The sequence below is a fragment of the Agrobacterium sp. NPDC090283 genome, from assembly GCF_044769685.1.
Lineage (GTDB): Bacteria > Pseudomonadota > Alphaproteobacteria > Rhizobiales > Rhizobiaceae > Agrobacterium.
The window spans coordinates 115344-345058 of sequence record NZ_JBIVYG010000002.1 but is presented as its reverse complement, the minus strand read 5'-3'; the positions used below and the strand labels follow the sequence as shown (position 1 = coordinate 345058).

The following is a 229715-nucleotide window of genomic DNA, read 5'->3' as shown; positions in this document are numbered from 1 at the left end:
CTGCCGAAGCGCTTCGCCGTCAAGGCGATCTGCGATCTCGATCTGGAGCGCGCCCGCTCTGTTGCCGGCGACGATACCTCCATCCGCCTCACCACCGATCTCGACGAGGTTCTGGCAGATGAGAGCATCCAGCTCATCGACGTCTGCCTGCCGCCGCATCTGCATTTCCCCGTGACGCTGAAGGCGCATGCGGCGGGCAAGGACGTGGTCTGCGAAAAGCCGCTCGTCCGCTCGCTGGAAGAGGCCAACGCGCTGATCGAATCCGTGAAGAAGACCGGCCGCGGCGTGTTCCCGGTCTTCCAGTACCGTTTCGGGCAGGCGATGCGGCAGCTGCGCGCGCTGATCGACGCCGGGCTTGCGGGCAAGGCCTTTGTCGCGAGCTCGGAAGTTCACTGGAACCGGGGCGCCAGCTATTACGACATTCCGTGGCGCGGTACATGGAAGGGCGAGTGCGGCGGCGCGATCCTCGGCCACGCCATCCACGCCCATGATCTTCTCTGCCACGTTCTCGGCCCGATCGACGAAGTTTTCGCCATGGCCGACACGCGCGTCAACACGATCGAAACCGAAGACTGCGCAGCCCTCAGCTTCCGCATGAAAAGCGGTGCCCTGGCGACGAGCTCGGTGACGCTCGGTGCGGCCGAAGATACGTCGCGCCTGCGCTTCTGCTTTGAAGGTTTCACTGCCGAAAGCGGCACCTTGCCCTATCGCCCGGCCGAAGACACCTGGCGTTTCATTGCCCGTGCACCGACGACGCAGTACCAGATCGACGCCGTTCTGGCAAAGGTGGCCGATGGCGAAAACGGCTTTGCCGGTTTTGTCGAAGCCATTGCCGACGCGATGGAAGGACGCGGCGGCAAGGAAGTGACTGTGAACGATGGCTTGCAGTCCATTGAACTCGTCACCGCCATCTATCGCTCGGTCCGGGAAGGAAAGCCGGTTCGCCTGTCCGACGCCGCCGAAGGCGAGTGGATCAAGGGCTGGGCACCGCGCGCATCCGCCAACGCATAATCATCTAAAGGGAGGAAACCAGATGACCAGAAAATACAGCATGGCACTGGCGCTCGCCATTGGCGCGGCGTCCTTTGCCGGTGCCGCGCAGGCGGCCCAGGAAGTGCGCTTCACCTGCGCTTATGACGGAAACGGCTGCGAAATCCTCAAGGACATTCTTGCGCGTTACGAAAAGCAGCATCCGGACGTCAAGATCGTTACCGACATCGTGCCCTACAAGGCGCTGCTGGAAGGCCTGCCCGTTCAGCTCGCCGGCGGCAGCGGCCCTGATTTCGCGACGGTGACCGACCTTGGCGGTCTCAATCGCTATTATCTCGATCTCACGCCCTATGTGGACGCGAAATATTGGGAAGACAATTTCTCCAACGTGCTGAAATGGTATCGCAGCGGCCCCGACGACAAGGGCATCTACGGCATGCATACCCAGCTCACCATCACCGGCGCCTTCATCAACCGCACCCTGTTCGATCAGGCCAATGTGGCCGTCCCCGGCAAGGATGCGACGCTGGACGATTGGGCGAAGGCCGCCAATGCCGTCGCCAAGGCGACCGGCACGCCTTATCCGATGGCAATCGACCGCTCCGGCCACCGCATTGCAGGTCCGGCCATTTCCTATGGCGCGAAGATTTTCGATGCTGACGGTAAGCCGATCCTGGTCGATGAAGGCTTCACGACGTTCGTGAAGAAATTCGTCGAATGGAACAAGGACGGCACCATGGCGCGTGACGTCTGGGCCGGACAGGGCGGCAATACCTATCGCGACGCCGCACAGGAATTCATCAACGGCCAGCTCGTCTACTATTACTCGGGCAGCTGGCAGACCGCGCGTTTCGACAGCCAGGTGGGTGATGCCTTTGACTGGGAAGTCGTGCCGCAGCCTTGCGGTGGTGCTGCCTGCACCGGCATGCCCGGTGGAACCGGCGTCGTCGGCTTCAAGCAGACCAAGAACCCGAAGATCGTTGCCGATATCCTGAATTTCCTTGCTCAGGACGAGAACTATCTGGATTTCACGGTTCGCACCCGCAACGTTCCGGCCCACAAGGCCGTGGCTGACAAGGGCGTGACCTATACCGGTGCAACGCCTGCGACGCAGAAGGCCATGAATGCCTGGCTGGACCAGATCCCCGGCCTCAGCCCGATCGCCTATGCCTATCAGGGCTACAAGAACAACCGCGCCATGTTCAACATTTCCGTCCAGCGCATCACGCAGGCCATCGTCGGTGAAAGCACCGTTGATGAAGCCATGGCCCGTGCGAAGACGGACCTTGAGGAAGCGTTGAAACAGGCGAAGTGATCCATCGCCTTCCGGCGCGGCGCATGTCGCGCCGCGCCGGATCGAAGGAGGACCCACATGTATAAATTTCTTGCGCCCGTCATGGGCATCGTCGAATTGCCCTTTGCCTTCCTGCAGAAGGTTCTTGCCCACCGGCGGATCGCCTGGGTGTTTCTGACGCCCAACCTGATCCTGTTCGCGGTCTTCGCCTTTCTGCCGATCGCGCTGAACATGGCCTATTCCGTGACCGGCAGCGAACATATCTTGCTTTCGGAACGTCCTTCCGTGGGCGGTGAAAACTTTTCGGTCCTTCTCTCCTGTCAGAATTACCTCGATCCCAACTCCTGTCAGCGCGACCTGTTCTGGCGCTCCGTCTGGAACACGCTGTTCTTCGTCGTGCTGCAGGTGGGTTTCATGGTCGGCTTTTCGCTGATCACGGCTGTCGTGCTCAACCGCGATATCCGGGCGCGGGGGTTCTTCCGCGCGGTGTTCTTCTTCCCGGTTCTGCTCTCGCCCGTCGTTGTCGCGCTGATCTGGAAATGGATTCTCCAGCGTTTCGGCGTTCTCAATGCGGCGATGGAGGGGCTTGGCCTTGGTTCGGTGGACTGGCTGCTCGAAGCCAATCTCGCCTTCGGCTGGTCGGTTTTCCTGTCGGTCTGGGCGCATATGGGCTTCTATACGCTCATTCTTCTGGCCGGCCTGCAGGCGATCCCGCGTGATGTCTACGAGGCGGCGCAGCTTGACAAGGCAAGCCCGTGGCGCATTTTCCGGCGCATTACCCTGCCGCTGCTTGCGCCCACCATGCTCGTCGTTCTCGTCCTGTCGCTCATCAAGGGCGTGCAGACCTTCGATGAAGTCTTTGCCTTCACGGGTGGCGGCCCGGGTTCGGCGACCACCTTCATCATTCAGTTCATCTATCAGACCGGCTTTGCCGGGACGCCCCGCAATTTCGGCCTTGCGGCTGCCGCTTCGCTGCTGCTCGCCGTGGTGCTCGTGGTGCTGACCGCCCTGCAATTCCGGGCAAACAGGAGCAAGGTCGATGGCTAGGATTGGCGCATTTCTGACCCGTACCCGCGGCCGCAACGGCAAGCTGCACTGGACCGACTGGCTGTCCTACGCCTATCTTGGCGTGGCCGTGCTGATGATGTTCGGTCCCGTCGTCTGGCTCGTGCTCTCCTCGTTCAAGACGGAGGCCGATCTTCAGCGCTTCCCGCCGCGCCTTTTGCCCTACAGCCAGGAAACCGTTGTTGTGGATGGGCAGGCAGCGCCGCTGCCGGCCTATGTCGACAAGGATGGCCGCAAGCTCGGCATGATCAGGCGCATCGGCCTCGTCGCCCAGGTGGTCGATCCCGCCAAGCCGGCTGAAGTGCTGAAGATGCCGTTCAACGAGCTGAAGCCGGCCGAAAAGGTGGCGCTTGCGACGGAAAACTACACCGAGCTTTTCCAGCGGTTCAATTTCCCGCTTTATTTCTGGAACTCGACCTTCATCACGGTGACCTCCACCCTCATCATGCTGATCGTCAATTCCATGGCGGCCTTCGCGCTCTCGAAATACGAGTTCAAGGGCAGGGGTGTGGTGCTGGCGCTGGTCGTCGGCACATTGATGATCCCGCAGACCGTCGTGCTCGTGCCGCTGTTTCTCATCACCAGCCAGCTCGGCATGATCAACAGTCTCTGGGGCGTCATCATTCCGGGTGCCGCGACGCCCACCGGCGTCTTCCTGCTCCGGCAATATATGCTGACGATCCCGGATGAAATCCTCGATGCGGCGCGCATGGACAAGGCCAGCGAATGGAAGATCTACTGGCGCATCATCCTGCCGCTGTCGGCCCCGGCGCTTGCGGTTCTGGCGATCCTTGCGATCATGTGGCGCTGGAACGACTTCCTCTGGCCGCTGATCGTGCTGACCCGCAACGACAACTTCACCCTGCAGCTGGCGCTCAACTCCTTCCAGGGGGAGATGACGACGGAATGGAGCAACCTTCTGGCCATGACGGTGCTGACACTCGCCCCGATCGCGCTGGTCTTCATGTTCCTGCAAAAATACATCGCCACCGGCATTGCGTCCACGGGCGGCAAATAATCCTCAGGGAGGAAATACGACAATGGCAAGTATTCAGCTTCGTCAGGTCAAAAAGACATATGGTGCCCTCGATGTGATCAAGGGTGTCGATCTCGATATCAAGCACGGCGAGTTCTGCGTTTTTGTCGGCCCTTCCGGCTGTGGCAAGTCCACCCTGCTGCGGATGATCTCGGGTCTCGAGGAACTGAGCGGCGGCGATATCGTCATCGGCGGCGACGTGGTCAACACCGTGCCCGCTGCCGATCGGGGCCTCGCCATGGTGTTCCAGTCCTATGCGCTTTATCCGCATATGACGGTGCGCGAAAACCTTTCTTTCGGTCTTGAAAACATCGGCACGCCGAAGAAGGACATCGCCGAGAAGATCAGCCAGGTCGCCAAGATGCTGCAGATCGACCAGCTGCTGGAGCGTCGCCCCAAGGACCTGTCGGGCGGCCAGCGCCAGCGCGTCGCCATTGGCCGTGCAGTGGTGCGCGAGCCGCGTGTGTTCCTCTTCGACGAGCCGCTTTCCAACCTCGATGCGGAGCTGCGCGTCGATATGCGCGGCGAGATTTCCAGCCTGCACCGGCGGCTGGGCAATACCATGATCTATGTGACGCACGATCAGGTGGAGGCCATGACCATGGCCGACAAGATCGCCGTTTTGCGCGCCGGCAAGCTCGAACAGTTCGGCGTGCCGCTCGATCTCTATAATCGCCCGGCCAATCTCTTCGTGGCGGGCTTCATCGGCTCGCCGAAGATGAACTTCTTTGCTGGCGAAGTAACTTCGGATGCAACGCCGTCGCTCAAGATCGCAACGGGCGAACTGATCCCGCTGCCGCAGACCGGTTTTTCCTACAAGCCCGGTCAGAAAGTGACACTCGGTGTTCGCCCGAACCATGTGCAGGCGGGTGGCGAAGGCGCATTGACCATGTCTGTGCGCACCGCCGAACAGCTCGGTGGAGAATCCTATCTTTACGGTACTCTCGGGGATGGCACCCGGGTAACGCTGCATCTTTCCGGCCAGACCTCGACATCGGCGGACGAAGTCATCCGCCTGTCGGCGCCGCTGGAACACATCCATCTTTTCGACACGACGAGCGGGCTGACGCTCCGGCAGGACTGACAGCCTTAAGCGCAACCCGTAACGCAGGACCATTGACATGACCGATAAAAAACTCCGTTCCGACCGCTGGTTCGCCCCCGACGACCTGCGCAGCTTCGGCCACCGCTCGCGCATGATGCAGCTTGGTTATGCGGAGGAGGATTTTGTCGGCAAACCCGTCATCGGTATCCTCAATACCTGGTCGGAGCTGAACACCTGTCACTCGCATTTCCCTGAAAGGGTGAAGGATGTGAAACGCGGCGTGCTGCAGGCCGGCGGTTTCCCGGTCGAAATGCCGTCGCTCTCGGTGGACGAGAGTTTCACCAAGCCGACATCGATGCTTTACCGCAACATGCTGGCGATGGAGACGGAGGAGATGATCCGCTCGCATCCGCTCGACGGCGTGGTGCTGATGGGCGGTTGCGACAAGACGACGCCTGGCCTCGTCATGGGTGCGATCTCCGCCGGCGTGCCGATGATCTATCTGCCGGCCGGCCCGATGTTGCGCGGGAATTATGCCGGCAAGGTGCTGGGTTCCGGTTCGGATGCCTGGAAATATTGGGATGAGCGCCGCGCCGGTAACGTCACCGACGAGGAGTGGCGCGGCGTGCAGGGCGGTATCGCCCGCTCGGCCGGGGTCTGCATGACCATGGGCACCGCCTCGACCATGACTGCCATCACGGATGCGCTTGGCCTCACCCTGCCGGGAGCTTCCTCCATTCCGGCGGTGGATGCCGAACATCAGCGCATGTCGGCAGGTTGCGGCCGGCGTATCGTGGAGATGGTGGCCGAGGAGCTGACGCCGGACCGTATTCTCACCACAAACGCCTTTCGCAATGCCGCCATCGTTGCCATGGCGACGGGTTGCTCCACCAATGCCGTCGTGCACCTGATCGCCATGGCGCGTCGCGCCGGCGTGCCGATGACGCTGGATGAGCTGGACGAACTTGGCCGGGTCACGCCGCTGATCGCCAATGTCCGCCCCTCCGGCAAGGACTATCTGATGGAGGACTTTTATTACGCCGGCGGTCTGCGGGCGCTGATGAAGCAGCTGGAAAGCCGTCTCGACTGTTCGGCGCTGACCGTGACCGGCCGCAGCATGGGCGAGAACCTCGAAGGCGCGAAGGTCTATAATGACGACGTCATCCGCTCGCTCGACAATCCCGTTTATGCGGAAGGCTCGCTTGCGGTGCTGCGCGGCAATCTCTGCCCTGACGGCGCCGTCATAAAGCCCGCCGCCTGTGATCCGAAATACCATATCCACGAAGGCCCCGCGCTGGTTTTCGACAGCTATCCGGACATGAAGAAGGCCATCGATGACGAGAATCTGGATGTCACGCCGGATCATGTTCTGGTCCTGCGCAATGCCGGTCCGCTCGGTGGTCCCGGATTTCCGGAATGGGGCATGCTGCCGATCCCCAAGGCGCTGATCAAGAAGGGGCACCGCGACATGGTGCGCATTTCCGATGCCCGCATGTCCGGCACGTCCTACGGTGCCTGCGTGCTGCACGTTGCACCGGAAAGCTTTGTTGGCGGCCCGCTGGCGCTCCTGAAAACCGGCGATATCGTGCGCCTCGACCTGCCGCAGCGTCGCCTCGACATGCTGGTCAGCGAAGAGGAAATTGCCAGCCGCCGGGCGGCCTGGCAGGCGCCCGCGCCGCGTTATGAGCGCGGTTATGGCTATCTCTTTTCCAAGCACGTCACCCAGGCCGATCAAGGCTGCGACTTTGACTTCCTGCAGACGGATTTCGGCCGCACCGCCGGCGAGCCCGATATTTTCTAAGGACGCGACATGTTGAAGCGATTGCTCATCACCGGTGCCGGCGGCAAGCTGGGCAGCATGCTGCGCGGACGGCTTGGCCATGTCGCCGAGACCATCCGCCTTTCCGACGTCGTCGATTTGGGTACGCCAGCCCCTCACGAGGAGCTCGTTTCCTGCGCGCTCGAAGACGAGCAGGCGGTGCACGATCTCGTCAAGGGTTGCGACGGCATCGTTCATCTCGGCGGTGTCTCCGTCGAGAGGGCTTTCGATCCGATAGAGGCCGCCAATCTGCGTGGGGTCTACAATCTCTATGAGGCGGCAAGGCTGAACGGCATGCCGCGTATTCTGTTCGCTTCCAGCAATCACACGATCGGTTATTATCCACAGGGTCAGCAGCTTGCCCCCGAGACACCCTTTCTGCCGGACGGCCTTTATGGCGTCTCGAAGATTTTCGGTGAGGCGATGGCAAGCCTCTATCATTCCAAATTCGGGCAGGAGACGGCGATTGTCCGCATCGGCTCCTGCGAAGAAAAACCCGCCAACTGGCGAATGTTGTCCACCTGGCTCAGCTACGGCGATTTCGTCTCGCTGATTGAGGCAACCTTCCGCGTGCCGAAACTCGGCTGCCCGGTCATCTGGGGCGTTTCGGCAAATGACGACAGCTGGTGGGACAATTCCCATGTTGATTTTCTCGGCTGGCAGCGGCGCGACAATGCTGCACATTACCGGGCGGAAATCGAACGCGACGTACCGCGCCCCGACCCGGAGGCCGCGATAGCGAAATATCAGGGCGGCATCTTCACAGACGAGCCCATTCACAGAACTTGAAACACATCCATCCGCCCACTGCGAGGAGACAGACATGAACAATGAAACCCGCGAAAAACTGTTGACGATTTCCGTCGCCACGCTGGCGACGGCGCTTTACAAGCGCGGCCTGCGCAATCAGGTCATCCAGGGCGTGCGCCCGCTCGGCTACAAGGGCACGAACATGGTGGGCCCGGCCTTTACCCTGCGCTACATGCCGGCCCGTGAGGATCGCAATCAGCTCGTGGAGTTCCGCAATCCCGCCCATCCGCAGCGCGTCGCCATCGAGACCTGCCCGCCGGGCCATGTGCTTGTGATGGACAGCCGCAAGGACGCCACTGCCGCCTCGGCCGGCGATATCCTCGTCACGCGACTGATGGTTCGCGGCGGAGCGGGCATCGTTTCCGATGGCGGTTTCCGTGATGCGGCCACCATTGCCGAGCTGGATATTCCTGCTTACCACACCCGCCCTTCAAGCCCCACCAACCTCACCAAACATGAGGCTATCGAGATCAACGGCCCGATCGGCTGCGGCGATGCGCCGGTCTTTCCGGGTGATATCATCGTCGGTGATGCCGATTGCGTCATCGTCATCCCGGCGGGTATAGCCGATGAGGTGGCGACCGAGGCGGTGGAAATGACGGCTTATGAGGACTTCGTGGTGGAGCAGGTCAAGGCCGGCCAGACGATCATCGGGCTTTACCCCTGCACCAAGGACGAACACCAGACGGCCTTCGCCGAATGGCGCAAGAAGAACAACCGCTGAACCTCACAGCCAGCCCAGTGCTTTCGCCGCGCGGATCGCCTCCGCGCGGCGTTTGCAATCCAGTTTGCGGAAGAGGTTGCCGAGGTGAAATTTCACCGTCACTTCCGAGATGTTGAGCGTCTGGGCGATCTTCTTGTTGGACATGCCGCTGGCCAGCAGTTGCAGCATCTGCGCTTCGCGCTGGGAAAGCCCGCCATGCAGGGCGCGTGCCTGCGGCGAGTTGACCGAGGCGGCGAAAATCGACAGCGCGGTGCGCACATCGGAAGAGGTTTCGATGAAACTGCGGATGCGGCGATTGTTCAGGAGTGGTGACAGAAAGACGCGCTCTTCCGAAAGCACGCCGTTGCAGCCAAGGCGGGTTGCCGATTCAAGGGCGGTGAGGATATGGGCGCGGGCGGCGGCATTGTCGCGGCGCTGCTGCGCGGCGTAGCTCTGCCAGATCCTCAGCGCGACCTTTTCACGATTGGTGACCTTGGGATTGGCGATCATCGCGTCGATCTGCCGGGAGAGATAGGCGCGCGGCGTGAAAAGATGCACCGCATCGCGAAGCCAGGCCATGACATAGGCGATTTCGTCGCGGCGTGTCAGCCGGGAAAGATCCTCATGTGCGCTCTCAACCCAGTTGCGGCCCATCGGCATGCGGATTGCCGAAAGCGTTGCGGCGGCATCCGCCCAGCGGTTGGCGTTCTGATAGGCGAGGGCCGTCCTGATCTCCATCATCGCATGGAATTGCAGTCCTTCCGAAAGGTGAATCCACAGGCCATCGAGAAAGCCTGGACGAACGGTCATCGGAAAATGGTCGATCAACACCTGCGAGGCGTAAAACAGGGCGAATTGCATCAGGCTCGGCCAGATTTCGGCAGCGGCGAAGTGATCGAATTCGTGCTCGACGAAATGCAGAAGGTCGCGTGGCTTTCCCGCTTCATAGGCAAGGCAGGCTTCCGCCAGCCGCAGCATCCGGAACTCCTGCACCGCATCATGCGGCACCTGTTCCAGCCGTGCGCGCGCCTCCTGCGCCGCCCGGCGGGCCAGAAGCACATCGCCGCTCATCAGCCGCAGCACGATCTGGTGCAGGTGGATGAAGAATTCCAGCAGGGGCTGCCCGCCCATCTTGCGCAGATAGATAAGCGCGCGGGCGGCAGCCGCCTCCGCCTCGCGGAAATTGCGGCGACGAATTTCGAATTCGAGCAGCGCATTATAATAGGCTGCCCATTTGCCGTGATCGTCCATCGGATAATCTGCCATGAACTCGCCGAGCCGCGTTATGACAGCGTCATTGGGCGTCAGATCCTCGGCGATCATCAGGTTCAGCCGGAAGGTGCGGGCGGCGAAGGAAAACCGCGAGCCACGGGCAAGCACCTTCAGCGGATCGAGATAATCCGAACCGAGGCTTTTACCGAGCAGATGGCGCACGCGCTGCAATTCACCCTGTTTCAGCAGCGCACGGGTGACGGCGAAGAGCACGGTTTCATTGGCCGCGATCATATCCTGCGAAAACCGCATGATGATTTCGCGAAACCGGTCGACGCTGCTTCTGTAGATCAGCTCACGGCCATCGGCGCGCTCGAGGATTTGTGCAGCATGGGTCTCGTAACCGCGGTCCAGCAGCATGGCCATGGCGGCGAGCGAACGTCCGGCCTTTTCGAACGCCGAGGCGACCTCCACGACGGCGCTGCCGGCCTGCAATGTGGCGAGGCGTTCTTTTGCCGCTACCGTCAGAAGCCGTATCAGCGTGCGGTGATTGTCGGGCTTTCCCGTCAGAAAGGGCGGCAGAAGCCTGGTCCAGTCCGCATCTGGGTCTGCGGAGGGATTTTCGAGCCAGAAGGACAGTTCGACCGTTTGGGCAGGGGAAAGATGCGGCAGATAGTTTTCGCGCAGATAGTCGGCGCATAAGGTTTCATCCGGCAGGCGCGCCAGCGACAGGAAGGCCGGCCATCCCGCATAATCCTCGAGTGCCAGATGCTTCTGTTCGGGTGGAAGGCTTTCCGCCTCATCCTGCCTGAAGGCCAGTTCGTCCGATCCTATGGTGAGCGAGCCGCGATGCAGGATGTGCCGCGCCATCCCGCTGATCCGTTGGTCCGGCCGGCAGGCGATGACGACGAAACGCACCGACTCCAGAATGGGGGCGGGCATGCGTACTGCCCGTGCAAAGACCGGAACGTCCCACAGCAGGCAGCCATTTACCGCGTCGTCGCTTTGCGGCTGGTGCGTGCGGCATATCTGCGTTCCCAGTGCTTCTGCGAGCATCTCCAGCAGCACGCTTTTTCCGGCACCCGCCGGCGCGCGCAGAAACACCGCGCCCGCGGTTTCGCTGGCGATGCGGTGGCATAGGCGGGGACGGGGCAGGAGTGTCATCGGGAAAGGGATAGGGCATCCAGATTTAAAAACCTATACTCATTCTTTAAAAAACTATACCTTTCGGCAATTGTTCGAACCGCCATCTGGTGAAAACTTGTGCTCAGGCAACCGATGCACAAGGAACGTTCCACCGATGCAGCAACATCCGCTGGTCGCGATTTTGAACAGGCTCGGCACCTTCGTGCTGGTCATGATCGCCCTGTCCATCATGATTTTCGGGCTCGCCCGTGTGGTGCCGGGAGATCCCGCCCGCATGGCGTTGGGTCCTGCGGCAACGCAGGAGCAGGTGGATGCGCTGCGCGGACAGATGGGCCTCGATAAGCCGCTTGCCATCCAATATCTCGATTACATCGGCAATGCGCTGCATGGCGATCTTGGTTTCTCGCTGGTGTCGCAGCGCCCCGTCACCACCGATCTGGCGCAGACCGTTCCGGCAACCGTCGAACTGGTGCTGGTCTCGGTCATCTTCATGTTCGCCGTCGCCATTCCGCTAGGCGTCATCACCGCGCATTACCGCGACCGGCCACTGGACCATATCGGCCGTATCCTGTCGCTTACCGGGGTGACGATCCCGAGCTTTCTTTTCGCCATCACGCTGCAATTATTGGCCGCCCGTTTTCTCTCCGGCTGGCCGATCATCGGCAGGCTCGATCACTCGCTTGGTTGGCAGGGCGGCCCGACGGGCTTCATCCTGATCGACGGCATGCTGGCAGGACGGTTCGATGTGGTGCTGGATGCGCTGAAACACCTTGCGCTGCCGGCTTTTGCGCTTTCCATGGCCGGCATCGGCCAGATCACCCGCATTACCCGCTCCTCGATGATTGAAAACCAGCGCAAGGACCATGTGCTGACCCTGCAGAGCTTCGGCGTGCCAGAGCGGGTGATCATCTTCCGTTATCTGCTGAAGCTCTCTTCCATCGCGCCGCTGACGATCATGGGTCTCGAATTCGCGTCGCTGATCGGCAATGCCTTCGTGATCGAGATGGTCTTCGCCTGGGGCGGTTTCGCTTCCTACGGGTTGAACGCCATCCTGCAGAAAGACCTCAATGCTGTGACCGCCGTGGTGCTGGTGGCCGGCCTGTTCTTCATCGTTGCGAACCTGATCGTGGATGTCCTGATCTCGATCATCGACCCGCGCCTGCGCCGCAAGGAGGCTCGCTGATGGCTGATATGAAAATGCTCGAACCCACCGATCGCGGTTTAAGCGCCGGTTACATGATGTGGTATCGCTTCAGCCGGAATCCGGCGGCGGTTATCGGTTCGCTGATCCTTCTGTCGGTGCTGGTGCTGGCGGTCTTCGCGCCATGGCTCACGCCCTATCCGAAACATATCGGCGCGGTCGTCGATTTCCGCGCCCGCCATATGCCGCCGGATCTGGAGCACTGGTTCGGCACCGACAAGGCCGGCCGCGATATCTTTTCCCGCACCATTTTCGGGCTGCGTGTTTCCCTCCTTCTTGTCATCGGCGTGCTCGGCATTTCGGTACCTGTTGGCACGGTGCTTGGCCTCATTGCCGGTTATTTCGGTGGCTGGACCGAGAAACTCATCAGCGGCCTGACGAATGTGATGCTGGCCATGCCGCCGCTCGTCATGGCGCTGGCGGTCTCCAACCTCCTGGAACCGACGCTGATGAACGCCATGATCGCGATCACCCTGCTGTGGTGGACCTGGCATGCGCGGCTGATCTATTCGGTGTCGAAGTCCATTGCGTCCGAAGACTACATCGAGGCGGCGCGTCTAGCCGGTGCCGGCCCCCTGCATATCCTCTTTCGCGAAATCCTGCCCAATTGCGTCTCGGTCATATCCGTCAAGACGACGCTCGATGCCGCCTTTGTCATCCTGTTCGGCGCGACGCTGAGCTTCCTCGGTTTCGGCGTCAAGCCGCCGACCCCCGACCTCGGATCGATGGTTGCCGACGGGCGCCAGTTCATGCCGGATTTCTGGTGGGAAGTACTCTGCCCCGGTGCGGCCGTGCTTTACGTGACGCTGGGTTTCAACCTGCTGGGCGACGGCCTGCGCGACATGTTCGACGTGGAAAGCTAAGGCCATGACTGAACCGCTTCTCAAGGTCGAAAACCTCAACGTCACCTTCACCAATTATGGTCGCACCCGGCAGGTGTTGCGCGATGTCGCCTTCACGGTTGCCGCGGGCGAGCGCGTAGCGCTGATCGGAGAAACCGGATCGGGCAAATCCGTCACCGCCAAGGCGATTATCGGCACCCTGCCGAAGAATGCTGCGATCACATCAGGCGCCATCGTCATTGATGGCCGCGACGTGCTTGCCCTGCCGCGTAGAGAACGTGAGGCGCTGAAGGGAACGGCGTTTTCACTGATCATGCAGGACCCGCTCTCCTCCTTCAATCCGGTCTTCAAGATCGGCACGCATCTCGATGATGTCATGCGCTTTGCCGACAAACGCGATGGTATCAACTCGTCAAAGGCGGAGCGCCGCAACCGCATCGCAGCCGTTTTGCGGCGGGTGCAGCTTGCCGATACCGAGCGGGTGATGAATGCCTATCCGTCCGAGCTTTCGGGCGGTATGCGCCAGCGCGTGCTGATCGGGCTTGCCCTGCTGCATCAGCCGAAGCTCCTGATCGCAGATGAGCCCGGCACCGCACTCGACGTGACCACGCAGGATGAAATCCTCAATCTCATCAACCAGCTGGTTGCCGAAGAAAACATGGCGCTACTGATGATCACCCACAATCTCGGCGTCGTGCGCAAGGTGGCGGACCGGGTGGTGGTCATGCATCACGGCGATATCGTCGAAACCGGCCCTTGCACGCAAATCCTGCATGCTCCCGCCGCGGATTATACGCGTTCGCTGCTGGATGCGGTGCCGCCGCTTTATGGCCCGCGTGTCACGGATCTCGCGCAAAGCGCTCGGCAGCCGATCATCACAATCGAAGGCCTGAACAAGATTTACGGCAGGCGCAATGGCTACCATGCCGTGCGCGACGTGAACCTGACGCTGAAGCAGGGCGAGGTTTTTGGCCTTGCGGGCGAATCCGGTTCCGGCAAGACCTCGGTTGCCCGCATGATCATGGGCCTTTCGCGTCCCACCTCCGGTAATCTCGTCATCGACGCCCCGGTGCCTGAGCGCGGCAAGCGGCTGACGCAGATCGTTTACCAAAATCCGGGCACTTCGCTCAATCCGAAGCGTACCGTCAGGCAGACGCTTTCCCTGCCGTTGAAATCTATCGGTATGGATGGGCAGGCACGGGAAAGCCGGATGCAGGAACTGATGGGGCTGGTGCGGCTGCCGCAATCCTATCTCGGCAAATATCCGCACGAGCTTTCCGGCGGTCAGAAGCAGCGCGTGGCGATTGCCCGCGCGCTCGCGGCAGAACCGAAAATCCTCATCCTCGATGAGCCGACTGCGGCACTCGATGTCTCCGTGCAGAAGACGGTGATCGACCTTCTGCTGCAGCTGCGCGAAGAGCTTGGCCTGACCTATCTGATGATCTCGCACGACCTGTCGCTGATGCGCAATTTCTGCTCACGCATCGCCATCATGCTGCGCGGCGAGATTGTCGAGGAGGGTGTGACGTCGGCGGTCTTTGCCGAGCCGGCCCATCCCTATACCCGCGCCCTGATCGCGGCAATCCCCGTCGTCACCGACGAGGAAGAACGTCTCAAACCCACCGTGACCGAGGAAGAGCGCATGCGTTTCCTCGTAAAAACGACCGATTGATGAAAGAGGAGCCTGACGTGTATCGCGTTGGAATTGACGTCGGCGGCACGAATACCGATGCCGTTGTGTTGCAGGATAAAACCGTTCTGGCGGGGGTGAAGGCCTCAACGACAGAGGATGTGACATCCGGTGTCATCGAAGCCCTTGAAAAGGTCATCGAGGCATCGGGCATAAACAGGGCACGCATTGGCGCCGTGATGATCGGCACCACGCATTTTACCAATGCGGTGATCGAGCGCCGGCATATGGACGAGGTGGCCGCCATCCGTCTCGGCCTGCCATCCGGCGCCGGTCTGCCGCCCATGGTCGACTGGCCGGATGACCTGAAGGAAATCGTCGGCAACCACGGTTATCAGGTGCGCGGCGGTTACGAATTCGACGGCCGCGAAATTTCGCCGCTCGATGAGGATGAAATTGTCCGCATCGCCGCCGATATCCGCGCCAAGGGCCTGAAGGCCGCTGCCGTCACCTGTGTCTTCAGCGGCATCAACGATGCGATGGAGCTGCGGGCGAAGGAGATCCTGCAGGAGCGCTGCCCGGGCCTGCCGGTGGTGATGTCCAAGGATATTGGCCGTCACGGTCTGCTTGCGCGTGAAAGTGCTGCAATCATGAATGCCAGCCTGCTGTCGCTGGCCGACCGCACCGTTGCGGCTTTCGGCGAGGCGCTGAAGGCTGCGGGCATCACCTGCCCGTTCTACATCACGCAGAACGACGGCACGCTGATGGCGGCGGATGTGGTGCGCGGTTTCCCCGTGCTTACCTTCGCGTCCGGTCCGACGAACTCCATGCGTGGTGCGGCCTTCCTCACCGGCCTCAAGGATGCCGTCGTGGTCGATGTCGGCGGCACTACCTCCGATGTCGGTTCGCTGTCCCACGGCTTCCCGCGCCAGGCCTCGACCACGGTGGATATTGGCGGCGTGCGCACCAATTTCCGCATGCCCGATGTCTTCTCCATCGGTCTCGGTGGTGGTTCGCTGGTGGTCCATGGCGATCACGGCCTGACCGTCGGCCCGAAATCCGTCGGTTACCGCGTTCGCCGCGATGCACTCTGCTTCGGTGGCTCGACCCTGACGGCAACCGATATCGCCGTTGCCTCTGGCAAGGCCCATGTGGGCGAGAAAGCGCTGGTTTCCAGCCTCGACAAGAAGCTCGTGGATGCGGCGGTCGGTAAGATCAACGACATGCTCGAGGCCTGCGTGGAGCGCAGCCGCATCTCGTCGTCACCGGTGCCGGTGATCGCCGTTGGCGGTGGTTCCATCCTGATGCCGGATCGTATCGGTGACCTCGAAGTCATCCGGCCTGAGAATTTCGCGGTGGCCAATGCCGTCGGCGCGGCCATTGCGCAGATCAGTGGTGAGACCGACCGGGTCTTCTCGCTGGTGGACGGACGCACGCGCGAGAGCGCACTGGCCGAGGCGGAAGCGGAGGCGCGCGAAAAAGCGATTGCCGCCGGCGCGATTGCCGAAACGCTTGATGTCATCGAGCGCGAGGACATGCCGCTTGCATACCTGCCCGGCAACGCCACCCGCATTCATGTGAAAGTTGTTGGAGAAATGGGAGCCAATCATGGCTGAGACACGCAAGCTGAAATATGACGAAGCGGCATTGCGGACGCTGACCCGTGAAGATCTCGATGCGCTGGAAATCGGCGCCGGCATTCTCGGCACCGGCGGCGGCGGCAATCCCTATCTCGGCAAGCTGCTGGCGCTGGAAGCCATGAAGGCCGGTTACGAGATGAAAATCCTCGCAACCGACGCCATTGAGCCGGACGCGCTCTGCATGTCGATCGGCGGCATCGGCGCGCCTGTCGTTGGTGTCGAACGCATTCGCGAAGGCCGCGAAGGCTTGCGTTGCCTGCGGGCGATGGAAGAGCTGATCCGCGCGCCTGTCGACGCCATTGTCTGCGAGGAAATCGGCGGTTCCAATTCCATGAACCCGCTGGTGACAGCGGCGCTGGGCGGCCTGCCGATCCTCGATTGCGACGGCATGGGTCGCGCCTTCCCGGAAATGCAGATGACCACCTTCTCCATCTACGGCCACAGTTCCACGCCGTCGGTGATGTGCGATCTGCACGGCAATGCCGTCATCTTCAGCCATGCCGTTTCCGAAGTCTGGCACGAGCGCATGGCGCGCGCCTGCGTCGTTTCGCAGGGCGGCGGCGCGATGCTGGCAACGGCGCCGATGCAGGCGCATTACGTGCACCAATACGGCATTCCGAAAACCTACACCAAGGCGATCGCCATCGGTGAGGCGGTGATCCGCGCCCGCAAACAGCAGGAGGACCCGATTGCCGCAGTCTGCGCACTGGAAGGCGGGCGGCGCATCTTCAACGGCAAGATCACCGATCTGAAGCGCCATCTGCGCGGCGGTTTCGCGGTCGGCGATCTCACGCTGTCGGGCTTCGACGACTGCGCCGGCCAGACGGCGGGCGTCGCCATCCAGAACGAATTTCTGCTGTTTTCCCGTGACGGCAAGGTGGAAGTGACGGTTCCCGACCTGATCGTCCTGCTTGATGTCGACACGGGATATCCGATCACCACCGAAGTCCTGCGTTATGGCCAGCGCGTCGCCGTCATCGCCATCCCCTGCCACGACCTGCTGCGCAGCGCCCGCGCGCTTGAGGTCGTCGGGCCGGCGGCCTTCGGTTACCCGGACATTCCTTTCTCACCGCTGCCCGTTCCGGTCAGCAAGGCTGCCTAACCATAAGCGGGGCCAATGACCCGCAATAAAGAGGAGAACGATAATGAAAATGCCTGTAGTTTCTTCCCGTCTCGCCGCGCTGGCGCTCGGCACGGCGCTCGCACTGCCGTTTGTTGCTTCCGCAGCCCTTGCGGAAGACAAGGTGTCGGTCGCGGTCAACACCATGCAGATATTCAGCTCGCTCGACCCGGCGAAGGTGACTGATTACACCGGCTACATGGCCATCGTGAATATGTATGACGGCCTGACCACGGTGAATGCCAAGGGCGAGATCGTGCCGCATCTGGCGAAATCCTGGGAGATTTCGCCAGATGGCCTGACCTACACCTTCCACCTGCGCGACGATGCGAAATTCCAGGACGGCACGGCGGTGAAGGCTGCCGATCTTGCCTGGTCGATCCAGCGCCTGCTCGGCATCAACAAGGGCCCGTCGAACCTCATCGTTGGCGTGCTGAAGCCCGAAAACGTCACCGCGCCTGACGATGCGACGCTGGTCATGAAGATCGAGCGCCAGTTCTCGCCCTTCATGGCGGCAACGCCCTTGATGATGGCCATGAACAAGACGCTGATCGAAGCCAATGCCAAGCCCGAAGACAAGTGGGGCGAGGCCTATGTCGGCGAACATTCCGCCGGTTCCGGCCCCTACAAGCTCGTCAGCTACAATCGTTCCGCCGACATGGTCATTGCCCGCAATGCGGACTATTTCCTCGGCTGGACCAAGGGTAAGCCGATTGACGAAGTGCGCTTCGTGCAGACCAGCGACGACGCCACCGTCAAGGCGCTGGCGGAAAAGGGCGAACTCGGCCTTTCCTCGCACGGGCTTGGCAACGACACCTATGAATCCATCGGCCGGATGAAGGGTTACAAGCTGATCCAGACCCGCACCGCCGGCGGTTTCGTCATCAAGCTGAACACCAAGGTCTATCCGACCGACGACGTGCACGTTCGCCGCGCCATCGCCTATGCGACCGACTACAAGACGATCCAGGAAGTGATCTATCCGGGCTTCGACATGCGCGGACCGCTTTCCGACGCGTTCAAGGATGCGCATAACGGCGATATCCAGCCGGGCGTCTACGATCTGGAAAAAGCCAAGGAAGAACTGGCGAAGTCTAAATATGCCGGCCAGAAGATCACGCTGGTCAACAGCTATGTCGCGTCGCTCGCCTTCGAGGCCGAAGTGGCGTTGCTGTTGCAGTCCAGCCTCGAGCAGATCGGCATCACGCTCGATATCAAGCCGGAACCGTGGAACCGCATCGTCGAGCTGTCCTCCAAGCCGGAAACGACGCCGGCATCGACGCAGGTAAACATCTCGCCAACCTATCCGTCGCCGGATTCGATGTTCTACAACCAGTATCATTCCAAGGCGTCCGGCACCTGGATGTCGATGGAATGGTTGCAGAATGCGGACATCGACGGGTTGATCGACAAGGTTCGCGCCACCACCGATGTCAATGAGCAGAACGCCACCTACAAGGAACTGCAGACGAAGATCGCCGATCTTCAGCCGGACGTCTGGGCCGTTGCGCCGAACCGCCGTTATGCGGCGAACAAGTGCCTTCAGGGTTACGAGTTCATTCCCATGCAGAGCTGGGACCTGAACTTCTCCAACTTCCATTGGGACTGCAAGGCGGAGTGATCTCCGCCTCATGAAAACCGGCCCCGCCACAAATGGCGGGGTTGGCCAGACTTGGAACTTCAAAGGGAAGGAGCATCGCTTGCGGCCGGAAAGGCTGCGGCATGCCCGAGGATGACGCATGATCCAGGAATTTTCCGAAGACGATATCGAACCTCTGGCCACCGGTGCCTGGATTCTGGGAACGGGTGGCGGCGGCAATCCCTATATCTCGACGCTTAATCTGCGCCGCCTCTATGCCGAGGGACGACGGGTGAAGGTGATGGACCCGATGGCGCTTGCCGATGACGACATGGTTGCCGTCGTCTCCAAGATGGGTGCGCCGCTTGTCGGTCAGGAGCGGCTGGGGGATCCCGTGCATCTCGCCCGTGCCGTCGAGGTGATGGAGGATTATCTCGGCAAGCCGTTTCGGGCGATCATGAGCGTGGAGATCGGCGGCTCCAATGCGCTGTCGTCTTTCCTCGCCGCCGCCGTGCTCGACCGGCCGGTTGTTAATGCCGATGCCATGGGACGCGCCTATCCCGAGGCGCAGATGACATCCTTCGCCATCGGCAACCTGCCGATGTTTCCGCTGTCGCTCGTCGATGTGCGCGACAATGAGGTGATCGTGACGCGGGCTGCTTCGTGGAAATGGATGGAGCGCATCTCGCGCAAGGTCTGCACCGAAGTCGGCTCCACCGCCGCCACCTGCAAGGCGCCGCGCACCGGCAAGGAAGTGAAGGAATGGGGCATTCACTACACCGTCACCAAAGCGACTGACCTTGGGCGCGCTGTGATGGAGGCGCGTGCGCGCCATGACGATCCGGTTCAGGCGGTTCTTAACCACGAGGGCGGCAAGCAGCTGTTCCGTGGCAAGGTGGTGGATGTGGCGCGTGAGACCACCGGTGGTTTCCTGCGCGGCAGCACGACCATTGAAGGCATTGATGCCGACCGCGGTTCGCGCATGGAACTGGCCTTCCAGAACGAATGGGCGGTTGCCTTCCGCGACGGCCAGCCCGTCGCCATGACGCCTGACCTGCTTTGCCTTCTCGATACTATTTCGGGCGGTGCCATCGGTACGGAATCGGTACGATACGGCCAGCGCGTCACGGTTGTAGCCCTGCCGGCGCCGGAGCTTCTGACGACGCCTGCCGGTATCGCTGCCGTCGGCCCGCGCGCCTTCGGTTATGACATTGATTTCAGATCGGTATTCCCATGAAACGCATCGGTATTGACGTTGGCGGCACCAATACGGATGCCGTTCTGATCGATGGAGACACCATCGTTGCTTCCATCAAGGTCCCGACCACGCAGGATGTCCTGTCCGGCGTGAAGGCGGCGCTTGCCCATGTGGCGGGCCATGTCGGCGCGGCCGACCGGCCAATCGATGCTGTGATGATCGGCACCACGCACTTCACCAATGCGGTGGTGGAACGCGCCCGGCTGGAACGGGTCGCGGCGATCCGCATCGCATTGCCAACAGGTTCTTCACTGCCGCCCATGTGCGACTGGCCGAAGGATCTTCGCGAGGCCGTTGATCCGCTGATCTTCATGGTTCACGGCGGCCATGAATATGACGGCAGTCCGCTGGTGCCGATGGTTCCCGGTGAAATCCGTGAGGCGGCGATGAAAATCCGCGATGCGGGTATCACTTCCATCGCCATTTCCGCGACCTTCTCACCGCTGACGACGGAGTGCGAGGTGAGGGCGGCGGAAATCGTCCGTTCTGTGATCCCTGATGCACGCATCACGCTTTCCCATACGCTTGGCCGCATCGGGCTGCTCGAGCGAGAAAATGTCGCTCTCCTGAATGCAGCGCTGCAAACGCTCGGCAAGACAACGGTTCAGGCATTTTCGGATGCGCTGCGCGAAGCGGGCGTGAAGGCGCCGTTCTATCTGACCCAGAATGACGGCACCGTGGCGCTCGCGGATGTGGCCGCCACCAACCCCGTGCACAGCTTCGCTTCCGGCCCGACCAATTCGATGCGCGGTGCGGCCTTCCTCACCGGGCTTTCCGATGCGATGGTCGTGGATGTTGGCGGCACCACCTCCGATATCGGCTGCCTTGTCGGCGGCTTTCCGCGCGAGGCGAACAATATCGTTCATATTGGCGGGGTACGCACGCTCTTCCGTATGCCCGATCTTCTGCCGATTGCGCTCGGCGGCGGCACCATCGTTGACCCTGAGACAGGTAAGATCGGCCCGCGTTCGGTCGGTTACCGCATCCTGACGGAAGCCCGTGTTTTCGGCGGCGAGACACTGACGACGTCGGATATCGCCGTTGCCGCTGGCCTGATCGAGATGGGTGACCGCGACCGTGTAAAAGACCTCGATCCGGCTTTCGTGCAGGCCTCGCTTCAACGCATCCGTGACATGGTGGCCGACAGTTTCGACCAGATGAAGACCTCGGCCGAAAACGTGCCGCTGGTCGCGGTCGGCGGTGGGGCTTTCCTGATCCCCGAGACGGTTCCGGGTGCGTCGGAAGTGTTGCGTGTGGAAAATGCCGGGGTTGCCAATGCGCTGGGCGCGGCGATGGCGCAGGTTTCTGGTGAGGTCGACCAGGTCTTTTCCGGACTGAGCCGGGACGAAGCCCTTGCGAAGGCCGAGACAGAGGCGCAGAACGCAGCCGTTGCGTCTGGCGCTGAGCGGGCGAGCCTCAAGACGCTTGAGGTGGAGGATATCCCGATCGCCTATCTGCCGGGCGGCGCTCGCAGAGTGCGCGTACGGGTCATCGGCGATATCGCCTTTCATTGATGGTAAGAGGCCCTGCCGGAGTGGGGCGACGAGGGAGTGAGCACATGACGAAGATCGCACTGGCCATTCACGGCGGTTGTGGCGTGATGCCGGAAGACAGCATGACGTCTGAGGAGTGGGCCGCTGCGCGCGACGATCTGGCGGCGGCGCTGCGTGCCGGTTATGGCGTGCTGAAGGCTGGCGGAAGCGCGCTTGAGGCGGTCGAGGCGGCGGTCGTTGTCATGGAGGATAGTCCGCATTTTAATGCCGGGCATGGTGCCGCACTCAACGAAAACGGCATTCACGAACTCGATGCATCCATCATGGATGGCGCCACACTGGCGGCGGGCGCGATCAGCGCCTCCCGCGCCATCCGCAACCCGGTGAAGGCGGCCCGCGCGCTGATGGTGGATGAACGTGCCGTCTATCTGACGGGTGAGGCGGCCGACGGCTTTGCCAGGGAAAAGGGGCTAGCCACCGAGCCTCAATCCTACTTCACCACACAAAAGCGCGTGGAGGCACTGGCGGCGATGAAGCGTCATGCCGCCACAGGCACGGAAGCGACTGAAAACGAAAAGCACGGGACCGTAGGCGCAGTGGCGCGCGATGCGGCGGGGCATCTTGCTGCGGCCACCTCGACCGGCGGTTACACCAACAAGCCGGACGGCCGCGTGGGAGACAGCCCGGTGATCGGCGCCGGCACCTATGCGCGGGATGGCGCCTGTGCGGTCTCGGGCACCGGCAAGGGCGAGTTTTTCATCCGTTATGTCGTCGGCCACGAGATCGCGTCCCGCGTTGCCTATCTTGGGCAGGATCTGGAGACCGCCGCCGGCAATCTCGTGCACAAGGATCTGGCACCCTACGATATCGGTGCCGGGCTAGTGGCGATCGATGCCGAAGGCGGTATTGCTGCACCCTATAATACACCCGGCATGTTCCGTGGTTGGGTGACGCCATCGGGCGAGGCACGTGTGGCCACCCATGACACGGTCTATGAGGTGAAATTGTAGGTTGCTGTCGCGCGCAGGATAAAAAACCGGTGACAGGAAGCGCTATCGGCGGCAAAAGGTTTGAACCGTTACCGGCTCGTTTCTCATCCATGGTGCTGGCCTCATGAACATCAAGCAGCTCGAAGTCCTGCGCACGCTTCTTTCCACCGGCTCGACCATTGCCACGGCCAAGGCCATGGGTCTCAGCCAGTCCGGTGTCAGCCGGCTTCTGGCGCAGCTCGAATCGGATTTGTCGCTGACACTGTTTGCCCGCGACAAAGGGCGGCTCATTCCGACGCCGGAGGCCGCACTTCTTGCCCGTGATGCCGAAAACGTGCTGCTCGCCGTCGATCGCATGTCCGGCCATGCCGAAGATCTGCGCAATGGTGCTGCCGGCCCGGAAATCGTTCGCATCGGCCTGCCGAGCAGCATGTGGGAGAATTTCGCGCCCGCCATGCTGATTGATTACGTCCGGGATTTTCCCGGCGTGCGTATCGAAACCTTCTTCGAGACGACCACCGCCATCAACAAGCTGGTGGGCGAACGGGTAATCGATCTGGGTTTCCTGCGGATGGAAGGCGAGATCGGGCCGGGCATCGATGTCGAACGTGTTGCGACCGGCAAGAGCGTCTGTGTGGTCCGGGAGGATCATCCGCTGGCTGAACTCACCGAAATCACCGTCAAGGATCTGCGCAATGTTCCGCTCATCCTGATCGGCCGGCAGCGGCCGAACCGCATGGCGCTCGATCAGGTGTTCAAGAAGGCCGGCGTCAAGCCTATGGTGAAGATCGAGACCCATACCAACAGTTCCGCCTGCGCCTATGTGGCGCACGGGTTGGGGGTAACGATCATCAGCAGTTTTTATGCCAACCTCTACCGGCACCTTCCCGTTGTCGCCCGGCCATTCGTCCCGCAGGCGACACAGGAATTCGGTCTTGCCCGCGCTTCGGGTGCACCCTTGTCCATCGCGGCGCAGGCACTGAGCGATGCCCTGAAGCGGGAAATCCAGCTTTCGCAAAAAATCGACTGAAAACGGGACTTTGGGCGGAAAATCTCATTGTCCTCATCAGGATGAAACGCGCCGCCATTCTGCATAGACATATGACATTTACGCATAATATTGCGCGATATTTCTCAATCCGTCATAGTCGCCAGCAACGAAACCGATAGAGGCGGGAACACGTTCCCGGCCATCAATCGTGGGGAACCGATGATAAGATTCATACTGAGCCGTCTTTTGATGGCGCTGCCGACGATCGCATTCGTGTCGATCACGGTCTTTGCGCTCATCCGCTTCATTCCGGGCGATCCGGCTGCCCTGATGCTGGGCGACATGGCGCAACCGGAACAGATCGAAGCGATGAGGACCGAACTCGGCCTCGACAAGTCCATGCCGCAACAATTCGTCATCTGGGCCGGCAATGTGGTGCAGGGCGATTTCGGCCGCTCCATCGTCAACGACGAAGCGGTGTTGCCGCTGGTCGTCTCGCGCTTTCTCGTCAGCGCCGAGATCGTCGTGGTCGCCGTGCTGCTCGCCAGCCTGATTGCAGTTCCGGCAGGCGTGATTGCCGCCTGGAAACAGAACAGCCTGACCGATCTTGCGCTGGTGGGAACGGCAACCCTGCTCCTCTCCATCCCGACATTCTGGCTGGGCCTGCTGCTTCTTCTGTTCTTCGGCCTCAAGCTCGGCTGGCTGCCGGTGCTGGGATATGTGTCGATCAGCGATAATCTTGTCGGTGGCATGCTTTATCTCGTCCTGCCCGTCATGACGCTGGTGATCCACGAAATGGGCGTTCTGATCCGCATGGCGCGCGCCTCGACACTGGAAGTGCTGCGGCTGGATTACATTACCCATGCCCGTGCCAAGGGCCTTTCGGAAAGCGCCGTGCTCTGGCGGCATGCCTTCAAGAATGCATTCGGTCCGACCTGGACGATGATCGGCCTCATCCTCGGCAATCTCCTCGGCGGCATCGCTGTCATCGAGACGGTGTTCACCATTCCCGGCCTCGGACGGCTGATGGTCGACAGTATTTTTGCCCGCGACTATCCGGTCATACAGGGCTGCCTGCTGTTCGTTTCGTTGTCCTATGTGCTGGTCAACCTGTTCGTCGACCTTCTTTATCCCCTCTTCGATCCGCGTGTGGTTGCCGAATGAAAAAGTTCACACTTAACGGGCTTATCGGCGGCTTTCTCATCGCCCTCCTGCTCATCACCGCCGCAACCGGTCTGTTCTGGACCCCCTATGACCCGATGAAGCTCGGCTTTGCCTCGCGTCTGGCCGGCCCAAGCGCCAGCCATCTTCTCGGCACCGACGAATTCGGGCGCGATGTTTTGAGCCGCCTGATGGTTGGCGCACGGGCCAGCGTCTGGATCGGCTTCCTGACGGTCAGCTTCGCGACGATCTTCGGCACGCTGATCGGCCTTGTCAGCGGTTATGCGCGAGGCTGGGTGGATGGCGTCATCATGGCCATCAACAATGCGCTCTTGGCATTTCCCGGCATTCTGCTGGCGCTCGGCCTGCTCGCGGTTTTCGGCGCAAACCAGTATGGCATCATCTTCGCGCTCGGCATCGCCTATACGCCATCCATGGCCCGCGTGGTGCGCGGTGCCGTGCTTTCTCTGCGCGAGCGGGAATTCATCGAGGCGGCGCTGGTGATGGGCAATGGCGAGATCTACACCATGTTCCGCCACATCCTGCCCAATTGCATCGCGCCGATCACGGTTCTTGCCACCTCCATGTTCGGCTGGGCCATCCTGTCGGAAAGCGCGCTCTCCTTCCTCGGCCTTGGCGTGCCGCCGCCGGCGCCCACCTGGGGCAACATGCTGGCCGCCGGCCGTCCCTTCATCCAGCAGGCCGTTTGGCTCGGGCTTTTCCCCGGTCTCTGCATCGCGCTGACGCTGCTTGGCATCAATCTTCTGGGCGATGCCCTTCGCGACAGGCTTGACCCGCGCATGAGAGGTCTCAAATGACTGTTAATACACTTCTCACCGTTCGCGGCCTTTCGCTCGAAGTCGCCAGAACCGGCCACCGGGTGGTCAAGGATATCTCCTTCGATATTGCTGCGGGCGAAATCTTCGGCATCGTCGGCGAAAGCGGCTCGGGCAAGACGCTCGCCACCCGCGCGCTCATCTCGCTTCTGCCGCCGGCCATCGCCGTCACCGGCGGGTCGATCATCTATAAGGGGCAGGATGTCATGTCCCTGCCGGTGAAGGATCTGCGGCGTCTGCGCGGCGCGGAGATCGGCGTGGTGTTTCAGGAGCCGATGACCTCCCTCAACCCATCGATGACGATTGGCCGGCAGCTGGAAGAGGGGCTGATCCTTCACACGAAGTTGTCGCCCGAAGAGCGCCGCGAGAAAATTCTCGACATGCTGCGCCGGGTCGGCATCCGCGATCCCGAAGGTGCGCTGACGGCCTATCCGCACGAGTTTTCCGGCGGCATGCGCCAGCGCATCATGCTGGCCTCGGTCATGCTGCTGAAACCGGCTTTGCTGATCGCCGACGAACCGACGACGGCGCTTGACGCGGTCATCCAGCGCGATGTCATGGAACTGATGGTGGAACTGACGCGGGCGGAAGGCACTGCCGTTCTCCTCATCAGTCACGATCTGCCGATGGTGGCACGTTATACCAGCCGTATCGTGGTGATGGAAAAAGGCACGATCGTCGAACAAGGCCGCACCGAGGACCTGCTGGACGCGCCGCAGCACCCCTATACGAAAAAGCTGCTTTCCTCCCTGCCGTTTCGCGGTGAGCCGCGCAGCATCGACACCTCCAAGGCGCCAATGGTTTCGGCCCGCGATATCGTTGTGGATTATGCCGGTCGCAAATCCCTGCTGAAAAAAGCCAAACCGAAGCGGGCGCTGCATGGTGTCAGCATCGATATTCATGAGGGCGAGGTCGTGGCGCTCGTCGGTGGTTCCGGTTCTGGCAAAACGACGCTTGGCCGCACCATTGCCGGGCTTGTGCAGGAAAGCGAAGGGCATATCCGCTTTCAGGGCCGCGAGCGCAACGAGGACTGGAAGGATTATCGCCTGAATTGCCAGATGGTGTTTCAGGATCCCTATTCCTCGCTCGATCCGCGCATGACCATTCAGGCGCTGGTGGAGGAGGCATTGCGCCTCGTGCCTGACCTCGACCAGGCCGCCAAGCGCAAGCGGGCGCTGGAAACGCTGGAGGAAGTGGGGCTCGGCGCCGATTTTGCCGCCCGCTATCCGCATGAGCTTTCCGGCGGCCAGCGCCAGCGCGTGGCGATTGCCCGCGCCATTGCCCGCCGTCCGCGGTTCCTGATCGCCGACGAACCGGTCTCGGCGCTCGACGTGACGGTGCGGGCGCAGGTGCTCGATCTCTTTTCCGATCTGCAGAAACGTTACGGTTTTTCATGCCTGTTCATCAGCCACGATCTCGGTGTGGTGGAGCAGGTGGCCGACCGTGTCGTCGTCATGCAGGACGGTCGCATCATCGAAGAGGGTGACCGCGACACGATTTTCGACAGTCCGAGGGAGGCCTATACGCGCCGGCTGCTCTCGGCCATTCCCGCCCTCGACCAGAATGAAAAAGGCGGCGTGACACTGAAATGGCGTCTGGAAGATGAAGTTTAACAGGAAGATGACAATGACTGTGGCTGCCCAACTGAATGCGATCTGTGATGCACAGCCTTTCGTGACGCGCTTTATGGTGCGCAATCTCCTGACCGGCGAAGAGATCGGCCGGGGAGAAAACGAGGAGACGCCATCGGGCAGCACCCGCAAAACGTCGATCATGATGGCCGTTCTCAAGGCCGCCAGCGAAGGGCGGATCGATCTCGACCAGCCCGTCACCTATGAAAAGCGGCTGGTGGAAGAGGTCGCGAGCGGCATGTTCCGTTATATGACGCCGGGTATCGTCATTTCGCTGCGCGATGCCGTTGCCGGCATGATGGTGCTGAGCGACAATGTCTGCACCAAGATGGTGCTGGAGAGGCTGACGCTGGAAGAGGTGGACGGCTATTGCAAATCGCTCGGCATGGCCAATACCCATCACCGTTTCCTCATCCCGCCGCTGGCGCTGGCGGCCGACCATCCGTTGAAAACCGTCACCACCACCTCGGCGGCGGATCAGGTGCTTCTGCTGCAGACAATTCTGGATGCCCAATCGTCGCCCGAGGCGCAGGCAAAGCTCGGTTGTAGCCCGCAATTGTGCGAGTGGGCGATGCAGACGCTGAAGAACCAGATTTTGCGGTATGGAATTCGCTCCCGCCTGCCTTTCGAGGCGGTGGTGGCCAGCAAGAGCGGCCGCGGCAAGCGCGGGCGCATGGATGCCGGCATCGTCTACAGAAACGGCGCGCCGTCCTTCATCATCACCACCTATACCGACGAGGTGCCGCAAACCATGCCTGACGGCACGCCGGGCTATACCGTCGCACTCGAAACGATTGGCCGGCTGGCACAGGCCTGCTGGGACGGTTTTTAATCAATCATAATCAACGACAACAAAGAGGGTAGAACAGTGAAAAAACTTCTTCTCGCAGGCGTTGCCCTGCTCGTGACCGCCAATATGGCCGCAGCACGCGACATCACCATCGCGCAGAGCTCGGATCTGCGCAGCAACAATCCTGGTGTGAACCGCGATGGCAATACGGATGGGGTTATCCTGCACATCGTCGAAGGCCTCGTCGGTTATAACAATGCTGGCGAGGTGAAGCCGCTTCTGGCCGAAAGCGTCGAGGTTGCGGCTGACGGCCTGACCTATACGTTCAAGCTGCGCAAGGACGTGAAATTCCACAATGGCAAGCCGCTCACCGCAGAGGATGTTGCCTGGAACTGGACACGTTATCTGAAGCCGGAAACAAAATGGACCTGCCTTAACGATTTCGCGGAAGGCGGGGCAGCGCACGTCACCGGCGTCAAGGCCACGGATGCTTCCACGGTTGAGATCACCCTTGAAAAACCCTCCGGCGTTTTCCTTGGCCTCATGTCGCGGCCGGAATGCGGTTATACCGGCATGATCTCACCGGAATCGGTTGCTGCCGATGGCAGCTTCGTCAAGCCGATCGGCACCGGCCCATTCCAGTGGGACGAGTGGAAGAAAGGCGAATATATCCGCCTCGCCAAATTTGCTGATTATGTTTCGCCGGCAAATGACGGCAAGCCTGATGGCATGGTCGGCTCCAAGCGGCCGCTGGCCGATGGCATCAAATTCATGGTCATTCCAGATGCTTCGACGGTGAAAGCGGGCCTTGAATCCGGCGTGCTCGATACGGCTGAGATTTCCCCCGATCTCATTCCGGAATTCAAGACCAATGACAAGATGCAGCTCATCGTTGCCCGCAACAACGGCAAGAACCTGTTCTACATCCAGACCCGCGACAAGGTGCTGAGTAATCCAGGCGTGCGCCGCGCCATGGCGATGGCGCTCGATCTCGATGAACTGGTTGCTGCCGCATCGAACGGCACGGGTGAAGCCAACGGCTCGATGGTCTCGCAGGACTCGGTCTATTTCGACGAGACCCAGAAAAAGCGTCCGGCCTATGACATCGAGGCCGCGAAGAAGGAACTGGAGGCCGCCGGTTACAAGGGCGAGCCGATCTCCATCATCGCCAACAAGCGTGGCAACGTGCCGAGCTTCCCGGCCGCCGTCATGGCGCAGGCCATGATGCAGCAGGCGGGTCTCAACGTGCAGATCGAGGTGCTGGATTATGCCACGCAGGTCGATCGCCGTCGCTCCGGCAATTATCAGGTGATCTCGCAGTCGGTCGCCCCGCGTCTCGATCCGGCGCTGATGTATGCCTTCTATGTCGGCAACAAGGACAAGAACGCCTCGCTGATGTGGGATGATCCGAAGGCGATCGAGCTGATGAAGGCGGCCTATGTCGAGGCCGACCAGACGAAGCGCCAGAAGATTTTCGACGAGTTCCATGAGCTGATGCTGAAGGAAATGCCGGGCATCTTCCTCTATGACATGGTCGATGTCTGGGGTGCCACGAAGAAGCTCAAGGGCCAGCCGGTCTGGCAGTCGAACGCCCGCCTCTGGGAAGTCTCGGTCGACAACTGATCCACTCTTGCCCGCGCCGGAGGCGGACCCCGGCGCGGGCTTTCCATCATAGGGTGCAAGGATTTGGCGGTGCATCCGCCGAAGCGCTTGCGCGTGCCCGTAAAGGGCGGAAATGCGAGGACAAGCCATGAACCGTGATGCCGTGATGTCGATTGCCGCCGAGGTCGAGGCCATGAAGCCCGACTTCACCACCCTAAGCGACAGCATCTGGGATTTTGCCGAGCTTAAATTTGAAGAACGGCAATCCGCTGGCGTTCTCGCCGCCGCGCTTGAGGAAAACGGCTTTGCGGTTCGCCGCGGCGTGGCAGGCATGGAAACGGCGTTCATCGGCGAATTCGGCAGCGGCAAGCCGGTCATTGCCTTCCTCGGCGAATTCGATGCGCTGGCCGGCATGAGCCAGGTGGCCGATGTGGCGCAGGTGCAGCCGCGCGAGGCGGACGCCACCGGCCATGGCTGCGGCCATAACCTCCTGGGCGTCGGCTCGCTGATGGGGGCCATCGCGCTTGCCCGGCATCTTAAAGCCAATAATCTGCCCGGCACCGTGCGTTATTACGGTTGCCCCGGTGAGGAGGGCGGTTCGGGCAAGACCTTCATGGTGCGGGCTGGCCTGTTTGATGATGTCGATGCGGCGCTGACCTGGCATCCGGCCCCGTTCAACGGCGTGCGTTCCACCAATAATCTTGCCGTGCTGGAATATTTCTACCGTTTCAAGGGTGTTGCGGCCCACGCCTCCAACGCCGCCCATCTCGGACGCTCGGCGCTCGATGCCGTCGAACTCATGAATGTCGGCGTCAATTTCCTGCGCGAACACATGCCGCAGGATTGCCGGGTGCATTATGCAATCACCGATACCGGCGGCAAGGCGGCGAATGTGGTGCAGGCCAAGGCCGAAGTGCTTTACCTGATCCGCGCCCCGGAAATGCGTCAGGCGCTCGATCTTGCGGCGCGCGTGGACAAGGTGGCGCGCGGCGCGGCGATGATGACCGAGACCGAGGTCGAGATCGTCTTCGATACCGCCTCAACCAACCTTTTGCCCAACATCACGCTGGAAACGGCGATGCATGAAAACATGGTAGCGCTTGGCCCTATCGCCTTCGATGAGGCGGATATCGCTTTCGCAAAGAGCATTCAGGACACCTTTACTGACGAGGCGATCAAAAGCAGCATCCGGCTCTACCAGATAAAGGGTGATGTTTTTTCCAACCGGAAGATCGATGGTTCGACGCCCCTGCATCTCGGCCTGCGTGATTTCGAGGGCCAGTCGCATTTCCGGGCGGGTTCCACCGATGTCGGCGACGTCAGCTGGATCACGCCGACGGCGCAGTGCTGGACGCCGGCCTGGGCGATCGGCACCAATCCGCATACCTGGCAGGTGGTGGCGCAGGGCAAAAGCCCCGCCGCTCACAAGGCCATGGCGCATGCCGCCAAGACGCTTGCATCGACCGGTCTTGCGCTGATGACCGCGCCGGAACTGCTCGCCAGTGCCAAAAAAGAGTGGCAGGAAAAGACCGAGGGCAGCGAATATGTCTGCCCGATTCCCGCCGATGTCATGCCCGCTTCCCACCGGTAAGACACTACGCACTTGTCACGCTCTTCTTTTGTCGCCGGCCTTGTGAAAAAAAGGGCCGGCGGATTTTTGCTTGGAATAAATCTTCCATCATAGTCGAACTCATTCCGAGCTTCGAACCGGGCGTCCGTAATTTCAACGCCTTACGGCTCCCCGCTTCACGGGTGGACATGAGGCGGATGGAGCTTGGACGCTTTCATCGGCAGCCCCGTCCGGAATGGACATCCTCTGGAATCCCTCATCATCACCGCCTTGTGTGTCGCTTTGCCGCCGGGTCGTGAAGAAAGCATTGACGTTCAGCCCAAAAATGGAATAAATATATCGAACAGACAGAAAATCGGTTTCATTATTCCGTTTTCTGAATGTGAGGAGGTAGCGGCGGGCTTTCGGGTTCGCCTCCGGCTGGGAGAGGTGGCGCCGGACACCGAGGAGGAGAAAACAATGAAGAAATTTATCATCGGCGCAGCCATGTCTGTGCTTCTGGGCACGGCGGCACATGCGGAGACTGTAGGCGTCTCGATGGCGCTGTTCGACGACAACTTCCTGACCGTGCTGCGCAACGGCATGCAGGATTATTCCAAGGAACTGAAGGGCGTGACCCTGCAGGTTGAAGACGCGCAGAACGACGTCGCCAAGCAACAGAGCCAGATCCAGAATTTCATCGCTTCCAAGGTCGATGCGATCATCGTCAATCCGGTTGACACGGATGCGACGGCGGCCATGTCCAAGCTGGCCGCGGACGCGAAAATTCCGCTGGTTTACGTCAACCGCCAGCCGGTGAACGTGGATACCCTGCCGGACGGCCAGGCATTCGTCGCCTCCGATGAAACGGTGGCCGGCACGCTTGAAGCCAAAGAAGTTTGCCGCCTTCTCGGTGGCAAGGGCAAGGCCGTCATCATGATGGGCGAGCTTTCGAACCAGGCGGCGCGCATGCGCACGCAGTCTGCAAAGGACGTTTTGCAGACCGACGAATGCAAGGGCATTTCGGTTGTTGAAGAGCAGACCGCGAACTGGCAGCGCACGCAGGGTTCCGACCTTGTCACCAACTGGCTCTCCAGCGGTATCGAGTTCAACGCCGTCATCGCCAACAACGATGAAATGGCGATCGGTGCCGTTCAGGCACTGAAGGCCGCTGGCAAGGACATGAAGGACTACGTCGTCGCCGGCGTGGATGCCACACAGGATGCACTTGCGGCCATGCAGTCGGGCGATCTCGATGTGACGGTGTTCCAGGATGCGGCAGGGCAGGGCAAGGGCGCCCTCGATGCGGCGCTGAAGCTCGTCAAGGGCGACAAGGTCGAGAAGAAGGTCTACATTCCTTTCCAGCTCGTCACGCCTGAAAACGTCAAGGACTACGTGGCCAAGAACTAACGGCCGCCTTCCGGCATCTGCACCCGTTCAGATCGATATTGGAGGCAGATGCCGGTTTCCGACGGCACCGAAGACAAGCTTCGGTGCGCGAGCGGATTACGATTGAATTTCAGTGAATTCAAAGTGTTGCAGCGCCTCTCATGTCGTGATCGACATGGCGCTGCAAGCCTCCCCGGAGGCAAGGTGCGCCGTTTGGTAAAGCCTGTTTCCGGTCATTTTTGTCTATTGTGGAGGATGAGATGGTCGTCAGTCCATCGACAATGGCCGCCGTGCGCGCCAGCGGAGCCGTGCCGAATGCGGAGTATCTTCTCTCGGCGGAAGGCATACGCAAGGAATTTCCCGGCGTCGTGGCGCTCGATGATGTGCAGTTCAAGCTCAAGCGCGGCACCGTGCATGCGCTGATGGGCGAGAATGGCGCCGGAAAATCGACGCTGATGAAGATCCTGGCCGGCATCTACCAGCCGGACAGTGGCGAAATTCGCCTGAAAGGCGCCGGCATACGTCTCGATTCCCCGCTCGATGCGCTGGAAAACGGCATTGCCATGATCCATCAGGAACTGAACCTGATGGCCTATATGACGGTGGCGGAAAACATCTGGATACGACGCGAGCCGAAGAACCGGCTGGGCCTTATCGATCACGGCGAAATGTATCGCCGCACCGAAACGCTGCTGGAAAGGCTGGGTATCGATCTCGACCCGGAAACCCGCGTCGGCGAGCTTTCGGTGGCAAGTCGCCAAATGGTCGAGATCGCCAAGGCTGTCTCCTATGATTCCGACGTTCTCATCATGGATGAGCCGACATCTGCGCTGACGGAGCGCGAGGTCGAGCATCTCTTCCGCATCATCCGCGATCTCCGGGAACGCGGTATCGGTATCGTCTACATCACCCACAAGATGAACGAGCTGTTCGAGATCGCCGATGAGTTTTCGGTTTTCCGCGACGGCAAATATATCGGCACCCACGCCTCGAGCGATGTAACGCGTGACGACATCATTCGGATGATGGTGGGTCGTGAAATCACCCAGATGTTCCCGAAGGAAGAGGTTCCGATCGGCGACGTGGTGCTTTCGGTCAAGAATCTCACGCTCGATGGCGTTTTCCATGACATTTCCTTCGAGGTGCGCGCCGGTGAAATTCTCGGCGTTGCCGGCCTTGTCGGATCGGGCCGCTCCAATGTGGCGGAAACGGTGTTCGGTGTAACGCCCGCTTCCTCGGGCACGATTGCAATCGACGGCAAGCCGGTTTCGATCGACAGCCCGACGAAGGCCATCAGTCACCGCATGGCGTTTCTGACCGAGGATCGCAAGGATACGGGATGCCTGCTGATCCTGAATATTCTGGAGAACATGCAGATCGCCGTCCTGCAGGACAAATATGTCGCCAATGGCTTCGTGCAGGAAAACGCGCTGTCGGATGCCTGCGAGGAAATGTGCCGCAAGCTCCGGGTCAAGACGCCGCATCTTTACGAGCGCATCGAAAACCTGTCCGGCGGCAACCAGCAGAAGGTTCTGATCGGCCGTTGGATGCTGACCAAGCCGCGCATTCTCATTCTGGATGAGCCGACGCGCGGTATCGATGTCGGGGCCAAGGCGGAAATTCACAAGCTGGTTTGCGAGATGGCGCGCCAGGGCGTCGCCGTCATCATGATTTCCTCCGAAATGCCGGAGGTTCTGGGTATGAGCGACCGTGTCATGGTCATGCATGAAGGTCGGGTGACGGGTTTCCTTGATAGAAGTGAAGCCACGCAGGTTAAAGTGATGGATCTCGCATCGCGGTGAGGCGCGCCGGGATTTCTCGAGGAGGAATGATTATGAATACGAACGCCGCCGCCAACACAGAGTTGGATGGAAAATCCGGACGCAAGCCGCATCGGCGCATCCCGCCGGAGGCCAATATCTTTTTCGTGCTGATCGGCATTGCGCTGGTTTATGAAATTCTTGGCTGGATTTTCATCGGCCAGAGCTTCCTGATGAACCAGCAGCGCCTGACGATCATGATCCTGCAGGTCTCGGTGATCGGCATCATCGCGGTTGGTGTCACGCAGGTCATCATCACCGGCGGCATCGATCTCTCTTCCGGTTCCGTTGTTGGCCTGACGGCGATGCTGTCCGCCAGCGTGGCGCAATCATCCACGTGGCCGCGGGCGCTTTATCCTGGATTGACCGATCTGCCTTTCTTCATACCGCTCGCCGTTGGCATATTGGCTGGTGCTCTTGCGGGCTTCATCAACGGGCAACTCATCGCCCGCACCAAAATTCCGCCCTTCATCGCAACGCTTGGCATGATGGTGACGGCGCGTGGTCTTTCCAAGTGGTATACGAAGGGCCAGCCGATCTCCGGTCTGACGGAAGGTTTCAACTTTATCGGCACGGGCATCTGGCCGGTCGTGGTGTTCCTCGTCGTCGCCGTCATCTTCCACGTGGCGCTGCGTTACACCCGCTACGGCAAGTTCACCTATGCCATCGGCGCCAACCAGCAGGCGGCACGCGTGTCGGGTATCAATATCGAGGCGCATCTGATCAAGGTCTATGCCATTGCTGGCCTGCTCGCCGGTCTCGCTGGCGTCGTCACCGCCGCCCGCGCACAGACGGCGCAGGCCGGTATGGGCGTGATGTATGAACTCGACGCCATCGCCGCAGCCGTTATCGGTGGAACATCGCTCGCCGGCGGTGCCGGCCGCATCACTGGAACGGTGATCGGCACCATCATCCTCGGTGTCATGACGTCGGGCTTCACCTTCCTCCGGGTGGACGCCTATTATCAGGAAATCGTCAAGGGCCTGATCATCGTGGCCGCGGTCGTTGCCGACGTCTACCGACAGAAAAAACGCGCAAAGCGCTAAATCCTCCTCCCAGACTTGGGGCAGGCCTTCAGGCTTGCCCCTTTTTTGTGTTCTTGTGAGTCGATGGGATTAGCGGCGGTTCATGCCTTGCTGTTTCGATAGTCGTGGACGGCCTTGCCGAAGGCCTCGAACAAAGCGCGCGACGGCGCATCTGTCTCAGCCCAATATTCCGGATGCCATTGCACGCCGACGGCAAATCCTGTGGCGTCGATGACAGAAACGGCCTCGATGGTGCCGTCCGCCGCCGTCGCCTCCACCTGCAGGCGGGGTGCGGTTTCGGCGATTGCCTGCCGGTGCAGCGAATTGATCTGGATTTCACCGGACATGCCGAGATGCTGCGCGATGCAGGAGCCTTCGCGCACATGCACCGGCTGGCGAATGGCGAAGGCCAAGTCGCGGTCGTCATGTTCCGGCTTGCGGTGGTCCCATATGCCGGGCTGCTCCTGAATTTCGGAAGCCAGCGTGCCGCCCAGCGCGACGTTCAGCTCCTGAATGCCGCGGCAGATGGCCAGCATCGGCATGCCGCGTTCAATGGCGCGGCGGATGAGCGGCAGGCTGGTGGCGTCACGGGCCGGGTCGAACGGGCCGTCGCTTTCCTGCGCCTCTTTTCCGTAAAGGGAAGGATGCACATTGGTGGCGGAGCCGGACACCAGCAGGCCATCCACCCGGTCGAGAATGGCGTCGACCTCGTTTCCGTCCTCGAAGGCCGGGACGATGAAGGACATGACGCCGGCGACTTTCAGCGCGGCGGAAACATACTGGTTCTGCGCGGCGTGCCAGTCGGCTCCGGTGAAATGCCGGATGTCGGCGGGAACGGCGATAATGGGTTTTGGCATGGTGGCTCCGGAGCGAATCTTCGAAATTTGTGCGACTGCCGGCTGGCCAAGTCAAGCACGCGTTTTGCGTTCTGACGATCCTTTCTGCGCCTAAAGTATAAGGCGATGCCGGGATATTTCAGTTGAAAATAAAATACGAAGCAGAGTTTTCGAAAATTCCGGGAAAGGCCGGTTTTTCCGCGATTAATTCTTGGCGCGGGTGCTTGTCAGCCGGGCCGTAACCGTGCTTACTTTGCGGCGATGCCTGAACAGCAACGAGGGGAATTCAAAGCTGCGGGCAGCGTTCATATCTGGGAGGATATAGATGGATCGCCGTTCCTTTATGAAAAAAGGTGCGCTTGCGGGAGCTGCCACGGCAGCGCTGGCCGCGCCCGCCATTGCACAGCAGAATACCAAGATCAACTGGCGCCTGACGTCGTCGTTTCCGAAATCGCTCGACACGATCTATGGCGGCGCGGAAGATATTGCCAAGCATGTCGCCGCCGCAACCGACGGCAATTTCACCATCCAGCCCTTTGCCGCCGGCGAAATCGTGCCCGGCCTGCAGGCGGCCGATGCCGTATCATCCGGCACGGTGGAAATGTGCCACACCTGCTCCTATTATTACGTCGGCAAGGATCCGACCTTCGCCATCGGCACGGCCATACCTTTCGGCCTCAATGCCCGCCTCACGAATTCATGGTTCTATGAAGGCAATGGCAACAAGCTGCTCAACGAATTTTACGCCAAGCATAATCTTTACGGCATGATTTCAGGCAATACCGGCGCGCAGATGGGCGGCTGGTTCCGCAAGGAAATCAACACCGTCGACGATTTCAAGGGCGTGAAGATGCGCATCGCCGGTCTGGCCGGCAAGGTGGTGGAAAAGCTCGGTGTGGTACCGCAGCAGATCGCCGGCGGCGATATCTATCCGGCGCTGGAAAAAGGCACCATCGACGCGGCGGAATGGGTCGGTCCCTATGACGACCACAAGCTCGGCTTCCAGAAAGTGGCGAAATATTATTATTATCCCGCCTTCTGGGAAGGTGGCCCTGTCATCCATTCCTTCGTCAATCTGGACAAGTGGAACAGTCTGCCAAAAAGCTACCAGACGGCGCTGCAGGACGCCTGCGCCTTCGCCAACACCAGCATGATGGCGAAATACGACGCGAAAAATCCGATCGCCATCAAGCAGCTGGTTTCGGAAGGCGCGGTGCTCAGGCCGTTCAGCCAGGAAATCCTCGAGGCCTGCTACAAGGCCGCGCTGGAAGTCTATGCCAATATTTCGGCCTCCAATCCGGACTTCAAGAAGATCTACGAAGATCAGGTCGCCTTCAAGCGTGAAGGTTATCTGTGGATGCAGCTTGCGGAATACACGTTCGATACTTTCATGATGATCCAGCAGCGTAACGGCAAGCTCTGATTATTCGGTGACGGCGGACCGAGCAAAGGCCCTGGGGATTTCGGTCTCCGGGGTTTTTGTTGCGCGCGCATGCCTTCACGCATCCGACAACAAAGGATGATTTACGATCAATTCCGTTGTGGGCAAAAGCAGCAGGCTCCGCGACCAGCCGGAGTGTCGGCGGGGATTGGCCACGCCGACCTCGGCAAAGGCCTTGCTCTCAACTGTGGAGGTGATGCGATGTGGAAAACGCTGAGCATTGCATTCGTCATTAGGAAAAACCGGACAGGCTGGTCAGTGACTGTCCGGTTCAATTTCTAAAGAGAATAAACGGAAGGCAGGGGTGCAACCCTGTCTTCCACTCCGCAATCATAAGCGTTTCGCCAGGTCCTTACAAGATGCCCGTCAGGGTCCGATCTTCGGGGGCTCGCCAAGATTCGGCATGCCCGGCAATCCACCCGGCTGGCCGAAATTGGGCATGGTGTTGCCGCCCTGATTGCCGAAGGCGGGCACTTCGATCTTGATGGAATTCAGATCGACCTCAGGCGCCTTGTCCAGCCAGTAGGTGACGGATTCCGGCCAGAAGATGACGATGGCGACGAGGATGAGCTGCATGCCGAGCCATGGGATGGCGCCCATGTAGATATCCGATGTCTTGACCGAGCGCGGCGCGATGGAGCGCAGGTAGAACAAAGCAAATCCGAAGGGCGGATGCATGAAGCTCGTCTGCATGTTGATGCAGATCAGCACGCCGAACCAGATGAGGTCGATGCCGAGCGCCTGGGCGATCGGCGCCAGCATCGGAATGACGATGAAGGCGATCTCGAAGAAATCGAGGAAGAAGGCGAGGAAAAAGATGAAGATGTTGACGAAGATCAGGAAGCCGATGGGGCCGCCCGGAATGCCCGACAGCATGTGCTCGATCCACAGCGAACCGTCCATGCCCTGAAAGACGAGGGAGAAGCAGGTGGCGCCGACCAGAATGAACACCACCATCGAGGTGATGTGCATGGTGGAATGCATGCCCTGCTTGATGAGATCCCAGCTGAGGCGGCGGTGCGCGGCGGCCAGCGCCATGGCGCCCACGACGCCGAGCGCGCCGGCTTCGGTGGGCGTTGCAAGGCCGAGGAAGATGGTGCCGAGCACGAGGAAGATCAGCACGATTGACGGGATCATGCCCGCCAGCACGCGGAAGACCAGCGCCCGGTTCAATTCTCCCCGTGCTTCCGGCGGCAGCGCCGGCAGGTCCTTCGGCCGCACGACCGACATGAACAGGATGAACAGCATGAAGATGGCGACTTGCAGGATCGAGGGGCCGATGGCGCCCAGATACATGTCGCCAACGGATTTGCCGAGCTGGTCGGCAAGCACGATCAGCACCAGCGAAGGCGGAATGACCTGCGTGATCGTGCCGGATGCGGCGATGACGCCGGTTGCAAGCCGCGGGTTATAACCGTATTTCAGCATGATCGGCAGCGAGATGACGCCCATGGTGATGACGGAGGCAGCCACCGTGCCGGTAATCGCGCCGAGAATTGCACCAACGATGATGACGGCATAAGCGAGGCCGCCGGGAATGGCACCGAACAGTTTACCCGTCCCTTCAAGAAGATCTTCGGCCAGCCCGCATCGCTCCAGGATCGCGCCCATGAAGGTGAAGAAGGGGATGGCGAGCAAAAGATCGTTCGAGACGATGCCGAAGATACGCAGCGGCAAAGCCTGAAGAAAGGCCGGCGAAAAATGCTCGGTGAAGATGCCGATGACGCCGAAAACGAGACCGACGGTGGCGAGCGAGAAAGCAACCGGAAATCCGTAGAGCATGAAGATGATCATGCCGAGGAACATCAGTGGCGGAAGAATACCATATTCGAACATGGGAAATATCCTGAAGGTTCAGATCGGTGCGATCATTGCAGGGGTTTTTCGTACTTCGTATCGAGCGCATAAAGCCCGTTGAGGGCGCCTATGCGCTTGATGAGTTCGGAAAAACCCTGAAGAACCAGAAGGGCGAAACCGGCGAAGATGATGAGTTTCACCGGCCAGCGGATGAGGCCGCCGGCATTGGAGGACATTTCGCTCTGATGCCAGGACAGTGTGAACATGGGCCAGGAAAGCCAGGCGAGGTAAAAGCAGCCGGGAAGCAGGAACAGCACGATGCCGATAATGTCCACCCAGATGCGGCTGCGCGGTGAAATCGCGCCATAGATGATGTCGACACGCACATGTTCGTTCATGCGCAGCGTATAGGATGCGCCGATCAGTACGATGAAAGCGAACATGTACCACTGGATTTCCAGCCAGCCGTTTGAACTGTAGTTCAGAGCGTAACGGACCATGGCGTTGCCGGCGCTGACGAGGCAGCAGATGAGCACGAGATAACCGGCAACCTTGCCCAGAGCTTCGCTTGCAAGGTCTATCAGCGCACTTAGTTTTAAAAGCGACTTCATAGCTTTCCCCTCTTCCCTTTTCGGGCCCTTTGCGGGTTTATGGCGGAGAGCAAAGCCCGGCACCCGTGCTGCGCCCACGCCTCCACGTGCTACCGCTGCCACAGGTTCCAGAGTTCCTCCCCACAGAATCCCGTGTATGGTCAGGCGGTTCGAAAAGCAACCAAAACCACCATCAAACAGCTTGACTGATCGCCCTTTTCAACCGTTTGCGAAAGAATGTTGCCCTATGACATGTTTCGCCCGGTTGAGCGGCCACGGTGCACGCCGTTGCCGCTCTTTCGCCGAGAACGCATTGCGCTTTTCGGCGACTTCATGTTACCTCTGGCTACGGAGAATCCGGCATGGGCCTGTGATCGTCTACGGGCAGATTTTCCCGCACGACGGGCATGACGGATGGAGCACAAGGGGAAGCGGAATGAGCGAACACCACACGGGTCCTGTCGAAGTCGGCGCCGAGATGAACTACGCCGAGCACGAAAAGACCTATAACGGTTTTCTGGCCTTGACGAAGTACGGCACGATGATGCTGTGCGTGCTGATGCTGGCCATGGTCGCGGGTTTCTTCACCTCCGCCGGTTTCCTTGGTGGCCTGGTCGTCTTCGTCGTGCTGTCGGCTGCGGGTTTCTTTCTGCTGCGCTGAACAATCCCGTTCATGAGCGGTTCCCGTTCCGGGGACCGGGCGATGCCGGATAACCGGAAAGGCCAAGCCATGAAGCGCCTGTTATCTTGTCTGCTTCTGCTGTTGACGATTGCGCATCCCGCTTTGTCGCGCGATCTCTCGCCCGCCGAGCAGGATAGTCTTCGCACACAGATAGAGCGATTTCAGACGGCTTTGGGCGCACAGGATTTCGATGTCGTCGGCAAGACAGTGCCGCCTAAAATCTTTGAATTCATCGCACGCGACGCCGGTATTACCGTGGAGCAATTGCGCGGCGCCTTGACCGCGCAGATGCAGATGGCGCTTGCGGCGGTCAAGATAACCGAATTCACCATGGATACGCAGGCGATCAGCCTTGCGCAAACGCCTGATGGAACGCCCTATGCGCTCATCCCGACAAAAACGGTGATGGAAACCGGCGGCCAGACGATCGAGGCGAAATCCCACACGCTGGCACTGATGGACGGCGCGGACTGGTATTTGCTGCGGGTAAGCGACCAGCAGCAGGTCACCATTCTGCGCAAGGTCTATCCGTCCTTCGCCGAGGTGGAGTTTCCGGACGATTCCATGCAACCGGTGAAATAGTCCACTTTTCTTGGACTCAGGAAAAACGTCCCGGCCGGAAAGGGTCGACCGAGATTGCCGTCTCCTCACCGCTGGCCAGTTGCGTCACCAGACGGGCGGTGGCTGCCGATTGTGTCAGCCCCAGATGGCCATGGCCGAAGGCATAGATGACGGAGGGCGTGGCGCGTGCGGTGCCGATAACGGGAAGACAGTCCGGCATCGACGGGCGGAACCCCATCCATTGCCGGCCACCTTCCAGTTTGAGGCCGGGCAGAAAACGTCCTGCTTTCTTCAGCATGGCTTCGGCACGGCGGAAATTCGGTTTCAGTTCCAGTCCGCCGAGTTCGACCGCGCCGCCAATACGGATACCCGTCGATAGTGGGGTGACGACGAAGCCATGGTCGTTGAAATAAAGCTGGCGCGTAAGGTTGAAAGCGTCGAGGGGAAGGGTGGTGTTGTAACCACGTTCGGTTTCCAGCGGCACGATGTTCCCAAGCGTCGCGGCAAGCTTTCCCGACCACGCGCCACAGGCGATCACCACCCTGTCGGCATCGATCTTGTCACCGTTTTCGAGCGTCACGATCGTGCTTTCGCCGACCGCATCGATACGTTCTGCCTCACCCTTGCGCAGGCTGGCGCCGCGGGCGAGTACCAGATCGAAAATGGCGCGGGTGAAATCATAGGGGTCGGAGACCTGCAGGCCATCCGGCGAAAACATGGCATGCCGGAACTGCGGCGCGAGACCCGGCTGCAATGCCTCGATTTCATCGCGGCCAACGCGCTCGAAGATGAAACCGGCGCTTTCCTTTTCGTCCCAGTCCCCACGGGCAGCATTGAGACTCGACTCGCTGTCATAAAGATCGAGCGTGCCGGTTTTTGAAACGAGGTGCGAAAGTTCCGGCATCGCCGCGACATGGGCCATTTCCAGGGCGGCCAGCCGGTTGATGTCGGTGAGTGATTTCAGCCCGTGGCGAAAGTTGCGTTCGGCGCTGGCGCGCCAGAAACGCCACAGCCAGGGTGCGATCTTCGCCGCATAGGCCGGCGGCACGCTGAGCGGGCCGAGCGGATCGAACAGCCAGCGCGGCGCTTTTTTCATGATGCCGGGAGCGGGAATGGGGATGATTTCGGGGAAGGCCAGAATGCCGGCATTGCCGGAACTTGCGCCTCGGGCAACCTCGCTGCGTTCCAGAAGTACAACTTCACGTCCGGCATTCTGCAGATAAAGTGCCGCCATGGAACCGATAATGCCGGTGCCGATCACCAGCACATCGCATTTCAGGGTTTTGGTCATCGGCGCTCCTGCAACACAAATCTCTCAACCCCGCCATAACAATGAATGCCGCCCCGATGAAAGGCCGCATCGTGTCGCTGGCGCAGAAATATCAGCACTGTGGCAAATAAGCGGTCCGAAATAGACAAGACGAATATATTCGCGGTGAAGCATATTTGCAGTCGTTTCAGATTCTGGATCAATAGTTATAGATCATTATTAATCGCTATTTAACGGTGTCCGGCTAGTTTCGCGTGCAGGCGGGTCGACCTTTTTTCATCTTTATATTTCGGAGATGGAGGGGGTCTGCATATGGATTACTGTTCGAGGGTTCAAATAGATGTCTCACTTTTCCAAATTCGGTCTGGATGCTTCTGCGGTGCTTGATGCAATTAGCCGCTCACAGGCCATCATCGAGTTCGATCTGACTGGCAAGATTTTGAAAGCAAACGATAATTTCTGCAAGGCGCTCGGCTATCAGCAGTCTGAAATCGTTGGCCGCTCCCACAGCATGTTCCTTTCTTCCGAAGATGCCGCCTCATCTGAATACAGGGCCTTCTGGGCAAAGCTGTCGCGCGGCGAATACGATCAGGGCCAGTACCGGCGTCAGGCCAAGAATGGCGACGAAATCTGGATTGAGGCCTCTTACAATCCGGTATTCCGTTTCGGTAAACCCTACAAGGTGGTCAAGATCGCAACCGACATCACCTCGATCAAGCGCAAGAGCGCCGAGGATAACGGCAAGCTGGCGGCACTCTCCCGCGCGCAGGCCATGATCGAATTTACGCCTGACGGAAAAATCCTCAGCGCCAACGAAAATTTCCTCGCGACGCTCGGTTACACGGCGGAAGACATCATCGGCAAGCATCATTCGATGTTCTGCGAGCCGGCCTATGCCCAGTCCCAGGACTATCGGGATTTCTGGAAGGAACTCGCAAGGGGCCACTTCTCGACCGGGCAGTTCATGCGCCTTGGCAAGGATGGCAAACGCGTTTTCATTCAGGCCTCCTATAATCCGATCATCGATGACCGGGGCCGGGTCTTCAAGGTGGTGAAATTCGCTTTCGATGTGACGGACCGGATGCATGCGGTCGAGGAGCTTGGTGCTGCGCTGGAGCGGCTTTCTCAATGCAATATCCGCATTACGCTGGACAAACCCTTCGTCGGCGAGTTCGAACGGCTGCGTTGCGATTTCAATAAATCGATCGCGGAATTCCAGAAGACGCTGGAAAATGTTCTCGGCCAGACCGGAGACCTGACCCGCAGCAGCCAGGAAGTCAGCGAAGCTTCCGTCAATCTCGCCGAACGTTCGCGCGAGCAGGCGGTGGCGCTTGAGGAGACTTCGGCAGCGCTCGAAGAAATCACCGCGACGGTCCGGTCGTCGACCGAAAACATGAAGGAGACGCGCAAGCTCGTTCAGAGCGCGCGGACATCCACCGTGGCCTCCACCGAGGTCGTGGAGCGGACAGTCGATGCCATGCAGCGTATCGAGACGGCTTCAAGGGAAATCAGCCAGATCATCGGCGTGATTGACGAAATCGCGTTCCAGACGAACCTGCTGGCACTGAATGCCGGCGTGGAAGCCGCGCGTGCGGGTGAAGCGGGCAAGGGCTTTGCGGTGGTGGCGCAGGAAGTGCGCGAACTGGCGCAGCGTTCCGCCAATGCCGCGAAAGAAATCAAGGCATTGATCAACAATTCCGGCACCGAGGTTCTGGAGGGCGTCAGGCTGGTGGGCGAAACCGGCGAAGCGCTGAAGCAGATCGATGCGCTGGTCAGGCATATTGACGGCAATGTCGATATGATCGCCAAGGCGGCGGACGAACAGGCCGTCGGTATCAGCGAGATCAACAAGGCGGTCAACCGGCTGGACCGGATGACGCAGGAGAATGCGGCGATGAGCGCCCGCACCACGGTGATCAGCACGACGCTGGCGCAGGGCGCGGATGCGCTGGCACAGCTTGTCAGCCTGTTCAAGCTGAACCGCCGCACGATTCAACGGGAAGACGGATCGTCCACCCGCCCGGATACCACGCATACCACCCGGCGCGACCAGACGTCGACACGGGCGGCCGCGTAAAGGAGCAGGCTCAGGCCCGCTTCAGCTTGATCATGAGATTTCGATGGATGCGGATGCCTTTGAACGGGTATCCGCATGCCTTTATGATCGCAGCGCCGGTCGCTCGATGCCGAGGTGGTCGCGCAGCGTCGAACCTTCGTAATCCCTGCGGAACAGGCCCCGTTCCTGCAAAAGCGGTACAACTTCGCGGTTGAATTCCTCCAGCCCGCCGGGGAAGAAGGGCGGCATGACGTTGAAGCCGTCGGCTGCGCCGTTTTCGAACCATTCCTGCATCCGGTCTGCCACATCCTTGGCCGTGCCCATGACGATATGGTGGCCGCGGCCGGCGGCGACGCGCAGCGCCAGTTCGCGGATCGTCAGCTTTTCGCGGCGCGCCAGTTCGGTCAGAAGTTCGGCGCGGCTGCGCAGCTGGTCGGAGATCGGCAGGTCCGGCAGCGGGCCGTCAAGGTCGTAATCGGCAAGGCTGTGGCCGATGCGTTCTTCGAGCAGCGGCATGGCGCTCTTGATATCGGTCCAGCGGTTCAGTTCCTTCAGCTTTTCGCCGGCCTCTTCGAAGCTCCTGCCGATGATCGGCATGAAACCGGGCATCACGGCGACGCTTACCGGATCGCGGCCGAACTTCTCCACGCGCGCCTTGAGGCTCGTATAAAAGGCCTGCGCTTCGGAAATCGCCTGCTGGGCGGTGAAGACGATATCGGCGGTGCGGGCGGCGAGATCCTGCCCCGGCCCGGAAGAGCCGGCCTGGATGAGAACCGGGTGGCCCTGCGGCGAACGCGGAATATTGAGCGGTCCCTTGACCGTGAAATATTTGCCTTCGTGATTGAGGATATGGACCTTTTCCGGATCGACGTAACGGCCCGCCTGCTTGTCCTTGACGAAGGCGTCGTCATCCCAGCTGTCCCACAGGCCGCGAACGACATTCACATATTCTTCCGCCACCGCATAACGCTCGTCATGCTCGGGATGGTCCTTGGAAAAATTCGCCGCCGTGCGGGCGTATGAGGTCGTGACGATGTTCCATGCCGCGCGCCCGTGGCTGAGATGGTCGATGGAGGCGAAGGCACGGGCGGTGTGGTAAGGCTCGCCATAGGTGGTGGAGGCGGTGGCGGCTAGCCCGATCTTGTCGGTCACCATGGCAAGGGCCGCAAGCAGGGTCAGCGGCTCGAAGCGCGCGATCATCGACGGATGGGCGTCGACGCCGCTGGTCAGGCCATCGGCAAGGAAAACCATGTCGAATTTCGCCGCCTCGGCCATTTTCGTAACGCGGGTAAGCAGATCGAAATTCTCGCTGCCGGCTTCGGCATCGGGGTGACGCCAGCCGGAAACGTGGTGCCCGGCACCCTGCAGGAAAAGGCCGAGATGTATCTGTCTTTTGCGTGTCGTGGTGGTCATGGGGTTCATGCCTTCATGTCGGTCGAGTTATATTTGCGATACCAGAAGCGTTTCGAGCTTCCTGAGGTCGGCTGCGGTTTTCATGGACCGCACCAGTGCCGGAATGCCGGCGAATTTTTCATTGCCGCCGGTCGCGTCGGCAAATTTTTCGGTCGGATCATCGATGCCGGGGAGGCCGTCGACACGGCGCGACAGCACCGTGCCATCCTTCTTCGTCACATCGATGACCACGAAACGGGTGGTCGGATCGGGCGAGAGACGGCGGGCGGTCTCGTCATGTCGGCGCGAGACCCTGGCGGAAAGCGCAAGCAGGTCGGCGCGCGTCGGGCGCTCATCGAAATGGCCAATGCCGAGTGATCCATCGGTTAGAGCGGCGGCAAAGACATATTCGGGGCTGAAACGCGCATCGATGCCGGTCGTGGGGGTGGACGGTCCGACAAGGGCGGCATCGCCGCCCGGCGGGAAGGTGATGGTGACCGTCTCGATCTCCCCCGGTGCCAGATCATCCGCGTTGCGCAACGCCAAAGCGCCGACGGCGACGGGATGGGCGGCGGTGCAGCAGGGGAAGGCCTTGAGGGTGAGGCCCGGCGAGACGATCTGCCAGGGTGAGCCCCAGCCGGAGAGAACGCGTTTCGGCTGCTCGGCGCCAAATGCGAAGGCCGAATAAAAGCCGATGGGGTTTTCGAGAAAATCCGGCGCTCCCTGAAAACCGGACCGCGCCAGCCGTGCGGCGGTGAGGCCGGCGCGCGTGGCGAGCCCGGCGTGCAGGGGCTTGGCGTCATAACCGAATTGCAGGCGAAGCCCGGCCGACTGGGTGGCGGCGAGGCCGAGCGCCACGGCCGTGGTCTGCGGATCGAACTTCAAGAGATGGGCAATCGCCGCCGCAGCGCCGATGGGGCCGAGCGTTGCGGTGGCGTGGAAGCCGTTTTCGTAGTGTTTGGTCCCGAGCGACAAGCCGAGACGCGCCATGGTTTCCAGCCCGACGATATAGGCGGCGACGAAGGCATCCGCCGTCGAGCCCTCTTCGACCGCGATAGCCAGCAAAGCGGGAATGATCGCGACGGTCGGATGGCCGCGCACGCTGCCATGGACATCGTCATAATCAAGCACATGCCCCGCATGGCCGTTGATGAGGGCGGCGGTAAAGGCATCCGTGCGCAGATCGTGGCCGAGAATGCCCGCCGCGCCTGATGTGCCCGGTGTAAAGCTGTCGATCAGGATCCTGGTGCTTCTGTCGGCGGCACCGCCCAGAACGCAGGCAAAAAAATCGATCAGCGCCGTGCGGGCGATGGCCACAGCCTCCTCGTCACGCAAAGGATCGGAGGCGGCAATCGCTTCGGCGAGATGAAGGGTGAGCTTTTCGTCGGCGGTCATGGCATCATATCCCTTCGCCGTCATTGACCCGCGCCACCTGTCCGCCGAGACCCTTGACGAAGGCGTTGATGCGCGGATTGGTCGACCTGTAGAAGATGTGCTCCGGCGTGCCCTGATCGACGATCAGGCCGTTTTCGGTGAAGACGATATTATCGCTGATTTCTTCGGCAAAACGCATTTCGTGCGTGACGAGAATGCTGGTCATGCCGTCATTGACGAGATCGCGGATGACGGCGAGCACTTCGCCCACGGTTTCCGGGTCGAGCGCCGAGGTGACCTCATCGAAGAGCACCAGTTCCGGCCGCATGGCAAGCGCGCGGGCAATCGCCACGCGCTGTTGCTGGCCGCCGGAAAGCTGGCCGGGATAGGCATCGACCTTCTGGGAAAGACGCACTTTTTCCAGCAATTCGCGGGCATGACGCTCGGCTTCCGCCTTTGGCGTGCCGAGAATCTTGATCGGTGCGATGGTAATGTTTTCCATCACTGTCAGATGCGGGAAGAGGTTGAATTGCTGGAACACGATACCGATGCGCTTTCGCAGCGCGATGCGCTCCGCCTCGGTTTTCAGCTGATCCACACGGGTGCCGCCGACGGTGATCTTGCCCGATTGCGGAATGAGCAGGCCGTTGATGCAGCGCAGGATGGTGGACTTGCCGGAGCCGGAAGGGCCGATGATGGAGACGGCGTCGCCCTTGTTCACCGTGAGGTCGATGCCCTTCAGGACCTGATTGTCACCGAAGGACAGGTGTATGCCTTCCAGTTCGACCAGAGCTTTTGCGGCGGTTTGTGGTGCGGGTGCGGACATGGCTTGTTCCAATCAGCGGGAAGCGAAGCGCCGCTCGAGGCGCTGCGTGAAACGGGAGACGGGATAGCAGAACAGGAAGAACGCCATCAGAACGGTGAGGTAAACCACGACGGTGAAATCGTTACGCTGCACGGCGGTGCTGGCGTCTGTCGCGGCGTGCAGAAGCTCATGCACGCCGACCAGCGAGGCAAGCGCCGTGCCCATGGTGATCGACGCATAGAGGTTCATCCATGGCGGCAGCGAGCGTTTCACGCATTGCGGCAGGATGATCCAGCGCAGTGTCTGGTTGCGCGAAAAGCCCAGGCCCTGCGCCGCTTCCCATTGCGCGGTCGGAATGGACTGGATGGCGCCGCGCGTAATTTCGGCGATATGGGCGCTGGCCGGAATGGCAAGCCCGACGACGGCCTTGATCCAGTCCGGGAAGGGGATGTAGTTGCCGAAAGCGACGATCTCGAAGGGGAAGATGTAGGTCGCGGCAAAGATCAGCACCAGATGCGGCGCGTTGCGGAAGACCTGCACATAGGTCAGTGCCGGCGCGCGCACGAGGCGATAGGGCGCGAGCTCCATGATGCCGAGCAGGACGCCAATGAAGGTGCCGATGGCGATCGCCAGGATGCTGATCAGCACGTTCATGGCAAAACCCTTGGCCAGATAGGGCAGCCATTGCAGCAGCACCTGACCGAGCGATGGATCGAGGATCAGCCAGAGGATGACGGCGATCAAAACGCCGAGCAGCAGAATGGTGCCGAAGGGCGGCTTCTTTACCGCCTGTGTTGGAGAAACCACCGCACTCATTGACCGAACCCCGGAACCGCAAGACGCCGTTCAAGCCACAGACCGGCCCTTGCGACGATGAAATTGATGACGCTGAAGAAGATCAGGATGACGATCATCAGCTCGACCACATTGTCGCGCTGCGTCCAGATCAGGATCGATGCATAGGTGATTTCACCGACAGCAATTGCCGAGCCGACCGTGGTGAGCTTCACCAGATTGACGAGGTTGTTGATGATGGAGGGCAGCGCCGTGCGGATCGCCAGCGGAAACTCCACATAGCGTAAAATCTCGAAGGAACTGAAACCGATTGCGCGCGCTGCCTCGATGGTGGTGGCCGGCACCGCCTCGATGCCGCCGCGCAACGCTTCCGCATGGAAAGCGGCGATGTGCAGGCCGGTAATGGCGACGACCCAGAAAAAGGGTGTCAGCGGATTGTTCTGCGCGCCGCCGAGAGCGTTGGAAATCAGCATGTTGAGCACGAGGAAACCGCACATCAGCTGCACCAGCGTCGGCGTGTTGCGCGTCAGTTCCACATAGGCGCGCACGGGGCCGGCGAGCCAGACCTTGCCCGATGTCAGCATGGCCGCGAAAATGAAGCCGAAGACGAGGCTGAGCGGCAAAGTGACGGCGACGAGGATCAACGTCATCTTCATGCCGTCGAGCCAGATCTGAACTTCGTAGCCACTGTTCAGAAAATCATAGTTGAGGCCGAGATGCGCGGCCAGTTCTATGAAGCGCGCTGTAAATCCATCCTGCATCGGAAATCCATGCTGTTGTCGCGGGTGCCGCCCGGCAGGCGCTGCCAGAATGACCTGTCTTGCTTTAAAGCAGAAAAGAACGGCGGGCGAAACCGACCGTTCCTGATAGTCAGGGGAAATCGCTATGATGGCAGCCGCCCTTGCGTCATGCCGGTCCCCGGAACGAGCCCGGGTACGATCCCGCATTCAGCCACGGCGCGGCTGCGCCGTGAAAGAGCCTCTCGCGATCAAGGACTCGATCGCGCTGGACCCCGGACGAAATCCGGGGGTGGCGGAGCAAGCGTGGTCGCTCGTTCTCTTACTGAGCGGCCGAAAGCTTCTTCTGCTGTTCTTCCATATAGCCGATGCTTGGCAGGCGGTTGGCCTTGGCGAATTCGAGCATCTTGCCCGACGCGTGCAGTTCCTTGACGATCTTGTCGAGCGCGGCCTGCGTGTCGCTTTCGCCCTTGCGCAGCCAGATCACGGAATCCGACGGGATCAAGTCGGTGGGGATGAGGATGCCGTAATCCTTCCACTCGTCGGCGCGGTCCTGAAGCATCAGGCTCAGTGTGCCGTTGACGTGAACGGAAACATCGCAATTGCCGCCCTTCAGCGCCAGCAGCGATTCCGGCTGGCTCGGCAGAGCCTTCACCTGCGCGCCATATTGTTCGATCAGTGGCTGGGTGTAGTTCGACCCTTGCGAAACGCAGGCGATCTTGCCCTTCAGGTCAGGCCAGTCCTTGATGCCACTGTCCTTGCGGCCGATGGCGGCGCCACCCTGGCGGTCATAGGGAGTGGGCACATAATCGAGGGTTTTGGCGCGCTCTTCCGTGTACTGCATGTTGGCGATCAGAATATCGACCTTGCCCTGCTGCAGGAACTGTACCCGGTTGGGCGGCGTGACGGTCTCGGTAACCAGTTCTACACCGAGGCCTGCAGCCAGCGCCTTGGCGACGTCGATGTTGAGACCCTTCTGCTCCTGCGTCTTCGGATCGATAAAGCCGAAAGGCGCGCCGGAGAGGATGACGCCGACGGTGAGCTTGCCGCGACCCTTGATACGGTCAAGCGTTGCATCCGCGTGAGCGGCGGTGGCCATCGAAGCGACGACGACGGTTCCGGCGATGAGTTTTGCGGCAAATCTGGAGAAAGAGAGGGCCATGGGTATTTCCTTTTGATTGTGAGTGGAAACTACATGAGGCACCCGCCGAGAGCGAGAATTGGCATTGCGTGAAAAATAGTATGAATAAAATCCGGTTCCAATAAATCTTTCAGGAAGAAAAATTATCCTAATAATTTGAAATCGTAGAATCCTGTTCTGTGTCGCTCCCGTTTTGCGTTTTGCCGTGAGGGGCGCGGGAGAAATTCAGATGCCGTCTGCGGACCGAATGGCTACGGACAAAGTGAGCGGATCCCGCTTGTTTCTTCTCCCCGCCGCGGAGAAGGTCGCGGCAGCGGGATGAGGGGGCAAGGCCCGAGATATGCGGAGAGGGCGCCCCTCATCTGACCCTTCGGGCCATCTTCTCCCCGGCGGGGAGAAGAAATACGCCGCGACGTCACCGTCCGGCGTTATAGGCCGCGATTGCCGCCATATTGACGATATCGCTATCCTTCGCACCCATCGAGGTGATCTGCACCGATTTGTCGAGGCCGACGAGAAGCGGGCCGATGACGGTCGCGCCGCCCAGTTCCTGCAGCATCTTGGTGGAGATGGAGGCGGAATGGATGGCGGGCATGACCAGCACATTGGCCGGGCCGGAAAGCCGGGCGAAGGGATACTGGCTCTGCATGCGGTGGTGGTTCAGCGCCACATCGGCCGACATTTCGCCGTCGACCTCGAAATTGACGTTGCGTCGGTCGAGGATTTTCACCGCCTCGCGCACCTTGTCGGAGCGTTCGCCGGTCGGCTGGCCGAAGGTGGAATAGGCGAGCATGGCAACACGCGGTTCGTAGCCGAAACGGCGGGCGAGGCCGGCTGCTTCCTCGGCGATATCGGCAAGGTCTTCTGCATTCGGCATGTCATGCACGGCGGTATCGGCGACGAAGACGGTGCGGTTGCGCGAGACTACCAGCGAGACGCCGATGACGCGATGGCCGGGCTTGGTATTGATGCAGCGTCGGATATCTTCGAGCGCGGTGGAATAGTTGCGGGTAACGCCGGTGACCACGGCGTCCGCATCGCCCATCGCCACCATGCAGGCGGCGAAATGGTTGCGGTCGTTGTGGACCAGACGCTGCACGTCGCGCAGCAGGAAGCCGCCGCGCTGCAGACGCGCATAGAGATAATCGACATAGGCATCGACGCGGCTGGAAAGGCGCGCGTTGGTGATCTCGATATTGGCGCGGTCGAGATCGATGCCGGCGCGTTCCGCATTGGCCTTGATGATATCGTCACGGCCGAGCAGGATGGCGGTGCCAAGCCCTTGAGCGGTGAATGAAATCGCCGCGCGCATGACCTGTTCTTCTTCCGCTTCGGCAAAGACCACGCGCTTCGGTGAGCGGCGCACTCGCTCGTAAAGGCGTTGCGTGGTGGAAGCCATCGGGTCGCGGCGGGCGGAAAGCTCGCGGGCATAGGCGTCGAGATCGGGCAGCTCCCGGCGGGCGACGCCGGTTTCAATGGCGGCTTTCGCCACGGCCACCGGGATAGCCGAGATCAGGCGCGGATCGAAGGGAACCGGAATGATATATTGCGATCCGAAGCGCGGGCGGTTGCCCTGATAGGCTGCGGCCACATCGTCAGGCACATCCTCGCGGGCAAGATCGGCCAGCGCCTGTGCAGCGGCGATCTTCATCGCGTCGTTGATCTGGCGGGCGCGCACATCGAGAGCGCCGCGGAAGATATAGGGAAAGCCGAGGACGTTGTTGACCTGGTTCGGATAGTCGGAGCGCCCGGTTGCCATGATGGCGTCGTCGCGGATGCGCGACACTTCTTCCGGCGTGATTTCCGGGTCCGGATTGGCCATGGCGAAGATGATCGGCTTCGGCGCCATGGAGCGGATCATTTCTTCGGTGAAGGCGCCCTTCTGGGAGAGGCCGAACACCACATCCGCGCCCTTCATGGCTTCGGCCAGCGTGCGGTTGCTGGTCTTCACCGCATGCGCGGATTTCCACTGGTTCATGCCTTCGGCGCGGCCCTGATAGATCACGCCCTTGGTATCGCAGAGCGTGATGTTTTCCGGGTTGAAACCCATGGCCTTGATGAGGTCCATGCAGGCAATTGCCGCAGCACCCGCGCCGTTGCAGACGAGCTTCGTGGTCTTGAAATCGCGGCCCGTCAGTTCGATGGCGTTGATGAGGCCGGCGGCGGCGATGATGGCGGTGCCGTGCTGGTCGTCATGGAAAACCGGAATATCCATCAGCTCGCGCAGGCGGCTTTCGATGATGAAACATTCCGGCGCCTTGATGTCTTCGAGATTGATGCCGCCGAAGGAGGGGCCGAGATAGCGCACGCAATTGATGAACTCATCGGCGTCTTCGGTATCGACCTCGAGATCGATGGAATCGACGTCGGCGAAGCGCTTGAAGAGAACGGACTTGCCCTCCATGACCGGCTTGGAAGCAAGGGCGCCGAGATTTCCGAGGCCGAGGATTGCGGTGCCGTTGGAGATGACCGCCACCATGTTGCCGCGCGTGGTATAATCGTAAGCGGTCGCCGGATTTTCGGCGATGGCTTTCACCGGCACGGCCACGCCAGGCGAATAGGCAAGCGACAGATCCCGCTGCGTCGCCATCGGTTTGGTTGGGGTGATTTCCAGTTTCCCCGGCCTGCCTTGCGCGTGGAAATCCAGGGCTTCCTGATCCGTAACCGATGTTCTTGTGCTGGCGGGTTTCGTCGTGTCGGACATGGGCTGTGCGTGCTTTCGTGTCGATAACAATGTAAAAATATCCGCCGTTGTTATTGTATTTTTCGCGCCCCTGCCAAGCCTTGAATGTTGTTCAGTGCAGCAAATTTAAGCGTGATGAAATTTACGCCCGATTCAATCGATTAAGTCCTGATGCGTCGCTATTGAAGGCTCGGCTAGCGAGGGAGGGCCGGCACGCAATCGGACCATGCGTCGGCGCGCTTGTGCGGAACCTCGTGCTCTCCCTTGCGTTAGGAAAACGGGTCCGTCGGCAAATACCCCCGCCGTTCACCAAGCTTTCACAAGGCGAATTTATGAGCTTGCGCTTATCCGCTCGTGAACCGATGATGGCGGTATTTCGAAATATGTATATTGTCCGGCGCGCCGGGAAATTTTTAGAGTTGGAAAGGTTTTGTTGTGAAGGAACACTCTCGAAAGATCACGCCGGTTCTTCTGGCCGGGGGCGCTGGCTCCAGGCTTTGGCCTGTATCGCGCGATCAGTTGCCCAAGCAGTTCCAGCCGCTGGTCGGCAGTCTTTCGACCTACCAGCAGACGCTGCAGCGGGTGGGCGACAAGAGCCTTTATGCTGAGCCGCTTGTCATCACCAACGAGGATTTCCGTTTCTTCGCCCGCCGCCAGGCCGAAGAGATCGATCTGCCGGCAACCGTGGTGCTGGAGCCCGCCCGCCGCGACAGCGCCGCCGCCATGGCCGCCGCCGCCGTGCTGGCCGAGCGCCGCGAGCCCGGCTGCCTGGTGCTGGCGCTTGCCGCCGACCATGTGGTGCTTGATGCCGACAAGTTCTCCGACGCCGTGAAGCTCGGCGGAAAAGCCGCCGATCAGGGCAATATCGTCGTCTTCGGCCTGGTGCCGACCGAACCGCGCACCTCCTATGGTTATATCAAGCCGGGCGAGGCGATCGATGGCGAAAAAGACTTGAGCACCGTCGATGCCTTCGTGGAAAAGCCCGATGTGAAGACGGCGATCTCCTATCTGGAAAAGGGTTATCTCTGGAACTCCGGCAACTTCCTGTTCCGCTCCGATGTGATGATCGCCGAACTGAAGGCTTTCGCCCCGGAGATTCTTTCGGCGGTGACGCAGGCGGTCGAGCAATATGAAAGCGACCTCGGTTTCGTGCGCCTGCATCAGGCAAGCTTCGAGGCCTCGCCGAAAAACTCCATCGACTATGCGGTGATCGAGAAAACCAGGCGCATGGCGGTGGTGCATGGCCATTTCCGCTGGTCGGACATCGGCAGCTGGGACGCGATCTGGGAAATTGCCGACAAGCACGACAACGACAATGCGCTGGAAGGCGACGGCGTCTTCATCGATTCCGAGGGTTGCCTGATCCATTCCACGCAATTGCTGACGACGGTGGTGGGCGCCAAGGCTCTGGTTGTCGTGGCCACCAAGGATGCGGTTCTGGTGGTGCCGAAAAACCGGGTGCAGGATGTGAAGGGGCTGGTTGAAAAACTGAAAGCTGGCGACCACGCGCCGCAGACGCAAAGCCACAAGCGGGTCTATCGGCCCTGGGGTTATATCGAACACATGTATGTGGACGAGCGTTACCGGGTGGGCCACATCACGGTCGATCCCGGCCACCGCATCTCATTTCAGAAACATTATCACCGCTCGGAACACTGGATCGTCGTCAAGGGCACGGCGACGGTGACGATTGGCGAGGAGACCCGGCTTCTGACGGAGAACCAGTCGGTCTATATCCCGATCGGCCAGCCGCACCGGCTTGCCAATGAGGGGCAGATCCCGCTCGAACTGGTCGAAATTCAGACCGGAGCCTATATCGGCGAGGATGATGTGATCCGCATCGAGGACGATTATAAACGGCAATGACCTCGCTGGCCGCATTGAAGCCGCATGATTGAAGGCGAGCCGGACATTGTTCGTCTCGCCTTTTCCCGTTCACGATGCCAGTGCGTTCACGCAATGGGCAAAGGCGTGGGAAAACATTGCGGCCTCCAGTCCCCGGCGCCAGAACAGCCATCCGAACACCAGGCCGGGTATGAAATTGGTGAGCAGGATTGCGGCGATCAGCGCCGGCTGCGGCTGGGCGACGATGGCGAACAGAAGCGGCAGATGACCGGCGGCGAAGAGGGCGGCTGCCATGATGATCGAGGCCCACAAAATCGAAGGGCGGACGTCTCCCTTGCCCGTCAGGCGCCAGAGCGTCCATGCGAAAAACGACATCAGGCCCCATCGCGTCAGCAGTTCTTCGATAATCCCGCCATAGAGGATGCGGGTTGCCAGTGGCACGGGAAAAGCGCTCATGCCTGCCATCGTCGCGGCATCTGTCACCGATGGCAGGATAATCCGTGCGTAGGCGATCATCAGTATGCCCACAGCAAGCCCAATGGACAGCGCGGCCGGCACCTGTCTTCGCAGCACGGCGCGGTGGTTATTTCCTCGCAGTAGCGCATCGATCAGCGGTGCGCCAAGCCCAACCTTTGCCGCAAGAGTCTGGCCGACCGCAACGGCAGCCACGGTCAGTATCGTCGGTTGCACAAGTATCAGCGCTCGCATCGTATGCGAAAGTTGCTCTCCCGGCACAAGCTGCGCGAAACTTGCCAGCCAGAGTGAGGCGACGCCCGTCAGACCGATGATCAAAAGAATGTGCCAGTTTTTCATTTTCGGTTTTGTCCATTTATCCGCATGCCCGATCTCGATGCGAGAGGCGGCCTCGGCCTGAGACTTTAAAGAGCCAGCATTGCCAGTATGTTACGCGGTGGCACGAGGATTTTTCCGCTGCCGGTTCGTACGGTTTCTCGCTCTGTAAAAGCCCCGCAATGACCTGGAATAGATTCGTATTTTAGGCGGTTGCCTAATCAAAAATCTTCGCATACGTTCCAACTGCAACGTTTCAGTGAGGGAGGAGACTCATGCGAATGCGTGTTATTTCTGCGGCTTTTCTGGCCGGCGTCATGATTCCGGCGGGTATTGCCGGGGCCACCGATCTTGAGGTGACCCATTGGTGGACATCGGGCGGCGAAGCCGCTGCCGTCGCCGAACTGGCCAAGGCTTTCGACGCGACAGGCAATAAATGGGTGGATGGCGCGATTGCCGGTTCCGGCGGCACGGCCCGCCCGATCATGATCAGCCGCATCACCGGCGGCGACCCGATGGGCGCCACCCAGTTCAACCATGGCCGGCAGGCGGAAGAGCTGGTGCAGGCGGGCCTGATGCGCGACCTGTCCGACGTTGCCGCAAAGGGCAACTGGAAAGAGGTCATCAAGCCGGCGAGCCTGCTCGACAGCTGCACCATCGACGGCAAGATCTATTGCGCGCCGGTCAATATCCATTCCTGGCAATGGCTCTGGCTTTCCAACGCCGCCTTCAAGACGGCGGGCGTCGAGGTTCCGAAGAACTGGACGGAATTTGTTGCGGCCGCACCGGCGCTGAAAAAGGCCGGTATCCAGCCGCTCGCGCTGGGCGGTCAGGCATGGCAGGCGAACGGCCTGTTCGATACGCTGACGCTTTCGATCGGCGGCAAGGACCTCTATCAGAAGGTCTATGGCGAAAAGGATGCCGAAGCGGCGGCCGGTCCCGACATGGCCAAGATTTTCGCGGCGGCCGTCGAGGCGCGCGACATGGCCAAGGGCACCAATGTTCAGGACTGGAACCAGGCCACCAACATGGTGATAACAGGCAAGGCCGGCGGCCAGATCATGGGCGACTGGGCGCAGGGTGAATTCCAGCTGGCCAACCAGAAAGCCGGCACGGATTATTCCTGCCTTCCCGGTCTCGGTCTCAATGAATATCTGACCACTGGCGGCGATGCTTTCTATTTCCCCGTTCTGAAAGACGAGGCGAAAACCAAGGCGCAGGACGTGCTTGCCGCAACCATCGTCGATCCGAAAACCCAGGTCGCCTTCAACCTGAAGAAGGGCTCGCTGCCGATCCGCGGCGACGTGGACCTCAATGCCGCCAATGACTGCATGAAGAAGGGGCTGGCAATTCTGGCCAAGGGCAATGCACTGACCAGCACCGACCAGCTGATTTCTGCCGATACGCAGAAACAGAAGGAAGATCTGATGGCGGAATTCTTCGCTGGCTCGATGTCGGCGGAAGATGGGCAGAAGCGCTTCGCGGATATTATCGGTTCGGCTGACTGATTGTGATCTCTCCGGATCGGGGAGTGGTTCGCCGCTCCCCGATCCAACGTCCGGTCCGTGCGATAATGACCGGCACGGACCAGGTTTCATGCGGCAAAATTTTTCGCTTGGCTGCGAACTATAACGTTACAGGAGGAGGTAACATGGCAGGACAAGCGCGCTCCGAGCGCCCCAACCAGCTCTTTCGCAATCTCAATTCCAAGATTGCCTCCATTCCGATGATCTTGACCGCCATGGTGATCTTCCTCGGCGGGACGATCTGGACGGTGGTTTATTCTTTCACCAATTCCAAGCTTCTGCCGCGGGCGAGCTTCATCGGTTTCGATCAATATGAGCGGCTGTGGGCAGCACCACGCTGGATCGTTTCCATCCAGAATCTGGCGATCTATGGCATACTGTCGCTGATCTTCAGCCTCGTCATAGGCTTTGTGCTGGCGGCGCTGATGGACCAGAAAATCCGGTTCGAAAACACCTTCCGCACCATTTTCCTTTATCCCTTCGCTTTGTCCTTCATCGTCACCGGCCTTGTCTGGCAATGGCTGCTCAATCCGGAATTCGGCATCCAGTCCGTGGTCCGCTCGATGGGTTGGGAAAGTTTCACCTTCGATCCGCTCTATAATTCCCAGATCGTCATCTACGGCATCCTGATTGCAGCGCTCTGGCAGGGCACCGGGCTCGTCATGTGCCTGATGCTGGCCGGTCTTCGCGGCATCGATGAGGATATCTGGAAGGCGGCGCGCGTCGACGGCATTCCGATGTGGAAGACCTATATTCTCATCATCATTCCCATGATGCGGCCGGTCTTCATCACCACGCTGGTCATCATCGCCAGCGGCATCGTCAAGGTTTACGATCTGGTGGTGGCGCAGACCAGCGGCGGGCCGGGCATCGCATCTGAAGTGCCAGCGAAATATGTCTATGACTACATGTTTCAGGCGCAGAACCTGGGGCAGGGCTTTGCCGCCTCGACCATGATGCTTCTCACCGTCGCTATCATCGTCATTCCGTGGGCCTACCTCGAATTCGGAGGCAAGAAGCGTGGCTAATATCAGCACATTGAACACGGTTGTTGCCGCCACCGATGCGGTTTCCAGGGAGCTTTCCGGCCCGCGCGGCAGGAAGCCGAGGAAAACCTTTTCCCGCCGCAACATCATTCTCTATGGCACGCTGTTCGTGGCTGCCGCCTATTACCTGCTGCCGCTCTACGTGATGGTCGTCACCTCGCTGAAGGGCATGCCGGAAATCCGGCTTGGCAATATTTTCGCACCGCCGGTGGAAATCACCTTCGAGCCCTGGGTGAAAGCCTGGGCGAATGCCTGCACGGGCCTGAACTGCGACGGACTTTCGCGCGGCTTCTGGAACTCGGTGCGCATTCTCGTTCCTTCCGTCGCCATTTCCATCATCGTCGCTTCCGTCAGCGGCTATGCCATGGCCAACTGGAAATTCAAGGGATCGGAGCTGTTCTTCTCGATCCTCATCATCGGTGCCTTCATTCCCTATCAGGTGATGATCTATCCGATTGTCATCGTGCTGCGCGAACTTGGCATTTATGGCACGCTGACCGGTCTCGTCATCGTTCACACCATCTTCGGCATGCCGATCCTGACGCTGCTGTTCCGCAATTATTTCGCCTCGCTGCCGGAGGAACTCTTCAAGGCGGCGCGCATCGACGGCGCGAATTTCTGGCAGATCTATTTCCGCATCATGCTGCCCATGTCGCTGCCGATCTTCGTCGTGGCGATGATCCTGCAGGTGACCGGCATCTGGAACGACTTCCTGTTCGGCGTGGTGTTCACCCGGCCGGAATATTACCCGATGACGGTGCAGCTCAATAATATCGTCAACTCCGTGCAGGGCGTGAAGGAATATAACGTCAACATGGCCGCCACCCTTCTGACCGGGGCCGTGCCGCTGATCGTCTATTTCGTTTCCGGCAGGCTATTCGTGCGCGGTATTGCTGCCGGCGCAGTAAAAGGTTGAGCTATATGAACAAAAGCGTTTCCATCCGCGATCTTTCCCTGTCTTTCGGTGCCGTCACCGTGCTGAAAGACCTCAATCTCGATATTTACGACGGCGAATTCCTCGTACTGCTCGGCTCTTCCGGTTGCGGCAAATCGACCCTTCTCAATTGCATTGCCGGGCTTCTGGAACCGACCGACGGGCAAATCTTCATCAAGGACCGCAACGTCACCTGGGAGGAGCCGAAAGACCGCGGCATCGGCATGGTGTTCCAGTCCTATGCGCTTTATCCGCAGATGACGGTGGAGAAGAACCTGTCCTTCGGCCTTCAGGTTGCCAAGGTGCCAAAAGAGGAGATCGACCGCCGCGTCAAAAGGGCGGCCGGCATCCTCCAAATCGAGCCGCTGCTGAAACGTAAACCCGCCGAGCTTTCCGGCGGCCAGCGCCAGCGCGTCGCAATCGGCCGGGCGCTGGTGCGGGATGTGGACGTGTTCCTGTTCGACGAACCGCTCTCCAATCTCGATGCCAAGCTGCGCTCGGAACTGCGCGTGGAAATCAAGCGGCTGCACCAGTCGCTGAAGAACACCATGATCTATGTGACGCACGACCAGATCGAGGCGCTGACCCTGGCGGATCGCATCGCCATCATGAAAAGCGGCGTCATCCAGCAGCTGGCGGACCCCGTCACCATCTACAACAAGCCGCGGAACCTCTTTGTCGCCGGCTTCATCGGTTCGCCATCGATGAATTTCCTGCGTGGCGAGCTGATCGAGAAGGACGGCAAGGTCGTCTTCACCACCAATGGCGTGACTTTTGCGCTCGATGGTTATCACGCGGAAACGCCGCTTGCCGCCGGCCGTGCCGTGGTACTCGGCGTGCGCCCCGAACATGTCCGTGTCGATGCCGATATTGTCGGCGGCGAAGTGCATGAGGCCGTTGTCGATATCGAGGAGCCGATGGGCGCCGATAATCTGATCTGGCTGAAACATGCCGGGCATACCATGTCCGTGCGTGTCGGTGGCCACAGGCGGTTTTCGCCGGGCACGAAGGTCCGCCTCGGTCTCGACATGGCCATGGCGTCGCTGTTCGACGCGCAAAGCGAGGAACGGCTTTAAGCGTCCCACTTATTCCCCCACACAATCCCAAGACCCACATCTCTATGGAGGAGACAATGACAGAACTCGGTTTTCAGCTTTACAGCGCCCGCAATTTCCAGCCTTTTTCCAATATTCTGAAGAAGCTCTCGGCGGCGGGTTACAAACAGGTCGAAGGTTACGGCGCCATATATGCGTCGCTGGATGATGCCGGATTGAAGGGTCTGCGCGCCGAACTCGATGCCAATGGCCTTTCCATGCCGACCGGTCATTTCGGCCTCGACCTTCTTGAAGGTGACCCGAAAAAGGCGTTGAATATTGCGAGTGTTCTGGGCGTGGAGGCGATCTATTGCCCCTACCTGATGCCCGACCAGCGCCCGACGGATGCGGCGGGCTGGTTTGCCTTCGGCAAGCGCCTGCAGGAAGCCGGCAAGCCTTTCGTGGATGCCGGGCTGGTCTTCGGCTGGCACAATCACGATTTCGAATTCAAGGCGCTCGCCGATGGTTCCACCCCGCAGGAGCAGATTCTTGCCGGCGGACCGGACCTGAAATGGGAAGCGGATATCGCCTGGATTATCAGGGGCAATGCCGATCCGCTCGCCTGGATCGAAAGCTACGGCCAGCGCATCACCGCCGTGCATGTGAAGGACATCGCACCATCAGGCGAGAATGCGGATGAAGACGGCTGGGCCGATGTCGGCCACGGCACGGTGGACTGGAAGGGCCTCGTCGCGGCGCTGAAAGCGAAATCCGCCACGAAACATTTCGTGGTCGAGCACGACAACCCGAAGGATATCGACCGGCTGATCACCCGCTCGATCGCATCGTTCAAAACCTACTAAGTCTCACATTTCGGAGTTTCATCATGGCCAGAGATCTTGGCGTCGGCATCATCGGATGCGGCAATATCTCGTCTGCTTATTTCTCGCTGGCACCGCTCTTCAAGGGCATCAAGGTGCTGGCCTGCGCCGACCTCAACCGCAATGCGGCGGAACTGAGGGCGGAAGAATTCGGTGTTGTCGCGCAGTCCATCGAGGAACTGCTTGCCAACAAGGACATTGACGTGGTGGTGAACCTCACCATCCCCGCCGCGCATTTCCCGGTGTCGAAAGCAGCGCTCGAGGCGGGAAAACACGTCTATTCGGAAAAACCACTCGTCCTGTCGCTGGAAGAGGGTGAGGAACTGCGGCGCATCGCCCGCGAGAAGAAGCTGTCCGTCGGCTGCGCGCCGGATACGTTCCTCGGCGGGGCGCATCAGCTCGCCCGGCAATATATCGATGACGGCAAGGTCGGGCGCATCACCTCAGGCACCTGCCATGTCATGAGCCCCGGCATGGAGATGTGGCATCCCAATCCGGGCTTCTTCTTCCTGAAGGGCGGCGGGCCGATCCTCGATCTCGGCCCCTATTATATCGCCAACCTCATCAATCTCCTCGGCCCGGTCAAACGCGTCGGTGCGCTGACCTCGATGGCGAACCCCACCCGCACGGTGACCAGCCAGCCGCTGAACGGTGAGGTCATCCCCGTTGAAACGCCGACCAATATCCACGCCCTGCTGGAATTCGTGAACGGCGCGACGATCACGCTTTCGGCCAGCTGGGATGTGTGGTCGCATCGCCACGCCAATATGGAACTCTACGGCACGGAAGGCTCGATCTACGTGCCGGATCCGAACTTCTTCGGCGGTGTGGTGGAAGCGAGCGGCCGCGACAAGAATATCCAGCCGCTGGAGGACTGGGCGCATCCCTTCGGCATAGCCAATCAGGAAAGCCCGAACGGTCCGCGCGCCAATTACCGCACGGCGGGTCTTGCCGATATGGCGATTGCGCTTCTGGAAGGCCGTGATGCCCGCTGCTCGCTGGACCGCTCGCTGCACGGCATCGACGTGATGACCTCGATCCTGAAGTCCGGCGAGGAAGGCCGTTTCATCGAGATGAGAACGACCTGCACCCAGCCGGCCGCACTCGGCATTGAGGAGGCGCAGGCGCTGCTGCGCTGAGCCTGTTTACAATAAAAGGCCCGGCGCACTGCCAGTCCGCCGGGCCTTTCCGCTCAGCCGGCTACGGCGAGCGTCGCGGGTTCATGGAACCTTCAAATTCCAATAAAAAGGCCGAGCCAGCGCGCCACGGTCCTGATCATCCAGATCAGGAAAACGAACGGGGCTATGCCGACCGCTGCGACAAGCGCCGCCGCGGCGACGAAGAGCGCGGTGGTGAGATTGCGCCTGAACCGGTGGCGTTTTGTGTCGAGGGCCTTATCCATGGCGAAGGGCGGCAACCAGCCCACGAATGGTGAGCGTGACGTAAAGCATGCCCGCCATCGCCATCAGCAGGCCGGCGCCAAGAGAGCTGAGGTTGCTCAGCGAAAACAGGAATGTATCAGCCGCCACCATTGGCAAGACCCTTCAAGAACAGCAAATTCCGCATCGTTCTAGATCGTCCCGGTTTCCCGCTTATGTCCCGTTTGTTTCGTCTTGTTGCTGTCGCGGGGCATTTTCGTGATGGCGCGGCTTGGCTGCATATGCGCAAGGCCCTTCACAAGCCCGCCGCTTTGGTTTAAAGCCGCCCCCTGTAAATCCGGTCGCAGCCCACCCGGTCAAAACAAGGGATCCCAAATTATGAAAACCATCGTCATCTGCTCCGGCGGATTGGACTCCGTTTCGCTTGCGCATAAAATCGCGGCGGAACATGAACTTCTCGCTCTCGCCTCTTTCGATTATGGCCAGCGCCACAAGAAGGAGCTGGATTTCGCTGCCGATTGCGCCAAACGGCTCGGCGTGCCGCATCATGTCATCGACATCAGAACCATCGGCGCACATCTGACCGGTTCGGCGCTTACCGACGACGTTGAGGTGCCGGACGGACATTATGCGGAAGAGACCATGCGCTCCACCGTGGTGCCGAACCGCAACGCCATCATGCTCACCATCGCCTTCGGGCTGGCTGCCGCGCAGCAGGCGGATGCCGTGGCGATTGCCGTGCATGGCGGCGATCATTTCATCTACCCCGATTGCCGGCCGGGTTTCATCGACAGCTTCAACGCCATGCAGGCGCATGCTCTTGAGGGCTACGCCGACGTCAAGCTCTTTGCGCCCTATGTCACCGTTTCCAAGGCGGCGATCGTGACCGATGGCGTGAAATACGGCACGCCGTTTGGCGAAACATGGTCCTGTTACAAGGGCGGTCTTACCCATTGCGGCCGCTGCGGCACCTGCGTGGAGCGGCGCGAGGCCTTTCATCTGGCCGGTGTCACCGATCCGACCGATTATGAGGACCCGGATTTCTGGGTGGCGGCCACCCATGCCTATGCGGCGCAGGAGGTGCGCTGATGTTCCGCATTACCAAGGAATTTCACTTCTCCGCCTCGCATCAGCTGAAAAGCCTGCCGTCGGATCACCAGTGCAACCGCCTGCACGGGCATAATTACATTGTCGAGATCGAGCTCGCGGGCGAAGCACTGAACGAGCACGGTTTCGTGCGCGACTATCACGAGCTTGCGCCGCTGAAGCGTTATATCGACGATCATTTCGATCATCGCCACCTGAACGACGTTCTCGGCCATGACCGGGTGACGGCGGAGTGCCTCGCCAAACATTTCTATGACTGGTGCAAGGACCGCCTGCCGGAAACCAGCGCCGTGCGGGTCAGCGAAACCGCCAAGACCTGGGCGGAATACCGGCCATGACGGCGGCTGCACACAAGATTGCAGCGAAGGAAACCACGATCCGCATCAGCGAAATCTTCGGACCGACCATTCAGGGCGAAGGTTTACTGATCGGTCTGCCGACCGTTTTCGTGCGTACCGGCGGCTGCGATTACCGCTGTTCCTGGTGCGATACGCTGCATGCGGTCGACAGCGATTACCGCGACACGTGGAAACCGATGCCGGTCGAGGCGATCTGGCAGGAGGTGCGGCGGCTTTCCGACGGCGTGCCGCTGACCGTCTCACTGTCAGGCGGCAATCCGGCCATCCAGCCGCTCGGAGCCTTGATCGCCAAGGGGCAAAGCGAGGGGTATCGCTTCGCGCTGGAAACGCAGGGCAGTATCGCCAAAGACTGGTTTGCCGATCTTGACCATCTGGTTCTGAGCCCCAAGCCGCCATCAAGCGGCATGGAAACGGACTGGCGGGCTTTCGAGGACTGTCTTGCCGCCGCCGGCGAGGGGCCGCAGGTGGCGCTGAAGATCGTGGTGTTCGACGATGCGGATTATGCCTATGCCAAGGCGGCATCCGCGCGCTTCCCGCATCTGTCCGTCTATCTCCAGCCTGGCAACCATACCCCGCCGCCGCCCGATGATGACGATGCGCGCGTGGATATCGACGGGGTGATGGACCGGATGTTGTGGCTGGTTGACAAGGTCAGCGAAGACCGCTGGTTTTCGGCGCGGGTGTTGCCGCAGCTGCATGTGCTGTTGTGGGGGAACAAGCGCGGGGTTTGAGCTGCAGGTATTTGGCAAAAACATTTCGACGTCATCCTCGCTCTTGAGGCGAGGATCCACACGCCGTTGAAGGATATGGATCCTCGGGTCAAGCCCGAGGATGACGTCGATTGGGCAGGGGGACGTGGAGGAACATCACCCCTCCCTAGCGGCGGCTTCCGCCGCCGCTCTCCTGAACTCAAGCCGAAACGGCCAGCTCGCGCCTCTCCCGATCCGCGATGATCGACAGGTCGAGCACCTTCTGCAGATTGGCCGCGTGGCGGAAGTCCGGATCGGCAACGCCGCCTTCCATCACCACCTTGGCGAATTTTTCGTAATTCGTCGGCACGGGGTCGACATCGATCGTCTTCCAGATCGCCTTCTCTACATCTTCGCCGATGCAGGCACGCAGGCTGGAATAGTCGGGCGTGTGGATGACTTCCAGCGCACCCTTGTCGCCATGGATGCGCAGGCGGAGCTCGTTCAAGTGCCCGGTCGCCCAGCGGCTGGCATGGATGACGCCCATGGCGCCGTTTTCCAGTTCGGCGGTCATGGTGAAGCTGTCATTGGCGTCGAGGTCGTAGACGCCGATTTTGTTACCCTCATATTTGTCGAAAGTCTTCAGCCGCGTGAAGATGCGTTCCACATCGCTACCCGCGCCATAGGAGGCGAAGTCGAGAATGTGGATGCCGACATCGCCCAGCACGCCGTTCGAGCCATGCTTGGTGGAAAGCCGCCACAGCCACTTGCTCTCCGTCATCCAGTCGCCCCAGGCCTTGGAAACCAGCCAGCTCTGGAGATAGGAGGCTTCCAGATGCCGCACCTTGCCGATCTTGCCTGCCATCACCATCTCACGCGCCGCCTGCAAGGGGGCGACGTTGCGATAGGTTAGGTTGACCATGGCGACGAGGCCGGCTTTTTCGGCGGCATCGGCCATTTCGGCGGCCTTGGCGTAGTTTTCCGCCAGCGGCTTTTCGCAGAAGACATGCTTGCCGGCCGCCAGCAGTTTCAGGCTGGTGGGGTGGTGGATGGCATCCGGCGTGACATTCGCCGCCGCATCGAATTCACCCCAGGCAATGGCGTCATCCAGCGAGGTGAAGGAGAGCGGGATGTTGTGGCGGAGCGCAAAGCCGCGCACCACCACATCGTCCACATCCACCGCCGCGACCAGTTCGACGCCGGGGATTTGCGAGAAATAGGTGGCATGGTTGTTGGCCATGCCGCCGGTTCCGAGAATGAGAAGTCTCATGGCTTTTTACCTGTAACCTGCTTCGCCTGCCTTGTGCAGCTTGGGGCCGCGTTCTTCGATCGGCTCCAGCGCCTTGTCGACGGGAACATTGGGGGCATCGTGAATGCTCTTCAGTGCGCCAACCGGATTATAGGCCCATGTCACCGAGTTGCTGATGACCTTCTGGACATTGGCATCGTGATAGGTGGGATAGGTCTCGTGGCCGGGGCGGAAATAGAAGATATTGCCGGCGCCGCGACGCCAGGTGAGGCCGGAACGGAAGACTTCGCCGCCCTGGAACCAGGAGATGAACACGGTTTCCAGCGGCTCCGGCACGGAGAACTGCTCGCCGTACATTTCCTCGTTTTCCAGCTCGAAATGCTCAGGCAGACCGGCGGCAATCGGGTGGCGCGGATTGATGGTCCACAGACGCTCGCGTTCACCCGCCTCACGCCATTTCAGCGCGCAGGGCGTGCCCATCAGCCGCTTGAACGGCTTGGAGAAGTGGCCGGAATGCAGGACGATGAGGCCCATGCCTTCCCAGACGCGTTTGGCGACGCGCTCGACGATCTCGTCCTGCACCGCGCCATGGTCCTTGTGGCCCCACCAGACCAGCACATCGGTCTTGTCGAGGCGATCCTGCGACAGGCCGTGTTCCGGTTCCTGAAGGGTGGCGGTGGTGGCGTTGATCTCGGGGTTCTGGTTCAGCGCATCGGCGATGGTGTTGTGCATGCCGTTTGGATAGATCGAACGCACCGTCTCATTGATGTGTTCGTGGATATTTTCGCCCCATACAACGGTGTTGATGGTCATTTTCATGCTCCTCGGTGAAAGCCGGGACCTTGGGTGATCCCGGCGAAAGTTGAATTTTCAGGCAGCGCCCCGGGCGGGGTTGCGGGCAAGCGCCCGGCCTTCGGCGTCAAAACGATGGATCTGCGCGGCATCCGCCACGAGGGCGATACGCTCGCCCGCCTTGCGGTCGGTCACGCCTTCCTCGCGAACGACGACGGGTTCACCGGCGCCGATCTCGACATAGATGTAGCTGTCCGACCCGAGCATTTCCGAATGCACGATCTCACCGCTCCAGCCGCTGCCGTCGGTGGTGATAGTGATGTGCTCCGGGCGGATGCCGATGGTTTTTGCGCCTTCCGTCTCGGCATATTTGCCTGACAGGAAGTTCATCTTCGGCGAGCCGATGAAGCCGGCGACGAAGGTGTTGACCGGACTTTCGTAAAGCTCCAGCGGTGTGCCGATCTGCTCGACACGACCGTCACGCAGCACGCAGATGCGGTCGGCGAGCGTCATCGCTTCCACCTGGTCGTGCGTGACGTAGATCATCGTCGTGTCATGCATCGAGCGGTGCAGCTTGGCGATTTCCAGACGCGTGGCAACGCGCAATGCCGCGTCGAGGTTGGAAAGCGGCTCGTCGAACAGGAACACCTTCGGATCGCGCACGATGGCGCGGCCGATGGCGACACGCTGGCGCTGGCCGCCGGAAAGCTGCTTTGGCAGGCGCTCCAGATAGGGCGTGAGTTGCAGCATTTCGGCTGCCGCTTCGACGCGCTTCCTGCGCTGTTCCTTGTCCGCGCCTGAGAGTTTCATGCCGAAAGCCATGTTTTCGAACACGGTCATGTGCGGATAAAGCGCATAGGACTGGAAGACCATGGCGACGCCGCGCTTGGCGGGCGGCAGGCGGTTCACCGTCTCGCCATCGAAGGAAAGCGTGCCGCCGGAAATTTCCTCCAGCCCGCAGATGAGGCGCAGAAGCGTGGACTTGCCGCAGCCGGAAGGGCCGACGAAGACCATGAATTCGCCGGAGCGGATGTCCATGTCGATGCCCTTGATGACGTCGAAGGCGCCGAAGGATTTGCGAAGATCGCGCAGTTGAATGGTGGTCATGATGTTTCTCCTAGCCTTTGACGCCGCCGGCGGTAAGGCCGGAGATGATGCGTCGCTGGAAGATCAGAACGAGGACGACGAGCGGGGCGGTGACGATGACGGAGGCCGCCATGATCGTTCCCCAGGGGATTTCGAACTGCGAGCCGCCAGACAGCAGCGCGATGGCGACAGGCACCGTGCGCTGCTCGTTCGATGAGGTGAAGGTGAGCGCGAAGAGGAATTCGTTCCACGCCGCGATGAAGGCGAGAAGCCCTGTGGTGACGAGCGCCGGCCACATCAGCGGCATGAACACCTGGGTGATGATGACCCAGGGCGTCGCGCCATCGACGATGGCCGCTTCCTCGATCTCGATCGGCAGGTCGCGCATGAAGGTTGTCAGCACCCAGACCGTGAAGGGCAGGGTGAAGATCATGTAGGAAAAGATCAGCGCCAGCGGCGTGTTGAAGATGCCCGCCCAGCGGATCAGTTCGAACAGGCCGGCGAGCACGGCGATCTGTGGGAACATCGAAACCGACAGGATGGTGAGCAGCAGCAGCGCGCGGCCACGGAAGCGGACGCGGGCGAGAGCATAGGACGCCGTTACCGCAAGGAACAGCGAGAGTATGACAACGGAAGATGCGACAAACAGCGAATTGCCGAGATTGCGCAGGAACGTGCCGTTGCCGATGACGAAGCTGTAATTGGTCAGCGAGAAGTCACGCGGCCAATAATTGACCTGGAACAGCGCCGAGCCGGATTTCAGGCTTGTCAGGATCGCGTAGTAAAACGGGAATACCGAAATCACCATGATGATGGCGACCAGCGCATAGAAGACGGTGGCTTTCAGGATGCTTGGCAGGGTCATCGCGCGGCTCCATCGGTGTTGACGCGCCCGAGCCACATGTAGATGACCGTGATCGAGGCGATGATGAGGAACAGCATGGTGGAGGCGGCGGCGCCATAGGAGAACTTGTCGAAATCGAACAGGTTCTCGCGCGCCAGAACCGACATGGTGCGGGTCTGGGCATTATTCGGCGTCAGGATGTAGATGAGGTCGAAGACGCGCATCGCATCCAGCATGCGGAAGATGACGGCGACCATCAGCGCCGGCCGGATCATCGGCAGGGTGACGCGGAAGAACACCTTGACCGGATGAATGCCATCCACCTTGGCTGCCTCATACATGTCCTTCGGCACCATCTGCAGGCCGGCAAGGATGAGCAGCGCCATGAATGGCGTCGTCTTCCAGATGTCGACGATCAGCACGGCCACCATCGCGGTTTCAGGATTGGCGGTCCAGGCGATCTTGTTGGAGATCAGCCCGAGATTGAGGAACAGGTCGTTCAGGATGCCGAACTGGTCGTTCAGCATCCACGCCCACATCTGCGCCGAGACGATGGTCGGAATGGCCCACGGCACGAGAATGGCGGCGCGCACGAGGCCGCGTCCCCTAAATTCGGCATTCAGCACCAGCGCGACGATGAGGCCGAGTACCGTTTCGAGGCTGACGGAGACGACGGTGAATTTCAGCGTATTGAGAACCGCCCCCCACCATGCGGGATCGGCAAGCAGGCCGCGATAGATGGTGCGGCCGCTGCTGAGCGTAATCCAGGTGAGGTAGTTCTTGAGGCCGACGAACTGCGCACCCTCGAGATTGGTGAGCGAAGCGTCGGTGAGGCTGAACCAGACGGTGCGCACCAGCGGCCAGCCCGCCACCAGCGCCAGCACCAGAAATGTGGGGGCAAGAAACAGCCAGGCGGATTTCAGTCGTTCGGACTGCAGATCGGAGCCGGTGCCGGCTGCCGCGACCGGTCTTTGAAGGGCGATGTCGTTCATGGGGATATCTCGCGGTTGGGGCGCGGGAAACGATCAGGCGAGACCGCCTCCCGCGCGGGCCGGATTACCAGCCGTTGCCTTTGAGATCGGTCAGTTCAACCTCGAGAAGTTCGAGATTTTCCGCCGCCGTGCCGTTGCCGGAGAGCGTGTTGTGCACGGCGCCCCAGAACTTGGCCGAAACCTCGTTATATTTCACCTTGGCCGAGGCGGAGGGACGCGGAACAGCGGTCTCGAAGATCGGCTTCCATGTCGGCATGAAGGGCTGGGCCGTTGCGACATCCTTGTCATCGTAGAGCGAAGCGATCGTCGGCATGTTGGAAAGCTGGATTGCGCGCAGCTTCTGGGTGTCCTTCGATGCCAGGAACTTCACGAGCTGAATGGCGGCTTCCTGGTCGTCGGAATATTTCGAAACGGCAAGGTTCCAGCCGCCAAGTGTGGAGGCAGGGGCTGCACCTTCTTCGCCTGCCGGCAGCGGCGTGACGCCAAATTTGTCCTTGATGGCGCTGTCTGCGCCGTTTCCAAGCGCATAGGCATAGGGCCAGTTGCGCATGAAGACGGAATTGCCGGTCTGCCAGACGCCGCGCGCTTCCTCTTCCTTGTAGGCGAGCACGCCCTGCGGCGCGATGGTGCCGACCCAGCCCTTGGCGGTTTCGATAGCGGCTGCCGCCTTTTCATTGTTGACGGAGATGTCGCCATTGGTCTCGACGATATGGCCGCCGCCGGCGGATGCGATCCATTCCAGAGCGTTGCAGGTCAGGCCCTCATAGGCGCTGCCCTGGAAAACGAAGCCCCAGAGGTCCTTCTGTCCGCCTTCGCGTTCCTTGTCCTGAATTTCCTTGGCGGTCTCGCTCAGTTCCTTCCAGGTTTTCGGCGGCTGCTTGCCGTATTTTTCCAGAAGGTCCTTGCGGTAGAACAGCGCCGGCGCGTCGGTGAACATCGGCATGGCGACGAGCTTGCCATCAACCGTCTGCGAGGCGACGATGGAGGGGAAATGATCGCCGATGACATCTTTGGTCGCTGCGGTCAGATCCACGAACTGGTCTGCCAGCTGCGGCGCCCAGATCACGTCCGTCTGGTAGACGTCGACATCCTTGTTGCCGGCCGCAAGCCACAGCCGGTACTGGCTGAACTGTTCGCTTGATGATGACGGCATGGTGACGAGATTGACCTTATGACCGGTCTCTTTCTCGAAAGCGGCGATGCGTTCGCGGAAGAACGCGACGTTCTTTCCGGTCGAATTGGCGGCGATGGAAAGTTCGGCCGCCTGAGCCGAAATGGCGGCGGAAAACACGGTTCCGCACAGGAACAAAGTCTTCATGGAAATATTCATTGTCAAACTCCTCCGTTGACGCTTCCGATTATCCTCAAAATTGAAAGCGCTTTTGACTGGCGTGAGGCTCTCAAAAGCCGAACGATCTGTCAATACTCTTTCTAATCCCCCGGAAATCGGCTGTTTTCGCCTGCAATTTTTCGGCGTTTGCTATTCCTATTGATCAACTATAAGGTTTCAGGTGGAGGAAAATTGAAATCGTTTTCAATTTTGTCGGCTTGAAAAATCCGCGGCGGCGACGCATGCAGGGGCAAATTGGCAAAAAACATGAAGCTCAAGGAATTTGCAGAAAAGGTCGGGCTCTCGCCCACCACCGTCAGCCGGGCGCTGGGCGGCTACCCCGAGGTGCGCGAGGAAACGCGCCGGCGGGTGATGGAGGCTGCGCTGAAATACGGCTACCGGCCGAATGCCAACGCCGTCAGGCTGGCAACCGGCAGGGCCGGCGCCATTGGCGTTGTCATGGGCCGTTCTGGCGGCGGGCATTTCTTTTCGGAATTCATGGGTGGCATGGCGACCCGGCTGGAGCGCGAAGAGACCGACATTCTCGTCAGCGTCACCGTCGACAATAATCTCGATGAGGAACTGGCGATTTTCAGCCGGCTGGCGGCGAGCGGCCGGGTGGATGGCATCATCGTGCATTCGCCGCGCCCCGAAGATGAGCGCATCGCGCTGCTCAACCGGCTGGGCGTGCCTTTCATCGTGCATGGCCGCTCAAAGACGGCCTTCGAACATGCGTGGCTCGATATCGACAATCACGATGTGACCTATCGCCCGACGATCCATTTTCTGGAGCGGGGGCACAGGCGCATCGCCCTCATCAACGGTCCCGTTGGCCGCACCTTCGTGCAGGATCGTGAACAGGGTTTTCGCGATGCGCTGGCGACCCACGGCATTACGCCCGATCCGCGTTTCATGATGAGTGAGCACTTCAGCGAGGAGGCGGCCTTCCGCTTTGCCCGCTCGCTTCTGGAGCAGACGCCGCGCCCGACTGCCTTCGTGGCGGGTGCGATGATGACGGCGCAGGGCGTCTATCGTGCCGCCACGCAGATGGGGCTGACGATCGGCAAGGATGTCTCCGTCATCGCCCATGACGACGTGTTTCCTTACCTCACGCCGGAAAGCATGATGCCGCCGCTTTCCACCACCCGCTCGTCCATGCGCATGGCGGGTATGCGGGTCACGGACCTGCTTTTGCAGATCGTCGCTGGCCGTCCTGTCCGTGAGGTTCAGGAATTGTGGCCGGTGGAACTGATCTTGCGGGAATCGGTCGGCCCAGCCTGAACCTTGGACCATAGCTCACTGATTCCACTCCATTTTGTGAACGTCAGTTGATGACGTTCGCCTTTCATCATCTATTCGTTAAGCCAGTCTCATGTATAATCGGAACAGTCACGGGCATATGGAACAGGCCCCGTGCCGGCGCGTTGAGGGGATGCGTCGAAGGAGGATGACGGATGTTTGAATTTTTAAAGCCGCAGCAGCAGACTGTGATCGACGATGTCGAGGCGACCGGCACCTATGCCGATGCGCTTCTCAACGTTCCAAGCCCGGAACTCACCCGTTCGACGGCCCGCGAGCATGGTCATGAGGCCCATTCCCGCGATTATTGCGAAAATCGCGATATTTCCCGCAACGCGCTCGGTTTCGCCTGAGCCGTCACAAAAACCTTCCTTAAAAACGGAACGGACAGGCCGTCCCCGCGTTTTCCCTGTACGACCCGCAGGGCGGCGCAATCGGACCGAAGGGACCTGACCGGCATTTGACCGATGGGCGAATTGGGTGTTGCGCCGCCTGATTGGCGACGGCGCGAAGGCGTTGTCCCACGAGATAAAAACGCAAGCTTGTGTCAATTGTGGCAAAGCGTGTTTATCAGGAGGCCGCGATGCCCGCCGTTCCCGTCGAACCCTATCCCGATCAGCCGATGCCCGTGCCGCCGCAGCCGGATATTCCGCCGGTGGAAGAACCGGAACCCGACCGCTTGCCGGACGAGGTGCCGACACCCAACCCGGATGAAAATGACGGGCCACCGAAGGTGCTCTCGTCTTTCACGCCTCTCCATTCTCGAATTTCTTGCTGACGAAAGCCGAGCCCTTCAGCCCGAAGCGCCACGGATATTCCGTCGCGCGGCTGATGCCTATTCGTCGGCCGATGGTGATGGCGGCGGCCTCTTTCGGCAGCCGCAGAAAAAACGGCGGTGCGTTCAACGGCGCGCCGTCCATCTCCCCCGTAATGGCCAGCGCCTGACAGAGCCTGCCCGGGCCTGAACAGAGAAGTTTCGGCTTGTCAGTTCCCCGGCGCAGTTTCATCATGTCTATACCGGTCAGGGGTTCGATGGCGCGTAAAAGCACAGCGGACCCTGGGGCGCAGACAAAGTTGGCGCACCAGTGAATGCCATAGGACCGGTAGACATAAAGACGGCCGGCCGGGCCGAACATTGCCCTGTTGCGCGGGGTTTGCCCGTTGAAACTGTGGGATGCGGGGTCGTCCGGATGATAGGCTTCGGTTTCCACGATGATACCGCCGGTGTTGCCGATGCAGAACTCCGCGCCAATGATGGCGCGGGCCACGTCCACCGCATCCCGCAGGAAGAAACTCTCCTGCATTTCCGGACCAAAGGCCTGATCCATCTGGAACCCTTCCGCTCTGCCGCCGTTGTGAATTCAGGTTCTAACCGTTTTCCAGCATCGGATTCATACCGGTGCTTTCCAAGCCGGAGGGCATGTCATGCAACTTTCGACGACCTATGTAAAACGCAATAACGGGGTTATCTCCGTCGAGTTCGTCGGCAGCGACGGTGATCAGGTTTCGGTTCGTCTCGCCGACGGTCTCGAAGGGATCGACGATGCCGAGGCCATCAAGCGCGCGAGTGCCGTGATGGTGCAACTGACCGCCTTCGGAACGCGCCATGGTGCGGATGCGCCTGCGCAATTTTCCGCTCTCGGAACGGCCCAGGATGAAGTCCCGCACGGGCAGGCGAGCGCCCGCACCGCGCGGGACCGCGAGATTCTGGAGGAAGAGCTGGAAGAGGGGCTGGAAGACAGCTTTCCGGCAAGTGACCCCGTCTCGGCGACGGTCACGTCCATAGCGTCCCGAAAAGGAGGGCACTGATGGTGGCCAATCGCAAGGTCGCTCTGGTAACCGGCGCAGGCTCCGGTATCGGACGCGCCGCCGCCCTTCATCTGTCGGCGGAGGGTTTTTCGCTCGGCCTGTTGGGCCGCACCGAATCGGAATTGAACGATGTTGCCCGTGACATAGGCGCCGCATCCGGTTCTGCGAAGGTGCTCGTGGCCGACGTGGCGGATGAAGCGGCCATGCGTCACGCGGTCGCAGCGCTGGTTGAGGATTTCGGCCGGCTTGATGTCGTGGTGGCCAATGCCGGCATCAACGGCGTCTGGGCGCCTGTCGATGAACTGAAGCCGTCTGAATGGGACGATACGATCCGCATCAACCTGCGCGGCACCTATCTCACCGTTCACGTGAGCGTGCCGCATCTGAAAGCGGCGGGCGGCGGATCCATCGTCATCATTTCGTCGATCAACGGCACGCGCACCTTCACGTCGCCCGGTGCTACGGCCTATTCCGTGACGAAGGCCGGCCAACTCGCCATGGCGCAGCAACTGGCACTGGAACTGGGGCGTCACCGTATCCGCGTCAATGCGGTGTGTCCCGGCGAAATCGAAACGGCAATCGATGAAAATACCGACATACGCGGGCGGGAGAAAACGGAGGTTCCCGTCCGTTTTCCGGCTGGCGACATTCCGGTGACCGGCGGCGTGGCCGGGACGAGCGGCGACGTCGCCGCGCTGATCGGTTTCCTGGCGTCGGATGCATCCCGCCACATTACCGGCACACCGGTTTGGATCGATGGCGGCCAGGGGCTGCTTCGATAAGTGTGGCCGCTGCTTTCATTGCCTACCCATCACAGGCTTGTGTCCTTATGATTAACGAATGGGTAACGTCTGTTCACGAGACTTTGTCCATGGGCGAGGTTGCCGTGTTGTGGCCACCTTCGATAGTTAAGCGTCTGCCGGAACGGCGGGCAAATCAGGCGGGCAGAACGATCCATGGGCATGCAGGCGTTGCTGGATTTCGCGGTTGCGGGGTTGCGGCAAAAGGTAAGGGCAGGGGCAAGAATGGCCGCGATCGTTGCGATCGGCGGCGGCCTCGCCGCGTGCACGTCCATGGGGCTCGATAGCGTCAAGAAGGACCCGCCGAAACTGTCGTCGAAGATGATGGCGCAGATGTCGGCCAAAAGCATGCGCCCGGAAAGCCCGGTTCTCGTTCGCATTTTCAAGCAGGAAAGCGAGCTCGAGGTCTGGAAGATCGACAAGACCGGAAATTACGCGCTGCTCAAGGCCTATCCCATGTGCCGCTGGTCCGGACAGCTCGGCCCCAAGATGAAGACGGGCGACCGGCAGGCGCCGGAAGGTTTTTATCATGTCTCGGCCGGCATGCTGAACCCGAACTCACAATATTACGTCTCCTTCAATCTCGGTTATCCCAACCGGCTGGAATCGGCGCTCGGTTACACCGGCGAGGCGCTGATGGTGCATGGCGCCTGCTCCTCTTCCGGCTGCTACGCCATGACGGACGCCCAGGTGGGCGAGATTTACGCCATCGTCGCGCGTGCGCTTCAGGGCGGACAGGACCGCTTTCAGGTACAGGCCTATCCGTTCCGCATGACCGCAAGGAACATGGTGGCGCATCGGGACGATCCCAACATGCCGTTCTGGAAGACGCTGAAGGAAGGCTACGACTATTTCGAGGTGACGCGCCGGCAGCCCAAAGTTTCCGTGTGCGGCCGCCGTTATGTCTTCAACAGTGAATTTGCCGGAGGCGAACCTGCCGATCCGCTGGCGGCCTGCCCGCCGGCCATCAATCAGCAGGACCCGCTGGTGGCGTCGAAACTGGCTGAAGAGCAACAAAAACTTGCCGCTGCGTTGAGCGATGGAACTTCGGTCCCCGTCAGCGCTTATGTCGATGGCGGCATGCATCCGAGCTTCCGGGCTATTTTGAAATCCAGCGGTGCCAAGGTCATGGCATCGCAGGTTTCTGGCACGAAGTACCCTATCAGCCGCCCAGAGGCGGCGCTGGCAGACCCCTTTGCCGGCGTGAGATGACGTAAATGAGGTTTTTCAATTGAACGAGACGACGACGACCCGGCGGGGTTTCCTGCTTGGAGCAGGCGGACTGGCGCTTGCCGGCCTTGCGGGCTGCAACACAACCGCGCGTGAGGCCACCCGGCCCGCGGCGCCTGCCGAAGACCCGATGTATGCGCTGATGTACGGTCCCAAGCCGGACGAGCAGTTTCCATTGCCGGAAATTCCCTACAAGCGGATTCCGCGCCAGTTCCTGCGGCAGATGGTGGCGAACCCGACCGGCGAGCGCCCCGGCGTCATCGTGGTCGATACCGCCAATCATTTCCTCTATCTGACCTATGAGGACAATCAGGCCATGCGTTATGGCGTCGGTCTCGGTCGTGCAGGTTTCGAATGGGCTGGCCGCGGCGTGATCCAGTATAAACGGCAATGGCCGCGCTGGACGCCGCCCGACGAAATGATCGCGCGCCAGCCGGAACTGGAGCCCTATAGCAGCCGCAATGGCGGCATGGAGCCGGGCCTCAAGAACCCGCTCGGGGCGCGTGCGCTCTATATCTTCAAGGATGGCAAGGATACGATCTACCGTCTGCACGGCTCGCCGGAATGGTGGACCATCGGCAAGTCGGTGTCGTCAGGCTGCGTGCGCCTGCTGAACCAGGATATCGTTGACCTCTATAACCGCGTGCCTGACGGTACGCCGATTGTGGTGACGGCGCTCGGCCCTGCCCAGCAGGGTGTGCCGATCGGCCAGGACGGTGTGCCCGTGGCGCAATATGGCAATGGCGTGATCGGCGACGGCCTGTCGCAGCCCGTGCAGGCTTATTGATCGCTGGAGCTTCACCCACGGCGCAGGCGTGCCGTGGGTATGTGCCGGCTGAAGTCCTGCATGAGGACGAGATATCCTCGTCTCTTCACAGCCGTCAGGCCACCCTGCGTGGCTGCTCCTGACTTCCGGCCGTTTCCTTATCCAGGCGGAAACGCGAGATCAGCGCGCGCAGTTTTGCCGTTTCCGCGGCAAGCGTAGCCGAAGCGGTGGTGGATTGTTCCACCATGGCCGCATTCTGCTGGGTCGCGTGATCCATGGAGTTCACCGCCGCGTTGATTTCCGCCAGACCGGTTGATTGTTCAGTGGCCGATGTGGCGATGGCGTTCATATGGCGGTCGATTCCGGCGATGCGTTCGCCGATATCCTTCAGCGCGCTGCCGGTATCGAGAACCAGTTTCACACCGCTTTCCACTTCCACGGATGACTGGCGGATATGGTCGCGGATTTCGCTTGCGGCTTTTGCCGAGCGCTGGGCGAGATCGCGCACCTCCTGCGCAACCACGGCAAAGCCCTTGCCGCTTTCGCCGGCACGTGCAGCCTCCACCCCAGCATTCAGCGCCAGAAGATTGGTCTGGAAGGCGATTTCGTCAATGACGCCGATGATGCCGGTGATCTGCCGCGACGAGGCCTCGATGCGGCGCATCGCTTCTTCGGCATGGCTTACCACCTCGACCGATTTCAGGGCGCTGTGATTGGCATCAGTGGCGGCGAGTCGCGCCTCGGCGGCGCGCTTGTTGGCATTCGAGACGTTGACCGTAATCTCATCGAGTGCCGCCGCCGTCTGTTCGAGGGAGGCGGCCTGATTCTCCGTGCGGCGAGAAAGATCGCCGGCACCGGCTGCAATTTCCCGGCTGCTGCCGTCGATCGTGCCGATACCATCGGAAATGGCGAAGAGCGTTTCGGCCAGTTGCCGGACCGAACTGTTGAAATCGTGACGCAGGGCCTCGAATTGTGGGGCGAAGGCGTCGTTCAGCTGGAAGGCCAGATCGCCGGAGGCGAGCCGCTTGAGACCGGTTGCGAGGCCGGAAGTTGCGATGCGCAGTCTTTCAGACGCCTCCTCCTCGGCCTGCCCGCGGGCCGCTTCCTGATCGGCTTCCGCCTGCCGGCGGGCCGCTGCCGCCTGTTCCTCGAGCGCCCGGTTGGCGATGGCCGCCTGCCGGAAAATCTCGACAGCACCTGACATGGAGCCGATTTCGTCCTTGCGGTTGATGCTGGGGGGCGATTGTGACGTATCGCCACCCGCCAGAGCCTCCATATTCCGTGCCAATTGCAGGATGGGACGGATGATCGATTTGCGGGTGAGAAGGAAAAGCCCGGCGGAGAAAAGTGCTGCGAGAACCAGAAGTCCGTTCAATATGAGATTGATCGCCGCCTTGGTCTTTTCGCTTTCGGCCGATGCGGCGTCCGAGAGCGCCTGAATCTGGTCACCTGCAGCTTCCATCGCTTTTTCGAGCGCGGAGAATTGTTGCATGAATTCCGGTATCAGCTTGATGGCCTCTTCGGGGCTGGAGCCGGCAAGTCCGACCACGGCGTTGGCGGCGTCCATATAGGCAAGAAGCGGCTTTTCGACGCCGTCTATGACGGATTTGACATTGGTGCCGGCCGACAGTGACTTGTTTGTTTCGATCATCTCGCGGAAGCTGGCTTCGTGTTCGGCAAGATCGGCCTTAACCGCCTTGAGGTCGAGGTCCATTCTGGTATCGGCGGAAAGAATGGCGGCAAGGACGTCGGACCGCAATGCGTCATGCATCATGTCCGCCTGCATGTGGTTGCGAAGCACGTCGGCCGAGAGCGCCACATATTCGCTGTTGCGGTTAAGCGTCTCCGCTGCCCATATGCCGACACCGGCGGCGCTGCCGGTGATGGAAAAGATTGCAATGCTCGCCAATATTATCTTTTTCTGAATCGATGCCATTGGAACGTTCCCGCGCAATTGTTATACTTCAGGAAGTTAATAGAACATGCTTAATAAATGATATATTTTCGCCCAGAATTGATAAAAGCAAAAAAGGCTGCAATTAGTATTGCAGCCTTTTCTTTATTAGAAATGTATACTTCTACTGCGCGCGTTTCAGCGCATCGCCGAGGATCGAGACGATATCGTCGAAATGGGATTTTTCGGCGATCAATGGCGGCGAAAGGGCGATGATGTCGCCGGTGACGCGAATGAGCAGGCCGCGCTCGAAGCAATCCACGAAGATGTCATAGGCGCGTGCGCCGGCAGCCCCGTCGCGCGATTGCAGCTCGATGCCGGCGATGAAACCGATGGTGCGGATATCGATGACATTCGGCAGGCCCTTCAGGGAGTGGATGGCGTCGTGCCACACATCCTGCAATTCCGCCGCGCGGGTGAAGAGGCCCTCATCGCGATAGATATCGAGCGTTGCGATACCGGCGGCGCAGGCGACCGGGTGACCGGAATAGGTATAGCCGTGGAACAGCTCGATCTGGTTTTCCGGCCCATGCATCAGCGCATCATGCACCTTGCGGCTGGTGAAGACCGCGCCCATGGGGATCGCGCCGTTGGTCAGTCCCTTGGCGGTAGTGACGATATCTGGCGTAACACCGAAATAGTTGCTGGCGAAGGTGGAGCCCATGCGGCCGAAACCGGTGATGACTTCATCGAAGATCAGGAGGATGCCATGCTTGTCGCAGATGGCACGCAGACGCTCCAGATAACCCTTCGGCGGCACCAGCACGCCGGTGGAGCCGGCGACGGGTTCGACGATGCAGGCGGCGATGGTTTCGGCGCCATGCAGGGCGACCAGACGTTCCAGATCGTCCGCAAGCTCGGCACCGTGCTCGGGCTGGCCCTTGACGAAGCTGTTCTTCGCCGGATCATGGGTGTGGCGCAGATGATCTGCGGGGATCTGCGGGAAAACGCGGCGATTGTTGACAAGGCCGCCCACGGAGATACCACCGAAACCAACGCCATGATAACCGCGCTCGCGGCCGATCAGGCGGCTGCGGGTGCCCTGGCCGATGGCGCGCTGATAGGCGATGGCGATCTTCAGCGCCGTATCGACCGATTCCGACCCGGAGCCGGTGTAGAAGACACGATCAAGTTTCGCGCCTTCCGGGCCGGGGGCGATTTCCGCCAGCCGCTCGGCGAATTCGAAGGCAACGGGATGGCCCATCTGGAAGGAGGGAGCATAGTCCATGGTCGAAAGCTGGTGCTTGACGGCAGAGGCAATCTGCTGGCGGCCGTGGCCGGCATTGACGCACCACAGGCCAGCCGTGCCGTCGAGAACCTGACGGCCGTCATTGCTGGTGTAATACATGCCTTCGGCGCTCGTCAGCAGGCGGGGATTGGCCTTGAACTGCCGGTTGGCGGTAAACGGCATCCAGTAGCTGTCGAGTGAGGTGGAATTGGATCGGCTCGGGTTGTCCATCTTGGTCTCCTGTTCGGTGCCGATGATTGAAAGCTATTTTCGCGGCCGAACAAGCCCTTTTCTTTCTGTAGCCAAGCTATTGAAAATACTATAGCCGTGGACAGCAGTTTTCGATATTTCGAACAAGGGCAACGGGGGCTCACGCATGTCGGTGGATATAGGCGGGCGTTTGCGCCATTTACGGCTGCGCCACAACATTTCCCAGCGGGAGCTGGCAAGACGCGCCGGGGTCACCAATTCGACGATTTCCCTGATCGAATCCAACACCTCCAACCCATCCGTCGGCGCACTGAAGCGCATTCTCGATGGCATACCGATCGGCCTTGCCGAGTTTTTCGCTTTCGAGCCGGAGACGAGCCGCAAGGCCTTTTACCGGGCGGATGAGTTGGTCGAAATCGGCAAGGGGCCGATCTCCTTCCGGCAGGTAGGCGAGAATGTTTTCGGCCGCAGCCTGCAGATCCTGAAGGAATGTTATCAGCCGGGCGCCGATACCGGCAAGGTTCCGCTGGTTCACGATGGGGAAGAGGGCGGCATCATTCTCTCCGGGCGCCTGGAAGTGACGGTCGACGAGGAGAGGCGGGTGCTCGGGCCGGGAGATGCCTATTATTTCGAAAGCCGCAGGCCGCATCGCTTCCGTTGCGTCGGTCCCGTGCCATGCGAGGTCATCAGCGCCTGCACACCTCCAACCTTCTGATTCCGGCGGATTTCGCGTCTCGCAGCACTGTTAGAACGGCGAAACGGGAGCGAGTCGATAAAAAAAGGCCGTCAGACACGGCGTTTTTGCGTGGCTGCCATGAACAAAATGCAGTTCCTTGCCACTCTTTTGCCGTCTTTGAGCCCTTTTAGCGATTTTTCCATCGCTTTTTCTTGGTGGGGTGGCAATGTTGGGAAAAAAAGTCCCAGCCAATATGTCAAATTTTATATGCATTGCCACAATCTTGCTGCGCTGCAAAAAAATTTAATAGTCTGTTACATACATGGCTGTTCTTGGCGTTCCTGTCTCATCTCACCAAGTCATAAGAAACATATAAGAAAAGACTGTCGACGGCACAAAACCCAATACATGCCGGAGCGACACCCATGCTCTCAACACATGGCCATCGGCACATTTGTTGCTTTTTTATGCAACCGTTAATATTGCCCGGGCGTTGATCGGCCGCTCGCGCAAGAAATCGCATAGACGGTTATGGGCAATGTGCCTTACAAAAAATCCATTAGCATCAAATTCCGAACACAGACTTGTTATCTCTTTTAGACGGAAAGACGCGCCTCCGGGCACCGACCAATCGCAAAACATAAATGGAGTTCTCTCTATGAAGTCCGCGACCCAATCGGCTGAACAGACACTCAGCAGCTCCGAAGATTTCGATGTCAGTTTCCCTATCGGGGGCATCGCAAAACGCAGCTTCGATATGACATCGGCTGCGCTTGCGCTGCTCATCTTCAGCCCGATATTCCTGTTGATCGCCGCGCTGGTGAAATTGTCTGATCCCGGCCCGATCTTTTATGGCCACCGGCGTGTGGGACATAATGGCCGTTATTTCCATTGCCTGAAATTCAGGACGATGGCGATGAACGGCGACGAGATTCTGCGGCAATATCTTGCCGCCAATCCGGAGGCCGCCGAAGAATGGCGCGCCACCCGCAAGCTGAAGAACGATCCGCGTGTTACGGCCGTCGGCGCCGTGCTGCGCAAGCTCTCGCTCGACGAACTGCCGCAGCTCCTCAACATCATCCGCGGCGAAATGAGCGTGGTCGGCCCGCGCCCGGTCGTCGATGAGGAACTGAGCTATTATGAAAGCGCTGCCGCTTATTATCTCAGCACCCGCCCGGGCCTGACCGGCCTGTGGCAGATCAGCGGCCGTAACGACGTATCCTACAAGACCCGCGTCGCTTTCGACACGCATTATGTGCAGAACTGGTCGATGCGGCAGGATGTCTTCATCATCGTCAAGACCATTCCCGCCGTGTGCCTTTCACGCGGAAGCTACTGAAAACCGATATTGAGTTCGGCTTTATCGATCTTCGTTTCGACACGCACCCTGACCGGGATCCCAAGTCCGGTCTTCGGGTGCGTCATTGGTGCTAATCATACCGGCCGCTTTTTGCGGCGCTGCGCAGCCGGCTTTGCCGGTCGCGCTACGGCCTGATCGCCTGCCGGGCGATCCGCTAACAGGGAGTTTCCCGATGAACGGCTTGTTTGCCGCCCACCGCCCGTTTGTGGCCCTCGTTCTTGCCGCTTCCGTCGCCCTTGCCGCGCCGCTCTCCGCAATGGCTGCGGATGGTGGTCAATATAAGCTCGGCACCGCCGACAAATTACGTATCCGCGTTGCCGAATGGCAGCCGGCCGATGGCAGCATCCGCAACTGGGATGTGATCAACGGCGATTATTCCGTCGGCCCGTCGGGTGCGCTGTCCTTGCCCTTCATCGGTCAGCTGGATGTTGCGGGCAAGACCCCATCGGAAGTCAGCGAGCAGATCGGCGCCCAGCTTCAGAGCAAGTTCGCCCTTCGCAACCTGCCTTCGGCCTCCGTCGAGATCGCCCAGTTCCGGCCGATCTTTCTGAGTGGCGATGTGCAGACGCCGGGAGAATATCCCTATGCCGCCAATCTCACGGTGCTGAAGGCCGTCAGCCTTGCCGGCGGCCTGCGGCGCTCGGATGCCGGGCAGCGTTTTGCCCGCGACTTCATCAATGCCCGCGGTGACGCCGCCGTCTATGACAACCAGCGGGCAAGGTTGCTCGCCCGTCAGGCGCGGCTGGTGGCCGAGGTCAAGGGCGACACGACCATCGCCAAGACGCCTGAAATGGAAAAGATTGCCGAGATCGATGTGTTGCTGGCCAGCGAAAGCGCGCTGATGAAATCGCGCACCGAGCGTTACACCCTGCAGCTCAAGGCGCTGACAGATCTGCACGCCCTTCTGCAGAGCGAAGTGGAATCCCTCAAGAAGAAGTCGGAGACGCAAAATCGTCAGCTCCAGCTTGCCAATGAGGATCGCGACCGCGTCAACCGGCTGAACGAACAGGGGCTTGCGCTGTCGCAGCGGCGTATTTCCGCGGAAGAACGCGCGGCGGAAGTGGAATCCAATCTGCTCGATATCGATACGCAGTCGCTGCGCGCCAAGCAGGATATCAACAAGGCGACCCAGGACGAGATCAACCTGCGCAACGACTGGGTGGCGCAGCGCTCCAAGGAATTGCAGGACACGGAAGCGGAACTCGACAAGCTCAATCTGCAGCTGACCACCAGCCGGGAATTGATGTCGGAAGCACTGGCGCAATCGGCAGAAGCGATCCGTTTCGACCCGTCGGGCAAGTCCGCGACGATCGGCTATGTCGTGGTGCGTGAGGAAAACGGCAAGCCGAAAGAGCTGAAGGTGGATGAAAACGCCATGCTTCAGCCCGGCGATGTCATCAAGGTCTCGTCTGAAATCCTGATGCAGTGAGGTTTCAATGCGGATCGCCAAATCGGCGCTGATCGATCCCGAACGCAATGAGATTTACGGAATGGCGGCGGTTGCGCTGTCATTCTTCGTCTTCGCCTATTCGTCGCGTTTCGGGCAAATTTCTGTTCTGGCCTATTATGGCATGTGGCTGCCGCTGGTGGTGGTCGATTACCGGCGCGTGCTCGGCAATTATCCGCGCTATCTCTGGATATTCGCCTTCGGCATCTTGACGGTTCTGTCCAGCTTCTGGTCGGAGGCGGTGTCGGTGACCATGCGCGCCTCCATCCAGTATATGACGCATATCGTCTGCGCGCTGATTGCGATGCGGGTGATCTCCATCCGGACGCTGACGCGCGGCGCGCTGATTGGCATCGCGGTCGTTCTTTTCTATTCGCTGCTGTTCGGCATTTATCTCTTCGATGCGCTTGACGGCACCTATAGTTTCGTCGGCGCCTTCTCTTCCAAGAACCAGCTCGGTTTTTATGCCTCGCTCGGCGTCATTTTTGCTGCCGCATCGGTGCTGGTGCTGAAGTTAAGGGGCATCTGGCTGCCCATCGCCGGCGTCACCGGGCTTTTATCGGCCTATAGTCTCATCGCCTCGCAATCGGCCACATCCGCCATCACCACGGCGGCGGTGGTCGCCCTGATCATCGGCTTCATTCCCATCGGCATGTTGTCGCCGGCTAACCGCAAGATGATGTTTTTCGCGCTGGGCGGTCTCGGCGCGTTGCTCGCGGTCGCTTCCCTGCAATTCGGTCTGCTGGACGCCATTCTCGGCATTTTCGGCAAGGATTCGACGCTGACCGGCCGAACCTATCTCTGGCAGCAGGGCATCGAGGCGGCGAAACAGACACCGATCCTCGGCGTCGGTTATCAGGGTTTCTGGGTCGCGGGTTTTCCCGATGCCGAACGGCTGTGGAACGATTTCTTCATTACCGGCCGCAGCGGCTTCCATTTCCATAATACCTATATCGAAACCGTCGTGGAAAACGGCTTCGTCGGCATGCTGCTGCTTGGCATGGTGCTTTACGGAACCTTGCTCGGGCATCTGCGCTCGGTGCTGATGCGCAAGAGCGATCCGCAGGGCGTTATCCTGTTTGCGATCTGCGCGCTGTTTGTCGTGCGTTCCTTCGTGGAGATCGACATCATCTTCCCCTACCAGATCGGCTCATTCCTGCTTTATTTCGCAGCCGGTAAATTGTGCCTTCCGGCAAGGGCTGCGGAGGGTCGCGAGCCTCACCCGGCGATCGGCATGCGGTTACAGACGAGAGCCTAGAGATAATCCGCCGAGACATGCGGGCTGGCGTGGATGAAACTCCACATGTCCTTGCTGACCTCGACGATGTCGGCGATCGATTTTTCGAGCTGTCCGATTTCCTTCTCGTCCATGCGCTCGACCTTGCCGTAGCGCACCTGGCTGTCATCCTCCACCAGCCGCATCAGCTGCGTGCTGGCGATCTCACCTTTTTCGTCGAAGGAATAGATGCAGTGATTATATTTGTTGCGCGTCTTCGCTTCCTTCTTCAGTCGCGCCATGATGGAGAGGATGGTCTTGCGGTCCTTCGCATCGGTGGACGGAAGCTTCGCCAGACGCTCGATCAGATCCATGCGCGCCCGCGTGGTGTTGAGCGTCAGGAACACGACGATGGCCGCTTCCTTCTCCACTTTCAGGAGATGGACGATCAGATAGATCATCAGGCTTTCCGTGTTCGTCCACACGTAATTCAGCCTGCCGACCAGCAGCAATACATCCGACATCGCCGCCATGCCGCTTCTCCCGCCCCAACGAAACATATTTGGATATTATATGCCGACCGCTGCGGAAAAGACAGTGTAGGTTACTGATATTTCTTCATCTTTCCTTGAAAGCGCGGGACATGCTGTCGGAGATCGGCTTGGTCAGATATTCGAAGAAGGTACGTTCCGAAGTCTGGATCAGCACGTCGGCCGGCATGCCGGGCACGGGGTGGAAATTGTGAACCTTGGCGATTTCCTCGTCGGGTATCTGCACGCGCACGATATAGACGTCCTTGACCTGAAGGCCGGCGTTTTCCTCGATGCTGTCGGCTGAGACGTAAAAGACCTTGCCATTCAGAACCGGTGTGGTGCGGCGGTTGAGCGCCGACAGGCGGATCGCGGCGGTCTGGCCCTCATGCAATTGGTCGATGGAGGTTCTGAGCACCTGTGCCTCAAGGATCAGGGGCACATGGGCGGGCAGGATTTCCATGATCGGCTTGCCTGTCGTGATGACACCGCCGGGCGTATGATAATAGGCGCGCACCACGGTTCCGTTGACGGGGGAGCGGATGACGGTGCGTTCCAGCACTTCGGCGGCGCCACGTACCTGTTCGCGCACGCTGTCGAGATCGGATTCGGCGGTTTCCAGCGCATCGAGCGCTGCCTGCTTGTTGGCGTTGACGGCAATGACCGCTTCCTGCCGGAACTTGGCGATTTCCGCCTCGCTCTGGTTCATTTCCCCGCTCAGCCGGGCGATATCGCCCATGGCGTCGGCAATGGCGCGTTCCAGCGCCAGCATGTCGGTCTTGCGTATGACGCCATCCTTGGCGAGCCGCTCCTTGGAATCGCGCTCCTGTGTCAAAAGCGCCAATTGCCGGTCGAAGGACTGTTTTTGGCCGTCATAGCCCGCATAGCGGAACTCCAGCGACCGGATATTCTTGTCGATCAGGTTCATCTGCTCCTCAAGCTTGATGAGCTTGCTGTGGAACACGATGTTCTGGCTCTGGATGATGGAATTGATATCCGGATCGCCGGCTTCCTTCATGACGATATCGGGCACCTTGAAGCTTTTTTCGCCCTGGGCCTCGGCGCGCAGGCGCACCACGATGGTTTCGAGGCGAAGCCGCCGCAGCTGCAGCATGCGCTCGTTGGCAAGTGCCGTCGTCTTGTCCAGCGTCAGAAGGACATCGCCTTCCTTCACCGTGTCGCCTTCGCTGACCATCATTTCCTTGATGATGCCGCCTTCCAGATGCTGGACCACCTTGTTGTTGCCGGTGGCGACGAAACTGCCCTGGGCGATGATGGCCGAAGAGAGCGGCGCGGTGCCGGCCCAGAATCCGAAGCCGCCAAAGGAGGCGAGCAGCACGGCAAGACCGATCGAGCTGTGCAGGCGGATCGAACGCGGCACCTCGCTGTACCATTCGAGCTGGCCCTGGGGTTTGATTTCGGCAATGGCGTTTTTCTTCTTGAACATGGCGGTTCTCAACCCTCGATCTGCGGGGACTGGTTGGCCGGGCGGCCATTGCCGGAAAGCGCCTTCAGCACGTCCATCCTTTCGCCGAACATGGCGACCGATCCATCCTTCAGCACCATGATCTTGTCGACGCATTGAAGCAGTGCCGGCCGCTGGGTGATGGTGACGGTGGTGATGCCCTGTCTTTTGGCGTGCAGCAGCGCCTTTGCCAGCGCCTGTTCGCCCTGCGTATCCAGGTTGGAGTTGGGCTCGTCCAGCACCACGAATTTCGGATCGCCGAAAAAGGCGCGGGCAAGCGCGATGCGCTGTTTCTGGCCGCCGGAAAGCGGCGCGCCATCGGCGGCGACCACGGTTTCGTAACCCTGCGGGAAACCGGCGATCAACTCGTGCACATCGGCCAGCACGGCGGCTTCGTAAATCTGCCGGTCCTCGATATCGTCGCGCATGCGGCAGATATTGGCCTTGATGGTGCCGGGAAAAAGCTGCACGTCCTGCGGCAGATAACCGATGCTTTCACCGAATTGCCGCTGGTCCCAGTTGCGCAGATCCATGAGATCGAGGCGCACATTGCCTGATGTGGGCAGGATGGAGCCGACCAGCATCTTGCCAAGCGTCGTCTTGCCGGAACCGGAATTGCCGATGATGGCGAGCGACTCTCCCTTTTTCAGCGAAAAGGAAATACCGTTCAGGATAACCTTTTTCTGCGGCGGCGGCACGAAGAGGATGCGCTCCACATCGAGACGGCCTTCCGGATTGGGCAGGCGCAGGCGCGGGAAATTGAGCGGCGAATTGATGAGCAGCTGCTTGATGCGGCCATAGGCCGCGGCGGATTTGTTGAACTGGTGCCAGCCTTCGATCGCGCCTTCGATGGGTGCCAGCGCGCGGCCGGAAATGATGGAGGCTGCAATCACCATGCCGCCGGTCAGTTCGCCTGATAGCGACAGATGCGCGCCCCAGCCGAGCAGCGCCACCTGGGTGATCATGCGGGCCGCCTTGGAAACGCCGGAGAACATGATGTTGCGATCCTGCGCCGCCACATGCGATTTCAGCGAACCGGCGGTTTCGCGGCCCCACATCTTCACCGCTTCGGGGATCATGGCGAGCGCATTGATGATCTGCGAATTGCGCGACATGGAATCGAGGTGGAAATTGGCGCGGCTGAGATAACCGGATGCTTCCGAGAACTGCCTCGCGGTGAAGCGTTGATTGAGCCAGGCGATGCCGAACAGAACGGCGCAGCAGACCATGATGATGATGCCGAGATGCGGATGGACGAGATAGACCACCACGATGAAGAGCGGCATCAGCGGTGCGTCGAGAAAGGCGATCAGCGTGCCGGAGGTGAGGAAGGAGCGCAATTGCTGCAGATCCTGCAGTGTCTGGTAGTCCTTGCCGCTGCCATGCAGGGAGGCGCGGGCGGCAGCGGACAGGATCGGCGCGCCAAGCTGCACCTCGAGTTCGACGGCGGTGCGCATCAGGATGAAGCGGCGGATGGCGTCCATGAAGGCCTGCAGCAGAACCGCACCGAGGACGGCGACCGTCAGCATGACAAGCGTGTCCATCGAGCGGCTGGTCAGAACCCGGTCGGAAATCTGGAACAGATAAAGCGGGATGGCGAGCAGCAGGATGTTGATGGCGACCGTGAACAGCATCACCACCACCATGTTGCGCCGCACGGCGGCGATGCCCTTGGCAAGGCTTGCGGCGAAATTGATCGGCTCGCTGCGTTTGTGAAAACCGCTCTGGCTTCCACCGCCGCCGCCACCGCCGCCACCACCGCCATTGTCCGTCGGCTCCTTGCCGCCACCGCCCGTCACCGGCCGGCGTTCGTTCTCGCGGATCGGTCCGTCGTTATTGTCGATGGTCTTGACGAAAGGCAGGTCGGTATTGTCGATCTTGGCCTGCGGCTCCGGCGGGGAGGCGGGTTGCCGGTCCCGTTGAGGTGCCGGCTTTTCCGGGGGAACATCCCGCAATTGTTCCACCTGCTCCGTTTTTGCATGCGGTTGGGAAAGGACCTGTGGGGAGGCGGTCTGTGCAGAAGAGGAAACGTCTTTTGCCGTCTGTTCCGCGCCGGATAACTGGCGCAGGTTTTCGACTGCTTCATTGATTGCTGAAATACAGGCGTCCGTCAGTTTGCTGTCTTCCGCGTCCTGATCAAGCGGCAAGTCCAGCGAGCGTCCGTCGGCAATGGTTTTTCTAGAAATATGATCCATTTTATATCGGTCCCCTCGGTGATCTAGCGGTGTTTGCGGTTCCGGCTGCGGCGGGCTGCGTTTGCAGCCCCGCTTGCCGGAGGTTACGCAACGACCGTCTGCATGACGTCGGCCGGATGGGCATTCGACCATGACAGGTCGTGACCGGCATTGATGACGCCATTGGATTCGTTTTCGATGGTGGCGGGATCGTCGTGAAGAAAGGCGATGACCTCGTTCGCCAGCTGGCCCTGCTGGGGTTGCGACGTGTCGTTTTCGATGATGCCGCCCTGTATCAGGATGGCATCGGAATAAACGCCGCCGGCGACATAGGTGGTGGAACCGAAGCTGTCGTAGTCGACGATCTGCGCCAGATTGACCACGGCGTTGCTGCCGGTATCGATGTGGACGGTGGCACCCTCGGTATTTTCGAGAACCTTGGCGGCGGCCTGCGTCACATCGTCGGAATCGCCCAGTACGCTCACCTGTTTTATGATGCTGACATCATAGAGATTGCCGGTGATATAGAGGACGTTCAGACCCTCATAGCCGGCGAAATTGACGTCATGAGCCAGCGCATCCGGCATGTTGGGGTCGCGCTCGTTGATGGCGTTCACCGTCTGGTTCATATAGTCCGGCATGGTTTCGAAACGATCATTGCTGCCGACATTGTGAATGGTGGCGTCGTTCCACAGCAGGTTGTTGCCGGACTGGATGGTGGCGCCATCGGGCGCATTGGGATTGGCGCGCGCCCAGTCATTGTCGTAAAGCACGGCGATCTGGCTGATGATGTTCATGTCCAGCACATTGCCGCCGACGATGATCAGGTCGTATTGCATGCCGATGCCGAGGAAATTCGCAATGTTGAGCGCGGCGTTGCCGCCTGTCAGCAGGCTGACGGTTGCGCCCGAGGTCGTTATCGTCATCGTGTCGTTGTCGCTGACGAACTGGTATTGCTCGATCCAGTGCACGAAGGAAACATCGCCTTCCAGCACGCTGACGCGCCAGGCGGTCGGAAATATCGGCGGCTCGCCGTTGTCCTGGCCGCTGTTCTCCGTGTTTTCCGCGCCCGGATAGACGCTGCGCTCGAAGCTGGCGATATTGAAGGCTGCCGTCGCGGCCTGATCTTCCGACCGTGTGAAAACGGAATCGATCTCGTCCCGGTCGCTATAGATATAGGCCTGGGTGATTGCGTCGATCTGATGATAGTCGCCCATAACGGCGGTTACCGACGTCATGACGCCGGTATTGACGAGCGTGGCGATGTTGGCGACGACATTGGCGCCCGCTGCCACATCGAGGCTGTTGCCGGCAGGGCTGTCCTCATGCAGTGAAACATCGCTCTTTTCCGGCTCTTCCGCCGGCTTGGCGATGCCACGATCGGGCATGTAGTCGTCGAGTATCGGTTTTTCGCTGGCTATCGAGCCGTTGATGTAAAGCCCGTCAATGTCGTTGCCGGCCAGAACGAAATCCTGATCCGCACCGGTGCCAAGCGACGTCACGTCGTTTTCGCGGGCATGGTCGATATAGTCATGCGCGGATTTGGCGAGCGCCTGCAGGGCGTCGTAACTGTCGGTGCGCTGAAAAACGGCAAAGGGCGTGAAGACCGACGCTTCATTGTAGAACTCGACGGTGCGTTCGGTGACGAAGCTCGTATCGCGGCCCGCATAGGGGCCGTCAGTCATGTTCAGATAGTCGTCGTCCTGAAGAATATTGACCTGCGCCACATGCGCGATGACCGAGCCCGGACCGGGGTGAACCACCAGTTCATACTGCTCTTCAAAGGAGAGGCGGCCGGGAAAACGGAAGTTTGCGGCGGAAATATCGAACGGGACGGCATTTGCAAGCTGCTGCATGTCGTATTCGACAGCGCGGGCGAAATGCGGCCGGATATAGTCGAAATCATAATAGCCGGCGTGATATTTGACACCGGGGTCGTAGTCCTCGAGCGGAACGTCGTAGTTCTTGTCGAGCAGCTTTGCCGCTTCATCGTCCGGCAGACGGTCCGGATCGGATTGCGCCGGGCCTTCGGTATAATTTGTTCTCAGACGCGCTTCCTCGATCACCGTGTCGAACAGGCCGATGAAATGCGCAATCATGTCCGAAATCTTGTCGATATGCATCGGAGGTCCCTCCCTGATCATCGCGGCAGAGCCTGGAGGCTGCGGACGGCGCACGTCTCAGAGGCGGCGCTTCGTTTTTACGCAGACCCGGTCCTTCAACCGCGAACTGCACCGGCGGGTGCCGGTGCAGCTCTTTTCGTCAAGAGGTGGGTATCAGGAGTGATCCTCACCGACATCAGACACATGCGAGTTACCGCCTGTGATCGTGACATCAACTGCGTTGGAGAGCATGTTGGCGCCCTGCACCAGTTCCAGATGGAAGCCGGAATTTGCAAGGATTGCCGATGCATCCGCAGTGCTTGTGCCTGCTGCATCGTCGCCGGCCTTGAGATCCCATCCCTTGCCGTCGATGCCTTCGGCGCCATAGGCGTCACCGGCATTGGCGCTCAGGTGGTTTTCCGCACCGCCATTCTGCATCTTGATGTCATAGGCCTCATCCTGATCCGCCAGGTGGTTGGCCTGCACCATGCTGAAGCCGGTGTCGTTGCCTTCGCCGTTGAGCGAGCCGTTGAGGATATTGTCGACATCGAGAGTGAAGGAGAAGTCGTCACCCAGATTGAAGGTGAGGTCTCCGCCGGCGATGCCGAGATTGCCGACATCCTTGACGCCCGTGATGTTGCCGAAGTCGTCATCCGACTTGTAGAAACTGTCTGCGGAGTTGAAGCTGTCGGAGGTCGTCGTGGTCTTGGTGGAGGTGTCGTTGTCGGAATAGTTGGACGTCTTTGTGTCCGTATCCGTGATCGTTTTCACATTGGTGTCGTTGTCGCTGTACGACTTGCTTTCATAGCTCCAGTCGTAATCGACCTTGATATCGGTGTTGGTTTCGGTGCTGGTCTTGGTGGTCGTGTCGTTGTCGCTGTACGACTTGCTGTCATAGCTCCAGTCATAGTCGTTGTCGCGATTGTCGCCGTTATTGGCCTCAACATCGATCTTGGCGTCAACATCCACATTGGTGCTGTTGTCGCTGTTGTCGTTGTTGCGGTTTTCACCATTCGCGGTGCCGACGTTGCTGTCTTCCACCTTGGCGTCATTGGTCGACGTGTTGGCGAAACCATCGGAAAGCGCGCCGATCTTGGTGATCTCGTCGCCGGATGCCTTGTGATCATAACCCATTTCGATTTCCTCCGAAAAAGCTCGGAGCAGCTTTCGAAATCCCTCTCATCTCAAACGGGATTTTTTCGCGCTTGCCCCGGGTAGCATGAAGATTGATGTTTGCAGATGCACTCGGTACGCATCATCTGCGGTTCAGTATTGGCCCGTGATCGGGCTCTTTTCGTTCAGCCCTTGTGCGCTACTCGGTAAAAAAGGCGCACAAATCCGTTCCTCGCTCCAATGGGGAGCGCGGTGGCTTCGTCTTTTCGCTTGCATGTTTTCTTGAAAAGGGACCGGCGTTTTTCAAACACACGTCAAGGCCGGAGATATCTTTCCATCGGCCGCCGTTCAGCGACGGTCAGACTGTGCCGCAGAAAAATTGCGCTTCCTAGATATCAATTCGGGCTAAACATATCGGCGCTTCACCCGAATATATATGTCGCAACCGGTGATCCAGGGAGTGTTTGACCGGTTTGGCCTCGGAAAAAGATCGCTTCGTCAGGGCAAGGCGGCTTTTTCGAGAAACATGGTTTATTTCGGTGGGAAAAAGCCTTTATCCCGAAAAGGGACAGGCTCCAGCGTGCTTCGTCGGCGAGCTATGCAAAGGGATATCAACTAAAAGTTATATTTTCCCGGAACACAAAACCACAGCGAAAGCTTTTACGATGTGTTTGTTTTTGCAGCGGTTACCCGATGAATGATTCTATCTCTGCGTAACCTATTTTGTATGTCAATTGTAAAAAATAACCCGTTTGGGCCATTTATTTACACAGCTTTTCGTATTAGCGTGTGTTAATTAACGGGTAATTAATGATAGTTGACATGGCCTAAAGCGGAGAATCGCCCCCAAGTATTCAGGGGAAGATAGCCGGCGGACAACAGACTGCACAACCAAAAGAAAGTAATGCGTAAGCGCTTGAGGGAGGCGTCAATGTTCATGGGAACGTCAGATTATGCGGCAAAACAAAAAAACGCCGTTGCTCCTATAAATGGAACTTTATTGATCATCGCGGATCCGGACCTGTTTTCCGAGTGCCTCATGGAGGCGCTGGGCAAAAAGTTCCCAACATTCGCGGTGGTGAGCGTAAAGTCGTCGGCGGGCATAGAGGATGACTACGGTAATAATGTGCGGCTGGTTCTGCCTTACCGCATGTCGGGGGATCGTCTTCATGCCGTTCTTTCGGAGGTTCGGGAAAAACATCCCGATGCGCCGATCGCGCTTGTCGTCGAAACCATCGATAAATTCGAGGAGCCGTTGAAAAGGCTGGTGGGAATGCGCGTCATCGATGGCGTGCTGCCGCTCAACCTCAGGCTCGATGTCTTCATGGCGGCTGTCGATCTGCTCATGAAGGGCGGGGAACATTTTCCCGCAGCTCTTCTTGGCAAGCTCACGCCCTATTCACCTTCCGTCAACGGCAAGAGCGTTCAAAGCAATGCCGTGATCGCCAACCGCGCCGATGCCCTTGCCGCAAGCAGGAGCGACGTGGCGGCGCTGACGACACGCGAGGTGCAAATCCTCGACCTGCTTTGCAAGGGAACGCAAAACAAGATCATCGCTGATCGGCTGCATCTGTCCGAGAACACCGTCAAGGTTCACGTTCGCAATATCTATAAGAAAATGAACGTGCGCAACCGCACGGAGGCGGCGTCGCGCTTCTTCAACAAAGATGAAGACACGACCTTCTCCGGCGGCTGGAAGAACTGAGCGTCAGGGCGGCCACGACCGTCCGGACGCCAGTTCCCCTCCGGTGTTTCTCCAGGAGGCTCAGGGCCTCAGGAAGCAGCGGGATTTCTGCCCGAATCCGCTCGGTGAGCAGATATAGGGAGAAGAACCCGAATAGGACTGACGCGATGCCGCGGGTGTGTCCGAGGCATCGGCAACAAACGTAACGGCCGCGTTGCCGGTTTTTTGATAACCGTAGGACGCCTTCGCCGGAGTGACCCGGTTCTTGAACGTGGCGGTATCGGCCGACGCGGTCTTGATGAGAACAGCGTCTTCGACCACGGAGCATGAAGCCGTCGCGAAGGTGAAAGTTACAAGTGCTGCGGCAACAAGCGCGAAGCGACAATGGCGGGCTGCTTTGCCGCCATGGGAATAAGGCATTTCATTCGTCATGTGTGTCCCCTGAAATCGACTGTCTGTCGCATCTCGCCGGGCGGTTTTGTTCCCGGTGGACCGAGCCTTACAAAACCAGGATAGCCCCGACTGGTTGAGCGAAGCTTGCGCTAATGCTCAATAAGAAAGGCATAATAGAGGCATAGTTAAAAAGTATTAAATCAAGAGGCTATTTTGAGTAATTTTGGGTAATCAATTGTAATATTTTGATAAAATCAAGTTGACCTGTTTTCTGCTGCGCCTATCATGAAAGTTGAAATTTATCTGATCGAAATATTAAACCTCCAGAAGAAGTAAAAACCGGAGGATGATATTCAAGATATCGCACAATCGGGAGTTTGGTAAAGTTTAGTTGAATCAGCTGCGCTGATTCCTCATGGGGAGGAGTGTGTAATGCGTAATTTCGTTCCCAACGAACACGACAACGGCGTCACCATCTACTCCGAATGGAGACCTGGCCAACGCGTTCTCGTCAATGGCGGCGCCGGTTTTCTCGGTTCTCATCTTTGCGAGCGCCTGCTGAGCTGCGGTCACGAGGTGATCTGTCTCGACAATCTTTCGACCGGACGCACCGCGAATGTGGCGCATTTGCGGGACAATAAGCGGTTTTTGCTGGTCGAGCACGATGTGCGCAAACCCTATGACATCGATGTCTCGCTGATCTTCAACTTCGCTTCACCGGCTTCACCGCCCGACTATCAGCGCGATCCCGTCGGCACGCTGCTCACCAATGTTCTGGGTGCGGTCAATGTGCTGGAGGTGGCGCGCAGATGCGGTGCAACCGTCGTGCAGTCTTCGACGTCCGAGGTCTACGGCGATCCCAACGTCAATCCGCAGCCGGAAACCTATTTCGGCAATGTAAATACAATCGGGCCGCGAGCTTGTTACGATGAGGGGAAACGCAGCGCTGAAACGCTGTTTTTCGATTATCACCGTAGCTTCGGCGTCGATATCAAGGTGGGGCGCATCTTCAACACCTATGGGCCGCGCATGCGACCCGATGACGGACGTGTGGTTTCGAACTTCATCGTCCAGGCGCTGAAGGGCGCTGACATCACCATCTATGGCGATGGCAGCCAGACCCGTTCCTTCTGCTATGTCGATGACCTGATCGACGGTTTCCTGCGCTTCTCGGCCAAGCCGAAGGATTGCACGGGGCCGATCAATATCGGCAACCCGACAGAAATTCCGGTGCGGCAGCTCGCCGATATCGTCATCCGCATGACGGGTTCCCGTTCGCGCATCGTGCATCTGCCCGCCGCGATCGACGATCCGCAGCAGCGTCGCCCGGATATTTCACGGGCGAAGGAACTGTTGAGGTGGCAGCCGCGCGTGCCGCTCGAAATCGGCCTGGAAAAAACCATCGTCTATTTCGATGCGCTGCTGGCCGGCAAGACTGTGGCGGAGGCCGTATGAGATGCCCCGCACAATCCTCGTCACGGGCGGGGCCGGATTCATAGGCAGCCACATCTGCAAGGCGCTGGCCCAATCCGGCTTCAAGCCCATCGCTTACGATAATCTCTCGACCGGTCATGCGGATTCGGTTCGTTGGGGTCCCTTCATCGAGGGGGATATTCTGGATCGTGGCCTTTTGAAAGCCACGCTCAGGGAGTTCTCACCGGCCTTCGCGATCCATTGCGCCGCCAATGCCTATGTTGGCGAGTCCGTCGAGGATCCGCGCAAATATTACCGCAACAATGTCGGCGGCAGTCTTTCGCTGCTGGATGCCTGTCTCGATCAGAATATCGGGCTGGTGTTTTCTTCCAGCTGCGCCACCTATGGCGTGCCGCCGCAATTGCCCATCCGCGAGGAAACGGCGCAAATGCCGGTCAACCCTTACGGGCGTACCAAACTGATCTTCGAAATGGCGCTCGATGATTATGCCGCTGCCTATGGCCTGCGTTTCGTTGCGCTGCGCTATTTCAATGCCGCCGGCGCAGACCCGGACGGTGAGCTTTACGAACGGCATGAGCCTGAGACCCATCTGATCCCGCGGGCGCTGATGGCGGCTGCCGCACGGCTGCCGCAACTGGATGTCTTCGGGGCGGATTACGACACCAGCGATGGCACCTGCATTCGTGACTACATCCATGTCAGCGATCTGGCCGATGCCCATGTCGCCGCCGTCAACTATCTTGCCGAGGGCGGAGAGACGCTGCGCGTCAATCTCGGCTCCGGTCACGGTACATCGGTCGGCGATATCATCCGGGCGATCCACCGCGTGACGGGGCAGGAAGTTCCGGTGCATTTCGGTGCAAGGCGCGCCGGTGATCCGCCAGCCCTGTTTGCGGATATAAGGCGTGCGGAAGAAACTCTCGGCTTTATTCCGAAGCGTTCGGATATCGACACCATCATCCGGACGGCCGGTCCCGGTTTCGGACTGGAGGTGCGGTCATGAAAGCCCGTTCCACCTCTTCCGTTCCGTCGGCCCGTGCGGTCGCAGTCGCCAGCGATCTGCGGATGCTGCCGGTCTTTGCCGGCTGGAACCGCACGGCCTATCTTCTCGGCATTGGCGGTTGGCTGGTAACGCTCGCTTATTTCTGGATCTGGTGGCTCGACCGCGATCGCGTCATCGACTGGCCCTATTATACCGTCGTCACGATAACGCTCGCGTGGATCACGCTTCTGCCATCCTATTTCATCTTCATCTTTCTGAACGCGAAGGTTGTCGACCGGCGCTCCCCTCTGCCACGGGGCAGGGTGGCGATGGTCGTCACCAAGGCGCCATCGGAACCCTTTGCCGTGGTGGAAAAGACGCTGCTGGCCATGCTGGAGCAGAAGGGTCTGGAATTCGACGTCTGGCTGGCCGACGAGGCTCCGGATGCGCGAACGCTGAAATGGTGTGGCGCGCACGGCGTTTTCGTTTCGACCCGGCAGGGTGTCGCCGAGTATCACCGCAAGACCTGGCCGCGGCGCACACGCTGCAAGGAGGGCAATCTCGCCTATTTCTACGATCATTACGGTTATGGGCGTTATGATTTCGTCGCTCAGTTCGATGCGGATCATGTGCCGGAACCGGATTACCTGCGCGAGATCATCCGTCCCTTTGCCGATCCGACGGTTGGATATGTTTCGGCCCCGAGCATTTGCGACGCCAATGCCGGTGAAAGCTGGGCGGCGCGCGGCAGGCTCTATGCCGAGGCGAGCCTGCATGGCGCGCTGCAGCTGGGTTACAATAATGGCTGGGCGCCGCTCTGCATCGGCTCGCATTATGCCGTGCGCACGAAGGCCCTGCGGGAGGTCGGCGGGCTTGGGCCGGAGCTTGCCGAGGATCATTCCACCACGCTGCTGATGAACGCCGGCGGCTGGCGCGGCGTCCATGCCGTCAACGCCATCGCCCATGGTGACGGACCGGTGACCTTTGCCGATCTCATCGTGCAGGAATTCCAGTGGTCGCGCAGCCTGATGACCATTCTGCTGCAATATTCAAGGCACTATGTGCCGAAGCTACCGCCGCGGCTGAAGTTCCAGTTCCTGTTTTCGCAGCTCTGGTATCCCTTGTTTTCCGGCTTCATGGCGTTGATGTTCGTGCTTCCCGCCATAGCACTGATACGCGGCCATGTGCTGGTCAACGCATCCTATCCGGCGTTTCTTGCACATTTCCTGCCGGTTTCGCTGATCATGATCGTGTTTGCGTTCTTCTGGCGGGCCACGGGTGCATTCCGTCCGCATGATGCGAAGCTCTTCAGCTGGGAAGCCATGATTTTTCTTTTCCTGCGCTGGCCCTGGTCGCTTATGGGTGTTCTGGCGGCGATACGCGACACGATCCGTGGCGATTTCGTCGATTTCCGCATCACCCCCAAGGGCACGCAGGCAAAACCGCCGCTGCCGCTGCGGGTCGTCGCGCCTTACATTCTTCTGGCGGCGCTCAGCCTTGTGGCCATGGTTCTGGCGCCGCGTGAAAACGGGGCGGAAGGCTTCTTCGTCTTCGCCGCCATCAATGTGGCGATCTACGCGGGTCTTTCGGTATTTCTGCTCATCCGCCATGCGGTGGAAAACGGTTTGCCAAGGCTGCCGGCATTGCGCGGCGGAGCAACCGCCGCCGCCTGTTCATTGCTGCTGGTGGCGGGCAGTGCTGTTGAGCTCAGCTCCCATGCCATCGGCGGGCTGGAGGCCCTGTCGCACGGGCAGCCCTATGTCAGTTTTACCGAGACGCGGTTCACGGTCGCCGGTGCGGGCGTGGAAGGGGCGAGATCGGTACGTCTGAAACTGCGCATTGCCGTACCGGGATTGCGCGGACCGCAGGAAATGCAGGCGGAACCCATTGTGGCACCGCCGCCGGCGGTGGCAACCGGAGAGATCATGCTGGCCGACAATAGGGTCGGACAATGAAGGAGGAGGCTGTGATGAAAACAACAATAAGCAAATGCGGATTCTCCGCTTTCGTACTCTGTCTTGCAATGGTCGTGCCAAGCGCCGTCCACGCTGCAGGCGGCACGAAGACGCCGAAACCGCTCAGAACCAGCGAAGTCGTGGACATGTACTTCGACAAGACCTGGAAATGGGAAACGGGCGGTGGACGCTTCATCGCCCAAGACCGCAAATTCATTGCCGCAACGGAAGAAAAGGGCAAGAAGTCCATCGGTGAAGGCCGCTGGACCGTCGATGCCAACGGCACCCTGTGCATGCGCGCCACCTGGAAAAGCGCTGCAGGAAACGGCAAGGCCGATACCTGCTTCGATCATGGCCGCATCGGCAAGGTGCTCTACCAGCGCAAGCAGGGCGGGCCATGGTACGTGTTCCGGCACAATCCACCACGCCCTGGCGATGAATTCCTCAAGCTCGTCCGCAAGGACGATGTCACGCCGCAGATCGCCGCTTACGACAAGGCGATGACGGCAACAAGGTAGGGAGTAAGGTGTCATGCAGATAACAAGAAGAAAACTTCTGTTCGCAGGTGGTGCCGCCGCAGCCTTTACCGCCGGCATGTATCCGGTGCTCAAGCTCGACGCACAGGGTGTCGCCCCCATGACCTCGACGGGCATGAAGACACTTGCCGACAAAAGACCGACATTGCATGCGGACGGTATCCGTTTCGGCGCATACGATCCGCACGGCGATTTCACCGGCCAGGCGGGGGTAGCGACGGAACATCTGTTCCTGCCCTGGGAGGACGTGGATCTCGACAGTCTGGCGCTTGCGGATGCCTATGCGCTGGAACGCAAGCGCAACGTGCTGATCACGGTCGAACCCTGGTCGTGGGACGTCAACTGGCGGCTCACATCCGACGAGTTGCGCCGCAAGGTGCTGAGGGGCGATTACGACGAGAACATGCGGGCGATTGCAGCACGCATGTCGGGGATGAAGAGCCCGCTCATCCTGCGCTGGGGGCAGGAAATGGAAGACACGTCCGGCCGCTTCTCGTGGTCGGGCTGGAATCCGCAGGACTACATCACAGCCTATAAGCGCATGGTGGACATGACCCGCAAGGCGGTGCCCGGCGTCAAGGTGATGTGGTCTCCGAAAGGTCTCGATGGCCTGCGCGTCTACTATCCGGGTGACAATTACGCCGATCTGGTCGGTCTCTCGGTCTTCGGTCTCGAGGATTACGACAAGATTGAATATGGTGGACCGAAGACCTTCACCGATCTGCTGCGCAAGGGCTATGGACTTGTCGAAACCTTCAACAGGCCGGTCTGGGTTGCCGAACTGGGCTATGAAGGCGGCGATTCCTATGTTCGCCCGTGGATGAACGACGTGACGTTGAAACAGGCGGATTTTCCGAAGCTGGAAGAGGTCGTCTATTTTAACGACAAGGATGTTCATGCCTGGCCGCACAATCTCGGCAAACCGGACTGGCGCGTGGTGCGCCCGGCCAAGGCTTGACTGATCTCTGAAGCCGGCGAGCGGCCGACGCCGCTCGCCGGTGGGGCAGGTTTATTGCTCCACCGCCAGCACAGCTTCTGCCTCATAGATGGCGCAGACGATGTGATAAAACGTGCTTGCCGGCGCCGGCTCATCGAGCATTGGCCTGTCGGCCGGCCATTTGTCGAACCACAGGCCCTTGACCGGCGTGTCGAGAAAAGGCTGCAGCGCGCCGATGGCGCTGAGACCGGAGGCGAGGTAACGCTGCCGTTCCTCACCGCCCGTGACGCTCGCCAGCCGCACCGCAGCCTTCAGCCATTCCGTCTGCGGCCACAGCCGCGCCAGCCCGTCATGCACCGAAAAATCGTCATAGAGGCTCATCACCGCCACCTTGCGGCGCGGGCAGATGCCGTATTCCTCGCCGATCTCGAACAGCCGTTTGGCCTTGTCGATCGCCTCGCCATTGCCGCGCAGGCTGCCCCAGCGCACCAGAAGCCAGGCCCATTCGAACTGGTGGCCAGGCTCCATGATCCGGCCCTTGTCGCTCTCATGGGGCGTCCAGTCATGGCCGAAGAATTCGCGCAAGCCGCCATTGCCGCTATCGATGAAGCGCTCAAGCGCAAGACCCGCGATCTCATCGGCCAGCGCCGACCACGGACCATCCGGGTCCTGCTGCTCCCAGGCCAGCATCGCCTCGAAGAGATGCATGTGCGGATTGGAGCAGAGCGGCGTGCGCGGCGGGTTTGCTTCCTCGAAGCCGGCGACCGGGTGTTTGTAATCGCGTTCGAGGATGGCAAGGATATCGAGCGCCCGGCCGCGCATCTCATCCCTGCGTTCTGGAAGGCTTGCCGCCGCCTGCGCGGCGGCGAAAAGCGCAAAGGCCTGATTGTAGAGATCGAAGGAGGGATCGATCAGCCGGCCGGTCTGGTCGGCAAGGTTGCCGTAGAGACCGTTTTCGAGGCGATAGACCGTCTCGAACCAGGAGAGCCCATGCAGGAGCGCGTCTTTCCACGGCCCCTTCCAGCCATGCTGACCGGCGGCGGCGAAACAATAGGCCTGGCGCGGCTGCACGCGGGCACGGCGGTCATCGGAAAACACCGGTTTGGCATCCTGGCCGAGACGTTCGTAAAAACCGCCATCCGGACGGGCCGAACCCGCCTCCCACCACAGGGGCAGGGCGTCCTCATCCAGCCATTTGCGTAATCTTCCGATCTCTTCGGCAAGCGTCTGCGAAATGCTCGGAAATGGCAAGGTCATGCGTCAACTCTCTGTTTTTACAGTTGAATAAAAAATGGACCAATAAAAATACGTCATTATGGAGCCAAGTAGACCACGGGACATATTGCGCTGCAACCGTAAAATTATAGGCCTGACAGGAGGCCAACCTTTGGCGGGGCTATTGGTTCCACGCTCTTCCACAGTAAACACGGGGTGGTAACGCTGATTCGCAAGCCATAAAGTGTCAGAAATTACAACGCAAATTTGAGATTGCTTATTCGTAGTCCTCACGTATTTCGTAACAATGGTCTGGTCATTAGTGATTCGGTCTCCTTTTAACCTGGGCGGCGTTGGGGAAATAAAGGGGCGCAAGGCAGTGAGATTTTCTGCCTTTACTTCATTGCTGTTCTCCGTTGCGGTTCTTTCGGGCTGCAATACTCCCGCGGGCGTTCGGTCGTTCGGGGGCGCACAGATGTTGTCTCCTTCCGAGGCGCTGATTTTCCCGCCGCCCGGCGGTCCCGAAATCGTTACCGTGGTCAACCGCACCTATTCCAACGCGGTGGCGCAGCAGGTCATTTTGCGCTCTGAAGCCACGACGCCGGGGCAGAACTATATCAAGGCGGAGTTTTTCGGTCCGCAACAGGCTGGCGATACTGATGGCGACGCTCTGGCTTTCACCGGTTTCAAGGCATCTTCCCTCGCGAGGGAAATCCGCGCCGAGTTTCCGGGCGAAAACATCGCCATGTCGGCGAACTACCTGCAGAACGGTTATGGCGCGTTCTCCTATGCCGCCGGCAGCGGCCGTGGCGACGATACCTGCCTTTATGGCTGGCAGGACATACGCTCGCCGGAAAGCATGCGGCAGGATTTCCGCAATCTCGGGCGCATCAAGGTGCGGCTGCGCCTCTGCCAGTCGGGCGCGACTGTCGAGCGACTGCTGGCAGTCATGTATAATTACACGATCACCGGCACCTATGCCTCGCCAAGCTGGAACCCTTACGGCACGCCGCAGGCGGTGGATAAGAATCTCGGCCGGCCGGGTCATCCGGTCTATCCCACAAAGGCGGATGAGGTGCCGATGCGGCCGGGTGGCGAGGTGACCGCGAGCGTGCCGCCCCGGCCCGTCCATCGCGCGGCCGCCGTTGCACCGCCCGCCCAGCCGGAACCGCAGCCGCTTCCACCCGTTGCTGCGGTCAGTATCCCGTCGCCCGCATCGGCGGGGGCGCCAGTCCAGACCGTGAGACCTTCAGTGGCGGGCAGGCGGGTAGACGGCGGGCCGGTGGAAAGTGGCCGGCCATCGTCTCAGGTTCCGCAAGTGTCCATTCCGTCGCCCGCCTGCCTGTCCGGTTCGGGAGCGGCACCAGGATGCAGGTGATCGCCGGAACCAGGGGGAGAGAAGGCGTAAAGACGCAGATCGCAAAAATTCCGGGCCGAGATTCCGGGTGGGGAAGACAACGGAAAGTTTCTGGATGAGCAAGGCCATTACAATCATTGTCTGGTTACTTGTGTCGCTCTGCGTTCTGGCCATCATCACGATGCCGGTCAGCCTGCAAACGCATCTGGTCGCCACGGCGATTTCGCTCATTCTCCTTGCAACGATCAAGAGCTTTAACGGGCAGGGGGCCTGGCGTTTGGTGGCGCTCGGTTTCGGCACGGCCATCGTTCTGCGCTATGTGTACTGGCGCACCACCAGCACGTTGCCGCCCGTCAACCAGCTCGAGAATTTCATTCCCGGCTTTCTGCTTTATCTGGCGGAAATGTACAGTGTCGTGATGCTGGGCCTCAGCCTTGTCATCGTGTCGATGCCGCTGCCGTCGCGCAAGACGCGGCCCGGCTCGCCCGATTACCGGCCGACCGTCGATGTCTTCGTGCCGAGCTATAATGAGGACGCGGAACTTCTCGCCAATACGCTCGCAGCGGCCAAGAACATGGATTATCCGACCGACCGTTTCACCGTCTGGTTGCTGGATGATGGCGGCTCGGTACAGAAACGCAATGCCAGCAATATCGTCGAGGCGCAGGCGGCGCAGCGCCGCCACGAGGAGCTGAAGAAGCTCTGCGAAGACCTCGATGTGCGTTATCTGACGCGTGAGCGCAACGTCCACGCCAAGGCTGGAAATCTCAATAACGGTCTTGCCCATTCAACCGGCGAGCTCGTGACCGTGTTTGACGCCGACCACGCGCCAGCCCGCGACTTCCTTCTGGAAACGGTGGGCTATTTCGAAGAGGATCCGCGGCTCTTTCTGGTGCAGACGCCGCATTTCTTCGTCAATCCCGATCCCATCGAGCGCAACCTGCGCACCTTCGAGACGATGCCGAGCGAAAACGAGATGTTTTACGGCATCATCCAGCGCGGCCTCGACAAATGGAACGGCGCCTTCTTCTGCGGTTCGGCCGCCGTGCTGCGGCGCGAGGCGCTGCAGGATACGGAAGGCTTCAGCGGCGTCAGCATCACGGAAGATTGCGAAACGGCGCTGGCGCTGCATTCGCGCGGCTGGAACAGTATCTATGTCGACAAGCCGCTGATCGCCGGACTGCAGCCGGCCACTTTCGCAAGCTTTATCGGCCAGCGCAGCCGCTGGGCGCAGGGCATGATGCAGATCCTGATCTTTCGCCAGCCGCTGTTCCGGCGCGGTCTCTCGTTTACGCAGCGCCTTTGCTACATGTCGTCGACGCTGTTCTGGCTGTTCCCGTTCCCGCGCACCATTTTCCTGTTCGCACCGCTGTTCTACCTGTTCTTCGACCTGCAGATTTTCGTGGCCTCGGGTGGCGAGTTCTTGGCCTATACGGCGGCCTATATGCTCGTGAACCTGATGATGCAGAACTATCTTTATGGCAGCTTCCGTTGGCCGTGGATTTCGGAACTTTACGAATATGTGCAGACGGTTCACCTTTTGCCCGCCGTCGTTTCGGTGATTTTCAATCCCGGCAAGCCCACCTTCAAGGTGACGGCGAAGGATGAATCCATCGCCGAGGCGCGGCTTTCGGAAATCAGCCGGCCGTTCTTCGTCATTTTCGCGCTGCTCTTGGTGGCGATGGCCTTTGCCGTATGGCGCATCTATAGCGAGCCCTACAAGGCGGACGTCACGCTCGTGGTCGGCGGCTGGAACCTGCTCAATCTCATCTTCGCGGGCTGCGCGCTCGGTGTCGTTTCCGAGCGCGGCGACAAGTCGGCGTCGCGGCGCATCACCGTCAAACGGCGCTGCGAGGTCAAGCTCGAGGGCAGCGATGCCTGGGTGCCGGCTTCCATCGATAATGTGTCGGTGCATGGCTTGCTGATCAATCTCTTCGACAGCGCGACAACCATCGAAAAAGGCGCGACGGCCATCGTGAAGGTCAAGCCCCATAGCGAGGGCGTGCCGGAAACCATGCCTGTCAACGTGGTGCGAACGGTGAAGGGAGAGGGTTTCGTCTCGATCGGCTGCACCTTCTCGCCGCAACGCGCCGTCGATCACCGCCTGATCGCGGACCTGATCTTCGCCAATTCGGAACAGTGGAGCGAATTTCAGCGGGTGCGCCGCAAAAACCCCGGCCTTATCCGCGGCACGGCCATCTTCCTGGCCATATCGCTCTTCCAGACGCAGCGCGGCCTTTATTATCTGGTCCGGACGCTTCGGCCTGCTCCCAGAGACGCCAAACCTGTCGGAGCGGTAAAATGACCGGCCGTAAACCCATCCGGGATTCTCTGGCAATGTTGGTATGGGGAGCCGTCGCCACGGGCGCTATGGCGCAGTCCTCTCCCTTCGACATGTCGCCGGAACGGCCTGCCCAGACTGCTCCAGCACCCGTGCCGCCGTCCGCCATCCCGCCTGCCGCGCCGCGCCAGCAGCCTTCTGCCCAGTTGCCAGCCCAGATACCGGGCCAGACGCCGTCGCAGCCATCGGCCCCGCCGCCGTTCGCGGTTCAGCCCGCGCCGCAGCCGCAACAGCGCCCAGCCGTTCCGTTGCCGCCGCCGGTTGCGGCGCCACCGCCTCAGCAAAGCGCAAGACCCGTTCCCGCGCGGACCTCGCCGCTTAGCGCCGACAGCCGCCGCCGATACATTCTACCCTATGAGAAGCTCAGCCTTTCCGGTGAGATGGACCGGCGGCAATGGAGCATCTATCTGACGCCGGAGCAGGTGAATGCCGCCGTTTCGCTCAATATCGGTTATCAGAACGCCATCGTGGTCGCGCCGGAAAGTTCGAATTTTCAGGTCAGCCTGAACAATGTCGCGCTGGATGCCGCGCGTATCGAAGCGCCCGACAGCGAAGGCAACATCTCCTTGAAGATCCCGCCCGGCGTCTTGCAGGTCGGCTCAAATATCGTGAGACTGGGCGTGCAGCAGCGCCACAGAACCGATTGCACCATCCAGTCCACCTATGATCTGTGGACCGATATAGACCCCGCCAATACCTATATCGGCTTTAATGCGGATGTCGCCGGAAGCTTTGCCAATATCGACGATATTCAGGCAACCGGGCCGGATGGCAAGGCGATGACGTCGATCGAGATTGTCGCGCCGGCGCTTGGCAATCCGGCATTTGCGGATTCTCTCCTGCGTCTTTCACAGGCACTGGCACTCAGAACCCAGATGCCGAACCAGACGATCCGTTTCGTGGCCGCTCCTTCCACTGAGCGCAAGGCGGGCACGCTGACGGTCTTTGTTGGCACCGCCCGCGAGATCGCCGGAATTGCCGGAACGCCGCCACCCGAGGCTTCGGCGGGCGCTTTCGCCGGCTTTGGCGCCTCAGCGCCGGGCGGTCTTTCACCGCTTTTTGTCAGCGGCCCCACCCCGCAGGCGGTGCAGGCGGCAATCGAGACGCTGTTTTCGTCGATATCGCGCACACCCGGTGCGCAGAGAACGACTTTTTCGACCCGAAGCTGGCATGCGCCGGATGTGCCGCTCGTCATGTCGGATCGCCGTATCGCGCTTTCCGAACTTGGTTTCGAAAGCACCGAATTTGGCGGCCGGCGTTTCCGCAACGAATTTTACGTCGGCATGCCCGCCGATTTCTACGCCTCGGCCTATGGCGAGGCGTCGCTTCTCCTCGATGCCGCCTATTCGTCGCAGGTATTGCCGGGCAGCCATGTCGATATCTACGTCAATGACCAGATCGCCTCGACCGTGCCGATTTCCAATAATGGTGGCGGCATTTTCCGGCATCTGCCGATCAATGTGACGATGCGTCATTTCAAGCCCGGGCCGAACAAGGTGACCATCGAGGCGGTGTTGATGACGGCGCAGGATCAGGCCTGTGCGCCCGGTGCGCCCGCCAGCGCGACGCCGCGTTTTGCGTTGTTCGACACTTCGGAACTGCATATTCCGGACTATGCGCAGATCGGCCGCAAGCCGGATCTCGCCGCGATGGCCGGGGCCGGACAGCCCTATCGGACCGGTGGAGCTCCCGTTGCACTATCGCTCGACCGTTTCGACACCGACACCATGTCTGCGGCAGCCACGCTGATCAGCCGGCTGGCAAGTGTGGCGGGGCATCCCATCGACATCGAGACTGTCGCTTCGCCGCTGGTGATCGGCGATCGCGACGCGCTGTTCGTAGGAACGATTTCGCAATTCCCGCAGGCATTGATCGGTCAGTTCAATCTCGTTCCCTCCAGCCAGATATCCTGGAAAATGGGAACCGGCGTTCAGCCGCCCGCCCAGAGCAGCGAGACCCTATTCAACGACTGGCGCGAGCGGGTGGATGGCGGTGTCTGGGAGGGGCAGGTGTCTTCTCTCGAGGAATGGATGAAGCGTAATTTCGACCTGAGTTCGGATACGCTGCGCTTCCTGCCGGCAGCCGAGCAGCTTTATGCGCCACCCGGCAATGTCTCCTTCATGCTGGCACAGGGACTGAGCCCCTCCGGCGACGGGGTGTGGACGCTTGCCACGGCGCCGACATCGGCGGAACTTCTTGACGGCATGGCGGCGATGACGCGGGAAAACCGCTGGCGTGGCGTCACGGGACGTGTTGCCGCTTATGATGCAACCGCCGAAAAGCTCGAAACGGTGGAGGTGGAGCGGCCGTATTTTTACGTCACGCGGGCTTTTTCCCTTTCCAACTGGAGGCTGGTCGCCGCCAACTGGCTGTCTTCCAACGTTCTTTCCTATTCGCTGGCGTTCATCGGCTTCGTATCTCTCCTCGGCCTCGCCACGTTCACGATGCTGCGCATGATGGGACGGCATCGATGACGAACGGGATCTTGAAACTGGCCGGTATTTTCTTCCTGTCCATCATGACGGTGATTGCAGGTATTTCCGTCAGCCGCGCCGCTTCGGTTTCGCCGGAGGCGTGGTCTGCCTATAAAGGCGCGTTTCTCGATCCCGGCGGCCGTATCATCGATACCGGTAACGACAATATCAGCCATAGCGAAGGCCAGGGCTACGGCATGTGGCTTGCCGTGCTTACCGACAACCTGTCCGACTTCGAACTGATCTGGAGTTTCACGCGCACCGAGCTTTTGGTGCGTGACGACGGGCTTTCCGCCTGGAAATGGGATCCGCGCACCAAACCGCATGTAACCGATATCAACAACGCCACGGATGGCGATATTCTGATCGCCTATGCGCTGGCGCTGGCGGCCGGGCAATGGAACCGGCAGGATTATGCCGAAGCATCCGCGGCCATCGCATCCGCCATTCTGAAGAAGACGGTGGTGCAACGCGGCGGGCGAACGCTGCTTCTGCCGGCGGCCAGCGGTTTCGACGAGAACGACCGGGAGGACGGGCCAGTAGTCAATCCTTCCTATCTGATTTTCGAGGCCTTTCCGGTGCTCAATCTTGTTGCGCCATCGCCGCTTTGGAAAGCCATTGCCGATGACGGTGTGGCGCAGGTCGGCACATTCGCTTTCAGCGATAGAAAACTGCCGGCCGACTGGGTATCGGTGAAGACGAAGCCGCAGCCGGCAGCGGGTTTCCCGCCGGAATTCGGCTATAATGCGGTGCGCATACCGCTTTATCTCGCAAGGGCGAATATGGGGTCGCCGGAACTGCTCGCCCGGCTGAAAGGCAGCATGACGCTGGAAAGCGGCGCTGCCGGAACCTTCGATCTGAAGAACGGAGCGGTCAAGGACGTCCTGTCCGATCCCGGCTATCGCATCATTCCGGCGCTCGCGGGTTGCGTCGGCGGCGGGCCGGCCGTTTCCGCCGAACTTAAAAACTTCCAGCCAACACTTTATTATCCTTCCACATTGCATCTTCTGGCATTGTCGTTTCTGGCAAGGAATAACGGGGAATGCCGATGAACAAGCCACTGTCGACCTCGGCTCTCATTCTGCTTCTGATTGCGCTCGCCGCCTTCCACTGGCGCGACAGCATTCTCGGGCGGGTGTCGGACGTGCATACCTCGGCGGTCGGCGACAACCGGGCGGCACAGCGTGTTTTGCCGACGACGGCCAATCCGGCGCAGATCAACGCTTTCGTCAAGAACCGTGAAATGGCGCAGGTAACGCAGCCCGCGACACCGCCCGTCACGGTGCCGGCGACTGATCCGCTGCCGGTGACACAGGCCGGCGGGCAGGTACCGCAGACACAGACGGCGCAGGCACCGGCTCCTCGCGCCGCCCAGCCTGCCTCGGCCGATATGCCCGAGGTCGATCTGAGCGCGTTGCGCTATTTCGCGGCGAGGGGTGATACGCAGCGTCTTCAGGCCGAGATCGCGCGCCTGCGCACGCTTTATCCCAACTGGACGCCGCCTGCCGATCCTCTCGCCATCCCCGAAAACGGCGATCCGCGGCTCGATGCCATGTGGCAGCTTTATACCGACGGTCGTTATGCCGAGGTGAGGAAGGCGATTGCCGACCGCCAGCAGGCGGAGCCCGGCTGGCAGCCGCCCGACAATCTGGCGGGCATGCTTTCCCTTGCCGAGGCGCGCCAGCGTCTCGTCAATGCTTCCGATCTCAAGCAATATGCGACAGTGGTGGACACGGCCGCCAACAATCCCGGCCTGCTGACCTGCGGCGAAGTCGATGTCCTGTGGCGGGTTGCCGATGCCTTCGCCAATACCGACCGGATGGGACGGGCGCGCGACGCCTATCTCTACATTCTCAACAATTGCACGGTTGCAAGTGACAGGCTCGCCACCGTGCAGAAGGCATCCGCGCTTTTGCCGGCGGAAATGATGGACGATCTGCTGGCCAAGGAAAAACCCGGCGCCGACGGTCAACTGGAATTCGAACCCGTCAAGAACGATCTCGCCCGTCAGTTCGTGGCCAAGGCAGGGGAGAAGGAGGGCGTCACCGCTCCCTCGGCCTATGTGATGCGGCTTCAGCGGCTTGCCGAGACCGACAAGCTTGCAAGCGACGCCCTGCTGCTCGGCTGGTACAATATCCGCCAGAAGAACATGGCGGAGGCGGAGAAGTGGTTCCGCAAGGTGCGGGAAGAGGAAGACAGCGCATCGGCCTCGCAGGGGCTGGCGCTGGCGCTGATCGACCGTAACGAACCGCGCGAGGCCGAGGACGTCATGTATAAATGGCGCAAGGCTTCCGACGACGCGCTTGCGACCTATCTTGCCGCAACGGCCAATCTTCTGGCGCTGGAGCCGCCGGTCGTTCTGCCGCCGGATGTGCTGCAACGTATCGCCGCCGAAACGGTGGCGCGCAAGGATGCGGCGACGGCGCAGCAATTCGGCTGGTACTCGCTTGCCTTCCGGCAGACGCCGCTTGCTTTGCAATGGTTCAGCACGGCCCTTGGCTGGAAACCCGATGATGAGCCATCGGCCTACGGCATGGCCGTCAGCTATCACGATCTTCGCAACCTCGCCGGCCTGCGTGGCATCCAGCAGCAATGGGGAGGCCGTTCGCAACGTATCGCCGATGTGGGAACGGCGCGCATGGTGGACCAGGCCGGGCAGGCGCTTGCTCCCGTAATCGCGCCGCCGGTTGTCGCACAGGTGACGGCGCCGCCCGTGCAGACCGGTGTACCGCAGGGCGAGACGGCGGTGGTGTATAACCCACCTGTCGTCCAGCAGTCTGAACCTTCGCGCAAGCAGGCGCGCCGCCCCCTGCAGGTGCAAAGGGAAACCAGCGCCGCATCGCGCCCACGGTCCTGCGCGGCCTATCCCGATCCGCAACGTCTGCCGCCACAGCAGGCGCTCGATCTCGGCTGGTGCCTGATGGAAACGAACCGGCCGGCGGAGGCTCTCAAAGCTTTCGAATCCGCGATTGAAAGCGGTCAATCCAATGTCAAAAGCGACGCTGCCTACGGCCAGAGCCTTGCCTATCTGCGCATGGGGCTGACCGACCATGCCGCCGTCTCGGCAACGAAATCGCGTATGGATCGCCCGCGCGCGACGGAACTGCAGGTCTCGATCCTGGCTGACCGCGCGGTTTCCGCGTTCGGGTCGAAGCGATATGCCGAAACGCTTCTCCTGCTCGACCAGCGGGCGCGGCTGGCGGATGAGCGCACGGACCTGATGGTGTTGCGCGGTTATTCCTACCTCGCCATGCGCCGTTATGGTGAGGCCGCCCAGATTTTCGAAAGCCTGACCGCTATCGGAAACAAGGATGGCATCCGGGGACTGGCTGCGGTGCGCGCCGCCCGGCCGAGCAACGGTCCGCAAGGCGGCTGACGGGCGGCTGATCGCGGCTGGATGAAGCCGGCCGCTGCTATTCCGCGTCGGTGAGGTTGCGGATGATGCGCATGAAGATGCGCGCGCCAGTGCCGATCAGCGCATCCGGAAAGTCATAGTCCGGATTGTGCAGATTGGGATAGTCCCGGCCTGCGCCGAGAAAGAACATCGCCGATGACGAAACGGCGCGGAAGCGGCCGAAATCCTCGGAAGCCCGCATGGGCAGACCCTCCGAGCCGTGGGAGATTTTTTCCTCATCCAGCGCGCGCCGGATATGCCCGACCGCGTCAGGCGCATTTTCGCAATGCAGGAAAATATCGTCATAGGTGATGTCGAGCGTCAGCTTCTGTTCGTCCGCCACCTTTTTAGCCAGTGTCTCCGCAGCCTCGCAGAGTTTTTCCATCCGGTCGTCGGTCAGCGTCCGGAGCGTTGCCCAGATTTCCGCGTCGGCGGGGGAAATGCCGAAGGCGGCTTCGCCCATCACGGCATGGGTGATCGTCACCATCGAAAAATCGGGTTCGGGCGGGAAACCGGAGCCCAGTTCGGCCAAGGCCGGCATCAGCCTTGATATTGCCCGCATCGGGGAAATGCCGTGTTCTGGCGAAGACGCATGCGCCGTCTTACCGGAAAGGTGGATTTTGACCCCGCGCGACGCGCAGTTGACCGGTCCCTCCACGACGCTGACATGGCCGAAAGGCAGGCCGGGCAGGTTGTGCAGCGAAAAGGAATAATCCGGCTTTATCTGCCCGAAGCGCGGGTCGGCGAGGACGGCGGCGGCGCCCGCGCCGGTTTCTTCCGCCGGCTGATACAGAAGGATGACGCGGCCGGTCTCCGGGCGATGCCGGGAAAGGCCGAGCGCCAGCGCCGTCAGAATGGTGGAATGACCGTCGTGGCCGCAAAGATGGCCCTTGCCGTCGATGCCGGAGCGGTGTTCGGCCTCACTCTTTTCGTGAATGGGCAGGGCATCGAGTTCCGAGCGGATCAGGATCGCCGGGCCGCTTTTGCCGCTGTCGTAGACCGCAGCCACGCCATGGCCGCCGAGATCGGCGAAAAGCTGGTCGGGTTGCGCCTGCTCGAGGAAAGTACGGATGCGCCGCGCCGTTTCCTTCTCCTCGCCGGAGATTTCCGGATGACGGTGCAGATCATGGCGAAGCTCGATGAGATCGAGCATGTCCTTGTTGGTCAGAAACATCAAAAATCCTTGCAAGTCGTCCGGCCGGTTTTTCCTGCCGCAACTTACAGGGCGTTGGCTTTAATGCAAAACCTTTGGCGGGTGCCAGCGTTTGCCCGCCGCTTTCGGCTTGATGGCGAGCGTGACGACATCTGTCGGCAGCGGAACTTTGGCTTTTGCCAGTTCCAGCCGGGCAAGGGCTGCACGAGCCTTTTTCGCATATTCCAGATGCGCCGCGTCGTCCGAATGGTAGTGCTGCAGCCTGTCGAGGATTTCCGCACCTTCCATCGTTCTTTCGGCGGCAATCAGCGCCACGGCGCATTTGTAGAGCGCTTCCCGGTGGAAGGGCGCGCGATTGGTCACCTGACGGAAGGCCTCGGACGCCTCGTGATAATGCTGCTGCGCCAGCCGGGCCTCGCCGATGCGCAGCCACAGGACGACGGGTTCCTGGCCGGCGGCCAGAAGGCTGAGAAAGGCAATTTCGGCCTCCCGGAATTCGCCCCGGTCGAACAACAGATTGGCGAGCCCGAATTGCGCGCCGAGATGGTCCGGTGCCGCGGTCAGCACCTGCGCGAAGGCGATATTGGCTGCTGCCTTCTGGCCGGTCTTATAGAGTTTGAGGGCCTGTTCGTAGACAAAACGGATGCTGCGCGGGTGAAGCGTGCCGCCGAGATTGTCGCCCGAGCGGGTGCGGAACAGCGTGCAGCTCAGCTTCTGCTCTTCCGGTCCGAAGAAATATTTGTAAGGCTCGTTGCCGCGCAGGAAATCATAGGTTTTGAAGCCTTGCTCGATTGCCCTGCGGATGCAATGGCCATGCAGCACAAGGCCGGGAGAAGGAGTCTTCCAGTTCTCGTCACGGCCGGTGATGTAGAACAGGACCGATTTTTTCTGGCGGTCGATGATATTGGCGAGCGCGCCGAGCGGCTGGTCGCCGAACCACAGTACCGGGACTTCCAGATCGCCACGGATATAGACATCCATCAGCATCTGCCGTGTCGCGCCGATCAGAAGCTCCGTGCGCTCCTTGCCCTTGTGCGGCGCCCAGCGGATGCGCCAGAAATCGAACAGGATGTCCATGTCCCGCTTGATCGTCTCCCTCGTCGCGAAGGTGATGCTATATTCCTCACCGCCCTCGACTTTTCTCAGGAAACGCCTGAGCTTCTGCCGGGTCTGGCTGCTCATATGGCTGTCGAGATAGCCGTCGAATGTCTCCGGCAGGGCCACCACCGGGCAGATGCAATTGTTGATGTTGTAGGGGTTGGTCGGCATGTTGTCGCGAAACATGACGAGCGGGCCCTGAAGGGCGCGGATCATTGCGTCGCGGCGTTCCGGCGGGCCTGAAAGATAATCGAGCTTCAGCTCGGTCCAGTTCTGTTGCCGTATGTATGAACAGAAACCGGCAACCGCATGATTTTCATAGTCCGGCAGGGTGATGAAACCGGTGTAATCCGCCGCCGCATTGCCGGCCATGACGATGCTGTCGTGGAAGCGTCCGGTTTTCTTGTCCGGTTCGGTAACGAGGCGCAGCGGGAAAAACGCCACATAGGGCGAGCCTTCCGGTCGTTCGCGTAGTGCAAGAATGAACCAGCGTCTGCGGCGCGGCATATAGTCCCTCAGCCACCCCCAGGAGAGGAAATGCCGGGCATGGGGATCGGCCATGAACACCGCATCCCAGTTTTCCCGGATCGCCTCGAAGCCGGCGTCCGTGTCGATGATATCGATGCGCATTCTTGCCCCCTCCCAATACTGATCACACATTCGGGAGGCTTCATTTTATGGGTAAACGGTCGGCTTCAAATATTCCCTTCGGGTGAAAGCCGTGCATCAAATGGGATTAGCCCGTCCCCGGTTTACCATCGCTGCGCCGCGACAAAAAAGACCTTGTCAGCCCGTGGCAGCGCTCTAACATGCGGGGCTGAATGCACGGCCGGCTCAACGGTCCGCATGGCACAGGAGTTCTCATATGGCTGTTCCTTTTATGCTTCTGACCGGCGCAAGCCGCGGAATAGGGCATGCCACCGTCAAGCTGTTTCAGGAAAAGGGCTGGAGAATTCTCACCGTATCGCGGCAACCTTTCTCCGAGGAATGCCGCTGGCCGTCGGCGCGGGAGAGCCATATTCAGGCCGATCTGGAGGACCTGTCCCGCATTGACGACCTGGCGGACGAGGTGCGTTCACGCCTGCCGGAGGGAAAGCTTGCGGCGCTTGTCAACAATGCCGGAATTTCGCCGAAGGGTGAAGGCGGAAGCCGCCTCGGCGTGATGGATACGACGGCGGAAATCTGGACGCGGGTGCTGAACGTCAATCTCGTTTCGACGGCGCTGCTTGCCCGCACGCTTTTGCCGGAACTGGAAGCGGCAAAAGGCTCCATCGTCAACCTTACATCGATTGTCGGCTCACGGGTGCATCCTTTTGCCGGCGTGGCCTATGCCACGTCGAAGGCGGCGCTCGCGGCGCTGACGCGGGAGCTGGCGCATGAGTTCGGCCCGCGCGGCGTGCGCGCCAATGCCATTGCGCCGGGCGAGATCAACACCGCCATCCTCTCCCCCGGAACGGCGGAACTGGTGGAAGCCCAGGTGCCGCTCGGGCGGCTCGGCACCACGGCTGAGGTGGCGCAGACCATCTATTTCCTGTGCTCGGAACAGTCGAGCTACATCAACGGCGCGGAAATTCACATCAATGGCGGCCAGCACGTCTGACACGCCGAGCATCAACCGAAAATGGAGCCTTCATCGATGACCATCCTGCCGAATTCCGTCGAGGCACGCGATATCGCCTATCAGATGCATCCGAACGTCAATCTGCGCAAATTCGAAAAGACCGGTGGCCTTGTCATCGAGAGCGGCGAGGGCATCTATGTCACCGACAGCAGCGGCAAGCGCTATATCGAGGCGATGGCCGGGCTGTGGTCTGTGGCGCTCGGTTTCGGGGAACAGCGGTTGGTGGAAGCGGCGACGAAGCAGATGCAGAAGCTGCCCTATTACCACACTTTTTCCTACAAGACGCACGGCCCGTCGGTCGATCTCGCCGAGCTGCTGATCGAGCTTTCACCGGTGTCGATGTCCAAGGTGCATTTCACCTCCTCCGGTTCCGAGGCCAACGATCTCGTCGCCAAGATGGTCTGGTATCGCTCCAATGCGCTGGGCAGACGAGACAAGAAGAAGATCATCGGCCGCATCAAGGGTTATCATGGCGTGACGATCGCATCGGCCTCTATCACCGGCCTGCCGCGCAACCATGAAAGCTTCGACCTGCCGCTGGACCGGATGCTGCATACGGCCTGCCCCTCCTATGCGCATTTCGGCAAGGAAGGAGAAAGCGAGGCGGAGTTCACCGCGCGTATCCTCAAGGAGTTGGAGGATTTGATCCTCCGCGAAGGGCCGGAGACCATCGCCGCTTTCTGGGGCGAGCCGGTAATGGGCGCGGGCGGCGTTCTCCTGCCGCCGGAAGGTTATTGGGAAGGCGTACAGGCGATCCTGAAGAAATACGATATTCTGCTTGTGGTGGATGAGGTGATCTGCGGTTTCGGTCGAACCGGCAAGATGTTCGCCTGCGAGACCTATGGCATCAAGCCGGACGTGCTTGTCGTCTCCAAGCAGATTTCGTCGTCCTATATGCCGCTTTCTGCGATCATCATGAATGACAATTTCTACCAGCCTATCGCCGATGAATCCGACCGTATCGGCTCCTTCGGCCATGGTTACACCGCCTCCGGCCATCCGGTCGCAACGGCGGTGGGGCTGGAAAATCTGAAGATCATTCAAGAGCGCGATCTGGTCGGCAATGTCGCCCGGCTGGAGGGAAGGTTTCTCGATCATCTGAAGGCGCTGGCCGAGCACCCGCTCATTCATTCCTCGCGCGGTATCGGCCTTATCGGCGCGCTGGAGGTGAAGCCATGGGAGGGCACGAAGCCGGGCGATACGACGCTCGCCCTTGCCGCCGCCATCGAGGAAGAGGGTGTCATCACCCGGCCTATCGGCGAATCCATCTGCTTCTGCCCGCCGCTCATCATTACGGCCGAACAGCTGGATGAGCTGTTTGCCGGCGTGAGGCGTGGTCTCGACAAGGTCGCGGCGGCCCGAGCCTGATAACTCCAGCGATTGTGCCGGCCGGTTTATCCGGCTGGCCTATCCGCGGTAGGCCACGAGCACCGCGCCGCAGGCGATCAGCACCACGCCGAGCCAGTTGGGCAAAGACAGCCTTTCGCCCAGAAACAGCACCGCAAAGACGGCGACAAAGACGACGCTCAGCTTGTCGATGGGCGCGACGCGGGCGGCATCGCCGAGTTTCAACGCCCGGAAATAACATATCCACGATGCGCCGGTCGCCAGTCCCGAAAGTACGAGAAACACCCAGGTTTTGCCCGAGATGGTGGAAGGCTGCTGCCAGTTGCCGGTGAGATAAACCATCAGGCCCGCAGCGGCAAGAATGACGACGGTGCGGATGAGGGTGGCGAAATCGGAATTGATATTTTCGACGCCGATCTTCGCAAAGATGGCAGTCAAAGCCGCAAAGGCCGCCGATAGCAGTGCCCAGAATTGCCAGGCCAGAAACAGGTTCTTCATGCCGCCGCTCCACTCATCACATTGGTTAAGTGTCGGCTCTACCGCATATTCCGGCCGATAAAAACCCCGTTTGACGGGTGTAAGCCTGAACAATGAAAGCCCGGCGCATCCAGTCGATGCGCCGGGCTTTCTGTATGTGCCTGCCCGGAGAAAACCGGGACAGGCCGGACCTTGGGAGGTCGTATTATTCGGCGGGCTGAACCGATGCGGGAAGCTGATCCACATCGGCGATGCCGGTGAATTCTTCCTCGCCGCTCAGCACCCGCGCAAGCTGGTCCTGATCCAGTTCGCCTTCCCAGCGGGCGACGACGATGGTGGCGACCGCATTGCCGACGAAGTTGGTGAGCGCGCGGCATTCCGACATGAAGCGGTCGATGCCGAGGATCAGCGCCATGCCGGCGACCGGAACCGAAGGCACAACGGAGAGCGTTGCGGCGAGCGTGATGAAGCCCGCGCCGGTGATGCCGGCTGCACCCTTGGAGGAGAGCATGGCCACCAGCAGCAGAAGGATCTGCTCGCCGAAGGAAAGGTGGATACCGGTCGCCTGGGCGATGAAGAGAGCGGCCAGCGTCATGTAGATGTTGGTGCCGTCAAGGTTGAAGGAATAACCGGTGGGGATGACGAGACCGACGACGGAGCGCTTGCAGCCGGCCTTTTCCATCTTGCTCATCAGGCCCGGCAGGGCGGCTTCGGAAGACGAGGTGCCGAGAACCAGAAGCAGTTCTTCCTTGATGTAGCGGATCAGCGCGACGATGGAGAAGCCGTTATAACGGCATACCGCACCGAGAACCACGAACACGAACAGGAAGGACGTGACGTAGAAGGTGCCGATCAGCATGGCGAGGTTGGTGACCGACGAGATGCCGTATTTGCCGATGGTGAAGGCCATGGCGCCGAAAGCGCCGATTGGAGCGGCCTTCATCAGGATCGCGACCAGCTTGAAGATCGGATACATCAGGGCGTGCATGAAATCGGTGACGGGCTTGCCCTTTTCGCCGACGACGCCGAGCGCGATGCCGAAGAGCACCGAGAAGAACAGCACCTGCAGGATATCGCCGCTGGCGAAAGCACCGACGATGGTGGTCGGGATGATGTTCATCAGGAAGCCGGTGATGGTCTGCTCATGGGCCTTGTCGGCGTAGGTCGCGACGGCCTTGGCATCCAGCGTGGCGGGATCGATGTTCATGCCGGCGCCCGGCTGCACGGTGTTGGCGACGATGAGGCCAACGATAAGCGCGAGCGTGGAGAACACGAGGAAGTAGATCATGGCCTTGCCGGCCACGCGACCAACCTTCTTCATGTCGTTCATGCCGGCGATGCCGGTTGCGACAGTGAGGAAGATGACGGGAGCGATGATCATCTTGACGAGGCGGATGAAGCCGTCGCCGAGCGGCTTCAGCTGTTCGCCGAAGGCCGGATAAAAATGGCCGAGCGCGATACCGGCGATGATGGCGACCAGAACCTGGAAATACAGGTGCTTGTAAAATGGCTGCTTGGCGTGGCCTGCGGCCACGGCTGTCGTATCGATCATGTTTTTTCCTCCTCGGCCTCACCCTGCCTTGATTGGCCTCCCGGGATCGCCGTGTCGTTGACGGCTTCACGCCGATTGCGGAGTCATGTGCAATGCGCATGCCAGACTTGATTATTTGCTGTAACTGGCTGATTTAAAAAGTAGTTTTTATTGACGTTTCGCCGGCTCACGGGCATTTGTGCGGAATTCCGGACAAAATCTCTTGCGATCTGTGTGTAAATCCGCACAATTATCGCATGACCGATCAGGATCAGGCATCTCATTCCCATGCGAAGCGGCGGGCGCAATGGCTGGCGCTGGTGGGTCTGTGGCTGCTTGCCAGTCTTGGTGTTTTGCTGGTGGCCGATGAGTTCGCCCGCAATCAGGCGCTGCGCACTGCGGGGTCCGAGGCCGCAACGGATGCGGAGCTGAAGATCGCGCTGCTGAACGTCGCGCTGGAGCGTCCGCGCGCCATTCCTCTGGTCCTCTCCGGCGATCCCGATCTTGCCTCCGCGCTGGATGGCGGTGGCGCTCCTGCCCTGGACCGGTTGAACCGCAAGCTGGAGGGGCTGATCGAAGGCACGCAATCCTCGGTGATCTATGTGACCGGGCCGACGGGATTGACCATCGCGTCGAGCAACTGGCGGCAGGCGGACAGCTTTGTCGGTTCCAATTATGCTTTCCGCGAATATTTCCAGGCGGCGATGAAGACGGGCATGTCCGAGCATTATGCTCTTGGCAATGTCAGCCGCCGGCCGGGTCTCTACATCTCCCGCCGCATCGATGCCGCCGATGGGCGGCCTCTTGGCGTCGTCATCGCCAAGGTCGAGTTCAACCGGCTGGAGACGGACTGGAATATTGGCGGCAAGCCGGTCTATGTGGTCGACAGAAACGGTGTGGTCCTGATGACCAGCGTGCCGGAATGGCGCTTCCGGACTGTTGCGCCGATCGATGAGGCGCAGCGAAAAATCATTTCCGAAAGCCTGCAATTCGGCAGTGAGGCGCTTTCAACGCTGCCGTTTCGGACGGCGCGGCGCTCGAGTGAGAGCGTCCCGCTCATTCACGTCGATGAACCGGGAAGGGAGCGCGGCGACTATCTGCAACTGGAAGTGCCGGTGCCGACCACCTCATGGACACTGCATTATCTCCAACCGGTTGCGCCGGCGCTGAATGCCGCCATCCGCGAGGGCAGGGTGGTGGCGCTGGCGACGCTGATGCCGCTGATCGGGCTTTCGGCCCTGTGGCTGTGGCGCAGGCACAAGGCGCTTAAGGAAAAGGAAGAGGAACAGCGCGCCCGCGCCGAACTGGAAATGAAGGTGCAGGAGCGGACCCGCGATCTGACGAAGACCCGCGATCATCTGCAGGCCGAAATCGCCCTGCATGAGAAGACCTCGGGCGAGTTGCGCAATGTGCAGCACGAACTGGTGCAGGCCAACCGCCTTTCCATTTTGGGGCAGGTGGCGGCGGGTGTCGCGCATGAGATCAATCAGCCGGTCGCGACCATCCGCGCCTTTGCCGACAATGCCCGCACGCTACTGAAACGTGACCGCATGTCCGAGGCCACCGAAAATCTCGAAAACATCGCGGCGCTGACCGAGCGTATCGGCACGATTACCGGCGACCTGAAGATATTGGCGCGCAAGGGCCGCACCGCGGCCGAACCCGTCAGCGTCCGGTTGGTCATCGAAGGTGCGGTCATGCTGTTGCGCAGCCGCTTTTCCGGGCAGATGGATGCGCTGGATATCGTGTTGCCGGATCAGGACCTGAAAGTGCTCGGCAGCCGGATCCGGCTGGAGCAAATCCTCATCAATCTTCTGCAAAACGCACTGGAAGCCACTGAAGAGACTGGGGCCGCCCGTGTCGAAGTGCGTGTGCGCGAGGAAGGCGACATGGTCGTGCTTTCCGTCAGCGACAATGGCACGGGCATCCCTGAAGCCATCCGCGCCCAGCTTTTTTCGCCCTTCAATACATCAAAGGAAAGCGGCCTCGGCCTTGGTCTCGTCATCTCCAACGATATTGCCTCGGATTATGGCGGGCGTATCGAGGTGGCGAGCAGCGCGGCGGGCACATGTTTTTCCGTATTTCTGAAGCGAGCATGACATGACAGCGGATGGAACCATATTCCTGGTGGACGACGATTCGCAGCTTCGCAAGGCGATGGTGCAGACGCTGGAACTCGACGGATTGCCGGTCACCTCCTTTTCCCGCGCAGAGCAGGCGCTTGCGGCCTTGAGCGAGGATTTCGACGGGGTCATCATTACCGATGTGCGCATGCCCGGCATGACCGGGCTGGAATTTTTCGACCATGTCCGCAAGATCGATGCCGATCTGCCGGTCATTCTCATTACCGGCCATGGCGATGTGCCGATGGCCGTCGATGCGCTTCATAACGGTGCTTATGATTTCATCGCCAAGCCATTTCCTGCCGAACGCATGGTGGAAAGCGCCCGCCGGGCGCTGGAAAAGCGCCGCCTCGTGCTGGAAAACCGTGCGCTTCGCCGGGCGGCGGGGCAGGCGGAGGATGATCTGCCGCTGATCGGCCAGACGCCCGCCATGGAGCGCCTGCGCACCACGCTGCGGCACATTGCCGATACGGATGTGGATGTGCTGGTGGCGGGCGAGACGGGCAGCGGCAAGGAAGTGGTGGCGACGGCCCTTCACCGCTGGAGCAAGAAACGCTCAAAGGGCAATTTCGTGGCGCTGAACTGCGGCGCGCTGCCGGAAACGGTGATCGAAAGCGAGCTTTTCGGCCATGAGCCGGGCGCTTTTACCGGCGCGCAGAAAAAGCGCGTCGGCCGCATCGAACATTCCAGCGGCGGCACCCTGTTTCTCGACGAGATCGAAAGCATGCCGCTTGCGGTGCAGGTGAAGATGCTGCGCGTGCTGGAAATGCGCGAGGTCTCGCCGCTTGGGTCGAATGAGGAGCGGCCGGTCGATATTCGCGTGGTCGCGGCGGCCAAGGTCGATCTTGGCGATCCTGCCGAACGCGGCACGTTTCGCGAGGACCTCTATTATCGGCTGAATGTGGTGACCTTATCCATTCCGCCGCTGCGCGAACGCAAGGCGGATATTCCGCTCTTGTTCTCCCACTTCGTCACCAAGGCCGCCAATCGTTTCAACATGCCGGTGCCGCAGATCAGCGCCGGCATTTCCCGCCGCCTCAACGACCATGACTGGCCGGGCAATGTGCGCGAACTCGGGCATTTCGCCGAAAGGGTGGTGCTGGGGCTGGAGACGGAACCGACGGCGGCACCTGCATTACAATCCGGGATCCCCGCCTCCGGCACCTTGCCGGAGCGCATGGACGGGATCGAGGCGCGCATCATCCGCGAAACGCTGGAACAAGCGAATGGTGATGTGGCGGAAACCATCGCCACGCTCGGCATCGCCCGCAAGACCTTTTATGACAAGCTGCAGCGCCACGGCATCAACCGGGCGGATTACGCAAAGAATGGCGCTGCGTGAAATGGTGCAAAGCGAGACCTATGGCGACGGCCTAGCCTCTTGATCGTCATGCTCCCGAGCATCTGCAACCTTCTGATTTTACGAGAGGTGAGTGGATCCTCGGCACAGGGCCGAGGATGACGCAGAGTCAGGGGCTGCTCTCACGTAAAAGCCGCAGACTTTTCCGTCTGCGGCCTGATAATAACAGCGACAAGTGTGCTCAATGGCCGGCGGGTCAACCCGCGACGCAGAAATGACGCTGGCCGTCATAATCCGTATAGGTGCCGGTGCGGGAATTGAAGCTCCGGTAACGCTGCGAGCAATAGTCGTACCAGGCGTTGGTCCACGGTTCGATGGTGCGATAGGTGGCGCGCTGGCCGTAAACCGGGCGGCTGTCATAGACAGGCTGCGGACGATAGACCGGGGCGGGGCGATAAACCGGCTGCGGCTGGGCACGATAATAACGATAGTCCGGCTCTTCGTAGACGTAGCTCGGCTCGTAACGGCGGGGCGGGTCGATATAAACGCGCTCATCATCCACCGGTGCCGGACGCGACATTGCGGAGCCGACGGCGACGCCGGCGGCAAGGCCGAGCACGCCACCCAGAATGGCAGCATCGCGACGGTCGCGGCGGTCCCAGTCGCCAGCGGATGCGCTGTTGAAGGGAACAATGGCGGCGGCGGCGACAGCGAGTGTCAGAACTGTTTTGGCTGCAAAGGACGACATGGTGTGTTCTTCCATACAGGTGGCAGGGCGCTGCCAGTTGCAAATTCGATGGTTAAGGAAATACAGCCCGGCTGCTGAACGGGCGCTGAATGAATTGTGGCAGACCGGCGACCGCCCGCAATTCCTGTTTGCGTGGGCCGCACTTCGCGCTAGAACTCAAGATCAAACAGGACGCACCGATGAGCCTTTCCCAGATAACCGTCAATTCCGACACCGCGCATGAAGACCGTGCCCAGGCCATTCGCGATACGCTGCGTGACGCCATTGTCGACCGGCGGCTGGCGCCGGGAACCAAACTGTCGGAAGCGGAAGTGGGAACGCTGTTCGATGTCAGCCGTACGGTGGTGCGCGCCGCGCTTCAGATGCTGGCCTATGAGGGGCTGGTAAAGGCCGAACGCAACCGGGGCGCCTTCGTCTCCAATCCCACACCGGATGAGGCCCGGCAGGTGTTCGCTTCGCGCCGGCTGATCGAGCCCGGCGTCGTGGATGCCGCAATCGAAAAAATCACGCCGGCGGCAGCAAAGCGGCTGCGGGAGCATCTGGTACAGGAAAGCCGGCACCAGCACGAACGTGGCCCAAGCGCCAGACGCGCGGAAATCAAGGCATCGGGCGATTTTCACCTGATGCTGGCCTCGCTCGCCGGCAATGCAATTCTTGAAAAATTCATGGACGAGCTGGTTGCCCGCTCGTCGCTGGTCATCGCGCTTTACGGGCGTTCGGGTGTCTCAAGCTGCGGCCATAATGATCACGCCGATCTGCTCGATGCGCTGGAAGCAAAGGATGCGGCAAAGGCCCGCGCGCTGATGTTGCAGCATCTCGACCACATAGAGGCCGATCTCGACCTGCGCATGATGGAAGGTCTGGCGCTGAAGGATGCGCTGGCGCTCTGATTGACCGCCCGTCCCCGTCCAATGGGACGGGGACGGGTGGCTTGATTGCGTGTCAGGCGGCGTAACGGCTGATCGCCAGATCGTGGGTGTCTATCTCCGGCTTGTTGCCGCTGATGAGATCGGCAAGCACCCGGGCGGAGCCGCAGGACATGGTCCAGCCAAGTGTACCGTGGCCGGTATTGAGATAAAGATTGCTGTAGCGGGTGGCGCCGATGACGGGCGTCCCATCCGGCGTCATCGGGCGCAGGCCGCACCAGAATTTCGCCTGGGTCTGATCACCCGCGCCGCCGAACAGGTCTTCCACCGAATGGGCCAGCGTTTCCTGCCGGGCCGCCGGCAAATCCTTGCTGAAACCGGCGATTTCCGCCATGCCGCCGGCGCGGATGCGTGAGCCAAGCCGGGTGATCGCCACCTTGAAGGTCTCGTCCATGACCGTGGAAACGGGCGCGCGCGCCTCGTTCACGACCGGAACTGTGATGGAGTAACCCTTGACCGGATAAACCGGCAGGGTAAGGCCAAGCTGCCGCACGAACTGCGGAGAATAGCTGCCGAGTGCCGCCACGAAAATGTCGGCCTCCACCAGCCCACGGGTGGTTTCCACCGCCTTGACGCGTCCCGCCTCGACGATTGGGCGCATGATGCCGGTATCGTAGAGGAAGGTAACGCCCGCTTCTTCGGCCATGCGCGCAAGTTCTGTCGTGAACATGAAGCAGTCGCCGGTCTCGTCGCCGGGCAGGCGCAGGCCGCCGACGATCTTTTCCTTTGCGGGCGCGAGGCCGGGTTCGATGGCGGCGCAGCCATCGCGGTCGAGAATTTCAAAGGGCACGCCGCCTGCCGTCAGCACGTCGACATCCTTGCCGATGGCGTCGAACTGCTTCTGGGTGCGGAATACTTCCAGCGTGCCCTGCATGCGCTGGTCATATTCGATGCCGGTCTCTTCACGAAGGGCCATCAGGCAATCGCGGCTATATTCGGCAACACGCACCATGCGGCTCTTGTTGATGGCATAGCGCGCCGAGGTGCAGTTGCGCAGCATCTGGCTCATCCAGCGCCATGCGGCCGGATCGGCAGTGGGGCGGATGATCAGCGGCGCGTGTTTCATGAACAGCCATTTCATCGCCTTGACCGGAATGCCGGGTGCCGCCCATGGCGAGGAATAACCGGGGGAAACCTCGCCCGCATTGGCAAAGCTGGTTTCGAGTGCCGCGGCCGGCTGGCGGTCGATCACCGTCACCTTGTGCCCGGCTTTGGCCAGATACCAGGCGGAGGTCACGCCGACGACGCCGGCTCCGAGGATAGTGACGTTCATGATCGTCTCACTTGTGATTGACTGATATTGAAACAATGGCCGGGGTTTCACCCGGCTGAATGTAACTGCGGCGATAGCGGCGTCCGAGGCCGGTCAGGATTTCATAGGCGATCGTGCCCGCATCCTCGGCGATGTCTTCCAGCGTCTGCTCAGGCCCGATCATCTGCACGAGACTGCCCTGGGTCAATGTTCCCTCGGGCAGGGCGGATATGTCGAGAATGATGCTGTCCATCGAAACGCGGCCCGCAATCGGCAGGCGCACGCCGTTATACCACGCCGCGCCACGATTGCTGAGCGAACGCGGCAGGCCATCGGCATAACCGGCGGCGATGGTCGCCAGACGCGTGGAACCGGCAGCTTCGAAGGAGCCGCCGTAACCGACCAGCGAACCGGCGGGAACGGTGCGTGTCTGGATGACGGCCAGATCGAGGCGAACGACCGGCTTCATCGGGTTGGGGCGTGCGACGGAGGGCTTGCCGCCATAAAGCGCGATGCCGGGGCGAAGCAGGTGATTGTGGTAATCATGACCCAGAAAGATGCCGCCGGAATTGGAAAAGCAGACGGGCACGTCCGGAAAAGCAAGGGCAGCTTTACGCATTACAGAAAGCTGCGCCGCATTGGAGGCATGCTCCGGCTCGTCAGCGCAGGCGAGGTGGCTCATGACGAAGGCGATATCGATACCATCGAGTAATTGCGGCCGGGAGGCGAGGATTTCAAGCTCTTCGGGTGAGAGGCCGAGACGGCACATGCCGGTATCGATCTGTACGGCGGCGGCGAGCGTCTTGCCGAGACGGCTGGCATGGGCCGCCCATTGTGCGATCTGTTCCAGCGAATTCATAACCGGGGTGACGGCCATGGCGGCACAGGAGGTCTCATTGCCGGGCTGAAGACCATTGAGGACGAAAATCCGCGCCTCTGCCGAAAGCCGCAGTCGCAACGCCAGCGCTTCATCGATATGGGCGACGAAGAAATTGCGGCAGCCGGCATCGAACAGGACCTGCGAGACGATATCCGCGCCGAGACCGTACGCATCGGCCTTGACGACCGCTGCCGTCTGCGATGCGGGCGCCATGGCCGCAAGCGTCAGATAATTGTCGCGCAATGCGCCGAGATCGATGGTCAGATGGCCGCTTGCACCACCGGCGGCCTGCTGGCGGCTGATCTGCATGTCCATGGTCGTTCACCCTCATTTTTATCTCATGAGGGTATTGCAACGATTATCGAATTTCTTGGCGATTGTTCGAAGGAAATGCGATAGAATTCATAATCACGCAATTTTCCTTTGCCGATTGGAATTTTCTATGTCGTCACTCGATGCGACCGACCGCCATATCATCCGCCTGCTTCGGCTCAACGCCCGCATCAGCAATGCGAAGCTGGCAGCAGAAGTCGGGCTTTCGGCATCCGCCTGCCTTCGCCGGGTCGATATTCTCGAGCGGGAGGGGATTATCCGGGGGTATACGGCGCTGACCAGCGGCCTTGCCGGCGGTGAGGTGATTTCGGTTATCGTGCAGATCACGCTCGACCGCCAGACGGAGGATTTTCTCAACCGTTTCGAAAATGCGGTGCGGCGCTATCCGGAAATCCGCGAATGTTATCTGATGACTGGGGGATCGGATTATTTTCTGCGCTGCGAGGCTGAAAGCGCGGGGGATTTCGAGCGGATTCACAAGGAAATTCTGTCGAAGCTGCCGGGGGTTTCGCGCATTCATTCGAGTTTTGCGATCCGGAATGTGCTGGCGACGCCGAAGGGGCGGTGATGGTGGGTGTGGAATTCGCGGCTTACCCCCCTCTGTCCTGCCGGACATCTCCCCCTCAAGGGGGGAGATCGGTTGGGGCTTGTGCCTCAGTCCCACGCAATCCTCTCAATATGAGATAGTTTGCTGATTGGATGGTCAGCAAGCAGCTTGTCGATCTCCCCCCTTGAGGGGGAGATGTCCGGCAGGACAGAGGGGGGTAAGCCCCAAACTCTGCCCTCTCATCGCTACCCCCACCACCGATAAAAATGATGCACCGGCCCCCGCCCATGTCCAACGGCAAGTTCCCGCCCGGCATCGAGCGCTCCGTTCAGATAGTCCTTCGCAAGATCAACCGCCTCCCGCAACTCACTACCCCTTGCAAGATGGGCCGTAATTGCCGCAGCCAGCGTGCAGCCGGTGCCGTGGTCGTTCTTCGTCTCCACCCTCGGCGCGGAAAGCGCCTGCATGGCGCCGTTCGCAAACAGATAATCCGTGCTCTCAGGTCCATCGCCATGGCCGCCCTTGATGAGCACCGCTTTCGCGCCCGCCTTCAGGATCGCCTCGGCTTGACGGGCGATCTCCGTCTCCGTCTCCGCCATCCGCATACCGGTCAGCAGTGCCGCTTCCGGCAGGTTCGGCGTGACGATGGTGGCGAGCGGCAGCAAGTCGCGCCGCAATGTCTCGATGGCATCCTCATGCAGCAGTCGGTCACCTGACGTCGCCACCATGACCGGATCGAGCACCACCGGCTGCGGTTGCTGCCGAAGCCGTTCCGCGATGGCGGCTATGGTTTCGATCCGCGATACCATGCCGATCTTCACCGCATTGATGGCAAGATCGGAAAAAACGGCGTCCATCTGCGCGACGATGGTGGCGACCGAAATATCCTCCACCGCCGTCACGCCCCTCGTGTTCTGGGCGGTGATGGCGGTGATGACGCTGGCGGCATAGGCGCCGAGCGCGGAGAAGGTCTTGATGTCGGCCTGGATACCCGCGCCGCCGCCGCTGTCGGAGCCGGCAATGGTCAATGCAATCGATGTCATGGTTGTCTCGCTTTCAGCGTGGCGTCAATTGCGGCGCGGAAGTCCTTGGTTGCGCTGGCAATATCGGCCGCGCGGAAAATGGCCGAAATGACCGCGACACCATCCGCACCCGCCTCGATGACGGACGGTACACGCGCAAGATCGATGCCGGCGATGGCGCCCACCGGCATATCCGGTCGCCATTCCCTCAACAGGGCGCGCAGCGTCGAAAAACCGTCGATACCGACCGGCTTGTCCGGGTTGATCTTGGAAACGGTTTCGAACACGCCGCCGATGCAGGCGTAGTCCGCTGGCATCGAGGCCGCCCGTTCCGCATCGGCGCGGTTCTTGACGGTGAGGCCGATGATCGCCTTTTCGCCGAGAATGCGCCTTGCGGTCTTGGCGTCCATGTCGTCAGCGCCAAGATGCACCCCGTCCGCGCCCGAGGCGAGCGCCACATCCACCCGGTCGTTGATCACCAAAGGCACGCCGGTGCCGGTGATGGCTTCGTGAATGGCGCGGGCGTTTTCGATCATCTCGCGCGTGGAGCCGTGCTTGTCGCGATATTGCAGAATGGTCGCGCCGTTGAGTGCGGCGGCCAGAGCCAGCTCCGGCAGCGACGCGACGTCGCCAAGGCTCGCATCGACCAGCGCGTTGAGGCGGTAATCAACCTTGTTCATGCTCTATCCTCGCGTGATTTGTGATGTCCTCACCGGAAATTTCGGAAAGCGCATCCAGAAACGCCGGTTCGAAGGTGCCGGGGCCGCTGGCGTGTCGCGCGGCGAGTTCGGCGGAAACACCAGTGACGGCAAGGGCGGAGGCCGCCGCCGTCAGCGCGTCTTTTTCCACCGCCATGAAGGCGGCGATGACGCCGCCAGAAAGGCAACCTGTTCCTGTCACCTTCGCCATCCACGGATGGCCGTTGAATATCCTGACGCTACGGGTCTTGTCGCCGAGATGATCCACAGGCCCGGTCTCGATCCTCACCACGTCAGGCACATCACCGATCAGGCTCATTTCGGCGTGATTGCCACGCACGATCGTCGGGGAAAGTGCGATGAGTTCGCGTGCGAATGCCAGCCGCGATGGTGAATAATCGCAATGCACGGGATCGACGATCCATGGCTTGCCGGATGCATTGGCGATCTCGATCGCCAGCCGGATGACCTTGCGCCGCTCGGCATCCAGTGTGCCGAGATTGACGGTCAGCGCATCGGCCTTGGCAACGAAGCTCTCGATTTCCTCGAGCGAGGTGGTCATGGAAGGAATTCCGCCGACGACGGTGATGCCGTCGGCCGTGAATTTCTGCACCACGGTGTTCATCAGGCAATGCACGCGCGGGCGTGCCTGCCTGACTTTTTCAAGAAGTTCGGCGGCCTTTGCCGCGGTCGGAATAGTGCCGGTCATGGCTGTTGCAGCTCCACGGCGATGTCGTCTGCTGCCGGCGCCTGCTTGATCAATTGCATCTCCTGCATGAAAGCGCCAAAACGGGTATAGCGGGTGCGGTCGAGCGCCGCCGGGCGCTTGGCGAAACGCGGCAGCGTGTCGAAGAAGGCCTGCTTGTTCAGCGCATCGTCGAGGTTCGGATAGGCCTTGATGAAAAGCTGCCAGGCTTCCTGCGGGTGGTTGGTGATGAAGATCGCAGCCTGCTCCACGGCGGAGAGAAAACGTGGCAGGCGGCTGTCCTTTACGAGATCGCGATGGGTGACGAAGATCAGCTCGTCATAGGCCGGCACGCCGTGCTCCTCCGGGAAGAAGGAGCGCCCCTCATGTCCCTCGAGCTTCATCTGCGTCAGTTCGAAATTGCGGAAACCGCCCAGCGTGGCATCCACCTTGCCGGCGATCAGCGATGGCGAGAGCGAAAAATTGACGTTGATCAGCTCGACATCATCCTTCGTCAGACCGTCCTTTTCCAGCATGCGCTTCAGCATCGCATCCTCGAAACCGGAGACGGAAAAACCGACCTTCTTGCCCTTCAGGTCTTTCAGGCTCTTGATCGGTCCGTCGGCCAGAACGGTGACGGTGTTGAGCGGGGTCTCGACCAGTGTGCCGAAACGCACCAGCGGCAGACCGGCATCGTGATCGAGATAGAGGTTGGGCTGGTAATGCACGCCGATATCGGCCTGTTTTGCCGAAACGAGGCGCGGCACGGCGGAGGGGTCTGCGGGCGGAACCAGTTCCACCTCCAGCCCGGCATCGGCGAAGAGGCCACGTTCCCTGGCGATCACCATCGGCGCGTGATCGGGGTTCACGAACCATTCGAGCAAGACGGTGAGCTTGTCGGCCGCCTGTGACTGCATGGGTGCGAGGACGCTAACAGCCGCGACGACGAGGGAAAGAAGAGTTCGTTTCATGGTACCGAAAGTCTCCGTAAATATCTGAAAGGAATGGTATGTTCTGTTTCTTTGGCCCAGGGGGCGAGATTGGCTGTCGCCCGGTCGACGACAAGCCGCAGCAGCACTGCCATCACGGCGAGAATGGCCATGGCGGCGAACATGGTGTCGGTCTGCATGCGGGCATTGGACTGGACCATGACGAACCCGAGCCCTGCGGATGCGCCCACCCATTCGCCGATGACGGCGCCGAGCGGGGCGAGCGGTGCTGCCACCCGCAAGCCCGAAATCAGCGAGGGCAGCGCCAGCGGTACGCGCAGCCGGGTGAGGATCTGCCAGTGGCTCGCCGCAGTCAGCGAGGCGGCGTCGAGTATGGCGCGATCCGTGCGGTTGAGGCCGTCGGTGAAAGAGGAGGCGACGGGGAAGAAGATGATGATCGCCGTCATGACCACTTTTGAAGCCATGCCGAAACCGAACCAGAGGACGAGGATGGGGGCCAGCACGAAGACCGGAAAAGCCTGCAACACCAGAACCATGGGCCAGACAAGGCGGCCGAGGCGCGGGATGGCGGCAATCGTGAAAGCGACGACAATGCCGGCGGTGATGCCTGTGGCGAGCCCGAGCGCCATTTCTCCGAGTGTTACCAGCGCTTGCCCGAAAAGGAAGCCGGGCTGGCGCAGGAAAGCGCCAGCGACATCGACGGGCGATGGCAGGATATAGCGGGGCGGTGCGAACAGCCACGTGCCGGCCTGCCAGACAAGGAGCAGAAGACCGACACCGTTCAGCGCATGGGTGGCACGCATGAGCCGGACCTCAGACGCAAACGCACCGCGTGCGAAGGGTGGAAGGTTTCAGCATCATCATTGGTCTCCAGATGTGACAATCACGGAGATCAGGCGAAGCGGAGAAGAGAAAGGGCAGCGCCTCCAAGGCGCGACAGTTCCGTTCCTACGCCGGCATGACCCGGATCAGGTTCAAGGGTCCGGCTCGTCGCCATCTCAGCACCGTCAGGTGCTCCCCTCGGAAGAGCTTGTTTTGTAGGTCAAGTTTTAAAAATGTCAACGGCCTCTGCCAGCCGGCGATCGGTGCCCGCTGTTATGGAGCTGCCGCAATATAGTTATTAGATATATCGAATTTATCGACAATTAGTTATGTCATTAAACTATATCGCAACCTCGTTCGACTAGGTAGGACCCGCATTCAGAGAAGCTCGGAGACGAACTTGAAAAACATCTGGCGGGACAAGTCTGGAAATTTTGCCATCCTCAGCGCTTTGCTGATGATACCGCTCATCGGATCGGCCGGTGTGGCGCTCGACATAACGCGCGGCCTTGGCGTCAAATATGATCTGCAGATGGCTGCCGATTCCGCGGCTCTGGCGGTGGTTGCCGATAGTTCGGCAAGTGCCCAGGCTGCGAAGCGAATGGCCGGCGATGGTGTTGTTACTGTCGGCGAGAAGGAAGCGGAAGCCTTCTTCCACGGCAATCAGCCGGGGCGCGCAGACTACAGGCTTCTGTCTCTTGAGGTATCGGTGATCAAGCGCGGGACCATCATCGAGTCGTCGGTCAGCTACAGGGCTGCTGTGAATACGACACTTTCCAAGGTGCTCGGGAAAGATTTGGTCACGGTGGCGGGCAGCGCCACGGCCAAATACGAGACGGAGACCTTTACCGATTTTTATCTCCTCCTCGACAATTCACCTTCCATGGGTGTAGGCGCCACGCCGGCGGATGTCGCGATAATGGAGAAGACGATCGGCTGCGCTTTCGCCTGTCACCTGACGAAAGACGGTATGTCAGATCCGAACAGCACCTATTTCAGGATCAAGAACAAAGACACCAACGCCAAAAACAGCATTAGCGCCACCACGCGTATCGACGTGGTTGCCAAGGCAACCGCGAGCTTGATGGATACGGCAGCGGACACGCGCAAGAGTAAAGACCAATATCGTATTGCCGTTTACACTTTCGGGAAGACCGCGGATGATGCCTTTCCCGACAGGGATCTGCTCGAAGTTGTGTCGCGCACGTCGGATTTGAAGACGGCCAAGAAAAAGGTTGCCGAAATCGAGCTCATGTCGGTTCCGAGTCACGGATATAACCGCGACCAGCACACCAATTTCGACCGGGCCCTTACCAAGATAGAAGGCAAGATGGGAGCCTCGGGTAGCGGTGCCAGTTCCGCCACGCCGGAGAAAATCGTATTCTTCGTTTCAGATGGTGTAGGTGACAGCTACAAGCCGGCCAATTGCACCAAAAAAACGACAGGCGGAGGTCGTTGTCAGGAGCCGATCGACACAAGGCTTTGCACCGAACTCAAGAAAAAGGGCTTCCGGATCGCCGTGCTTTACACCACCTACCTGCCGTTGCCAGGTAATGGCTGGTACAGGCTTTGGATACAGCCATTCGAGACGGAAATCGGCTCTCGCATGCAAGCCTGCGCCTCCCCGGGCCTGTTCTTCGAAGTCAGCCCCTCGCAGGGTATCAGCGAAGCGATGTCGGCGCTGTTCAAAAAGGCGATCAGCACGCCGCGCCTGACGAGTTGAAGCTTGTGCCCGAAAGCGGTTCAAAGCGCTGTCCATGCTTGCCGCTGGCGTGACGGAAAACATTTTTCGATTTTAATATTAGTTATTCAGGAAATTAGATTTATCGAAAATTAGTTATCCTTTGAAACTGCCTTTCAACAGTATTTGCTTAAGTCTCGTCTCCGGCAGGGTTCCGGGGGGCGAATTTGAAGAATATCTGGCAGGACAAATCAGGGAATTTCGGCATTCTCAGTGCGTTGTTGATGGTGCCGCTGATTGGCGTCGCCGGCGTGGCGCTTGATGTGACGCATGGCATGGCGATCAAATCGGACCTGCAGATGGCAGCGGATGCTGCAGCGCTTGCGGTGGTTGCCGATACGTCGGCGAGCGTTCACAAGGCGAAGGAAATGTCGGGGGATGGCGAAGTTACGCTTGGCGGTGATGAAGCCTCTGCCTTCTTCGACGCTAACAAGCGGGCCAATTCCGACTACAAGCTCCTGTCTCTCAACGTGTCGGTGATCAAGCGCGGAAACGCCATCGAATCCTCCGTCGACTTCAAGGCGTCGGTCGCAACGACGCTATCGCAGATCCTTGGAAAGGACCTCATCACCGTTTCGGGCAGGGCGACAGCCAAATACGAGACGGAGACCTTCAGCGACTTCTATGTCCTGCTCGATAATACCCCTTCGATGGGCGTTGGCGCCACGCCGACCGATGTTGCCACCATGGTTGCGAATACGAGCGACAAATGCGCTTTCGCCTGTCACATCGTCAAAGACGGGGTGGTGGATACGAACAGTTATTATTACAAGGCAAAAAAACTCGGAGTGACGACGCGCATCAATGTGGTTGCGCAGGCCACGGCGAGCCTGATGGATACCGCGAAGTCCACGCGGAAAAGCAGCAATCAATATCGTATGGCGGTCTATACCTTCGGGGAGAAGGCGGAAGATACGAAGCTGCTCGAAGTCGTTCCCCTGACATCGGATCTCGCCACCGCGAAGAAAAAAGCGGGTGAAGTTGACCTGATGTCGATCCCTAAACAGGGCTATAACAACGACCAGCAGACCGACTTCGACCGGGCGCTGACCCAGATCGGCGACAGGATCGGCTCTTCGGGCACGGGTGCGAGTTCTGCAAGCCCGGAGAAGATCATCTTCTTCGTTTCAGATGGGGTCGGCGATAGCTACAAGCCTTCCAGCTGCACCAAAAAAACGACCAGTGGTCGGTGTCAGGAGCCTATCGATATCAAATATTGCACGAAGCTCAAGGAAAAGGGTTTCCGGATCGCCGTGCTCTACACCACCTATCTGCCGCTGCCGACTAACGACTGGTACAATAGCTGGATCAAGCCGTTTCAGCCGGAAATCGGCGCACGCATGCAGCAATGCGCTTCGCCGGGATTGTTCTTCGAAGTCAGCCCGTCCCAGGGCATCAGCGATGCGATGACCGCACTGTTCAAGAAGGCCATCACATCACCCCGCCTGACGGGGTGATGGCAAGGCGAGGCCTTCAGCCTCTAGCTGATGGTGCGAAGCTTTTCGAACAGCTGATGATGATTGCTATCGGCACGATAGAACACCGCCGGCTCACCGAGCGGTGTTTCGACGGTGATGTCGCGCCTGCCGGCATGATGCGTGCCGCTCCACAGATGCACCCATTCGCCATCACCCGGAAGGTAGAGCGAGCGTTGCGTTTCACCTGCTTTCCAGACCGGTGCTATCAGCATGTCCGCGCCGTAGAGATAGCAGTCCTGAATGGTGTAGGTCTGCGGCTCATTCTCATAATGCAGGAAAAGCGGACGCTGCACCGGCAGGCCTGTCTTTGCGGCCTCGGCGGAAAGCGATTTCAGATAGGGGGCGAGCGCGACATAGATCGCCGTCATGCGGGCGAAATGGGTAAGAACCGTTTCATCCTGATCGATCTGGAGGTTGTCGCGCGGCCGGTTGCCTTCATGGGTGCGCATGACCGGCGTGAAGGCGGCCATCTCCGTCCAGCGCATGATGAGTTCTGCCGTTCGGACATTGCCGAACAGGCTGGTGTAACCGCCGATATCGGAGTGGTGATAGGCATTGCCCATGAGGCCGGAGGAGAGTGCGCCGCAGATGACGGTGACAAGGCCGTCATGACGGGAGAAATCGACCGACTGGTCGCCGCCCCAGATCAGCGGGCAATGGGCCTGCACGCCGGTGAAGCCTGCGCGCATGAAGAACAGCGCCTCGCCGGTCTTGCCACGGCTTTCGACGCCCTTCGCATTGACCTCGGCCCACAGCGTGGGCCAGGTATTGTGCATCAGCTTGGCGTCGACGCCGTTCGCAAGCTTGATATCGATCGGCAGATATTCGCCGAAATCGGCCATCCAGCCGGAGAGGCCGAAATCCAGCATGTTCTTGCTGATGATCTCTTCGGCGAACCAGTCGGCCGCGGCCGGATTGGTGAAATCGACTACGCCGCAATCGAATTCGCCGAAGTCCACCAGCGCCGTCTTTCCATCCGCATCGGTGGCGAAATAACCGGCCGCTTCAGCGACAGGGAATAGCGGGCCGTCGACGCAGAGATAGGGGTTCACATAGCCCAGGAAACGAACGCCCTGGTCGGCAAGCTCGGCGATCTTCTGGCGCAGATGCGGATAGCGCGTGTCATTCGCCTGCCAGTCCCAGAAAAGGCGGGCGCCAAAAGAAGTCTGACGAAGCCCCACCCAGTCCTCGCACCACAGGCCGGACACCTTCGTTCCGGCCGCGCGGATTTTCTCCAGTCGCGCAAAGGAGTTGACGCCATCCTTTAACCCGATGATCGCGCCGTTATAGACCCAATCGGGCAATTCCGGCTGGCGTCCGAACCGCAGCGACAGGGCGGAGACGATATCGGTGAAGTGGTCGCCGGCGAAAAATTCGATCTTTTCGGGGATGGCCCAGATTTCGATCTCGTGGAAATCGCCATTGCGGAAGTCGAAGACAGAATAGGCGGTCGTTTCCACATGCAGCGCGTATTTGCGTGACGAGAGCCAGGTCGGCTGCGGATAGTTGGTGTTGTAATAATCACCGCCCGCCTTGCCACTGACATCAGACTTGAAGGTTATCTCGGTGGTCTTGTCGCGGCCGACACCGGGCTCAGAGGTCCAGAGAGGGAAGCGCCGGCCGCGCATGTCGAAATAGGACATCTGCTCGCCGCCGCCCCAGACATGCTCGTCCGTTTCCGCGACGATACGCAGCCAGAGGCGATTGATGGTCTCATCCAGCGCCGTCAGCATGACGGCGTTGCCATCGAGCGTCAGGCGAAGGCGCGGTGCTTGTCCCGGTGCGGATGAGAGCGTGACGCTGTTATCGCTGACCGCGGCATGGCGCAGGGCTGTTCTCTCGATGACATAGTCTTCGATATCGAAATTGCCACGATACATATCCATCCGTTCCTTGCCGAAACCGGCAAAGAAGGCCGGGTTTTCGGGCGAATGGGAAAGGATGGTGCGGTTGCCGATCGCGAGCGTGAAGCCGTGTTTGGTCGTTTCGAAATGCATGACTTACCCTTTTAGCCCTTGAGACCACCGGCGGTGAGGCCCGAGACAATCCGTTCCTGGAAGATGACGATCAGGATCGCAACCAGCACGATGCCGACCACCAGCGCTGCCGAAATGACCGGCCAGGGGAAGGCGAACTCGCCCTGATAAAGCTGGATGCCGACGGGCAGGGTGCGAAGGGCCGGGTTGGAATTGAAGGAGAGCGCCAGCAGGAACTCATCCCATGCATTCACGAAGGCAAGAATGCCGGCAGTGAAGACGCCCGGCGCGCATAGCGGCACAACCACCTTGAACAGGGCGCCGATGCGGGTGCAGCCATCGATCATGGCGGCGTTTTCGAGATCGCGCGGAATGCTCTCGAAGAAGGAGACCAGCATCAGCGTGCAGACCGGCAATGACAGCACCGTGTAGGGCAGGATCAGTGCCGTCCAGCTATTCAGCAGATTGAGCGCCCGCATGATTTCGAACAGCGGCACCAGCAGCGTGACAAGCGGGAAGGTGGAAACGGCGATGATGAGCGACAGGATCAGCGCCCGGTATTTGAGGTTGAGCCGCGCCAGCGCGTAGGCCGCAAGCACTGAAATCAGGATGGTGAGCGCGGTGGAGAGCAGCGCCACCATGAAGCTGTTGAACAGGAAGAGGTGCAGCGGCTGGTCGGAAAAGGCCTGCATGTAGTTGGCGAGCGTCGGTGCATGCGGAAACCAGGTGATGGGTTTCACGGTCAGTTCCGCTTCGGTCTTCAGCGAGGTGAAGAGGATCCAGATCGCAGGGAAGAGGCCGTTCACCAGAAGAATGGAGGCGGCGATGAAGCGCAGCGGCTTGCCGGAGAAAAAGGAGGACAGACCGGAGGAGGTTGCAACGGTGCTCATGGGTTTAGTCCTTCGTCCTGATAATGCGGAGGTAAACGGCGGTGACGCACATGGAGAGCGCAAACATCATGACCGCTAAGGCCGAACCGTAACCGAGATCGAGGAAGGAAACGGTGTTCTGGTGGATATACATGGCAAGCGTGGTGGTGGATGTGCCGGGGCCGCCGCCGGTCATCATGTAAGGAATATCAAAGGTCTGCAGCGCGGTGATCGTGCGGAAGATGAGCGCGACCACGATCGAGGGCTTCAGAAGCGGCAGGGTGATCTCGAAAAACTGCCGGATCTTGCCGGCGCCATCCACATCCGCTGCCTCGTAGAGCGAGCGCGGAATGGTCTGAAGACTGGCGAGGATCATCAGCGCCATGAAGGAGGAGGTCTTCCAGATGATCGTCAGGCAGATGGCCGCAAAGGCCCAGTTCGGCGAGTTGAACCAGATGATGCCCTCAAAGCCGAGGCGGTTCAGGACATCATTGACCACGCCATATTCGTAATGGAAGAACCACGCGAAGATAAGGCCCGCAAAGGAGAGCGGCAGCGCCCAGGGAATGAGAAGCGAAAGCCGCATCGGCCATTGCATCGAGAAAGGCAGGTTGGCGAGCAGTGCGAGGCCAAGGCCCATGAAGAGCGCGCCGGGCACCGTGATCAGCGTGATCAGAACCGTATTCCAGGTCGTTTCCCAGAAGATTGGATCATCGAACATCGCCGTATAGTTTTCAAAGCCGATGAATTCGGCCGGTAGGCCGGAGGTCAACGAGAGGCTGAAGAAGCTGGTATAGACGAGCCGCGCCACCGGATAAACGATGATGAGCGAAAGCAGGATCGCGGCCGGCGCCAGCAGTAGCACGGCCAGCGACCGGTCGCCGAGATCGAGCCACCGCGTCCAGCGCGGCAGCTGCTTTTCGTCCACCCGGACCATGGTTCTTTCCGGCATTGTCACACCTGCCACTCCCGCAACTGGATTCACGTCGTCGTCTCCCGGTCGGACCGGTTTGTATCCGGCCCGTTTCGCGCCCTTGAGGCGCCTTTTATCCTGTCAGTCGAAAAGGCCGGAAGGGGCGTGTCGCGCACACCGCCTTCCGGCCTCAAAGCTTAGCGCAGAACGCGCCGCAGACGGCTTTCCATCTGTTTTGCGCCATCCTCCGGCGTCATCACGCCGGCAAGCACACCGTTGACGGTGGTGCGGATAGTTTCGCTGACCTCGTTGTAACGCGGCGTCACGGGGCGGGCCTTTGCCGTTTCCACGACGGGCAGGGCATCCGCGAACCACGGGATTGCCTTGGTCACATCGGCATCCTTGTAGAGGGCGGCATAGGTGGGCAGAAGTGCCGCATTGATGGCCATGAACTTCGACACATCCTGACCGGAGAGATATTCCACCAGCTTCTTGGCTTCATCCTGCTGCTTGGAATAGGCGGAAACGCCGAATTCCCAGCCACCGAGGCAGGTCGTCTGCTCGCCACCCTTGACGGCCGGTAGGCGGGCGACGCCGACCTTGTCGTTCACCTGCGATTCCTTGCCCTGGAAATGGGTCCAGGCGTAGGACCAGTTGACGGCGAAGAGAACCTTGCCCGCCTGGAATTCCTTGCGGGTGTCGTCGGTCGCGACTTCCGAAATATTCTTCTTGGAAATGCCTTCATCGACGAAGCTCTTCCAGAGCTTCAGCGAATCCACGGCCGCCTGATTATCGAAGTTCAGCTTGCCGTTTTCGACCAGCGACTTGCCCTCGCTCCAATAGGGCAGGAGGAAGGTGCAGACCGCGCCTTCGATCGCCTTGCCCTGGAAGGACAGGCCCTGAAGCTCGGGGTTCTTTTCACCCTCCATCACCTTCTTGGATGCTTCCTTCAGCTCGTCCCAGGTGGTTGGCGGCTGAATGCCGTATTTGTCCAGCAGGTCCTTGCGGTAATAAAGGAACATGGAGTCGGCGAAGGCGGGCAGCGCCACGATCTTGCCGTCCACGGTATTGGCTTCGGCATAGGTCGGCAGATAGGCGGACATGTCCTTGCCGGAGAAATCGCTGGTCCAGCCGGCGGTGGCGAATTGCGCGGGACGGATGACGTCGAGCATCAGCACGTCGAGGCTCGAATCCTTGGCCGACATGACGGTGTTGAGATATTGCGCCTGCATTTCCGAGGTGTTGCCGCCGGTCTCGATGACCACCTTCACGCCCGGCGTCTTTGCCTCATATTGGTCGAGCGCCTTGCGCCAGACATCCGGCTGGTGCTGGCTGGAAACGAAGACCTTGAGTTCGGCATCGGCAAAGGCCTGTCCCGAAAAAGCAAGCATGGTTGCGCAGAGCGCTGCGCCAACGAGGGCTTTGCCCCTGATGGTTTTAAATGTCATGTGTTCCTCCCGTTATTAAACCCTTGGCCGCAGCATTCTTGCCCGGCAATCAGTGGATCGAGCGTTCCGTTGTCGCGTCGAAAAGATGGACCTTGGATGGATCGACGCCGATCCGCAGTTCCTCGTTCGGCGTTGGCCGAAGCTGCGGCGGCATCCGCGCGGTCAGCGCCGCATCGCCTAGGCTGAAGTGGACGAGCGTGTCCGAGCCAAGCGGCTCCACCACCTGCACCTTCACGGCAAGCTGGCTGTCGAAGCCCTCGGCGGGGCCGAAATGTTCCGGGCGAATGCCGACGATGACGTCGCGGCCTTCAAGCCCCGTTTCGCGCGATGGCCGGATGGCCGCCATCGGCAGGGAATTGCCGTCGGAGAATGCCAGTCTGTCACCGCTCACCTTTGCGCGGGCGAAGTTCATAGCCGGGGCGCCAACGAAACCGCCGACGAACACGCTTTCAGGGCGGTTATAAACCTCATCCGGCGTGCCAACCTGTTCGATATCGCCGTCGCGCAGGATGACGATGCGGTCGGCGAGTGTCATCGCCTCCACCTGATCATGGGTCACGTAGATGATCGTCGTGCCGAGTTGCTGATGCAGGCGCTTGATTTCCGTGCGCACCTGTCCGCGCAGCTTGGCATCGAGGTTGGACAGCGGCTCGTCAAACAAAAACACCTGGGGACGGCGTACGATGGCGCGTCCCATGGCCACACGCTGACGCTGGCCGCCGGAAAGCTGGCCGGGCCGCCGGTCGAGAAGATGCTCGATGCCGAGCATCTTCGCCGCTTCATCGATGCTGGCATTGGCCTGAGAGGCGCTGACACCGCGCACCTTCAGGCTGAACCCCATGTTTTCACGCACCGTCTTGTGCGGATAAAGCGCATAGTCCTGAAACACCATGGCGATGTCGCGTTCGCGCGGCGGCAGCTTGTTGACGACGCGGTCGCCGATCTTCACCTCGCCGCCGGTGATGCTCTCCAGCCCCGCGACCATGCGCAGCGTCGTGGATTTGCCGCAGCCGGAAGGGCCGACGAATACGACGAATTCGCCATCGTTGATTTCAAGGTCGATGCCCTTGACGATGCGCAGCGCACCGTAACTCTTGTCCAGCTTGCGCAGGCTGACCGAAGCCATATTTTCCTCCTCACGACCGGCGCGCCCGAATTTTGAATGGACGCAATAGCCGGTATCAACCTTCAAGTTCCCCGTATCGCATCTTCGAAAATCGATCCCGATTGTCTGGCGATATCGTGGGATGGCGAAACGCCTGTCTCCCTGAGGTCGTGATATTACCTTTCATAAAAAGGAAATCAATAGTGTATCAATTTTATTTCTGACAGAAATCAAAAACTATTAAACCATTGATTTAAAGAAATATAACTGCAAAATTACCCGCAACGCTGGCCGTGGCTTGCTTGCCTCCCGTCAAATTCTTTCATCCATGTGGATCACGCGAAATTTGCGTAGTCTCAACGTATGCGAGAAACGTATCGGGCGACGGTATGGTCAAACCAGGTCCAGGAAACTTCGGCTACCGCGCCATCCTGCGCCTGGCTGAGGCGCAGGACCCGGGGTACGGATGCACCGGCTTTCTGGCCGAAAACCTCTGGTGTCCATTCAGGTACGTCACCGAGATCGATGCGATCCTCCGCCTTCGATATCCAGAGATTGAGGCGGGTGCGATAATAGAGATAGAGGGATTCCGACATGTTCTCGATGGCGATCGTGTCGACGTAGGAGCCATCAAGCCAGATCTCCTCGATGGCTGCCGGTTTGCCGGCGATGCGTCGCAGACGGCGTATCCTGTGCCCTTCCGCCGAGGTGCCGAAGGCGGGCAGGTCGGCGGGCTTGGCAAGGCGGGCCACATCCAGAACCTCCGCCGTCGGCAGGCCGCCGCCCTCAATCAGTTCGAGGCGGAAGAAGGCATAAACGCTTTGCGGGTCGCTGACGGCGCGGATGTAATTGCCGGAACCCTGCACGCGCTCCAAAAGGCCGCGCTCCTGCAATTCGGCGAGCGCCTTGCGCAGCGTGCCTACGGCAATGCCCAACTCAGCCGCCATGTCGCGCTCCGGCGCCAGCTTTTCGCCGTCGATCAGCCGGCCCGCCGCCACCTCGCGCACCAGCATTTCAGCGATCTGCATATACATCGGCAGGCTGCCGCCAGTATGTTTCATGATGCCGTTTCCTCCCCCGAAACAAAAATTGATACATCATTGATTTACATATTTCTTGATGTTATGCAAGAAAAACGAGAGCGGCCCTGAGGAGGAATTGCATGACCGTCGTACCCGTTACATCCGCTGATCTCGATGCTGCCGAGGTCTCCTGGTTTTCCGCTTTGTGTTCCGATGATTACGCCTATCTCGGCGTGCCGGATGGCAGCCTGCGTTCCAGCTTCGAACATTGCTCCGACATCGTCAAGAAAGCCGAGGAACTCGGTTTCCGCAACATTCTCTGCCCTTCGTCCTACCAGGTCGGACAGGATACGCTGAGCTTCGTGGCCGGTTGCGCGCCGATCAGCGATCGCATCAATTTCCTCGCGGCAATTCGTTGCGGCGAGATGCAGCCGATCATGCTGGCGCGGACCGTGGCAACGCTCGACCACATGCTGAAAGGTCGCCTGACGCTCAACGTCATCAGCTCGGATTTCCCCGGTGAGGTGGCCGACAGCGCCTTCCGTTACAAGCGCAGCCACGAGGTCGTCGAGATTTTGCGTCAGGCCTGGACCCGCGACACCATCGACCACGATGGCGAGATCTACCAGTTCAAGGGTGTGTCGACCGAGCCGGCAAGGCCCTACCAGCAGAATGGCGGCCCGCTTCTCTATTTTGGCGGCTATTCTCCCGATGCGCTGGAACTCTGTGGCGCCCAATGCGACGTCTATCTGATGTGGCCGGAGACCAAGGACCAACTGGCCGACCGCATGCGCGCCGCCAATGAGCGCGCCGCCGCCCATGGCCGCACGCTGGATTATGGCCTGCGTGTGCACATGGTGGTGCGCGATACCGAAAAGGAAGCCCGCGAATATGCCGACCATCTGGTCTCCAAGCTCGATGATGAATATGGCCAGCTGATCCGCAACCGCGCCCATGACAGCGGCTCGCTTGGTGTGTCGCATCAGGCGCGGGCCCGCGAACTCGCCGACAAGTTCGGTTATGTCGAACCCAATCTGTGGACCGGCATCGGCCGGGCGCGCTCCGGCTGCGGTGCGGCGCTGGTCGGTTCGACGGATCAGGTTCTTTCGGCGCTGGAGGAGTACCAGAAGATGGGTATCCGCGCCTTCATCCTGTCCGGTTATCCGCATCTTGACGAAGCGGAACATTTCGGCACCAAGGTTCTGCCGCAGATGAAAACCTGCTCCCTGCCGCATGCTTACGGCCGGGTACCTTCTGAAACGCCTGCCACGCCGCTCGGCAACGGGGAACGCCACTGATGGAACGTATCGCTCTTTCTGACAAACTCGAACTCAGCCGCATCGTTTATGGCATGTGGCGCATCGGTGACGATGCCGACACTTCGCCGGCTCATGTGCAGGCGAAGATCGAGGCCTGCCTCGCGCAGGGCATCACCACCATGGATCAGGCCGACATCTACGGCGGATATACGGCGGAAGCGATTCTCGGCGGTGGCCTCAAAGCGGCGCCCGGACTGCGCGACAAAATCGAAATCGTCACCAAATGCGGTATCGTCGCGCCGGTCGGCCGTCACTCCGCCGCCCGCGTCAAACATTACGATACGACGGCAGGCCACATCAACGCCTCGGTCGAAGCCTCGCTGCGTGACATGGCAACCGATCATGTCGATCTGCTGCTCATCCACCGGCCTGATCCGCTGATCGATGCGGAAGAAACCGGCAAGGCGCTCGATGCGCTGGTGGCTGCCGGCAAGGTTAAGGCAGTAGGCGTCTCCAACTTCCGTCCGTGGGATTTTTCGCTGCTGCAATCGGCCATGAGCAACCGGCTGGTGACGAACCAGATCGAGATGAGCCTTCTTGCCACGGATTCCTTCACAAATGGCGATCTGGCCTACCTGCAGGAAAAGCGCGTCTCGCCCATGGCATGGTCGCCGCTGGGTGGTGGCTCGCTGTTCTCCGGCGCGCATGGCGGCACCATGGCTGCCCTGCAGCGCATCGGCAAGGAACAGGGCGTCGATGCGACGGCCGTCGCCATCGCCTGGCTGCTGCGCCATCCGGCAAAGATCGTGCCGGTGCTCGGCACCAATAATATCGAGCGTATCAGAACCGCTGCCGATGCGCTTCGGGTGACGATGGACCGCCAGACCTGGTTTGAGCTCTACACCCTTGCGATTGGAAAAGAGGTGCCGTGATGACAGTGGCAGAGGCAATCAAGATGCCCAATGAGCATGTATTCGTTCCCGGCGGCGAAAACAGCCGCAGCTTTCGCAACGCGCTCGGCGCTTTCACCACCGGTGTCACGGTGGTGACGGCAACGACGCCGGAAGGTCCGATCGGCATGACGGTCAACAGCTTCGCGTCCGTGTCGCTCGATCCGCCGCTGGTGCTGTGGTCTCCGGCAAAAAGCTCGTCGCGCTATCATGCCTTCAGCGGCGCGACCCATTTCGCCATTCATGTGCTGAGCTCCGATCAGGATGTGCTGAGCGCCCGCTTCACGCGCAATGGCCGCGCGTTTGACGATCTCGACTGGGAGATGAACGACGATGGCGTTCCGGTCATTCCCGGCACGCTCGCCCGTTTTGAATGCCGACAGGCGGCGGCCCATGATGCGGGCGATCACACCATCATCGTCGGCGAGGTGCTGCGCGCCGCCCATCGCGATGGTGATCCGCTTTGTTTTTCGGGTGGAGCCTTTGGCCGATTTTCCCGGCAATAAGAGCGTCCGCTGGATTTTCATATTCTTTGACAGATTTTCGAGGCGCTGATGCGCCTCGAAAAGCGGCGTCAAGCGGCAACGGAGTCCGGTTCGCCCGTCTTTTCCGGCTTTTGCGGCTCGGCGTGTTTTTCCGCCGTTTTCCGACGGGAAAACAGTCCCGTGAGAAAATGGCCGAACCGGTCCATTTCCACGAAAATGACAGGCGTGATGAACAGCGTCAGCAATTGCGAGACGATGAGGCCGCCGACCACGGCGATGCCGAGCGGCTGGCGCAGTTCCGAACTCGCGCCCGAGCCAAGCGCGATGGGAAGCGCCCCGAGCAGCGCGCAGAAGGTTGTCATCATGATCGGCCGGAAACGGCGCACGCAGGCTTCGTGAATGGCGGTAGCGGGCGGCTCGGCCTTTTCGCGCATCAGTTCCACTGCCACGTCGATCATCATGATTGCGTTTTTCTTGACGATGCCGATCAGCATCAACAGGCCGATCAGCGCGATGATCGAGAAATCCATGCCCATCACCTTCAGGGCCACCAAAGCGCCGAAGGCCGCTGCCGGTAGGCCGGAAAGAATGGTCAGCGGATGGATGAAGCTCTCGTAGAGCACGCCGAGAACGACATAGATGGTCAGCACGGCCGCCAGAATGAGGATGCCGGTATTGCCCTGGCTCTGCTGGAAGATCGCCGCCGTGCCCCCATAGCTGGTAAAGACATCCTGCGGCAGGCCTATCGTGCTTTTGATCTGGTCGATCCGGCTTGTGGCATCGGAGAGCGCCACACCGTCCGGCAGGTTGAAGGAAATCGTCGTGGAAACCAGCTGGCCCGTCTGGTTGATGGTAACAGGCGCTTGCGTGCGGGCGAGGGTAGCGAAGTTGGAAAGCGGAACCAGAACGCCAGATTTCGCCGAAAGAATGTTGATATCGCTGAGGAAATCATCATTCCACGGTTTCGAACTGTCGAATTCCACTATCACGTCGTAGCTGTCGCCGGTCGACTGGATCTGCGCGGCCGTATAACCGCCAAATGACATTTCCAGCGTCTTGCGCAGCTGGTCATTGGTGATGCCGAAGGCGGCGGCCTTTTCCGGGTCGACGGAAATGGTTGCGGCGATGGCGCCGTTCTGGGCATCTGACGTGACTGACGTGAAGGTGTGGTCGCGACGCATCGCCTCCATCAGCTTGTTCGACCATTCATTGGTCGTGTCGGCATTCAGGCCCTGAACGACGAGCTGATATTGGCTGGCGGAGCTGCGTCCGCCGAAACGCAGGCTCTGCTGCGGGTTGATATAGGTGCGGATGCCGGCCACTTTCGATGTGGCCTGCCCCAGTTCCGCCAGCACCTGGCTAAGCGGTGCACGCTCCTCCTTGGGCTTCAGCTCCACGAACATCGAACCATTGTTCAGCGGATTGCGGGAGTTGCCGCCGACGATGGAGGTGACGTGCACCACGGCCGGGTTCTTGCGGATCTGATCGGCGACCTGCGCCTGGAGATCGCGCATCGCCGTATAGGAAATATCCTCGCGCGCCTGTGTCGAAACCGAAAGACGGCCAATATCTTCCTGGGGAAAGAAGCTGGAAGGCAGGGTTTCGAAGAGATAGAGCGATGCCGCGACCGAGGCGAGAAATGATGCCAAAACGATGCGGCGATGGGAAAGGCACCAGCCGACGGCACGGCCATAGGCGCGCAGCGTACGTTCGAAACCCGCATCGAACCAGCGGATGATCGCCGGTGGTCTGGAGGAATGGCCGGAGAGGCGCGAGGCGAGCATCGGCGTCACCGTCAACGACACCAGTGCCGAGGCCATGATGGCGAGCGTGACGACCATGCCGAACTCGTTGAAGAGCCTGCCGATGACGCCGCCCATCAGCAGGATGGGAATAAAGACGGCAACCAGTGAGACGGACATGGAGAGAATGGTGCTGCTGACCTCTGCCGCGCCCTGAAGCGCCGCTTCGCGCATGGGCAGGCCTTTTTCATGCAGGCGCAGAATGTTTTCCAGCATGACGATGGCGTCGTCCACCACCAGCCCCACCGAAAGTGTCAGCCCGAGCAGCGAGATATTGTCGATGCTGTAGCCCAGAACATACATCATACCGAAGGCGGTGATGAGAGACAGTGGCACGGCAAGGCCCGGAATGATGGTCGCCGTCAGGTGCCCGGTGAAGAGATAGATGACCGCAACCACCAACCCGATGGTGAGGAACAACGTGAACTGCACGTCCGAAATCGCGTCCTTGATGGCGGTCGAGGCGTCATTCATGACGTTGATATTGACCGACGGCGGCAATTGCTGGTGAAGCGCCGGCAGCTTCGCCTTGATGGCGTCCACGACATCGACTGTATTGGCGTCCGGCTGGCGCTGCACGGCGAGAACGATGGCCTGTTCACCGTCGAACCAGCTGCCGGCATTGGTGTTGTCGATGCTGTCGGTGACATTGGCGATATCGCCGAGATGGATGGGCGCGCCATTATTCGTCGAGACCACCAGTGAGCGGAAGGCCGCCGCATCGGTACGCTGGGTATCGGCCTCGATGGTCAGGCGTTGATTGTCGTTCTGTAGCGCCCCGACGGGCACCTGATTATTCGCCTGGGCGATGGCCGTGGTGACGGTGTCGACGCCGAGCCCTCTTGCCTGAAGCTGGGTGGGATCGAGGCCGATGCGCACGGCATAGGTCTGCGCGCCGTAGATGCTCACCTGCGCGACGCCCGAAATGGTGGACAGAAGCGGCGAGATGATGTTCTCGGCGATTTCATCCACCTTGCTCGTCGGCATTTCCTTGCTGTTGACAGCGAGCAGCAGCACCGGCGCATCGGCCGGATTGGTCTTGCGATAGCTCGGCGTTGTCGTCATGTTGCTCGGCAATTGCCGTTGTGCGCGCGAAATCGCCGCCTGCACATCGGCCGCCGCCGCATCGATATCGCGGTTGAGATCGAACTGCAGGACGATCGAGCTGTTGCCGAGCGTATTGGTGGCGCTGATTTCGCTGACGCCGGGAATGGTCTCGAACTGCTTGACCAGCGGCGTGGTGACCGATGTCGCCATGGTTTGCGGCGAAGCGCCTGAAAGCGACGACGAGACGTTGATCGTCGGAAAATCCACCTTCGGCAGGGCGGCGACGGGCAGCAGGCGGAAGCCGGCAAGTCCGGCCAGCACGAGGCCTATGGCGAGAAGCGTGGTGGCGACGGGCCGGTTGATGCAGAAATTCGGGATCATTGGCCGCCAACCTTTTCCTGCGGAATATTGGCGGCCAGATTGCCCGCCGCGCCGCCCTTGTCGGAAAATTGTTCGACCACGAACTGGCCGTCGGCAAGTTCGGATTGACCCTCGACGATGATGTGCTCGCCGCCATTGAGGCCGCTTGCAATGGCGGTAAGATCGCCATTCGAGCGGGCGACTTCCACCGGCGTCATATGGACATGATGCTCGCTATCGACGGTATAGACGAAATTGCCTTTCGGCCCCGGCCGCACGGCGACCGTCGGCACGACGATCATTTCATCGTCCGAAACGAAGTGCGCCGTGACATTGACGGACTGGCCCGGCCATAAAAGACCACGATCATTCTTGAATTCCGCCTTGGCCAGTACCGTGCCGGAGGTCTGGTCCACCGTATTGTCGTAGAACCGCAGCACGCCGCTCATCGGCTCACCTCCCGTCGCTGCGGGGTCGACATCGACTGCGGTATCCTTCGCCACGCCTTCGCGCAATTGCGGCAGATAGCGCTGGGAAAGCCGGAAACTGACCGAGATCGGATCGTATTTGGTGATCGTCACGATATTGACGCCGGCGCTCAGATAGGCGCCGGGGCTGACGCTGATATCGCCGAGCCGCCCATCGAAGGGCGCGCGGATTTCCATATGTTCGAGCGTCACCTCGTCGGAGGCGAGCGTTGCGCGGTCGGCATCGATCTTGGCGCTGGCGCTATCCCGCGCCGCCCTTGCCTGATCCAGCACCTGCTGGGATTCGGCACTCTGCTTGACGAGATTGGCGGCGCGCTGGAAAGCGGCCTCCGTCTGCTCCAGCGTTGCCTGATCCGCGGCTATATTGGCCTTGTCCTTGTCGACAGAGGCACGGGCGATGCGGTCATCCATCTTGAGGATCAGGTCGCCCGCCTTGATATGCTGACCGTCCTTCGCCGCGATTTCCATGACGAGGCCGGCCTGAAGCGGCGCGATATTGGTGATGTCGGCCGCAACCGCCCAACCCGTCGCCGTTGCATCCATGGGCAGCGTCGCCTTTCCGACGGCGATGGTGCTGACGGTGGGTGGCCCGCCATTGCGCCGCCCTCCGCCCTGTCTTTGTCCCTGCTGCCGGGCCGGCTGGCCGCTTTGGGAGGACTGCGTTGCCGTTTCGGCGTCGGCCTTGGGAGACACGCTGGCAAATTGCTTGAGATAGGGAACTTGATCGAGCGGCAGGCGATCCCTAAAATACCAGGCACCGGCGGCTGCTATGGCAAGAACGCTGAGGGCGGTCCAGAAACGTTTCATCTGACGATTCCGCGTAATGAGAGCGATACATGTTTCCCGAACATGTGCGGTAAGCCTTGGGAGCAGCTTTCCCCCACAAGACACCCAATGCGCTGCGAAATCACCTTAAACTTTTGTAATGGCGGCGACAATGACCGTCGCTATATGCCTTGTCTCTGGGGCAGGGGCAGGGCAGACGGTGTCCGTTCATGCCGCAAGCCATGCTAGACCGTGTTTGCGTTCGCTGCCCATTGCGGCCAAAGAAAAAGCCGCCCCGGAGACGAGGCGGCCTTGGTATCAGCGGCGAGGCGCCGACGATCAGAAAGCCCGGATGGCGTTGCGCGTCGAAAGCACGTCCTCGGCGACATTGCCCGTCGTTGCCGGTACGGAGCCGACAAGATCGAGGAACTTGTAAAGCTCGGTTGCCTGCGAATTGGTGACATAGATGATGTCGCGATCCTGCATCGGGAACTTCGTGGCGGCAAAGAAGGTCGACGGATCGCGCAGATTGGCGCGGAAGATGACCGGAACGTCCTGTCCGGGGAACTTGGACGTATTGATGCCGAGCTTCACGAGAAGATCGCGCTTGACGATGCGATAGACATAGACCTGAGCGGGGTCGGCACGGGAATCGAGCAGTCCGCCTGCTTTGCCGAGTGCATCCGAAAGCTTGAGATCGGCATCCTCGAACTCGAAACGCCCATTGAGACCCGACGCGCCGAAGGCGAGATAGGTGCGGCGCTCACGCTCCACCATGATCGTATCGCCCGGAACCACATAGATATTTTCGGATGGCGTGCTGACGAGGTGGTTATAGTTGACACGGGCCGTCTTGCCGCGGCGGATCAGCGTGACATAGGATTCGATATTCGGGGCGCTGAGGCCCTTTGCATAGGAGATGACGTCGAGAACGCGATCGCCTGCTTCCGACAGCTGAACCTTTGTCGGCTCCTTGACGTCGCCAAGCACGGAGGCCTGTGCGGAGCGGCTGGAAATCTTGGTGATGAGAACCTGCGGCTCGATGGCGCGGTTGGCGAGCCGTTCCTCGATCTCGCTCTGCACATCCTCGACGTTGCGGCCGGTGGCGCGGATCTTGCCGGCATAGGGAACGCTGATATTGCCTTCCCGGTCCACCGTCTGGTTCGGCAGGCTGATGAAGTTGCCGGGACGGCTGCCCGCATCGGCCGGGATAAACAGGCCGCCGGCCTGGCTTTCAAAGATCGCGACCGTCACCACGTCGCCGACACCCATCGGCAGCGCCGGAACACCGCCCTTGCCGCCGCCGAAACTGCCGAGCAGGGTGGTGTTTGTGGTATCGCCGACGTAGTTGAGAACGGAGCTGTTGATATCGAGCAGTGCGTAGTCGACACCTGCGGTTTTCTGCTTGTCCTTGGAGGCGAACTTCACGGAAGCGTTAGATTCGATCGATGCCGCATCGGGGCCAGAGGCCGCAGTCACCGTGCAACCCGCCAGTGCTGCAGAGGCAAGCAGAATCGAAACATTCAATAAACGCATTTTGTCCTCGAAATGAATGTCGTCCGAAAAGCAGAAATAATCCGGACATCGTATAAGTTTTTAAAAATAAGCACTTCATAAATGACACCGGTAAAGAAACTCCAAACCGGCATTACATCCGTTCAGCGGAATCGCATCCCGAGATGTTTACGTCTCCATCAGGCATATGCCCAATTTCAGACGATGCTTCAAGTTCATCATCGCTCAACTGCGCCGAAAAATTCCCGGCGAGGCACGATGTTCGAATCCCCTGATGGTGTCAGTATTGTTATGCTTCAATATTCGGTCGCTTGCCATAATCACTTCGATTTCCGCATCGCGCTAGTGCAGTTTTGTCACGCTTGCGCGGTTTCTGTTGCGGTTGATTGAAGTCAATTCCAAGCAATTGTTTTGTAAATGCTTTTACAATTTCGTCATGCCCGCTCAGCCAGCGCGAAATTAACGGTATCCGCGAATTCCTGCAAAAAACGCTCGCGCGAGAAGCGGGCGGCATTGGCGACACAGGCGTTCTTGTCGACGTGAAACTGGCCCCGCCCGGTGATGACGCCCTTGGCGACCGCGCTGCTCGAGGAAATCACGAGGTCGTAACCGCTCAGATCGAACTGTTCGATGGCGAGCGGCATCAGCGGCAGATAGGAGCGGTATTTTTTCCGGGCGAAAGGCAGCTTCTGGATGAAGGAGGTGTTGACGGGACGACCGCCAAGAAACCCCCGGTCGCGCTCGCTCATGAAATCGACAAGGCAGTACAGATCCGCGTGAGGATAAATTTCAAGAAGGTTGTGAAGCACTTTTTCGGCCCCGCCTCTGTCGGTGAGCCAGTCATGCACGATTGCCGTCTTCATGATTTCCTCAATAATTTCAACGTAATAAAAATTAATGTTCCGCCATGGAATAAAGTTTGGCGGTGTAGAATATCAGCTCTGTCTGCAGCCCTTAAAAAACACGGCTGGTGGCGTTAAATAGCGTAACGATAAATAAGAATGTGCGGTTATGTCGGTGGCGATCAGGTGTTGGTCCGCTCCTTAATAGCACTTTGTTCGCAAATGCGAAATATCCAACCTTCCGGATTTCTTTTCTTCCTTTACGGTCAAACGCCGGCCATCGTTCCCGCTGCATCGGCGGGGAAATATGGATTTCACGGCTCACCGTATTTTTTGGCGAAATTTCCATTATTTCATCGCCTTACATCCAGTTTCCATCTCTCGCATAGACCTGTCTTGCGTTTCTCCGGTCACGGAAACCCATCATCGTGCCGCATGGTCATTGACAAGGCGTCTTATCGAGATATTCTGTTATAAAGATGCATATAACATAATAATGGAGCACATAAGAGCTGGGAGCTTGACCATGAGACGTAAACTTGCATTTCTCGCCACCGCCGCTTTGCTGCTTGCGCCGGGTGTGATGATGGCCCAGGAAAAGGGCGGCGTGATCAATGTCGCCACGATCGGCGAGCCGCCGACGCTCGATCCCATGGCATCTACCGCCGATCTCGTCGGCATCGTCACGCAGCATATTTTCGAAACGCTCTATACCTTCGACAAGGGCTGGAAAGTGACGCCGCTTCTGGCGGAAAGCCTTCCCGAGATCAGCGCGGACGGCAAAACCTATACGATCAAGCTCAGGCAGGGCATCAAGTTCCATGATGGTAGCGACATGACGTCTGAAGATGTCGTCGCCTCGCTCGGTCGCTGGATGAAGATCGCCTCGCGCGGCAAACAGGCGGCCGGATTCATCGAGAATATCTCCGCGCCGGATGCAGGAACGGTGACGATCGCCCTCAAGCAGCCCTATGCGCCGCTCGCCTCGCTGCTTGCCTTCAATAATTCGGCGGCCATCATCCTGCCCGCTGAAAAGCAGGCGGAACCGATGGCCGAATTCATCGGCACCGGTCCCTATATGCTGAAGGAACGCAAGGCCGACCAGTATATCCAGCTCGTCCGTTTCGACGGTTACAAGCCGCGCGATGGCGAAAGCGACGGATATGGCGGCGCACGCCATCAGTATCTCGATGAAATTCGCTTCGTTCCGGTGCCCGATCCGAACACCCGCGTCGAGGCCGCCGTTTCCGGTCAGTATGACTACGTCGATTCCATTCCGGTGGAATCCTTCGACAAGGTGAAATCGTCGTCGGCCTCGCAACCATTGATGCTGAAGCCTTTCGGTTATCCGGTCTTCGTGTTCAACACCAAGGAGGGGCTTTCTTCCAAGCTGGAGGTCCGCAAGGCGGTAACCGAAGCGCTGAACATGGAAGACATGCTGGCGGCCGCTTTTGGCAGCACGGATTTTTATGCGCTCGATGGCGCCTATTATCCTGACAATTTCTCCTGGCATTCGGAAGAGGGCGTCGAAGGTCATTATAATGTCGGCAATCCGGAGGCCGCTGCCGAAAAGCTGAAGGCGGCCGGTTATAATGGCGAGCCGCTGCGCATTCTCACCAGCCGTCAATATGAGTTCCACTACAAGATGGCGCAGGTCGCTGCGGAATATCTGAAACTCGCGGGCTTCAAGGTGGATATGCAGGTGGTGGACTGGGCGACGCTGACGCAGCGCCGCGCCGATCCGAAACTCTGGGACATCTACATCACCCACAGCCCCTTCCTGCCGGAACCGGCGCTGATCGGTGCGCTCTCCACCGGCTCGCCGGGCTGGTGGGATACGCCGGCGCGCAAGGCCGCGGTTGATGCCTTCACCTCCGAGGCGGATCCGGACAAGCGTGTCGCGCTCTGGGCCAATGTGCAGAAGACGATCTATGACGAGCTGCCGCTGATCAAGATCGGCGACTTCAATGCCGTGGCGGCCAAGTCCAACAAGCTGGAAGGCGTCGATCCGGCTCCATGGCCTTATTTTTGGAACGCCTCGGTCACGAAGTAGGATCAGCTTGGTCTCGGGGTGCAGGGTATTACATCCGCACCCCCGTCATCCCGGCCTTGAGCCGGGATCCAGCGCGATCAAGTCCTTGATCGCAAGAGACTCTTTCACCATGCGGACGCGTGGTGGCTGGATGCCGGATCAAGTCCGGCATGACGGAAGCAAGCGTTTTTCCCGACCCTGAGTGCGAGGTGCCGGCACTCATCGTCAACCCAGTTCAACCGTCGCCTGGTCGCGGCAATCACGCACTTTGGAGCCTTCATACGTGATACGGTATATTTTCCAGAGACTTGCGGGAATGATCGTGGTGATGTTCCTGGTTGTCACCATCGTTTTCGTCATCCTGCGCGTCACGCCCGGCGACCCTGCCGCCGTGATGCTGGGGCCGGATGCCTCGGCGCAGGATATTGCGGAGCTACGCGGCAGGCTCGGCCTCGATCAGTCGCTCGGTGTGCAATATGTCTATTATATCGGTCAATTGCTGAATGGCGATCTCGGCCAGTCGATCTTTCTCAACATGCCCGTTGGATCGGCCCTGCTGGACCGGGCGGAACCGACCTTCTTTCTGACGATATTTTCGCTGCTGATCGCCAGCGTCATCGCGCTTCCCATCGGCATTTATGCCGCCTATCGCCGGGGTTCCTTCGTGGATCAGGCCGCGACCACGGTGGCGATGCTTGCGGCAAGCATTCCGAGCTTCTGGCTCGGTCTCATCCTCATGCAGATCTTTGCCGTCCGGCTCGATCTGTTCCCGGTGTCGGGTTACGGCGGGCCGGGGGCGAGCTTCCTTGAGCGGATGTATCATCTGACCCTGCCGGCAATCGCGCTCGGCCTCGTTTCCTCAGCCCTCATCCTGCGCTTCACCCGCGCCTCGATGCTGGATGTTCTGGGTGACGACTATGTCCGCACCGCCCGCGCCAAGGGCGTCAAAGAGCGCCGGGTGGTGATGAAACACGCGCTCAAAAATGCGCTGATCCCTATCCTCACCGTGCTTGGCCTCACCGCCGCCGTGCTGATTTCCGGCGCCGTCGTCACCGAGACCGTCTTCGGCCTGCCGGGCGTCGGCAATCTTGTCGTCTCCGCCGTGCTTCGCCGTGATTACCCGGTCATTCAAGGCGCGCTTCTCGTCATCGCCGGGCTTTACGTGCTCATCAATTTTGCAATCGACATGCTCTATTTGCTGGTCGATCCGAGGGTTCGTTACTGATGGCCGATATTGTTTCCACCACTCCGCCGGCGCGCAACCCGACGATCCTGTTCATTCGACGTCTCCTGAAGCGCAAGACAGTCGCCGCCGGTCTCATCGTGCTGCTCGTCTTCGTGCTGCTCGCCGTCTTCGCGCCGATGATCGCGCCTTATTCGCCATCGAAACTGTCGATCGTCAACCGGCTGAAGCCGCCGAGTGAACTCTACTGGTTCGGCACCGACGAATTCGGCCGCGACGTGTTTTCCCGCACCATCTACGCCGGAAGACTGTCGCTCCTCGTCGGGGCCGCCGTGGTGGCGCTTTCGGCGCTGATCGGCATCACGCTTGGCCTGCTCGCCGGTTTCTTCCAGAAGCTGGATACGCCGATTGCGCGCTTGATCGATGCGATGATGGCCTTTCCGGATATCCTACTGGCGATTGCGCTGGTGGCGGCACTCGGCCCGTCTTTGACGACTGTCATCATCGCGCTTGCCGTGGTTTATTCGCCGCGCCTTGCCCGCATCGTGCGCGCCTCGACGCTGGTGATCCGTGAGTTGCCCTATGTGGAAGCGGCAAAAGCGCTCGGCATTTCCACCTTCCACATCATGACGCGGCATGTGCTGCGCAATCTGGTCTCGCCGATCCTCGTGCAATGCACCTTCCTTTTCGCCAGCGCCATGCTGGCCGAGGCCGGCCTTTCGTTTCTGGGGCTCGGTGTCAGCCCTGAAATACCCACCTGGGGAACCATGATTTCCGCCGGCCGCCAATATATCGGCCAGGCTGACTGGATGACCTATTTCCCCGGCTTTGCCATCATTCTTTCCGTGCTGTCGCTGCAAATGGTCGGCGACGGGCTGCGGGACATGCTCGACCCAAGACTGCGAAGGGATTTGTAATATGTCGTCCGGCGAACAGGCGAAAAGGCCTCTTCAAGCTCCCATTCTTCTCACCAATGTCAAACCCGTCGGTTTCGGAAAGGGGGCGTCCCAGGCCTCGACCGATATTCTGATCGGCGGCGATGGCAAGATCGCCGCGGTGGGCTCAGCCCTGCAGGCGCCTGCGGATGCGCAGCGCATTGACGCCAAAGGCGCCTTCATCTCGCCCGGCTGGGTGGATCTGCATGTGCATATCTGGCACGGCGGTACCGATATCTCCATCCGCCCCTCCGAATGCGGGGCCGAGCGTGGCGTGACCACGCTGGTGGATGCCGGCTCGGCCGGCGAGGCGAATTTTCATGGGTTCCGGGAATATATCATCGAACCTTCGAAAGAACGCATCAAGGCCTTCCTCAATCTCGGCTCCATCGGTCTCGTCGCCTGCAATCGGGTGCCAGAACTGCGCGACATCAAGGATATCGACCTTGATCGCATTCTCGAAGTTTATGCCGAAAACAGCGAACATATCGTCGGCATCAAGGTGCGGGCGAGCCATGTCATCACCGGCTCCTGGGGTGTGACGCCGGTGAAGCTCGGCAAAAAGATAGCCAAGATCCTGAAAGTGCCGATGATGGTGCATGTGGGCGAACCGCCCGCACTTTATGACGAGGTGCTGGAAATCCTCGGCCCCGGTGATGTCGTGACCCATTGCTTCAACGGCAAGTCGGGCTCCAGCATCATGGAAGACGAGGACCTGTTCAACCTTGCCGAACGCTGCGCCGGTGAAGGCATCCGGCTGGATATCGGCCATGGTGGCGCCTCCTTCTCCTTCAAGGTGGCGGAAGCGGCAATTGCGCGTGGCTTGTTGCCTTTCTCGATTTCGACGGATCTGCATGGCCATTCGATGAATTTCCCGGTCTGGGATCTGGCGACGACCATGTCGAAGCTGCTGTCGGTCGATATGCCCTTTGAAAACGTCGTCGAGGCCGTCACCCGCAACCCGGCCTCCGTCATTCGGCTCGATATGGAAAACCGCCTTGATGTCGGCAGCCAAGCCGATTTCACCATTTTCGATCTAGTGGATTCCGATCTGGAAGCGACCGATTCCAATGGCGACGTGTCGCGCCTGAAGCGCCTGTTCGAGCCGCGTTATGCGGTCATCGGGGCCGAGGCGATTGCCGCCAGCCGTTATATCCCAAGGGCGCGCAAGCTGGTGCGCCACAGCCATGGTTATTCCTGGCGCTGAACCCGAATGGAATGGCGGGGCATACCCTCCGCCTTCCGCAGACATTACGGGATACCCGTCCCGGCATTATGAGGAATTCGCGTGAAACAGTCTTCGCTTGATGCAGAAGGGCACCTTTCGCCCTATGACCGACTCGCTGCGCTCGGCATCTCCCTGCCGCCGCCGCCGCCGCCGATTGCCAATTTCGTCACCCATGTGGTGGAAGGCAACATGCTTTATCTCTCGGGCCAGGGGCCACGGGAAGAAAACGGCCATCTCTATGCCGGCAAGGTGGGCGCGGAAATCGGGCTGGAAGAGGCCTATAATCATGCGCGTCTCACCGGCATCAATCTGCTTGCCGTCATGCATGAAGCGCTGGGTGATCTGTCGCGAGTGAAAAAGGTGGTCAAGCTGCTCGGCATGGTCAATGCCGTCAGCGATTTCCGCGATCACCCGAGCGTTATCAATGGCTGCTCCGATCTCTTCATCGATGTGTTCGGCGATGCGGGACAACATGCCCGCTCCGCCGTGGGTTTCGGCTCATTGCCGGGCAACATCACCGTTGAGATCGAAGCCATCGTCGCGCTCAAGGGGTGAGGCCGTTTAATGGTTGCGCCAGCCCATCAGCTTTTCGATCCGTTCCGCCGAGACCCTGACCTGTTCGGTGTAATGGTTTTCGTCCGCCAGCACCTTCTGTTCCGGCAGCACGATGGAAATCGTCGCCACACATTCGCCGTGGCTGTCGCAGATCGGCGAGGCGATGCAGGCGACGGCGTAGTCGGATTCGGCCACCTGTATCGACAGGCGGTCATGGAAAGCGGCCGCGGCCGATTGCGAAAGCGTTTCCGGATTGATTTCCGCACGGCCCGTGGGCGAGGAGCGGGCGCAGCGTCGGAAAAGTTCGAGGCGCTCTGCCTCCGGCAGGTGGCCGACGAGCAGGCGGCCGGATGCCGTCCAGTTCAGGGGAACGCGGGTGCCGACGCGGGACGCGACCTGAAAATGGCTGGGCCCATCGGCCATGGCCAGAACAAGCATATGGTCGCCGTCGCGGCCGCAAAGCTGCACAGTCTCGCCCGCATGGCGGCAGAGATCATGCATTTCGTGGGTGGCGACACCCATGAAATCCAGCGAGCGGGCATAGGCGAGGCCATAATGGTAAAGCCGCGCGCCGAGCCAGATATTGCCATCGGTATTACGGGCCAGCATGTTCTTTTCGACGAGATCGTCGATGATCACATAGACCGTGGAAAGCGGCGCCTTGATGGCTTTGGCGATGGCGTAAGCGCCGGCTGGCGATCCGGTTTCGTAAAGGTAATCAATCACCTGAAGCGCACGGTCGATGCCGCTGACGCGGGAGCGCTTGGCCGCCTTCGCATCCGGGTTTTCCGTCGCGTCGGAGAGCGCGGTTGAAGATGTTTCGTCCAGTCTATGGGCGTCCAATTTTGGCTCCTCATGCATTTTGAGAAGCTATTACATTATTATGGTATATATGTCGATGCCCATCGCATCGCAAGGACAGGAGAAAGACATGACCGAGGATATCAGAAGCAGGATCGGCCTTCGCCCGGTCATCAACGTCTCGGGCACCATGACGTCGCTCGGCGCTTCCATCGTCGTTCCGGAAGCGGTCGAGGCCATGGCGGCCATCCTGCCGCAATTCGTCGAGATCAACGATCTGCAGCGCAAGGCGAGCGCGGTGATTGCGAGACTGACGGGCGGCGAGGCTGGTTTTGTCACGGCCTCATGCTCCTCCGGCATCAGCTTGGCCGTGGCGGGAGCGATCACCGGCAACAATCTGCTGGCCATCGAAAAACTGCCTGATGTGACACCGGAAAAGAACGAGGTTCTGGTGCAGATGGGGCATGTGGTGAGCTACGGCGCACCGGTGGATCAGGCAATCCGCCTCGGCGGCGGCAAGGTGGTGCTGATCGGGCAGGCGACATCGACGCATCGTTTTCACATGGAAAACGCCATCACCGAAAAAACGGCGGCGGCGGTCTATGTCGTCTCGCACCATGTGGTGGATTACGGCCTGCTGCATCTTTCCGAATTCGTTGAAATTGCCCATGCCAAGGGCGTGCCTGTTATCGTCGATGCGGCGTCCGAATATGACCTGGAGCTGTTTCTGGCGACGGGCGCGGATGTTGTCCTCTATTCCGGCCACAAGTTCCTTGGCGGTCCCACTTCCGGCATCGTCGCCGGAAGTAAGGAACTGGTGCGCAATGCCTTCCTCCAGAATATGGGCATTGGCCGCGGCATGAAGGTCGGCAAGGAAAGCATTTACGGCGTCATGGCGGCGCTGGAAGCCTGGGAAAAGCGTGACCATGACGGCATCCGCGAACGCGAAACCGGCTATCTCAACCTCTGGAAAAAGACGCTGGATGGACGCCCGGGTGTGAAGGCGCTGATCGAGCCCGACCCGACCAATAACCCACTCGACCGGCTGCGTGTCATCATCGATGCCGAAGAGGCGCATATCACCGCATGGGACCTGACGACGGCGCTGGCTAAGGGCAATCCTCCGATCATCACCCGCGATCACGAGGTGGAGCATCGTTATTTCTATCTCGACCCCTGCAACCTGCATCCCGGTCAGGAAACCATCGTGGCCTCCCGGCTGGCGGAGGAGTTGGACAAGGCACGCGCCTCCAACGAGGTGATCGCCACACCGTTCGAAGACCGCAGCCGCCACCGTTTCGACGGCATGCTGCGCTGGCCGGACTGAGTGGAACGAGCGGGTGCGGCAGTTTTCTTCTCCCCGAGGGGGAGAAGTCCGCGGCAGCGGGATGAGGGGGCACCCTCACCGGATCCGGAAACGGCGCCCCCTCATCCGACCCTTCGGGCCACCTTCTCCCCGGCGGGGAGAAGAAACAGGTGGCAACGCCGAGCCTGAACAGTTCAAACGAGAAGAAAAGAAGGGAACGATCATGACCATGCCGCAGGCAGCACCGCTCGGTGCCGAAGATGCCGTGCTTTCCGTCCGCAACCTCACCACGTCCTTTCACGTGGATGGCGGCTGGAAACCCGTGGTGCGTGATATTTCCTTCGATGTCGGGCCGGGCGAGACGGTTGCGATCGTCGGTGAAAGTGGTTCCGGCAAAAGCGTGACATCGCTTTCCATCATGCGGCTTCTGGATCGGGAAAGCAGCAGGGTGCAGGGTGAAATCCTGCTGGGCGGTCGCAATCTGCTCTCGCTTTCCGAAGACGCCATGCGGCGGGTGCGGGGCAATGAAGTGGCGATGATCTTTCAGGAGCCGATGACCAGCCTCAATCCGCTCTTCACCATCGGCGACCAGATTTCCGAGGCTCTGCTGTGCCATCAGCCGATGTCGAAAGCGGATGCGCGGGCAGAGACGATCCGCCTGCTGGAAAAGGTCCGCATACCCTCCGCCGCCTCACGTTTCGATGAATATCCGCACCGCTTTTCCGGCGGCATGCGCCAGCGCGTAATGATCGCCATGGCGCTTGCTTCCCGGCCAAAGCTCCTGATCGCCGACGAGCCGACGACGGCGCTCGATGTGACCATTCAGGGCCAGATTCTCGATCTCATCAAAACGCTTCAGGAAGAGGAGGGCACCTCCGTCCTGTTCATCACCCACGATATGGGCGTGGTGGCGGAGATCGCCGATCGCACCGTCGTCATGTATCGTGGTGAGCAGGTGGAAGTCGGCGCGACCGCCGATATCTTCCATCGCGGCAAACATCCCTATACCCGGGCGCTTCTGTCCGCCGTTCCGGTTCTGGGGTCGATGAAGGGTGAGGAAAGGCCGCTCCGCTTTCCCATCGTCAACACCACCACGGGGGAAACGCAGGAGCCGGCACGCCCGGCCGATACCGTCGATGCCAGCGCCCAGCCGGTGCTCAAGGTGGAGGGGCTGACCAAGCGCTTCGATATCCACTCCGGCCTATTGGGTCGGCTCAGCGGACGCGTGCATGCGGTGGAGAACGTGTCCTTCGATCTGAGGGCCGGGGAGACTCTATCGCTGGTCGGCGAAAGCGGCTGCGGCAAGTCGACCACCGGTCGCGCCATCATGCGACTGATCGAGCCGGATGCGGGTTCGGTGGTCGTCAACGGCGAGAATATTCTCGCCCTCGACAAATCTGGCATGCGCGAGATGCGCAAGACGGTGCAGATGATCTTTCAGGATCCTTTCGCCTCGCTCAACCCGCGCACGACGGTGGGGGCTGCGATTGCCGAACCGTTTCTGGAGCATCGCATGGGCAGCGCCCGCGAGGCGAAGGAGGTGGTGGCCGACATGCTCAGGAAGGTCGGCCTTTCGCCGGATATGGCGGCGCGTTACCCGCACGAGTTTTCCGGCGGCCAGCGGCAGCGCATCTGCATTGCCCGCGCGCTGGCGCTGCAGCCGAAGGTCATCGTCGCCGATGAAAGCGTTTCGGCGCTGGATGTTTCGATCAAGGCGCAGGTCATCAACCTGATGCTGGATTTGCAGCAGAGCCTCGATCTCGCCTTCCTGTTCATTTCCCATGACATGGCCGTGGTGGAACGCGTCAGCCATCGGGTGGCGGTAATGTATCTCGGCGAAATCGTCGAAATCGGCCCGCGTGCGGCGGTGTTTGACAATCCGCAGCATGATTATACCCGCAAGCTGATGGCCGCGGTGCCGGTACCGGATCCGGACCGCCGGAATACGAGGCGCGGTGCGGCAAATGACGAGCTGAAAAGCCCCATCCGTCCGGTCGATTATGCGGTCAATCCGCGAGCATATCGCGAGGTTTCTCCCGGCCACCTCGTGGCGCTCTGACTGCTGCCCCGTTTTCCCGGAGCGCGGCGCTTTACACGGGAGGACATTCTTCTATACCGCTTCTGGCCGCGTGACACCGATCACGCGCGGAAGGCGGATCATGGCGGTAGCGGAAAAGCAGTGGCGCAAAAGCTTCGAGACGGCAGCGGCGGTGACGCTGTCACGCTTCGATGCCGTGCTCGGCGCGGTGGCCGCATTGATCCTTGCGGCCCTTCTCGTGGTGGTGCTGGTCAATGTCACCCTGCGATATCTGTTCCATACCGGCTTCATCGGCGCGGAAGATCTCGGCATATGGCTCAATGTGGCGATGATCGCCGTCGGCGCGCCGCTCAGTCTCAAAAGCGCATTGGCGATGCGGCTCGATGTCTTCGTGCGCTTCCTGCCGCAGCGGTTTCATGCCGCCACTGAAATTCTGGCCGATGCCTTTTCCTTCGTCGCGGCGCTCATCCTCGCTTTCGGCGGGGTGGAGATCGCGGCGATGCTGGGCGGTACTTCGCCGACGCTCGGCCTGCCGGAATGGGTGCGTTTCGGTTTTCTCGGCGCGGGCGGCGGGCTGATTTTTTTCTATCTGGCGCTTCAGCGTTTCAGCGAAGGCAAGATGCTCGCCGTTCTGCTGTCCATGGCCATCGCACTTGCGGCCTATGTTGGCCTGCCGGAGGTGTTTATCGATACGAGCCTGCCGCCGAGCCTGTTTCTGGCGCTGACGGCGGCGTTGGGACTGGTTCTGGCGGCACCGCTGGCTCACGCTTTTCTTGCCGCCGCTTATGTGGCGATTGCCTTCGGCAGCACCTTGCCGGAGCCGGCCATCGTTTCCTCGACCGTGACCGGCATGTCGAAATTCCTGCTTCTCGCCATCCCATTCTTCCTGCTGGCCGGAAGCCTGCTGACGGTATCCGGTGTCGCCAACCAGCTCGTCCGTTTCGCCGCTTCCGTCGTCGGGCACCGCCGGGCGGGTCTGGCGCAGACGACGCTTCTGACCAGCGTGCTGTTTTCCGGCGCATCCGGCTCATCGGTCGCCAACGCCGCCTTCGGCGCTTCCACCTTCCAGCCGGAACTCGTCAAACACGGCTATCCGCCGGCGCAGGCGGGCGCGATCATCGCCGCGACATCCGTGCTGGACAATGTCATTCCGCCCTCCATCGCCTTTCTGATTCTTGCCACGGCCACCAATCTTTCGGTCGGTTCGCTGCTGGTCGGCGGCTTCTTCGCCGGCGGGCTGATGGCGGTTTGCCTCGGCGTGGCAATCCATTTGAGCGTGCGCAGCGTCGATACCCTGCCACGCGCCACCGGGGCAGAGCGATGGCGCTCGGCCATTGCCGCCATACCGGCTTTCGGCCTTGGCGTCATCGTGGTGGTCGGCATCCGTATCGGCATCGTCACCACCACGGAAGCGGCTGCCCTTGCGGCACTTTATACGCTGCTTCTCGGCTTCGGTTGCCGGCTGGGCGTGGGCCGCATTTTCGCGACCTTCCGGCAATCGGCGGGGGAGGCGGCGGCAATTGGTCTTCTGATCGGCACCGCCGGCCCTTTCGCCTTCCTGCTGGCAGTGGACAATGTCTCCGGCCTCGTTACGGATTTTGTCACTGTGCTCGGCGGCAGCAAGATCGCCGTCCTGCTGCTCTCCAACCTCATCCTGCTCGCGGTTGGTCTGGTGCTGGATATCGGTGCGGCGATCCTGCTCTTCGGGCCGATCCTGCTGCCCGCTGCCGTGGCCGCCGGCATCGATCCCATTCATTTCGGTGTCATTCTGGTGGTCAATCTGATGATCCACGGTCTGACGCCGCCGCTCGGCATGCTGATCTTCGTGGTCAGCGGCGTGACCCGTGTTCCGGCGACAGCACTTTTCCGGGCGGTCATTCCCTATCTCGTTTCGCTTCTCGTTGCCCTCGCAATTTTGTGCATCTGGGCCATATTCTTCTAAGTCAGGAGTTTTCGTTATGACCATTATCGATCGCCGTCATCTCCTCAAACTCTCCGCTCTCGGGGCTGCGACGCTTGCCGCACCTGGTGTGGTGCGTATGGCGCAGGCCAGAACCCGCAGCCTCACGGTCGCGTCGCTGTTTGCCGACGACAAGCCGGAGACGAAAATATGGGTCAGGATCAGCGAGCTGGTGGAGGCGAAGCTGCCCGGTCGTTTCCGCTTCAACATCGTCAAGAGCGGTGCTCTGGGCGGTGAAAAGGAAGTGGCGGAAAACATCCGCCTCGGTTCGGTTCAGGCCAGCCTCTCCACCGTCTCTTCGCTGTCCGGCTGGGTGCCGGAACTGCAGATACTCGATCTGCCCTTCCTGTTCCGCGACGGCGAGCATGTGCGCAAGGTGGTGACGGGCGAGACGGGCGAAGAGCTGAAGACGAAGCTCGCCGCACAGCAATTCATTGCGGCCGATTTCATCAATTACGGCGCACGCCATCTTCTGACCAAGGAGCCTGTGACCCGGCCGGAACAGTTGAAGGGCAAGAAAATCCGCGTCATCCAGAGCCCGCTGCACACCAGATTGTGGAGCGCCTTCGGCATGACGCCGGTCGGCATTCCGATCACCGAGACCTATAATGCGCTGGCGACCGGGGTGGCCGACGCCATGGACCTCACCAAATCGGCCTATGCCGGTTTCAAGCTTTACGAGGTCGTGCCTTATCTGACCGAGACCGGCCATATCTGGGCTTCAGGCGTGGTTTATTACGGTGCAACTTTCTGGAACCAGCTGGATGACGAGGAAAAGGCGGTACTCACCGAGGCCTCCAGCGAAGGTGCCCGTTATTTCAACCAGTTGATCGTTGAAGATGAAGTAAAGTCCGTCGATCTTGCGCTCTCGAAAGGCGGCAAGGTGCTGCAGCCGGAAATGCCGGATGAATGGCGCAAGGGCGCGCAGGGTGTCTGGCAGGATTTTGCCGGGATTGTCGGCGGTCTCAAAAAGATTGAGGCGATCCAGTCTATCTGACGCAGCTGCGTCGAACATGAAAGGGGAAAGCGCTTTTGCGCCTTCCCCTTTGTTTTAGCGGATATCCTGCGGCAGAACGTCGGAAGGAATGTTCTGATAGGAAACCGGACGCATGAAGCGGCGGATCGACATGGTGCCGACCGAGGTCGCGCCGAAATTCGTCGAGGCCGGGTAGGGGCCGCCGTGAACCATGGCTTCGGAGACTTCAACGCCGGTCGGGAAACCGTTAGCGAGAACGCGGCCCGCCTTGCGCTCCAGGATCGGCAGCAGCTTGCGGCCAAGCTCGGCGTCGCCTGCATCGAGATGCAGGGTTGCCGTCAGCTGGCCTTCGAAGCTCTTGGCGACCTCAAGCATTTCCTCGGTGCTATCAACCGTTACGATCAGGCCGAGCGGTCCGAAGACTTCTTCGGCAAGCGCATGGTTGGCAACCCAATCCTTGCCGGAAACCCGGAACAGATACGGCGTTGCATTGCGCAGGTTGCAGGTGGTGGTCAGCACGTCCCGCACGCCGTTGCCGGCGGCGATACGGTCACGGCCGTCGCGATAGGCGGCGGCGATGCCGTCGGTCAGCATGACCTGCGGGCCGACTTCCGACAGGGCTGCGCGCGCGGTTTCAGCAACCGCATCCGCCTGTTCGGAGAGAATGACGGCGATGCCGGGATTGGTGCAGAACTGGCCTGCACCCATGGTGAGTGAACCGGCCCAGCCCTTGGCGATGGCCTCACCGCGAGCGGAAACCGCTTCCGGCAGCAGGAACATCGGGTTCACGGAACCGAGTTCGCCGAAGAAGGGGATCGGCTCGGGGCGCTGGGCGCAGAGATCGAACAGCGCGCGGCCGCCGGCGAGCGAACCGGTGAAACCGACCGCCTTGATGCGCGGATGCTGCACGAGCGCGGAACCGACATCGCGGCGGCCGCCCTGGATCAGCGAGAAGACGCCTGGATGCAGATTGTGCTTCTTGACGGCGGCGAGAACGGCTTCGGCAACGATTTCGCCGGTGCCGGGATGGGCGGAATGGCCCTTGACGACGACGGGGCAGCCGGCGGCCAGAGCAGCAGCGGTGTCACCACCGGCCGTGGAGAAGGCGAGCGGGAAGTTCGACGCGCCGAAGACGGCGACGGGACCGATCGGGCGCTGCATCAGGCGGATATCCGGGCGCGGCAGCGGCTGGCGGTCGGGCAGCGCTTCGTCGTGGCGGCGGTCGAGATAGTCACCCTTGCGGATATGCGATGCGAAAAGGCGGAGCTGGCCAACGGTGCGGCCACGTTCGCCCTGCAGGCGTCCTGCGGGCAGGCCGGTCTCGGACGAGCCGATTTCGGTGATGGCGTCGGCGCGTGCTTCGATCTCATCGGCGATGGTGTCGAGGAATGCGGCGCGCTCTTCGCGGGTGGTGTAGCCATAGCTCCAGAAGGCTTCTTCAGCAGCTTCCGCAGCCTTGTTCACCAGATCGACCGTGCCGACCGAAAAATCGAAAGCCTCGCCATGTGCAGGCTCGCTGCGGAATTTTGCTTCCGTTGCGACCCATTCTCCTGCAACCAGATGTTTGCCGTGCGGCTTGAAACTCATTGTGCTCTTCCCTGAAAATCTGATCCTGCGTGGAAAATCCACCCGACACCGCGACATGGACCGAAAGGCAACAGCACAAACGCCATCAGCCGCGATCCTCGCCCGGTTGCCTTCTGCCTTAGCCCGTGCGGGGCCTGAGCGAAAGCCGGTTTCTCAACTATTTGACCAAAAAGTGTGATTAATTGGGCGAGACGTGAAAAACACCCGCTTCCGTTTACGCGCACGGCGTTTTATATGACGTCATGATGACAAATAGACTTCCGAAATACATCGCCTGGTCGGTTTTTCTGCTGATCGTGATCGTTACAATCTGCCCGATCGGCTTTCGGCCTCACACGCTGACGACGGTCGGGATAGACCGTGCCGCCGCCTTCGCTTTCTGCTCGGCCGCCTTCGTGTTTGCCTATCCGCGCCACTGGCTCGCCGTCATCGTTGCGGGCGTCACTGCGGCTTTTGGTATCGAGGCGCTGCAGTTTCTGTCGCCCACACGGCATCCGCATCTGATGGACGCCGCGGTGAAAGCCGCCGGCGCCATAGCCGGTGGACTGGCCGCTCTTTCCTATCTCCAGTTCAGGGCACGATTGACCGCAGGTTCTCTCATCCGTCATTCCGACTCAAGGCCGTGATGACGGACTAAGGAACTCATTCGGCGCTCGTTCCCAGCCCGAAACGAGCATGTGACAGGGTGCGCTCGATGCCGCGCAGCTCTGCCAACCCCTTAAGGCGGCCGATGGCGGGATAACCGGGCTGCGCCCCGCGCGTCAGGTCGTCGAGGATTTCCTGCCCGTGATCGGGACGCATCGGAATGGTGTGGTCTTCACGGCCTTCGGCGCGACGGCGGGTTTCCTCCGACAGAAGTGCGGCGATGACGGCGACCATATCGGTGCCGCCTTCCAGATGTTCGTCCTCGAAGAAGGAGCAGGGCACGGTATCGGTGTCACGAGTCACATTGCGCAGATGCACGAAATGGATGCGATCGGCAAAACGGCTGGCGATGAAGGGCAGGTCGTTATCCGCCCGAGCGCCAAGCGAGCCGGTGCAGAGCGTCACGCCATTGGCGCGGCTGTCGACCTTTGAGAGCAGGTGGGCATAGTCCGCTTCCGTCGAGAGAATACGCGGCAGGCCGAGCAGTGGCCAAGGCGGATCATCACCATGTGCGCAGATGTTGATGCCCACTTCCTCGGCAACCGGTGTCACCTCGGAGAGAAAGTCGATCAGGTTCTGCTGCAGCCTTTCACGGTTGACGCCGTGATAGGAGCGCAGTTTTTCCAGAAGCTGGGCGAGCGTATAACCATCCGCCGAGCCGGGCAGGCCAGCGCCGATATTGCGCCCGAGCGCGGTGATTTTTGTATCCGGCATGTCGGCGAAGCGTTTTGCCGCTTCCTCCAGCAGCCAGCCCGGATAGTCGGCCCCGGCGTCCGGGCGCTTCAGAATATGAATGTCGAAGGCGGCGAAATCGGGAAGATCGAAGCGCATCGCCTTTGCGCCGTGTCTGGTTTCCCAGCGCAGGTCGGTGCGGGTCCAGTCCAGCACCGGCATGAAATTATAGCAGACGGTGCGGATGCCGGAGGCGGAGAGGCGGCGCAGGGTTTCCTGCCAGTTGGCGATGTGATTTTTCCAGTCGCCGGTCTGGGTCTTGATATCTTCGGAGACGGGCACGCTTTCAACCACGTCCCAATAAAGCCCGCCGGCCTTGATCGCCTCATGCCGTTTGGTGATTTCGTCCACCGGCCAGACGTCACCGGTGGCGATGTGGTGCAACGCGCTGACGATGCCTTCCGCACCCGCCTGAGCCGCATCCTGAACCGTGACCTTGTCGACCGGGCCGAACCAGCGCCATGTATGTCTCATCTTAAATCCTCAAATATCAGTCTGCTGAAAATGTCAGTTGCACCTTGCAGGCGGCGGAGCGGTCTCCGGCCTGTTCAAACGCCGCTTTCGCCTCGCCGAGCGGGAAGCTGTGGGAAATGATCGGCCGCACATCGATCCCGCGCGTGGAGATAAGCCCGGCGGCGATGGCGAATTCATCATGGAAACGCTGCGAGCCACGCCAGAGGATTTCCTTGCCCACCAATGCATTGAGCGGAATGGTGATGTCACCGGTGACGCCCACCTGCACGATGGTGCCGCGTGGACGCACGCAGGCAAAGGCGGTTCGAAGGGCGGGTGCTGCGGCGGAGCAATCGAAAATGACGTCGAAATACCCCTTGTTTTCCTGGTAGGGCAAAAGCGCCTCGATGTCCTTTGCGACATTGATGGTGCGGTCGGCACCCATGGCGGGTGCGCGTTCCAGCGCGGCATCGGTCAGGTCGGTGGCGACGATGGTGCTGGCGCCGGCGTGGCGGGCGGCGGCAATGGTCAGGAGGCCGATGGGACCGGCGCCGGTGACCAGCACCTTCGCACCTGTCAGATCGCCGCCTTGCGCGACGGCATGCAGGCAGACGGCGAGCGGTTCGGTGCAGGCGGCCTCGGCGGGCGAGGTCGCGTCTGAAAATGTTGCGCATTGTTTTGCCGAAACCACCAGCCGGTCGCGGAACATGCCCTGTTCATGCGGCAGGCGCATGGCGCTGCCCATGAAGCGCATATCGAGGCAATGGATCGGCTGGCCCTTCAGGCAGAACGGGCAATGGCCGCAGGGCTGCGATGGATTGACAGCGACGAGCTGGCCGATGGCGAGCCCGCTGACACCAGCGCCCAAAGCCGCGATATGGCCGGATGCCTCGTGGCCGCAGATGATCGGTTCGCGCACCCGCACCGGGCCGAAACCGCCATCCTGATAATAATGCAGATCGGAGCCGCAGATGCCGCCTGCCGCCATGGTGAGCAGCACTTCGCCGGGGCCGGGAGCCACAAGCTCCTGCGTTTCGACGCGGATGTCCTTAACGCCGTGTAGACGTGCCACGCGTGTCTGCATGACGATGCCCTTTCTTTAGGTGGTTGCACTGGACACGACGTTTGAAAATCATTTGACAATCCTGCGTGTGGCTTACCCCCCTCTGTCCTGCCGGACATCTCCCCCTCAAGGGGGGAGATCAGCAAGACGCTTTCTCGCCACTTCATTCTCGACCGTCGAGAGGTGCGAGACATCACCAAGGAACGATCTCCCCCCTTGAGGGGGAGATGTCCGGCAGGACAGAGGGGGGTGAGCCACACGCGGAATCGTCAATGATTTTCAACCATCGTGTACTGTGTTGAAACCCGCGCGGTGGCGACCGCGCGGGTGTGGATGTTTGTCTTAGCGGATCAGGCCCATTTCGGTCGGCAGCCACAGCGTGATGGCCGGAACGAAGGTGATCAGCAGCAGCGCCACGAACAGCGGCACCAGCCAGGGCAGGATGGCCATCGTCGTGCGTTCGACGGAGAGCTTCGCCACGCGCGAGAGCACGAACAGCACCATGCCGAGCGGCGGGTGCAGCAGCCCTATCATCAGGTTGAGCGTGATGATCAGGCCGAAATGCACCGGGTCGATGTTGAACTGCAACACCAGTGGCAACAGGATCGGTACGAGGATGGTAATCGCCGCGATCGTATCGAGGAAGCAGCCGACGAACAGCATCAGCAGGTTGACCAGCACGAGGAAAATCCACTTGCTGTCGGTGATCGTCAGGATCGCCGCCGACAGAAGCTGTGCGGCCTGACTGACGGTCAGCAACCATGCGAAGACGGAGGCGGCCGCGACGATGAAGAGCACCGAAGCGGTCGTCTCTATCGTATCGAAGGTTGATTTTGCCAGCGTCTTGAAGGTCATCGTCCGGTAACGGACAAGGCCGAGGAACAGCGACCAGAGAACGGCGGCAACGGCGGCTTCCGTCGGCGTGAACCAGCCCATGGTCATGCCGCCGATCAGGATGACAGGCGTCATCAGCGCCATCACGGCGGAGAAGTCGAAATACCAGTCGCAGGCGAGCAGGATGACCAGCACGATCAGGATCGACAGGTTGAGCGACAGGCCGAATGCCGTGAGGATATAGATGCCGAGCGGCACCATCATGACGACGAGGACTTCAAGAGATGCGCCGAAGATGGTTCTGAGATTGAACGGCGTGTCGGAGCCCCAGCCCTTGATATAGGCGAAGACCGCAACCGTGATCATCATCAGAAGCGTCATGACGACGCCCGGGACGATGCCGGCCATGAACAGTGCGCCGATCGAGACATTCGCCATCATGCCGTAGATCACGAAGGGCAGTGACGGCGGAAAGATCGGCCCGAGCGTTGCCGAAGCCGCAGTGACGCCGACGGCCGCTTCGACCGGATAACCGTGATCCTTCATGGCCTTGATTTCGATGGTGCCGATCCCGGCCGCATCGGCAAGTGCGGTGCCGGACATGCCGGAAAAGATCACCGAGCCGATGATGTTGACCTGCGCGAGGCCGCCCTTCATCCAGCCGACAAGTGCCACGGCGAAGGAATAGATGCGTCCGGTCACGCCTGCCGTGTTCATGAGATTGCCGGCAAGGATGAAGAAGGGGACGGCCAGAAGCGGGAAGCTTTCCACACCGGCGATCAGGCGCTGCGCCGCGATGATATCAGGCGCGACGTTGTAGAACACGATATAGAGCAGCGACGCCGAGGCCATGGAAATGGCGACCGGCAGGCCGATCAGCATCAGCAGAAGAAATGAGCCGATAAGAAGCAGCATCTGGTCAATCCCCCGCGCTCTGGAATTCTTCGGGCCGTTCCAGAACGGAATAGCCGCGCTGCATATTGGCGATGAACACCTGCACCGACCGGAAGAACATCAAGACAAATGCCACCAGAACCGTGTAGAAAACGATGTTGCGCGGCAGCGCCACGGTCACCATTTCCTCATCGGCGACAATTTCCAGATAACGCCACATCAGCCAGGACGTGTAGGCGAAGAACAGGATGCGCAGCACGTCAACGAGGATCGACATGGCGCGGGCCACCTGTGGCGGCACATAGTGATAAAGCACATCCACCTGAATGTGGCGCGACATGCGCACGCACATGACCGAGCCTAAAAAGACGACGCCGATCAGGCAGTTGACGGCGATTTCTTCCGTCCAGGCGTAACTGTTGTTGAGCACGTATCGGGTGAAGAACTGAAGGAACACGCAGCCCGTCATCAGCCAGAAAAGGCCGAGCGTGACCCAGTCCTCGAATGAATAGACCTTGAGATCGACCTCGGGCGGCGCCTCATCGAACGTATGGGCGAGTTCCTCAGGCGTGACCTGAGTATGGATTTCCTGCGACATTCTAGATATCCCGTCTGGAGAGAAAGGGCGGTGCGGCAAAGAAGCCGCACCGGATCTTGGCTCACTTGACGGCGCGAATGGCTTCCCAGTCGGCCTTGTCGTAACCGAAGTCCTCGAACTTCACTTTTTCGAGGACGTTCTTTTCGAAGTCGGCCTTGTCGACTTCGGCAACGGTCAGGCCGCGCTTCTTGAAGTCTTCGACGAGGCTTTTCTCGCGCTCATCGATGGTCTTGGTGGTCCGCTCGGCGGCTTCCTGCATGACTTCGGTGAAGATTTTCTTGTCGTCATCCGAGAGCTGCGACCACAGGTTCTTCGAGATCACCGTGTTGAGGTGGTCAACGATGTGGCCGGTCAGGACGATGTTCTTCTGCACTTCGAAGAACTTCTTCGCCTCGATGGTGGTCAGCGGATTTTCCTGCGCATCGACGGTGCCGTTCTGCAGCGCGAGATACACTTCCGCGAAGGCAATCGGCGTGGTGTTGGCGCCGCAGGCACGCGGCATGGCCAGATAGGCCGGAACGTCGGGAACGCGCATCTTCAGGCCCGCCATGTCGGCGCAGGCGGCAATCGGCTTGTTGGATGTGGTGTGGCGCGTGCCGTAATAGCTGACGGCGGCGATGTGGTTGCCGGTCTTGTCTTCATAACCCTTGGCGAGGCGCTTGAAGATATCGCTCTTGGTATAGGCGATCAGATGGCTCGGATCGCGGAAGATGTAAGGGAAATAGGTGACGCCGATCGGCTTGAAGTCACGTGCGGCAAAGCTGGAACCCGAAATGATGATGTCAACGGTGCCGATCTTCAGGCCCTGGTTGATATCGGCTTCCTTGCCGAGCTGCGAGGCCGGAAAGACATCGATCTTGTAACGGCCGTCCGTGCGCTTGGCGATCTCTTCCGCCGCCCAGACCGAATCGGTGTGGAACGGCTCGGAGGTTTCGTAGACATGCGCCCATTTCAGTGTGGTCTGTGCCTGCGCCGCCAGGGCGGAAAGCAGGATGGCGGCGGTTGCGCCCATCAAAGTCGACAATCTGATTTTCATTCTTAACTCCTCCCGAATTAAAGCCAGATGTGCTGTTTTTTCCGTCGCCCGTCGCGGCGACGGTCACTCTTCCCCGATCGTTTCCTCCCCGAAACTTTCGGAAAATCTCTTTTGCGACAGCGTCAGATGCTGCCGCATCGCCTCACGAGCCCCTTCGGGATCGTTGGCGGCAATGGCGTCGCGGATCGCGCGGTGTTCCTGCACGGCGAGGTTCCAGGTGTGCGGACCTTCGAAATAGCTGGCGAGCTTTTCGAAAAACGGTGACAGGCTGCGCTCGTCATAGATCAGGCCGGTAAAGCGATTGAGGGCCGAATTGCCGATGATGTCGGCAATGGCGGTGTGGAAGGCCCGGTCGAAATTGAGCGCCTTTGGCGAGCTGTCGAGCGCGCCGGCCATGCGTTCGATGATGTCATCGAGCTTGGCGATGCATTCCGGCGTGGCGAGCCGCGCGGCCTCTTCCGCAATCGCGCTCTCGATGATGCAGCGCGCCTGCAGGATTTCGAAAGGCCCATGCGCATCCGGCACTGGCGGCTTTTCCTTGGTCTGCCTGCCGGCAGCGCTGACATAAACGCCCGAACCCATGCGGATATGGATGTGGCCTTCCACTTCCAGAACGATAAGGGCTTCACGAACGGTTGGGCGGGAAACGCCGAAGCGTTCCGCAAGGTCCCGTTCCGCCGGCAGGCGCTGACCTTCGGTCAGCTCCCCGCTTTCGATGAGCAAGCGAATTTGTTCCGCGACCAGCCGGTAAAGGCGGCGCGGCTCCAGAGCCACAAACATGATGTCCCTCCCAGCGCGAAGGTCTCCCCCCGTTCGCGCAAGCGGTAAGATGGTCTTACCAATTTTATTAGGACGCATTTGTGCGGCGCTGTCAATTGGCCGCCGGCGGAAAACTGCGCAGCTTGAGTTTGGAGCGGTTCAGCGGGCTGGGTGTTCTTGCAATTACCGTCATACCGGCCTTGAACTAGTATTCAGCCAAACCAAGTCCTCGGGTCGGAAAGAGCCGTCTCGCCGCGCGTAAACGCATCGGTCGAATCCCGGCTCGTGACCGGAACGCGGACGGCGGGGAGCACTGAAGAAATCCGGGTTATTTCGCCGCCCGCCGCCACAACAGTCCGACGATGCGGCTTTCCGTGCGGGCGGATTCTGAAAATACCTCGTTCGCCAGCGCAAGACCTTCGGTGCGCAGCGCCTGCTGCCTTTCAATGATGGCGTCGAGCAGCAGAGCGAGCCGCTCGCCATTGCCGAAACGGTCCGGCTCGCGGTCGGCGACGGCGGCGAGAACAGAGAGATCGTGCTCGTGGCCAAGAATATCGACCAGCCGCTTGGTATCGGCCCGCTTGGCGCGCATGGCGGAAGGCCAGAGCCGGCGCATCAGGCCGAGATGCATCCAATAGGCCTGCCCGGCTTTGCGTAATTCATGGAAATGCTCGACGTCGGCCTGCTCGTGGCAATCGGCAAGCGCCTGGCGCGCCGTTTTTCTCTGTTTCGCCCAAGCGGTTCTCAGCAGCCGGCCGGTGTCTTTCAATTCATCCGGCAGCGACAGGGCCTCGAGCTTCCTGCGCGCTTCGCCGCAGCCGGCAATGGCGACGGCAATGGCTTCGTTGAGACCGGCCTCATGTTCCATGGCGTCGTCGCGGCGTGCGCGCAGCATCGCGGTGATCGATCGCAATGCTTCGCCCTGCGCGTCCGAGCGCGCGAAGGCCTCGAGATATTCCCCCGTCTCCACCAGCGCCGTTGCATCGCGCGCAAAGGCAAGGGAGCGGGCAATATCGCGAATACGCGCATTTTCCTCGCGGCCGAAATCCGGCGCCGCCTTGCGGATGAGGCGGTAGAGGGCACGCAGTCGCTTGAACCGCTTGCGGGCGTCATGCACCGCCTCGTGCGATCCGGACGGCTGGTCACGCAGGATCGTGATCGTATCGTCGATCAGTTCCAGTCCGGCACGGCGGATTTCATCGCCGAAGGGTTTTTTCGGGTCAATTCTGAAGGGCATCCGACAGGTCTCCGTTCGGACAGTCCATGGCGAGCGACTGGTTGGAGAAGCGCTTGTCTCCGGTTACTTCCCTGCCCAGCCAGGATGGCAGATCGGGATTGGCATTCTCGTCATTCATTTCCACTTCCGCCACGACCAGCCCATGATATTTCCCTTCGAAAACATCCACCTCCCAGGTAAAGCCGCCGTGATCGACGGTGTGACGGGTTTTTTCGATCACCACGCCCGGCGCGCTCGCCATCAGCTCTTCGGCGTCCTTGAGGGGTATGGAATATTCATATTCGTCGCGAACAAGCGCGCTCGCGCCAATCTTGATGGTCAAGGTCGCATCGCGCTGGTCGACGATCCTGACCCTGACCGAGCGGTTTTCCATCGAGGCGACATATGCCTGCCGGAAAGCCATGCTATGCGTGACCTCATTGCGCCATTCACCGCCTGCAACAAGAAACTTCCGTTCAATTTCCTTGGCCATGCTGTCTCCGCGAACTGGAGCGCCAGATTATCGCAATATGATAGTGTGATGAAGCGAATTGATTGAAGTATCTGGATAAAAATGCGGCCGGCGCGCCTCGACATGAAAGCCGAGGCAGGCTAATCGATAGACGGAATTTCAATCGTTTCAATTGCGCAAGGGAGGCTCATCTTGGCCCAGGACTCCGAAAAACTGCTCTCCATCCTCAAGCTCCAGCCGGTCGTTCCGGTGCTGATCGTGGATGATGCCGCTTCCGCCGTGCCGCTTGCGCGCGCTTTGGTCGCAGGCGGCCTGAAGGCGATCGAGATCACCATGCGCACGCCGGCGGCACTCGATGCCATCCGCGCGGTTGCGGCGGAAGTGGAGGGCGCCAATGTCGGCGCCGGCACCATTCTCAACGCCCGGGATTTCGAAGCGGCGGCTGAAGCCGGTTCCACCTTCATCGTCAGCCCCGGCATCAACAAAAGCGTGCTGGAAGCCGCGCGCGGTTCCAAGGTGCCGCTGCTTCCCGGTGCGGCCACGGCCAGCGAAGTCATGGCCCTGCGCGACGAGGGTTACAAGGTGCTGAAGTTCTTCCCCGCCGAACAGGCCGGCGGCGCGCCTTACCTCAAGGCGCTGTCTTCGCCGCTTGCCGGCACCGTCTTCTGCCCGACCGGCAGCGTGTCGCTCAAGAACGCCAATGATTATCTCTCGCTGCCAAACGTCGTCTGCGTTGGCGGCTCCTGGGTTGCCCCGCGTGAGCTGGTGGCAACGGGTGACTGGGCGGGTATTACCAAGCTCGCTGCCGAAGCCGCAGCGCTGCGCGCCTGATTTGCGTCCTGTCAAACCCGTTCACGAAGGCGTGAGCGGGTTTGACATTTGTATTCGGCCCACGGCTTCCTATCTCCCCTGTAGATTTGACCTCTACAGGAGATTTTGATGTTCGACGCCAAGAAGCTTCTTGAACAATTCCTCGGCTCGCAGGTGCCGGGCCTTTCGGGAAGCGTCCGTGACAGAGCCGGGCAGGCCGCCGATATCGCCAAGAACAATCCCCTGAAAGCCGGCGCGCTCGCCGCCGCCATTCTGGGCACTAAGACCGGCCGCAAGCTCGCCGGCAATGTCGCCACCATCGGCGGTGTCGCCGCCATCGCCGGCCTCGGTTACCTCGCCTACAAGAATTACAAGTCCGGCCAGGCGCCTGAAGGTGCGCCGAAACCCGAGCCGGAGCTTCTCGCGCCGCCGGCTGATTCCGCCTTCCATCCGCAATCGCCAGCCCTTTCCAATGATTTCGCGCTGAAGCTCATCCAGGCGATGATCGCCGCCGCCAAGGCGGACGGTCATATCGATGAGAAGGAGCGCGCCAATATCATGGACAAGGTGCAGGTCTCCGGTCTTGATACCGAAGCCGAGCGTTTCCTGGAAAAAGAACTGGCCGATCCGCTGGATATCGACGCACTGGTGGGGGCCGCCCGCACGGAAGAGCAGAAGGTGGAGCTCTATACTGCTTCGCGGCTTGCGATCGAGGCCGATACGCGGGCGGAGCGGGGGTATCTCGATCTTCTCGCCGGGCGGCTTGGGTTGCCGGATGCGCTGGTGGATCACATTGAAGCTACGGTGGTGGCGGCGAAAGTCTAGGTCGGAGTTTGGGGCTTACCCCCCTCTGCCCTGCCGGGCATCTCCCCCTCAAGGGGGGAGATCAGCCAGAAGGAAACGCCCGCTCACGCGCAACGTTGAAGATGGCCGGGAGGTCGCCTCCTGCCGATCTCCCCCCCCTTGTGGGGGAGATGCCCGGCAGGGCAGAGGGGGGGTGAGCTCCACGCTCGGCTCCATCTTGATGCCCCCACATGCACTGTTGTCATCCCGCCCCGCTTGCCCTAATCCTTCTCCCAGCAAATGGGGAAGAGAATGCGCGATCTGAGTGATTTTAGGGGATGTCCGCCGCCGCAGCCGGTGGTGCTGAAGGGCCGTTACGTGACGGCGGAGCCGTTCGACCGCCAAAAACATCTCGCAAGGCTCTGGGCCGCACTCGGCGGCGAGGGCACCAATACGCTGCTCAAATATTTCCCGCAAAGCGCCTTTCCGGATGCCGATGCCTTTGGTGACTGGCTCATCGGTGCCGGCCAGAAGCTCAACTGGGTCACGCTGGTCTTCGTTGAAAACGCCACCGGCGAGATCGTCGGCATGGCGAGCTATATGCGACCCGATCCCGCCAATGGCGTGGTCGAGGTGGGCTCCGTCGCCCATGGTGCGAAGATGAAGCGCTCGCCGCTTGCGACAGAGGCCCATTACCTGATGGCGAAACATGTGTTCGAGGATCTGGGTTATCGCCGCTACGAATGGAAATGCCACAATGAAAACGAGCCCTCCAAGATCACGGCGAAGCGTTATGGCTTCACTTTCGAGGGCGTCTTCCGCCAGCATATGATTTCCAAGGGGCAAAATCGCGATACGGCGTGGTTTTCGATGATCGACGGCGAATGGCCGCTGATCGGCAAGGCCTTCGAAGCCTGGCTTTCGCCGGAGAATTTTGCGGCCGATGGCGCGCAGAAACGCAAGCTTGAGGATATTCGCGCGGAGCTTGCCAATGCCTGAAAAGCCAACGTCTGAAAAGCCAACCTCCGGAAAAAAAGACTGGTCGCCGGCCATCGCCGCCGCCTTCATCCTCGTCGGCTTCGGGCTCGTCTTCGTCGTCATGCCGAAGATCATGCTGTGGCTGGGCGATTATTCGCCCTGGCTCGCGGCTGCCTTCGGTACGGTGGCGGTGTTGTGTTTCTTCCTGCTGTTCTGGCTGCGCGCCCGTTACCAGCGTCGCCGTGACGGTTAGAGTTGAAGCGACGCGCCGAGCAGCAACAACCCCATGATGAGCACGAACAGCGCACCGGCGATTTCGATCGCATGGCTGATGCCGGCCGCCCTGCGGCTGCCGGGGCCGGCGAAACGCACGGCGAGGCCTTTTGCCGAGACGGCCATGATGGCGAGAGCCGACACGGTTATTGCCGTGCCGAGCGACATGGCGAGGACGGAAAGCACGCCACCGAGATAAAGCCCGTTCAGAAGCGCAAAGCTCATGACGATGATTGCGCCCGAGCAGGGTCTTAGCCCCACCGCGATGATGGCCGACCATGCCTCGTGCAGGCTGAAGTTCTTTCCCTTCAGAAGCATCGGATCCGGCGCATGGGATTTGCCGCAGGCGGCGCAGAGATCGCCCGTGCCATCATGGTCATGATCGGCAAAAACCGGCTTGCCCTGAAAACGGAGACCCGTGCCCATGCCGGTGGTTCTGCCGGCCGTGGTTTCACTTGCTGCAGTGAAAACGGCGACCGGCTCGCGCCGGATGCGCAGCGACCAGAGTTTTCGCACCAGCAGCCAGGCGCCGAACAGCGCCACCATGGCGAAGCTGGCGATCTCCATCGCCTGCGTCGCCTTCGTCATGGTAATCGAGGTGCCGCGCAGCACGAGCCAGGCCGCACCGACAAGGCCGATGGCGACTGCGCCCTGAATGAGCGCCGAGACGAAGGAAATGAGAATGCCGCGTTTCAGCTGCGTTTCATTGGCGATCATATAGGACGAAATGACCGCCTTGCCGTGGCCGGGGCCGGCGGCGTGGAAAACGCCATAAGCAAAGGAGAGGCCGATCAGCGAGTTGAGCGCCCAGCCATCCTCGCGCATCGCCTTCAGCGCACCGGTCAGGGCGCGGTAGAACATCTGCTGATGCACGTTGATCCATTGCATCAGCGGCGCGAAGGGGCCGCCGACGGAAAAGGAAGGCTCGGCCGAGCCGATGCCGAGCGGCGATTGCGCATGGGCCGCACCGGCCACGGCAATGAGACCGATGGCGATGGCGAAGAGGCCGACCCTGCGGCTCAGCATGTCACCTCCAGCCGGGTGGCGAAGAGTTTGGTCATGTCGGTGCCGGTCGGATCGTTAAAAAAGGCGTCGGTGAGCGTACCCTGGTTCTGCGAGATCACCTCGTCGGGATCGGGACGGACGATATGATGCTTGCAGGCGTTCAGGTCCTTGCCCTGCGTGGCGATATCGCCGTCCTTGGCGAAATCGATCGCCGTATACATGGTCGGATCCCAGGCGCCGAAGCTGAGCTTGCCCTTGATCGCTAAAGGCTTGGTCGGCTTCACGGAGAAGAACATCAAGATCTGCTGGTCCTTATAGTCCACGTGAATGGCCTCGGGCTTGGAGAACTCCACCGGTTTTCCATTGGCGGTAATGAAGGTGTAGTAGGAATATTCGGCGAGCGATTCCAAGACGGTGTTGCCGATTTCGGCCAACTCGTCCTTGTCGAGCTTCAGATCGCTGTTCTTGTCGTAATCCATCACCACGCTTGCCGAGAACATCTCGTCGAAACGCCAGATGTTGCGAACGTCCTGAACGGTGCCGTTCGGTCCCTCGACGATTTCCATGCGGGCTTCGGCAAAGATGTGCGGATGCGCCGCCGCCGCGACGGGAACGCAGGCAAGGCCGGCCGCGAGGAGCAAAAAGCGTCTGTTCATTATCCGGTCTGTCCTGCCTTCGAATCTGGAAGGCCCGACTCTAGCAGAAATTGGGACCGAATTTCGACCTGATGCGTCCGATCCTTCGCGCGGGCTGACACTAAATTTCAGAAGGTGCCGGTGAAACGCGAGGTGATGCTGGAGCCGTCATAGTCAAGATCGGTATCGCGCTCGCCATGCAGCAGGCGGTTGAACTCGACCTCCAGCTTGCTGTTCTTGCCGGTATCGAAGGAAAGCGTCGCGACCAGCCGGCGCTCGCTGCTGTCGTAATTATAATAGATCCAGTCCTTGTGGACCCGGTGCAGCGCAAGATCGAGCCCCACCTTTTCGGTGAGCCTGCTTTTCACGACGAATTGCCAGCGACGGTGAAATTCGGCAATCGGATCATCCGGATCGAAAAGCGCATAGTCCTGCGAAAAACCCAGGCCGAAGGCGATGCGCTCGGTGGCCTTCACCTCGGCTTCGGCCCGCAGATAGGGGCGGGTGCGCTTTACCTTGTCGCTGATCTCATCGCCGGAAATGGATGTGAAGCCCGCTTCGGCCAGAACAGCGAAACGGTCGGAGAACTTGTAACCATAGGCCAGAGAACCGCGCAGCGTGTTGGCCGGGAAACGTTCATATCTTTCCTGCTGTGCTTCAGGCACGGCGATGCGGTCATAAGCAAGCGTCAGCCCCGCTTCGCCGCCGCCGAGCGGCCGCGCATGTTCGGCCTTCAGCGATAAAAGTGCCTCGTTAGCTTCCAGTCGGGTGGGCATGAAATAGGCCGGGCGGAACCGCGCCTTGCCTTTCATCAGGCTGGCGAGGCTTGCCGTCAGCGTGTTCTTGCCGCCAAGGGCGAGGATGCCGAGCTGGGAAGATGCCTCCAGCTTGTGATCCAGCTGCCGGTAACCAATGTCTTCTTCCGGCAGGTGCAGGAAAATATCGCCGGCATCGCTGCGGGTGCCGCGCAGCTCGAGGGCCCATTCCAGCTTTTCGGAAAATCGTTTCGTCAGCCCCAGTGCTGCGATGGTGTTATGCTCATTGGCGAAACGGTAGCGGGGCAGGCGAACCTCTTCCTGCTCCAGCGAATAACGCAGTTCCGCCCCTTCCAGCGCGATCTTGCCATTGAGCCCGAAGCCGGCACGCAGCGAAATCGCGCTCAGCCGGTTGGTGTCGGCGAAATAATTGCTGTCATAAGCAATGCCGGATTTATAGGTGACATTGTGCTCATCGGCCTTTTCCCCCGCCCGCGCGCCGCAGGCGCAGGCAAGCCCGAGAACAAGCGCGATATATCCCCCCAGCCGCATTCGCATCTCCAGCTGCTAATTAAGCAATATCTTATATTTTGATGGTTAATAAAGTTTCCCGCGCCGTTTTACTGTCGCGGCAAAGGTGCTGGCTGGCAATGTTTGAATAATTGGTGGAAGGGCGAAGGCGTGATATGTAAAATTTGATTAAAATCACAAGTATTAGTGTTAATTGTTTATTGTAATATTAGCCTTTGCTTGAATTAGAATCCTCTAAATATACAGTTCAGTTACGCCAGATGGCGTGATCAAACAAAAGAGGAGAGAGAAATGATTGCAAAGTTCGCTTGTGTAGCCGCTATTCTTACTGTCGCTTCCGTTGGTCAGGCCAATGCGGGCGGTCTTCTGGGAGGCATCCTGTCCGGCAACAGCAACAAGGGCGGCGCCCTTGTCGTCGTCTCGCCCAGCATCGATCTCGGTGTCAGCGGCATCCTGTCCAATAACGGGATTCTGAACGGCAACAAGACCGGCATCCTGAACGGTGTGCTGAACGGCAACAAGACGTCCGTCGATGTCATCGACAACAAGAATGACGGCGGCAAAAAGCGCCGGCACTAACTAAAACGTGGAACGGGATGGCGAAACCATCGGGCTTTTCTCCATCCCGCTCCAACGGAATAGCTCGAAAATCATCAGGGATTTTCGACGCAGACGATGCGCACAGCGCATAAGCCGGCAATGATCCTCGAGTTGCGTGTGTTTGACGCATGGCGTTTCCGGCAAGAACAAACGGCGCATCGCATGACTGGAAGAGGGCCTAGCGGCCCTCTTTTTTTGTCTGCGTTGCCGGCGTGAACGACGCATACAGAAGTGCGGAATGACCGCTACTCGTGGTGGTTTTGTGAGGTGGTGATAGCCCTTGCGCATCAGGACAGGTGACCCGCGAACATCTGCGTTAGTTCTAATTTATATTTGGTAAATATTGCAGATATTAATCGGAATACGTTCCGTCGAGGTCCTTTTGTCTGGGTTGTTTACGTGATTTTAACCACGATGTTCTTCAATCTAAGGGTGCGTTAACCCCGTCACGACGCTGCGCTTCTGGTCGCGAAATATTCGCAGCCCGCAGGTGACGGGATGTTATTTTCAAGGAGCTATCGCATGTTGAAACAATCTCTTCTCGCGCTCGGCCTGCTCGGCGTTTTTTCCGGCGCTGCCGCTGCGGCCGATGCCGTCAGCGACATCCCCTCCGCGCCGGTCGTCGACGACGTTGCGCCTGCCTTTTCCTGGGATGGTGTTTATGTCGGTGCTTCTGCGGGTTATGGCTGGAACCGGGTTAAGTCGACGACTTTTGGCGTCACCACGAAGCATGAATTTGACGGCGGCCGTTTTTCCGGTTTTGCGGGCTATAATTTCGAAGTTGCCCCCTCCGTCATTCTCGGTGTCGAGGCCGATCTCGGTTACGCCTGGGGCGACAAGACCATCGTCACCAGCGAGGTTTCCGCAGGCCTGAATGGTTCTGCACGCCTGCGCGCCGGCTACGCCATCGACCGCGCGCTGATCTATACCGCCGCCGGCTACACCGCGACGGACAGCGAAGTCAAAGCGCCGTTCGGCGAGGACAGCAAGGTCCTGCACGGCTGGACGGTTGGCGCGGGTATCGATTACGCCTTCACCAACAACCTGTTTGGACGCGTCGAATATCGTTACAACGACTTTGGCAAGGCAACCTACCATACCGGCCCGATCACTTCGACCGGTGATGTCAGCGAACACGTCGTCAAGGTTGGTCTTGGCGTGAAGTTCTGACGGTTATTCCGTTTTCGACAAGGGGCGGCGCAGTGTTGCGACGCCCCGTGTGCCTGATGTAGGCGATTCCGGCATCAATCCAGCGGATGTTTCGCCGAAGAGGAAAACGAAGATTGCCTTTGAGGCAGGCTTGAACAGCGGGCCGTTTTGGTGTGATGGTGGTCGCCGTCATTCCATCCCGCCTCCCAGCCTTCAGTCGATTCCCATGCTACAGAAAAGCACCGCGCCGGGCGCTTTCGATCGTCAGGCCTATATGATTGCCCTGCTGGTTTTTATTGCCGGCAGCACCAATGCGGCCGTTGTGCCGTTTATCGGCTTCTACATCATCCAGGTGCTCGGCCATCCGCCGGCGACGGTCGGGTTTTACAGCGTGACGGCGGCACTGGCCTCGATTATCGCCAGCCGTGTTTATGGCGAGCGTGTCGATGCCGGGGTGCGGGTGAGGCCGCTGTTGATACTTTCCGTGTTCGGCGCTTTTGTCGCGGCCGCTGCGGCGAGTTTCGGACATCTGGCGCTGCTGGTGGCGATAACGGCGACCGGTATGGGGCTTTCCAACGCCGCCAGCACACTCATTTTCAGCTACGGCCGCTATCATGGCCGGGTGAGGGCGCTGGATACAGCGGCCTATAACGCCTTTTTGCGGACAATGGTGTCGCTGGCATGGATGCTGATCCCCGCCGCTGCCTATCTGATCTTCGACCTTGCCGGCGCGAAAGCCGTGTTCGTGAATGCCATGCTGATGGCGGTCATCTGGGGCGGGCTTGCCCTTGCGGTGGTGCCGCGGGACCAGACCAGCCCGATGGAGCGGCGGCCGGAGAGTGACGACGATACAAGGCGCAACCTGCCGCTGCTTCTGGCGGCGGCGGCCAGCTTCTGCATGTCTTTCGCTCACGCCCTGTGCGCCTCGGCCCTGCCGGTGTTTCTGGTGCGCGAAGTGGGCCTGCCGGATTACGTGCCGGGCCTGTCGCTCAGCGTCAAATGCGCAATGGAGGTTCTGTTCATCCTGCTTGCGCCGCGAATGATGCGCCGCTTCAGCGCCCGCCTGCTTCTTGGCGTCTCTGCGGTAATGGCGATCATCGCCTTCAACGTCATCGCCTCGGTCACCACATTGCCGGCCATGATCGCCGGTGCGGCACTGGAGGGCGCCTATTACGGGCTTTGCGCCGGCACCTGCCTCACCTTCGTCCAGGGCTTTGCGCGCGGCCGCACGGCGCGGGCGACGGCGCTCTATATGAATTCGATCTTCCTCGCGGCGCTTTTTGCGGTGCCGCTGATGGGGTTCGTGTCGCAATATGCGAGTTTCGGCGCCTCGATCCGGCTTGCTTCTGTAGGCGCGGGCGCGGCGTTGCTGCTCTTGTTTCTCACGCGGCGGCAGGTGGCGGATTAGGGCGTTCCGGCCGAGGTGCGAAGAGTTTCATCTGCCCACTCGAACCTCATTCCTGTGCTTGTCACAGGAATCCAGTCAGCCCAAGTCCTTGGGCTGAAAGGACTCCTCTCGCCGCGCAGACGCGCGTCGGTTGGATTCCTGTGACAAGCACAGGAGTGAGGGGACTGTGGGGCAGCCTGTTACGCCCGCGTCCAGCCCTCACGCCGAAATATCGATGATCCCGCAATCCCCCGCTTCCGAAGCGAAGGCCAGCAGCTTGCCGGTGGCGCTCCAGTCCATGCCGGTGATGGCGCCCTTGCCGGGGCGGCGCAGCAGGGCTTCCTTGCCGTCCGCGAGCCTTACGCCGAGGATCATGCCGTCGATGAAGCCGATGGCGAGCACGTCTTCCACGGGGTGGAAGGCGACATTGGTGGCCATGATGTTGGCGCGGCTGCCGAGCTCTTCCGGGGCCTTGCCCATTGGGCCGTCCTTGCCGGCAAACGGCCAGACGATGGCAGCCGGCGCGCCTGATGAGGCGAGCCATTTGCCCTTTGCCGACCAGGAAACGGATTTGACCTTGGCGGGGTAACCCGTCATGCGCATGTGGCGGGCTTCCATGCCGCCCTTGGTGGCTTCCATCTTCCAGCCGTGCAGGGCGTTTTCCTGCATGGTGGTGACGAGGAACTTGCCGTCGGGCGAGAAGGTGACCCCGGTATGGGCGCCCTTCCATTCGAGGTCGACGGGATCGCCTGATGTTGCCACCCAGTGCAATGTGACGCCGTTATAACGGGCAACGGCAATGCGCAGGCCTTTCGGAGCAAAGGCGATCGCCTCAACCGTGCGCTCTTCCTTGAATTCCTTGACCGTGCCGTCCGAAAGCCGCACGAAGCTGGACTTGCCGACGCCATAAGCGACCGCTTTCTGCGGCCCGCCGGCCACGACGCCCACCCATTTGCGCGGCACGTTGGCGATTTCGCTGATGCTGCCGTCATGGCCGATGCGCAGCACACGACCGTCCTCGCCGCCGGAAAGCAGCGTGGCGCTGTAGGGGTCGCGCACGCAGGTCAGAAGCCCGTCATGCGCCTCAGTCACCTTCTCGCCGCCATCCAGCCGATGAATGGTGCCGGCGGCGGTGGCAAACAGCGGAATGTCGCCGAGAAAATGGGTCGAGACCACGTGGCCTTCGATATCAAGCGGGGCAACAGTCGGCATGGGGTATCGGTCTTTCGTATCTGTGTTTTTCGTGTGGTGGATTTCGGTCGCTGGCCAGGTCGGGAAGACCCGTTGTTGCGGTTTCAACCCGTGGCGTCATGGTCGGGCTTGACCCGGCCATCCACATGCTGGCGGCAATGGGTCCTCGGGTCAAGCCCGAGGATGACGTCGAGTATGGGGGAGGACGCCGGGAAGCAGCAAGAGCGTCCCGGCGTGTCCCTTGAAAGCTTCAAGCCGTCGCGAGGCAGGCGTTGAAGCTCTTTTCCAGCTTCTCGCGGTCGAGTTCGCGGCCGATGAAGACGAGACGGCTTTCGCGTTTTTCGTCTTCCTTCCACGGGCGCTGATGGTCGCCTTCGATGATCATGTGCACGCCCTGCACCACGTAACGTTCCGCATCGCCCTTGAAGGCGATGATGCCCTTGAGGCGCAGAATGTTCGGGCCATCGGTCTGGGTGACCTTCTGGATCCACGGGAAGAACCGCTCGGGGTTCATCTCGCCGCCGCGCAGCGAGACCGACTGCACCGTCACGTCATGGATCGGCGAAACCGCGCCATGGTGGTGATGGTCGTGCCCATGGTCATGATCGTGGTGATGATGCCCGTGATCGTGGTCATGGTCGTGATGATGGTGGTCATGATCGTGGTGGTGATGGTCGCAATCGGGGCCGCAGACGTGGTCGTCATGGCCGTGCTCGAGGAAATGCGGATCGTTTTCGAGCGCGCGTTCCAGATTGAAGGCGCCCTGATCGAGAACCCGGGCGAGATCGACGCCGGACCGGGTGGTCTTGTAGATGCGGGCGGAAGGATTGATGGCGCGCACTATATCCTCGATGCGGGCCACTTCCTCGGGCGAAACGAGATCGGTCTTGTTGACGACGACGACATCGGCAAAGGCGATCTGGTCTTCGGCCTCGCGGCTGTCCTTCAGGCGTAGCGGCAGGTGCTTGGCGTCAACGAGGGCAACGACCGCGTCAAGCTCGGTCTTGGCGCGCACATCGTCATCCATGAAGAAGGTCTGGGCGACGGGAACGGGGTCGGCAAGGCCTGTCGTCTCGACGATGATGCCGTCGAAACGGCCGGGACGGCGCATCAGGCCTTCCACGACACGGATCAGGTCACCGCGCACCGTGCAGCACACGCAGCCATTGTTCATTTCGTAGATTTCTTCATCGGACTCGACGATCAGATCGTTGTCGATGCCGATCTCGCCGAATTCATTGACGATGACAGCGTATTTCTTGCCGTGGTTCTCAGAGAGAATGCGGTTGAGAAGCGTCGTTTTGCCGGCGCCGAGATATCCCGTCAGGACTGTGACTGGAATGGGCTTGGCTATAGCTGTTTCGGTCATGGAAAACCCCGCGTGGAGAGAGGCGTGATGGCCTCAGGAAGATGTGTCGTCGTCCATATAGGCGCGACGTCCTGGCAGTTCAAAGAGATTTTGGCCGAATTCGGCCATGTCACTCAAATTTTGTTATGAAATAACGTTATGTCAAAAGCGTGGATATCTTCAAGCAGTTCGACAAGGCCGTTTACGGCATGGGAAATGAGCCTTTCGCCCTTTTCCGCTGTCGCGGCGGCGGCGTTTCCGGCAACGCCATTAGGGTTCAGGTCGCTCATCAGCCAGCCGAAGGCGTGCGGGCCATAGGCGCGCAGGTGTTTGAAGCGGCTGGCGAAATCGCTCTGGCGAGAGGGGAAGTCGGCGGCCTTTTGCATTGCCACGCGTTCGGGGTGAAGCGCCAGCATGACCGATGTCTCGATATCGCCGCCATGAATATCGGTCGCCTTGTCCTCCGGTTTCACAATATCGGTCGGCACGCCGAAACGGGTCCAGCTGGTGGCGACCGCCAGCATGCCGAAACGGGCGCGGGCCTCGGTGGCGACAATGGTCATCAGCGGTGAATTGCCGCCATGGGCGTTCAGCATCACGAATTTGCGCACGCCCTTTTCATGTTCGGCCTTGGCGATGCCGAGCCAGCGCTCGATGGCTTCGTCGTATCGCAGCGTCTTCGTGCCCGGCACATTCATGTGTTCGATGGAATATCCGACCGGTTCCGCCGGCAGGAAGGAGACGGGCAAATGGCCGGGCAGGGCGGCGGTAAGGCGGGCGACGATGCCTTGCGCAATCAGCGTATCGGTCTCGAAGGGCAGGTGCGGCCCATGTTGTTCATGCGCCCCGAGCGGCAGCACAGAAATTGCACCTGTTGCGCGAAGATGCGGGTCTGTTACGTTTTCGTCGTGATAATGCGTGTATGAGTTTGGCATCTGGCAGTCCGCGCGTGCATTCGTTAAGGATTTCCAGCAACATATATCGGTTCCGCCACAGGGTAAAAGGCACTCGCATATGAGCAAGGACAAAACCGGGCATAAGGACAAAAGCGCCAAGAAAGAAAAGGGCGGCAAGAAAACAAAGGACGCCAAAAAACGGGACGAGAATTTCAACCCCGAGGAACTGGCGCAGTCCATCACCCAGGCCGCCCGTTCCATGCGCACGGCGCTGAGCCACAGCCTTGCCGAAAGCGGGCTTTACGCGGGCCAAGACGGCGTCATCCTGGCGCTGGCGCAGGAAGGCAGCCTCACGCCGGGCCAGATCGCCCAGAAGCTTGGCGTCAAGGCACCGACGATGACACGCACCATCGGCCGCATGGAAGCCCAGGGTTTCGTGGAACGCAGCGGTGACGACGAGGATGGTCGCGTGACGCTGGTGAAGCTGACGGAAGCAGGCCTCAAAAGCGTCGAGCATATCAATATTTCGATTGCCGATTGTGGTGCGCGGGCCGTAGAGGGGCTTTCATCCAAGGATGTGCGAAACATCGTTAAACTTCTGAAGGCCATAGACGCCAATCTTCAATAATTTTGTTGAAATTTTTAAAAGAACCGTCGGTTTTGCGGATATTCCTTAAACGGGTTGCGGATTTTGTTTAAATTGTTTAATTGCAATTTAAACGGAGACATCCGTCACTGACACGCGTTTGGGGAGGAATGCCGTGGCCCAAAAGGTCAAACTGTCTACGATTGCCGAAAGCCTCGGTCTTTCGACCGCCACCATTTCTCTTGCATTGCGCGATAGCCCGCTGGTTGCCTCAGACACGCGGGACAAGATCAAGGAGCAGGCGCGGGCGCTGGGTTATATCTACAACCGCCGCGCCGCCAGCCTGCGCACCTCGCGCTCCGGCATTGTCGGCGTGGTGTTCCATGATGTGATGAACCCGTTTTATGGCGAAATTCTCAAGGCCATCGAAACCGAGCTGGACCGCAGCCGCCAGACCTTCATTCTTTCCAACCACTATGATTCGGTGGAGAAACAGCGCACCTTCATCGAAACGCTGCTGCAGCTCGGCTCCGACGGCATCATCATGTCGCCGGCCATCGGCACGCCGATCGAGGACATGACGCTGGCCGAAGAAAACGGCATGCCCGCCATTCTTGTGGCCCGTTCCATGGATGGTGTCGACATGCCGACCTATCGTGGCGACGACAGTTACGGCATTTCGCTGGCTACCAACCACCTGATCAGCCTCGGTCACCGCACCATCGCCATGGTTGGCGGCACTGACCAGACTTCGACCGGCCGTGACCGTTATCAGGGTTACGTCAATGCGTTGCGCAAGGCCGGCATCGAGGTCGATCCGAACCTGCGTATTCCCGGCCCGCGTTCCAAGCAGGGCGGTTTCGAGGCGGCGGTGCATTTCCTGTCGCTGCCGCAGAAGCCGACTGCCGCCGTCTGCTGGAACGATCTCGTCGCCATCGGTCTCATGAACGGCATTTCCCGCGCCGGTCTGGTGCCGGGTGTCGATATTTCCGTCACCGGCTACGACGATCTGGAAGAGGCTGCGATTGCCACCCCGGCGCTGACCACCGTTTCCAACGGGCAGGCCGAGGTCGGGCGCCTGGCGGCCCGCGCGCTGCTGGACAGGCTGGCGGGCAGCCATGAGCCGGATGGTATTCACCTCATCAAGCCGGAAATGCGCATTCGGCAATCGACAGGGCCGGTGCGGCCAAGGGTGTGAGCTCGTTTGCGACTCTGAGCCGGCTGACCGTGCGCCCATAATCGTCCGCAGCGTTTCCTTCCTCCGTCATGCCGGCCTTGAGCCGGTATCCAGCCAGCCCAAGTCCTTGGGCTGAAAGGACTCTCTCGCCGCGCAGACGCGCGCCGACTGGATTCCGGCTCAAGGCCGGAATGACGAAGGTATGTGTTTCCTACCTTCTGGTCGCCTTCTCGATTCAAACTGGACAGGGTGGACCGGATCCGGCATGACGACCTTGCAAGTGCCGCAAAGAAACGGCTTGACGGTGAGGGGCGCTTGAAAAAATCGGCATGAAACTTCCGTCTGCCCCCATAGCATCCCCTTATTGCCCTTTTCACGGCCGCCGTAGTTTGAAAAGATCGCCCTCCAGAGGAGTGGGATGGCGAAAGGTTCGCCTGAAACCCGCTCCGGCTATCGGAATGTTATCAGGAGGAATATCCGCTCATGTCTGACAAAAAGGCCGTCGTTCTCGTTCCCGGCAAGATAAACCCGCGCGTTCTCGAGCGCCTCGAAGGCAAGGTCGAGATCGTAACCGTGCCTGCCGGTGCCGAGCCGGTTCTGCCTGATGGTGCGGCGGAGCGCATCAATGCCATTGCGGTTTCCGGCGTCGTGAATGCCAAATGGATCGATGCGCTGCCGAAGCTCGAGATCATCGCCAATTTCGGTGTGGGTTATGATGGCGTCGATGCCAAACATGCCGCCACGCGCAATATCGTGGTGACGAATACGCCTGACGTTTTGAATGACGAGGTGGCGGATACGACGATTGCGCTTTTGATCAACACCGTACGCCGTCTCTATCAGGCCGAGACCTGGCTTCGCGATGGCAAATGGGTTGGCGAAGGTCCGTTTGCGCTATCGCCGTTTTCGCTGCGCGGTCGCAAGGTGGGTCTCTTCGGCATGGGCCGCATCGGGCAGGAAATCGCCAAGCGGCTGGAACCCTTCAAGGTGGAGATCGGATACCACACCCGCAGCAAGCGGGATGGCCTCTCTTACACCTATTACGGCTCGCTGAAGGAGATGGCGGAAGCCGTCGATATACTGATCTGCATCGTGCCCGGCACGCCGGAAACGCACAAAGCGATCAACGCCGAAATCCTGACGGCGCTTGGGCCTGAGGGCGTGTTCATCAATGTCGGACGCGGCTCCAGCGTCGATGAGGATGCGCTTCTGCAGGCGCTTGAGAGCGGTGCTGTGGGTGCTGCCGGTCTCGATGTGTTCTATGCCGAGCCGAAGGTGCCGGAAGCCTTCCTGTCGTTGCCGAATGTCTCCCTGCTGCCGCATGTCGCTTCCGCCTCTGTCCCGACGCGCAACGCCATGGCCGATCTGGTGGCCGACAATATTCTCAGCTGGTTCAGGGATGGCACGGTGCTGACGCCGGTGCCGGAAACTCCGGTCAAGGGATGACACGAGGGGGCCGAGGGCTGCCGTGAGGGCAGCCTTCGATCGCTCCCGGGCTGGTTTCTCTTTCGTTGCCGTCAGGCCTGCCATGATCGCTAGGCTTGATCTTGCCCCTGTCGTGCTCGGATCTAGTCCGAGGATGGCGGGAAGGAAAGTTCTGTCACCTTATTATCAGCTTTCCCAACTTTTTTCCCGGTTACCGCGCGGTGCCTGCTTGCGCCTGCCATCGTGGCCCCTATGTGAAACGGGCTACGAAGGCGTAGCGTCCGTTTCTGCCGGTCAAGGGGCAGGGCGGGCTGGTCCTCCCAGGGAAAACGAAGATGCTTATTGAAAAACTCAACTGGCGTTACGCCACCAAGAAAATGGATCCTTCCAAGGTCGTGTCGGAAGACAAGGTCGAGCGGATCGTCGAGGCGGCGCGGCTTGCCCCTACCTCCAGCGGCCTGCAGCCCTTCGAAGTGATCGTCGTCACCGATCCGGAAGTGCGCGCCAGGATCCGCGAGATCGCCTGGAACCAGGCGCAGGTGACGGATGGTTCGCATCTCCTAGTCTTTGCGGCGTGGGACAATTACACCGAAGAGCGGATCAACCACATGTTCGATCTGGTCAATGAAGAGCGCGGCATCAAGAATGAGGGCTGGGAAGCCTATCGCCAGATGCTGCTGTCCTCCTATCCGCAGCGCGACCAGCAGGTGAATTTCGAACATGCCGCCCGTCAGGCCTATATCGGTTTCGGCATGGCCGTGGCCCAGGCGGCCTTCGAGGGCGTGGATTCCACCCCGATGGAAGGTTTCGATCCCGCCAAGCTCGACGAAATTCTCGGCCTGCGCGAGAAGGGCCTGCGCTCCGTCACCATCCTGCCGCTCGGTTATCGCCAGCCGGATGGCGACTGGCTGGTGAACCTGAAAAAGGTGCGGCGCCCGGCCGATGAATTCGTCAGCCGCGTCTGATTTTACGCCGCTCGCAAAAGCTTGACTGCCGCAGGGCCGCCGAGGCGGCTTTGCGGTAGATTTTTTCTCTCTTTTCAGATAATTGAAAAAACATCCCTGTTAAAAGGTGGCGTGTGCGGGCAAGTATGCGCCATCGAATTGCCGATCCCCGGCATTTCTGAGTGAAAGCCTGACGAAATGACCCGGAAAATCAGCTGTCATCGAATGTGCCCGAAGGCTGCATGAAGAGAGCGGTTCAGCACCGCAACAGGATTTTTTGAGACCCGATCCGTCACGCATTCCCAGAGTTCACAATGAGTTTTCCATCCAGTGCGGCCTCGCCCGCGCGCAAAGAACAGGCGGTCCCTGAAGGGGCGGCAAAGGAGCCGATGGTCACGTTTGAAGGCGTGACCAAGACCTTTGGCGGCGCCGGCGACAAGCCCGGATTCGCAGCCCTTGCCGGTATCGACTACACCGTGCCGAAAGGCTCCATCACCGGCATCATCGGCCGCTCCGGTGCGGGCAAGTCCACGCTCATCCGCCTCGCCAACGGCCTTGAAAAACCCTCGACCGGTCGTGTGGTCGTCGACGGCGTCGATGTCGCGGCGCTCGACGAAAAGAGCCTGCGCACGCTGCGCCGTTCCGTCGGCATGATCTTCCAGCACTTCAACCTTTTGTCCTCGCGCACCGCTTTCGACAATGTGGCCCTGCCGCTCGAAGTATCAGGCATGGGCAAGAAGGAGATCGAGACCCGCGTCGCGCCGCTGCTCGATCTCGTCGGGCTTTCGGACAAGGCGAAGCGTTATCCGGCCGAACTTTCCGGCGGTCAGAAGCAGCGTGTCGGCATTGCCCGCGCACTGGCCACCCAGCCGAAGCTGCTCCTCTCCGACGAGGCGACCTCGGCGCTCGATCCGGAAACGACGCAATCCATTCTCGAACTCCTCAAGCGCATCAATGCCGAACTCGGCCTCACCGTGCTGCTCATCACCCATGAAATGGAAGTGGTGAAGACCATCGCGTCGCAGGTCGCCGTCATCGACAGGGGCCTGATCGTCGAGGAAGGCACCACCTTCGATATCTTCACCGCCCCGAAACACGAGACGACCCGAAGCCTGCTGTCATCCTCTGTTGGTGTGAAGCTGCCGCATTGGGTCACCTCGGGGCTGAAGCCGCAAGCGGCGGAAGGTGACCGGGTTCTGGTGCGCCTCGTGTTCTTCGGCGAGACGGCCTTTCAGCCGCTGACGGCGCGTCTGGTCGCTGAAATCGGCCCTGATGTAAACATTCTCGCCGGCACCATCGAGGAAATTTCCGGCGAGCCCTTCGGCTCGCTCGTTGTCTCCTATCCGGCCTCGGCTGAGGTCACCGCCCGCGCCAGCCGCTTTTATGCGGAAACCGGTCTTCACACGGAGGTGCTCGGTTATGTCGCCTGATATGATCTTCAACCTTCTCTTCAAGGGCCTTTGGCAGACGCTGCACATGGTTGCGGTGGCCGGCATCGTCGGTTCGCTGATCGGTGTGCCCATGGGCGTTTTCCTTGCCACCAGCGGCAAGGGCGAACTGTTTCCAGCACCGATGACCAACCGCATCCTCGGCCTCATCGTGAACGCGGCGCGCTCCACGCCCTTCATCATTCTTGTCGTGGCGATCATTCCCTTCACCCGGCTGGTGGCCGGCACGTCGATCGGCACCAGTGCGGCCATCGTGCCGCTGACGGTTGCGACCGTGCCCTTCATTGCAAGGTTGGTGGAAGCGGCGATCCGCGAGGTGGACAAGGGCCTGATCGAGGCCGCCCGCGCCATGGGCGCGACACCGTTGCAGATCGTCACCAAGGTGCTGCTCGCCGAAGCCAAACCCGGCATCACGCTGGCGCTCACGCTCACGCTGGTCAGCCTCATCGGTTATTCGGCCATGGTCGGTGCGGTCGGCGGCGGCGGGCTGGGCGATCTCGGCATTCGCTATGGTTACCAGCGCTTCATGCCTGACGTGATGCTGGCCGTGGTTCTGGTGCTGATCGTGCTGGTGCAGCTGGTGCAGAGCGCCGGCGACCGGCTGGCGCGCAGCTTCGACAAGCGGACCCGCAAGAATTAACTGCCTTTATAATAACAACCCAAGGAGACACCCATGAAGAAACTCATCCTCGCGGCTTCGCTCGCCGCTCTCTTCACCGCCGGACAGGCGCTGGCGGAAACCATCAAGATCGGCGTCACCCCCGCCGAACACGCGCAGATCATGGAACAGGTGAAGAAGATCGCGGCGGCCAAGGGCCTCGATATCGACATCATCGAATTCTCCGACTATGTCGTGCCGAACCAGGCGCTGGCCGATGGCGAGCTGCAGGCCAACTCCTTCCAGCACCAGCCTTACCTCGACAACCAGATCGCTGACCGCAAGTTCGATCTCGTCAGCGTCGGCACCACCATCACCACCCCGATGGGCGTTTATTCCAAGAAGGTGAAGAGCCTTGACGAGCTGAAGGACGGCGCAACCGTCGGCATTCCGAACGACCCGACCAATGGCGGCCGCGCGCTGCTGGTTCTCGCTTCCAAGGGTGTCCTCAAGGTCAAGGAAGAAGCCGGCCTCAAGGTAACGCCTGCCGACATCACCGAAAACCCGAAGAATATCCAGATCGTCGAACTCGACGCCGCCCAGCTGCCGCGTTCGCTTGACGATACCGACGCTTCGGTCATCAACACCAACTATGCGACGGCTGCTGGCCTGAACCCCAAGAAGGACGCCATCGCCATCGAAAGCGAAAAGTCTCCTTATGCGAACGTCATCGCCGTTCGTGCACAGGACAAGGACAAGCCCTGGGTGAAGACGCTGGTCGAATCCTACCAGAGCCCGGAAGTGAAGGCCTTCATTCTGGAAAAGTACAACGGCACGGTCATCCCGTCCTGGTAAGCCGTTCCGGCCCTAGATCAGGATGATTTTAGGCCGGACCGGCCTGAAATCTGAATACTGATCTAAATCATATGATGAGACCGGGATTTAGGGCGAAAACCGCTTACACTTTTCGCCATCCCGGTCTAAAAAATCACAGCCTCTCCCGTTCGCGGGGGAGGTTTTTTGTTTTCCGGGCCGGTGCAAATCCGCCTTCCATGAAAAAATCCGGTATTTCCGGGAAGAATTTTTCAGTGTCTCTGGCGGACTACCGTTTTATACCCGTATTTTTTTGGGGCGTGGTCGCGACGCGGTTTAACCGCTTCTGAATGTTTCCTTCGGAAGATGATGCTTTCGAAGGGGATTTTATGCGGATTGCGCCGCGAAACATCGGGGATTATTTGCCGGTCGGGCGCAGAACCGCCGTGGGCGTCGTATTGTCCACTTTCGCGCTGGTGCTTCTCATCGTCACCGCGCTGGTTTTGTCCGCCCTCAGCCAGGTCCGGGAAAAGGCGAATCTGCTCGACAATGCCCGTTCGCGCGAGACGACGGCGGGCGCTCTCGTCACCTTTCGCGAACAGCTCGGCGCGACGCTGAATGACTATGCCGCCTGGGATGATGCCGCCGAATATGTCTATGCCCCTGATCGTTTCGATTGGGTGGCAAGCAATTACGGCGACATGACGGTCAATAACGAACTTTTCGACACCGCCGTGGTCATCGACGAGGATGGCAATGTCCGCATGGCCTATCAGAACGGCAAGCCGGTCAAATGGGCGTATGACACCTATTTTTCCGGCGGGTTGATGGAGATGATCGAGCGCGTGCGGGCGATGCGGCCCGGCGTCACCTCGCAGGTCACGGGTTTCGTCAAAACCGCAGACGGCATTGCCGCAGCCGGTGTGGCCCTGGTGCGGTTGAAATCCGGGGTGCTGCCGGCGGTCGGTGCGGAGCGGCGATATCTGGTTTTCGCCCGTCATCTCCAGCGGGCGACGGTGGACAAGCTTGCCCGCAATTACGTCATCGACGGTCTGGAGCTCCACTATGGCGACGGGCCTGCCGCCAATCATGTTGATATCGTCAATCCGCTGGGGGAGGTGCTGGCGCGGCTGGTCTGGCGCTCGCATCTGCCAGGAGATGTCAGCTTTCATGAGGCGCGGCCGGTCGTCTTCACCGCGCTTGGCATTGCCGGCACGTTTTTTCTGGTGCTGCTCATCATCGGTTCGGCCACGCTTGACCGGCTGAAGGCGGATGAGGCGGCAGCGCGGGAGGAGGCATTCCGCGACCGGCTGAGCGGGCTCAGCAACCGCGCCGGGCTCTTCGCCAGGCTGAACCGCATGGTCGACAAAGCCCGTCACGACAAGACGGATATCAAGCTGCTTTATCTCGATCTCGACGGCTTCAAGGAGATCAACGATTCCTACGGCCATGCCGCCGGCGACCGGCTGATCAAGGGCGTGGCGGCGGCGCTCAGGGTGCTGGTGCCTGACGGCGCGGTGCTGGCGCGGCTCGGCGGCGATGAATTTGCAATTGCCGTGCAGGGCAACGATGTCTGGACCGAAGGGCGCAAGCTCTGCCTGGCGCTTCTGGAACTCTTCACCGAACCCTTCAGTATCGGGGAGCGTGTGGCAAGCATCGGCTGCAGCATCGGCACCTCGATCTCGCGGGCCGGCGATATCAACGGCGAAGAACTGCTGCGCCGCGCGGATATGGCCATGTATCAGGCCAAGGAGAATGGACGCGGCCGTTACGTTTCCTATGAGTTGAAGATGGATGCGCTGCGCGAAGAGAAACTGCAGCTCGAGGCGGATCTCCGTTCCGCCATCCTGAACGACGAGATACAGGTGGTCTATCAACCGGTCGTCAGCGCCGCCACGCGCTGCATCACCGGGGTGGAGGCGCTGGCCCGCTGGCAGAGGCCGGGCTATGGCTTCGTGCCGCCGGACATCTTCATCGCCGCCGCCGAAACCAGCGGCCTTATCGACCGGCTCGGCCTTCTCGTCCTGCACAAGGCCTGCGAGACGGCGCGGCAATGGCCGTCCATCAAGCTGTCGGTGAATATCTCGCCCGTGCAATTCCGCAACCCGGCTTTCTCGGGCCATGTGGCGGATATTCTCGAGGCGACGCAGACGCCGCCCGAAAGGCTGCGGCTGGAGATGACGGAAGGTTATTTCATCCAGCATCCGGAGCGTGCGAGTGCCGCCATCGACAAGCTGAAGCAGCTCGGGCTGCATATCGCGCTCGACGATTTCGGCGCCGGCTTCGCGAGCGTCGGATATCTGCGCCGCTTCGGTTTCGACCGCATGAAAATCGATCGCTCGCTGATCATGGCGCTCGACAAGGGCGGCCGGTCGCTGGAAATGCTGCAGGCCACCGTGGCGCTGGCGAAATCGCTCGATATTCCGGTCACGGCCGAGGGTGTCGAGACGGAAGAGCAGGCCGCCATCCTGCATCTGTGCGGCTGCGATGAATTGCAGGGTTACCTGTTCTCGAAACCGGTTGCGGCGGAAGAGATTGCTGGCATGCTGGACGGACAGGACGCACCGCTCTTTGCGCTTCGGGCAGGGGCGTGAGTGATTTGAACTCCGTCACCCCGGACTAGATCCGGGGTCCAGCGCGATCAAGTCCTTGATCGCGAAAGACTCCTCTCACGGCGCGGACGCGCCGTGGCTGGATGCCGGATCTAGTCCGGCATGACGGAGAGGAAAATGGGCTGCCGACCCGGGCTTACCGCCCCAGATGCCGTTCGCCGCGCTTCTTTGCCAGGTCGATCTGCTGCTGCCGGTCGCGGAAACGCTGGCGGTCCTCTTCGCTGCGGTCGTCATAGCAGCTCGGGCAGGACACGCCTTCCTCGAATTTGAGTGACAGGCGCACTTCCGGCGTGATCGGGTTGCGGCAGGCGTGGCAGAGCTGGTGGTCGCCTTCGGCAAGGCCGTGCACCACCGAGACGCGCTCGTCGAACACGAAGCAGGCGCCTTCCCAAAGGCTTTCTTCTTCCGGCACCTCTTCCAGATATTTCAGGATACCGCCCTTGAGGTGATAGACCTCGTCGAAACCCTGTTCCTTCATGAAGGCGGTGGCCTTTTCGCAGCGAATGCCGCCGGTGCAATACATGGCGATCTTCGGTTTGTTGTGCAGGCCGGGATTATTCTTCACCCAGTCGGGAAATTCGCGGAAGGTTTTCGTCTTCGGATCGACCGCACCCTTGAAGACGCCGATGGCGGTCTCGTAATCATTGCGGGTATCGATGACGATGGTATCCGGGTCGGAGATCAGCGCGTTCCAGTCCCGCGGGTCGACATAGGTGCCGACGATGCGGTTCGGATCGATATCCGGCACCCCCATGGTGACGATCTCTTTCTTGAGCTTCACCTTCAGCCGCACAAAAGGCATGTGCGAGGCGCGGCTTTCCTTGTGCTCCAATGCCGCAAATTCCGGCTGGGCGCGCAGGAAGGAGAGCACCGCATGAATGCCCGCATCCGGCCCGGCAATGGTGCCGTTGATGCCTTCGGCGGCAAGCAGCAGCGTGCCTTTGACGCCGTTTTTCTGGCAGAGATCGAACAGCGGCTCACGCAGGCTCTCGAACCGCGGCAGGCGGGCGAAATGATAAAGCGCGGCCACAAGGAAATCACCAGAGACTTCCGGGCGGGGGAGAATGGTCGTGTCGGTCATGGGCGCTGAAATACAGCGACGGCGGCCGCAAAGCAATATTTATCAGCGGATCGCGGTATTTTGAAAATCGTCAAGTCGGGTGATTCTTGTGGCCTTCCTGCCCATTTCGCCGGGCAGGCAGACGCGACTGGCCGATTGCCGGGAGGTAGAATGACGCGCAGGCACTTGAGTGCCGGCCACTCTTCAGCCTCTGTTGTTTGTGAGCTTCAGGCCGCCATTCTCGCCAGTCATCACCTCCAGCTCACCATAACCACCGATGGAAAGATGCGGCGTTTCGATAGGGTGGGAATGGGTCACGTTGATGACCACTACGGCGGCCCCCATGCGTTCTCCGGCCTGGATGCCTGCGGGCGCATCCTCGAAGACGACGCAGCTTTCCGGCGCAACGCCGAGCCTTTCGGCAGCCTTCCTGTAACCTTCGGGATCTGGCTTGCCGTTGACCACATCGTCTGCACAGATCATCACGGGTGGGGGTGTGATGCCGGCCGCGGCAAGCCGGCGCTCAGCCAGTTCGCGGACTGCCGAGGTAACGATGCCCCACTTTCCCGCCGGCAAAGATGCAAGAAAGGCTGCTGCGCCCGGGATCTGAATGATGCCGTCCACATCATCCATCTCGGCTTGCAATATCATCTCCGCCTCTTCATCGACATCAAGGCCGGGAACCGCTTCGCGGCGGATGACCTCCGAGGCCCGCATGCCGTGAATGCGCTGCAGGAAGGCATTCGGCTCGATGCCGTTTGCCACGGCCCATTCCCGCCAGACGCGCTCGACGACGGCGATCGAATTGACCAGCGTTCCATCCATATCGAACAGGAAGCCCGCAAACTCTTGCGAAAATATCTGGGTCTGCGGCGGGACTTTGCTGTGCATCTCATTCTTCCGTTGGAACTGTCGTTACGACCCGTATCTACAGTATCGCGAGACATAACGGAATCGCTTTTCCATCGGTGGAGCCCGATGTCCGGCTCACGCTCGCTCGGTACTCTTGTGCCAGAATCGGACGTATCGCGATCCCGGTGAGTCGGGTTCGCGGGGAAGGGGGGCGGTAGAGGCACGCGACTTCGAAGCGACGTCAGCCCGCTGCAAGGATGAGCTGTCATCATGGGCATTCACAAAGGGCGGAATATCGAAAAATCAAATGGTAGCGGAGTTTTTTGAAAGTTCTGCGCGAAGATTGCCGCAAGGCTAATTTTCTTAACAGGTTCCGCCCTTTAGGGTCGGCGTTAACCATTTGTTAACCATATTCGAGGTACCTAATTGTCAACGATTTGTTTACCAAGATGACCAAAGTGCTAACAGACCAGCGTTCGATCCGTATCAAAGGCCGCTCTTTTCTCGCGGTCGTCCTGTCCCCCGAATCTCCGGTCGACCAATGGCTGGAAAGGCTCGATGATCTCGCCGCCCGTTCGGCGGGCTTCTTTCTGTCGCGTCCGGTGGTTCTGGATGTATCCGAGCTGTCGCTCGACAAGGCGGGCCTGAAGGAATTGCTGGCTGCGCTGACCGAGCGCAACGTCGGCATCATGGGCATTGAGGGCGTTCGCCCTTCGATGATCGAGCCGGGCATGCCGCCATCGCTGAAGGGCGGAAAGCCCGCTTCCGATGTCGAGGTGGAGCCGGTCGCCATCGCCGCCGAATTGCCGGAAGAAAAGCCGCGCGCTTCGGGCGAAATCCGCGCCGTTGTGCCCTCGCTGGTCATCAACGAGCCGGTGCGCTCGGGTCAGTCGATCATGTTCCCGGAGGGTGATGTCACCGTTATCGGTTCGGTCGCCTCGGGTGCGGAAATCATCGCCGGCGGATCGGTGCATATTTACGGTGCGCTGCGCGGGCGGGCCATGGCCGGTTCGCTCGGCAATGTCTCGGCACGCATCTTCTGCCGCAAGCTGGAGGCCGAGCTTCTGGCGATCGATGGCGTCTATAAGGTCGCCGAGGACATTGACGACAAGCTGCGCGGCCAGCCCGTTCAGCTCTGGCTGGAAAACGATACAATCAAGGCCGCAAAGCTCGGCTGATAACAGAGAAACAACACAGGAACAGGAGAGAGCCATATGGGGAAGGTAGTCGTTGTAACTTCCGGCAAGGGCGGGGTCGGCAAGACCACCTCGACCGCAGCGCTTGGCGCCGCATTGGCGCAGAACAAAGAGAAGGTCGTGGTCGTCGATTTCGATGTCGGCCTGCGCAATCTCGATCTCGTCATGGGCGCTGAACGCCGCGTGGTTTACGATCTCGTCAACGTCATCCAGGGCGATGCCAAGCTGACGCAGGCGCTGATCCGCGACAAACGCCTCGAGACGCTGTTCCTGCTGCCGGCCTCGCAGACGCGCGACAAGGACAATCTGACGCCGGAAGGCGTCGAATGGGTCATCAACGAGTTGAAGAAACACTTCGACTGGGTGATCTGCGACAGCCCGGCTGGTATCGAACGCGGCGCGACGCTGGCCATGCGCCATGCGGATGTGGCCGTCGTCGTCACCAACCCGGAAGTCTCCTCGGTGCGCGACAGCGACCGCATCATTGGCCTGCTCGATTCCAAGACGCTGAAGGCCGAACGTGGCGAGCGAATGGAGAAGCACCTGCTTCTGACACGTTACGATGCTTCCCGCGCCGAGCGTGGCGACATGCTGAAGGTCGATGATGTTCTGGAAATCCTTTCCATTCCGCTGCTCGGCATCATTCCTGAAAGCACGGATGTGCTGCGCGCGTCCAACGTCGGCGCACCTGTGACGCTGGCGGATGCCCGTTGCCCGCCTGCCATGGCCTATTTCGACGCTGCCCGCCGCCTCTCCGGCGAGGATATTCCGGTGGTCATTCCGGGAGAGAAGCGGGGTATCTTCTCCAAAATTTTCGCAAGGAGGGCTGCATGAGCATTTTCAGCCTGTTCCGCAAACAGAAGTCGGCACCGCTTGCGCGCGAACGCCTGCAGGTGCTGCTCGCCCACGAAAGGGCATCCTCCGGCTCCGATCTCGTCGCTATCCTCCGGGAAGAAATTCTCGGCGTCATCGCCAAACATGTTCAGATCGACAGCGATCGGGTGCATGTGAAGATGGATCGCGACGAACATGTCTCCATCCTGGAGATCGATGTCGAGATTCCTCTGGGTGCCGATCTGCGCGCCGCGTAAGATATTTCTTGAAAGACGCCGCCCGCCACCGGGCGGCGTTTTTATTGTGCCGTCGTATCGACGGGCTTTCGAAACGCCTCGGCCAGATCGCCGGGCAGCGGGCGTTTCAGGTTGATGCCGTTCGGCGGGATCGGCGCGTTGAACCATTTATCGTAGATGCTCTCGATTTCGCCGCTCGCATAGATTTGGCCGAGCGCCTCGTTGACCGCGTCCCGGAAGCCGGTATCGCCGTGCCGGAGCATCAGGCCATAGGGCTGTGGCGGGGCAAGATATTCGTTCGAAATGACGTAATCTTCCGGCCGGCCGGTTTCGGCGACGAAGGATCGCAGAAGAATATCGTCCATGACGAAGGCCGAGGCGCGGTTTTCCGTCACCATGTCGAAACTGCCCTCGGTGCTGTCATTTTGCAGAACGGCGACGTTCAGCCCCAATTTGCGATTGAGCACGTTCAGCTGGCTGATGTTGATGGTCCCGGTCGTCACAACCACCGTTCGTCCGGCAAGATCGGCGACGGTGTTCAGGCCGCTCGATTTCAGCGCCACATAACGCGTGCCGGTGATGAAGTGGCTGTAGGAGAACCAGACGGCCTTGCGTCTCTCCTCCGTATTCGTGCTCGCCACGCATTCCATGTCCATCGTGCCGTCATTGAGAAGCATGATGCGGTTGCTGGGCGTGCGCTTGACGAACTCGACCTTCAGTTCCGGCAGGTCCAGCTTTCTTTTAATAGAATCCGCCACTCTCAGGCAGAGCTCGATGCTGTAGCCGATCGGTTCCGGCCCGGTGCCGAGATAAGAAAAGGGAATATTGCGGTCGGCATAACCGAGCTTGATCGTGCCGGTTCTCGCAATGGTTTCAAGCGTCGGCGGTTGGGCATTGTCGCTGGCCGCGTGAGCGGGCAGAAGGCTCAGAAAAAAGAACAAAAGCCATAATGTCGATCTCTGCATCGCGCATCTCCAGCCAAAATAATCCGTCAAAACATTTTCATGAAAATAGATACGGGTTGATGCCTTGCTCTCAGTCCTGGTATTCGCTCGGATGTTCGTATGCCTGTTTCAGAGAGGCGGCCATTGGCAGGTTCAGGTTCATGCCGTTTGGGGGAATGGGCTTGGTGAACCACTTTTCATAAAGGCCGTGAATGGCTGGCCCGGTGAAAATATCCCGAAGGCTTTCATTGACCGCTGCCTTGAAACCCGGGTCGTTGCGTCGGAAAACCAGGCCATAGGGTTCGGGGGCGCTCAGGGTCTCCTCGGAAAGCGCATAGAGGTCTGGATGCTCTGACGTTGCCGCGAGCGCCGCGAGCAATATGCCATCCATGACGAAGGCGGAGGCCTTGCCGGAAACCACGAGTTCGAAGGCCTCCTCATTGGTTTTCGTCGGCATCACCGAGATATTGAGGTTCTTCGCCCGGTTCACGGCGTTGAGCTGCTCGATATTGACGGTGCCGGAGGCGGATGTAACGGACCGCCCGGCGAGATCGGCGAGACTTTTCAGATTGTCCTGCTTGCGGGAGAGGAACTGCGTCGCGGTCATGAAGTTGGGATAGGAGAAATCCACGATCTTGCGGCGTTCGCTATTATTGGTCGTGGCCGCGCATTCAATATCGATCTGGCCGCCACGAACGAGGATGAAGCGGGTGGCGGGCGTGGCCTTGACATATTCAAGCTCGATCAGGTCGAGCTTCAGCTTCCTGCGAATATCTTCGCTGATCGCGCGACAAAGATCGGTCGAGAAACCGGTGACCTCACCATTTGGCAACTGATAGGAAAAGGGCGGTTCGGCCTCGCGATAGCCGATGCGGATTTTTGCGGTTCTGGCAATCTGCTGAAGTGTGTCGCCTTCGTCGGCGGCCTGCAGCGCGGTAACAGGGGCAAAGCATGTGAGGAAAAGGCAAAATACTGAAAGGCGCATTTTATGTCCTTTTGGCCGGCGGCTGGTTTCTCAAATCGCTTTTTGTGGTGGATGATAGGTGTCTCGTGCCGACCGGCCGATATCGCTGAATTCATCCTTCGCAATTGGAGCGATGACGGCGCGGTTCTTGAGAATTCGGGCAAGCGGCGCGGGTTCGGCAAAATAATAGCCCTGCGCCTCGTCGCAGCCGGAAAGCTTGAGCGCTTCGACCTGCTCCCCGTTTTCAACGCCCTCGGCGGTGACCTTCAGGCCAATCTGTTCAGCCATGTCGATGACGGTGTTGACGATGGCCGAACACATGGGATTGGACGGCAGGCCGGAGACGAATTCCCGATCGATCTTGATCTTGTCGAAGGCGACATGGGCGAGCGTGCTGAGCCCGGCGTAACCGGTGCCGAAATCATCAAGAGCGAGGCGAACGCCCCTTTCCTTCAGCAGTTTCAGCGCCCGGGCGCTGCTGTCGCGCTCCAGCATCACCGTTTCCGTCACTTCCAGTTCGAGCCGTTCCGCCGGGAAGCCGGATTTCTCAAGCGCCCGGTCGACAATCGGGAGGATGTCATCACTACAGAGCTGAACGGCAGACAGGTTGACGGCAAGCCTGATGTCCTTCGGCCAGGTCATTGCATCCATGCAGGCCTGTGCCAGAACCCACTCGCCCAAAGGCTTGATGAAGTTGTTTTCTTCGGCAAGCGCTATGAAGCGGTCCGGAGCGATGAGGCCAAGCTTGCTGTGCCGCCAGCGGGCCAGCGCTTCATAAGCGACGATGCGACCGCTCTGCAGATTGACGACCGGCTGGTAGTGCAGTTCGAATTCCTGGTTTTCGAGCGCGGATTTCATGTCTATTTCCAGCGCGTGCTTGTGCTGCGCCGCCATGTCCATGCCCGGCTCATAGAAGACGAAATAGCCGCAGCCCATTGATTTCGCCCGGTAAAGGCCGAGATCTGCATGTTGCAGAAGCTGCGTTGCGGATGTGCCGTGACCCGGTGCGCAGGCGATCCCGATGCTGGTATCGATGCTGATGTCGCTGCCTTCGAGGCTGAAACTGCGCGAGACGGCATGCACCACCCGCGCGGCCAGCATCGCCGCATCGCTCTCGAAGTCACCGTTTGTCGATTGTATGATCGCGAACTCGTCGCCGCCGAGACGGCTCACCATGTCGTTTTCACCAAGCACGGCGGAAATCCGTGACGCCACCGCCACCAGCAGGGCATCGCCAGCCGCGTGACCCAGCGTGTCGTTGACGGCCTTGAAGCGGTCGAGATCGAGCAGCATGACATTGAACGGTTCGCCCGACGCGGAAAGGTGTTCCAGCCGGTTTTCCAGCGTCTTCATCAGCAGCACGCGGTTTGGAAGTCCGGTCAGCGCATCGTGATGGGCCATATGTTCGAGCTGCTGCGCCATATCGCGTATCTGCCGCAGGCGTCCGCGTTCCAGAACCGCCTCGCGCAACGTTTCGATCGCGGTGGCCATATCGCCGATCTCGTCCCGCCGCTCCTGAAACGGCGTTGCGACGTCGGTTTCCTCGCGGGCGATCCGAAGCGTCGCCTGCACCAGCGCCGGGACCGGTTTCAGGAAATGCCGGGCAATGACGGTCACAAGCACGCCGGTAACGGTCAAGACCACGATCAGCGCGGCGAGCGAATTATAGATGAGCTTGCGCTGCGCGCCATAAAGCGCGTCCGAGCCGCCAATGCTGACGGCGACTGCGCCGATGGGTTTTTTCGTGTCGGTGCTGATGATCGGCAGCAGGCCGATATAATGGCTGGATTCGCCGATGGTCGCAAAACCGGTGGAAAAACGCGCGGCGACCGCATCCCGGGAAAAGATGGGATCGGTGGCGAGCGGCTTTTCATCGTCATCGGTGGCATTGTCGAAAGCCGCCGCGATCTGCCGGAAGCCGGAATCGGCCTCGTCATAACGGAAAAGCCAGACGGCATTTTTGGTCTGCGCGCCGATAAGTGCGAGAACGTCGCTGGGGTTGAAGCCGGTGACGAGAATGGATTCGTCGTCGCCGATGGGTTTGTCGGTCATTATGCCGTTGACCTGCCCGTCGGCATCGGCGGTGACGCTGACATAGGTATAGATGCTGCGAAGGGTGGCGCTGGCGATCTGCGAATTGACGCGGGCCTGATTGAGCCATTGTTCGCTCGCGGCGGCGACGAACATATACCAGCCGACAAGCGCGCCAATGCTGTAGGAAAAGATCACGCCGCCGAGGAATATCAGGGTTATCTTGCTGGCAAGCGAACGCCGTCGCGAAAACCGGCCTGTTTCCGGCTGCGTTGGTGAGCGAAGCGTGTGGCCCGGTTCAACCTGTCTATCTGTCCCGCGATAGGCAGTCTCTTCCATTCGCGATAGTCCCCCGCGATGTCGCGTTATAATTGTTTTATGGAATTTTATAGGGCATGCATTTCAATGCTGTCTGCTAAATAATTCAACAAAGTTTAGATGCGATTAAGAATTAATCCGTCTTTTTATAGTCGTCGCTTATATAAGAGATGGCGTTCCTGCACCTCAGGTTGAAAAAATCGGAGGTTAGAGGTGAACCGTCAAGGATAAACTCAAAAATTCTGCGATCTCCGACACGCTTCCTGATCCGGCATACCGGTCATCGATAGCGCGGCGATTGGCCTTGCCAACTGCCCGATAAACGGCATGTTGTGCGCAACATGCCGTTTTCAGGGAAGATATCATGGCTCATAAAGGCAAAAATATCGCGCAGCTTTCCGTTCTCCTCCAGAGCGGCCATCTCGATCCGCGTGCCCTGGCGGAAGAGACGCTGGATGCGGTCGGCGGAGGGGGCGATCAGGCCATTTTTATCGAGTTGACGGCAGCGCGGGCCATGTCGGAGGCGGAAGCCGCGGCAAAACGCATTGGTGAGGGCCGTTCCTGTGGTGTGCTCGATGGCATTCCGGTGGCCTGGAAAGACCTTTTTGATCTTGAGGGCATGGCAACCACCGCCGGATCGTCGGTGCTTGCGGATGATACGCCTGCATCTTGCGACGCGGATGTGGTGACGGCGCTGAAACAGGCGGGCATGATCTGCATCGGCCGCACCAATATGAGCGAATTCGCCTTTTCCGGTCTCGGCATCAATCCGCATTACGGCACGCCCCGCAATCCTGCTTCTACGGATGGTCCCCGTCTGCCTGGCGGCTCTTCGTCCGGCGCGGGCGTCACTGTCGCTGCCGGTCTGGTGCCGGTGGCGATCGGCACCGATACCGGCGGATCGGTGCGTATTCCCGCCGCCTTCAACGGCGTGGTGGGTTACAAGGCAAGCCGCGGCCGCTATTCGATGCGCGGCGTTTATCCCCTGGCAAAAAGCCTCGATTCGCTCGGGCCGCTTACCCGCACGGTACAGGACGCCGTCTGGGTGGATGCCGCCATGCGCGGCAAGGCTGCTGCCGATCTCGCGCGCGCGCCTCTTTCCGGCCTGTCTCTGGTGGTGCCGGAGACGGTGTTTTTCGATGGCATCGAGGATGGTGTTGCAGCCGCTTTCGAGCAGGCGGTGGGACGTCTCGTCCGCGCCGGCGCCTCGGTGCGGCGGCAGGCGTTCCCGGTTTTTTCGGAACTGTTCGACCTTATCAGGGGAAAGGGTGCGCTGGTGACGTCGGAAGCCTTCGCTTTGCACAAGACCCGGCTGGAAGGTGCGGATGCCGCCCGCATGGATCCGCGCGTGGTGGCCAGAGCAAGGCTCGGCGCGAATATTTCCATGCCTGACTATATCGCCATCCTCGAAGCGCGCGAACGCATGACGGCGGCGTTTTCCGGCATGGTTGGCAGGCAAGAGCTGCTGGTATCGCCGACATTGCCGCATGTGGCGGCCAAGGTCGCACCGCTTCTCGATGATGACGATGCCTTTTTCGCCATGAATGCGAAGACCCTGCGCAATACCCAGATCGGCAATTTTTTCGATCTCTGCGGCGTGTCGATCCCCTGCGGAACGGGCGAGGCAGGAATGCCGGTCGGTCTGCTGCTTTCCGGCCTGCATGGGACGGATGATCACCTGCTGGGTGTGGCGATGGCGGCGGAAGAGATTGTTCGGGGCTAAAAGAGGGCTTTGGCTCACCCTGCTAGTTTGTGAACCTCTCCTCCGTCATCCTCGGGCTTGTCCCGAGGATCTGCCGCCGGTCGATTTTGCGATAGATGACTGGGTCCTCGGGTCAAGCCCGAGGATGACGTCGAGTGGGTGGCAGGCCTTCGGTAAGGGTCGCCGCTCCGAAAACCTTACCGAGCCGCCCAGTTGGCACCGCGGCGGAACATGGTTTTCATTTGCGGCACGGAGAACTCCTTGGCCTGATGGCCGAGCGCCGAATAGAAAACCCGGCCCTTGCCGTATTTGCGTTTCCACACCACCGGCATCACCACGCCGTCGATCCACCAGGCATGGTCGCCGGTGAATTTCGTCGTTGCCAGCACCTCGTTGGATGGGTCGACATGCATGTAATATTGCTCCGACGTATAGGGAAAATCGGAAATCCCCTCCATCAGCGGGTCATCGGGGCGGGTGATGTTGACGTGATAGTCGATGATGTTGCCGGGATGGGCGACCCACTGGCCGCCGATCATGAACTGGTATTCCACACATTCGCGGAAACTGTCGCCCGCGCCGCCATGGAAACCGGCGATGCCGACGCCGTTTTCGACGGCGGCCGTGAGGTTCTTGATCTCTTCCTTCTCGATCTTCGACATGGTGACGATGGGCACGACGAGGCTCAGATCATGCACCGAAGGATCGGCGAAGGCCTCGGTTGAGTGCTCCACATAGACCTTGAAACCGTCCTCCTCCAGCATATCTTTGACGATGGTGGCGCATTCCTGCGGCTCATGGCCGCTCCAGCCGCCCCAGACGATGAGTGCTTCGCGCATTTATTTTCTCCTCCGGATTATTTGCCGAGCTGGCCGTCGACCAGCGATGTTTCAAGCGGAGCAGGGCGCTCTGCCTTGGTGGTGATGGAAACGGTCGTGCCGCTGTCGGATGCCGTCTGGAAGGCTTCCATGACCTCCAGCACATGCAGGGCCAGATCGCCATTGGCGCGGTGCGGGCGGTTCTCGCGAATGGCATGGGCCATGTCGGCGACGCCGATCGAGCGGTAATTGCCGTCGGCATAGGGTGACGACAGCGCCTGCGGCTCGAACTGGCCGCCCTTTTTCAGCAATTGTACCTCACCGCCGAAATAGTTGGGATCTGGCACGATCAGCGTGCCTTCCGTGCCGTAAAGTTCCAGCGGCACATGTTTGTGGCCTGCCACATCGAAGCTCATGCCCACCTGCACCACGGCGCCATTCTGGAACGCCAGCACGCCGGACACATGGGTGGCGACGTGGACGGGAATTTTTTCGCCGTTCTTCGGTTCGCTGGTGATGAGGCGTTCGTTGCGCGGCGCAATGGCAAAACTCGCCACCTTTGCCACGGGGCCAAACAGGTTGACGAGATCGGTGATGTAATAGGGTCCCATATCCAGCATCGGCCCGCCGCCAACCTCGTAATAAAAGGCCGGATTGGGGTGCCAGCGCTCATGGCCGGGGCACATGAAGGTGGCTGTGCCGCCAACCGGTTGACCGAGTACGCCTTCGTCGATCAGCCGGCGTGCGGTCTGGTGCCCGCCGCCGAGGAAGGTATCCGGGGCCGAGCCGATGCGCAGGCCCTTTGCCTTTGCCGCATCCGCAAGCCGTTTGCCCTCGGCGAAATTGATGCCGAGCGGTTTTTCGGAATAGGCGTGCTTGCCGGCGTCGAGTGCGCGCAGGCCCACCTCCACATGCGCCTTGGGGACCGTCAGATTGACGATGATCTCCACGGAAGGATCGGAGAGAAGCGCGTCAATGCTTTTTGCCTGCAGGCCGAATTCATCGGCACGGGCTTTCGCGACCTCCTCGTTCATATCCGCAAGACCGCGAATGTCGAGAATGGGAAACGATGCCATGGCCTTGAGATAGGCGCTGGAGATGGTGCCGCAGCCGATGATGCCGATACCGACCCTGTTCATATGATTTCCTCCCGTAAATCAGAAATGTCTGAGCCCGCCGCTCTGCCCTGATGGCTAAAGCGCCGGCCCCGTCGTGTTCCATGGCGATTCATAAAGCTCGTAGAGTGCTACGGCTGCAGCCCCCTGCGCCCACAACTCATCGCTCGCAACGTCGAAAACCAGTTCCGCGACGCCGGCCAGCGAAGGCGGCACAGCGGCGTTGTAGCTGTCGCGGATGCTGGTGATGAAGGGTTCGCCCAGTTCTAGGCTGGAGCCGGTGATGATGACGCGCGGCGGTGCAAACAGCGTGACGATATTGGCAAGTGTCAGGCCCAGCGCCGCGCCGGCGCGCAGGGCTGCCGCAATGAGATCGTGATCTTCAGCCGCAATCAGCGCGTGGGCATGCTGCATGCCGCGACCGAGCCGGATTGCCTCGGCAAATCGCCCGTCCACCGGGCGCGAGCCTAAAATAGCGTTTTCGCCGGCCTGGCTCGCCAGCCGCACCGTGCCTTCATTGGCAAGGCCGATGACGAGGTCGCCGAGATTGTGGCTGAGGCCGCCGGCACCGCGAAACAGCTGGTTCTGGTGCAAAACGCCAAGCCCGAGCGTCTGTTCGAGCGAAATCAGCACCATGTCTTCCAGATCGCGCGCATGGCCGAACCAGTGGTGGGCAAGGGTAATCGCATGGGCGTCGCTTTCGATGATGGTCGGCGAGCTCAGCCGCGCCGTCATTTCCTCGGCGAAATTGACGTTCACTTCGCGCAAAATCGGGCTGCTGCGGATTTTCCCGGTGCGATGCTCGATGACGCCGGGAAGGCCGAGACAGACCATATCGACATCTTCCAGCGACAGGCCGGCATCGACCACGCAGCGGCGAACACCGTCCTCCACCAGATCGGCGATGACGCCAATCGGCTGGCGGTCGACACGGATCGGCAGGGCGAGGGTGGAAAGCACATTACCGCAGAAATCGGTGACAACGAAAACCATGCGGCTTGCGGCGATCTTGGCGCCCACCACGCGGGCGGCATCCGGGTTCAGCTCCAGCATCACCCGCGGCCTGCCGCGTGCGCCTTCGGTGCGGATATCACCGAGATGACGGGTCAATATAAGCCCGTCATCAAGCAGCGAGGCGGTAATCGCCGAAACGGTGGTGGTGGAAAGCTGCGTTCTTTCGCTGATTTCCACCCGCGAGATCGGCCCGTGGCGGCGGATGCTGTCCAGCACGCTTAGCCTGTTGATCGCGCGCATCAATTCTGGGTCTGCGGTCTTCATGGTGTCCTGCTGCGATCACTGCCGGTTCGAGAACCGATTTATGTCGGGTTGCGGATTAAATAACGATCTAGGGGAGGGGTGTGTCAAGCGGTGCGCGCAAAAAAACGGCATAGCGCCTTGACATTGTGCGAGGGCTAATGTGAATTAATCCGCATTGGGGAATAAATGAGGAAATCCCCGAGGGAGGATCACCATCATGACGATTCGGCACGCAGGCGCAAGCCTGAGCGGCAGGCTGACAGGCTTTGCCACAACGACAAGCATTGCTCTCATGCTCGGCACCGCCAGCGCCTCGGCCGCGACGGTGGTTAAATGGATGCATGTGGAACTGGACCCGAAAGCCGTGGCCGTCTGGGAGGAGATTGCCAAGGATTTCGAGACCAAGCACCCCGATGTGGATGTGCAGCTGCAATTCCTGGAAAACGAAGCCTTCAAGGCGAAGTTGCCGACTTTGCTGCAATCCAATGACGTTCCGGATTTTTTCTATAGCTGGGGCGGCGGCGTTCTTGAGGAACAGTCCAAAACCGGTGCGCTGAAGGATCTGACCGAGGTTTTCGACGCCGATGGCGGCAAGCTGCGGCAGGCCTATAATGCTTCCGCAATCGACGGCCTGTCTTTCGATGGCAAGGTCTGGGCCGTACCTTACAAGGTCAGCCTCGTCAGCTTCTTTTATAACAAGGAGCTGTTTGCCAAGGCCGGCGTGAAGGCGGAAGACATCAAGAGCTGGGACGATCTTGGCGCGACGGTCAAAAAGATCAAGGAAGCCGGCATCGTGCCGATTGCCGGTGGCGGCGGTGAAAAATGGCCGATCCATTTCTACTGGAGCTACCTCGTCATGCGCAATGGCGGGCAGGCCGTGTTCGATGCCGCCCGCAAGGGCGAAGGCGAAGGTTTCATGGATCCAGCCATCATCAAGGCCGGCGAGCAGCTTGCCGAATTCGGCAAGCTGGAACCCTTCCAGCCCGGTTATCTAGGCTCCACCTGGCCGCAGGCGCTCGGCGTCTTCGGTGACGGCAAGGCGGCGATGATCCTCGGTTTTGACAATACCGAAGCCAACCAGCGCAAGAATGCCGGTGATGGCAAAGGGCTTGCCGCCGACAATATCGGCCGCTTCGCATTCCCTGCTGTCGAAGGCGGCGCCGGTAAGGCCACCGATACGCTGGGCGGCCTGAACGGCTGGGCAGTCACGAAAAACGCGTCCAAGGAAGCGATCGATTTCGCGACATTCCTGACCAGCAAGGAAAGTGAAGAGAAGATGGCGGCCGCTGGCATGATCCTGCCCGTTGCGACGGGTGCGGATGGTGCGGTCAAGAACCCGCTGTTGGCGGATTCCGCCAAGCAGCTTGCCGGCTCCACCTGGCACCAGAACTTCTTTGACCAGACGCTAGGTGCTGCCGTTGGCCGCGTCGTCAATGATGTCTCCGTCGAGATCGTCTCCGGCCAGATGAGCGCGGAAGAGGGTGCCAAGCAAATTCAGGACGCTTTCGAGCTTCGCTGATTGTCACCTGCATTGCGGCCGCCGCGCAAAAACGCGGCGCCGCGATATCTGCATAAAAGAAAGCGGATAGAGATGACGGATATTTCCATGACTTCTGCGTCCATACCGGCGCGCGGCGCGGCAAAGGCAAAGCGCAAGCAAAGTTCGGTTGCGCATGACCGGGCGCTGACCCTTCTGGTGTTTCTGCCGCCGGCACTGTTGCTCTTTACCCTGTTCGTCATCCTGCCCATGGGCGAGGCGGCGTGGTACAGCCTTTATCGCTGGAACGGCTATGGCACGCCGACGGATTTCGTCGGCTTAAGGAATTTTCAGGTCCTGTTCGGCAATGCCGCATTCTCGCAGGCCCTGCTCAATAACGGCCTCATCATCCTGATTTCCATCCTGATCCAGATCCCACTGGCCATCTGGCTCGCCACGATGCTGGCGCACCGCATTCCGGGCGTCGTCGCCTTCCGGCTGGTGTTCTTTCTGCCCTATGTGCTGGCGGATGTGGCCGCGGGTCTGATCTGGCGTTTCGTTTATGACGGCGATTATGGCCTGTTTGCCGCCATTTCCAATTTCTTCGGCTTCGCCAACCCTTACGTGCTGGCCGACAAGGATGTGGCAATCTATGCCGTGCTCGGCGTCATCGTCTGGAAATATTTCGGTTTCCACATGATGCTGTTCATCGCCGGCCTTCAGTCCGTCGACAAGAACGTGCTGGAAGCCGCCGAAATCGATGGCGCTTCCGGCTGGCAGAAGTTCCGTTATGTCACCTTGCCGATGCTCGGCTCCACCGTTCGTCTTTCCGTCTTCTTCGCGGTTATCGGCTCATTGCAGCTGTTCGACATGATCATGCCGCTCACCGGTGGCGGTCCGTCCAACTCCACGCAGACCATGGTCACGTTCCTCTACACTTACGGCGTCATGCGCATGCAGGTGGGGCTTGGCAGTGCGGTCGGCGTCGTTCTTTTCGTCATCTGCGTGACGCTCGCCTTCGGTTATAAAAGGATTTTCATGCGCCATGACTGACACATCCACCTCCGTCCGCATGCCGCTGCAAACCAAGCTTTATCTCTATATATCGCTGAGCCTGATCGCGGCCATCGTGCTCATCCCGCTGCTCACCACCGCACTTGGCGGCTTCAAGACGCTGGGAGACCTGCGCGTCAACCCGTTCGGCATTCCGGCGGAATGGCAATGGGCCAATTACGGCGATATTCTCTTCGGCAAACGTTACTGGCTGCAGATTTTCAATTCGCTGGTCATCGCGCTGTTGACGGTGTTCCTGACGCTCACCGTTTCGGCCATGGCGGCCTTCACCTTCGCGCATGTGAAGTTCTTCGGCTCGTCCTTCCTGCTCAATTATTTCCTGCTGGGGCTGATGTTCCCGGCGGCCACCGCCATCCTGCCGCTGTTCATCCGCATCCGCGATCTCGGCCTGCTCGATACCTATTGGGGTGTGGTGCTGCCGCAGGTGGCCTTCGGGCTTGGCATGAGCATTCTCCTGTTCCGCAACTATTTCCGCAATCTGCCCGAGGAACTGTTTCAGGCCGCCTTCGTGGATGGCTGCGGGTATCTGCGCTTCTTCTGGCACATTTCCCTGCCGCTTTCGCGACCCATCGTCGCCACCGTCGGCATCGTTTCCTTCGTTGGCAGCTGGAACAGCTATATCCTGCCGCTGATCATGCTGAATTCGGAATCGAAATATCCCTGGCCGCTCGGCATCATGGTTTATCGTGGCGAATTCGGCACCGAGTGGCAGCTGGTGCTCGCCTTCATCACGCTGACGATCCTGCCGACCGTCATCGTCTTCTTCCTCGCACAAAAACACATCATCGCGGGCCTGACGGCCGGTGCCGTCAAATCGTGACCTGAAAGGAGCAAAACATGGCTTCCGTCGAACTTAAGGATATCGCCAAGTCCTATGCCTCGCTCGATGTCATCCACGGCATCTCGCTTGATATAGCGGATGGTGAATTCATCGCGCTGGTCGGCCCTTCCGGTTGCGGCAAGTCCACACTTTTGCGCATGATCGCCGGGCTGGAGGAAATTACCGATGGGGATATCCTCATCGGCGACAGGGTGGTCAACGGCATGACGCCGCGCGAGCGCAACATCGCCATGGTTTTCCAGTCCTATGCGCTTTATCCGCATATGACGGTGGCCGAAAATATGGGCTTCAACCTGAAGCTCGCCGGCCAGCCGAAAAACGTCATCGAGGAACGTGTGGCGGAAGCCGCCCGCATGCTCGATCTCGGCAAGCTTCTGGATCGTAAGCCCTCGCAGCTCTCCGGTGGCCAGCGCCAGCGTGTCGCCATGGGCCGCGCCGTGGTGCGTAACCCGGCGGTCTTCCTGTTCGATGAACCGCTCTCCAATCTGGACGCCAAGTTGCGCGTGCAGATGCGCAGTGAAATCAAGGCGCTGCATCAGAAAGTTGGCACGACGTCGATCTATGTCACCCATGACCAGATCGAGGCCATGACGCTGGCGGACCGGGTAGTGGTGCTTAATCACGGCCGCATCGAACAGCAGGGCACACCGCTGGAACTTTACAAGACGCCCGCTAATCTCTTCGTCGCCGCCTTCATCGGCTCCCCGGCCATGAACCTCATCGAAGGTGTGGTCGATGGCGAGGGTGATCAGCCCGCCGCCCGGCTGAAGGACGGCACCGCGATCCGCATTGCCGCGACACGCAAGGTCAAGCGCGGCCAGCCCGTGACGATCGGGCTTCGCCCCGAACATATCGGCTCGACCATTGGCGGTGATATCTCGCTTTCCGGCCGCACCGTGCTGGTGGAACCGACCGGTGCGCAGACCCACGTGGTCTTTGAACTGGCGGGTGATCAGGTGACGGCCGTGGTGGATGGCGAGCAGCCGGTGAAGGTCAACGCACCCTTTGCCGCCACCGTGCATCATGAGCGCGTGCATGTGTTCGACAGGGCCAGCGGGCTGGCGCTTTAAACCTATTTCGCTTTTTTAGTGAAATAGCGAAATTCTCTCGCCTCTCCGCTTTTGGGGCTTGTCTGAAAATTACGAGCGGTTAGCTTGGCGCTGGGAGTCAAAGCGGTTTTACCGCTCAACTGTATCGATACAGGGAGGTTATTTTATGAGAACGATCAAGGGACCGGGTCTTTTTCTCGGCCAGTTTGCCGGTGATGCTGCCCCCTTCAACAGCTGGGATGGCATTACCAAATGGGCGGCGGAAAAGGGCTATGCCGGCGTGCAGGTGCCGACATGGGCCGGGCAATTGATCGATCTCAAAAAAGCGGCGGAATCGAAGGATTATTGCGATGAGTTCGCCGGCGTGGCGCACCAGAACGGTGTGGAAGTAACCGAGCTTTCCACCCATTTGCAGGGCCAGCTGGTTGCCGTTCACCCCGCTTATGACGAGGCCTTCGATGGCTTTGCCGCGCCTGAAGTGCGCGGCAACCCGAAGGCCCGGCAACAATGGGCCGTCGAGCAGGTGAAGCTTGCGCTGAAAGCCTCGAAAAATCTCGGCATCAAGGCACATGCGACCTTCTCCGGTGCGCTTGCCTGGCCGTTCGTTTATCCGTGGCCGCAGCGTCCGGCCGGGCTGGTGGAAGCCGCCTTTGACGAGCTGGCAAAACGCTGGACGCCGATCCTTGATTATGCCGATGAGCAGGGGGTGGATGTCTGCTACGAAATTCATCCCGGCGAAGACCTGCATGATGGCGTGACGTTCGAGATGTTCCTGGAACGCGTGAAGAACCACAGCCGCGCCAACATGCTCTACGACCCCTCGCATTACGTGCTGCAATGCCTCGATTATCTCGACAATATCGACATCTACAAGGACCGCATCAAGATGTTCCACGTCAAGGATGCGGAGTTCAACCCGACCGGCAGGCAGGGCGTTTACGGCGGCTATCAGGGCTGGGTGAACCGTGCCGGCCGTTTCCGCTCGCTGGGCGACGGGCAGGTTGATTTCGGTGCCGTCTTCTCGAAAATGGCGGCCAATGATTTCGACGGCTGGGCCGTGGTCGAGTGGGAATGCGCGCTCAAACACCCTGAAGACGGTGCCCGCGAAGGGGCGGAATTCGTCAAGGCGCATATCATCCGCGTCACGGAAAAGGCCTTTGACGATTTCGCATCTGCTGGCACCGACGATGCGGCCAACCGCCGTATGCTTGGGCTTTGAGGAATTGCAACAAAGCGCGCCGCAATTTTGCGGCGCCCTTTGCGTGAAAGATGAATGAACTGATGAGGGAGAGATCATGACAATCGAAGGCAAGGCAAACGAAACCGCGGCAAAGCGTATCCGGCTCGGCATGGTGGGTGGCGGTTCCGGTGCATTCATTGGCGGCGTTCACCGCATGGCTGCGCGGCTCGACAACCGCTTCGATCTCGTGGCGGGTGCCCTGTCCTCCACGCCGGAAAAGTCCCTCGCTTCCGGCCGCGAACTGGGGCTCGATGCCGAGCGCTGCTACGGCTCCTTCGAGGAAATGGCCGAGAAGGAAGCCCTTCGTTCAGACGGTATCGAGGCGGTGGCGATCGTCACGCCCAACCATGTGCATTATCCCGCTGCAAAGGCCTTTCTGGAGCGTGGCATCCATGTCATCTGCGACAAACCGCTGACCTCCAATCTGGAGGACGCGAAGAAGCTGAAGGACGTGGCCGACAAGGCCGATGCGCTGTTCATCCTGACGCATAATTACACCGGTTATCCGATGGTGCGGCATGCGCGCGAGCTGGTGGAAGCCGGCGAACTCGGTACGATCCGTCTGGTGCAGATGGAATATCCGCAGGACTGGCTGACGGAAGCGGTGGAACAGACCGGCGCGAAACAGGCGGTCTGGCGCACCGATCCGGCTCAATCCGGCGTTGGCGGTTCCACCGGCGATATCGGCACCCATGCCTATAATCTCGGCTGCTTCATTTCCGGTCTGGAGGCCGACGAGCTGGCGGCGGATGTGCACACCTTCGTTGAAGGCCGCCGTCTGGATGACAATGCCCATGTGATGTTGCGCTTCAAGCCGAAGGACGGCAAGCAGGCGGCAAAGGGCCTGCTCTGGTGCAGCCAGGTTGCGGTGGGCCACGAAAACGGGCTGAAGGTGCGTGTTTTCGGCGATAAGGCTGGCCTTGAGTGGACACAGGCCGATCCCAACTATCTGTGGTTCACGAAGCTTGGCCAGCCCAAGCAGTTGATCACCCGCGGCGGCGCCGGGGCAGGGGCTGCGGCAGCACGCGTCACCCGCATTCCGTCCGGCCACCCGGAAGGTTATCTCGAAGCCTTCGCCACCATCTATACCGAGGCCGCACATGCCATCGAGGCGCGCCGTACCGGCTCGGCGCTTGACAAGGCGGTGATTTACCCGACCGTGGACGACGGCGTAAAAGGTGTCGCCTTCGTCACGGCCTGCATCGAATCCGGCAAGAAGAATGGCGGCTGGGTGAAGCTGTAAGGGGTCTTTCTTCTCCCCGCCGGGAAGAAGGTGGCCCGAAGGGTCGGATGAGGGGGGCAACGTTAGCGATAGACCGCACCCTTGTCCCCTCATCCCGCTGCCGCGACCTTCTCCCCCTTGGGGGAAGACGCAAGCGGCATCCGCTCGCCTCTTTTGTCATCGCTCAGTTCTGCTTGGGATGGATTGCAGTCGGAAGCTGGCGGCTGCGGCATAAGCCTCCGCGCTTCGGAGCCCGGTCTGCCGCCGCCTGACGGCGACATCAATTCACGCGTGTCGACTGCGGCTGTGTCCGCTCTGTCACCGGACAACCATCCCCGATCTTGGTCCATGACGAAACATTGAGTTTCATCTCGCAGCGCGCGAGGTAAGAAACGCCGTCGACCCTCAGACAGGATGTCTGACCGAGTTCGAACATGGTGCCGCGATTTCGGCATTTGCAATTATGGGCATCCGCCAAGACGGGGCTAAGGGCCACTATCAGGCCGGGTACGAGCACTCCAAGACGCATGGCTGAGGCTCCCAAGGATATGCCGCTAATTTATACCTGTCCGGCGGCATAGTCAAAAACGGCCTCTGCCTGATGATACGCGCGACCGGACGGGAGAGCCGGCCCGAAGGCTTCCGCTTTCAGCCGATCAAAATCACCCTGATATCATTGACATTCGTCAGCGTCGGACCGGTCACGACAAGATCGTCCGCCGCCTTGAAGGCGGTATAGCTGTCGTGGTTCACCAGCGACTGGCGCGGATCGACACCGGCGGCGCGCATGCGCTCCAGCGTATCCGGCGTCACCACGGCACCCGCCGCATCTTCCACGCCGTCTATGCCATCGCTGTCACCGGCAATCGCCCATATGCCGGCTGAGCCTTTCAGTGTTAGCGCGAGGCTTAACAGGAATTCCGTGTTGCGGCCGCCCTTGCCGGCCGGTCCCTTGCCGATCGTAACAGTGGTTTCGCCGCCGGAAAGCAGCACGGCCGGACCTTTGACCGGTAGGCCCTTGCGGCTGGCGGAAGACGCAATGCCGGCCATGACGGCACCGACATCCCTGGATTCGCCTTCGAGGGAATCCCCGAGGATGAGCGGCGTAAGGCCGAGCTTCACGGCCTCATCCGCCGCGGCCTGCAGGGCAAGTGAGGGCGCCGCGATCATCCTGACATCCTCTTCGATATCGCCTGACTTCGGGGTTTCCTCACCTTGTTCCAGTACCCTGCGCACGGTTTCGGGAAGATCGAGCGCATAGCGCGAGACGATTTCCCGCACGGTTTGAATGTCGCTCGGATCGGCAACCGTCGGCCCCGAGGCGATTTCGGAGGGATCGTCACCCGGAACGTCGGAAATCAGCAGCGAGACCACCTTCGCCGGTTTGGCGGCCAGCGCCAGCCGTCCGCCCTTGATGCGGGAGAGGTGTTTGCGCACGGCGTTCATTTCGGAAATCGTCGCGCCGCTGGCCAGAAGGGCACGATTGACGGCCATCTTGTCGGCAAGCGTCATGCCTTCGGCGGGTGCTACCATCAGCGCCGAACCGCCGCCGGAAATCAGTGCGATCACCATATCGTCGGCGGTGAGCCCTTCGACTGCGGCGAGAATGCGTTTGGCCGCTTCCGCACTTTTGTCGTCGGGTACGGGATGCGAGGCCTCGATGATCTCGATATGGGAGGTTGGGACCGCATGGCCATAACGCGTCACCACCACACCCGAGAGATCGACATGCGGCCATGCCGCTTCCAGCGCAGCGGCCATGGCGGCCGAGGCCTTGCCCGCACCGACCACCACACAGCGGCCCTTGGGCGGGGAGGGGAGATGTTGTTGCAACACCTTCGCCGGATCAGCGCTTGCGACTGCCGCCATGAATATCCGGTTGAGGGCGTTTTTGGCGCGGCTGTCGTTCCATGCGGTCATCGGTTCAGACTCCAATCCAGAGCGCGCCAAGCGCCAAAAGGGCGGGCAGCGCCTGAATGAACAGGATCTTCATGGTATTGGCGGTAACGGCGCCGAAAATACCGGCCACCAGTACACAGGTTAGGAAAAACACCTTGAAGCTCAGCCCTTCATCGCCCTGTGTGAGCCCATAGATCAGCCCGGCCGCCAAAAACCCGTTATAAAGCCCCTGATTGGCGGCGAGCACCTTCGTCTGCCGGGCAAAATCCGCTGAAAGACCGAACGCCTTGCGGCCGGCCGGCTTTTCCCACAGCAGCATTTCCAGAATGACGATGTAGATATGGATGGCCGCAACCACGGCAATCAGAATGCTGGCAATCATCGGCAGGTTCCTCCAAACCATGATGCCCCCGCCGCGGTTTTTACGGCGAACGGACAATTCAGTTTTAACGGCGAGGCGAAGGGCTGCAAGGCCAGAATCTCCTCTTCCCGTGCAAACTGTTGAAGAGCGGCAGCTCGTTGCTTGACTCTTGGTCAAAATAGGAACAAAACAAGAACAATAAAGATGAATAACCGGAATTGAAACCTGTCATGCTATGCAAAAGCGCGCGGATCAGTTGCTCGTTGTCGAAGAGCTGCGTGAAAGGCTGGAAAGGATCGGGAACGGCCCTGAGCGGCTGCACGAGACCTTGCCTTTCGGCGTGGATGCCATCGACCATCACCTGCCGGGAGGCGGGCTGAAGCTCGGTTGCCTGCATGAGCTGAGCGGCGGCGGCAATGGCGCTGCCGATGGCGCGGCGGCAGCGCTGTTTGCGGCCGGTGTGGCAGCAAGGCTTTCCGGCAAGGTTTTATGGTGTGTTACCCGGCGGGACCTGTTCATGCCGGGCCTGACACAGGCCGGCCTGTCGCAGAACCGGCTCATCATCGTTGAGTGCCGCGATGAAAAAGGTGTGCTCGACTGTTTCGAGGAGGGACTGCGCTGCAATGGTTTCGGTGCGGTGATGGGTGAAGTGGCGAAACTGCCGATGACCGCCTCGCGGCGGCTGCAGCTGGCGGCGGAAACCTCTGGGGTTACCGGCATCGCCATCCGCCGCTTCCGGCGTCCGGCCGATGCCGCACTGTTCGGCGAACCGACGGCGGCGGTGACCCGCTGGCGCATTTCCGTGCGGCCTTCATCCCCCCTGCCGGTGCCGGGGGTGGGCAGGCCGCGCTGGTTGCTTGAGCTTTTGCGATGTCGCGGCGGCGAAAGCGCCGAATTTGAAGTGGAAGCCTGTGATGCAAAGGGTCGTCTCGCTCTACCTGCCGACATGGCCGACGGATCGTTTCCGGCGTCTTTCGGGAGAGAACGCGCCACCGGTTGAAAAGCCGCTGGTCATGATCGGCCGTCAGGGCAGCCGCCGGCTGGTGCTGGCGCTCGACAAGGCGGCAAAGGCGGCGGGCATTCGCCCCGGTACGCCGGTCAGCAAGGCGCAGGCGCTGGTGCCGGGTCTTCTTGTCGAAAATCTGGACGCAGCGGCCGATGCCCGCGCCCTGCAGCAGCTGGCCTTTCATTTCCTGCGCATCTATGCCCCGATCGTCGCTGCCGACCCGCCGGACGGGCTGGTGCTTGATACGGCGGGTGCGGACCATCTGCATGGCAATGAGGCGCTGATGCTGAGCGGCATGGTCAACCGCCTGCATGCCGCTGGCTTTAACGCCCGCGCCGCCATTGCCGATAGCTGGGGGGCGGCCCATGCGCTGGCACGTTTCGGCCGCGATGAGATCGGCATCGTACCGCCGGGTGGCCAGAAAGCGGCGATCAGCGGCTTGCCGCTTGCTGCGCTGAGACTGGAGGAGCGTATCGTTTCCGGGCTGAAGGTGCTTGGTTTCCGCAGCATCGGCGAGCTTGCCGAAGCCCCGCGTGCGCCGCTCACCCTGCGTTTTGGCCCCGAACTTATCCGTCGTCTCTCCCAGGCTTTCGGCGAGATCGGCGAACCCATCGAACCCGTGCGGGTGGCCGAACTGGTGGAGGTGCGGCGCGCCTTTCCCGAACCCATCGCGGCGGCGGAGACGATTGCCCGTTATACCCAGAAGCTGGTTGTCGGCCTTTGTGCCGCGTTGGAAAAGCGCGGCCTCGGCGCCCGCCGGGTCGATCTGGTGCCGCACCGGGTGGATAGCGGCCTGCAGGCCATAAGGGCCGGCACCTCCAGGCCGGTGCGCGACGTCAAACAGCTTGTCCGGCTTCTGACCGACCGGATCGATACCATTGATCCCGGTTTCGGCATCGAGATGATGGTGCTGACCGCCACCCATGCCGAACCGCTTGTCGCCGCGCAGGCCCGTTCTTCTTTGCTGGAGGAGGGGCGTGCGGAAATCGCCGATACGGTCGATGTCATCCTCAATCGTGGCCACCGGGTCTATCGTTATGCGGCGGTGGCAAGCGACGTGCCGGAACGCTCCATTGCCCCCGTTTCGGCGCTTGCGCCTGAGGATACGCTCGGCTGGCCCGGCCACTGGCCGCGTCCGGTCCGGCTTTTTGCAAGGCCGGAACCCATCGAGACGCTGGCGCTGCTGCCGGACCACCCGCCGCGTTATTTCCTCTGGAAGGGCGTGCGCCACAATGTGCGGCGCGCCGATGGGCCGGAACGGGTGTTTGGTGAATGGTGGAAACGCGACCGGGAAAAGGCTGCCGTGCGCGATTATTTCACGGTGGAAAATGAAAGCGGCGAACGTTTCTGGATTTTCCGCTCCGGTGACGGCGAACATGCCGAAACGGGCTCGCAGAGCTGGTTCATCCATGGGGTCTTCGCATGAGCACGCCCCGTTATGCCGAACTGCAGGTGACCACGCATTTTTCCTTCCTGCGCGGGGCAAGCTCCTGCGAGGAGCTTTTCGAACAGGCCAAAATTCTCGGCATCGAGGCGCTGGGCATCACCGACCGCAACAGCCTTGCGGGCATTCCCCGTGCTTATGAGGCTGCCACTAATCATGGCATCCGCCTCGTCATCGGCTGCCGCCTCGATCTGGATGACGATCTTTCCGTGCTTGTTTATCCCATGGATCGGCCGGCCTACGGGCGGCTTTGCCGGCTGCTTTCCGTCGGCAAGAAACGGGGCGGCAAGGGCAAATGCCGGCTGGCATGGGACGATCTGGTCACCTATGGCGAAGGCCTGATCGTGGTGCTGCTCGCCGATCTGGCCGACGATCTCTGCGCCCTTCGCCTGCGGCGGCTCAAAACCGCTTTTGCGGATCGCGCCTATATGGCGCTGAGCCTCAGAAGGCGTCCCAACGACCAGATGCGGCTTTTCGAGCTCTCGGTTATGGCCGAAGCGGCTGGTGTGCCGACCGTGGTGACCAATGACGTGCTGTTTCATGTGTCGGAACGGCGCATGCTGCAGGATGTCGTCACCTGCATAAGGCACAATTGCACCATCGACGAGGCGGGTTTCCGCCGCGAGCGGCACGCCGACCGCTATATCAAGCCGCCGGAAGAGATGCACCGGCTGTTTGCCCGTTATCCCGAAGCGCTCTCCCGCAGCCTCGAAATCGCGAAACGCTGCAAGTTTTCGCTGAAGGAACTGGTCTATCAATATCCCGAGGAACGCAGCCTGCCGGGGCTGACGGCGCAGCAGGCTTTGGAAAAGCTGGTCTGGGAGGCAGTGCCGGTTCGTTATCCGGATGGTTTGCCGGAAAAGGTGGAGAAGGCACTGCATCATGAGTTGGATGTTGTCGGCCGGCTGGAATATGCGCCCTATTTCCTGACCGTGAGTGCTATCGTCCGACAGGCACGTAAGATGGACATCTTGTGCCAAGGACGCGGTTCGGCGGCAAACTCGGTTATCTGTTTTGTCCTTGGTATCACTGCCATTGATCCTGCTCGTTTCAGCAATCTCGTTTTTGAACGTTTCGTTTCCGAAAACCGGGGTGAACCGCCTGACATCGATGTGGATTTCGAGCATCAGCGTCGTGAGGAAATTATTCAATGGGTCTACAAAACCTATGGCCACGATAAAGCCGCGCTTTGTTCAATCGTCACCCGTTATCGTGGTCGAGGAGCATTGCGAGATGTCGGTAAAGTACTAGGCCTGCCGGAGGATTTGACCAAACTTCTGTCTTCGCAGGTCTGGCGCTGGAGCGAAGGTGTGGGGGAAAAACAGGTCAGGGAGTTGAACCTCAATATGGAGGATCGTCGCCTGCAACTCGCTTTTGAGCTTGCCAACCAGCTTGTTGGCACACCACGCCATCACAGCCAGCATCCCGGCGGCTTCGTGCTTTCCCATGATAGGCTGGATGAGCTCGTGCCGATCGAACCAGCCGCCATGAATGATCGACAGATCATCGAATGGGATAAGGACGATATCGATATTGTGCGGTTCATGAAAATGGATTGCTTGGCACTTGGAATGCTTTCCTGCATGAAGCGTGGCTTCGATCTGCTGGAGGCGCGTACAGGGGAAAAATACGATCTTGCTGCGATGCCGCCGGATGATCCTGCAACGTTTGCAATGATCCAAAAAGCAGACACGCTAGGCACTTTCCAGATCGAAAGCCGGGCGCAGATGTCGATGTTGCCGCGTTTGAAGCCCGTCAAATTTTACGATCTTGTTATTCAGGTCGCTATCGTTCGTCCCGGCCCCATTCAGGGTGATATGGTACATCCCTATCTGCGGCGGCGTCAGGGTAAAGAGCCCGTTCGGTATGAAAAACCGGAGCTTAAAAATATTCTCGAAAAGACGCTGGGGGTTCCGCTGTTTCAGGAACAGGCCATGAAGATTGCCATCGAATGCGCTGGTTTTTCGCCCGGCAAGGCGGATCAATTGCGCCGTGCCATGGCCACTTTCAAGAATGTCGGCACCATCTCCAAATTCCGGCGGGATTTGATCGATGGAATGGTGGAGCGCGGTTATGAACAGGAATTCGCCGAACGCATCTTCAAGCAGCTGGAAGGCTTCGGCAGTTATGGTTTCCCCGAAAGCCACGCGGCCTCCTTCGCGCTGATTGCCTATGCCTCCTCATGGCTGAAGTGCCATCATCCCGATATTTTCTGTACGGCGCTTCTCAATTCGCAGCCCATGGGGTTTTACGCCCCGGCGCAGATCGTGCGCGATACGCGTGATCATGGCGTGGAGGTGCGTCCGGTCTGCGTCAATAACAGCCGTTTCGATTGCACGCTGGAACCTACGGGCGAGAAGGATGTCAATGGCAAAGAACGCTATGCCGTGCGGCTGGGCATGCGTCTGGTGAAGGGGTTATCCAACGATCATGCCGCAAAAATCGTTGCCGGCCGGCAGGATCGGCCTTTCGTTTCTGTCGATGACCTCTGGCGAAGGGCGGGCGTTCCCGCCGCCGCACTGGTGTGTCTCGCCGAAGCCGATGCGTTTTTACCGTCGCTTTCGCTTTCCAGACGCGAGGCGCTCTGGGCCATCAAGGCCCTGCGGGATGAGCCGCTGCCGCTTTTTGCCGCCGCCGCCAGCCGGGAAAACGCCGTGGTGGACGAGCTTCAGGAACCCTCCGTTGCGCTCAGGCCCATGACTGACGGTGGCGAGGTGGTACAGGATTACGGTCATGTGGGGCTGACGCTGCGGGAACACCCGATGTGCTTCCTGCGGCGCGATCTTTCCCGCCGCCGTATCGTCACCTGCGCGGAGGCGGTGCGTGCCCGCGATGGCACATGGCTGGAAACGGCGGGTCTGGTGCTGGTGCGCCAGCGCCCCGGCTCGGCAAAGGGTGTGATCTTCATGACACTGGAGGACGAGACGGGTATCGCCAATGCGGTACTGTGGGTCAAGACCTTCGAAAAATACCGGCGCGTGGTACTGTCCGCCGGCATGGTCGGCATTTATGGCAAGATCCAGCGGGAAGGCGAGGTGGTGCATCTGGTCGCCCACCGGCTGACCGATCTGTCGGAGGCGTTGGCCAGCGTGGGCGAGCGCAACCACGCCTTTCCTCTGCCGCATGGGCGGGGCGATGAGTTTCACCACGGCATTCCGCCGGAAGATCACCGCGCTACCAGAAAACATCCGCCGCCTGCCGCCCATGGTGAGGACGAAGTGGAGCGGATAAAGGTCATTTCCCGCAATTTTCACTGAAGGCGGCGTAGCTCACCTTTTTCGCGCCACGATGTAAGGGCGATGGTCATTGCCCTTTGTCGCGTGGATTTCCGTGGCCAGAATGTCGAAACCTCCGGCGTTTATATGCCGGCCAAGCTCGACCGCGCTGAACACGCCGGCATAGGGCGCCTTGCCGATTGCGCGCATGGCCGGCAGGACAAGGCGGATAAGGGAGCTCATATCCCCGACACAAGGGGTTTTGGTAATGAACAGTCCCCGTGGGGCAAGCAGGGAATGAATGCGCTGCACTGTGCCGGGCAGGTCGCGAACCAGATGAAGATAATTAAAGCCCAGAACGACGTTAAACTGCGCGGGGCCGGGCACAAGCGTTTCCACGGTCGCAGTGCTGAAAACGAGGTTGGCAAGAGAGCCGGCGGTGTGTTTTCTTTCCTCGGCAATTGCGATCATATCGGTGGAAATATCCGTCGCAAGATAGTCTTTGACACTGTCCGCCAACCGGATCGCCGTTGTCCCGGTGCCGCAACCCAGTTCCAATACCCTGTCATTTCCTCTCAGCAGGGTGCGGGTTCGCTTCAGCGTGCGCTCATATCCGGCCTCATCCGCAATTTTGCCTCTGGCGTATTTCCGGGCAGTCCGGTTCCAGAAACGGGCGTCGTCGGCAATGCTCATGGTGGATGTTTCCCGAACGGCGCTACCGTGGTTTTAAACGGATATGTCCCTACACATATCATGTCTGTTCAGGCCCTTAAGCCGCATTCTCCAGCCCTGCCGAATCCTTCCTGCGGAACTGGCTGGGCGGCGCGCCGATCACCCGCTTGAAGGCACGGCTGAAGGAGGCTTCGGAATCATAACCGAGCTTTTCGGCCGCTAGCGTCACGCGCATGCCTTCCCGCAGCCACAGCCGCGCCTGATGCATGCGCACACGCACCACGTAACGGGCCGGGCTTTCACCCACCACGCGGGTGAAACGTTCCGCAAAGCTCGAACGGGAAGCGCCCATCAGCGCGGCAAGTTCCTCCACGCTCCAGTCCTTTTCGGGGTTGAGGTGGATGGCGGCCAGCACCCGCCCGAGTTCGGGATTGCGCACCGCAGCCAGCCAGCCGCTGGAATCGCCGCAGCCATGTTCCACCCATGTGCGGATCAACGTTGCCGTCAGCACATCGGCAAGCCTTGCCAGAATACCGCCCGCGCCGACGCGGTTCAGTTCCACCTCGCGCGTCATGGCTTCCAGCAGATGCGGGATGGCCGGGTCGCTTTTGGCCAGATCGCTGGTCAGCATCACATCCGGCATGAGTTGCAGGAGAGGGTGCAGATTATCCATGTTGAAACGCATCGAGGCGGTAAAGGCGATGGTATCGCCGCCAGCGCTTGCGCATTGCATGTCGAAAATGCCCTGGCAAACCTCCTTTTTGCCGAACCGGTCGAAGAGGGTGGGCTCAACATCCTCGCTGCTGCCCAGCACATGGGCATGGCCACGGGGCAGAAGCACGGCGTCACCGCATGTCAGCGTCAGCCATTCCCCGGAAGGTTTCAGCAGTTTCGCCTGACCGACGCCGATGAAATGAAACCGCGCCGCTTCCTGTTCTGGAAAAGCCGTCGCCCAGGGTGTGGCCATGCGGCAGCGGCCGTATTCCACGCCATCGAGCCTCAGGCCACGCAGCATTTCGGTCAGAGCATCATTCATCGCGCTCTCGCAAATTCGGACGTTTGGTCAAAAAACACGGATTTTCTAGCATGGAAACGCCGGGATGTCACGCTTCCGGTCAGCGTGGAGAGCTTCATCACGCGGTTGGCTTCCAATGAGGGGGAAAGTGCTGGCGCGCCGCTGCGGCGGCGAGGATTGGCCTCACCCTTGCCTCCTCAACCCGCTGCCGTGACCTTCTGCCCGGCGCGGAGAGAAGAAACGGCGCCCGCTGTTCCCTGTTACCGTGTCTTCAAACCGACTTGATCGCGTTCTGCGTCCGGTCCTTGCCCACCTCGATCACGTGGCGCATGGCCTTCACCGCCGCATCCGCGTCGCGCGCCGCAATCGCATGCACGATGCGCAGATGGTTGGAGGCGATTTCGGCAATGGTGCCGGGGGAAGCGGCCGGCGACGAGAGCTGGAAGGAAATGGCAAGGGCGGCTTCGATCAGCCCGCTTGCCGAGCGCATGAAGGGGTTGCCGGACATATGCGCCACGGCGAGATGGAATTCGAGATCGACCTTGGCGATGGTTTCGGGCGTATGTTTCGGATTGTCGAATTTGGCGGCGATGACGTAGAGGGAAACGATATCGTCATTGGAGGCCTGCAGGGCTGCCGCTGCCGCTGCCGCCGGTTCCAGCGCCAGGCGGATCTCCGCCAGATGGGTGACGAATTCCTGATCAATGCCGGCCTCGCAGCGCCAGCCGAGCACATCAGGATCGAAGAAGTTCCAGCTCGAACGGTCGAGAACGCGGGTGCCCACCTTGGCCTTGGGTTCCACCAGCCGCTTCGCCGCCAGCGTCTTCATGGTTTCGCGCAGCACGGTGCGCGAAACGCCGAAGCGCATGGAGAGTTCGGCATCATTGGGCAGCAGGGAACCTTCCGCAATTCTGCCCGAGACGATGGCGCTGCCGAGTTCGGAGACCACATGGGCGTGGCTGTTCCGGCGTTTTCGCCCGCTTATCGTCGTTTCGAGCAGCCCCAAGCATGCCTCCCTCGGTGGTTATGCCGGGTGTGGCCCGGCCAGTCTCCTGTTTGAATACCAGATGATTGCGCGCTGCAACACGATGAAGACGAAAAGCAGCACACCGATGACGATTTTCGTCCACCAGGAGGAAAGCGTCCCGTCAAAAACGATATAGGTCTGGATCAGACCCTGGATCAGAAGGCCGATGAAAGTGCCCGCCACCAGCCCCGTGCCGCCGGTCAGAAGCGTACCGCCGATAACGACGGCGGCGATGGCGTCGAGTTCCACGCCCACCGTCGCCAGCGAATAGCCCGACGAGGTGTAGAGCGTATAGACGATGCCGGCGAGGCCCGACAGGAAACCGGAAAGCGCATAGATGCCGATGGTCGTGGCCCCTATCGGCACACCCATCAGTTCCGCCGATTGCGGGTTGCCGCCCAGCGCATAGACATTGGCACCGAAGCGCGTGCGGCTGGCGATCAGCATGCCGGCGGCGAAGACCAGAAGCATCAGCATGGCAAGCGCCGTCAGCCTGCCGCCGCCGGGGAAGCGATAATAAAAGCCCTGTATCGCGTCGATGAAGGGATGCGAGATCGGCACCGACTGGGTGGAAATCAGATAGGCAGCACCGCGCGCCAGAAACATGCCGGCCAGCGTCACCACGAAAGGCGGGATGGCGAGAAAGCGGATCATCGCGCCCATCAGGCAGCCGAACAGTGTCGAGATCGCCAGCACGATGGCGAAGGCCAGCAGCGGATGGACGTTATAGGTGCCGACCATCACCGCCACGAAGACGCTGGTGAAGGCGATGACCGAACCGATGGAGAGATCGATGCCGCCCGACAGGATAACGAAGGTCATGCCGACAGCTGCAATGCCGAGGAAGGCGTTGTCGGTCAGAAGGTTGCCGATCACCCGTGTCGACAGGATCGCCGGATATTGCAGCACGCAGAGAAGATAGGCGATCACGAAGATCGTCAGCGTGGTGAGGAAGGGCAGGTTGCGGCTGTGGATCATCGCGCGGTTCCTTCCTTGGTCATGCCGTTGGTGGCCGCCGGTTTGACGTGCGGCTTCGGCGCTTTCACGAAACCGAGGACGGCCATGATCGCCGGCGATTGCAGCGTCAGCACCACCATGATGATGCCGGCCTTGATGATGAGGTTGAATTCCGGCGGGAAGCCCGAGACGAGAATGCCGGTATTGATGGTCTGGATGATCAGCGCGCCGATCAGCGAGGCGGTTATGGAAAAGCGCCCGCCATTCAGCGAGGTGCCGCCGATGACCACCGCAAGGATCGCGTCCAGCTCCAGCCACAGCCCGGCATTATTGGCATCTGCGCCGCGAATATCGGCGGTGACGATCATGCCGGCGATGGCCGCGCAGAGGCCGGAAACGGCATAGACGAAAAACAGCAGGAAGCGCGCCCTGACCCCGGCCAGCGCTGCGGCACGGCGATTGATGCCGGTCGCCTCGATCAGGAAACCGAGCGCGCTCTTGCGCACCAGAAGGCCGATCAAAAGCGCCGCTGTAACCCAGATGATGACGGGCAGCGGAATGCCTGCGAAGGAGCCGGAGCCGATGGCGGCAAAGCTGTCATTGTTGAAGGTGAGAATGACGCCTTCAGTGATGAGCTGGGCGATGCCGCGCCCCGCCACCATCAGGATCAGGGTGGCGATGATCGGCTGTATGTCGAGAAGGGCGACCAGCACGCCGTTCCACAACCCGCAGGCAATGCCCACGGCAAGCGAGATGACGATGACCGAGGGAATGGAATGGCCATTGCTGATGAGCGTGGCCGCGACCGCGCCGCAGATGGCGATGACGGCGCCAATGGAAAGGTCGATGCCCTTGGAGGCGATGACCAGCGTCATGCCGATGGTCAGAAGCGCAACCGGTGCGGCGCGCACGAGAATATCCACCAGACTGCCATAGAGCCTGCCGTTCTGGAACGAGACATGCAGGAAACCCGGCGAAAGGATTGTTATCGCTGCCAGAATGATGAAGAGCGCGGCAAGCTGGGGAGCAAGTCTTTTCAGGCGTCGTGTCATTGCTGCCATCATGCCGCCTCCGTTTTCGCCGCATCGGCAATCGCCCGCATGATGTTGTCGGCGGTCACGTCACCGCCCTTCAACTCGCTGACATGACGGCGGTCGGAAAGCACGATGACGCGGTGTGCGACGGCGGTGAGTTCTTCCAGTTCCGAAGAGATGACGACGAGCGACATGCCTTCGCTGCAGAGTTTTTCGATCATTTTCAGGATTTCCGCATGCG

The 229715-nt window shown here is 60.3% G+C and carries 198 protein-coding genes, 1 pseudogene and 1 riboswitch (2 of these 200 cut by a window edge); of the genes and pseudogenes, 112 read left to right on the top strand and 87 right to left on the bottom strand.

The features are described from left to right. The 8 genes in view from ACIQUH_RS04535 to ACIQUH_RS04500 are tightly spaced (at most 57 nt apart) and all read left to right on the top strand, a layout consistent with a single transcriptional unit that may run on beyond the window. Positions 1–1011, top strand: partial view of a Gfo/Idh/MocA family protein gene (locus ACIQUH_RS04535; RefSeq protein ID WP_400812832.1) — the 3' portion only. 63 nt of this gene lie to the left of the window's left edge; only the last 1011 of its 1074 coding nucleotides appear in the window; the start codon falls outside the window, past its left edge; it ends in the stop codon at positions 1009–1011. Between the two features lie 22 nt (positions 1012–1033). Further along, positions 1034–2305, top strand: a complete 1272-nt coding sequence (locus ACIQUH_RS04530) for an ABC transporter substrate-binding protein (protein WP_400812831.1) — start codon at positions 1034–1036, stop codon at positions 2303–2305. 57 nt (positions 2306–2362) lie between these two features. Beyond that, positions 2363–3331 (top strand): carbohydrate ABC transporter permease, encoded by a 969-nt coding sequence (locus tag ACIQUH_RS04525; RefSeq protein WP_400812830.1) that lies wholly within the window; start codon positions 2363–2365, stop codon positions 3329–3331. Beyond that, positions 3324–4367 carry a carbohydrate ABC transporter permease gene (locus tag ACIQUH_RS04520; RefSeq protein WP_400812829.1) on the top strand — a complete coding sequence of 348 codons (1044 nt, stop codon included), beginning with the start codon at positions 3324–3326 and terminating at the stop codon, positions 4365–4367. Before ACIQUH_RS04525 ends, ACIQUH_RS04520 begins: the two co-directional genes overlap by 8 nt. Before the next feature lie 22 nt (positions 4368–4389). Continuing rightward, complete coding sequence (locus ACIQUH_RS04515; protein WP_400812828.1) at positions 4390–5469, top strand: ABC transporter ATP-binding protein; 1080 nt, start codon at positions 4390–4392, stop codon at positions 5467–5469. A gap of 37 nt (positions 5470–5506) precedes the next feature. Further along, entirely contained in the window at positions 5507–7231 is a 1725-nt protein-coding gene (gene araD / locus ACIQUH_RS04510) for an L-arabinonate dehydratase (RefSeq protein ID WP_400812827.1), read from the top strand. A 9-nt stretch (positions 7232–7240) separates the two neighbouring features. Beyond that, a complete protein-coding gene (locus ACIQUH_RS04505; RefSeq protein WP_400812826.1) occupies positions 7241–8038 on the top strand; it encodes an NAD-dependent epimerase/dehydratase family protein in 798 nt (265 codons plus the stop codon). Positions 8039–8072: 34 nt separating this feature from the next. Then, the gene (locus ACIQUH_RS04500; protein ID WP_400812825.1) at positions 8073–8783 is read left to right on the top strand and encodes a ribonuclease activity regulator RraA; all 711 of its coding nucleotides are present in this window, start codon (positions 8073–8075) and stop codon (positions 8781–8783) included. A 3-nt stretch (positions 8784–8786) separates the two neighbouring features. On the opposite strand, the gene ACIQUH_RS04495 is transcribed toward ACIQUH_RS04500, so the two are convergent. After that, positions 8787–11138 carry a LuxR C-terminal-related transcriptional regulator gene (locus ACIQUH_RS04495; protein ID WP_400812824.1) on the bottom strand — a complete coding sequence of 784 codons (2352 nt, stop codon included), beginning with the start codon at positions 11136–11138 and terminating at the stop codon, positions 8787–8789. Positions 11139–11274: 136 nt separating this feature from the next. Here ACIQUH_RS04495 and ACIQUH_RS04490 point away from each other — a divergent pair, with 136 nt between their 5' ends. The 19 genes from ACIQUH_RS04490 (at position 11275) to ACIQUH_RS04400 (ending at position 35687) form a co-directional block, all read left to right on the top strand. After that, a complete protein-coding gene (locus ACIQUH_RS04490) occupies positions 11275–12303 on the top strand; it encodes an ABC transporter permease (protein ID WP_400812823.1) in 1029 nt (342 codons plus the stop codon). After that, a complete protein-coding gene (locus tag ACIQUH_RS04485) occupies positions 12303–13184 on the top strand; it encodes an ABC transporter permease (RefSeq protein ID WP_020813268.1) in 882 nt (293 codons plus the stop codon). The genes ACIQUH_RS04490 and ACIQUH_RS04485 overlap by 1 nt, the downstream gene beginning before the upstream one ends. 4 nt (positions 13185–13188) lie before the next feature. Then, positions 13189–14835: a nickel ABC transporter ATP-binding protein NikE gene (gene nikE / locus ACIQUH_RS04480; RefSeq protein WP_400812822.1), complete on the top strand. Its 1647-nt coding sequence runs from the start codon at positions 13189–13191 to the stop codon at positions 14833–14835. A 17-nt stretch (positions 14836–14852) separates the two neighbouring features. Then, positions 14853–16409 (top strand): hydantoinase/oxoprolinase N-terminal domain-containing protein, encoded by a 1557-nt coding sequence (locus ACIQUH_RS04475; protein WP_400812821.1) that lies wholly within the window; start codon positions 14853–14855, stop codon positions 16407–16409. Then, positions 16402–17535, top strand: a complete 1134-nt coding sequence (locus ACIQUH_RS04470) for a DUF917 domain-containing protein (RefSeq protein WP_400812820.1) — start codon at positions 16402–16404, stop codon at positions 17533–17535. Before ACIQUH_RS04475 ends, ACIQUH_RS04470 begins: the two co-directional genes overlap by 8 nt. Before the next feature lie 43 nt (positions 17536–17578). Further along, positions 17579–19174: an ABC transporter substrate-binding protein gene (locus ACIQUH_RS04465; RefSeq protein WP_400812819.1), complete on the top strand. Its 1596-nt coding sequence runs from the start codon at positions 17579–17581 to the stop codon at positions 19172–19174. 118 nt (positions 19175–19292) lie between these two features. Continuing rightward, complete coding sequence (locus ACIQUH_RS04460) at positions 19293–20369, top strand: DUF917 domain-containing protein (RefSeq protein WP_400812818.1); 1077 nt, start codon at positions 19293–19295, stop codon at positions 20367–20369. Further along, positions 20366–21904 (top strand): hydantoinase/oxoprolinase N-terminal domain-containing protein, encoded by a 1539-nt coding sequence (locus ACIQUH_RS04455; protein ID WP_400812817.1) that lies wholly within the window; start codon positions 20366–20368, stop codon positions 21902–21904. The genes ACIQUH_RS04460 and ACIQUH_RS04455 overlap by 4 nt, the downstream gene beginning before the upstream one ends. Before the next feature lie 44 nt (positions 21905–21948). Next, complete coding sequence (locus ACIQUH_RS04450) at positions 21949–22893, top strand: isoaspartyl peptidase/L-asparaginase family protein (protein WP_400812816.1); 945 nt, start codon at positions 21949–21951, stop codon at positions 22891–22893. Between the two features lie 103 nt (positions 22894–22996). Next, positions 22997–23902: a LysR family transcriptional regulator gene (locus ACIQUH_RS04445; protein ID WP_110757939.1), complete on the top strand. Its 906-nt coding sequence runs from the start codon at positions 22997–22999 to the stop codon at positions 23900–23902. A gap of 180 nt (positions 23903–24082) precedes the next feature. Continuing rightward, the gene (locus tag ACIQUH_RS04440; RefSeq protein WP_003511005.1) at positions 24083–25027 is read left to right on the top strand and encodes an ABC transporter permease; all 945 of its coding nucleotides are present in this window, start codon (positions 24083–24085) and stop codon (positions 25025–25027) included. Further along, positions 25024–25842, top strand: a complete 819-nt coding sequence (locus tag ACIQUH_RS04435; RefSeq protein WP_400812815.1) for an ABC transporter permease — start codon at positions 25024–25026, stop codon at positions 25840–25842. The genes ACIQUH_RS04440 and ACIQUH_RS04435 overlap by 4 nt, the downstream gene beginning before the upstream one ends. Further along, positions 25839–27473, top strand: a complete 1635-nt coding sequence (locus ACIQUH_RS04430; RefSeq protein WP_400812814.1) for an ABC transporter ATP-binding protein — start codon at positions 25839–25841, stop codon at positions 27471–27473. Before ACIQUH_RS04435 ends, ACIQUH_RS04430 begins: the two co-directional genes overlap by 4 nt. A gap of 13 nt (positions 27474–27486) precedes the next feature. Then, the gene (locus tag ACIQUH_RS04425) at positions 27487–28323 is read left to right on the top strand and encodes a serine hydrolase (protein WP_400812813.1); all 837 of its coding nucleotides are present in this window, start codon (positions 27487–27489) and stop codon (positions 28321–28323) included. Positions 28324–28359: 36 nt separating this feature from the next. Beyond that, positions 28360–29904, top strand: coding sequence for an ABC transporter substrate-binding protein (locus tag ACIQUH_RS04420; RefSeq protein ID WP_400812812.1), 1545 nt, complete (start codon positions 28360–28362; stop codon positions 29902–29904). Between the two features lie 127 nt (positions 29905–30031). Then, positions 30032–31474 carry a M20 family metallopeptidase gene (locus ACIQUH_RS04415; RefSeq protein WP_400812811.1) on the top strand — a complete coding sequence of 481 codons (1443 nt, stop codon included), beginning with the start codon at positions 30032–30034 and terminating at the stop codon, positions 31472–31474. A 438-nt stretch (positions 31475–31912) separates the two neighbouring features. Next, entirely contained in the window at positions 31913–32842 is a 930-nt protein-coding gene (locus ACIQUH_RS04410; RefSeq protein ID WP_400812810.1) for a sugar ABC transporter substrate-binding protein, read from the top strand. A gap of 239 nt (positions 32843–33081) precedes the next feature. Continuing rightward, the gene (locus ACIQUH_RS04405; protein WP_400812809.1) at positions 33082–34623 is read left to right on the top strand and encodes a sugar ABC transporter ATP-binding protein; all 1542 of its coding nucleotides are present in this window, start codon (positions 33082–33084) and stop codon (positions 34621–34623) included. 32 nt (positions 34624–34655) lie between these two features. Continuing rightward, complete coding sequence (locus tag ACIQUH_RS04400; protein ID WP_400812808.1) at positions 34656–35687, top strand: ABC transporter permease; 1032 nt, start codon at positions 34656–34658, stop codon at positions 35685–35687. Between the two features lie 80 nt (positions 35688–35767). Here ACIQUH_RS04400 and ACIQUH_RS04395 read toward each other — a convergent pair whose 3' ends face one another. After that, positions 35768–36523, bottom strand: coding sequence for a gamma-glutamyl-gamma-aminobutyrate hydrolase family protein (locus ACIQUH_RS04395; protein WP_400812807.1), 756 nt, complete (start codon positions 36521–36523; stop codon positions 35768–35770). Between the two features lie 304 nt (positions 36524–36827). Here ACIQUH_RS04395 and ACIQUH_RS04390 point away from each other — a divergent pair, with 304 nt between their 5' ends. Then, complete coding sequence (locus ACIQUH_RS04390) at positions 36828–37925, top strand: TRAP transporter substrate-binding protein (RefSeq protein ID WP_020011921.1); 1098 nt, start codon at positions 36828–36830, stop codon at positions 37923–37925. A 384-nt stretch (positions 37926–38309) separates the two neighbouring features. Here ACIQUH_RS04390 and ACIQUH_RS04385 read toward each other — a convergent pair whose 3' ends face one another. Both ACIQUH_RS04385 and ACIQUH_RS04380 read right to left on the bottom strand, forming a co-directional pair. Further along, complete coding sequence (locus ACIQUH_RS04385) at positions 38310–39779, bottom strand: TRAP transporter large permease subunit (protein ID WP_400812806.1); 1470 nt, start codon at positions 39777–39779, stop codon at positions 38310–38312. Positions 39780–39811: 32 nt separating this feature from the next. Continuing rightward, entirely contained in the window at positions 39812–40351 is a 540-nt protein-coding gene (locus ACIQUH_RS04380) for a TRAP transporter small permease subunit (RefSeq protein WP_400812805.1), read from the bottom strand. A gap of 415 nt (positions 40352–40766) precedes the next feature. Between ACIQUH_RS04380 and ACIQUH_RS04375 the strand changes: the two genes are divergently transcribed. Together ACIQUH_RS04375 and ACIQUH_RS04370 are read left to right on the top strand one after the other, a co-directional pair. After that, the gene (locus tag ACIQUH_RS04375) at positions 40767–40991 is read left to right on the top strand and encodes an aa3-type cytochrome c oxidase subunit IV (RefSeq protein WP_269342798.1); all 225 of its coding nucleotides are present in this window, start codon (positions 40767–40769) and stop codon (positions 40989–40991) included. Between the two features lie 69 nt (positions 40992–41060). After that, positions 41061–41594, top strand: coding sequence for a hypothetical protein (locus tag ACIQUH_RS04370; protein WP_400812804.1), 534 nt, complete (start codon positions 41061–41063; stop codon positions 41592–41594). Positions 41595–41610: 16 nt separating this feature from the next. Here ACIQUH_RS04370 and ACIQUH_RS04365 read toward each other — a convergent pair whose 3' ends face one another. Then, complete coding sequence (locus ACIQUH_RS04365) at positions 41611–42864, bottom strand: NAD(P)/FAD-dependent oxidoreductase (protein ID WP_400812803.1); 1254 nt, start codon at positions 42862–42864, stop codon at positions 41611–41613. 319 nt (positions 42865–43183) lie between these two features. Between ACIQUH_RS04365 and ACIQUH_RS04360 the strand changes: the two genes are divergently transcribed. Then, positions 43184–44920: a methyl-accepting chemotaxis protein gene (locus tag ACIQUH_RS04360; RefSeq protein ID WP_400812802.1), complete on the top strand. Its 1737-nt coding sequence runs from the start codon at positions 43184–43186 to the stop codon at positions 44918–44920. 81 nt (positions 44921–45001) lie between these two features. Here ACIQUH_RS04360 and ACIQUH_RS04355 read toward each other — a convergent pair whose 3' ends face one another. The 7 genes from ACIQUH_RS04355 to ACIQUH_RS04325 all read right to left on the bottom strand — a co-directional run bounded on the left by ACIQUH_RS04355 (position 45002) and on the right by ACIQUH_RS04325 (position 53847). Continuing rightward, the gene (locus tag ACIQUH_RS04355; RefSeq protein WP_400812801.1) at positions 45002–46321 is read right to left on the bottom strand and encodes an LLM class flavin-dependent oxidoreductase; all 1320 of its coding nucleotides are present in this window, start codon (positions 46319–46321) and stop codon (positions 45002–45004) included. 18 nt (positions 46322–46339) lie between these two features. After that, positions 46340–47686 carry an MmgE/PrpD family protein gene (locus ACIQUH_RS04350; RefSeq protein WP_400812800.1) on the bottom strand — a complete coding sequence of 449 codons (1347 nt, stop codon included), beginning with the start codon at positions 47684–47686 and terminating at the stop codon, positions 46340–46342. Between the two features lie 4 nt (positions 47687–47690). After that, positions 47691–48491, bottom strand: coding sequence for an amino acid ABC transporter ATP-binding protein (locus ACIQUH_RS04345; protein ID WP_400812799.1), 801 nt, complete (start codon positions 48489–48491; stop codon positions 47691–47693). A 12-nt stretch (positions 48492–48503) separates the two neighbouring features. Then, positions 48504–49286: an amino acid ABC transporter permease gene (locus ACIQUH_RS04340; RefSeq protein ID WP_400812798.1), complete on the bottom strand. Its 783-nt coding sequence runs from the start codon at positions 49284–49286 to the stop codon at positions 48504–48506. Beyond that, complete coding sequence (locus tag ACIQUH_RS04335; protein ID WP_003524557.1) at positions 49283–50026, bottom strand: amino acid ABC transporter permease; 744 nt, start codon at positions 50024–50026, stop codon at positions 49283–49285. Before ACIQUH_RS04335 ends, ACIQUH_RS04340 begins: the two co-directional genes overlap by 4 nt. Before the next feature lie 298 nt (positions 50027–50324). Beyond that, positions 50325–51164, bottom strand: coding sequence for a transporter substrate-binding domain-containing protein (locus ACIQUH_RS04330; RefSeq protein ID WP_400812797.1), 840 nt, complete (start codon positions 51162–51164; stop codon positions 50325–50327). 394 nt (positions 51165–51558) lie between these two features. After that, on the bottom strand, positions 51559–53847 hold the full coding sequence (locus tag ACIQUH_RS04325) for an NADP-dependent malic enzyme (protein WP_400812796.1): 2289 nt from the start codon (positions 53845–53847) through the stop codon (positions 51559–51561). 414 nt (positions 53848–54261) lie between these two features. Here ACIQUH_RS04325 and ACIQUH_RS04320 point away from each other — a divergent pair, with 414 nt between their 5' ends. Further along, a complete protein-coding gene (locus tag ACIQUH_RS04320) occupies positions 54262–55692 on the top strand; it encodes a mannose-1-phosphate guanylyltransferase/mannose-6-phosphate isomerase (protein WP_400812795.1) in 1431 nt (476 codons plus the stop codon). 69 nt (positions 55693–55761) lie between these two features. Here the strand turns inward: ACIQUH_RS04320 and ACIQUH_RS04315 are convergent, their stop codons facing one another. Beyond that, the gene (locus tag ACIQUH_RS04315; RefSeq protein ID WP_400812794.1) at positions 55762–56484 is read right to left on the bottom strand and encodes a CPBP family intramembrane glutamic endopeptidase; all 723 of its coding nucleotides are present in this window, start codon (positions 56482–56484) and stop codon (positions 55762–55764) included. Positions 56485–56735: 251 nt separating this feature from the next. Here ACIQUH_RS04315 and ACIQUH_RS04310 point away from each other — a divergent pair, with 251 nt between their 5' ends. The 6 genes from ACIQUH_RS04310 to ACIQUH_RS04285 all read left to right on the top strand — a co-directional run bounded on the left by ACIQUH_RS04310 (position 56736) and on the right by ACIQUH_RS04285 (position 63020). Then, the gene (locus ACIQUH_RS04310) at positions 56736–57968 is read left to right on the top strand and encodes an ABC transporter substrate-binding protein (RefSeq protein ID WP_400812793.1); all 1233 of its coding nucleotides are present in this window, start codon (positions 56736–56738) and stop codon (positions 57966–57968) included. 143 nt (positions 57969–58111) lie between these two features. Then, positions 58112–59014: a carbohydrate ABC transporter permease gene (locus tag ACIQUH_RS04305; protein ID WP_400812792.1), complete on the top strand. Its 903-nt coding sequence runs from the start codon at positions 58112–58114 to the stop codon at positions 59012–59014. Further along, positions 59007–59948, top strand: coding sequence for a carbohydrate ABC transporter permease (locus ACIQUH_RS04300; RefSeq protein WP_400812791.1), 942 nt, complete (start codon positions 59007–59009; stop codon positions 59946–59948). Before ACIQUH_RS04305 ends, ACIQUH_RS04300 begins: the two co-directional genes overlap by 8 nt. A gap of 5 nt (positions 59949–59953) precedes the next feature. Beyond that, on the top strand, positions 59954–61042 hold the full coding sequence (locus tag ACIQUH_RS04295; RefSeq protein WP_400812790.1) for an ABC transporter ATP-binding protein: 1089 nt from the start codon (positions 59954–59956) through the stop codon (positions 61040–61042). Positions 61043–61098: 56 nt separating this feature from the next. Beyond that, positions 61099–61863: a sugar phosphate isomerase/epimerase family protein gene (locus ACIQUH_RS04290; protein ID WP_400812789.1), complete on the top strand. Its 765-nt coding sequence runs from the start codon at positions 61099–61101 to the stop codon at positions 61861–61863. A gap of 23 nt (positions 61864–61886) precedes the next feature. Then, positions 61887–63020, top strand: a complete 1134-nt coding sequence (locus ACIQUH_RS04285; RefSeq protein ID WP_400812788.1) for a Gfo/Idh/MocA family protein — start codon at positions 61887–61889, stop codon at positions 63018–63020. A 92-nt stretch (positions 63021–63112) separates the two neighbouring features. On the opposite strand, the gene ACIQUH_RS04280 is transcribed toward ACIQUH_RS04285, so the two are convergent. After that, the gene (locus ACIQUH_RS04280) at positions 63113–63283 is read right to left on the bottom strand and encodes a hypothetical protein (protein WP_400812787.1); all 171 of its coding nucleotides are present in this window, start codon (positions 63281–63283) and stop codon (positions 63113–63115) included. Beyond that, on the bottom strand, positions 63276–63413 hold the full coding sequence (locus ACIQUH_RS04275) for a hypothetical protein (RefSeq protein ID WP_269342821.1): 138 nt from the start codon (positions 63411–63413) through the stop codon (positions 63276–63278). The genes ACIQUH_RS04280 and ACIQUH_RS04275 overlap by 8 nt, the downstream gene beginning before the upstream one ends. Before the next feature lie 225 nt (positions 63414–63638). Between ACIQUH_RS04275 and queC the strand changes: the two genes are divergently transcribed. The 3 genes from queC to queE are packed head-to-tail and all read left to right on the top strand — an operon-like array spanning position 63639 to position 65457. Next, positions 63639–64349 (top strand): 7-cyano-7-deazaguanine synthase QueC, encoded by a 711-nt coding sequence (gene queC, locus ACIQUH_RS04270; protein ID WP_400812786.1) that lies wholly within the window; start codon positions 63639–63641, stop codon positions 64347–64349. After that, on the top strand, positions 64349–64705 hold the full coding sequence (queD, locus tag ACIQUH_RS04265; RefSeq protein WP_020811477.1) for a 6-carboxytetrahydropterin synthase QueD: 357 nt from the start codon (positions 64349–64351) through the stop codon (positions 64703–64705). The genes queC and queD overlap by 1 nt, the downstream gene beginning before the upstream one ends. Next, complete coding sequence (gene queE, locus ACIQUH_RS04260) at positions 64702–65457, top strand: 7-carboxy-7-deazaguanine synthase QueE (protein WP_400812785.1); 756 nt, start codon at positions 64702–64704, stop codon at positions 65455–65457. Before queD ends, queE begins: the two co-directional genes overlap by 4 nt. 178 nt (positions 65458–65635) lie before the next feature. Here queE and ACIQUH_RS04255 read toward each other — a convergent pair whose 3' ends face one another. The 6 genes from ACIQUH_RS04255 to ACIQUH_RS04230 form a co-directional block, all read right to left on the bottom strand. Beyond that, positions 65636–66685, bottom strand: a complete 1050-nt coding sequence (locus tag ACIQUH_RS04255) for a Gfo/Idh/MocA family protein (protein WP_400812784.1) — start codon at positions 66683–66685, stop codon at positions 65636–65638. Positions 66686–66691: 6 nt separating this feature from the next. Next, the gene (locus ACIQUH_RS04250; RefSeq protein ID WP_400812783.1) at positions 66692–67477 is read right to left on the bottom strand and encodes a ThuA domain-containing protein; all 786 of its coding nucleotides are present in this window, start codon (positions 67475–67477) and stop codon (positions 66692–66694) included. 57 nt (positions 67478–67534) lie between these two features. Then, positions 67535–68563 carry an ABC transporter ATP-binding protein gene (locus ACIQUH_RS04245; protein ID WP_309580576.1) on the bottom strand — a complete coding sequence of 343 codons (1029 nt, stop codon included), beginning with the start codon at positions 68561–68563 and terminating at the stop codon, positions 67535–67537. Between the two features lie 10 nt (positions 68564–68573). Continuing rightward, on the bottom strand, positions 68574–69407 hold the full coding sequence (locus tag ACIQUH_RS04240) for a carbohydrate ABC transporter permease (RefSeq protein WP_400812782.1): 834 nt from the start codon (positions 69405–69407) through the stop codon (positions 68574–68576). Further along, on the bottom strand, positions 69404–70378 hold the full coding sequence (locus tag ACIQUH_RS04235; RefSeq protein WP_262518115.1) for a carbohydrate ABC transporter permease: 975 nt from the start codon (positions 70376–70378) through the stop codon (positions 69404–69406). The genes ACIQUH_RS04240 and ACIQUH_RS04235 overlap by 4 nt, the downstream gene beginning before the upstream one ends. Before the next feature lie 64 nt (positions 70379–70442). Continuing rightward, positions 70443–71708, bottom strand: coding sequence for an ABC transporter substrate-binding protein (locus ACIQUH_RS04230; RefSeq protein WP_400812781.1), 1266 nt, complete (start codon positions 71706–71708; stop codon positions 70443–70445). A gap of 267 nt (positions 71709–71975) precedes the next feature. Here ACIQUH_RS04230 and ACIQUH_RS04225 point away from each other — a divergent pair, with 267 nt between their 5' ends. The 3 genes from ACIQUH_RS04225 to ACIQUH_RS04215 all read left to right on the top strand — a co-directional run bounded on the left by ACIQUH_RS04225 (position 71976) and on the right by ACIQUH_RS04215 (position 73785). Beyond that, positions 71976–72989, top strand: a complete 1014-nt coding sequence (locus ACIQUH_RS04225; protein WP_400812780.1) for a substrate-binding domain-containing protein — start codon at positions 71976–71978, stop codon at positions 72987–72989. A gap of 173 nt (positions 72990–73162) precedes the next feature. Beyond that, entirely contained in the window at positions 73163–73360 is a 198-nt protein-coding gene (locus ACIQUH_RS04220) for a hypothetical protein (protein WP_279658870.1), read from the top strand. Positions 73361–73590: 230 nt separating this feature from the next. Continuing rightward, positions 73591–73785 (top strand): hypothetical protein, encoded by a 195-nt coding sequence (locus tag ACIQUH_RS04215; protein WP_400812779.1) that lies wholly within the window; start codon positions 73591–73593, stop codon positions 73783–73785. Here ACIQUH_RS04215 and ACIQUH_RS04210 read toward each other — a convergent pair. Further along, complete coding sequence (locus ACIQUH_RS04210; protein WP_400812778.1) at positions 73754–74335, bottom strand: DNA-3-methyladenine glycosylase; 582 nt, start codon at positions 74333–74335, stop codon at positions 73754–73756. The genes ACIQUH_RS04215 and ACIQUH_RS04210 overlap by 32 nt on opposite strands. 97 nt (positions 74336–74432) lie before the next feature. Between ACIQUH_RS04210 and ACIQUH_RS04205 the strand changes: the two genes are divergently transcribed. The 4 genes from ACIQUH_RS04205 to ACIQUH_RS04190 all read left to right on the top strand — a co-directional run bounded on the left by ACIQUH_RS04205 (position 74433) and on the right by ACIQUH_RS04190 (position 77633). After that, a complete protein-coding gene (locus tag ACIQUH_RS04205) occupies positions 74433–74816 on the top strand; it encodes a hypothetical protein (RefSeq protein WP_400812777.1) in 384 nt (127 codons plus the stop codon). After that, positions 74813–75598, top strand: coding sequence for an SDR family oxidoreductase (locus ACIQUH_RS04200; protein WP_400813013.1), 786 nt, complete (start codon positions 74813–74815; stop codon positions 75596–75598). Before ACIQUH_RS04205 ends, ACIQUH_RS04200 begins: the two co-directional genes overlap by 4 nt. A 174-nt stretch (positions 75599–75772) precedes the next feature. Further along, positions 75773–76828, top strand: a complete 1056-nt coding sequence (locus tag ACIQUH_RS04195; protein WP_400812776.1) for a hypothetical protein — start codon at positions 75773–75775, stop codon at positions 76826–76828. 19 nt (positions 76829–76847) lie between these two features. Beyond that, positions 76848–77633: a L,D-transpeptidase gene (locus ACIQUH_RS04190; protein WP_400812775.1), complete on the top strand. Its 786-nt coding sequence runs from the start codon at positions 76848–76850 to the stop codon at positions 77631–77633. A gap of 94 nt (positions 77634–77727) precedes the next feature. Here ACIQUH_RS04190 and ACIQUH_RS04185 read toward each other — a convergent pair whose 3' ends face one another. Continuing rightward, entirely contained in the window at positions 77728–79548 is a 1821-nt protein-coding gene (locus tag ACIQUH_RS04185) for a methyl-accepting chemotaxis protein (protein ID WP_400812774.1), read from the bottom strand. A 142-nt stretch (positions 79549–79690) separates the two neighbouring features. Next, complete coding sequence (locus ACIQUH_RS04180; RefSeq protein WP_400812773.1) at positions 79691–81025, bottom strand: aspartate aminotransferase family protein; 1335 nt, start codon at positions 81023–81025, stop codon at positions 79691–79693. Between the two features lie 145 nt (positions 81026–81170). On the opposite strand from ACIQUH_RS04180, the gene ACIQUH_RS04175 reads away from it, so the two are divergent. From ACIQUH_RS04175 to ACIQUH_RS04160, 4 genes are all read left to right on the top strand, one after another. After that, positions 81171–81719, top strand: a complete 549-nt coding sequence (locus ACIQUH_RS04175) for a cupin domain-containing protein (protein WP_003523802.1) — start codon at positions 81171–81173, stop codon at positions 81717–81719. Positions 81720–82338: 619 nt separating this feature from the next. Then, positions 82339–83019, top strand: coding sequence for a sugar transferase (locus tag ACIQUH_RS04170; protein ID WP_003523803.1), 681 nt, complete (start codon positions 82339–82341; stop codon positions 83017–83019). 193 nt (positions 83020–83212) lie between these two features. After that, positions 83213–84469 (top strand): polysaccharide biosynthesis/export family protein, encoded by a 1257-nt coding sequence (locus ACIQUH_RS04165; protein ID WP_400812772.1) that lies wholly within the window; start codon positions 83213–83215, stop codon positions 84467–84469. Between the two features lie 7 nt (positions 84470–84476). After that, positions 84477–85745 carry an O-antigen ligase family protein gene (locus ACIQUH_RS04160; protein WP_400812771.1) on the top strand — a complete coding sequence of 423 codons (1269 nt, stop codon included), beginning with the start codon at positions 84477–84479 and terminating at the stop codon, positions 85743–85745. On the opposite strand, the gene ACIQUH_RS04155 is transcribed toward ACIQUH_RS04160, so the two are convergent. From ACIQUH_RS04155 to ACIQUH_RS04135, 5 genes are all read right to left on the bottom strand, one after another. Then, on the bottom strand, positions 85742–86236 hold the full coding sequence (locus tag ACIQUH_RS04155; RefSeq protein ID WP_035262271.1) for a hypothetical protein: 495 nt from the start codon (positions 86234–86236) through the stop codon (positions 85742–85744). The genes ACIQUH_RS04160 and ACIQUH_RS04155 overlap by 4 nt on opposite strands. Positions 86237–86321: 85 nt before the next feature. Then, a complete protein-coding gene (locus ACIQUH_RS04150) occupies positions 86322–87680 on the bottom strand; it encodes an HlyD family type I secretion periplasmic adaptor subunit (protein ID WP_400812770.1) in 1359 nt (452 codons plus the stop codon). Positions 87681–87688: 8 nt separating this feature from the next. Then, on the bottom strand, positions 87689–89893 hold the full coding sequence (locus ACIQUH_RS04145; protein ID WP_400812769.1) for a type I secretion system permease/ATPase: 2205 nt from the start codon (positions 89891–89893) through the stop codon (positions 87689–87691). An 83-nt stretch (positions 89894–89976) separates the two neighbouring features. Continuing rightward, on the bottom strand, positions 89977–91995 hold the full coding sequence (locus ACIQUH_RS04140; RefSeq protein ID WP_400812768.1) for a hypothetical protein: 2019 nt from the start codon (positions 91993–91995) through the stop codon (positions 89977–89979). Positions 91996–92148: 153 nt separating this feature from the next. After that, positions 92149–93108, bottom strand: a complete 960-nt coding sequence (locus ACIQUH_RS04135; RefSeq protein WP_149741832.1) for a fibrinogen-binding protein — start codon at positions 93106–93108, stop codon at positions 92149–92151. Between the two features lie 910 nt (positions 93109–94018). Between ACIQUH_RS04135 and ACIQUH_RS04130 the strand changes: the two genes are divergently transcribed. Then, positions 94019–94792 (top strand): helix-turn-helix transcriptional regulator, encoded by a 774-nt coding sequence (locus ACIQUH_RS04130; RefSeq protein WP_400812767.1) that lies wholly within the window; start codon positions 94019–94021, stop codon positions 94790–94792. A gap of 60 nt (positions 94793–94852) precedes the next feature. On the opposite strand, the gene ACIQUH_RS04125 is transcribed toward ACIQUH_RS04130, so the two are convergent. Continuing rightward, a complete protein-coding gene (locus tag ACIQUH_RS04125; protein ID WP_400812766.1) occupies positions 94853–95203 on the bottom strand; it encodes a hypothetical protein in 351 nt (116 codons plus the stop codon). Between the two features lie 393 nt (positions 95204–95596). Here ACIQUH_RS04125 and ACIQUH_RS04120 point away from each other — a divergent pair, with 393 nt between their 5' ends. From ACIQUH_RS04120 to ACIQUH_RS04100, 5 genes are read left to right on the top strand one after another with little or no spacing between them, the layout of a single operon-like run. After that, the gene (locus ACIQUH_RS04120; RefSeq protein WP_400812765.1) at positions 95597–96619 is read left to right on the top strand and encodes a UDP-glucuronic acid decarboxylase family protein; all 1023 of its coding nucleotides are present in this window, start codon (positions 95597–95599) and stop codon (positions 96617–96619) included. Between the two features lies 1 nt (position 96620). Further along, positions 96621–97601: a UDP-glucose 4-epimerase GalE gene (gene galE / locus ACIQUH_RS04115; RefSeq protein WP_400812764.1), complete on the top strand. Its 981-nt coding sequence runs from the start codon at positions 96621–96623 to the stop codon at positions 97599–97601. Further along, a complete protein-coding gene (locus ACIQUH_RS04110; protein WP_400812763.1) occupies positions 97598–99535 on the top strand; it encodes a glycosyltransferase family 2 protein in 1938 nt (645 codons plus the stop codon). Before galE ends, ACIQUH_RS04110 begins: the two co-directional genes overlap by 4 nt. Positions 99536–99549: 14 nt before the next feature. Then, positions 99550–100053 (top strand): DUF995 domain-containing protein, encoded by a 504-nt coding sequence (locus ACIQUH_RS04105; protein WP_400812762.1) that lies wholly within the window; start codon positions 99550–99552, stop codon positions 100051–100053. A gap of 13 nt (positions 100054–100066) precedes the next feature. Next, positions 100067–101029, top strand: a complete 963-nt coding sequence (locus ACIQUH_RS04100; RefSeq protein WP_400812761.1) for a glycosyl hydrolase — start codon at positions 100067–100069, stop codon at positions 101027–101029. Between the two features lie 51 nt (positions 101030–101080). On the opposite strand, the gene ACIQUH_RS04095 is transcribed toward ACIQUH_RS04100, so the two are convergent. Beyond that, positions 101081–102265: an AGE family epimerase/isomerase gene (locus tag ACIQUH_RS04095; RefSeq protein WP_400812760.1), complete on the bottom strand. Its 1185-nt coding sequence runs from the start codon at positions 102263–102265 to the stop codon at positions 101081–101083. Positions 102266–102698: 433 nt separating this feature from the next. On the opposite strand from ACIQUH_RS04095, the gene bcsN reads away from it, so the two are divergent. The 5 genes from bcsN to ACIQUH_RS04070 all read left to right on the top strand — a co-directional run bounded on the left by bcsN (position 102699) and on the right by ACIQUH_RS04070 (position 111771). Continuing rightward, positions 102699–103601, top strand: a complete 903-nt coding sequence (bcsN, locus tag ACIQUH_RS04090; RefSeq protein ID WP_400812759.1) for a cellulose biosynthesis protein BcsN — start codon at positions 102699–102701, stop codon at positions 103599–103601. Between the two features lie 94 nt (positions 103602–103695). Then, entirely contained in the window at positions 103696–105885 is a 2190-nt protein-coding gene (gene bcsA / locus ACIQUH_RS04085) for a UDP-forming cellulose synthase catalytic subunit (RefSeq protein ID WP_400812758.1), read from the top strand. Next, on the top strand, positions 105882–108395 hold the full coding sequence (locus ACIQUH_RS04080; RefSeq protein ID WP_400812757.1) for a cellulose biosynthesis cyclic di-GMP-binding regulatory protein BcsB: 2514 nt from the start codon (positions 105882–105884) through the stop codon (positions 108393–108395). The genes bcsA and ACIQUH_RS04080 overlap by 4 nt, the downstream gene beginning before the upstream one ends. Further along, positions 108392–109447 (top strand): glycosyl hydrolase family 8, encoded by a 1056-nt coding sequence (locus ACIQUH_RS04075; RefSeq protein ID WP_400812756.1) that lies wholly within the window; start codon positions 108392–108394, stop codon positions 109445–109447. Before ACIQUH_RS04080 ends, ACIQUH_RS04075 begins: the two co-directional genes overlap by 4 nt. Next, the gene (locus ACIQUH_RS04070; protein ID WP_400812755.1) at positions 109438–111771 is read left to right on the top strand and encodes a cellulose synthase; all 2334 of its coding nucleotides are present in this window, start codon (positions 109438–109440) and stop codon (positions 111769–111771) included. Before ACIQUH_RS04075 ends, ACIQUH_RS04070 begins: the two co-directional genes overlap by 10 nt. Positions 111772–111808: 37 nt before the next feature. Here ACIQUH_RS04070 and ACIQUH_RS04065 read toward each other — a convergent pair whose 3' ends face one another. Beyond that, positions 111809–112963, bottom strand: a complete 1155-nt coding sequence (locus ACIQUH_RS04065) for an amidohydrolase (protein WP_400812754.1) — start codon at positions 112961–112963, stop codon at positions 111809–111811. 60 nt (positions 112964–113023) lie between these two features. Then, positions 113024–114670 (bottom strand): GNAT family N-acetyltransferase, encoded by a 1647-nt coding sequence (locus tag ACIQUH_RS04060; protein WP_400812753.1) that lies wholly within the window; start codon positions 114668–114670, stop codon positions 113024–113026. 235 nt (positions 114671–114905) lie between these two features. Between ACIQUH_RS04060 and ACIQUH_RS04055 the strand changes: the two genes are divergently transcribed. Further along, positions 114906–115640 (top strand): SDR family NAD(P)-dependent oxidoreductase, encoded by a 735-nt coding sequence (locus tag ACIQUH_RS04055; protein WP_400812752.1) that lies wholly within the window; start codon positions 114906–114908, stop codon positions 115638–115640. Between the two features lie 36 nt (positions 115641–115676). Further along, a complete protein-coding gene (locus ACIQUH_RS04050; protein WP_400812751.1) occupies positions 115677–117029 on the top strand; it encodes an aspartate aminotransferase family protein in 1353 nt (450 codons plus the stop codon). A gap of 39 nt (positions 117030–117068) precedes the next feature. Here ACIQUH_RS04050 and ACIQUH_RS04045 read toward each other — a convergent pair whose 3' ends face one another. Together ACIQUH_RS04045 and ACIQUH_RS04040 are read right to left on the bottom strand one after the other, a co-directional pair. Beyond that, positions 117069–117506, bottom strand: coding sequence for an EamA family transporter (locus tag ACIQUH_RS04045; protein ID WP_400812750.1), 438 nt, complete (start codon positions 117504–117506; stop codon positions 117069–117071). A gap of 184 nt (positions 117507–117690) precedes the next feature. Next, a complete protein-coding gene (locus ACIQUH_RS04040) occupies positions 117691–119037 on the bottom strand; it encodes a dicarboxylate/amino acid:cation symporter (protein ID WP_400812749.1) in 1347 nt (448 codons plus the stop codon). A gap of 236 nt (positions 119038–119273) precedes the next feature. Between ACIQUH_RS04040 and ACIQUH_RS04035 the strand changes: the two genes are divergently transcribed. Both ACIQUH_RS04035 and ACIQUH_RS04030 read left to right on the top strand, forming a co-directional pair. Beyond that, entirely contained in the window at positions 119274–121115 is a 1842-nt protein-coding gene (locus ACIQUH_RS04035; protein ID WP_400812748.1) for an ATP-binding protein, read from the top strand. 1 nt (position 121116) lies between these two features. Continuing rightward, entirely contained in the window at positions 121117–122481 is a 1365-nt protein-coding gene (locus ACIQUH_RS04030) for a sigma-54-dependent transcriptional regulator (protein WP_400812747.1), read from the top strand. Positions 122482–122695: 214 nt separating this feature from the next. On the opposite strand, the gene ACIQUH_RS04025 is transcribed toward ACIQUH_RS04030, so the two are convergent. Next, entirely contained in the window at positions 122696–123187 is a 492-nt protein-coding gene (locus tag ACIQUH_RS04025; RefSeq protein ID WP_400812746.1) for a BA14K family protein, read from the bottom strand. A 179-nt stretch (positions 123188–123366) separates the two neighbouring features. Here ACIQUH_RS04025 and ACIQUH_RS04020 point away from each other — a divergent pair, with 179 nt between their 5' ends. Beyond that, a complete protein-coding gene (locus ACIQUH_RS04020; RefSeq protein WP_400812745.1) occupies positions 123367–124077 on the top strand; it encodes a GntR family transcriptional regulator in 711 nt (236 codons plus the stop codon). 52 nt (positions 124078–124129) lie between these two features. On the opposite strand, the gene ACIQUH_RS04015 is transcribed toward ACIQUH_RS04020, so the two are convergent. Next, the gene (locus ACIQUH_RS04015) at positions 124130–125386 is read right to left on the bottom strand and encodes a D-amino acid dehydrogenase (protein ID WP_400812744.1); all 1257 of its coding nucleotides are present in this window, start codon (positions 125384–125386) and stop codon (positions 124130–124132) included. A 7-nt stretch (positions 125387–125393) separates the two neighbouring features. Then, complete coding sequence (gene alr, locus ACIQUH_RS04010) at positions 125394–126560, bottom strand: alanine racemase (RefSeq protein ID WP_400812743.1); 1167 nt, start codon at positions 126558–126560, stop codon at positions 125394–125396. A gap of 127 nt (positions 126561–126687) precedes the next feature. Here alr and ACIQUH_RS04005 point away from each other — a divergent pair, with 127 nt between their 5' ends. Continuing rightward, positions 126688–127146 carry an Lrp/AsnC family transcriptional regulator gene (locus ACIQUH_RS04005; protein ID WP_400812742.1) on the top strand — a complete coding sequence of 153 codons (459 nt, stop codon included), beginning with the start codon at positions 126688–126690 and terminating at the stop codon, positions 127144–127146. A gap of 224 nt (positions 127147–127370) precedes the next feature. Here the strand turns inward: ACIQUH_RS04005 and thiD are convergent, their stop codons facing one another. The 5 genes from thiD to ACIQUH_RS03980 are packed head-to-tail and all read right to left on the bottom strand — an operon-like array spanning position 127371 to position 131283. Further along, the gene (thiD, locus tag ACIQUH_RS04000; protein ID WP_400812740.1) at positions 127371–128168 is read right to left on the bottom strand and encodes a bifunctional hydroxymethylpyrimidine kinase/phosphomethylpyrimidine kinase; all 798 of its coding nucleotides are present in this window, start codon (positions 128166–128168) and stop codon (positions 127371–127373) included. Continuing rightward, the gene (thiE, locus tag ACIQUH_RS03995; protein ID WP_400812738.1) at positions 128165–128827 is read right to left on the bottom strand and encodes a thiamine phosphate synthase; all 663 of its coding nucleotides are present in this window, start codon (positions 128825–128827) and stop codon (positions 128165–128167) included. Before thiE ends, thiD begins: the two co-directional genes overlap by 4 nt. Then, positions 128814–129554, bottom strand: a complete 741-nt coding sequence (locus ACIQUH_RS03990) for a hydroxyethylthiazole kinase (protein WP_400812736.1) — start codon at positions 129552–129554, stop codon at positions 128814–128816. Before ACIQUH_RS03990 ends, thiE begins: the two co-directional genes overlap by 14 nt. Then, positions 129551–130501: an ABC transporter substrate-binding protein gene (locus tag ACIQUH_RS03985; RefSeq protein WP_400812735.1), complete on the bottom strand. Its 951-nt coding sequence runs from the start codon at positions 130499–130501 to the stop codon at positions 129551–129553. The genes ACIQUH_RS03990 and ACIQUH_RS03985 overlap by 4 nt, the downstream gene beginning before the upstream one ends. Then, entirely contained in the window at positions 130498–131283 is a 786-nt protein-coding gene (locus ACIQUH_RS03980; protein WP_400812734.1) for an ABC transporter permease, read from the bottom strand. The genes ACIQUH_RS03985 and ACIQUH_RS03980 overlap by 4 nt, the downstream gene beginning before the upstream one ends. A gap of 125 nt (positions 131284–131408) precedes the next feature. Further along, positions 131409–131511, bottom strand: a riboswitch (TPP riboswitch). A gap of 191 nt (positions 131512–131702) precedes the next feature. On the opposite strand from ACIQUH_RS03980, the gene ACIQUH_RS03975 reads away from it, so the two are divergent. Continuing rightward, positions 131703–133025, top strand: a complete 1323-nt coding sequence (locus ACIQUH_RS03975) for a TadE/TadG family type IV pilus assembly protein (protein ID WP_400812733.1) — start codon at positions 131703–131705, stop codon at positions 133023–133025. A 185-nt stretch (positions 133026–133210) separates the two neighbouring features. After that, the gene (locus tag ACIQUH_RS03970; protein WP_400812732.1) at positions 133211–134500 is read left to right on the top strand and encodes a pilus assembly protein TadG-related protein; all 1290 of its coding nucleotides are present in this window, start codon (positions 133211–133213) and stop codon (positions 134498–134500) included. Between the two features lie 23 nt (positions 134501–134523). Here the strand turns inward: ACIQUH_RS03970 and ACIQUH_RS03965 are convergent, their stop codons facing one another. The 6 genes from ACIQUH_RS03965 to ACIQUH_RS03940 form a co-directional block, all read right to left on the bottom strand. Continuing rightward, positions 134524–136518 carry an alpha-glucosidase gene (locus ACIQUH_RS03965; protein ID WP_400812731.1) on the bottom strand — a complete coding sequence of 665 codons (1995 nt, stop codon included), beginning with the start codon at positions 136516–136518 and terminating at the stop codon, positions 134524–134526. A gap of 11 nt (positions 136519–136529) precedes the next feature. Then, positions 136530–137387, bottom strand: coding sequence for a carbohydrate ABC transporter permease (locus tag ACIQUH_RS03960; protein ID WP_400812730.1), 858 nt, complete (start codon positions 137385–137387; stop codon positions 136530–136532). Positions 137388–137391: 4 nt separating this feature from the next. Beyond that, positions 137392–138303, bottom strand: a complete 912-nt coding sequence (locus ACIQUH_RS03955; protein WP_400812729.1) for a carbohydrate ABC transporter permease — start codon at positions 138301–138303, stop codon at positions 137392–137394. A gap of 173 nt (positions 138304–138476) precedes the next feature. After that, positions 138477–139727, bottom strand: a complete 1251-nt coding sequence (locus ACIQUH_RS03950; RefSeq protein ID WP_400812727.1) for an ABC transporter substrate-binding protein — start codon at positions 139725–139727, stop codon at positions 138477–138479. A gap of 49 nt (positions 139728–139776) precedes the next feature. Then, entirely contained in the window at positions 139777–140853 is a 1077-nt protein-coding gene (locus ACIQUH_RS03945) for an ABC transporter ATP-binding protein (protein ID WP_400812725.1), read from the bottom strand. Between the two features lie 335 nt (positions 140854–141188). Further along, the gene (locus ACIQUH_RS03940; RefSeq protein ID WP_400812724.1) at positions 141189–141893 is read right to left on the bottom strand and encodes a GntR family transcriptional regulator; all 705 of its coding nucleotides are present in this window, start codon (positions 141891–141893) and stop codon (positions 141189–141191) included. A gap of 101 nt (positions 141894–141994) precedes the next feature. Here ACIQUH_RS03940 and ACIQUH_RS03935 point away from each other — a divergent pair, with 101 nt between their 5' ends. The 3 genes from ACIQUH_RS03935 to ACIQUH_RS03925 are packed head-to-tail and all read left to right on the top strand — an operon-like array spanning position 141995 to position 144569. Next, positions 141995–143152 (top strand): LLM class flavin-dependent oxidoreductase, encoded by a 1158-nt coding sequence (locus ACIQUH_RS03935; RefSeq protein ID WP_269826753.1) that lies wholly within the window; start codon positions 141995–141997, stop codon positions 143150–143152. Then, positions 143152–144045, top strand: a complete 894-nt coding sequence (locus ACIQUH_RS03930; protein WP_400812723.1) for an aldo/keto reductase family oxidoreductase — start codon at positions 143152–143154, stop codon at positions 144043–144045. Before ACIQUH_RS03935 ends, ACIQUH_RS03930 begins: the two co-directional genes overlap by 1 nt. Continuing rightward, positions 144045–144569: a flavin reductase family protein gene (locus ACIQUH_RS03925; RefSeq protein WP_400812721.1), complete on the top strand. Its 525-nt coding sequence runs from the start codon at positions 144045–144047 to the stop codon at positions 144567–144569. Before ACIQUH_RS03930 ends, ACIQUH_RS03925 begins: the two co-directional genes overlap by 1 nt. Before the next feature lie 68 nt (positions 144570–144637). Here ACIQUH_RS03925 and ACIQUH_RS03920 read toward each other — a convergent pair whose 3' ends face one another. The 5 genes and pseudogenes from ACIQUH_RS03920 to ACIQUH_RS03900 form a co-directional block, all read right to left on the bottom strand. Beyond that, complete coding sequence (locus ACIQUH_RS03920; protein ID WP_400812720.1) at positions 144638–147778, bottom strand: efflux RND transporter permease subunit; 3141 nt, start codon at positions 147776–147778, stop codon at positions 144638–144640. After that, positions 147775–149052, bottom strand: a complete 1278-nt coding sequence (locus tag ACIQUH_RS03915; protein WP_400812719.1) for an efflux RND transporter periplasmic adaptor subunit — start codon at positions 149050–149052, stop codon at positions 147775–147777. Before ACIQUH_RS03915 ends, ACIQUH_RS03920 begins: the two co-directional genes overlap by 4 nt. Before the next feature lie 297 nt (positions 149053–149349). Continuing rightward, positions 149350–150546 (bottom strand): polysaccharide biosynthesis/export family protein, encoded by a 1197-nt coding sequence (locus tag ACIQUH_RS03910; RefSeq protein WP_400812717.1) that lies wholly within the window; start codon positions 150544–150546, stop codon positions 149350–149352. A 511-nt stretch (positions 150547–151057) separates the two neighbouring features. Beyond that, positions 151058–151388, bottom strand: a pseudogene (locus ACIQUH_RS03905) (glycosyltransferase family 4 protein); the annotation flags it as partial. 91 nt (positions 151389–151479) lie between these two features. Then, the gene (locus tag ACIQUH_RS03900) at positions 151480–151716 is read right to left on the bottom strand and encodes a hypothetical protein (protein ID WP_400812716.1); all 237 of its coding nucleotides are present in this window, start codon (positions 151714–151716) and stop codon (positions 151480–151482) included. A 177-nt stretch (positions 151717–151893) separates the two neighbouring features. On the opposite strand from ACIQUH_RS03900, the gene ACIQUH_RS03895 reads away from it, so the two are divergent. From ACIQUH_RS03895 to ACIQUH_RS03875, 5 genes are all read left to right on the top strand, one after another. After that, positions 151894–153420: an ABC transporter substrate-binding protein gene (locus tag ACIQUH_RS03895; RefSeq protein ID WP_400812715.1), complete on the top strand. Its 1527-nt coding sequence runs from the start codon at positions 151894–151896 to the stop codon at positions 153418–153420. Between the two features lie 262 nt (positions 153421–153682). Then, a complete protein-coding gene (locus ACIQUH_RS03890) occupies positions 153683–154624 on the top strand; it encodes an ABC transporter permease (protein ID WP_400812714.1) in 942 nt (313 codons plus the stop codon). Further along, on the top strand, positions 154624–155499 hold the full coding sequence (locus ACIQUH_RS03885; protein WP_400812713.1) for an ABC transporter permease: 876 nt from the start codon (positions 154624–154626) through the stop codon (positions 155497–155499). The genes ACIQUH_RS03890 and ACIQUH_RS03885 overlap by 1 nt, the downstream gene beginning before the upstream one ends. Position 155500: 1 nt before the next feature. Next, positions 155501–156724, top strand: coding sequence for an amidohydrolase/deacetylase family metallohydrolase (locus ACIQUH_RS03880; protein WP_400812712.1), 1224 nt, complete (start codon positions 155501–155503; stop codon positions 156722–156724). An 81-nt stretch (positions 156725–156805) separates the two neighbouring features. Continuing rightward, entirely contained in the window at positions 156806–157300 is a 495-nt protein-coding gene (locus ACIQUH_RS03875; protein ID WP_020011822.1) for a RidA family protein, read from the top strand. Positions 157301–157306: 6 nt separating this feature from the next. On the opposite strand, the gene ACIQUH_RS03870 is transcribed toward ACIQUH_RS03875, so the two are convergent. Beyond that, positions 157307–158143 carry an IclR family transcriptional regulator gene (locus ACIQUH_RS03870; RefSeq protein ID WP_400812711.1) on the bottom strand — a complete coding sequence of 279 codons (837 nt, stop codon included), beginning with the start codon at positions 158141–158143 and terminating at the stop codon, positions 157307–157309. 88 nt (positions 158144–158231) lie between these two features. On the opposite strand from ACIQUH_RS03870, the gene ACIQUH_RS03865 reads away from it, so the two are divergent. The 4 genes from ACIQUH_RS03865 (at position 158232) to ACIQUH_RS03850 (ending at position 164402) form a co-directional block, all read left to right on the top strand. Then, entirely contained in the window at positions 158232–159428 is a 1197-nt protein-coding gene (locus tag ACIQUH_RS03865; protein ID WP_400812709.1) for an aminotransferase class V-fold PLP-dependent enzyme, read from the top strand. Positions 159429–159630: 202 nt separating this feature from the next. Beyond that, a complete protein-coding gene (locus ACIQUH_RS03860) occupies positions 159631–161466 on the top strand; it encodes a dipeptide ABC transporter ATP-binding protein (protein WP_400812707.1) in 1836 nt (611 codons plus the stop codon). A 100-nt stretch (positions 161467–161566) separates the two neighbouring features. Next, positions 161567–163387, top strand: a complete 1821-nt coding sequence (locus ACIQUH_RS03855) for a TRAP transporter large permease subunit (RefSeq protein WP_400812705.1) — start codon at positions 161567–161569, stop codon at positions 163385–163387. A gap of 16 nt (positions 163388–163403) precedes the next feature. Further along, positions 163404–164402 carry a TRAP transporter substrate-binding protein gene (locus tag ACIQUH_RS03850; protein ID WP_400812703.1) on the top strand — a complete coding sequence of 333 codons (999 nt, stop codon included), beginning with the start codon at positions 163404–163406 and terminating at the stop codon, positions 164400–164402. 54 nt (positions 164403–164456) lie between these two features. Here ACIQUH_RS03850 and ACIQUH_RS03845 read toward each other — a convergent pair whose 3' ends face one another. Further along, positions 164457–165968, bottom strand: coding sequence for an aldehyde dehydrogenase (NADP(+)) (locus ACIQUH_RS03845; protein ID WP_400812702.1), 1512 nt, complete (start codon positions 165966–165968; stop codon positions 164457–164459). A 245-nt stretch (positions 165969–166213) separates the two neighbouring features. Here ACIQUH_RS03845 and ACIQUH_RS03840 point away from each other — a divergent pair, with 245 nt between their 5' ends. After that, positions 166214–166594 (top strand): antibiotic resistance protein VanZ, encoded by a 381-nt coding sequence (locus tag ACIQUH_RS03840; RefSeq protein ID WP_400812701.1) that lies wholly within the window; start codon positions 166214–166216, stop codon positions 166592–166594. Between the two features lie 16 nt (positions 166595–166610). Here the strand turns inward: ACIQUH_RS03840 and uxuA are convergent, their stop codons facing one another. The 8 genes from uxuA to ACIQUH_RS03800 form a co-directional block, all read right to left on the bottom strand. Then, on the bottom strand, positions 166611–167819 hold the full coding sequence (gene uxuA / locus ACIQUH_RS03835; protein WP_400812700.1) for a mannonate dehydratase: 1209 nt from the start codon (positions 167817–167819) through the stop codon (positions 166611–166613). Positions 167820–167835: 16 nt separating this feature from the next. After that, the gene (locus ACIQUH_RS03830) at positions 167836–168882 is read right to left on the bottom strand and encodes an L-idonate 5-dehydrogenase (protein ID WP_400812698.1); all 1047 of its coding nucleotides are present in this window, start codon (positions 168880–168882) and stop codon (positions 167836–167838) included. Between the two features lie 321 nt (positions 168883–169203). Beyond that, positions 169204–170610: a TRAP transporter large permease gene (locus ACIQUH_RS03825; RefSeq protein ID WP_174031064.1), complete on the bottom strand. Its 1407-nt coding sequence runs from the start codon at positions 170608–170610 to the stop codon at positions 169204–169206. 4 nt (positions 170611–170614) lie between these two features. Continuing rightward, positions 170615–171187, bottom strand: a complete 573-nt coding sequence (locus ACIQUH_RS03820) for a TRAP transporter small permease (protein WP_400812696.1) — start codon at positions 171185–171187, stop codon at positions 170615–170617. 61 nt (positions 171188–171248) lie between these two features. Further along, positions 171249–172223: a sialic acid TRAP transporter substrate-binding protein SiaP gene (locus tag ACIQUH_RS03815; RefSeq protein WP_400812695.1), complete on the bottom strand. Its 975-nt coding sequence runs from the start codon at positions 172221–172223 to the stop codon at positions 171249–171251. A gap of 63 nt (positions 172224–172286) precedes the next feature. Then, positions 172287–173003 (bottom strand): FadR/GntR family transcriptional regulator, encoded by a 717-nt coding sequence (locus tag ACIQUH_RS03810; protein WP_400812694.1) that lies wholly within the window; start codon positions 173001–173003, stop codon positions 172287–172289. 307 nt (positions 173004–173310) lie between these two features. Continuing rightward, on the bottom strand, positions 173311–174219 hold the full coding sequence (locus ACIQUH_RS03805; RefSeq protein WP_400812693.1) for a CHAD domain-containing protein: 909 nt from the start codon (positions 174217–174219) through the stop codon (positions 173311–173313). Beyond that, positions 174203–174691: a CYTH domain-containing protein gene (locus ACIQUH_RS03800; RefSeq protein ID WP_400812692.1), complete on the bottom strand. Its 489-nt coding sequence runs from the start codon at positions 174689–174691 to the stop codon at positions 174203–174205. The genes ACIQUH_RS03805 and ACIQUH_RS03800 overlap by 17 nt, the downstream gene beginning before the upstream one ends. Positions 174692–174862: 171 nt before the next feature. Here ACIQUH_RS03800 and ACIQUH_RS03795 point away from each other — a divergent pair, with 171 nt between their 5' ends. The 4 genes from ACIQUH_RS03795 to ACIQUH_RS03780 all read left to right on the top strand — a co-directional run bounded on the left by ACIQUH_RS03795 (position 174863) and on the right by ACIQUH_RS03780 (position 177494). Next, a complete protein-coding gene (locus ACIQUH_RS03795; RefSeq protein WP_004433419.1) occupies positions 174863–175501 on the top strand; it encodes a 2-dehydro-3-deoxy-phosphogluconate aldolase in 639 nt (212 codons plus the stop codon). A 108-nt stretch (positions 175502–175609) separates the two neighbouring features. Beyond that, a complete protein-coding gene (locus ACIQUH_RS03790) occupies positions 175610–176305 on the top strand; it encodes a tellurite resistance TerB family protein (protein ID WP_400812691.1) in 696 nt (231 codons plus the stop codon). A 270-nt stretch (positions 176306–176575) separates the two neighbouring features. Further along, a complete protein-coding gene (locus ACIQUH_RS03785; protein ID WP_400812690.1) occupies positions 176576–177262 on the top strand; it encodes a GNAT family N-acetyltransferase in 687 nt (228 codons plus the stop codon). Further along, entirely contained in the window at positions 177249–177494 is a 246-nt protein-coding gene (locus ACIQUH_RS03780) for a hypothetical protein (RefSeq protein ID WP_400812689.1), read from the top strand. The genes ACIQUH_RS03785 and ACIQUH_RS03780 overlap by 14 nt, the downstream gene beginning before the upstream one ends. Here ACIQUH_RS03780 and ACIQUH_RS03775 read toward each other — a convergent pair. The 3 genes from ACIQUH_RS03775 to ACIQUH_RS03765 form a co-directional block, all read right to left on the bottom strand. Continuing rightward, positions 177491–178540 carry a nickel/cobalt transporter gene (locus ACIQUH_RS03775; protein ID WP_400812688.1) on the bottom strand — a complete coding sequence of 350 codons (1050 nt, stop codon included), beginning with the start codon at positions 178538–178540 and terminating at the stop codon, positions 177491–177493. The two genes, ACIQUH_RS03780 and ACIQUH_RS03775, sit on opposite strands and share 4 nt — an antisense overlap. Then, positions 178534–179175 (bottom strand): DUF1007 family protein, encoded by a 642-nt coding sequence (locus tag ACIQUH_RS03770; RefSeq protein WP_400812687.1) that lies wholly within the window; start codon positions 179173–179175, stop codon positions 178534–178536. The genes ACIQUH_RS03775 and ACIQUH_RS03770 overlap by 7 nt, the downstream gene beginning before the upstream one ends. A gap of 107 nt (positions 179176–179282) precedes the next feature. Further along, the gene (locus tag ACIQUH_RS03765; protein ID WP_400812686.1) at positions 179283–180461 is read right to left on the bottom strand and encodes a hypothetical protein; all 1179 of its coding nucleotides are present in this window, start codon (positions 180459–180461) and stop codon (positions 179283–179285) included. Between the two features lie 270 nt (positions 180462–180731). Here ACIQUH_RS03765 and ACIQUH_RS03760 point away from each other — a divergent pair, with 270 nt between their 5' ends. From ACIQUH_RS03760 to ACIQUH_RS03750, 3 genes are all read left to right on the top strand, one after another. Further along, positions 180732–181019 (top strand): hypothetical protein, encoded by a 288-nt coding sequence (locus ACIQUH_RS03760; RefSeq protein WP_004433441.1) that lies wholly within the window; start codon positions 180732–180734, stop codon positions 181017–181019. Between the two features lie 543 nt (positions 181020–181562). Next, positions 181563–182210 (top strand): outer membrane protein, encoded by a 648-nt coding sequence (locus ACIQUH_RS03755; protein WP_400812685.1) that lies wholly within the window; start codon positions 181563–181565, stop codon positions 182208–182210. Positions 182211–182415: 205 nt separating this feature from the next. Then, complete coding sequence (locus ACIQUH_RS03750; RefSeq protein WP_400812684.1) at positions 182416–183597, top strand: MFS transporter; 1182 nt, start codon at positions 182416–182418, stop codon at positions 183595–183597. 198 nt (positions 183598–183795) lie between these two features. On the opposite strand, the gene ACIQUH_RS03745 is transcribed toward ACIQUH_RS03750, so the two are convergent. The 3 genes from ACIQUH_RS03745 to ACIQUH_RS03735 form a co-directional block, all read right to left on the bottom strand. Next, entirely contained in the window at positions 183796–184788 is a 993-nt protein-coding gene (locus ACIQUH_RS03745; protein WP_400812683.1) for a WD40 repeat domain-containing protein, read from the bottom strand. A 229-nt stretch (positions 184789–185017) separates the two neighbouring features. Beyond that, positions 185018–186136: a GTP-binding protein gene (locus tag ACIQUH_RS03740; protein WP_059758487.1), complete on the bottom strand. Its 1119-nt coding sequence runs from the start codon at positions 186134–186136 to the stop codon at positions 185018–185020. Positions 186137–186249: 113 nt separating this feature from the next. Then, positions 186250–187050 (bottom strand): creatininase family protein, encoded by an 801-nt coding sequence (locus ACIQUH_RS03735; RefSeq protein ID WP_400812682.1) that lies wholly within the window; start codon positions 187048–187050, stop codon positions 186250–186252. Positions 187051–187129: 79 nt separating this feature from the next. Here ACIQUH_RS03735 and ACIQUH_RS03730 point away from each other — a divergent pair, with 79 nt between their 5' ends. From ACIQUH_RS03730 to ACIQUH_RS03695, 8 genes are all read left to right on the top strand, one after another. Then, positions 187130–187639: a MarR family winged helix-turn-helix transcriptional regulator gene (locus ACIQUH_RS03730; protein WP_400812681.1), complete on the top strand. Its 510-nt coding sequence runs from the start codon at positions 187130–187132 to the stop codon at positions 187637–187639. Positions 187640–187772: 133 nt separating this feature from the next. Further along, positions 187773–188795 carry a LacI family DNA-binding transcriptional regulator gene (locus tag ACIQUH_RS03725; RefSeq protein ID WP_400812680.1) on the top strand — a complete coding sequence of 341 codons (1023 nt, stop codon included), beginning with the start codon at positions 187773–187775 and terminating at the stop codon, positions 188793–188795. A 462-nt stretch (positions 188796–189257) separates the two neighbouring features. Beyond that, on the top strand, positions 189258–190220 hold the full coding sequence (locus ACIQUH_RS03720) for a 2-hydroxyacid dehydrogenase (RefSeq protein WP_400812679.1): 963 nt from the start codon (positions 189258–189260) through the stop codon (positions 190218–190220). Positions 190221–190534: 314 nt separating this feature from the next. Continuing rightward, positions 190535–191164, top strand: coding sequence for an NAD(P)H-dependent oxidoreductase (locus tag ACIQUH_RS03715; protein ID WP_400812678.1), 630 nt, complete (start codon positions 190535–190537; stop codon positions 191162–191164). 293 nt (positions 191165–191457) lie between these two features. Beyond that, the gene (locus tag ACIQUH_RS03710) at positions 191458–192573 is read left to right on the top strand and encodes a methionine ABC transporter ATP-binding protein (RefSeq protein ID WP_400812677.1); all 1116 of its coding nucleotides are present in this window, start codon (positions 191458–191460) and stop codon (positions 192571–192573) included. Further along, on the top strand, positions 192563–193231 hold the full coding sequence (locus ACIQUH_RS03705; RefSeq protein WP_121691811.1) for a methionine ABC transporter permease: 669 nt from the start codon (positions 192563–192565) through the stop codon (positions 193229–193231). Before ACIQUH_RS03710 ends, ACIQUH_RS03705 begins: the two co-directional genes overlap by 11 nt. 33 nt (positions 193232–193264) lie before the next feature. Beyond that, positions 193265–194044 (top strand): MetQ/NlpA family ABC transporter substrate-binding protein, encoded by a 780-nt coding sequence (locus ACIQUH_RS03700; protein WP_003505446.1) that lies wholly within the window; start codon positions 193265–193267, stop codon positions 194042–194044. Between the two features lie 308 nt (positions 194045–194352). Further along, positions 194353–196596, top strand: a complete 2244-nt coding sequence (locus tag ACIQUH_RS03695; protein ID WP_400812676.1) for a putative bifunctional diguanylate cyclase/phosphodiesterase — start codon at positions 194353–194355, stop codon at positions 196594–196596. A gap of 154 nt (positions 196597–196750) precedes the next feature. Here ACIQUH_RS03695 and ACIQUH_RS03690 read toward each other — a convergent pair whose 3' ends face one another. Continuing rightward, entirely contained in the window at positions 196751–197695 is a 945-nt protein-coding gene (locus tag ACIQUH_RS03690) for a rhodanese-related sulfurtransferase (protein ID WP_400812675.1), read from the bottom strand. Positions 197696–197878: 183 nt separating this feature from the next. Next, positions 197879–198565, bottom strand: coding sequence for an HAD family hydrolase (locus ACIQUH_RS03685; RefSeq protein WP_400812674.1), 687 nt, complete (start codon positions 198563–198565; stop codon positions 197879–197881). Positions 198566–198975: 410 nt separating this feature from the next. Between ACIQUH_RS03685 and minC the strand changes: the two genes are divergently transcribed. From minC to minE, 3 genes are read left to right on the top strand one after another with little or no spacing between them, the layout of a single operon-like run. After that, positions 198976–199704: a septum site-determining protein MinC gene (minC, locus tag ACIQUH_RS03680; RefSeq protein WP_400812673.1), complete on the top strand. Its 729-nt coding sequence runs from the start codon at positions 198976–198978 to the stop codon at positions 199702–199704. Positions 199705–199740: 36 nt separating this feature from the next. After that, positions 199741–200556, top strand: a complete 816-nt coding sequence (minD, locus tag ACIQUH_RS03675; protein ID WP_400812672.1) for a septum site-determining protein MinD — start codon at positions 199741–199743, stop codon at positions 200554–200556. Continuing rightward, positions 200553–200813: a cell division topological specificity factor MinE gene (minE, locus tag ACIQUH_RS03670; RefSeq protein WP_003506500.1), complete on the top strand. Its 261-nt coding sequence runs from the start codon at positions 200553–200555 to the stop codon at positions 200811–200813. The genes minD and minE overlap by 4 nt, the downstream gene beginning before the upstream one ends. A 41-nt stretch (positions 200814–200854) precedes the next feature. Here the strand turns inward: minE and ACIQUH_RS03665 are convergent, their stop codons facing one another. The 3 genes from ACIQUH_RS03665 to ACIQUH_RS03655 form a co-directional block, all read right to left on the bottom strand. Further along, positions 200855–201757 carry an amino acid ABC transporter substrate-binding protein gene (locus ACIQUH_RS03665; RefSeq protein WP_400812671.1) on the bottom strand — a complete coding sequence of 301 codons (903 nt, stop codon included), beginning with the start codon at positions 201755–201757 and terminating at the stop codon, positions 200855–200857. Positions 201758–201827: 70 nt separating this feature from the next. Further along, positions 201828–202721, bottom strand: a complete 894-nt coding sequence (locus ACIQUH_RS03660) for an amino acid ABC transporter substrate-binding protein (RefSeq protein ID WP_400812670.1) — start codon at positions 202719–202721, stop codon at positions 201828–201830. A gap of 30 nt (positions 202722–202751) precedes the next feature. Beyond that, positions 202752–205070, bottom strand: a complete 2319-nt coding sequence (locus tag ACIQUH_RS03655) for an EAL domain-containing protein (RefSeq protein ID WP_400812669.1) — start codon at positions 205068–205070, stop codon at positions 202752–202754. 343 nt (positions 205071–205413) lie between these two features. Here ACIQUH_RS03655 and ACIQUH_RS03650 point away from each other — a divergent pair, with 343 nt between their 5' ends. Beyond that, positions 205414–206772 carry an amidase gene (locus tag ACIQUH_RS03650; protein WP_400812668.1) on the top strand — a complete coding sequence of 453 codons (1359 nt, stop codon included), beginning with the start codon at positions 205414–205416 and terminating at the stop codon, positions 206770–206772. A gap of 176 nt (positions 206773–206948) precedes the next feature. Here the strand turns inward: ACIQUH_RS03650 and ACIQUH_RS03645 are convergent, their stop codons facing one another. Genes ACIQUH_RS03645 through ACIQUH_RS03635 form a run of 3 tightly spaced genes read right to left on the bottom strand, consistent with a single transcriptional unit; the run spans position 206949 to position 209962 of the window. Then, positions 206949–207590, bottom strand: a complete 642-nt coding sequence (locus tag ACIQUH_RS03645) for a ThuA domain-containing protein (protein ID WP_003523774.1) — start codon at positions 207588–207590, stop codon at positions 206949–206951. Between the two features lie 17 nt (positions 207591–207607). Then, the gene (locus tag ACIQUH_RS03640) at positions 207608–208708 is read right to left on the bottom strand and encodes a Gfo/Idh/MocA family protein (RefSeq protein ID WP_400812667.1); all 1101 of its coding nucleotides are present in this window, start codon (positions 208706–208708) and stop codon (positions 207608–207610) included. 54 nt (positions 208709–208762) lie between these two features. After that, a complete protein-coding gene (locus ACIQUH_RS03635; RefSeq protein ID WP_142841798.1) occupies positions 208763–209962 on the bottom strand; it encodes an ROK family transcriptional regulator in 1200 nt (399 codons plus the stop codon). A gap of 196 nt (positions 209963–210158) precedes the next feature. Here ACIQUH_RS03635 and ACIQUH_RS03630 point away from each other — a divergent pair, with 196 nt between their 5' ends. The 6 genes from ACIQUH_RS03630 to ACIQUH_RS03605 all read left to right on the top strand — a co-directional run bounded on the left by ACIQUH_RS03630 (position 210159) and on the right by ACIQUH_RS03605 (position 216865). Next, positions 210159–211460 (top strand): ABC transporter substrate-binding protein, encoded by a 1302-nt coding sequence (locus ACIQUH_RS03630; RefSeq protein WP_400812666.1) that lies wholly within the window; start codon positions 210159–210161, stop codon positions 211458–211460. Positions 211461–211532: 72 nt separating this feature from the next. Next, on the top strand, positions 211533–212471 hold the full coding sequence (locus ACIQUH_RS03625; protein WP_065117675.1) for a carbohydrate ABC transporter permease: 939 nt from the start codon (positions 211533–211535) through the stop codon (positions 212469–212471). After that, complete coding sequence (locus ACIQUH_RS03620) at positions 212464–213312, top strand: carbohydrate ABC transporter permease (protein ID WP_035220775.1); 849 nt, start codon at positions 212464–212466, stop codon at positions 213310–213312. The genes ACIQUH_RS03625 and ACIQUH_RS03620 overlap by 8 nt, the downstream gene beginning before the upstream one ends. Positions 213313–213329: 17 nt before the next feature. Further along, positions 213330–214403: an ABC transporter ATP-binding protein gene (locus ACIQUH_RS03615; RefSeq protein ID WP_400812665.1), complete on the top strand. Its 1074-nt coding sequence runs from the start codon at positions 213330–213332 to the stop codon at positions 214401–214403. A 145-nt stretch (positions 214404–214548) separates the two neighbouring features. Beyond that, the gene (locus ACIQUH_RS03610) at positions 214549–215601 is read left to right on the top strand and encodes a sugar phosphate isomerase/epimerase family protein (RefSeq protein ID WP_400812664.1); all 1053 of its coding nucleotides are present in this window, start codon (positions 214549–214551) and stop codon (positions 215599–215601) included. A gap of 76 nt (positions 215602–215677) precedes the next feature. Then, positions 215678–216865 (top strand): Gfo/Idh/MocA family protein, encoded by a 1188-nt coding sequence (locus ACIQUH_RS03605; RefSeq protein ID WP_400812663.1) that lies wholly within the window; start codon positions 215678–215680, stop codon positions 216863–216865. 259 nt (positions 216866–217124) lie between these two features. Here ACIQUH_RS03605 and ACIQUH_RS03600 read toward each other — a convergent pair whose 3' ends face one another. From ACIQUH_RS03600 to ACIQUH_RS03590, 3 genes are all read right to left on the bottom strand, one after another. Continuing rightward, complete coding sequence (locus tag ACIQUH_RS03600) at positions 217125–217373, bottom strand: hypothetical protein (RefSeq protein WP_400812662.1); 249 nt, start codon at positions 217371–217373, stop codon at positions 217125–217127. Between the two features lie 119 nt (positions 217374–217492). Continuing rightward, positions 217493–218764: a glycerate kinase gene (locus ACIQUH_RS03595; protein ID WP_400812661.1), complete on the bottom strand. Its 1272-nt coding sequence runs from the start codon at positions 218762–218764 to the stop codon at positions 217493–217495. 4 nt (positions 218765–218768) lie between these two features. Next, positions 218769–219125 (bottom strand): DUF1304 domain-containing protein, encoded by a 357-nt coding sequence (locus tag ACIQUH_RS03590; protein WP_400813012.1) that lies wholly within the window; start codon positions 219123–219125, stop codon positions 218769–218771. Between the two features lie 214 nt (positions 219126–219339). Between ACIQUH_RS03590 and ACIQUH_RS03585 the strand changes: the two genes are divergently transcribed. From ACIQUH_RS03585 to ACIQUH_RS03575, 3 genes are read left to right on the top strand one after another with little or no spacing between them, the layout of a single operon-like run. After that, entirely contained in the window at positions 219340–220104 is a 765-nt protein-coding gene (locus ACIQUH_RS03585; protein ID WP_400812660.1) for an ImuA family protein, read from the top strand. Then, positions 220019–221536 carry a Y-family DNA polymerase gene (locus ACIQUH_RS03580; RefSeq protein ID WP_400812659.1) on the top strand — a complete coding sequence of 506 codons (1518 nt, stop codon included), beginning with the start codon at positions 220019–220021 and terminating at the stop codon, positions 221534–221536. The genes ACIQUH_RS03585 and ACIQUH_RS03580 overlap by 86 nt, the downstream gene beginning before the upstream one ends. Further along, a complete protein-coding gene (locus ACIQUH_RS03575) occupies positions 221533–224811 on the top strand; it encodes an error-prone DNA polymerase (RefSeq protein ID WP_400812658.1) in 3279 nt (1092 codons plus the stop codon). The genes ACIQUH_RS03580 and ACIQUH_RS03575 overlap by 4 nt, the downstream gene beginning before the upstream one ends. A 12-nt stretch (positions 224812–224823) precedes the next feature. Here ACIQUH_RS03575 and ACIQUH_RS03570 read toward each other — a convergent pair whose 3' ends face one another. From ACIQUH_RS03570 to ACIQUH_RS03545, 6 genes are all read right to left on the bottom strand, one after another. Further along, a complete protein-coding gene (locus ACIQUH_RS03570) occupies positions 224824–225462 on the bottom strand; it encodes a class I SAM-dependent methyltransferase (RefSeq protein WP_400812657.1) in 639 nt (212 codons plus the stop codon). A 76-nt stretch (positions 225463–225538) separates the two neighbouring features. Further along, positions 225539–226477, bottom strand: coding sequence for an AraC family transcriptional regulator (locus ACIQUH_RS03565; RefSeq protein WP_400812656.1), 939 nt, complete (start codon positions 226475–226477; stop codon positions 225539–225541). 250 nt (positions 226478–226727) lie between these two features. Next, on the bottom strand, positions 226728–227462 hold the full coding sequence (locus tag ACIQUH_RS03560) for a FadR/GntR family transcriptional regulator (RefSeq protein WP_400812655.1): 735 nt from the start codon (positions 227460–227462) through the stop codon (positions 226728–226730). Positions 227463–227480: 18 nt separating this feature from the next. Continuing rightward, the gene (yjfF, locus tag ACIQUH_RS03555) at positions 227481–228461 is read right to left on the bottom strand and encodes a galactofuranose ABC transporter, permease protein YjfF (RefSeq protein WP_400812654.1); all 981 of its coding nucleotides are present in this window, start codon (positions 228459–228461) and stop codon (positions 227481–227483) included. Next, positions 228458–229504, bottom strand: a complete 1047-nt coding sequence (locus ACIQUH_RS03550) for an ABC transporter permease (RefSeq protein ID WP_400812653.1) — start codon at positions 229502–229504, stop codon at positions 228458–228460. The genes yjfF and ACIQUH_RS03550 overlap by 4 nt, the downstream gene beginning before the upstream one ends. Further along, positions 229501–229715, bottom strand: the final stretch of a protein-coding gene (locus ACIQUH_RS03545; RefSeq protein WP_400812652.1) for a sugar ABC transporter ATP-binding protein. The gene runs 1309 nt beyond the window's last position; the window shows 215 of its 1524 coding nt (coding positions 1310–1524); the start codon falls outside the window, past its right edge; its stop codon occupies positions 229501–229503. Before ACIQUH_RS03545 ends, ACIQUH_RS03550 begins: the two co-directional genes overlap by 4 nt.

What these genes read in the sequence shown, in the direction of transcription:
- ACIQUH_RS04015 (WP_400812744.1), bottom strand. Translation starts at nt 125,386, where the DNA reads ATGAACGTCACTATCCTCGGAGCCGGCGTCGTCGGCGTGACCTCCGCC.
- ACIQUH_RS04430 (WP_400812814.1), top strand. Translation starts at nt 25,839, where the DNA reads ATGACTGTTAATACACTTCTCACCGTTCGCGGCCTTTCGCTCGAAGTC.
- ACIQUH_RS04455 (WP_400812817.1), top strand. Translation starts at nt 20,366, where the DNA reads ATGAAACGCATCGGTATTGACGTTGGCGGCACCAATACGGATGCCGTT.
- ACIQUH_RS03655 (WP_400812669.1), bottom strand. Translation starts at nt 205,070, where the DNA reads ATGGAAGAGACTGCCTATCGCGGGACAGATAGACAGGTTGAACCGGGC.
- ACIQUH_RS04145 (WP_400812769.1), bottom strand. Translation starts at nt 89,893, where the DNA reads ATGGATCATATTTCTAGAAAAACCATTGCCGACGGACGCTCGCTGGAC.
- ACIQUH_RS03900 (WP_400812716.1), bottom strand. Translation starts at nt 151,716, where the DNA reads ATGGAAATTTCGCCAAAAAATACGGTGAGCCGTGAAATCCATATTTCC.
- ACIQUH_RS04205 (WP_400812777.1), top strand. Translation starts at nt 74,433, where the DNA reads ATGCAACTTTCGACGACCTATGTAAAACGCAATAACGGGGTTATCTCC.
- ACIQUH_RS03910 (WP_400812717.1), bottom strand. Translation starts at nt 150,546, where the DNA reads ATGCGTTTATTGAATGTTTCGATTCTGCTTGCCTCTGCAGCACTGGCG.
- ACIQUH_RS03825 (WP_174031064.1), bottom strand. Translation starts at nt 170,610, where the DNA reads ATGCTGCTTCTTATCGGCTCATTTCTTCTGCTGATGCTGATCGGCCTG.
- ACIQUH_RS03580 (WP_400812659.1), top strand. Translation starts at nt 220,019, where the DNA reads ATGCAAAGGGTCGTCTCGCTCTACCTGCCGACATGGCCGACGGATCGT.
- ACIQUH_RS04180 (WP_400812773.1), bottom strand. Translation starts at nt 81,025, where the DNA reads ATGGACAACCCGAGCCGATCCAATTCCACCTCACTCGACAGCTACTGG.
- ACIQUH_RS04330 (WP_400812797.1), bottom strand. Translation starts at nt 51,164, where the DNA reads ATGGCCCTCTCTTTCTCCAGATTTGCCGCAAAACTCATCGCCGGAACC.
- ACIQUH_RS03600 (WP_400812662.1), bottom strand. Translation starts at nt 217,373, where the DNA reads ATGCGTCTTGGAGTGCTCGTACCCGGCCTGATAGTGGCCCTTAGCCCC.
- ACIQUH_RS04290 (WP_400812789.1), top strand. Translation starts at nt 61,099, where the DNA reads ATGACAGAACTCGGTTTTCAGCTTTACAGCGCCCGCAATTTCCAGCCT.
- ACIQUH_RS03565 (WP_400812656.1), bottom strand. Translation starts at nt 226,477, where the DNA reads ATGAATGATGCTCTGACCGAAATGCTGCGTGGCCTGAGGCTCGATGGC.
- ACIQUH_RS03770 (WP_400812687.1), bottom strand. Translation starts at nt 179,175, where the DNA reads ATGAACAGACGCTTTTTGCTCCTCGCGGCCGGCCTTGCCTGCGTTCCC.
- ACIQUH_RS03715 (WP_400812678.1), top strand. Translation starts at nt 190,535, where the DNA reads ATGCTTATTGAAAAACTCAACTGGCGTTACGCCACCAAGAAAATGGAT.
- ACIQUH_RS04025 (WP_400812746.1), bottom strand. Translation starts at nt 123,187, where the DNA reads ATGTCGTCCTTTGCAGCCAAAACAGTTCTGACACTCGCTGTCGCCGCC.
- ACIQUH_RS04100 (WP_400812761.1), top strand. Translation starts at nt 100,067, where the DNA reads ATGCAGATAACAAGAAGAAAACTTCTGTTCGCAGGTGGTGCCGCCGCA.
- ACIQUH_RS04385 (WP_400812806.1), bottom strand. Translation starts at nt 39,779, where the DNA reads ATGTTCGAATATGGTATTCTTCCGCCACTGATGTTCCTCGGCATGATC.
- ACIQUH_RS03615 (WP_400812665.1), top strand. Translation starts at nt 213,330, where the DNA reads ATGGCTTCCGTCGAACTTAAGGATATCGCCAAGTCCTATGCCTCGCTC.
- ACIQUH_RS03785 (WP_400812690.1), top strand. Translation starts at nt 176,576, where the DNA reads ATGCGCGATCTGAGTGATTTTAGGGGATGTCCGCCGCCGCAGCCGGTG.
- ACIQUH_RS04150 (WP_400812770.1), bottom strand. Translation starts at nt 87,680, where the DNA reads ATGTTCAAGAAGAAAAACGCCATTGCCGAAATCAAACCCCAGGGCCAG.
- ACIQUH_RS03610 (WP_400812664.1), top strand. Translation starts at nt 214,549, where the DNA reads ATGAGAACGATCAAGGGACCGGGTCTTTTTCTCGGCCAGTTTGCCGGT.
- ACIQUH_RS03865 (WP_400812709.1), top strand. Translation starts at nt 158,232, where the DNA reads ATGACCGAGGATATCAGAAGCAGGATCGGCCTTCGCCCGGTCATCAAC.
- ACIQUH_RS03830 (WP_400812698.1), bottom strand. Translation starts at nt 168,882, where the DNA reads ATGCAGACACGCGTGGCACGTCTACACGGCGTTAAGGACATCCGCGTC.
- ACIQUH_RS04230 (WP_400812781.1), bottom strand. Translation starts at nt 71,708, where the DNA reads ATGAATATTTCCATGAAGACTTTGTTCCTGTGCGGAACCGTGTTTTCC.
- ACIQUH_RS04240 (WP_400812782.1), bottom strand. Translation starts at nt 69,407, where the DNA reads ATGACCCTGCCAAGCATCCTGAAAGCCACCGTCTTCTATGCGCTGGTC.
- ACIQUH_RS03800 (WP_400812692.1), bottom strand. Translation starts at nt 174,691, where the DNA reads ATGGCCAAGGAAATTGAACGGAAGTTTCTTGTTGCAGGCGGTGAATGG.
- ACIQUH_RS04235 (WP_262518115.1), bottom strand. Translation starts at nt 70,378, where the DNA reads ATGAACGACATCGCCCTTCAAAGACCGGTCGCGGCAGCCGGCACCGGC.
- alr (WP_400812743.1), bottom strand. Translation starts at nt 126,560, where the DNA reads ATGGACATGCAGATCAGCCGCCAGCAGGCCGCCGGTGGTGCAAGCGGC.
- ACIQUH_RS04065 (WP_400812754.1), bottom strand. Translation starts at nt 112,963, where the DNA reads ATGTTTCTGACCAACAAGGACATGCTCGATCTCATCGAGCTTCGCCAT.
- ACIQUH_RS04490 (WP_400812823.1), top strand. Translation starts at nt 11,275, where the DNA reads ATGCAGCAACATCCGCTGGTCGCGATTTTGAACAGGCTCGGCACCTTC.
- thiD (WP_400812740.1), bottom strand. Translation starts at nt 128,168, where the DNA reads ATGACATCGATTGCATTGACCATTGCCGGCTCCGACAGCGGCGGCGGC.
- queE (WP_400812785.1), top strand. Translation starts at nt 64,702, where the DNA reads ATGACGGCGGCTGCACACAAGATTGCAGCGAAGGAAACCACGATCCGC.
- ACIQUH_RS03710 (WP_400812677.1), top strand. Translation starts at nt 191,458, where the DNA reads ATGAGTTTTCCATCCAGTGCGGCCTCGCCCGCGCGCAAAGAACAGGCG.
- ACIQUH_RS03690 (WP_400812675.1), bottom strand. Translation starts at nt 197,695, where the DNA reads ATGACCGACACGACCATTCTCCCCCGCCCGGAAGTCTCTGGTGATTTC.
- ACIQUH_RS03935 (WP_269826753.1), top strand. Translation starts at nt 141,995, where the DNA reads ATGACCGTCGTACCCGTTACATCCGCTGATCTCGATGCTGCCGAGGTC.
- ACIQUH_RS03895 (WP_400812715.1), top strand. Translation starts at nt 151,894, where the DNA reads ATGAGACGTAAACTTGCATTTCTCGCCACCGCCGCTTTGCTGCTTGCG.
- ACIQUH_RS04415 (WP_400812811.1), top strand. Translation starts at nt 30,032, where the DNA reads ATGAACCGTGATGCCGTGATGTCGATTGCCGCCGAGGTCGAGGCCATG.
- ACIQUH_RS04400 (WP_400812808.1), top strand. Translation starts at nt 34,656, where the DNA reads ATGAATACGAACGCCGCCGCCAACACAGAGTTGGATGGAAAATCCGGA.
- thiE (WP_400812738.1), bottom strand. Translation starts at nt 128,827, where the DNA reads ATGAACAAGGTTGATTACCGCCTCAACGCGCTGGTCGATGCGAGCCTT.
- ACIQUH_RS04280 (WP_400812787.1), bottom strand. Translation starts at nt 63,283, where the DNA reads ATGGATAAGGCCCTCGACACAAAACGCCACCGGTTCAGGCGCAATCTC.
- ACIQUH_RS04445 (WP_110757939.1), top strand. Translation starts at nt 22,997, where the DNA reads ATGAACATCAAGCAGCTCGAAGTCCTGCGCACGCTTCTTTCCACCGGC.
- ACIQUH_RS03605 (WP_400812663.1), top strand. Translation starts at nt 215,678, where the DNA reads ATGACAATCGAAGGCAAGGCAAACGAAACCGCGGCAAAGCGTATCCGG.
- ACIQUH_RS03950 (WP_400812727.1), bottom strand. Translation starts at nt 139,727, where the DNA reads ATGACATTTAAAACCATCAGGGGCAAAGCCCTCGTTGGCGCAGCGCTC.
- ACIQUH_RS04140 (WP_400812768.1), bottom strand. Translation starts at nt 91,995, where the DNA reads ATGCATATCGACAAGATTTCGGACATGATTGCGCATTTCATCGGCCTG.
- ACIQUH_RS04530 (WP_400812831.1), top strand. Translation starts at nt 1,034, where the DNA reads ATGACCAGAAAATACAGCATGGCACTGGCGCTCGCCATTGGCGCGGCG.
- ACIQUH_RS04405 (WP_400812809.1), top strand. Translation starts at nt 33,082, where the DNA reads ATGGTCGTCAGTCCATCGACAATGGCCGCCGTGCGCGCCAGCGGAGCC.
- minD (WP_400812672.1), top strand. Translation starts at nt 199,741, where the DNA reads ATGGGGAAGGTAGTCGTTGTAACTTCCGGCAAGGGCGGGGTCGGCAAG.
- ACIQUH_RS03660 (WP_400812670.1), bottom strand. Translation starts at nt 202,721, where the DNA reads ATGCGCCTTTCAGTATTTTGCCTTTTCCTCACATGCTTTGCCCCTGTT.
- ACIQUH_RS04185 (WP_400812774.1), bottom strand. Translation starts at nt 79,548, where the DNA reads ATGGCATCGATTCAGAAAAAGATAATATTGGCGAGCATTGCAATCTTT.
- ACIQUH_RS03775 (WP_400812688.1), bottom strand. Translation starts at nt 178,540, where the DNA reads ATGCTGAGCCGCAGGGTCGGCCTCTTCGCCATCGCCATCGGTCTCATT.
- ACIQUH_RS04175 (WP_003523802.1), top strand. Translation starts at nt 81,171, where the DNA reads ATGTCGGTGGATATAGGCGGGCGTTTGCGCCATTTACGGCTGCGCCAC.
- ACIQUH_RS03850 (WP_400812703.1), top strand. Translation starts at nt 163,404, where the DNA reads ATGACCATTATCGATCGCCGTCATCTCCTCAAACTCTCCGCTCTCGGG.
- ACIQUH_RS04525 (WP_400812830.1), top strand. Translation starts at nt 2,363, where the DNA reads ATGTATAAATTTCTTGCGCCCGTCATGGGCATCGTCGAATTGCCCTTT.
- ACIQUH_RS04435 (WP_400812815.1), top strand. Translation starts at nt 25,024, where the DNA reads ATGAAAAAGTTCACACTTAACGGGCTTATCGGCGGCTTTCTCATCGCC.
- ACIQUH_RS03665 (WP_400812671.1), bottom strand. Translation starts at nt 201,757, where the DNA reads ATGCAGAGATCGACATTATGGCTTTTGTTCTTTTTTCTGAGCCTTCTG.
- ACIQUH_RS04360 (WP_400812802.1), top strand. Translation starts at nt 43,184, where the DNA reads ATGTCTCACTTTTCCAAATTCGGTCTGGATGCTTCTGCGGTGCTTGAT.
- ACIQUH_RS03965 (WP_400812731.1), bottom strand. Translation starts at nt 136,518, where the DNA reads ATGCATTTCGAAACGACCAAACACGGCTTCACGCTCGCGATCGGCAAC.
- ACIQUH_RS04195 (WP_400812776.1), top strand. Translation starts at nt 75,773, where the DNA reads ATGGGCATGCAGGCGTTGCTGGATTTCGCGGTTGCGGGGTTGCGGCAA.
- ACIQUH_RS03985 (WP_400812735.1), bottom strand. Translation starts at nt 130,501, where the DNA reads ATGAAACGAACTCTTCTTTCCCTCGTCGTCGCGGCTGTTAGCGTCCTC.
- ACIQUH_RS04210 (WP_400812778.1), bottom strand. Translation starts at nt 74,335, where the DNA reads ATGGATCAGGCCTTTGGTCCGGAAATGCAGGAGAGTTTCTTCCTGCGG.
- ACIQUH_RS03755 (WP_400812685.1), top strand. Translation starts at nt 181,563, where the DNA reads ATGTTGAAACAATCTCTTCTCGCGCTCGGCCTGCTCGGCGTTTTTTCC.
- ACIQUH_RS04045 (WP_400812750.1), bottom strand. Translation starts at nt 117,506, where the DNA reads ATGAAGAACCTGTTTCTGGCCTGGCAATTCTGGGCACTGCTATCGGCG.
- ACIQUH_RS04170 (WP_003523803.1), top strand. Translation starts at nt 82,339, where the DNA reads ATGAAGTCCGCGACCCAATCGGCTGAACAGACACTCAGCAGCTCCGAA.
- ACIQUH_RS04515 (WP_400812828.1), top strand. Translation starts at nt 4,390, where the DNA reads ATGGCAAGTATTCAGCTTCGTCAGGTCAAAAAGACATATGGTGCCCTC.
- ACIQUH_RS03980 (WP_400812734.1), bottom strand. Translation starts at nt 131,283, where the DNA reads ATGCGTGCCACCCATGCGCTGAACGGTGTCGGTCTTCTGCTCCTTGTC.
- ACIQUH_RS03625 (WP_065117675.1), top strand. Translation starts at nt 211,533, where the DNA reads ATGACGGATATTTCCATGACTTCTGCGTCCATACCGGCGCGCGGCGCG.
- ACIQUH_RS04030 (WP_400812747.1), top strand. Translation starts at nt 121,117, where the DNA reads ATGACAGCGGATGGAACCATATTCCTGGTGGACGACGATTCGCAGCTT.
- ACIQUH_RS04370 (WP_400812804.1), top strand. Translation starts at nt 41,061, where the DNA reads ATGAAGCGCCTGTTATCTTGTCTGCTTCTGCTGTTGACGATTGCGCAT.
- ACIQUH_RS04505 (WP_400812826.1), top strand. Translation starts at nt 7,241, where the DNA reads ATGTTGAAGCGATTGCTCATCACCGGTGCCGGCGGCAAGCTGGGCAGC.
- ACIQUH_RS04465 (WP_400812819.1), top strand. Translation starts at nt 17,579, where the DNA reads ATGAAAATGCCTGTAGTTTCTTCCCGTCTCGCCGCGCTGGCGCTCGGC.
- ACIQUH_RS03685 (WP_400812674.1), bottom strand. Translation starts at nt 198,565, where the DNA reads ATGCACAGCAAAGTCCCGCCGCAGACCCAGATATTTTCGCAAGAGTTT.
- ACIQUH_RS04120 (WP_400812765.1), top strand. Translation starts at nt 95,597, where the DNA reads ATGCGTAATTTCGTTCCCAACGAACACGACAACGGCGTCACCATCTAC.
- minE (WP_003506500.1), top strand. Translation starts at nt 200,553, where the DNA reads ATGAGCATTTTCAGCCTGTTCCGCAAACAGAAGTCGGCACCGCTTGCG.
- ACIQUH_RS03930 (WP_400812723.1), top strand. Translation starts at nt 143,152, where the DNA reads ATGGAACGTATCGCTCTTTCTGACAAACTCGAACTCAGCCGCATCGTT.
- ACIQUH_RS03760 (WP_004433441.1), top strand. Translation starts at nt 180,732, where the DNA reads ATGATTGCAAAGTTCGCTTGTGTAGCCGCTATTCTTACTGTCGCTTCC.
- ACIQUH_RS04395 (WP_400812807.1), bottom strand. Translation starts at nt 36,523, where the DNA reads ATGCCAAAACCCATTATCGCCGTTCCCGCCGACATCCGGCATTTCACC.
- ACIQUH_RS03705 (WP_121691811.1), top strand. Translation starts at nt 192,563, where the DNA reads ATGTCGCCTGATATGATCTTCAACCTTCTCTTCAAGGGCCTTTGGCAG.
- nikE (WP_400812822.1), top strand. Translation starts at nt 13,189, where the DNA reads ATGACTGAACCGCTTCTCAAGGTCGAAAACCTCAACGTCACCTTCACC.
- ACIQUH_RS04125 (WP_400812766.1), bottom strand. Translation starts at nt 95,203, where the DNA reads ATGACGAATGAAATGCCTTATTCCCATGGCGGCAAAGCAGCCCGCCAT.
- ACIQUH_RS03885 (WP_400812713.1), top strand. Translation starts at nt 154,624, where the DNA reads ATGGCCGATATTGTTTCCACCACTCCGCCGGCGCGCAACCCGACGATC.
- ACIQUH_RS04050 (WP_400812751.1), top strand. Translation starts at nt 115,677, where the DNA reads ATGACCATCCTGCCGAATTCCGTCGAGGCACGCGATATCGCCTATCAG.
- ACIQUH_RS04075 (WP_400812756.1), top strand. Translation starts at nt 108,392, where the DNA reads ATGACGAACGGGATCTTGAAACTGGCCGGTATTTTCTTCCTGTCCATC.
- ACIQUH_RS04225 (WP_400812780.1), top strand. Translation starts at nt 71,976, where the DNA reads ATGAAGCTCAAGGAATTTGCAGAAAAGGTCGGGCTCTCGCCCACCACC.
- ACIQUH_RS04275 (WP_269342821.1), bottom strand. Translation starts at nt 63,413, where the DNA reads ATGGTGGCGGCTGATACATTCCTGTTTTCGCTGAGCAACCTCAGCTCT.
- ACIQUH_RS04055 (WP_400812752.1), top strand. Translation starts at nt 114,906, where the DNA reads ATGGCTGTTCCTTTTATGCTTCTGACCGGCGCAAGCCGCGGAATAGGG.
- ACIQUH_RS03650 (WP_400812668.1), top strand. Translation starts at nt 205,414, where the DNA reads ATGGCTCATAAAGGCAAAAATATCGCGCAGCTTTCCGTTCTCCTCCAG.
- ACIQUH_RS03990 (WP_400812736.1), bottom strand. Translation starts at nt 129,554, where the DNA reads ATGACCGGCACTATTCCGACCGCGGCAAAGGCCGCCGAACTTCTTGAA.
- ACIQUH_RS04250 (WP_400812783.1), bottom strand. Translation starts at nt 67,477, where the DNA reads ATGACCATCAACACCGTTGTATGGGGCGAAAATATCCACGAACACATC.
- ACIQUH_RS04355 (WP_400812801.1), bottom strand. Translation starts at nt 46,321, where the DNA reads ATGAACCCCATGACCACCACGACACGCAAAAGACAGATACATCTCGGC.
- ACIQUH_RS03730 (WP_400812681.1), top strand. Translation starts at nt 187,130, where the DNA reads ATGAGCAAGGACAAAACCGGGCATAAGGACAAAAGCGCCAAGAAAGAA.
- uxuA (WP_400812700.1), bottom strand. Translation starts at nt 167,819, where the DNA reads ATGAGACATACATGGCGCTGGTTCGGCCCGGTCGACAAGGTCACGGTT.
- ACIQUH_RS04365 (WP_400812803.1), bottom strand. Translation starts at nt 42,864, where the DNA reads ATGACCAAAACCCTGAAATGCGATGTGCTGGTGATCGGCACCGGCATT.
- ACIQUH_RS03575 (WP_400812658.1), top strand. Translation starts at nt 221,533, where the DNA reads ATGAGCACGCCCCGTTATGCCGAACTGCAGGTGACCACGCATTTTTCC.
- ACIQUH_RS04425 (WP_400812813.1), top strand. Translation starts at nt 27,487, where the DNA reads ATGACTGTGGCTGCCCAACTGAATGCGATCTGTGATGCACAGCCTTTC.
- ACIQUH_RS04105 (WP_400812762.1), top strand. Translation starts at nt 99,550, where the DNA reads ATGAAAACAACAATAAGCAAATGCGGATTCTCCGCTTTCGTACTCTGT.
- ACIQUH_RS04070 (WP_400812755.1), top strand. Translation starts at nt 109,438, where the DNA reads ATGCCGATGAACAAGCCACTGTCGACCTCGGCTCTCATTCTGCTTCTG.
- ACIQUH_RS03815 (WP_400812695.1), bottom strand. Translation starts at nt 172,223, where the DNA reads ATGAAAATCAGATTGTCGACTTTGATGGGCGCAACCGCCGCCATCCTG.
- ACIQUH_RS03635 (WP_142841798.1), bottom strand. Translation starts at nt 209,962, where the DNA reads ATGAAGACCGCAGACCCAGAATTGATGCGCGCGATCAACAGGCTAAGC.
- ACIQUH_RS04495 (WP_400812824.1), bottom strand. Translation starts at nt 11,138, where the DNA reads ATGACACTCCTGCCCCGTCCCCGCCTATGCCACCGCATCGCCAGCGAA.
- ACIQUH_RS03740 (WP_059758487.1), bottom strand. Translation starts at nt 186,136, where the DNA reads ATGACCGAAACAGCTATAGCCAAGCCCATTCCAGTCACAGTCCTGACG.
- ACIQUH_RS03820 (WP_400812696.1), bottom strand. Translation starts at nt 171,187, where the DNA reads ATGTCGCAGGAAATCCATACTCAGGTCACGCCTGAGGAACTCGCCCAT.
- ACIQUH_RS03550 (WP_400812653.1), bottom strand. Translation starts at nt 229,504, where the DNA reads ATGATGGCAGCAATGACACGACGCCTGAAAAGACTTGCTCCCCAGCTT.
- ACIQUH_RS03845 (WP_400812702.1), bottom strand. Translation starts at nt 165,968, where the DNA reads ATGAGTTTCAAGCCGCACGGCAAACATCTGGTTGCAGGAGAATGGGTC.
- ACIQUH_RS04060 (WP_400812753.1), bottom strand. Translation starts at nt 114,670, where the DNA reads ATGCGCATCGATATCATCGACACGGACGCCGGCTTCGAGGCGATCCGG.
- ACIQUH_RS04520 (WP_400812829.1), top strand. Translation starts at nt 3,324, where the DNA reads ATGGCTAGGATTGGCGCATTTCTGACCCGTACCCGCGGCCGCAACGGC.
- ACIQUH_RS03880 (WP_400812712.1), top strand. Translation starts at nt 155,501, where the DNA reads ATGTCGTCCGGCGAACAGGCGAAAAGGCCTCTTCAAGCTCCCATTCTT.
- ACIQUH_RS04110 (WP_400812763.1), top strand. Translation starts at nt 97,598, where the DNA reads ATGAAAGCCCGTTCCACCTCTTCCGTTCCGTCGGCCCGTGCGGTCGCA.
- galE (WP_400812764.1), top strand. Translation starts at nt 96,621, where the DNA reads ATGCCCCGCACAATCCTCGTCACGGGCGGGGCCGGATTCATAGGCAGC.
- ACIQUH_RS03855 (WP_400812705.1), top strand. Translation starts at nt 161,567, where the DNA reads ATGGCGGTAGCGGAAAAGCAGTGGCGCAAAAGCTTCGAGACGGCAGCG.
- ACIQUH_RS03720 (WP_400812679.1), top strand. Translation starts at nt 189,258, where the DNA reads ATGTCTGACAAAAAGGCCGTCGTTCTCGTTCCCGGCAAGATAAACCCG.
- ACIQUH_RS03735 (WP_400812682.1), bottom strand. Translation starts at nt 187,050, where the DNA reads ATGCCAAACTCATACACGCATTATCACGACGAAAACGTAACAGACCCG.
- ACIQUH_RS03570 (WP_400812657.1), bottom strand. Translation starts at nt 225,462, where the DNA reads ATGAGCATTGCCGACGACGCCCGTTTCTGGAACCGGACTGCCCGGAAA.
- ACIQUH_RS03915 (WP_400812719.1), bottom strand. Translation starts at nt 149,052, where the DNA reads ATGAAACGTTTCTGGACCGCCCTCAGCGTTCTTGCCATAGCAGCCGCC.
- ACIQUH_RS04375 (WP_269342798.1), top strand. Translation starts at nt 40,767, where the DNA reads ATGAGCGAACACCACACGGGTCCTGTCGAAGTCGGCGCCGAGATGAAC.
- ACIQUH_RS03640 (WP_400812667.1), bottom strand. Translation starts at nt 208,708, where the DNA reads ATGAACAGGGTCGGTATCGGCATCATCGGCTGCGGCACCATCTCCAGC.
- ACIQUH_RS04295 (WP_400812790.1), top strand. Translation starts at nt 59,954, where the DNA reads ATGAACAAAAGCGTTTCCATCCGCGATCTTTCCCTGTCTTTCGGTGCC.
- ACIQUH_RS04130 (WP_400812767.1), top strand. Translation starts at nt 94,019, where the DNA reads ATGTTCATGGGAACGTCAGATTATGCGGCAAAACAAAAAAACGCCGTT.
- ACIQUH_RS04310 (WP_400812793.1), top strand. Translation starts at nt 56,736, where the DNA reads ATGCGAATGCGTGTTATTTCTGCGGCTTTTCTGGCCGGCGTCATGATT.
- ACIQUH_RS04160 (WP_400812771.1), top strand. Translation starts at nt 84,477, where the DNA reads ATGCGGATCGCCAAATCGGCGCTGATCGATCCCGAACGCAATGAGATT.
- bcsN (WP_400812759.1), top strand. Translation starts at nt 102,699, where the DNA reads ATGTTGTCTCCTTCCGAGGCGCTGATTTTCCCGCCGCCCGGCGGTCCC.
- ACIQUH_RS04035 (WP_400812748.1), top strand. Translation starts at nt 119,274, where the DNA reads ATGACCGATCAGGATCAGGCATCTCATTCCCATGCGAAGCGGCGGGCG.
- ACIQUH_RS03750 (WP_400812684.1), top strand. Translation starts at nt 182,416, where the DNA reads ATGCTACAGAAAAGCACCGCGCCGGGCGCTTTCGATCGTCAGGCCTAT.
- ACIQUH_RS03860 (WP_400812707.1), top strand. Translation starts at nt 159,631, where the DNA reads ATGACCATGCCGCAGGCAGCACCGCTCGGTGCCGAAGATGCCGTGCTT.
- queD (WP_020811477.1), top strand. Translation starts at nt 64,349, where the DNA reads ATGTTCCGCATTACCAAGGAATTTCACTTCTCCGCCTCGCATCAGCTG.
- yjfF (WP_400812654.1), bottom strand. Translation starts at nt 228,461, where the DNA reads ATGATCCACAGCCGCAACCTGCCCTTCCTCACCACGCTGACGATCTTC.
- ACIQUH_RS04020 (WP_400812745.1), top strand. Translation starts at nt 123,367, where the DNA reads ATGAGCCTTTCCCAGATAACCGTCAATTCCGACACCGCGCATGAAGAC.
- ACIQUH_RS03630 (WP_400812666.1), top strand. Translation starts at nt 210,159, where the DNA reads ATGACGATTCGGCACGCAGGCGCAAGCCTGAGCGGCAGGCTGACAGGC.
- ACIQUH_RS03695 (WP_400812676.1), top strand. Translation starts at nt 194,353, where the DNA reads ATGTTTCCTTCGGAAGATGATGCTTTCGAAGGGGATTTTATGCGGATT.
- ACIQUH_RS04255 (WP_400812784.1), bottom strand. Translation starts at nt 66,685, where the DNA reads ATGAGACTTCTCATTCTCGGAACCGGCGGCATGGCCAACAACCATGCC.
- ACIQUH_RS03595 (WP_400812661.1), bottom strand. Translation starts at nt 218,764, where the DNA reads ATGACCGCATGGAACGACAGCCGCGCCAAAAACGCCCTCAACCGGATA.
- ACIQUH_RS04220 (WP_279658870.1), top strand. Translation starts at nt 73,163, where the DNA reads ATGTTTGAATTTTTAAAGCCGCAGCAGCAGACTGTGATCGACGATGTC.
- queC (WP_400812786.1), top strand. Translation starts at nt 63,639, where the DNA reads ATGAAAACCATCGTCATCTGCTCCGGCGGATTGGACTCCGTTTCGCTT.
- ACIQUH_RS04335 (WP_003524557.1), bottom strand. Translation starts at nt 50,026, where the DNA reads ATGCAGGATGGATTTACAGCGCGCTTCATAGAACTGGCCGCGCATCTC.
- ACIQUH_RS04215 (WP_400812779.1), top strand. Translation starts at nt 73,591, where the DNA reads ATGCCCGCCGTTCCCGTCGAACCCTATCCCGATCAGCCGATGCCCGTG.
- ACIQUH_RS04165 (WP_400812772.1), top strand. Translation starts at nt 83,213, where the DNA reads ATGAACGGCTTGTTTGCCGCCCACCGCCCGTTTGTGGCCCTCGTTCTT.
- ACIQUH_RS04345 (WP_400812799.1), bottom strand. Translation starts at nt 48,491, where the DNA reads ATGTCCGCACCCGCACCACAAACCGCCGCAAAAGCTCTGGTCGAACTG.
- ACIQUH_RS04155 (WP_035262271.1), bottom strand. Translation starts at nt 86,236, where the DNA reads ATGGCGGCGATGTCGGATGTATTGCTGCTGGTCGGCAGGCTGAATTAC.
- ACIQUH_RS04245 (WP_309580576.1), bottom strand. Translation starts at nt 68,563, where the DNA reads ATGACCACCATTCAACTGCGCGATCTTCGCAAATCCTTCGGCGCCTTC.
- ACIQUH_RS04315 (WP_400812794.1), bottom strand. Translation starts at nt 56,484, where the DNA reads ATGAAAAACTGGCACATTCTTTTGATCATCGGTCTGACGGGCGTCGCC.
- araD (WP_400812827.1), top strand. Translation starts at nt 5,507, where the DNA reads ATGACCGATAAAAAACTCCGTTCCGACCGCTGGTTCGCCCCCGACGAC.
- bcsA (WP_400812758.1), top strand. Translation starts at nt 103,696, where the DNA reads ATGAGCAAGGCCATTACAATCATTGTCTGGTTACTTGTGTCGCTCTGC.
- ACIQUH_RS04340 (WP_400812798.1), bottom strand. Translation starts at nt 49,286, where the DNA reads ATGAGTGCGGTGGTTTCTCCAACACAGGCGGTAAAGAAGCCGCCCTTC.
- ACIQUH_RS03645 (WP_003523774.1), bottom strand. Translation starts at nt 207,590, where the DNA reads ATGCGCGAAGCACTCATCGTCTGGGGCGGCTGGAGCGGCCATGAGCCG.
- ACIQUH_RS04460 (WP_400812818.1), top strand. Translation starts at nt 19,293, where the DNA reads ATGATCCAGGAATTTTCCGAAGACGATATCGAACCTCTGGCCACCGGT.
- ACIQUH_RS04040 (WP_400812749.1), bottom strand. Translation starts at nt 119,037, where the DNA reads ATGATCGATACGACAGCCGTGGCCGCAGGCCACGCCAAGCAGCCATTT.
- ACIQUH_RS03745 (WP_400812683.1), bottom strand. Translation starts at nt 184,788, where the DNA reads ATGCCGACTGTTGCCCCGCTTGATATCGAAGGCCACGTGGTCTCGACC.
- ACIQUH_RS03765 (WP_400812686.1), bottom strand. Translation starts at nt 180,461, where the DNA reads ATGCGGCTGGGGGGATATATCGCGCTTGTTCTCGGGCTTGCCTGCGCC.
- minC (WP_400812673.1), top strand. Translation starts at nt 198,976, where the DNA reads ATGACCAAAGTGCTAACAGACCAGCGTTCGATCCGTATCAAAGGCCGC.
- ACIQUH_RS04410 (WP_400812810.1), top strand. Translation starts at nt 31,913, where the DNA reads ATGAAGAAATTTATCATCGGCGCAGCCATGTCTGTGCTTCTGGGCACG.
- ACIQUH_RS03810 (WP_400812694.1), bottom strand. Translation starts at nt 173,003, where the DNA reads ATGTTTGTGGCTCTGGAGCCGCGCCGCCTTTACCGGCTGGTCGCGGAA.
- ACIQUH_RS04350 (WP_400812800.1), bottom strand. Translation starts at nt 47,686, where the DNA reads ATGACCGCCGACGAAAAGCTCACCCTTCATCTCGCCGAAGCGATTGCC.
- ACIQUH_RS04095 (WP_400812760.1), bottom strand. Translation starts at nt 102,265, where the DNA reads ATGACCTTGCCATTTCCGAGCATTTCGCAGACGCTTGCCGAAGAGATC.
- ACIQUH_RS04380 (WP_400812805.1), bottom strand. Translation starts at nt 40,351, where the DNA reads ATGAAGTCGCTTTTAAAACTAAGTGCGCTGATAGACCTTGCAAGCGAA.
- ACIQUH_RS04285 (WP_400812788.1), top strand. Translation starts at nt 61,887, where the DNA reads ATGGCCAGAGATCTTGGCGTCGGCATCATCGGATGCGGCAATATCTCG.
- ACIQUH_RS04390 (WP_020011921.1), top strand. Translation starts at nt 36,828, where the DNA reads ATGGATCGCCGTTCCTTTATGAAAAAAGGTGCGCTTGCGGGAGCTGCC.
- ACIQUH_RS03840 (WP_400812701.1), top strand. Translation starts at nt 166,214, where the DNA reads ATGACAAATAGACTTCCGAAATACATCGCCTGGTCGGTTTTTCTGCTG.
- ACIQUH_RS04005 (WP_400812742.1), top strand. Translation starts at nt 126,688, where the DNA reads ATGTCGTCACTCGATGCGACCGACCGCCATATCATCCGCCTGCTTCGG.
- ACIQUH_RS03960 (WP_400812730.1), bottom strand. Translation starts at nt 137,387, where the DNA reads ATGAGCACCGTTGCAACCTCCTCCGGTCTGTCCTCCTTTTTCTCCGGC.
- ACIQUH_RS04135 (WP_149741832.1), bottom strand. Translation starts at nt 93,108, where the DNA reads ATGGGTTATGATCACAAGGCATCCGGCGACGAGATCACCAAGATCGGC.
- ACIQUH_RS03925 (WP_400812721.1), top strand. Translation starts at nt 144,045, where the DNA reads ATGACAGTGGCAGAGGCAATCAAGATGCCCAATGAGCATGTATTCGTT.
- ACIQUH_RS04325 (WP_400812796.1), bottom strand. Translation starts at nt 53,847, where the DNA reads ATGTCCGACACGACGAAACCCGCCAGCACAAGAACATCGGTTACGGAT.
- ACIQUH_RS03620 (WP_035220775.1), top strand. Translation starts at nt 212,464, where the DNA reads ATGACTGACACATCCACCTCCGTCCGCATGCCGCTGCAAACCAAGCTT.
- ACIQUH_RS03920 (WP_400812720.1), bottom strand. Translation starts at nt 147,778, where the DNA reads ATGATCCCGAATTTCTGCATCAACCGGCCCGTCGCCACCACGCTTCTC.
- ACIQUH_RS04450 (WP_400812816.1), top strand. Translation starts at nt 21,949, where the DNA reads ATGACGAAGATCGCACTGGCCATTCACGGCGGTTGTGGCGTGATGCCG.
- ACIQUH_RS03940 (WP_400812724.1), bottom strand. Translation starts at nt 141,893, where the DNA reads ATGAAACATACTGGCGGCAGCCTGCCGATGTATATGCAGATCGCTGAA.
- ACIQUH_RS04485 (WP_020813268.1), top strand. Translation starts at nt 12,303, where the DNA reads ATGGCTGATATGAAAATGCTCGAACCCACCGATCGCGGTTTAAGCGCC.
- ACIQUH_RS04080 (WP_400812757.1), top strand. Translation starts at nt 105,882, where the DNA reads ATGACCGGCCGTAAACCCATCCGGGATTCTCTGGCAATGTTGGTATGG.
- ACIQUH_RS03585 (WP_400812660.1), top strand. Translation starts at nt 219,340, where the DNA reads ATGCAAAAGCGCGCGGATCAGTTGCTCGTTGTCGAAGAGCTGCGTGAA.
- ACIQUH_RS04305 (WP_400812792.1), top strand. Translation starts at nt 58,112, where the DNA reads ATGGCAGGACAAGCGCGCTCCGAGCGCCCCAACCAGCTCTTTCGCAAT.
- ACIQUH_RS03805 (WP_400812693.1), bottom strand. Translation starts at nt 174,219, where the DNA reads ATGCCCTTCAGAATTGACCCGAAAAAACCCTTCGGCGATGAAATCCGC.
- ACIQUH_RS03955 (WP_400812729.1), bottom strand. Translation starts at nt 138,303, where the DNA reads ATGGTCCGGGTGGACGAAAAGCAGCTGCCGCGCTGGACGCGGTGGCTC.
- ACIQUH_RS04440 (WP_003511005.1), top strand. Translation starts at nt 24,083, where the DNA reads ATGATAAGATTCATACTGAGCCGTCTTTTGATGGCGCTGCCGACGATC.
- ACIQUH_RS03945 (WP_400812725.1), bottom strand. Translation starts at nt 140,853, where the DNA reads ATGGCTTCGGTCAGCCTGCGCAAGCTGGACAAGAGTTACGGTGCGCTG.
- ACIQUH_RS04500 (WP_400812825.1), top strand. Translation starts at nt 8,073, where the DNA reads ATGAACAATGAAACCCGCGAAAAACTGTTGACGATTTCCGTCGCCACG.
- ACIQUH_RS04470 (WP_400812820.1), top strand. Translation starts at nt 16,402, where the DNA reads ATGGCTGAGACACGCAAGCTGAAATATGACGAAGCGGCATTGCGGACG.
- ACIQUH_RS03590 (WP_400813012.1), bottom strand. Translation starts at nt 219,125, where the DNA reads ATGATTGCCAGCATTCTGATTGCCGTGGTTGCGGCCATCCATATCTAC.
- ACIQUH_RS03700 (WP_003505446.1), top strand. Translation starts at nt 193,265, where the DNA reads ATGAAGAAACTCATCCTCGCGGCTTCGCTCGCCGCTCTCTTCACCGCC.
- ACIQUH_RS03790 (WP_400812691.1), top strand. Translation starts at nt 175,610, where the DNA reads ATGTTCGACGCCAAGAAGCTTCTTGAACAATTCCTCGGCTCGCAGGTG.